Annotated in this window: 210 protein-coding genes, 11 tRNA genes, 4 pseudogenes and 1 riboswitch (2 of these 226 only partly in view); of the genes and pseudogenes, 102 read left to right on the plus strand and 123 right to left on the minus strand. The window is 57.7% G+C overall.

Going from position 1 to position 226,161, the window contains the following annotated elements:
• A protein-coding gene (locus tag MHZ89_RS03835) for an MFS transporter (protein WP_311781920.1) crosses the window boundary here: on the plus strand, nucleotides 1-704 show its 3' portion. It extends 655 nt beyond the left edge of the window; 704 of the gene's 1,359 nt are visible here — the last part of the coding sequence; its start codon lies beyond the left edge, outside the window; the stop codon is at nucleotides 702-704.
• Nucleotides 705-728: 24 nt separating this feature from the next.
• Complete coding sequence (locus MHZ89_RS03840; RefSeq protein WP_311781921.1) at nucleotides 729-2,000, plus strand: histidine-type phosphatase; 1,272 nt, start codon at nucleotides 729-731, stop codon at nucleotides 1,998-2,000.
• A gap of 8 nt (nucleotides 2,001-2,008) precedes the next feature.
• Here MHZ89_RS03840 and MHZ89_RS03845 read toward each other — a convergent pair whose 3' ends face one another.
• Together MHZ89_RS03845 and MHZ89_RS03850 are read right to left on the minus strand one after the other, a co-directional pair.
• Nucleotides 2,009-2,527: a GNAT family N-acetyltransferase gene (locus MHZ89_RS03845; RefSeq protein WP_311781922.1), complete on the minus strand. Its 519-nt coding sequence runs from the start codon at nucleotides 2,525-2,527 to the stop codon at nucleotides 2,009-2,011.
• On the minus strand, nucleotides 2,524-3,087 hold the full coding sequence (locus MHZ89_RS03850) for an XRE family transcriptional regulator (protein WP_311781923.1): 564 nt from the start codon (nucleotides 3,085-3,087) through the stop codon (nucleotides 2,524-2,526). The genes MHZ89_RS03845 and MHZ89_RS03850 overlap by 4 nt, the downstream gene beginning before the upstream one ends.
• Before the next feature lie 152 nt (nucleotides 3,088-3,239).
• Between MHZ89_RS03850 and MHZ89_RS03855 the strand changes: the two genes are divergently transcribed.
• Nucleotides 3,240-3,980, plus strand: coding sequence for a MerR family transcriptional regulator (locus tag MHZ89_RS03855; protein WP_311781924.1), 741 nt, complete (start codon nucleotides 3,240-3,242; stop codon nucleotides 3,978-3,980).
• A 165-nt stretch (nucleotides 3,981-4,145) separates the two neighbouring features.
• On the opposite strand, the gene MHZ89_RS03860 is transcribed toward MHZ89_RS03855, so the two are convergent.
• From MHZ89_RS03860 to MHZ89_RS03875, 4 genes are read right to left on the minus strand one after another with little or no spacing between them, the layout of a single operon-like run.
• The gene (locus MHZ89_RS03860; protein WP_311782254.1) at nucleotides 4,146-4,877 is read right to left on the minus strand and encodes an ABC transporter permease; all 732 of its coding nucleotides are present in this window, start codon (nucleotides 4,875-4,877) and stop codon (nucleotides 4,146-4,148) included.
• Nucleotides 4,877-5,812 (minus strand): ABC transporter ATP-binding protein, encoded by a 936-nt coding sequence (locus tag MHZ89_RS03865; protein ID WP_311781925.1) that lies wholly within the window; start codon nucleotides 5,810-5,812, stop codon nucleotides 4,877-4,879. The genes MHZ89_RS03860 and MHZ89_RS03865 overlap by 1 nt, the downstream gene beginning before the upstream one ends.
• Nucleotides 5,799-6,980, minus strand: coding sequence for an ABC transporter permease (locus MHZ89_RS03870; RefSeq protein ID WP_311781926.1), 1,182 nt, complete (start codon nucleotides 6,978-6,980; stop codon nucleotides 5,799-5,801). Before MHZ89_RS03870 ends, MHZ89_RS03865 begins: the two co-directional genes overlap by 14 nt.
• Nucleotides 6,981-6,983: 3 nt before the next feature.
• A complete protein-coding gene (locus MHZ89_RS03875; protein WP_311781927.1) occupies nucleotides 6,984-7,898 on the minus strand; it encodes an ABC transporter substrate-binding protein in 915 nt (304 codons plus the stop codon).
• Between the two features lie 208 nt (nucleotides 7,899-8,106).
• Here MHZ89_RS03875 and MHZ89_RS03880 point away from each other — a divergent pair, with 208 nt between their 5' ends.
• Nucleotides 8,107-9,582 carry an MFS transporter gene (locus MHZ89_RS03880; protein WP_311781928.1) on the plus strand — a complete coding sequence of 492 codons (1,476 nt, stop codon included), beginning with the start codon at nucleotides 8,107-8,109 and terminating at the stop codon, nucleotides 9,580-9,582.
• Nucleotides 9,583-9,672: 90 nt separating this feature from the next.
• On the opposite strand, the gene idi is transcribed toward MHZ89_RS03880, so the two are convergent.
• The 3 genes from idi to MHZ89_RS03895 form a co-directional block, all read right to left on the minus strand.
• On the minus strand, nucleotides 9,673-10,206 hold the full coding sequence (idi, locus tag MHZ89_RS03885) for an isopentenyl-diphosphate Delta-isomerase (protein WP_120451616.1): 534 nt from the start codon (nucleotides 10,204-10,206) through the stop codon (nucleotides 9,673-9,675).
• A gap of 119 nt (nucleotides 10,207-10,325) precedes the next feature.
• Nucleotides 10,326-12,221: a methyl-accepting chemotaxis protein gene (locus tag MHZ89_RS03890; protein WP_311781929.1), complete on the minus strand. Its 1,896-nt coding sequence runs from the start codon at nucleotides 12,219-12,221 to the stop codon at nucleotides 10,326-10,328.
• 164 nt (nucleotides 12,222-12,385) lie between these two features.
• Nucleotides 12,386-13,495 carry a suppressor of fused domain protein gene (locus MHZ89_RS03895; protein WP_269949257.1) on the minus strand — a complete coding sequence of 370 codons (1,110 nt, stop codon included), beginning with the start codon at nucleotides 13,493-13,495 and terminating at the stop codon, nucleotides 12,386-12,388.
• A gap of 262 nt (nucleotides 13,496-13,757) precedes the next feature.
• On the opposite strand from MHZ89_RS03895, the gene MHZ89_RS03900 reads away from it, so the two are divergent.
• On the plus strand, nucleotides 13,758-14,051 hold the full coding sequence (locus MHZ89_RS03900; protein ID WP_311781930.1) for a hypothetical protein: 294 nt from the start codon (nucleotides 13,758-13,760) through the stop codon (nucleotides 14,049-14,051).
• Nucleotides 14,052-14,136: 85 nt separating this feature from the next.
• Here MHZ89_RS03900 and MHZ89_RS03905 read toward each other — a convergent pair whose 3' ends face one another.
• Together MHZ89_RS03905 and bglX are read right to left on the minus strand one after the other, a co-directional pair.
• Entirely contained in the window at nucleotides 14,137-15,009 is an 873-nt protein-coding gene (locus MHZ89_RS03905) for an oxygenase MpaB family protein (RefSeq protein ID WP_311781931.1), read from the minus strand.
• 72 nt (nucleotides 15,010-15,081) lie between these two features.
• The gene (gene bglX, locus MHZ89_RS03910; protein ID WP_311781932.1) at nucleotides 15,082-17,379 is read right to left on the minus strand and encodes a beta-glucosidase BglX; all 2,298 of its coding nucleotides are present in this window, start codon (nucleotides 17,377-17,379) and stop codon (nucleotides 15,082-15,084) included.
• Nucleotides 17,380-17,535: 156 nt separating this feature from the next.
• Between bglX and dld the strand changes: the two genes are divergently transcribed.
• Nucleotides 17,536-19,248 (plus strand): D-lactate dehydrogenase, encoded by a 1,713-nt coding sequence (dld, locus tag MHZ89_RS03915; RefSeq protein ID WP_120451604.1) that lies wholly within the window; start codon nucleotides 17,536-17,538, stop codon nucleotides 19,246-19,248.
• A 163-nt stretch (nucleotides 19,249-19,411) separates the two neighbouring features.
• Here dld and MHZ89_RS03920 read toward each other — a convergent pair whose 3' ends face one another.
• The 3 genes from MHZ89_RS03920 to MHZ89_RS03930 form a co-directional block, all read right to left on the minus strand.
• Nucleotides 19,412-21,850, minus strand: a complete 2,439-nt coding sequence (locus MHZ89_RS03920) for a DUF3772 domain-containing protein (RefSeq protein WP_311781933.1) — start codon at nucleotides 21,848-21,850, stop codon at nucleotides 19,412-19,414.
• Nucleotides 21,851-21,997: 147 nt separating this feature from the next.
• A complete protein-coding gene (gene pbpG / locus MHZ89_RS03925; protein ID WP_120451600.1) occupies nucleotides 21,998-22,945 on the minus strand; it encodes a D-alanyl-D-alanine endopeptidase in 948 nt (315 codons plus the stop codon).
• Nucleotides 22,946-23,170: 225 nt separating this feature from the next.
• Nucleotides 23,171-23,758 (minus strand): Yip1 family protein, encoded by a 588-nt coding sequence (locus tag MHZ89_RS03930; protein WP_311781934.1) that lies wholly within the window; start codon nucleotides 23,756-23,758, stop codon nucleotides 23,171-23,173.
• Nucleotides 23,759-23,967: 209 nt separating this feature from the next.
• On the opposite strand from MHZ89_RS03930, the gene MHZ89_RS03935 reads away from it, so the two are divergent.
• A complete protein-coding gene (locus MHZ89_RS03935; protein ID WP_120451598.1) occupies nucleotides 23,968-24,543 on the plus strand; it encodes a DedA family protein in 576 nt (191 codons plus the stop codon).
• On the opposite strand, the gene MHZ89_RS03940 is transcribed toward MHZ89_RS03935, so the two are convergent.
• Nucleotides 24,540-25,322, minus strand: a complete 783-nt coding sequence (locus MHZ89_RS03940; protein ID WP_311781935.1) for an SDR family oxidoreductase — start codon at nucleotides 25,320-25,322, stop codon at nucleotides 24,540-24,542. The genes MHZ89_RS03935 and MHZ89_RS03940 overlap by 4 nt on opposite strands.
• Before the next feature lie 119 nt (nucleotides 25,323-25,441).
• Between MHZ89_RS03940 and MHZ89_RS03945 the strand changes: the two genes are divergently transcribed.
• Nucleotides 25,442-27,256, plus strand: a complete 1,815-nt coding sequence (locus tag MHZ89_RS03945; protein WP_311781936.1) for a glycoside hydrolase family 15 protein — start codon at nucleotides 25,442-25,444, stop codon at nucleotides 27,254-27,256.
• Nucleotides 27,257-27,441: 185 nt separating this feature from the next.
• Entirely contained in the window at nucleotides 27,442-28,539 is a 1,098-nt protein-coding gene (locus MHZ89_RS03950) for a L,D-transpeptidase family protein (protein ID WP_311781937.1), read from the plus strand.
• 113 nt (nucleotides 28,540-28,652) lie between these two features.
• On the opposite strand, the gene MHZ89_RS03955 is transcribed toward MHZ89_RS03950, so the two are convergent.
• Entirely contained in the window at nucleotides 28,653-29,678 is a 1,026-nt protein-coding gene (locus tag MHZ89_RS03955; protein WP_311781938.1) for a transporter, read from the minus strand.
• 165 nt (nucleotides 29,679-29,843) lie between these two features.
• Between MHZ89_RS03955 and MHZ89_RS03960 the strand changes: the two genes are divergently transcribed.
• A complete protein-coding gene (locus MHZ89_RS03960) occupies nucleotides 29,844-31,448 on the plus strand; it encodes an inorganic phosphate transporter (RefSeq protein ID WP_311781939.1) in 1,605 nt (534 codons plus the stop codon).
• 17 nt (nucleotides 31,449-31,465) lie between these two features.
• Here MHZ89_RS03960 and MHZ89_RS03965 read toward each other — a convergent pair whose 3' ends face one another.
• The 4 genes from MHZ89_RS03965 to MHZ89_RS03980 all read right to left on the minus strand — a co-directional run bounded on the left by MHZ89_RS03965 (nucleotide 31,466) and on the right by MHZ89_RS03980 (nucleotide 35,627).
• Nucleotides 31,466-32,653 carry an MFS transporter gene (locus MHZ89_RS03965; RefSeq protein ID WP_311781940.1) on the minus strand — a complete coding sequence of 396 codons (1,188 nt, stop codon included), beginning with the start codon at nucleotides 32,651-32,653 and terminating at the stop codon, nucleotides 31,466-31,468.
• Nucleotides 32,654-32,725: 72 nt separating this feature from the next.
• Complete coding sequence (gene dusC / locus MHZ89_RS03970) at nucleotides 32,726-33,676, minus strand: tRNA dihydrouridine(16) synthase DusC (protein WP_311781941.1); 951 nt, start codon at nucleotides 33,674-33,676, stop codon at nucleotides 32,726-32,728.
• Nucleotides 33,677-33,680: 4 nt separating this feature from the next.
• Complete coding sequence (gene rhlE, locus MHZ89_RS03975; protein ID WP_311781942.1) at nucleotides 33,681-35,027, minus strand: ATP-dependent RNA helicase RhlE; 1,347 nt, start codon at nucleotides 35,025-35,027, stop codon at nucleotides 33,681-33,683.
• Nucleotides 35,028-35,234: 207 nt separating this feature from the next.
• Nucleotides 35,235-35,627, minus strand: a complete 393-nt coding sequence (locus MHZ89_RS03980; protein ID WP_120451581.1) for a YbhQ family protein — start codon at nucleotides 35,625-35,627, stop codon at nucleotides 35,235-35,237.
• Between the two features lie 179 nt (nucleotides 35,628-35,806).
• Here MHZ89_RS03980 and MHZ89_RS03985 point away from each other — a divergent pair, with 179 nt between their 5' ends.
• Genes MHZ89_RS03985 through MHZ89_RS03995 form a run of 3 tightly spaced genes read left to right on the plus strand, consistent with a single transcriptional unit; the run spans nucleotide 35,807 to nucleotide 38,777 of the window.
• Nucleotides 35,807-36,568, plus strand: coding sequence for an endonuclease/exonuclease/phosphatase family protein (locus MHZ89_RS03985; protein ID WP_120451579.1), 762 nt, complete (start codon nucleotides 35,807-35,809; stop codon nucleotides 36,566-36,568).
• Nucleotides 36,565-37,809, plus strand: coding sequence for a cardiolipin synthase ClsB (gene clsB, locus MHZ89_RS03990; RefSeq protein WP_311781943.1), 1,245 nt, complete (start codon nucleotides 36,565-36,567; stop codon nucleotides 37,807-37,809). The genes MHZ89_RS03985 and clsB overlap by 4 nt, the downstream gene beginning before the upstream one ends.
• Nucleotides 37,809-38,777: a lysylphosphatidylglycerol synthase domain-containing protein gene (locus tag MHZ89_RS03995; protein WP_120451575.1), complete on the plus strand. Its 969-nt coding sequence runs from the start codon at nucleotides 37,809-37,811 to the stop codon at nucleotides 38,775-38,777. Before clsB ends, MHZ89_RS03995 begins: the two co-directional genes overlap by 1 nt.
• 45 nt (nucleotides 38,778-38,822) lie before the next feature.
• On the opposite strand, the gene MHZ89_RS04000 is transcribed toward MHZ89_RS03995, so the two are convergent.
• Together MHZ89_RS04000 and MHZ89_RS04005 are read right to left on the minus strand one after the other, a co-directional pair.
• A complete protein-coding gene (locus MHZ89_RS04000) occupies nucleotides 38,823-39,530 on the minus strand; it encodes a Bax inhibitor-1/YccA family protein (RefSeq protein ID WP_120451573.1) in 708 nt (235 codons plus the stop codon).
• Between the two features lie 92 nt (nucleotides 39,531-39,622).
• Nucleotides 39,623-40,717, minus strand: a complete 1,095-nt coding sequence (locus MHZ89_RS04005; protein ID WP_311781944.1) for a DUF1615 domain-containing protein — start codon at nucleotides 40,715-40,717, stop codon at nucleotides 39,623-39,625.
• A 149-nt stretch (nucleotides 40,718-40,866) separates the two neighbouring features.
• Between MHZ89_RS04005 and MHZ89_RS04010 the strand changes: the two genes are divergently transcribed.
• The gene (locus MHZ89_RS04010) at nucleotides 40,867-41,652 is read left to right on the plus strand and encodes an OBAP family protein (protein ID WP_311781945.1); all 786 of its coding nucleotides are present in this window, start codon (nucleotides 40,867-40,869) and stop codon (nucleotides 41,650-41,652) included.
• Here MHZ89_RS04010 and moaE read toward each other — a convergent pair.
• The 5 genes from moaE to moaA form a co-directional block, all read right to left on the minus strand.
• Nucleotides 41,649-42,101, minus strand: a complete 453-nt coding sequence (gene moaE / locus MHZ89_RS04015; RefSeq protein WP_120451569.1) for a molybdopterin synthase catalytic subunit MoaE — start codon at nucleotides 42,099-42,101, stop codon at nucleotides 41,649-41,651. The genes MHZ89_RS04010 and moaE overlap by 4 nt on opposite strands.
• Nucleotide 42,102: 1 nt before the next feature.
• Nucleotides 42,103-42,348 (minus strand): molybdopterin synthase sulfur carrier subunit, encoded by a 246-nt coding sequence (gene moaD, locus MHZ89_RS04020; protein WP_120451566.1) that lies wholly within the window; start codon nucleotides 42,346-42,348, stop codon nucleotides 42,103-42,105.
• Nucleotides 42,341-42,826, minus strand: coding sequence for a cyclic pyranopterin monophosphate synthase MoaC (moaC, locus tag MHZ89_RS04025; RefSeq protein WP_311781946.1), 486 nt, complete (start codon nucleotides 42,824-42,826; stop codon nucleotides 42,341-42,343). The genes moaD and moaC overlap by 8 nt, the downstream gene beginning before the upstream one ends.
• 3 nt (nucleotides 42,827-42,829) lie before the next feature.
• Nucleotides 42,830-43,345: a molybdenum cofactor biosynthesis protein B gene (gene moaB, locus MHZ89_RS04030; RefSeq protein WP_311781947.1), complete on the minus strand. Its 516-nt coding sequence runs from the start codon at nucleotides 43,343-43,345 to the stop codon at nucleotides 42,830-42,832.
• Between the two features lie 15 nt (nucleotides 43,346-43,360).
• On the minus strand, nucleotides 43,361-44,350 hold the full coding sequence (gene moaA / locus MHZ89_RS04035; RefSeq protein WP_311782255.1) for a GTP 3',8-cyclase MoaA: 990 nt from the start codon (nucleotides 44,348-44,350) through the stop codon (nucleotides 43,361-43,363).
• Nucleotides 44,337-44,473, minus strand: a riboswitch (molybdenum cofactor riboswitch). (Overlaps the previous gene by 14 nt.)
• A gap of 178 nt (nucleotides 44,474-44,651) precedes the next feature.
• On the opposite strand from moaA, the gene yvcK reads away from it, so the two are divergent.
• Nucleotides 44,652-45,557: a uridine diphosphate-N-acetylglucosamine-binding protein YvcK gene (gene yvcK, locus MHZ89_RS04040; protein ID WP_311781948.1), complete on the plus strand. Its 906-nt coding sequence runs from the start codon at nucleotides 44,652-44,654 to the stop codon at nucleotides 45,555-45,557.
• Between the two features lie 5 nt (nucleotides 45,558-45,562).
• Here yvcK and uvrB read toward each other — a convergent pair whose 3' ends face one another.
• Nucleotides 45,563-47,584 (minus strand): excinuclease ABC subunit UvrB, encoded by a 2,022-nt coding sequence (gene uvrB / locus MHZ89_RS04045; RefSeq protein ID WP_120451555.1) that lies wholly within the window; start codon nucleotides 47,582-47,584, stop codon nucleotides 45,563-45,565.
• Nucleotides 47,585-48,455: 871 nt separating this feature from the next.
• On the opposite strand from uvrB, the gene MHZ89_RS04050 reads away from it, so the two are divergent.
• Nucleotides 48,456-49,178 (plus strand): ATP-binding cassette domain-containing protein, encoded by a 723-nt coding sequence (locus MHZ89_RS04050; RefSeq protein WP_311781949.1) that lies wholly within the window; start codon nucleotides 48,456-48,458, stop codon nucleotides 49,176-49,178.
• 3 nt (nucleotides 49,179-49,181) lie between these two features.
• On the opposite strand, the gene bioD is transcribed toward MHZ89_RS04050, so the two are convergent.
• Genes bioD through bioB form a run of 4 tightly spaced genes read right to left on the minus strand, consistent with a single transcriptional unit; the run spans nucleotide 49,182 to nucleotide 52,759 of the window.
• Nucleotides 49,182-49,850 carry a dethiobiotin synthase gene (gene bioD, locus MHZ89_RS04055; RefSeq protein WP_311781950.1) on the minus strand — a complete coding sequence of 223 codons (669 nt, stop codon included), beginning with the start codon at nucleotides 49,848-49,850 and terminating at the stop codon, nucleotides 49,182-49,184.
• Nucleotides 49,847-50,605, minus strand: coding sequence for a malonyl-ACP O-methyltransferase BioC (gene bioC, locus MHZ89_RS04060; RefSeq protein WP_311781951.1), 759 nt, complete (start codon nucleotides 50,603-50,605; stop codon nucleotides 49,847-49,849). The genes bioD and bioC overlap by 4 nt, the downstream gene beginning before the upstream one ends.
• Nucleotides 50,589-51,728, minus strand: coding sequence for an 8-amino-7-oxononanoate synthase (gene bioF, locus MHZ89_RS04065; protein ID WP_311781952.1), 1,140 nt, complete (start codon nucleotides 51,726-51,728; stop codon nucleotides 50,589-50,591). The genes bioC and bioF overlap by 17 nt, the downstream gene beginning before the upstream one ends.
• Nucleotides 51,728-52,759 carry a biotin synthase BioB gene (gene bioB, locus MHZ89_RS04070; RefSeq protein WP_311781953.1) on the minus strand — a complete coding sequence of 344 codons (1,032 nt, stop codon included), beginning with the start codon at nucleotides 52,757-52,759 and terminating at the stop codon, nucleotides 51,728-51,730. Before bioB ends, bioF begins: the two co-directional genes overlap by 1 nt.
• Before the next feature lie 86 nt (nucleotides 52,760-52,845).
• On the opposite strand from bioB, the gene bioA reads away from it, so the two are divergent.
• Nucleotides 52,846-54,138 carry an adenosylmethionine--8-amino-7-oxononanoate transaminase gene (bioA, locus tag MHZ89_RS04075; protein ID WP_311781954.1) on the plus strand — a complete coding sequence of 431 codons (1,293 nt, stop codon included), beginning with the start codon at nucleotides 52,846-52,848 and terminating at the stop codon, nucleotides 54,136-54,138.
• Nucleotides 54,139-54,215: 77 nt separating this feature from the next.
• Complete coding sequence (locus tag MHZ89_RS04080) at nucleotides 54,216-54,692, plus strand: kinase inhibitor (RefSeq protein WP_120451541.1); 477 nt, start codon at nucleotides 54,216-54,218, stop codon at nucleotides 54,690-54,692.
• 46 nt (nucleotides 54,693-54,738) lie between these two features.
• Here MHZ89_RS04080 and MHZ89_RS04085 read toward each other — a convergent pair whose 3' ends face one another.
• Both MHZ89_RS04085 and pgl read right to left on the minus strand, forming a co-directional pair.
• On the minus strand, nucleotides 54,739-55,671 hold the full coding sequence (locus tag MHZ89_RS04085; RefSeq protein WP_311781955.1) for an Rpn family recombination-promoting nuclease/putative transposase: 933 nt from the start codon (nucleotides 55,669-55,671) through the stop codon (nucleotides 54,739-54,741).
• 134 nt (nucleotides 55,672-55,805) lie between these two features.
• Nucleotides 55,806-56,804, minus strand: coding sequence for a 6-phosphogluconolactonase (gene pgl / locus MHZ89_RS04090; RefSeq protein ID WP_311781956.1), 999 nt, complete (start codon nucleotides 56,802-56,804; stop codon nucleotides 55,806-55,808).
• Nucleotides 56,805-56,963: 159 nt separating this feature from the next.
• Here pgl and MHZ89_RS04095 point away from each other — a divergent pair, with 159 nt between their 5' ends.
• Nucleotides 56,964-57,782 (plus strand): pyridoxal phosphatase, encoded by an 819-nt coding sequence (locus MHZ89_RS04095; protein WP_311781957.1) that lies wholly within the window; start codon nucleotides 56,964-56,966, stop codon nucleotides 57,780-57,782.
• Here MHZ89_RS04095 and modC read toward each other — a convergent pair whose 3' ends face one another.
• The 4 genes from modC to MHZ89_RS04115 form a co-directional block, all read right to left on the minus strand.
• Entirely contained in the window at nucleotides 57,783-58,841 is a 1,059-nt protein-coding gene (modC, locus tag MHZ89_RS04100) for a molybdenum ABC transporter ATP-binding protein ModC (RefSeq protein ID WP_311781958.1), read from the minus strand. It lies immediately after the preceding gene.
• Nucleotides 58,841-59,530 (minus strand): molybdate ABC transporter permease subunit, encoded by a 690-nt coding sequence (gene modB / locus MHZ89_RS04105; protein WP_311781959.1) that lies wholly within the window; start codon nucleotides 59,528-59,530, stop codon nucleotides 58,841-58,843. Before modB ends, modC begins: the two co-directional genes overlap by 1 nt.
• On the minus strand, nucleotides 59,527-60,300 hold the full coding sequence (gene modA, locus MHZ89_RS04110) for a molybdate ABC transporter substrate-binding protein (protein WP_311781960.1): 774 nt from the start codon (nucleotides 60,298-60,300) through the stop codon (nucleotides 59,527-59,529). The genes modB and modA overlap by 4 nt, the downstream gene beginning before the upstream one ends.
• A gap of 134 nt (nucleotides 60,301-60,434) precedes the next feature.
• A complete protein-coding gene (locus MHZ89_RS04115; protein ID WP_120451527.1) occupies nucleotides 60,435-60,587 on the minus strand; it encodes an AcrZ family multidrug efflux pump-associated protein in 153 nt (50 codons plus the stop codon).
• 134 nt (nucleotides 60,588-60,721) lie between these two features.
• On the opposite strand from MHZ89_RS04115, the gene modE reads away from it, so the two are divergent.
• From modE to gpmA, 6 genes are all read left to right on the plus strand, one after another.
• Complete coding sequence (gene modE, locus MHZ89_RS04120; protein WP_311781961.1) at nucleotides 60,722-61,504, plus strand: molybdenum-dependent transcriptional regulator; 783 nt, start codon at nucleotides 60,722-60,724, stop codon at nucleotides 61,502-61,504.
• Between the two features lie 76 nt (nucleotides 61,505-61,580).
• Nucleotides 61,581-63,053 (plus strand): molybdate ABC transporter ATP-binding protein ModF, encoded by a 1,473-nt coding sequence (gene modF / locus MHZ89_RS04125; RefSeq protein WP_311781962.1) that lies wholly within the window; start codon nucleotides 61,581-61,583, stop codon nucleotides 63,051-63,053.
• 234 nt (nucleotides 63,054-63,287) lie between these two features.
• Nucleotides 63,288-64,337, plus strand: a complete 1,050-nt coding sequence (gene galT, locus MHZ89_RS04130) for a galactose-1-phosphate uridylyltransferase (RefSeq protein WP_311781963.1) — start codon at nucleotides 63,288-63,290, stop codon at nucleotides 64,335-64,337.
• Nucleotides 64,334-65,482: a galactokinase gene (gene galK / locus MHZ89_RS04135; protein ID WP_311781964.1), complete on the plus strand. Its 1,149-nt coding sequence runs from the start codon at nucleotides 64,334-64,336 to the stop codon at nucleotides 65,480-65,482. Before galT ends, galK begins: the two co-directional genes overlap by 4 nt.
• Nucleotides 65,476-66,510: a galactose-1-epimerase gene (gene galM, locus MHZ89_RS04140; protein WP_311781965.1), complete on the plus strand. Its 1,035-nt coding sequence runs from the start codon at nucleotides 65,476-65,478 to the stop codon at nucleotides 66,508-66,510. The genes galK and galM overlap by 7 nt, the downstream gene beginning before the upstream one ends.
• Nucleotides 66,511-66,673: 163 nt before the next feature.
• Complete coding sequence (gene gpmA / locus MHZ89_RS04145; RefSeq protein WP_103794935.1) at nucleotides 66,674-67,426, plus strand: 2,3-diphosphoglycerate-dependent phosphoglycerate mutase; 753 nt, start codon at nucleotides 66,674-66,676, stop codon at nucleotides 67,424-67,426.
• Nucleotides 67,427-67,521: 95 nt separating this feature from the next.
• On the opposite strand, the gene aroG is transcribed toward gpmA, so the two are convergent.
• Nucleotides 67,522-68,574 (minus strand): 3-deoxy-7-phosphoheptulonate synthase AroG, encoded by a 1,053-nt coding sequence (gene aroG, locus MHZ89_RS04150; protein ID WP_311781966.1) that lies wholly within the window; start codon nucleotides 68,572-68,574, stop codon nucleotides 67,522-67,524.
• A 288-nt stretch (nucleotides 68,575-68,862) separates the two neighbouring features.
• Here aroG and MHZ89_RS04155 point away from each other — a divergent pair, with 288 nt between their 5' ends.
• From MHZ89_RS04155 to zitB, 4 genes are all read left to right on the plus strand, one after another.
• A complete protein-coding gene (locus tag MHZ89_RS04155) occupies nucleotides 68,863-69,219 on the plus strand; it encodes a YbgS-like family protein (protein WP_311781967.1) in 357 nt (118 codons plus the stop codon).
• Between the two features lie 88 nt (nucleotides 69,220-69,307).
• The gene (locus MHZ89_RS04160) at nucleotides 69,308-69,889 is read left to right on the plus strand and encodes a response regulator transcription factor (protein WP_311781968.1); all 582 of its coding nucleotides are present in this window, start codon (nucleotides 69,308-69,310) and stop codon (nucleotides 69,887-69,889) included.
• Nucleotides 69,871-72,924: an ATP-binding protein gene (locus tag MHZ89_RS04165; protein ID WP_311781969.1), complete on the plus strand. Its 3,054-nt coding sequence runs from the start codon at nucleotides 69,871-69,873 to the stop codon at nucleotides 72,922-72,924. The genes MHZ89_RS04160 and MHZ89_RS04165 overlap by 19 nt, the downstream gene beginning before the upstream one ends.
• Entirely contained in the window at nucleotides 72,914-73,870 is a 957-nt protein-coding gene (zitB, locus tag MHZ89_RS04170) for a CDF family zinc transporter ZitB (protein WP_311781970.1), read from the plus strand. Before MHZ89_RS04165 ends, zitB begins: the two co-directional genes overlap by 11 nt.
• On the opposite strand, the gene pnuC is transcribed toward zitB, so the two are convergent.
• The 3 genes from pnuC to MHZ89_RS04185 all read right to left on the minus strand — a co-directional run bounded on the left by pnuC (nucleotide 73,864) and on the right by MHZ89_RS04185 (nucleotide 76,316).
• The gene (gene pnuC / locus MHZ89_RS04175; RefSeq protein ID WP_311782256.1) at nucleotides 73,864-74,586 is read right to left on the minus strand and encodes a nicotinamide riboside transporter PnuC; all 723 of its coding nucleotides are present in this window, start codon (nucleotides 74,584-74,586) and stop codon (nucleotides 73,864-73,866) included. The two genes, zitB and pnuC, sit on opposite strands and share 7 nt — an antisense overlap.
• A 10-nt stretch (nucleotides 74,587-74,596) precedes the next feature.
• Complete coding sequence (nadA, locus tag MHZ89_RS04180) at nucleotides 74,597-75,658, minus strand: quinolinate synthase NadA (RefSeq protein WP_311782257.1); 1,062 nt, start codon at nucleotides 75,656-75,658, stop codon at nucleotides 74,597-74,599.
• A 139-nt stretch (nucleotides 75,659-75,797) separates the two neighbouring features.
• Nucleotides 75,798-76,316, minus strand: coding sequence for a methylated-DNA--[protein]-cysteine S-methyltransferase (locus MHZ89_RS04185; protein ID WP_311781971.1), 519 nt, complete (start codon nucleotides 76,314-76,316; stop codon nucleotides 75,798-75,800).
• Nucleotides 76,317-76,473: 157 nt separating this feature from the next.
• On the opposite strand from MHZ89_RS04185, the gene MHZ89_RS04190 reads away from it, so the two are divergent.
• Entirely contained in the window at nucleotides 76,474-77,946 is a 1,473-nt protein-coding gene (locus MHZ89_RS04190) for an AlkA N-terminal domain-containing protein (protein WP_311781972.1), read from the plus strand.
• 464 nt (nucleotides 77,947-78,410) lie between these two features.
• On the opposite strand, the gene MHZ89_RS04195 is transcribed toward MHZ89_RS04190, so the two are convergent.
• The 22 genes from MHZ89_RS04195 to sdhC form a co-directional block, all read right to left on the minus strand.
• A tRNA-Lys gene (locus MHZ89_RS04195) sits at nucleotides 78,411-78,486 on the minus strand.
• Nucleotides 78,487-78,528: 42 nt separating this feature from the next.
• Nucleotides 78,529-78,604: transfer RNA gene (locus MHZ89_RS04200), tRNA-Lys, on the minus strand.
• A 68-nt stretch (nucleotides 78,605-78,672) separates the two neighbouring features.
• Nucleotides 78,673-78,748: transfer RNA gene (locus tag MHZ89_RS04205), tRNA-Lys, on the minus strand.
• Between the two features lie 166 nt (nucleotides 78,749-78,914).
• Nucleotides 78,915-79,727, minus strand: a complete 813-nt coding sequence (cpoB, locus tag MHZ89_RS04210) for a cell division protein CpoB (RefSeq protein ID WP_311781973.1) — start codon at nucleotides 79,725-79,727, stop codon at nucleotides 78,915-78,917.
• Nucleotides 79,728-79,736: 9 nt separating this feature from the next.
• Complete coding sequence (gene pal / locus MHZ89_RS04215; protein ID WP_120451493.1) at nucleotides 79,737-80,261, minus strand: peptidoglycan-associated lipoprotein Pal; 525 nt, start codon at nucleotides 80,259-80,261, stop codon at nucleotides 79,737-79,739.
• 50 nt (nucleotides 80,262-80,311) lie between these two features.
• Nucleotides 80,312-81,607, minus strand: coding sequence for a Tol-Pal system beta propeller repeat protein TolB (gene tolB, locus MHZ89_RS04220; RefSeq protein WP_311781974.1), 1,296 nt, complete (start codon nucleotides 81,605-81,607; stop codon nucleotides 80,312-80,314).
• Between the two features lie 112 nt (nucleotides 81,608-81,719).
• Complete coding sequence (tolA, locus tag MHZ89_RS04225; protein ID WP_311781975.1) at nucleotides 81,720-83,066, minus strand: cell envelope integrity protein TolA; 1,347 nt, start codon at nucleotides 83,064-83,066, stop codon at nucleotides 81,720-81,722.
• Between the two features lie 27 nt (nucleotides 83,067-83,093).
• A complete protein-coding gene (tolR, locus tag MHZ89_RS04230; protein WP_033751683.1) occupies nucleotides 83,094-83,522 on the minus strand; it encodes a colicin uptake protein TolR in 429 nt (142 codons plus the stop codon).
• A 13-nt stretch (nucleotides 83,523-83,535) separates the two neighbouring features.
• Nucleotides 83,536-84,222, minus strand: coding sequence for a Tol-Pal system protein TolQ (tolQ, locus tag MHZ89_RS04235; RefSeq protein ID WP_120451487.1), 687 nt, complete (start codon nucleotides 84,220-84,222; stop codon nucleotides 83,536-83,538).
• Nucleotides 84,219-84,623 carry a tol-pal system-associated acyl-CoA thioesterase gene (gene ybgC / locus MHZ89_RS04240; protein ID WP_311781976.1) on the minus strand — a complete coding sequence of 135 codons (405 nt, stop codon included), beginning with the start codon at nucleotides 84,621-84,623 and terminating at the stop codon, nucleotides 84,219-84,221. Before ybgC ends, tolQ begins: the two co-directional genes overlap by 4 nt.
• Before the next feature lie 177 nt (nucleotides 84,624-84,800).
• Nucleotides 84,801-85,094, minus strand: coding sequence for a cyd operon protein YbgE (ybgE, locus tag MHZ89_RS04245; protein ID WP_311781977.1), 294 nt, complete (start codon nucleotides 85,092-85,094; stop codon nucleotides 84,801-84,803).
• Nucleotides 85,094-85,207, minus strand: a complete 114-nt coding sequence (cydX, locus tag MHZ89_RS04250; RefSeq protein ID WP_120451481.1) for a cytochrome bd-I oxidase subunit CydX — start codon at nucleotides 85,205-85,207, stop codon at nucleotides 85,094-85,096. Before cydX ends, ybgE begins: the two co-directional genes overlap by 1 nt.
• A 15-nt stretch (nucleotides 85,208-85,222) precedes the next feature.
• Nucleotides 85,223-86,362 (minus strand): cytochrome d ubiquinol oxidase subunit II, encoded by a 1,140-nt coding sequence (gene cydB, locus MHZ89_RS04255; protein WP_311781978.1) that lies wholly within the window; start codon nucleotides 86,360-86,362, stop codon nucleotides 85,223-85,225.
• An 11-nt stretch (nucleotides 86,363-86,373) separates the two neighbouring features.
• Complete coding sequence (gene cydA, locus MHZ89_RS04260) at nucleotides 86,374-87,945, minus strand: cytochrome ubiquinol oxidase subunit I (RefSeq protein WP_311781979.1); 1,572 nt, start codon at nucleotides 87,943-87,945, stop codon at nucleotides 86,374-86,376.
• Nucleotides 87,946-88,557: 612 nt separating this feature from the next.
• Nucleotides 88,558-89,433 carry a succinate--CoA ligase subunit alpha gene (sucD, locus tag MHZ89_RS04265; RefSeq protein WP_013025067.1) on the minus strand — a complete coding sequence of 292 codons (876 nt, stop codon included), beginning with the start codon at nucleotides 89,431-89,433 and terminating at the stop codon, nucleotides 88,558-88,560.
• The gene (sucC, locus tag MHZ89_RS04270; protein WP_311781980.1) at nucleotides 89,433-90,599 is read right to left on the minus strand and encodes an ADP-forming succinate--CoA ligase subunit beta; all 1,167 of its coding nucleotides are present in this window, start codon (nucleotides 90,597-90,599) and stop codon (nucleotides 89,433-89,435) included. Before sucC ends, sucD begins: the two co-directional genes overlap by 1 nt.
• 73 nt (nucleotides 90,600-90,672) lie before the next feature.
• Nucleotides 90,673-91,893 carry a 2-oxoglutarate dehydrogenase complex dihydrolipoyllysine-residue succinyltransferase gene (gene odhB, locus MHZ89_RS04275; protein ID WP_120451473.1) on the minus strand — a complete coding sequence of 407 codons (1,221 nt, stop codon included), beginning with the start codon at nucleotides 91,891-91,893 and terminating at the stop codon, nucleotides 90,673-90,675.
• A gap of 16 nt (nucleotides 91,894-91,909) precedes the next feature.
• Nucleotides 91,910-94,717 (minus strand): 2-oxoglutarate dehydrogenase E1 component, encoded by a 2,808-nt coding sequence (gene sucA / locus MHZ89_RS04280; RefSeq protein WP_311781981.1) that lies wholly within the window; start codon nucleotides 94,715-94,717, stop codon nucleotides 91,910-91,912.
• Between the two features lie 203 nt (nucleotides 94,718-94,920).
• Nucleotides 94,921-95,637 carry a succinate dehydrogenase iron-sulfur subunit gene (locus MHZ89_RS04285; protein WP_120451469.1) on the minus strand — a complete coding sequence of 239 codons (717 nt, stop codon included), beginning with the start codon at nucleotides 95,635-95,637 and terminating at the stop codon, nucleotides 94,921-94,923.
• A gap of 14 nt (nucleotides 95,638-95,651) precedes the next feature.
• Nucleotides 95,652-97,418 (minus strand): succinate dehydrogenase flavoprotein subunit, encoded by a 1,767-nt coding sequence (sdhA, locus tag MHZ89_RS04290; RefSeq protein ID WP_311781982.1) that lies wholly within the window; start codon nucleotides 97,416-97,418, stop codon nucleotides 95,652-95,654.
• Nucleotides 97,419-97,766 carry a succinate dehydrogenase membrane anchor subunit gene (sdhD, locus tag MHZ89_RS04295; RefSeq protein WP_311781983.1) on the minus strand — a complete coding sequence of 116 codons (348 nt, stop codon included), beginning with the start codon at nucleotides 97,764-97,766 and terminating at the stop codon, nucleotides 97,419-97,421.
• The gene (gene sdhC, locus MHZ89_RS04300; RefSeq protein WP_311781984.1) at nucleotides 97,760-98,149 is read right to left on the minus strand and encodes a succinate dehydrogenase cytochrome b556 subunit; all 390 of its coding nucleotides are present in this window, start codon (nucleotides 98,147-98,149) and stop codon (nucleotides 97,760-97,762) included. The genes sdhD and sdhC overlap by 7 nt, the downstream gene beginning before the upstream one ends.
• Nucleotides 98,150-98,782: 633 nt before the next feature.
• Here sdhC and MHZ89_RS04305 point away from each other — a divergent pair.
• Complete coding sequence (locus MHZ89_RS04305) at nucleotides 98,783-100,072, plus strand: citrate synthase (RefSeq protein ID WP_126688556.1); 1,290 nt, start codon at nucleotides 98,783-98,785, stop codon at nucleotides 100,070-100,072.
• A 201-nt stretch (nucleotides 100,073-100,273) separates the two neighbouring features.
• Here MHZ89_RS04305 and nei read toward each other — a convergent pair whose 3' ends face one another.
• The 11 genes from nei to MHZ89_RS04360 form a co-directional block, all read right to left on the minus strand.
• Complete coding sequence (gene nei, locus MHZ89_RS04310) at nucleotides 100,274-101,062, minus strand: endonuclease VIII (RefSeq protein ID WP_311781985.1); 789 nt, start codon at nucleotides 101,060-101,062, stop codon at nucleotides 100,274-100,276.
• 10 nt (nucleotides 101,063-101,072) lie between these two features.
• Nucleotides 101,073-101,720 carry a pyroglutamyl-peptidase I gene (gene pcp / locus MHZ89_RS04315; RefSeq protein WP_311781986.1) on the minus strand — a complete coding sequence of 216 codons (648 nt, stop codon included), beginning with the start codon at nucleotides 101,718-101,720 and terminating at the stop codon, nucleotides 101,073-101,075.
• A gap of 7 nt (nucleotides 101,721-101,727) precedes the next feature.
• Nucleotides 101,728-102,744, minus strand: coding sequence for a DUF979 domain-containing protein (locus MHZ89_RS04320; protein WP_311781987.1), 1,017 nt, complete (start codon nucleotides 102,742-102,744; stop codon nucleotides 101,728-101,730).
• Nucleotides 102,744-103,472, minus strand: a complete 729-nt coding sequence (locus tag MHZ89_RS04325; RefSeq protein ID WP_311781988.1) for a DUF969 domain-containing protein — start codon at nucleotides 103,470-103,472, stop codon at nucleotides 102,744-102,746. Before MHZ89_RS04325 ends, MHZ89_RS04320 begins: the two co-directional genes overlap by 1 nt.
• Before the next feature lie 53 nt (nucleotides 103,473-103,525).
• The gene (gene pxpA, locus MHZ89_RS04330; RefSeq protein ID WP_311781989.1) at nucleotides 103,526-104,263 is read right to left on the minus strand and encodes a 5-oxoprolinase subunit PxpA; all 738 of its coding nucleotides are present in this window, start codon (nucleotides 104,261-104,263) and stop codon (nucleotides 103,526-103,528) included.
• On the minus strand, nucleotides 104,253-105,185 hold the full coding sequence (gene pxpC / locus MHZ89_RS04335; RefSeq protein ID WP_311781990.1) for a 5-oxoprolinase subunit PxpC: 933 nt from the start codon (nucleotides 105,183-105,185) through the stop codon (nucleotides 104,253-104,255). Before pxpC ends, pxpA begins: the two co-directional genes overlap by 11 nt.
• The gene (gene pxpB, locus MHZ89_RS04340) at nucleotides 105,179-105,835 is read right to left on the minus strand and encodes a 5-oxoprolinase subunit PxpB (RefSeq protein ID WP_311781991.1); all 657 of its coding nucleotides are present in this window, start codon (nucleotides 105,833-105,835) and stop codon (nucleotides 105,179-105,181) included. The genes pxpC and pxpB overlap by 7 nt, the downstream gene beginning before the upstream one ends.
• Nucleotides 105,836-105,971: 136 nt before the next feature.
• Nucleotides 105,972-106,715, minus strand: coding sequence for a type 2 GTP cyclohydrolase I (locus tag MHZ89_RS04345; RefSeq protein WP_311781992.1), 744 nt, complete (start codon nucleotides 106,713-106,715; stop codon nucleotides 105,972-105,974).
• A gap of 16 nt (nucleotides 106,716-106,731) precedes the next feature.
• Nucleotides 106,732-108,159 (minus strand): deoxyribodipyrimidine photo-lyase, encoded by a 1,428-nt coding sequence (gene phrB / locus MHZ89_RS04350; protein ID WP_311781993.1) that lies wholly within the window; start codon nucleotides 108,157-108,159, stop codon nucleotides 106,732-106,734.
• A 1-nt stretch (nucleotide 108,160) separates the two neighbouring features.
• Complete coding sequence (locus tag MHZ89_RS04355; RefSeq protein ID WP_311781994.1) at nucleotides 108,161-109,117, minus strand: 2-thiouracil desulfurase family protein; 957 nt, start codon at nucleotides 109,115-109,117, stop codon at nucleotides 108,161-108,163.
• 161 nt (nucleotides 109,118-109,278) lie between these two features.
• Complete coding sequence (locus tag MHZ89_RS04360; RefSeq protein ID WP_311781995.1) at nucleotides 109,279-109,479, minus strand: YbfA family protein; 201 nt, start codon at nucleotides 109,477-109,479, stop codon at nucleotides 109,279-109,281.
• Between the two features lie 233 nt (nucleotides 109,480-109,712).
• On the opposite strand from MHZ89_RS04360, the gene kdpE reads away from it, so the two are divergent.
• On the plus strand, nucleotides 109,713-110,387 hold the full coding sequence (gene kdpE / locus MHZ89_RS04365) for a two-component system response regulator KdpE (RefSeq protein ID WP_311781996.1): 675 nt from the start codon (nucleotides 109,713-109,715) through the stop codon (nucleotides 110,385-110,387).
• A gap of 118 nt (nucleotides 110,388-110,505) precedes the next feature.
• Here the strand turns inward: kdpE and pgm are convergent, their stop codons facing one another.
• The gene (gene pgm, locus MHZ89_RS04370; RefSeq protein WP_311781997.1) at nucleotides 110,506-112,146 is read right to left on the minus strand and encodes a phosphoglucomutase (alpha-D-glucose-1,6-bisphosphate-dependent); all 1,641 of its coding nucleotides are present in this window, start codon (nucleotides 112,144-112,146) and stop codon (nucleotides 110,506-110,508) included.
• A 25-nt stretch (nucleotides 112,147-112,171) separates the two neighbouring features.
• Nucleotides 112,172-112,723 (minus strand): replication initiation negative regulator SeqA, encoded by a 552-nt coding sequence (gene seqA, locus MHZ89_RS04375; protein WP_311781998.1) that lies wholly within the window; start codon nucleotides 112,721-112,723, stop codon nucleotides 112,172-112,174.
• Nucleotides 112,724-112,974: 251 nt separating this feature from the next.
• Here seqA and ybfF point away from each other — a divergent pair, with 251 nt between their 5' ends.
• The 4 genes from ybfF to fur all read left to right on the plus strand — a co-directional run bounded on the left by ybfF (nucleotide 112,975) and on the right by fur (nucleotide 115,633).
• Nucleotides 112,975-113,739 carry an esterase gene (gene ybfF / locus MHZ89_RS04380; RefSeq protein WP_311781999.1) on the plus strand — a complete coding sequence of 255 codons (765 nt, stop codon included), beginning with the start codon at nucleotides 112,975-112,977 and terminating at the stop codon, nucleotides 113,737-113,739.
• 154 nt (nucleotides 113,740-113,893) lie between these two features.
• Entirely contained in the window at nucleotides 113,894-114,169 is a 276-nt protein-coding gene (gene ybfE / locus MHZ89_RS04385; RefSeq protein ID WP_120451434.1) for a LexA regulated protein, read from the plus strand.
• Nucleotides 114,170-114,304: 135 nt separating this feature from the next.
• Nucleotides 114,305-114,835: a flavodoxin FldA gene (fldA, locus tag MHZ89_RS04390; protein ID WP_081136329.1), complete on the plus strand. Its 531-nt coding sequence runs from the start codon at nucleotides 114,305-114,307 to the stop codon at nucleotides 114,833-114,835.
• A 354-nt stretch (nucleotides 114,836-115,189) separates the two neighbouring features.
• On the plus strand, nucleotides 115,190-115,633 hold the full coding sequence (gene fur, locus MHZ89_RS04395) for a ferric iron uptake transcriptional regulator (RefSeq protein ID WP_120451433.1): 444 nt from the start codon (nucleotides 115,190-115,192) through the stop codon (nucleotides 115,631-115,633).
• A 57-nt stretch (nucleotides 115,634-115,690) separates the two neighbouring features.
• On the opposite strand, the gene MHZ89_RS04400 is transcribed toward fur, so the two are convergent.
• The 3 genes from MHZ89_RS04400 to nagE form a co-directional block, all read right to left on the minus strand.
• Entirely contained in the window at nucleotides 115,691-116,086 is a 396-nt protein-coding gene (locus MHZ89_RS04400; RefSeq protein ID WP_311782258.1) for a hypothetical protein, read from the minus strand.
• 236 nt (nucleotides 116,087-116,322) lie between these two features.
• On the minus strand, nucleotides 116,323-117,990 hold the full coding sequence (gene glnS / locus MHZ89_RS04405; protein ID WP_311782000.1) for a glutamine--tRNA ligase: 1,668 nt from the start codon (nucleotides 117,988-117,990) through the stop codon (nucleotides 116,323-116,325).
• A gap of 163 nt (nucleotides 117,991-118,153) precedes the next feature.
• On the minus strand, nucleotides 118,154-120,184 hold the full coding sequence (nagE, locus tag MHZ89_RS04410; RefSeq protein WP_311782001.1) for an N-acetylglucosamine-specific PTS transporter subunit IIBC: 2,031 nt from the start codon (nucleotides 120,182-120,184) through the stop codon (nucleotides 118,154-118,156).
• Between the two features lie 331 nt (nucleotides 120,185-120,515).
• Between nagE and nagB the strand changes: the two genes are divergently transcribed.
• From nagB to MHZ89_RS04470, 12 genes are all read left to right on the plus strand, one after another.
• A complete protein-coding gene (nagB, locus tag MHZ89_RS04415) occupies nucleotides 120,516-121,316 on the plus strand; it encodes a glucosamine-6-phosphate deaminase (protein WP_120451426.1) in 801 nt (266 codons plus the stop codon).
• A gap of 57 nt (nucleotides 121,317-121,373) precedes the next feature.
• On the plus strand, nucleotides 121,374-122,522 hold the full coding sequence (nagA, locus tag MHZ89_RS04420) for an N-acetylglucosamine-6-phosphate deacetylase (protein ID WP_311782002.1): 1,149 nt from the start codon (nucleotides 121,374-121,376) through the stop codon (nucleotides 122,520-122,522).
• Nucleotides 122,523-122,529: 7 nt separating this feature from the next.
• Complete coding sequence (locus MHZ89_RS04425; protein ID WP_120451422.1) at nucleotides 122,530-123,750, plus strand: N-acetylglucosamine repressor; 1,221 nt, start codon at nucleotides 122,530-122,532, stop codon at nucleotides 123,748-123,750.
• A 20-nt stretch (nucleotides 123,751-123,770) separates the two neighbouring features.
• Nucleotides 123,771-124,523 carry an HAD-IIA family hydrolase gene (locus tag MHZ89_RS04430; RefSeq protein ID WP_311782003.1) on the plus strand — a complete coding sequence of 251 codons (753 nt, stop codon included), beginning with the start codon at nucleotides 123,771-123,773 and terminating at the stop codon, nucleotides 124,521-124,523.
• Between the two features lie 292 nt (nucleotides 124,524-124,815).
• Nucleotides 124,816-126,483: an asparagine synthase B gene (gene asnB / locus MHZ89_RS04435; RefSeq protein WP_120451419.1), complete on the plus strand. Its 1,668-nt coding sequence runs from the start codon at nucleotides 124,816-124,818 to the stop codon at nucleotides 126,481-126,483.
• A 215-nt stretch (nucleotides 126,484-126,698) separates the two neighbouring features.
• Nucleotides 126,699-126,775 (plus strand) — tRNA-Met (locus MHZ89_RS04440).
• A gap of 9 nt (nucleotides 126,776-126,784) precedes the next feature.
• Nucleotides 126,785-126,869: transfer RNA gene (locus MHZ89_RS04445), tRNA-Leu, on the plus strand.
• Between the two features lie 21 nt (nucleotides 126,870-126,890).
• Nucleotides 126,891-126,965 (plus strand) — tRNA-Gln (locus MHZ89_RS04450).
• Between the two features lie 34 nt (nucleotides 126,966-126,999).
• Nucleotides 127,000-127,074: transfer RNA gene (locus tag MHZ89_RS04455), tRNA-Gln, on the plus strand.
• Between the two features lie 27 nt (nucleotides 127,075-127,101).
• Nucleotides 127,102-127,178: transfer RNA gene (locus tag MHZ89_RS04460), tRNA-Met, on the plus strand.
• A gap of 6 nt (nucleotides 127,179-127,184) precedes the next feature.
• Nucleotides 127,185-127,259: transfer RNA gene (locus tag MHZ89_RS04465), tRNA-Gln, on the plus strand.
• A gap of 27 nt (nucleotides 127,260-127,286) precedes the next feature.
• Nucleotides 127,287-127,361, plus strand: a tRNA-Gln gene (locus MHZ89_RS04470).
• Between the two features lie 243 nt (nucleotides 127,362-127,604).
• On the opposite strand, the gene ubiF is transcribed toward MHZ89_RS04470, so the two are convergent.
• Nucleotides 127,605-128,777 (minus strand): 3-demethoxyubiquinol 3-hydroxylase, encoded by a 1,173-nt coding sequence (gene ubiF / locus MHZ89_RS04475; protein ID WP_311782004.1) that lies wholly within the window; start codon nucleotides 128,775-128,777, stop codon nucleotides 127,605-127,607.
• 224 nt (nucleotides 128,778-129,001) lie between these two features.
• Here ubiF and miaB point away from each other — a divergent pair, with 224 nt between their 5' ends.
• From miaB to MHZ89_RS04520, 9 genes and pseudogenes are all read left to right on the plus strand, one after another.
• Nucleotides 129,002-130,438 (plus strand): tRNA (N6-isopentenyl adenosine(37)-C2)-methylthiotransferase MiaB, encoded by a 1,437-nt coding sequence (miaB, locus tag MHZ89_RS04480; protein WP_311782259.1) that lies wholly within the window; start codon nucleotides 129,002-129,004, stop codon nucleotides 130,436-130,438.
• 204 nt (nucleotides 130,439-130,642) lie between these two features.
• On the plus strand, nucleotides 130,643-131,704 hold the full coding sequence (locus MHZ89_RS04485) for a PhoH family protein (protein ID WP_311782005.1): 1,062 nt from the start codon (nucleotides 130,643-130,645) through the stop codon (nucleotides 131,702-131,704).
• Nucleotides 131,701-132,174, plus strand: a complete 474-nt coding sequence (gene ybeY, locus MHZ89_RS04490) for an rRNA maturation RNase YbeY (protein WP_126690548.1) — start codon at nucleotides 131,701-131,703, stop codon at nucleotides 132,172-132,174. The genes MHZ89_RS04485 and ybeY overlap by 4 nt, the downstream gene beginning before the upstream one ends.
• Before the next feature lie 81 nt (nucleotides 132,175-132,255).
• On the plus strand, nucleotides 132,256-133,137 hold the full coding sequence (gene corC / locus MHZ89_RS04495; RefSeq protein ID WP_120451410.1) for a CNNM family magnesium/cobalt transport protein CorC: 882 nt from the start codon (nucleotides 132,256-132,258) through the stop codon (nucleotides 133,135-133,137).
• Between the two features lie 4 nt (nucleotides 133,138-133,141).
• A complete protein-coding gene (lnt, locus tag MHZ89_RS04500; RefSeq protein ID WP_311782006.1) occupies nucleotides 133,142-134,665 on the plus strand; it encodes an apolipoprotein N-acyltransferase in 1,524 nt (507 codons plus the stop codon).
• A 421-nt stretch (nucleotides 134,666-135,086) separates the two neighbouring features.
• A complete protein-coding gene (locus MHZ89_RS04505; RefSeq protein WP_120451408.1) occupies nucleotides 135,087-135,986 on the plus strand; it encodes a glutamate/aspartate ABC transporter substrate-binding protein in 900 nt (299 codons plus the stop codon).
• Nucleotides 135,987-136,141: 155 nt separating this feature from the next.
• A pseudogene (locus tag MHZ89_RS04510) lies at nucleotides 136,142-136,881 on the plus strand (amino acid ABC transporter permease).
• On the plus strand, nucleotides 136,881-137,558 hold the full coding sequence (gene gltK, locus MHZ89_RS04515) for a glutamate/aspartate ABC transporter permease GltK (protein ID WP_120451405.1): 678 nt from the start codon (nucleotides 136,881-136,883) through the stop codon (nucleotides 137,556-137,558). Before MHZ89_RS04510 ends, gltK begins: the two are co-directional and overlap by 1 nt.
• Nucleotides 137,559-138,284, plus strand: a complete 726-nt coding sequence (locus MHZ89_RS04520) for an amino acid ABC transporter ATP-binding protein (protein WP_311782007.1) — start codon at nucleotides 137,559-137,561, stop codon at nucleotides 138,282-138,284.
• Between the two features lie 179 nt (nucleotides 138,285-138,463).
• On the opposite strand, the gene MHZ89_RS04525 is transcribed toward MHZ89_RS04520, so the two are convergent.
• Nucleotides 138,464-138,952 carry a zinc ribbon-containing protein gene (locus MHZ89_RS04525; protein ID WP_120451401.1) on the minus strand — a complete coding sequence of 163 codons (489 nt, stop codon included), beginning with the start codon at nucleotides 138,950-138,952 and terminating at the stop codon, nucleotides 138,464-138,466.
• 224 nt (nucleotides 138,953-139,176) lie between these two features.
• Between MHZ89_RS04525 and leuS the strand changes: the two genes are divergently transcribed.
• The 13 genes from leuS (at nucleotide 139,177) to lipA (ending at nucleotide 152,682) form a co-directional block, all read left to right on the plus strand.
• On the plus strand, nucleotides 139,177-141,759 hold the full coding sequence (leuS, locus tag MHZ89_RS04530; RefSeq protein WP_311782008.1) for a leucine--tRNA ligase: 2,583 nt from the start codon (nucleotides 139,177-139,179) through the stop codon (nucleotides 141,757-141,759).
• 14 nt (nucleotides 141,760-141,773) lie between these two features.
• Nucleotides 141,774-142,367, plus strand: coding sequence for an LPS assembly lipoprotein LptE (lptE, locus tag MHZ89_RS04535; protein WP_269949287.1), 594 nt, complete (start codon nucleotides 141,774-141,776; stop codon nucleotides 142,365-142,367).
• Entirely contained in the window at nucleotides 142,364-143,395 is a 1,032-nt protein-coding gene (gene holA, locus MHZ89_RS04540; protein ID WP_311782009.1) for a DNA polymerase III subunit delta, read from the plus strand. The genes lptE and holA overlap by 4 nt, the downstream gene beginning before the upstream one ends.
• Nucleotides 143,388-144,032 carry a nicotinate-nucleotide adenylyltransferase gene (gene nadD, locus MHZ89_RS04545; protein WP_311782010.1) on the plus strand — a complete coding sequence of 215 codons (645 nt, stop codon included), beginning with the start codon at nucleotides 143,388-143,390 and terminating at the stop codon, nucleotides 144,030-144,032. The genes holA and nadD overlap by 8 nt, the downstream gene beginning before the upstream one ends.
• A 119-nt stretch (nucleotides 144,033-144,151) precedes the next feature.
• Nucleotides 144,152-144,469 carry a ribosome silencing factor gene (gene rsfS, locus MHZ89_RS04550; protein WP_120451391.1) on the plus strand — a complete coding sequence of 106 codons (318 nt, stop codon included), beginning with the start codon at nucleotides 144,152-144,154 and terminating at the stop codon, nucleotides 144,467-144,469.
• Nucleotides 144,470-144,472: 3 nt separating this feature from the next.
• Nucleotides 144,473-144,943, plus strand: coding sequence for a 23S rRNA (pseudouridine(1915)-N(3))-methyltransferase RlmH (gene rlmH / locus MHZ89_RS04555; protein ID WP_081139401.1), 471 nt, complete (start codon nucleotides 144,473-144,475; stop codon nucleotides 144,941-144,943).
• 34 nt (nucleotides 144,944-144,977) lie between these two features.
• Nucleotides 144,978-146,882 carry a peptidoglycan DD-transpeptidase MrdA gene (mrdA, locus tag MHZ89_RS04560; protein WP_311782011.1) on the plus strand — a complete coding sequence of 635 codons (1,905 nt, stop codon included), beginning with the start codon at nucleotides 144,978-144,980 and terminating at the stop codon, nucleotides 146,880-146,882.
• Between the two features lie 8 nt (nucleotides 146,883-146,890).
• Nucleotides 146,891-148,003, plus strand: coding sequence for a peptidoglycan glycosyltransferase MrdB (mrdB, locus tag MHZ89_RS04565; RefSeq protein WP_048783134.1), 1,113 nt, complete (start codon nucleotides 146,891-146,893; stop codon nucleotides 148,001-148,003).
• A gap of 10 nt (nucleotides 148,004-148,013) precedes the next feature.
• Nucleotides 148,014-149,105, plus strand: coding sequence for an endolytic peptidoglycan transglycosylase RlpA (rlpA, locus tag MHZ89_RS04570; protein WP_311782012.1), 1,092 nt, complete (start codon nucleotides 148,014-148,016; stop codon nucleotides 149,103-149,105).
• 125 nt (nucleotides 149,106-149,230) lie between these two features.
• A complete protein-coding gene (gene dacA / locus MHZ89_RS04575; protein ID WP_120451386.1) occupies nucleotides 149,231-150,442 on the plus strand; it encodes a D-alanyl-D-alanine carboxypeptidase DacA in 1,212 nt (403 codons plus the stop codon).
• A 100-nt stretch (nucleotides 150,443-150,542) separates the two neighbouring features.
• Entirely contained in the window at nucleotides 150,543-150,806 is a 264-nt protein-coding gene (ybeD, locus tag MHZ89_RS04580) for a DUF493 family protein YbeD (RefSeq protein WP_033751835.1), read from the plus strand.
• Nucleotides 150,807-150,887: 81 nt separating this feature from the next.
• On the plus strand, nucleotides 150,888-151,547 hold the full coding sequence (lipB, locus tag MHZ89_RS04585; RefSeq protein ID WP_311782013.1) for a lipoyl(octanoyl) transferase LipB: 660 nt from the start codon (nucleotides 150,888-150,890) through the stop codon (nucleotides 151,545-151,547).
• A gap of 169 nt (nucleotides 151,548-151,716) precedes the next feature.
• Complete coding sequence (gene lipA / locus MHZ89_RS04590; RefSeq protein ID WP_120451382.1) at nucleotides 151,717-152,682, plus strand: lipoyl synthase; 966 nt, start codon at nucleotides 151,717-151,719, stop codon at nucleotides 152,680-152,682.
• Between the two features lie 106 nt (nucleotides 152,683-152,788).
• Here the strand turns inward: lipA and tatE are convergent, their stop codons facing one another.
• The 6 genes and pseudogenes from tatE to pagP form a co-directional block, all read right to left on the minus strand.
• The gene (tatE, locus tag MHZ89_RS04595; protein WP_033751842.1) at nucleotides 152,789-152,992 is read right to left on the minus strand and encodes a twin-arginine translocase subunit TatE; all 204 of its coding nucleotides are present in this window, start codon (nucleotides 152,990-152,992) and stop codon (nucleotides 152,789-152,791) included.
• Between the two features lie 104 nt (nucleotides 152,993-153,096).
• Nucleotides 153,097-153,345 (minus strand): annotated as a pseudogene (locus MHZ89_RS04600) (ectoine/hydroxyectoine ABC transporter ATP-binding protein EhuA); the annotation flags it as partial.
• A gap of 59 nt (nucleotides 153,346-153,404) precedes the next feature.
• A complete protein-coding gene (locus MHZ89_RS04605) occupies nucleotides 153,405-154,199 on the minus strand; it encodes a deaminated glutathione amidase (protein ID WP_311782260.1) in 795 nt (264 codons plus the stop codon).
• 146 nt (nucleotides 154,200-154,345) lie between these two features.
• Complete coding sequence (locus MHZ89_RS04610; RefSeq protein WP_311782014.1) at nucleotides 154,346-154,771, minus strand: GNAT family N-acetyltransferase; 426 nt, start codon at nucleotides 154,769-154,771, stop codon at nucleotides 154,346-154,348.
• Nucleotides 154,772-155,126: 355 nt separating this feature from the next.
• Nucleotides 155,127-155,336 (minus strand): transcription antiterminator/RNA stability regulator CspE, encoded by a 210-nt coding sequence (gene cspE / locus MHZ89_RS04615; RefSeq protein WP_033751857.1) that lies wholly within the window; start codon nucleotides 155,334-155,336, stop codon nucleotides 155,127-155,129.
• Nucleotides 155,337-155,486: 150 nt separating this feature from the next.
• Complete coding sequence (gene pagP / locus MHZ89_RS04620) at nucleotides 155,487-156,059, minus strand: lipid IV(A) palmitoyltransferase PagP (protein WP_409373214.1); 573 nt, start codon at nucleotides 156,057-156,059, stop codon at nucleotides 155,487-155,489.
• Between the two features lie 384 nt (nucleotides 156,060-156,443).
• On the opposite strand from pagP, the gene MHZ89_RS04625 reads away from it, so the two are divergent.
• The 3 genes from MHZ89_RS04625 (at nucleotide 156,444) to MHZ89_RS04635 (ending at nucleotide 158,457) form a co-directional block, all read left to right on the plus strand.
• The gene (locus MHZ89_RS04625; RefSeq protein WP_311782015.1) at nucleotides 156,444-156,656 is read left to right on the plus strand and encodes a hypothetical protein; all 213 of its coding nucleotides are present in this window, start codon (nucleotides 156,444-156,446) and stop codon (nucleotides 156,654-156,656) included.
• Nucleotides 156,657-157,014: 358 nt separating this feature from the next.
• The gene (locus MHZ89_RS04630; RefSeq protein ID WP_311782016.1) at nucleotides 157,015-157,260 is read left to right on the plus strand and encodes a hypothetical protein; all 246 of its coding nucleotides are present in this window, start codon (nucleotides 157,015-157,017) and stop codon (nucleotides 157,258-157,260) included.
• A 114-nt stretch (nucleotides 157,261-157,374) separates the two neighbouring features.
• The gene (locus MHZ89_RS04635) at nucleotides 157,375-158,457 is read left to right on the plus strand and encodes a malate/lactate/ureidoglycolate dehydrogenase (protein WP_311782017.1); all 1,083 of its coding nucleotides are present in this window, start codon (nucleotides 157,375-157,377) and stop codon (nucleotides 158,455-158,457) included.
• Between the two features lie 35 nt (nucleotides 158,458-158,492).
• Here MHZ89_RS04635 and gntT read toward each other — a convergent pair whose 3' ends face one another.
• The gene (gene gntT / locus MHZ89_RS04640) at nucleotides 158,493-159,809 is read right to left on the minus strand and encodes a gluconate transporter (RefSeq protein WP_120451372.1); all 1,317 of its coding nucleotides are present in this window, start codon (nucleotides 159,807-159,809) and stop codon (nucleotides 158,493-158,495) included.
• 287 nt (nucleotides 159,810-160,096) lie between these two features.
• On the opposite strand from gntT, the gene MHZ89_RS04645 reads away from it, so the two are divergent.
• Nucleotides 160,097-161,248 carry an iron-containing alcohol dehydrogenase gene (locus MHZ89_RS04645; protein ID WP_311782018.1) on the plus strand — a complete coding sequence of 384 codons (1,152 nt, stop codon included), beginning with the start codon at nucleotides 160,097-160,099 and terminating at the stop codon, nucleotides 161,246-161,248.
• A gap of 37 nt (nucleotides 161,249-161,285) precedes the next feature.
• On the opposite strand, the gene MHZ89_RS04650 is transcribed toward MHZ89_RS04645, so the two are convergent.
• The 5 genes from MHZ89_RS04650 to MHZ89_RS04670 all read right to left on the minus strand — a co-directional run bounded on the left by MHZ89_RS04650 (nucleotide 161,286) and on the right by MHZ89_RS04670 (nucleotide 167,089).
• Entirely contained in the window at nucleotides 161,286-162,110 is an 825-nt protein-coding gene (locus MHZ89_RS04650; protein ID WP_311782019.1) for a Cof-type HAD-IIB family hydrolase, read from the minus strand.
• Nucleotides 162,111-162,271: 161 nt separating this feature from the next.
• The gene (locus MHZ89_RS04655) at nucleotides 162,272-162,739 is read right to left on the minus strand and encodes an RcnB family protein (protein WP_311782020.1); all 468 of its coding nucleotides are present in this window, start codon (nucleotides 162,737-162,739) and stop codon (nucleotides 162,272-162,274) included.
• An 833-nt stretch (nucleotides 162,740-163,572) separates the two neighbouring features.
• Entirely contained in the window at nucleotides 163,573-164,274 is a 702-nt protein-coding gene (locus MHZ89_RS04660) for an EAL domain-containing protein (protein ID WP_311782021.1), read from the minus strand.
• A 315-nt stretch (nucleotides 164,275-164,589) separates the two neighbouring features.
• A complete protein-coding gene (locus tag MHZ89_RS04665) occupies nucleotides 164,590-165,684 on the minus strand; it encodes an ABC transporter substrate-binding protein (protein ID WP_311782022.1) in 1,095 nt (364 codons plus the stop codon).
• A 109-nt stretch (nucleotides 165,685-165,793) separates the two neighbouring features.
• A complete protein-coding gene (locus tag MHZ89_RS04670) occupies nucleotides 165,794-167,089 on the minus strand; it encodes an HAAAP family serine/threonine permease (protein WP_311782023.1) in 1,296 nt (431 codons plus the stop codon).
• 370 nt (nucleotides 167,090-167,459) lie between these two features.
• On the opposite strand from MHZ89_RS04670, the gene MHZ89_RS04675 reads away from it, so the two are divergent.
• Nucleotides 167,460-168,584 (plus strand): AI-2E family transporter, encoded by a 1,125-nt coding sequence (locus MHZ89_RS04675; RefSeq protein WP_311782024.1) that lies wholly within the window; start codon nucleotides 167,460-167,462, stop codon nucleotides 168,582-168,584.
• A gap of 184 nt (nucleotides 168,585-168,768) precedes the next feature.
• Here the strand turns inward: MHZ89_RS04675 and MHZ89_RS04680 are convergent, their stop codons facing one another.
• The 6 genes from MHZ89_RS04680 to MHZ89_RS04705 all read right to left on the minus strand — a co-directional run bounded on the left by MHZ89_RS04680 (nucleotide 168,769) and on the right by MHZ89_RS04705 (nucleotide 173,495).
• A complete protein-coding gene (locus MHZ89_RS04680; RefSeq protein WP_120451361.1) occupies nucleotides 168,769-169,335 on the minus strand; it encodes a UPF0149 family protein in 567 nt (188 codons plus the stop codon).
• Nucleotides 169,336-169,785: 450 nt separating this feature from the next.
• Nucleotides 169,786-170,151, minus strand: a complete 366-nt coding sequence (locus MHZ89_RS04685) for a hypothetical protein (RefSeq protein WP_311782025.1) — start codon at nucleotides 170,149-170,151, stop codon at nucleotides 169,786-169,788.
• 7 nt (nucleotides 170,152-170,158) lie between these two features.
• Entirely contained in the window at nucleotides 170,159-171,304 is a 1,146-nt protein-coding gene (norW, locus tag MHZ89_RS04690) for an NADH:flavorubredoxin reductase NorW (RefSeq protein ID WP_311782026.1), read from the minus strand.
• 4 nt (nucleotides 171,305-171,308) lie between these two features.
• A complete protein-coding gene (norV, locus tag MHZ89_RS04695; protein ID WP_311782027.1) occupies nucleotides 171,309-172,778 on the minus strand; it encodes an anaerobic nitric oxide reductase flavorubredoxin in 1,470 nt (489 codons plus the stop codon).
• Between the two features lie 221 nt (nucleotides 172,779-172,999).
• Nucleotides 173,000-173,233 carry a DUF2526 family protein gene (locus tag MHZ89_RS04700; protein WP_311782028.1) on the minus strand — a complete coding sequence of 78 codons (234 nt, stop codon included), beginning with the start codon at nucleotides 173,231-173,233 and terminating at the stop codon, nucleotides 173,000-173,002.
• A 4-nt stretch (nucleotides 173,234-173,237) separates the two neighbouring features.
• A complete protein-coding gene (locus MHZ89_RS04705; RefSeq protein WP_311782029.1) occupies nucleotides 173,238-173,495 on the minus strand; it encodes a hypothetical protein in 258 nt (85 codons plus the stop codon).
• A gap of 150 nt (nucleotides 173,496-173,645) precedes the next feature.
• Here MHZ89_RS04705 and norR point away from each other — a divergent pair, with 150 nt between their 5' ends.
• The 3 genes from norR to MHZ89_RS04720 all read left to right on the plus strand — a co-directional run bounded on the left by norR (nucleotide 173,646) and on the right by MHZ89_RS04720 (nucleotide 176,979).
• Nucleotides 173,646-175,166 carry a nitric oxide reductase transcriptional regulator NorR gene (norR, locus tag MHZ89_RS04710; RefSeq protein ID WP_311782030.1) on the plus strand — a complete coding sequence of 507 codons (1,521 nt, stop codon included), beginning with the start codon at nucleotides 173,646-173,648 and terminating at the stop codon, nucleotides 175,164-175,166.
• 194 nt (nucleotides 175,167-175,360) lie between these two features.
• On the plus strand, nucleotides 175,361-175,984 hold the full coding sequence (locus tag MHZ89_RS04715) for a pyridoxamine 5'-phosphate oxidase family protein (protein ID WP_311782031.1): 624 nt from the start codon (nucleotides 175,361-175,363) through the stop codon (nucleotides 175,982-175,984).
• Between the two features lie 83 nt (nucleotides 175,985-176,067).
• Nucleotides 176,068-176,979 carry an alpha/beta hydrolase gene (locus MHZ89_RS04720; protein WP_311782032.1) on the plus strand — a complete coding sequence of 304 codons (912 nt, stop codon included), beginning with the start codon at nucleotides 176,068-176,070 and terminating at the stop codon, nucleotides 176,977-176,979.
• 10 nt (nucleotides 176,980-176,989) lie between these two features.
• Here the strand turns inward: MHZ89_RS04720 and MHZ89_RS04725 are convergent, their stop codons facing one another.
• Entirely contained in the window at nucleotides 176,990-177,535 is a 546-nt protein-coding gene (locus MHZ89_RS04725) for a GrpB family protein (RefSeq protein WP_311782033.1), read from the minus strand.
• A gap of 271 nt (nucleotides 177,536-177,806) precedes the next feature.
• Between MHZ89_RS04725 and MHZ89_RS04730 the strand changes: the two genes are divergently transcribed.
• Nucleotides 177,807-178,220: a hypothetical protein gene (locus MHZ89_RS04730; RefSeq protein WP_311782034.1), complete on the plus strand. Its 414-nt coding sequence runs from the start codon at nucleotides 177,807-177,809 to the stop codon at nucleotides 178,218-178,220.
• A 698-nt stretch (nucleotides 178,221-178,918) separates the two neighbouring features.
• A pseudogene (locus MHZ89_RS04735) lies at nucleotides 178,919-179,137 on the plus strand (L-serine ammonia-lyase, iron-sulfur-dependent, subunit alpha); the annotation flags it as partial.
• A gap of 184 nt (nucleotides 179,138-179,321) precedes the next feature.
• Here MHZ89_RS04735 and MHZ89_RS04740 read toward each other — a convergent pair.
• Complete coding sequence (locus tag MHZ89_RS04740; RefSeq protein WP_311782035.1) at nucleotides 179,322-180,014, minus strand: hypothetical protein; 693 nt, start codon at nucleotides 180,012-180,014, stop codon at nucleotides 179,322-179,324.
• Between the two features lie 1,797 nt (nucleotides 180,015-181,811).
• Between MHZ89_RS04740 and MHZ89_RS04745 the strand changes: the two genes are divergently transcribed.
• The 5 genes and pseudogenes from MHZ89_RS04745 to MHZ89_RS04765 all read left to right on the plus strand — a co-directional run bounded on the left by MHZ89_RS04745 (nucleotide 181,812) and on the right by MHZ89_RS04765 (nucleotide 185,428).
• The gene (locus tag MHZ89_RS04745; RefSeq protein ID WP_311782036.1) at nucleotides 181,812-182,696 is read left to right on the plus strand and encodes an integrase domain-containing protein; all 885 of its coding nucleotides are present in this window, start codon (nucleotides 181,812-181,814) and stop codon (nucleotides 182,694-182,696) included.
• Nucleotides 182,693-182,890 carry an AlpA family transcriptional regulator gene (locus tag MHZ89_RS04750; protein ID WP_033788862.1) on the plus strand — a complete coding sequence of 66 codons (198 nt, stop codon included), beginning with the start codon at nucleotides 182,693-182,695 and terminating at the stop codon, nucleotides 182,888-182,890. Before MHZ89_RS04745 ends, MHZ89_RS04750 begins: the two co-directional genes overlap by 4 nt.
• A complete protein-coding gene (locus MHZ89_RS04755) occupies nucleotides 182,890-183,417 on the plus strand; it encodes an ash family protein (protein WP_311782037.1) in 528 nt (175 codons plus the stop codon). The genes MHZ89_RS04750 and MHZ89_RS04755 overlap by 1 nt, the downstream gene beginning before the upstream one ends.
• A pseudogene (locus MHZ89_RS04760) lies at nucleotides 183,410-184,276 on the plus strand (primase-helicase zinc-binding domain-containing protein); the annotation flags it as partial. The gene MHZ89_RS04755 and the pseudogene MHZ89_RS04760, both read left to right, overlap by 8 nt.
• A 54-nt stretch (nucleotides 184,277-184,330) precedes the next feature.
• Nucleotides 184,331-185,428: a helicase RepA family protein gene (locus MHZ89_RS04765; protein ID WP_311782262.1), complete on the plus strand. Its 1,098-nt coding sequence runs from the start codon at nucleotides 184,331-184,333 to the stop codon at nucleotides 185,426-185,428.
• A 226-nt stretch (nucleotides 185,429-185,654) separates the two neighbouring features.
• Here MHZ89_RS04765 and MHZ89_RS04770 read toward each other — a convergent pair whose 3' ends face one another.
• The 6 genes from MHZ89_RS04770 to MHZ89_RS04795 form a co-directional block, all read right to left on the minus strand.
• Entirely contained in the window at nucleotides 185,655-188,771 is a 3,117-nt protein-coding gene (locus MHZ89_RS04770; protein ID WP_311782038.1) for an HsdR family type I site-specific deoxyribonuclease, read from the minus strand.
• A 122-nt stretch (nucleotides 188,772-188,893) separates the two neighbouring features.
• A complete protein-coding gene (locus MHZ89_RS04775; protein WP_311782039.1) occupies nucleotides 188,894-190,174 on the minus strand; it encodes a restriction endonuclease subunit S in 1,281 nt (426 codons plus the stop codon).
• Nucleotides 190,171-191,727 carry a type I restriction-modification system subunit M gene (locus MHZ89_RS04780; RefSeq protein ID WP_311782040.1) on the minus strand — a complete coding sequence of 519 codons (1,557 nt, stop codon included), beginning with the start codon at nucleotides 191,725-191,727 and terminating at the stop codon, nucleotides 190,171-190,173. The genes MHZ89_RS04775 and MHZ89_RS04780 overlap by 4 nt, the downstream gene beginning before the upstream one ends.
• Before the next feature lie 117 nt (nucleotides 191,728-191,844).
• Nucleotides 191,845-192,105 (minus strand): DUF2442 domain-containing protein, encoded by a 261-nt coding sequence (locus MHZ89_RS04785; protein ID WP_311782041.1) that lies wholly within the window; start codon nucleotides 192,103-192,105, stop codon nucleotides 191,845-191,847.
• Between the two features lie 19 nt (nucleotides 192,106-192,124).
• Complete coding sequence (locus MHZ89_RS04790; protein WP_311782042.1) at nucleotides 192,125-193,306, minus strand: phage integrase central domain-containing protein; 1,182 nt, start codon at nucleotides 193,304-193,306, stop codon at nucleotides 192,125-192,127.
• A gap of 164 nt (nucleotides 193,307-193,470) precedes the next feature.
• Nucleotides 193,471-193,547 (minus strand) — tRNA-Arg (locus MHZ89_RS04795).
• Nucleotides 193,548-193,729: 182 nt separating this feature from the next.
• Here MHZ89_RS04795 and folD point away from each other — a divergent pair.
• Together folD and ybcJ are read left to right on the plus strand one after the other, a co-directional pair.
• Complete coding sequence (gene folD / locus MHZ89_RS04800) at nucleotides 193,730-194,596, plus strand: bifunctional methylenetetrahydrofolate dehydrogenase/methenyltetrahydrofolate cyclohydrolase FolD (RefSeq protein WP_311782043.1); 867 nt, start codon at nucleotides 193,730-193,732, stop codon at nucleotides 194,594-194,596.
• Entirely contained in the window at nucleotides 194,596-194,808 is a 213-nt protein-coding gene (gene ybcJ / locus MHZ89_RS04805; protein WP_311782044.1) for a ribosome-associated protein YbcJ, read from the plus strand. The genes folD and ybcJ overlap by 1 nt, the downstream gene beginning before the upstream one ends.
• Nucleotides 194,809-194,839: 31 nt before the next feature.
• On the opposite strand, the gene MHZ89_RS04810 is transcribed toward ybcJ, so the two are convergent.
• A complete protein-coding gene (locus MHZ89_RS04810; protein WP_311782045.1) occupies nucleotides 194,840-195,937 on the minus strand; it encodes an AAA family ATPase in 1,098 nt (365 codons plus the stop codon).
• Between the two features lie 58 nt (nucleotides 195,938-195,995).
• Nucleotides 195,996-197,381, minus strand: a complete 1,386-nt coding sequence (cysS, locus tag MHZ89_RS04815) for a cysteine--tRNA ligase (RefSeq protein WP_311782046.1) — start codon at nucleotides 197,379-197,381, stop codon at nucleotides 195,996-195,998.
• Nucleotides 197,382-197,597: 216 nt separating this feature from the next.
• Here cysS and ppiB point away from each other — a divergent pair, with 216 nt between their 5' ends.
• The 4 genes from ppiB (at nucleotide 197,598) to purK (ending at nucleotide 200,510) form a co-directional block, all read left to right on the plus strand.
• Nucleotides 197,598-198,092 (plus strand): peptidylprolyl isomerase B, encoded by a 495-nt coding sequence (gene ppiB, locus MHZ89_RS04820; protein ID WP_311782263.1) that lies wholly within the window; start codon nucleotides 197,598-197,600, stop codon nucleotides 198,090-198,092.
• Nucleotides 198,092-198,808, plus strand: a complete 717-nt coding sequence (gene lpxH, locus MHZ89_RS04825; RefSeq protein ID WP_311782047.1) for a UDP-2,3-diacylglucosamine diphosphatase — start codon at nucleotides 198,092-198,094, stop codon at nucleotides 198,806-198,808. The genes ppiB and lpxH overlap by 1 nt, the downstream gene beginning before the upstream one ends.
• A 131-nt stretch (nucleotides 198,809-198,939) precedes the next feature.
• On the plus strand, nucleotides 198,940-199,449 hold the full coding sequence (gene purE / locus MHZ89_RS04830; protein WP_311782048.1) for a 5-(carboxyamino)imidazole ribonucleotide mutase: 510 nt from the start codon (nucleotides 198,940-198,942) through the stop codon (nucleotides 199,447-199,449).
• The gene (gene purK / locus MHZ89_RS04835) at nucleotides 199,446-200,510 is read left to right on the plus strand and encodes a 5-(carboxyamino)imidazole ribonucleotide synthase (protein ID WP_311782049.1); all 1,065 of its coding nucleotides are present in this window, start codon (nucleotides 199,446-199,448) and stop codon (nucleotides 200,508-200,510) included. The genes purE and purK overlap by 4 nt, the downstream gene beginning before the upstream one ends.
• A 206-nt stretch (nucleotides 200,511-200,716) precedes the next feature.
• On the opposite strand, the gene ybbP is transcribed toward purK, so the two are convergent.
• Together ybbP and ybbA are read right to left on the minus strand one after the other, a co-directional pair.
• Nucleotides 200,717-203,134: a putative ABC transporter permease subunit YbbP gene (gene ybbP / locus MHZ89_RS04840; protein WP_311782050.1), complete on the minus strand. Its 2,418-nt coding sequence runs from the start codon at nucleotides 203,132-203,134 to the stop codon at nucleotides 200,717-200,719.
• Nucleotides 203,131-203,817 (minus strand): putative ABC transporter ATP-binding protein YbbA, encoded by a 687-nt coding sequence (ybbA, locus tag MHZ89_RS04845; RefSeq protein WP_120451339.1) that lies wholly within the window; start codon nucleotides 203,815-203,817, stop codon nucleotides 203,131-203,133. Before ybbA ends, ybbP begins: the two co-directional genes overlap by 4 nt.
• Between ybbA and tesA the strand changes: the two genes are divergently transcribed.
• The 5 genes from tesA (at nucleotide 203,785) to MHZ89_RS04870 (ending at nucleotide 207,563) form a co-directional block, all read left to right on the plus strand.
• Nucleotides 203,785-204,408, plus strand: coding sequence for a multifunctional acyl-CoA thioesterase I/protease I/lysophospholipase L1 (tesA, locus tag MHZ89_RS04850; protein WP_311782051.1), 624 nt, complete (start codon nucleotides 203,785-203,787; stop codon nucleotides 204,406-204,408). The genes ybbA and tesA overlap by 33 nt on opposite strands.
• 32 nt (nucleotides 204,409-204,440) lie before the next feature.
• Nucleotides 204,441-205,214: an SDR family oxidoreductase gene (locus MHZ89_RS04855; protein ID WP_311782052.1), complete on the plus strand. Its 774-nt coding sequence runs from the start codon at nucleotides 204,441-204,443 to the stop codon at nucleotides 205,212-205,214.
• Between the two features lie 68 nt (nucleotides 205,215-205,282).
• On the plus strand, nucleotides 205,283-206,140 hold the full coding sequence (locus MHZ89_RS04860; RefSeq protein ID WP_311782053.1) for a co-chaperone YbbN: 858 nt from the start codon (nucleotides 205,283-205,285) through the stop codon (nucleotides 206,138-206,140).
• A gap of 62 nt (nucleotides 206,141-206,202) precedes the next feature.
• The gene (locus MHZ89_RS04865) at nucleotides 206,203-207,117 is read left to right on the plus strand and encodes an SPFH domain-containing protein (protein ID WP_271152255.1); all 915 of its coding nucleotides are present in this window, start codon (nucleotides 206,203-206,205) and stop codon (nucleotides 207,115-207,117) included.
• Nucleotides 207,117-207,563 (plus strand): NfeD family protein, encoded by a 447-nt coding sequence (locus MHZ89_RS04870; RefSeq protein WP_269949384.1) that lies wholly within the window; start codon nucleotides 207,117-207,119, stop codon nucleotides 207,561-207,563. Before MHZ89_RS04865 ends, MHZ89_RS04870 begins: the two co-directional genes overlap by 1 nt.
• On the opposite strand, the gene cueR is transcribed toward MHZ89_RS04870, so the two are convergent.
• Nucleotides 207,560-207,976, minus strand: a complete 417-nt coding sequence (gene cueR / locus MHZ89_RS04875) for a Cu(I)-responsive transcriptional regulator (protein ID WP_311782054.1) — start codon at nucleotides 207,974-207,976, stop codon at nucleotides 207,560-207,562. The two genes, MHZ89_RS04870 and cueR, sit on opposite strands and share 4 nt — an antisense overlap.
• Before the next feature lie 136 nt (nucleotides 207,977-208,112).
• Here cueR and copA point away from each other — a divergent pair, with 136 nt between their 5' ends.
• From copA to ybaK, 3 genes are all read left to right on the plus strand, one after another.
• Entirely contained in the window at nucleotides 208,113-210,626 is a 2,514-nt protein-coding gene (copA, locus tag MHZ89_RS04880) for a copper-exporting P-type ATPase CopA (RefSeq protein ID WP_311782055.1), read from the plus strand.
• Between the two features lie 68 nt (nucleotides 210,627-210,694).
• On the plus strand, nucleotides 210,695-211,495 hold the full coding sequence (locus tag MHZ89_RS04885; RefSeq protein WP_311782056.1) for a TraB/GumN family protein: 801 nt from the start codon (nucleotides 210,695-210,697) through the stop codon (nucleotides 211,493-211,495).
• A gap of 171 nt (nucleotides 211,496-211,666) precedes the next feature.
• Nucleotides 211,667-212,146: a Cys-tRNA(Pro)/Cys-tRNA(Cys) deacylase YbaK gene (gene ybaK / locus MHZ89_RS04890; RefSeq protein ID WP_311782057.1), complete on the plus strand. Its 480-nt coding sequence runs from the start codon at nucleotides 211,667-211,669 to the stop codon at nucleotides 212,144-212,146.
• Here the strand turns inward: ybaK and MHZ89_RS04895 are convergent.
• The gene (locus tag MHZ89_RS04895) at nucleotides 212,143-213,012 is read right to left on the minus strand and encodes a LysR family transcriptional regulator (protein WP_311782058.1); all 870 of its coding nucleotides are present in this window, start codon (nucleotides 213,010-213,012) and stop codon (nucleotides 212,143-212,145) included. The two genes, ybaK and MHZ89_RS04895, sit on opposite strands and share 4 nt — an antisense overlap.
• Nucleotides 213,013-213,100: 88 nt before the next feature.
• Here MHZ89_RS04895 and MHZ89_RS04900 point away from each other — a divergent pair, with 88 nt between their 5' ends.
• Nucleotides 213,101-213,535 carry a multidrug/biocide efflux PACE transporter gene (locus MHZ89_RS04900; protein WP_311782059.1) on the plus strand — a complete coding sequence of 145 codons (435 nt, stop codon included), beginning with the start codon at nucleotides 213,101-213,103 and terminating at the stop codon, nucleotides 213,533-213,535.
• A 218-nt stretch (nucleotides 213,536-213,753) separates the two neighbouring features.
• On the opposite strand, the gene ushA is transcribed toward MHZ89_RS04900, so the two are convergent.
• Entirely contained in the window at nucleotides 213,754-215,508 is a 1,755-nt protein-coding gene (gene ushA, locus MHZ89_RS04905; RefSeq protein WP_311782060.1) for a bifunctional UDP-sugar hydrolase/5'-nucleotidase UshA, read from the minus strand.
• 451 nt (nucleotides 215,509-215,959) lie between these two features.
• On the opposite strand from ushA, the gene ybaL reads away from it, so the two are divergent.
• Nucleotides 215,960-217,648, plus strand: a complete 1,689-nt coding sequence (ybaL, locus tag MHZ89_RS04910) for a YbaL family putative K(+) efflux transporter (RefSeq protein WP_311782061.1) — start codon at nucleotides 215,960-215,962, stop codon at nucleotides 217,646-217,648.
• A 77-nt stretch (nucleotides 217,649-217,725) separates the two neighbouring features.
• Here ybaL and MHZ89_RS04915 read toward each other — a convergent pair whose 3' ends face one another.
• The 4 genes from MHZ89_RS04915 to MHZ89_RS04930 form a co-directional block, all read right to left on the minus strand.
• A complete protein-coding gene (locus tag MHZ89_RS04915) occupies nucleotides 217,726-219,027 on the minus strand; it encodes an inosine/guanosine kinase (RefSeq protein ID WP_269949390.1) in 1,302 nt (433 codons plus the stop codon).
• A 56-nt stretch (nucleotides 219,028-219,083) separates the two neighbouring features.
• Nucleotides 219,084-220,043: a ferrochelatase gene (hemH, locus tag MHZ89_RS04920; protein ID WP_311782062.1), complete on the minus strand. Its 960-nt coding sequence runs from the start codon at nucleotides 220,041-220,043 to the stop codon at nucleotides 219,084-219,086.
• Between the two features lie 111 nt (nucleotides 220,044-220,154).
• A complete protein-coding gene (adk, locus tag MHZ89_RS04925; RefSeq protein ID WP_126689271.1) occupies nucleotides 220,155-220,799 on the minus strand; it encodes an adenylate kinase in 645 nt (214 codons plus the stop codon).
• Between the two features lie 143 nt (nucleotides 220,800-220,942).
• Complete coding sequence (locus tag MHZ89_RS04930; protein WP_311782063.1) at nucleotides 220,943-221,788, minus strand: DUF6024 family protein; 846 nt, start codon at nucleotides 221,786-221,788, stop codon at nucleotides 220,943-220,945.
• Nucleotides 221,789-221,959: 171 nt separating this feature from the next.
• On the opposite strand from MHZ89_RS04930, the gene MHZ89_RS04935 reads away from it, so the two are divergent.
• Nucleotides 221,960-222,829, plus strand: a complete 870-nt coding sequence (locus MHZ89_RS04935; protein ID WP_311782064.1) for a LysR substrate-binding domain-containing protein — start codon at nucleotides 221,960-221,962, stop codon at nucleotides 222,827-222,829.
• Nucleotides 222,830-223,018: 189 nt separating this feature from the next.
• Here MHZ89_RS04935 and htpG read toward each other — a convergent pair whose 3' ends face one another.
• From htpG to dnaX, 4 genes are all read right to left on the minus strand, one after another.
• A complete protein-coding gene (htpG, locus tag MHZ89_RS04940) occupies nucleotides 223,019-224,893 on the minus strand; it encodes a molecular chaperone HtpG (protein WP_126689269.1) in 1,875 nt (624 codons plus the stop codon).
• 98 nt (nucleotides 224,894-224,991) lie between these two features.
• Complete coding sequence (recR, locus tag MHZ89_RS04945) at nucleotides 224,992-225,597, minus strand: recombination mediator RecR (protein ID WP_120451321.1); 606 nt, start codon at nucleotides 225,595-225,597, stop codon at nucleotides 224,992-224,994.
• Nucleotides 225,597-225,926, minus strand: a complete 330-nt coding sequence (locus tag MHZ89_RS04950) for a YbaB/EbfC family nucleoid-associated protein (protein ID WP_081139342.1) — start codon at nucleotides 225,924-225,926, stop codon at nucleotides 225,597-225,599. Before MHZ89_RS04950 ends, recR begins: the two co-directional genes overlap by 1 nt.
• Before the next feature lie 55 nt (nucleotides 225,927-225,981).
• Nucleotides 225,982-226,161, minus strand: partial view of a DNA polymerase III subunit gamma/tau gene (gene dnaX, locus MHZ89_RS04955; RefSeq protein WP_311782065.1) — the end only. It continues 1,785 nt past the right edge of the window; the window shows 180 of its 1,965 coding nt (coding positions 1,786-1,965); its start codon lies off the right edge, out of view; its stop codon occupies nucleotides 225,982-225,984.

Consider the following 226,161-nt stretch of genomic DNA (forward strand, 5'->3'; position numbering starts at 1 on the left):
TGAGTGACGAGCCGCATGAAAGCGAAGATAACAAGGGGTCGGTATTTAAAAACCAGCTTTTCGCTCTGCGTAACCCTGCGCTCTGGACGCTGGCGCTCGCCTCCGCTTTTATGTATATCGATCGCTATGCCGTTAATTCTTGGGGAATTTTCTTTCTCCAGCAGGGCAAGGCCTATACCACCGTTGAAGCCTCTGGCATTATCGGCGTCAATGCCATCGCGGGTATCATCGGCACGATTATGGCTGGCATGCTGTCGGATCGTTTTTTTCCGCGCAATCGCAGCGTGATGGCCGGTTTTATCAGTTTGCTCAACACGCTCGGCTTCGCGCTCATGCTTTGGTCGCCGCATAACTATTACACCGATATTCTGTCGATGGTTATCTTCGGCGCGACTATCGGCGCGCTGACCTGCTTTCTTGGCGGATTGATTGCTGTCGATATTTCATCGAAAAAAGCTGCCGGCGCCGCGCTGGGCACTATCGGCATCGCCAGCTATGCGGGTGCCGGGCTGGGCGAGTTTCTCACCGGCATGATTATCGACCAGACCTCGCTGCGGGAGAATAATAAAATCATCTATGATTTTCATACGCTATCCCTGTTCTGGGTCGCCGCGGGCCTGGTTTCAGCGCTGTTATGTTTCGTCACGGCCGCTATTGTTGCGCGACGTCACGCTATCGAACAGCGCACCTCCTTTTCATCTTAGCCTCTCCCTTTTAAGGAAAAACATATGATGACAGCCAGACATCAGGTCGCGGCGCGCCTGCTTATCGCCTGCGCCCTCTGTTTCAACGCGGCGCAGGCCGCTGCGCAACCGGACTATCAGCTGGAAAAGGTCGTGGAGCTGAGCCGCCACGGCGTTCGCCCGCCGACGCCGGGCAATCGCCATGATATCGAAGCCGCCACGCAGCGGCCATGGGCGGTCTGGAGCACGCGCGACGGCGAACTGACCGGCCACGGTTATGCGGCGGTGCTCAATAAAGGACGCTGGGAAGGCAAACGCTATCGCCAGCTCGGCCTGCTGACGAATGGCTGCCCGCAGCCGCAGGATATCTATGTACGGGCCAGCCCGCTGCAGCGCACCCGCGCCACTGCGGAAGCGCTGGTTGACGGTGCCTTTCCCGGCTGCGGCGTCGCCGTACATCATGTCATGGGCGAAAACGACCCGCTGTTCCAGACCGACGCCTTTGCCGCGACCACTCCCGATCCTGCGCGGCGGCAGGCGGCAGTAGCGGCGAAAGCGGGCGATCTCCCGCTGCTACGGCAGAAGCTGAAGCCTGCCATCCAGGCGTTAAAGCAGGCGGTATGCCTCTCTGACGCGCAGTGCGCGCTATTCGATCAGCCCTGGCAGATCCGCCAGAGCAAGAGCGGCAAAACCTATATTGCCGGTCTGAGCGTGCTGGCGAATATGGCGGAGACGCTTCGCCTGGGCTGGAGCGAAAACCTGCCGTTCAGCCAGATCGCCTGGGGCAATATCACCCGCGCAGAGCAGATCAGCGCCATCCTGCCGCTGCTGACGGCGAACTACGACCTCAGCAACGACGTGCTCTACACCGCGCAGAAGCGCGCCTCTATCCTGCTCAACGCGATGCTGGAGGCTGCTGAAGACCGCGCCGCCACGCCGGACGCGCGCTGGCTGCTGCTGGTCGCTCACGATACCAATATCGCTATGGTGCGTACCCTGATGAACTTTAGCTGGACGCTACCCGGCTACACACGCGGCAATATCCCGCCCGGCAGCAGTCTGGTTCTTGAGCGCTGGCGCGATAAGCTCAGCGGTGAGCGTTTTTTACGCGTCTACTTTCAGGCGCAAAGTCTGAACGATCTGCGTCGCCTGCAGCCGATCGATGCGACGCATCCGCTGCTGCGCGAAGAGTGGCGACAGGCGGACTGTCGCGTGACGCCGGTCGGAACGCTCTGCCCGATGCGTAGCGCGGTACGCGCCCTGGGCAGGGAGATTGATCGGAAAGCTGTTACGCCAGTCAGCTACGATCTTCCCTGAGCGTCCAGTTAAGCCAGCTGCTTAAACATCACCGTTGTCGCCTCCCGCTCGCCGGTGACTGACTCGGCGTAGCAGGGAATCGATCCGGCTATCTGCCAGCCCAGCGAAAGATAGAGGTGGCTGGCGACGTCGCCGCTGCGGGTATCAAGCACCAGCAAGGTTTTACCCAGCGCCTGCGCCCGCTGTTCGGCCTGCTGCATCAGCTGGCGCGCAATGCCCTGACGTCGGGCATGCGGATGCACCAGCAGCTTGCTGATCTCCGCGCGGTGGCGGCCGTTAGGCATGCCTGCCGCGTTAATCATCACGGTACCGACGACCTTGCCATACTGGCAGGCGATAAGAAGTTCATTCTCGCCGGGAGCGAGGCTTTCTGCGCGGCCTTGCCAGAAACGCTCAACCACCGCGCTGTCCTGCGGATCGGTGAAGCCGATACTGGCACCGTCCGCCACGCACGCCAGCAGCACATCGCTGAGGGAGAGTAACCGCTGCCGCGCCTGAGCGGCGTCAATCCATTCATATGTTGTCATGGTTTGCATACCACCAGCACATAGCGCGCGCCGTCGGTGAGGTGCGCTTCAAACGCGGAGCGGCCAGTCAGATGAAAGCGCAGGCAATCGCCCGTCTGCAGCGTCCAGCTCTGCCCGTCCATGGTGATGGTCAGCCCGCCTTGCTGCAGCCAGATGTGCTGCTCCAGCCCCTGAACGGGCGGGGCGTCATAGTCGATGCGCGCGCCGGGACGCAGCTGGCCTTCAACCAGCTCTGCGCGAAAATGGGACGCTGGCGGCGAGACGTTGCGGCGCACAAAGCCACTTTCATCGTCGCGCCATAGCGGCTGCTGCTCCGGCGTCAGCAACAGATCAACGCCCTCTTCCACTTCACTTAGCAGGCGCGACATGGTAAGACCATAAGCTACGCATAAACGGTTTAATAACGCAGCCGTGGGGCTGGTTTCGCCGCGCTCAATACGCGACAATGATGCGCGGCTGATGCCGGTCGCCGTGGCGAGTTCATCCAGTGACCAGCCGCGTTGAACGCGGAGTTCTGCAAGGCGGGCCGCGAGGCGCTGTTCGGTATCTTCAGTTAACACGAGTAACCTCTCATATCTGAGAATAATTTCTCACACATGAGATCTAGCGTGAAACTGGCTTTACCGTCAACTTGTACATATAAAAAACATTTGTACAAGTTGATCGGGTTGGTTAAGGTTATCTGATTGCGGTCAGGAAGTTTGGGGAAGTTATGGCCTTTTACAGTATCGGTGACGTTGCCGAACGCTGTGGAATAAATCCAGTCACGCTGCGCGCGTGGCAACGGCGTTATGGCTTACTGAAGCCACAGCGCTCGGAGGGTGGACATCGTCAGTTTGATGACGAGGATGTTCAGCGCATTGAAGAAATTAAACGCTGGATCGAAAGCGGCGTACCGGTGGGCAAAGTCAAAGCGCTGCTCGAAGGCGAAAGCCTGAATGTGCATGACGGCTGGGTCAACCTGCAGGAAGAGCTGATGAGCGTGTTGCGTCACGTCAAGCCTGCAAAGCTGCGCGCTAAAATCGCGGCGCTTGGACGGGAAAACCCGGTAGACGCGCTTATCGATCACGTCATTATGCCGGTGCGGCAGAAACTTGGGCTGGATCAGAATACCGCGCGCGTGATGAGCAGCCTGCTGGATGGCGCGCTGATCGACTACGTCGCCTTCTGTCTTGCCGCCAGCCGCAAGAAAGCGGGTAAAGACGCGCTGATCCTCGGCTGGGCGGTGGAAGATCGCACCCGTATCTGGCTGGAAGCCTGGCGCCTTGCCCAGGAGGGCTGGCGGCTGGACGTGCTGGCGGAGCCGCTGGATCTGCCGCGTCCTGAGCTTTTTCCCGGTCAGACCATTTTTGTCTGGACCGGAAAAAAACTGACTCGTCGCCAGCAGGAGCAGCTGACGCACTGGCAGGAACAGGGCTTTTCCATTCGCGCGCACGAAACGCGCTTTCAGTAAAACGCACGCAGGGCCCTTTTCGCCTCGCCCTGCCCGCGTTATTATCCCCGGCTTTCAGGCTTCAATCAGGTTTCCGCATGAACTGGCAAAAAATCTTCTTCGCAACGCTGTTTTTCATTATGGCCGTCGGCGGCACCGGCGGGCTGATGCTGGTCGGCTACACCCTTATTCTCCACTCACGCTAAGTCGGCGCTGCAGGCGCTCAAACAGGCGATCGCTGACAATGGCCAGCAGCGCTACCAGCAGCGCCCCCTGAATAACATAGGCGGTGTTGAAGCCGCTCAGGCCGATAATCACCGGCGAGCCGAGGCTTTCCGCGCCCACCGTCGAGGCGATAGCCGCAGTGCCGATATTGACGATCACTGAGGTGCGTACGCCAGCCAGAATCACCGGCGCAGCCAGCGCCAGCTCTACCTGCCACAAACGCTGCCATGCGCTCATGCCGACCCCGTCGGCGAGCTCCCTGCTGCTGGCGGGCACGCTATCCAGCCCGGCCAGCGTCCCCTGTAAAATCGGCAACAGACCATAGAGCAGCAGCGCCACGACCGCTGGCCAGGCGCCGAACCCCATGACCGGCACCGCAATCGCCAGCACCGCCACCGGCGGAACGGTTTGTCCGGCCGCCACGATGGTTTCCACCAGCGGACGAAAGCGGCGTCCCGCGCGGCGCGTGACCAGCACGCCACCGCCTGCGCCGATCAACAACGCCAGCACGCTGGCGGTAATCACCAGAAAGAGATGCGCCAGCGCCAGCTGTAAAAAACTCTCCTGCTGATAGAGCGGGCGCGCCTGCTCAGGAAACCACCAGGCAAAAAGCGGCCCGCTGTAGGGCAAGCCGACCAGCAGAGCGATAAACAGCATAATCAGCCACAGCAGTGGATCCTTCAGCCAGCGCATCATGAACCCTCACGCAGGGTCAGCAGATCGCTGAAGTAGAGCACACCCAGCGGCTGCTGGCGCTCATCCACCACCGGCAGCTTATCGGCGCGCCGGGCGATAAACTGCGACAGCGCTTCGCGCAGTGACTGGGCGGCGCTCAGCGGCTCGCCCTCCAGCCACTCGCCGCGCCGCGCCGCGTTGCCCACCTGCCCCAGCGACAGCAGCCGCACGCCCAGTTCGCTTCTGCCGAAGAAGTCCTGCACAAAGTCGTTTTTCGGCTGCGTCAGCAGCGCGGCGGGCTTGCCCTGTTGAACGATCTCGCCGTTATCCATCAACACAATGTTATCCGCCAGCGTCAGCGCCTCGTCGATATCGTGCGTTACCAGCACGATAGTGCGGCCCGACAGGCGGTGAATGCGCAACATCTCCTGCTGCAGCGCGCCGCGCGTAACCGGATCGAGCGCGCCGAAGGGCTCATCCATCAGCAAGACTTCGGGATCGGCCGCCAGCGCACGCGCGACGCCGACGCGCTGCTGCTGTCCGCCTGAAAGCTGATGCGGCAGACGGCGCGCCAGATGCCCATCCAGGCTGAGCAGCGTCAGCAGCTCCTCAACCCGCGCGCGAATGCGGGCCTTGGGCCAGCCGAGCAGCGCAGGTACGGTGGCAATATTCTTTTCTACCGTCCAGTGAGGAAACAGGCCGATCGACTGAATGGCGTAGCCCATGCGCCGACGTAAATCGCGCGCGTCAAGCTGGCGAATCGACTCGCCAGCGAAGCGTATTTCACCCTCGTCATACTCCACCAGCCGGTTGATCATTTTCAGCGTGGTTGATTTGCCGGAACCGGATGTGCCGAGCAGCACGCTGAACTCACCCTCACCAATCTGTAGCGTCAGGTCTTTGACCGCCGCTTTGTCGCCAAAGTACTTACTGACGCCGTTAAAGTGAATCATGGGTTCTCTCCAGCAGGGAAATCAGCAGGCGGAACAGCGCATCGATCGCCACCGCCAGCGCAATCACCGGGATCACGCCGAGCAGCACCAGATCGAGCGCGCTGCTGAGCAATCCCTGAAAAATAATGGCGCCGAAGCCGCCTGCGCCGATCAGCGCGGCGATGACCGCCATGCCCAGCGTCTGCACCACCACCACGCGCAGTCCGGCGAGCCACACCGGCAGCGCCAGCGGCACGTCGACGGCAAAAAAGCGCTGAAGCTGACCCATGCCCATGCCGCGCGCGCTTTCGCGCACGTCGCGCGGCACCTGCTGCAGTCCGGCCACTACGCTGCGCACCAGCGGCAGCAACGCATAGAGCGTGAGCGCGATCAGCGCCGGGGCCATGCCGATGCCGCTGATGCCCCACCCCTTAAGCCAGGGAAAGGATTTCGCCAGCCCGGCCAGCGGCGCGATCAGCAGGCCGAAGAGCGCCACAGACGGTACGGTCTGGATAACGTTCAGCACGCTAAAGACGCCGCTCTGCCAACCCGGACGCCGGTAGAGCAGGACGCCGAGCGGCAGACCGATCAGCAGCGCGGGCAGCAGCGTGCCGCAGAGCAGCGTCAGGTGCCGCGCCAGCGCCGCGTCAAACACCGCCTGCCGGTTGGCGTACTCCTTCAGCAGCGACAGCGCGTTTAGCTCGCCGCTGAACAGCATCAGCAACGGCAGCAGCCAGATCTGCAGATTGAGCAGCAGCCGCCAGAGGTTATTGCGCGTCAGATTGCGCGCCAGTTCCGCGCCCAGCAGCAGCGTGACGCCGCACGCCAGCCACAAGCCGCTGCCGAAGCTGGTTCTCGCCAGGGCGCTGCCCTGCGCCGCCAGTCGCGCCGCTTCATGTCCGCTCAGCCAGACCATGCCGGTCAGCAGCGCGTCGCAGGCGAGCAGCATCAGCGCAAGCGGCGCCTGCGTCGGACGCGCCCACAGCAGCAGCCAGAGCGCCGCCAGCGGCAGCGCCAGCCATCCGGCGTCGCTCACCTGGCCCAGCATCAGCGGCTGGCCGGAGACCAGCCGGTTCGGCGCGTAGCTGAGAAACGGCAGCCAGTAGAGCGCCAGGCTTAACAACAACAGCAGCAGCAGCGCCACCGGCTGGCGGCGCGCTGGCAGCATCGCTTCCCGCGATAGCGCCATGGCTTACAGCAGCTTCTGCTGCTGCAGCCACGCTTTCGCCACGCTGCTGGCATCCTGGCCCTCTACCGCGATCTTCGCGTTAAGCTGCTGCAGCGTTTTCTCATCCAGCTTGCTGAAGACCGGTTTCAGCCAGCTATCGATATCGGGATAGGCTTTCAGCACAGAGGCGCGGATTACCGGCGTTGGCGCATAGATAGGCTGTACGCCTTTGGGATCGCTCAGGGTTTGCAGGCCCAGCGCCGCGACCGGGCCATCGGTGCCGTAAGCCATCGCCGCGTTGACGCCGGAGGTCTGTTGCGCCGCTGCCTTGATGGTCACGGCCGTATCGCCGCCCGCCAGCGAGAGCAGCTGGCTCTGCGTCAGCTTAAAGTCATAGGCTTTTTCAAAGGCCGGCAGGGCGTCGCCGCGCTCGATAAATTCCGCCGAGGCCGCTAGTTTGAACGTGCCGCCTTTTTTCAGGTAGCGGCTGAGATCCCCAAGAGAAGTGAGCTTGTTCTGCTGCGCGACATCCTGGCGCACCGCGATGGTCCAGGTATTATTCGCCGGCGCAGGGGTCAGCCACACCAGCTGATTTTTTTCAGCGTCGAGCTTTTTCACCTTCTCGTAGCCCTGGCGTGCGTTTTTCCAGATCGGGTCTTTTTCGTCATTGAAAAAGAAGGCGCCGTTGCCGGTATATTCAGGGTAGATATCCAGTTCGCCCGCGGTAATCGCGCCGCGTACCACCTGCGTGGTGCCGAGCTGGATTTTGTTTACCGTCTTGACGCCGTGTTTCTCCAGCACCTGCAAAATCACATTGCCCAGCAGCGAACCTTCGGTATCGATTTTCGAACCTACGCGTACGGGGTCGGCGGCCTGCGCCGCGCCTGTCGCCAGCAGCAGCGCCGCTGCCGTCAATGCCAGAAAACCAGACCTTGCCATAAGGTGTTCCTTTAATTCGGTTATATGTGAGGTGCTTATAGAGGATAGTCGTTTCGTCATGCATCGCGTAACACATTGCCTGAAGCGTGAACGGTTACGCCTCAACTTTTTCATATCGTTATCGGTTCGGTTATAACGCAAAGTAATTTACGTCCAGACGTCTGGACGGTAAGCTGTCCGTTCACTCACAATAATCACAGACAACATCATGACCGATCTCACTTCATCTTCCGCCCATGTGGCGTTAACAGGGAACCGGCCCGACGGTGAAACGCAGTGGATCCGCAGCGCGGCGGACGTTTCTCGCCTGATCAACAGCGGCGACGGCGCGCGCAATAATGCGCGCATCGTGGTGGCGATCGCGCTGGGCGGCGTATTTCTCGACGCTTACGATCTCGGCGCGCTGGCGTTTGGCATTAAGGATGTGGCGCGCGAGTTTAGCCTGACCCCGACCGGCACCGGCATGGTTGCCTCCGCCATTACCTTTGGCGCCATTGTCGGCGCGTTAATCGGCGGCTATCTCACCGATAAAATCGGCCGCTATCGCGTATTTATGGCGGATATGTTCTTTTTCGTGGTGGCGGCGCTCGCCTGCGCCTTTGCGCCCAATGAGTACGTGCTGGGCGGCGCGCGCTTCGTGATGGGGCTGGGCGTTGGTATCGATCTGCCGGTGGCGATGGCGTTCCTCGCCGAGTTTTCCCGCCTGCGCGGCCAGGGCAATAAGGCCGCCAGCGTGGCGATGTGGTGCCCCACCTGGTATGCGGCGATCAGTATCTCTTATCTGCTGGTGCTGCTGCTCTATGGGGTACTGCCGGAGAGCCACACCGGCTGGCTGTGGCGCTTAATCCTCGGGTTCGGCGCGGTGCCTGCGCTGATCATTATCGCTATCCGCAGCCGCTATATGAGCGAGTCGCCGGTCTGGGCGGCGAATCAGGGCGACCTGAAAGGCGCGGCCGCGATTCTGCGCAGCGGCTGGAACATCAATGCGCAGGTGGCCGAGGATGCGGCGGCAACGCCGACCCAGCCTGCGCGCCGCGCCAGCTGGCGCAACTACGGCGCGCTGCTGCGGGGCGTTTATCTGCGCCGCACGCTGCTGGCGACCATTACCTCGGTCGCCTCTTCCTTCGCCTATAACGCGGTGGCGTTTGGCCTGCCGGTAATTATCACCAGCTTTTTCGCCCAGTCGATGCTCACCACCATTCTGGTGTCGCTGGCGCTCAATCTGCTGTTCGCTTTTGTCGGCGGCGTGCTGGCGGTGCGGCTGGTGCCGCGTCTTGGCGCATGGAGGATGTCGGTGGCGGGTTACGCCTGCCAGTGCGTGGCGCTGCTGGGGCTGGCGCTGACTGGTCGTCCCGAAGGTGGTCTGGAAGCGGGCATCGCTATTGCGATGCTGGCGCTGTTCCTGTTTGGCCAGGGTTTCGGCCCCGGCTCGCATACCATGACCTTCGCCTCGCTCAGCTATCCCACTTCGCTGCGCGGCGTCGGCGTTGGTTTTAATCAGACGCTGATGCGCGGCAGCTCTACCCTCTCGCTGTTTCTGTTTCCGGTGCTGGTCGCCGCGCTCGGTACCGGCGTCTTCTGGGTGATTTTCCTTGCGCCGCTGGCCGGTCTGCTCGCGCTGCTGGCGATCCGCTGGGAGCCGTCGGGTTATGATGTGGACGCGGAGGATTTTGCTGAGCGTTAAAAAGCGCGTCCCGCCTCTTTTCCGCGGCGGGATTCGGTTCCTTTTCTGCTTACCGGCTCAGGACAGCCTGGAAAAGGTCTGAGCCGCTATTCAGGCTGGCATACTCATTGCATTCAGGTAGGCGGGAATACGGGGAAAGGTGTAGAGAAACCAGGGCGTGAACTGCTGCGGCTCTTCCAGCATTGCGCGCTGGATCTCGCTGACGGAGCGATAGCACCAGTCGTCCGCCTCCTGCGGATTGGGCGTGGGTTTGTCATCGCTGACGGCGAAGTAGACATGCCCATACTCATGCTCGATCAGGCCGTTGCTGAGCGGCAGATTGTAGCTCAGCTCAAACACCGGGGTCAGCGACAGCTCCAGCCCCATCTCTTCGAATAAGCGGCGTTCTGCCGCCTGCTGGGTCGGCTCCGCCGGACAGGGATGGCCGCAGGTGGTATTGCTCCACAGTCCGCCGCAGTGGTATTTGCCGCTGGCGCGGCGCTGTAACAGCAACTCGCCGGAAGAATTAAATACGTAGACCGTCACCGCGCGATGCAGTAACCCCTTCTCATGCACTTCCAGCTTTTCCATTTTACCGGTGGGACGATCGAGATGATCGACGAGAATAACTTCGATAGCAGACATGAGGATTCCTTAAGATAACTCCTGGTTATTCTGGCACATCCTTGCTGTTTCATGCCGCGTGAATTCGTGCGGTTCCCCGCAAAAAAAGAGGGCCCGCCTGCGCGAGCCCTGAGTAGAGGTTACAGACGGAAGCTTTGCACCACCTGCTCCAGCTGGACGCTCTGCTCCTCCATCGCCTGGGCAGCGGCGGAAACCTGCTCCACCAGCGCGGCGTTCTGCTGCGTGGTGCCGTCGAGCTGGGTGATCGCCACGTTGACCTGTTCAATGCCCATACTCTGCTCGCGGCTGGCGGACATGATTTCGCTCATCAGCGTCGTTACGCTGCTGACGCCCTGCATCAGCTCGTCCATGGTTTCACCCGCCTGCTCGACCAGCTGGCTGCCCGCGTCGATATTAGCCACTGATTCCTCAATCAGCTTTTTAATTTCGCGCGCCGAGTTGGCTGAACGCTGCGCCAGATTGCGTACCTCCGAGGCGACCACCGCAAAGCCGCGACCCTGCTCCCCTGCTCGCGCCGCTTCCACCGCGGCGTTCAGCGCCAGGATATTGGTCTGGAAAGCGATGCTGTCGATAACGCTGATAATATCCACGACTTTGCGCGAGGAGTGATGGATCTCGCCCATAGTGCTCACTACCTGACGCACCACTTCCGTCCCACGCGCCGCCACCTGCGACGCATTGCCCGCCAGCTGATTAGCATGAGTCGCGTTGTCGGCGTTCTGGCGCACCGTACCGGTCAGCTGCTCCATAGAGGCGGCAGTCTCGACGATAGAGCTGGCCTGGTCTTCGGTGCGTGACGAGAGGTTGGCGTTGCCGCTGGCGATCTCGCGCGAAGCGGCGGTAATCGCCAGCGCGCTGTCGCCGACCTGGCGCATCAGCCCCTGCAGATAGCTGATAAAGTTGTTAAAGCTCTGCGCCACGGCGTTGAATTCCGGGCTGTTGCTGGTCGGCAAGCGCTGGGTCAGATCGGCCCCGCCCTGCGCCAGCGCGTCAATGTTGCGATGCAGTACGTTGAGGCGCTGCATCATCGAACGGATAAAGCCCAGCAGCACCAACAGCAGTATGACCGCCAGCGGGATCTGCACCAGGCCGAGACGCGTCAGCATACTGTGCGCCTGCGCGGTCAGCAGGCTGGTCGGCACATCGCTGGCCAGATACCACGGGCTGCCCGCAATAGACTGCAGGAACAGCGTATGTTCGCCATCCTCGCCGTCAAAGGTGGTTTCAGTCGGCTGCGTGCCGGCGCTGCTCAGCAGGCCTTTCAGCGGCGCCGCCATCGGCAGTTGCAGATCGCTCAGGTTCTCCAGCTTCGGCGTACCGTCCACCAGCGCGGCGTTGCCCACGACTTTGCCGTCAGCCTCAACAATCAGCACGCGTCCCTGAATGGCGTCACCCATCTCTTTTGCCAGGTGGTTGAAAAAGCCGAGGGTGACGTCAATGGTGGCGACGCCCCAGACGATGCCGTCACGATAGATCGCCATGGCGCAGTTGGTGCGCGGCTGCGGGCTGGCGGCGTCCTGGTAGGCTTTCGCCCAGGCGCACTGCCCTTTAGGCGCGGCCATGCCATCTTTGTACCAGGGCTGCTCCCAGTATTTGTCGGCGGCGTCAGAGTTCCAGTAGGTATTAACCTGAAGCTGATTGCTGGCGTTGCGCGCAAAGAAGCTGCTGTCTTTCTCTTTTGCCGGATCGCGACGATTAGGCAGCGGCCAGATCCCGCCGCCGAAGACGTTGCTGTCCTGATACTGGTTTACCAGCGCAGGCAGCAGCTGATCAATGGCGGCGCTCTCCATCACGCCTGCGCCCTCGGTAATCGCGCGCTGCTGCGCCTGCACGCGGTTCATCTGTTCCACGATGCCGGTCGCCAGCGCGTCGACCTGATCGCGCACCAGCTGGCTCTGGTTAGCCGTTAACTGCGGCGCGATAAACTGTTTGATCACCACAACCGTAATAAGCATCAGAACGAGAAAAAAAAGGACAAGAACCGCAGTGAAGCGGGATTGTGTTGTTTTTAGCATCTGCTTTCCCCTGGCAGAAACGGCGCGATTGCCTGATCAGGGTTAACGGCGCGGGGAGGAGTAACTTGAGGCGCGCTAGATCACAATTTTAACAACTCATTGACAGAGCCGATGATTTAGTGAGAAACGGGTGTGCGGCGCGCTGCGCTAACAGCGCGTCGTCGTCAGATTTCGCTGTCCACCACCTGCTGGCGCGGGCGGAAAATATGATTATTGCCCGCCGCCATCAGCAGTTCCGTTAGCTGCTGGCCGCCCAGTTCATTTGCCTGCGCGAACTGGCGCTCCGCTTCGGTGATCGGCGTCGCCCACAACAGGTTAGGCCGATCGCCGTCGCGCCTGGAGAGCGTAAACTGCGCGGCCTCATCCGCCAGCGCGTTGGTCAACAGGAAGCTGTCAAAGCCGACCGGCGCCACTTCCGACGCCAGCGTATGGCCCTCGCCCAGCCAGGTCAGACGCGCCCAGGGAAGATGAGCGAACTCCGCCAGCGCGCTCGCCATCTGCACCGCGTTGCCCTCGGTCATCACCTCGCCATCCACCGCCATCGCCAGCTCGATACGGCGATATTGCGGTGCCAGCTCGTCGAACAGGTAATCGACCTGCGGCATCGGACGGATGCTCATGCCGAGCGTGAGGAAATACCATGTGCCGCGGTGCCAGTGCTGGGAGATCGCCATCGGCGGCCAGCTGCCCTGATCGATCGCGTAATATTTTACCGACTCGCCGAACTGCGCCTGGTAGCTCTGCAGCAGCGCCTGCTGCACCCGCTCCCATTCGTTGCCGTCGTGCCAGTCGCGCCAGAACTGGCGCTGATGTTCCGCGCGCGCGTAGTAGTCGTTGGTGGAAGCAGAACCGAGCGGCGCGGTAAGCCGGTTCTTTTTGATACAGCCGGAGGAGAAGCTGACCTGCTTCTCCTGGTAGAGACTCCAGCCCGGAATAACCGCCAGCAGCTGACCGTAATACCACAGCGCCGCGCCGTCGTCGCTCGGCTCCCATAACACCTGCAGGCCCGCGGGATCGAGCGGCGGCTCCGCCTCCAGGGTGCGACAAAACTCGGCGCTGAGCAGCGGCGCGATGCCCTGCTCCATCGCAGCGCGATCCTCCTGCGCCGGCGCAGGCAGCAGATTGCGCAGCCAGCAGCCGCGCACCGCGTACTGGCTGCGAAACAGATCCGTCGGCCAGATGTAGAAGTAAGCGGTGCGCGCATCCTGCTCGACAATCGCCGTCAGAGTATGTTGCTGATTGTGGACCTCAGCAATCAGAGGTTGGTAAGTCATAGCGCCTCGACAAAGCTTAGGGATCCATTTCCCCGAGATTAGAGCAGGATCCGGACTGCCGCCATGTGAGACAAGGGTAAAACTCTCAAAGTCAGCGCAACGCGACTGTGCAAGGGTAAGCAAAAGTAAAGCGAGCCACGCAGGTCAATGCGGAAAGGCTCAGCGATGCTTAAGCATTGCTCGCCTGCCCGGTGAAAATCTATTCGCGTTTCTGAGGCGCAGCCGCATGTTATGGTCAGGCTTCCCTTTTTTTCGGAGGCGCATGATGCAGCCCGTTCCCGATTTCGCCTGGCGCGAGTTAGCGGTTCTCGCGCTTTTTCTCTGGCTTCTTTATCGCTACACCTGGCTGACGCTGGCGACGGCGCTGATTGTGGCGGGCCTGGCGGCGCTGGTGCTGCTGCCTGTTGATATTTACTTCAGTCTGCCGTCGCTGGGGGCGATCGGTGCCGGGATCGGCCTGCTGGCGCACTACTTTCAGCAGCGTCGGGCAGCGCGGCAGCGTCTGATGAGCAGGCCGCGCGGCTACACCCGACCGCATGATGAATTTAATACTTAACCTTTTATTACCTTTACTGGCGCAAGGCAGTTAAGCGGCTCCGCTGCGACAGCCAGACTATCGCTAATGAAACGTTAAGAAGCCGTTAAGGCTGCCGTCCCATACGCAGCATCGCGCGATGGTATGCGCCGCGCGTGATTGACCAGCGCAGCGTTTTCGCCAGCAGCCGCATTTCGGCGTCGAGCAGCGCGCGCGACAGCGGGCCAAAGCGATAGCCCGACATCTGCTGCGCCCAGCCGGGCAGCAGCGCCATGCCCGATTGCAACATGACTTTCATTGCCGGTTTTGCCTGCCAGCCCGGCGCGGGCGCCTCGCGCAGCAGTCGGGTTACCTCTGCGGTGCGCTCGTCGTAGCGCAGCTCGCCGCGCATGCGTTGCAGATAGCTGGTCACCGCCTCAACGCTTTTCGGCACTGCTGTTGCGCCCAGCGCTTCGGCGATCTGCGCCGCTTCCCGGTAATAGCGATCCTGCTCCGCCAGGCTGAGCTGCGGATTTTTAAAGCGCAGATGAGCGGCGAGAAAGGCGCTGGTTTCAGCGACGTGCACCCAGGTAAGCAGATGCGGATCGCTGGCGGCATAGGGCTGTCCGTAATTATCGACGCCGCTGACGCGCAGATGAATATTTTTGACCCGCTCAATCAGCAGGTTCGCGTCATGGCGATTGCCGAAGGTGGTGACGGCGATAAACTGGCTGGTGCGGCGCAGACGGCCGAGCATATCCTGGCGAAAGTTAGAGTGATCCCAGACGCCCGCCAGCGCGGAAGGATGCAGCATCTGCAGCAGCAAAGCGCTGATGCCGCCGCACAGCATAGAGGGGAAGTCGCCGTGTACGCGCCAGATAACGCTGTCCGGGCCAAACAGGCCAGGATCGCCGGGCGGCTGTGAAATATCGAACTCATTAAGCGCCAGGCCGTTAACGCGGAAAACCTGGTTCTGGATACGGTTACGGATGCTGTTCATAAGGGTGTGGCCAGTTCAGGCGCGCTTTCCCTTCTTCCGGCGGCAAAGCCGGAAGAAGGGTATCGCGCATGATTACAGATAGTCGAACTGCGCGTTCTGGGTACGTACAGAGTCAAGCCCGATCATCACCCGGAACTTGCCGGGTTCCGCCACCTCCTGCATCTGCTGGTTCCAGAACTTCAGCGCATCCACGTCGATCTTAAAGCTCACCATCTGCGATTCACCCGCTTTCAGCATAATTCGCTTAAAGCCGCGCAGCTCGCGTACCGGACGACTGATAGAGGCGACCGGATCGTTCAGGTACATCTGCACCACCGTCGCCCCGTCGCGGTCGCCGGTGTTGGTCACCGTGACGCTCGCCTCTATCGTGCCGTTGCGCGGCATCGTTGGTGCCGACATTTTCACCGGCGAGACGCTGAAGCGGGTATAGCTCAGCCCATAGCCAAAAGGATAGAGCGGGCCGTTTACCGTATCATAGTAATGCGAGGTGTATTTGTTCGGTTTGGCGAAGTTGTAAGGCCGTCCGGTCGGCAGATGGTTGTAGTACAGCGGGATCTGCCCTACCGAGCGCGGGAAAGTGATCGGCAGCTTGCCGGACGGGTTGTAGTCGCCGAACAGGACGTCAGCGATAGCGTTGCCCCCTTCCGTACCGCTAAACCAGGTCTCCACCAGCGCATCCGCCATACGATCTTCATTAACCAGCGTCAGCGGTCGGCCGTTCATCAGCACGATTACCAGCGGCTTGCCGGTGGCCTTCAGCGCCGCCAGCAGTTTCTGCTGGCTGGCCGGAATAGAGATCTCGCTGCGGCTGGAGGCTTCGTGCGCCATGCCCTGCGCCTCGCCGACCGCCGCGACCACCACGTCCGCCTGCTTCGCTTTCTCTACCGCCTCATCAATCATCGCCTGCGGCGTGCGTGCGTCAACCGAGACCGCCTGCTCGTAGAGGTTGAGGAAGTTCTGCACGCCTTTGTTGTCGCTGATGTTGGCGCCTTTGGCATAGAGCAGCGTCGCTTTGCCCGCGGTCGCGTTGCGCATGCCCTGCAGCAGGCTAATCGACTGTTTCGCCACGCCCGCCGCCGACCAGCTGCCCATAATGTCGCGCTGGCTGTCCGCCAGCGGGCCAATCAGCGCGATGGTGCCGGCGCGCTTCAGCGGCAGCGTCTCCAGACGGTTTTTCAGCAGAACGATGCTTTTGCGCGCCACGTCGCGCGCGTCGGCGCGGTGCAGGCGGCTTTCCGCATTGGTATCCTGCGGATCGCTCTCTTTAGCGCCGAGATGGCTGTAGGGATCGTTGAACAGTCCCATATCATATTTCACATTGAGCACATGGCGCGCCGCATCGTCGATCTCCGCCATGCTGACCGCCCCGCTCTTCACCAGGCCCGGCAGATATTTGCTGTAGTACTCGTCGCTCATGCTCATGTCGATGCCCGACTTCAGGGCAACGCGAACCGCATCTTCGGGATCGCTCGCCACGCCATGCTTGAGCAGCTCTTTAATCGCGCCGTGGTCGCTGATGGTAATGCCTTTAAATTTCCATTCGTCGCGCAGCACCGTTTTCAGCAGCCAGCTGTCCGCCGTGGCGGGCACGCCGTTAAGGGAGTTGAGCGCCACCATTACGCCGCCGCTGCCGGCATCCAGCGAGGCTTTATAAGGTGGCAGATAGTCCTGGAACAGGCGCTGCGAGCTCATGTCGACGGTATTGTAGTCGCGGCCGCCTTCGATACCGCCATAGGCGGCGAAGTGTTTGACGCTGGTCATCACCGCATAGCGATCGGCGGGGCTTTTGCCCTGCATCGCCTTCACCATGGTGCTGCCCATCTGCGAGGAGAGCCAGGTATCTTCGCCGAAGCCTTCGGAGATACGGCCCCAGCGCGGTTCGCGGCTGACGTCCACCATCGGCGCCCAGGTCATGTTCAGGCCGTCGTCGGCGGCTTCATACGCGGAGACGCGCCCGACTTCGCTTACCGCATCCAGATCCCAGCTGGCGGCAAGCCCTAGCGGAATAGGAAAGATGGTGCGCTGACCGTGTACCACGTCATAGGCAAAAAAGAGCGGAATTTTCAGGCGGCTAAGCTGCATCACCTGATCCTGCATGGCGCGGATATCCTGGCGCGTCACGGTATTGAAAATCGCGCCGACCTGACCTTTCTGGATCATGTCGCGAATCGCCTCTTTCGGATTATCCGGCCCCACGCTGATTAGCCTGAGCTGGCCAATTTTTTCGTCCAGCGTCATTTTGGTCAGAAGCTGATTAACAAAAGCGTCGCGCGCCTGGGCGTTCATGGGATGGGGTCCAGTCAGCTCTTCGGCCAGCGCGGGTTGCAGAGCGAGTGAGACAGCGAGACTAACAGAGTAAATCCATTTCATCAGGTTGGGTTCTCTTAAGTGACTGCGCAATATCGAATAAACAGGCGGCAGTGTGCCACAAGTTCAGGATAGCAGGTAGCCGTTAGCGTCACACTGCCGCCTGCTTTTCGCTGACGTGCTACAGTAAGGGCGCCATGTCATGACAAGGAGTTGCACATGATCCACTCAGCGTCTCATTCCGCTTTACTCACCGACCTGCGCCGCCACGTTGGCGCCTCTCATCTGCTGACCGACAAAGAGCAAACCGCACGCTACCGCAAAGGCTTTCGTTCCGGCGAGGGCGACGCGCTGGCCGTGGTGTTTCCCGGTACGCTACTGGAGATGTGGCGCGTGCTGCAAACCCTGGTCAGCGCCGACGCCATTATTCTGATGCAGGCGGCCAATACGGGCCTGACGGAAGGATCGACGCCCAACGGCAACGACTACGATCGGCCGGTGGTGATTATCAGCACGCGACGTCTCGATAAGCTGCAGCTGATCGATGACGGCAGGCAGGTGCTGGCTTTCCCAGGCAGCACCCTTTACCAGCTGGAGAAAACGCTGAAGCCGCTTAATCGCGAGCCGCATTCGGTTATCGGCTCCTCCTGTATTGGCGCCTCGGTGCTGGGCGGCGTCTGCAATAACTCCGGCGGCTCGCTGATCAAGCGCGGCCCGGCCTATAGCGAGATGGCGCTGTTTGCTCAGGTCGATGAGCAAGGCAAGCTGAAGCTGGTAAACCATCTCGGCATCACGCTCGGCACGTCGCCGGAAGAGATCCTGGGCAGGCTCGATGATGAGCGCTGGCGTCCGGAGGATGTGCAGCACGACGGGCGTCACGCCTCCGATCCCGACTATGCCGACCGCGTACGTCACGTGGACGCCGATACGCCAGCGCGCTTCAATGCCGATGCGCGCCGGTTGTTTGAGGCATCCGGCTGCGCGGGCAAGCTGGCGGTATTCGCGGTGCGGCTGGACACTTTCCCCTGCGAACCGCAGCAGCAGGTGTTCTATATCGGCACCAACGATCCGGCGGTGCTGAGCGATATCCGCCGCCATATTCTGGCCCACTTTACCCAGCTGCCGGTGGCGGCCGAATATATGCATCGCGATATGTATGACATCGCCGAAGTCTACGGCAAAGATACGTTTCTGATGATCGACAAGCTCGGCACCGACAAGATGCCGCTGTTCTTTACGCTGAAGGGGCGCGTTGACGCCTGGCTGGCGAAGCTGAGCTTCGTTAAGCCGCACTTTACCGACCGTCTGCTGCAGCGCATTAGCACCCTGTTCCCGGCGCACCTGCCGAAGCGCATGAAGCAGTACCGGGATAAATATGCGCATCATCTGCTGCTGAAGATGTCCGGTGCGGGCGTCGAGGAAGCGCGCGAGTATCTGAAAGATTATTTCCACGAAGGCGGCGGCGAGTTTTTCGAGTGTGAAGGCAAAGAGGGCGCGCACGCCTTTTTACATCGTTTTGCCGCAGCAGGCGCGGCGGTGCGCTATCACGCGGTGCACGCCGACGAGGTAGAGGATATCCTGGCGCTCGATATTGCGCTGCGCCGCAACGACCGCGACTGGTTTGAAACCCTGCCGCCAGAGATTACCCAGTCGCTGATCCATCGCCTCTATTACGGCCACTTCTTCTGCCACGTTTTCCATCAGGATTACATTGTGAAAAAAGGGGTGGACGCGCATGCGCTGAAAGAGCAGATGCTGGCGATTTTAGAGGCGCGCGGCGCGGAGTATCCGGCGGAACATAACGTCGGGCATCTCTATCAGGCGAAGCCGCAGCTGGCGGCCTTTTATCGTCAGCTCGATCCTACCAATACCTTTAATCCGGGCATTGGCAAAACCAGCAAGCAGAAAGGCTGGGCGGTGAAGCAATTTTAAAATAAGGCGGCTATGGCAGGCGTACTCGCGCCGGTGGCATGGTCAGAACGCAAAGTTGTTTAAGAGAGTCTTGCTCGTTCATCTCGCGCCATCCCTGGCGCGAGTCGCTTTGATCTTTTGCCCATACTACCTGCGCTTTCGCAGGCTCAGTAACCTTAAACCATCAGGACAGCGGATCCGCTTCCTGCTCCGCCATCTGCTGGCGACGCTCAATAATCATGGTCTGCGGCGTCGACAGTACGATGCCCTCTTTACGCAGCCGCGTCAGGATATCGAACAGCAGATCGCTTTTCGCGCCTGCAATCTGGCGCTGGCTGGCGACGTTGCCGGTAACGCTCAGCACGATGCCCTGCGGCGTCAGATCCTTAAAGGAGACTGACGGCTCCGGCGTCTCAAGAATGCGTTCGTTCTCGTTATAGACCTCCAGCAGCAGCTCGCGTACCCGCACTGGATCGATATTGAGCGGGAAAGTGAGCATGATGGTCACTACGCCCTGCGCGTTGCCCATGGTGGCGTTACGCACGTTCTGCGAGATAAACTGCGAGTTTGGCACGATAACCGTCGACTTGTCGCCAAGCTGGATTTCGGTGGCGCGCACGTTGATGCGGCGGATATCGCCTTCGATACCGCTAATGGTCACCAGATCGCCCACCTTAACCGGGCGTTCGGTCAACAGGATCAGGCCGGAGATAAAGTTCTTCACAATCTCCTGTAAACCAAAACCGATACCGACCGACAGCGCGCTGACGATCCATGCCAGCTTGTTCCACTGCAGACCCATAATCGAAAGCGTCAGCAGGATCACCAGCACAAAGCCAATATTGCTGAACAGCGTCACCAGCGACACGCGCATGCCGGCGTCCATAGTGGTTTTCGGCAGGAAGTCGCTGTCGAGCCAGCGGCGCACCCGGCGCAGCACATAGATGCCCACTACCAGACAGATAATGGCGTTGACCATGTGCGCCGGCACGATGTTCAGCGACTCCAGCCCTTTACCGCCCCAGAACTCAATCGCTTTTTGCAGCAGCTCGATCGGCGTCGACGAGGCGAAGGTGCCGTTAAACAGCGCCAGCGCGACAAAGCCGACCAGCAGGGTTTTACCCAGCGCCGCCAGCAGCGTTGCCGCCTGCTGCAGGTGGCGCTCGTCGATATTCAGCGACGTTTGCAGCCGCCTTCCCGTCAGGCTGTTAACGGAAAAGAGGTTTTCGCAGCCGTCATTAATCAGATGGCTAAGGAAGTAGAAGGAGCCGAACAGAATGCCGCACCACACCACCTCATAGCTCAGGAAGCGCGCCAGCGTCACGTAGCCGATAATCAGCGACAGCAGAATAGCAACCGCCGTCAGCGTCAGCGCCATCTGAATCAGCCCCACCAGCGTGGAGCGCACTTCTGGCAGATTGCCCTCGTGCACCATGCGGCGGCGCACGCGGTTGGTGCGCATGCTGATCGCCAGAGCGGTGCTGCCGATTAACAGCGCCGTCAGGCCGTTGGCGAAAATAGTGGTGTTCAGGCTGGTGCCGACGGTGTAGTTAAAGTTCTCTACCGTCTGGAAAATAAAGACCAGCACAGCGGTAATCGGCGGGAACGGCTTCAGCGCCAGCGCCACTTCGTTGGAGATGGGCGGCAGACGCCAGCTTGGCCGACGCGTAGAAAGAAAAGCGCGTCCCAGACCGGCAATAAGGCCGCAGGAGACGCTGAGTTTCACCAGGCTGACCACAAAATCCTGCACGTCGCCGGAGACTTCATCACGGCGCGCAAACGCCAGCGCGGTGAAGTTAAAGGTCAGCACCACCGCCGCCAGCGTGGTCAGCGCAATGGTCGCCGCGAGGAAGCTGCGGCGCAGCCGCCCTTCCGGCATTTTGTGAATGCTGATCCAGGCGAGAAACTCTTCGCCGTAGCGACGTCCCAGCGTCATCACCAGCATCGCCGCCAGCAGCCAGGCGACGGTGCCAAAACGGTAGCCCGGCTCCCACGACAGCGCAGCGGAGTCTTTTAAATCCTGCAGGAAATCGTCGATCTTTTCGTTATCAAGATCCTGTTTCACAAACAGCGGCGCCCAGAAGCGCGGGCCGAAAATACTGCCGGAGTTAAGCGCCAGCTGGGTTTTCATCAGATCGCGGCGCAGGTTGGTGATCTGCGACGAGAGCATCAGCGCGCTGTTTTTAATGCCGTCCGCCTGCTTGATCTGATCGTCGAGCTTGCCCTTCTGGCTCTCCAGCGAGCTGCGTTTGCGGGTGACTTCCGGCGTCTCTTTTACGCCGCTGTCCGCTTTGGGCGCAGGGCCCAGCACCGCCAGCTGCGCGTCGAGCTGCTGACGCTGCGGCTGGAGCGCCTGAGCGAGCGTATCGGCGCTGCCCGACAGCTCCAGCGCCATCTCGTTGAGCTGCGTCAGCTGGTTTTCATTGGTCTGTCCCGACACCTGACCTTTGATCTTGTCGAGAACTTTCTGCATTTTCGGCAGTTCAACCGCCGCGTTCACTTTAGCCGCGACGTCGGTTTGTTGCGCGGCGTCGGCCGCATCGTCATCTGCCTGGCTCCGGGCGGGGAACAGGGCCACCGCCAGCAGCATTAACAGCGCGAAAAAGGAGCGTAACTTAAACATAAGAGTGGGGTTCCAGCACAAATTCAGGCGATCGACCATCGCGTTCGCGCGTAGTGTAGGGCCAGGCGCACCGGGAAACTATAGGAATGCTGGCCGTTCTCGTCGAGCCGGGTTACGGCGTCCGCGCAGGCGGACGCCGGTAAAGGATTATTCTACCGCGCTGCCGCTGCGGGCGTTGCTCGCCACCTGTCCGGCTTTCTGTTTTTTATAGGCCAGCGCCGCCGCCGGCACTGGCGCAGCCTTGCCGGTCAGCAGCCAGTCACGCAGGCGGTTAGCATCGGCGAAATGGGTATATTTGCCGAACGCGTCCAGCACCACCAGCGCCACCGGCCGGTTATTGATCAGGGTGCGCATTGCCAGGCAGTGGCCCGCCTCATCGGTGTAGCCGGTTTTGGTCAGCTGAATGCGCCAGTCGTTTTTATAGATCAGATGGTTGGTGTTGCGGAACGGCAGCGCATAGCTCGGATGGGTAAAGACCGCGGTCTCTTCTTTGGTTGTGCTCAGCTGGCCCAGCAGCGGATAGTCGCGCGTCGCGCGGAGCAGCTTAACCAGATCTTCCGCGCTGGAGACGTTATGAATCGACAGGCCGGTCGGCTCGACGTAGCGCGTATGCGTCATGCCCAGCGCGCGCGCTTTGGCATTCATGGCGCGGATAAAGGCGTCGTAGCCGCCGGGATAGTGATGCGCCAGGCTGGCCGCCGCGCGGTTCTCTGAGGACATCAGCGCCAGCAGCATCATATTGCGGCGGCTGATTTCGCTGTTGAGTTTGACGCGGGAAAAGACGCCGCGCATCTCCGGCGTATGGCTGATATCCACCGAAATTCGCTCATCCAGCGACTGCTTCGCATCGAGCGCCACCATCACCGTCATCAGTTTGGTGATAGAGGCGATAGGCCGAACGCGATCGGGATGGCTGGAAAAGAGCACCTTACCGGTATTAAGGTCGACGATCATCGCGCTGCCCGAGGCGATTTGCGGCTCGGCGACCGGCGCGAGCTGAGAAAGAGACGTAGCCGCCTGGGCGGGCGCAATTGCCGCCTGGCCGCCGAACAGCAGCGCCAGCGAAAGCAGTGAATAGCGAATGGTTACAGGCATCTTATAAAAAAGTACCGATTAAAATATTACGCCGTGTTGTACACAGGCCGCCCGCCGCAGAGCCGACCACGCGGGGGCTGGCAGCAGCATATTACGCGGAAGCGTAAGAAATTTCCTGGTGAGAATGTTTCTGAGCGTTAAAAAAAACGTCCTGCGACATCACTGTCGCAGGACGTTTTGCTGTTTAAGCCAAATCATTCGCTTACTAGCGTGATCAGCCTTGATTTAAAACAGTCGCGGCCCGTAACCCCACAGCACCACGGTCAGCGCCAGCAGCACCTCAAACACCAGCACGCCGATCGCCAGCGTCGAGCCGGAGAAGCGCAGACTTTCGTCACGGTCTATATTGAGAAACAGCGGAATACCGACATAAAGCAGATAGCCGGTGTAGACCAGCGCCAGCGCGCCGATCAATACGCAGAGCCAGACCAGCGGATAGAGCGCCACAATGCCGCTTAAAAAGAGCGGCGTAGCGACATAACCGGCGAATACCGTACAGCGCTGCATGCTGGGCCGCTGCGGATAGTCTCGCGCCATCCAGTAAATGACGCGGCCCATTACCGCTACGCCGCCCAGAATAAGCAGATAAAACAGTATGCCGAGCGCAATTCCGGTCAACAGGTTTAGCTGGACAAAGCGCCCTTCGCCCAGGTTCCAGCCCAGCTGCGTTGTGCCGATAAAGGCGCAGATCACCGGGATCGCCGCCATCAGCAGAACGTGGTGGGTGTAATGGTGCGAAACGCTCTCATTTTCTTGCTTGATATCGCGCATTTCCCGATCGGGATGCGCCATAAGACCCCAGACATGGTTCATATAATCACCTCGCAGATGCGACAGGCTGCCCAGAATCCACGTCGCTGGCCCCTCAGGCAGCATCACCTCAAGTATAAACGGCGTTGCTGCTTTTGTAGCCAGCAGGCGGGTAATCGACAAAAAATAGTCGCTGTGGCCTAAGCCAGCCGGAATGATCTGCCGAAGCGGTATAGAATGTATTAACCGCGGACAGAACAGGGAGTTTACTTTTGCATTTCGATATCAACGGATTAATTACGCAGTATGGCTATCTGGCGCTGCTTATCGGCTGTATCGCCGAAGGGGAAACTTTCACCCTGCTGGGCGGCGTAGCGGCGCATGAGGGATTACTGAACTTTGTCGGCGTGGTGCTGGCGGCCATGGCGGGCGGCGTGATTGGCGATGAGCTGCTCTACTGGATTGGCCGTCGCTACGGCACGAAAATTTTGCGTAAGCTGAAGAAGCATCAGGACAAGGTGGTCAAGGCTAACCGGCTGATCCAGCGTCATCCCAGCCTGTTTGTTATCGGCGTGCGCTTTATGTACGGCTTTCGCATTATCGGCCCGATTATTATCGGCGCAAGCCACCTGAAGCCGCTGAAATTCCTGGTGCTGAATATTATCGGCGCCGCGATCTGGGCGACGATCTTCGTCGCCCTGGGTTACTTTGCCGGCGGCGTCATCGCGCCCTGGCTGCACAAGCTCGATCAGCACCTGAAACATGTTCTGTGGCTGGTCGCGGCGGTGGTCTTCGCCTTTGCGCTGCGCTGGGTGATCCGCCGCTGGAACAACCGCCGCGCCGGTTAGATATCCTTCCCGCCGTAAAACTGCGGATTGGCCAGCATAAAACCGCCATCGACGATAAAGGATTGTCCGGTGGTATAGCTGGCCCACTCCGAGCAGAGCCAGGCCACAAGACTGGCGATCTCGCGCACGTCGCCGGGGCGTCCAATGGGAATCTCCGGCGTTTTGATCTTCTGCGCATCGCCGTCGCCCATATTGTTCATCGGCGTGGCGATAGCGCCGGGCGCCACGGAATTCACCAGAATATTGTGTTTAATCAGGCTAATGGCCATTGATTTGGTGAGGCCGCCCATGGCGTGCTTCGCCGCCGTGTAGGCGACGGCGTTGGGCAGCGGCGTGTGCTCATGCACCGAAGTGATATTGATGATGCGTCCGCCAGCGCCCTGCTCCACCATTTTGCGCGCGGCGATTTGGCCGCAGACAAAGGCGCCGTCAACGTCAACATTAAACACCTTGCGCCACTCCTCAAACGGCGTATCGAGGAATTCAGATTTGGCGTTCGCGCCTGCGTTATTCACCAGCGCGTCAATACGCCCAAGCCGGGAGATCAGCTCTGAGAGCGAGCGGCCGCCCTCCTGCGGATCGGACAGGTCGAGGTGAATGATCTCGGCGCGACGGCCTTTTTCACGCACCAGACGCGCGGTCTCTTTCGCGCCCTCCTCATCGGAACGCCAGGTGATACCGAGATCGTAGCCCTGCTCCGCCAGCATAAGCGCGCTGGCGCGGCCGATGCCGGAGTCAGATGCGGTAACGACGGCGACTTTATTCTCTGATGTGGTCATGGTTGCTTCCTCAGGGTGTCGGGTAAGGTGAAGTATAGAAGCAATCCCGTTATGTCCAGCCGCGGCCCCCTGCTGCCGCTTTGTCTATAGTTAAAAGAGTGCCCGCTACGGAGATGAGGATGAGCAAAATAAAACGCCCGATTGAAGATCACGGCATCATTGGTGATTTGCGCACCTGTGCGCTGGTGGCAAACGACGGCACCATTGACTATCTCTGCTGGCCTGCGCTCGACAGCCCGTCGGTATTCGCCGCGCTGCTCGACAGCGACGATGCGGGACTATTTTCACTGGCGCCGGAGTGGGAAAACGTGCGTCGTCAACAGCTCTATCTGCCAGACACCAATATTCTTCAGACGCGCTGGCTGGGCGCGGAAGGCGTCGCGGAGATCACCGACTATATGCCGATCTGCGACGACGCGAAAAAGCTGCCCCGCCTGATTCGGCGGGTCAAAATGGTGCGCGGCAGCGCCTGGTTCAGCATGCGCTGCGCGCCGCGTCACGACTATGCGCGCGCCCAAACCCGCGCGCAGGCCGAAGGTGACTGCATCGACTTTTATGCAGAGAATCAGCCTACGCTGCGCCTCGCCGCCACGGTGCCGCTGACCTGCGAAGCGCACGCCGCCACGGCGCATTTTGAACTCAAGTCGGGCGAGCACGTCGAGTTTGAATTCGGCAATCAGGAGGATGAGCGCATCGGCGCCGTCGCCACTGAAATCTGCTTCGAAGAAACCATCAACTACTGGCGACGCTGGAGTAAAAAAAGTAACTACAACGGGCGCTGGCAGGAGATGGTGCAGCGCTCGGCACTGGCGCTGAAGCTGCTCACCTCCAGCCAACACGGCTCTATCGCCGCTGCCGCCACCTTTGGTCTGCCGGAAGAGCTGGGCGGCGTGCGCAACTGGGACTATCGCGCCTCCTGGATCCGCGACGCCTCGTTCAGCATGTATGCGCTGATGCGCCTCGGCTATGTGGACGAAGCGAAAAACTTTACCCGCTGGGTCGGCCGCTGCGTTGAGAACAGCCACCACGACGAGATGCGTTTGCAGGTGATGTATCGTCTCGACAGCGGCATCGAACTGCATGAGATCGAACTGCTTAACCTCTCCGGCTACGCCGACTCGCGGCCGGTGCGCATCGGCAACGACGCCTGGCAGCAGACGCAGCTCGATATTTACGGCGAGCTAATGGATGCGGTCTATCTGGCGAACAAATATGGCGAAGCGATCTCAGAACGCGGCTGGCAGCACGTTGCGCAGATGATCGATATGGTGAGCGAAAACTGGAACCAGCCCGACGCCGGTATCTGGGAAATGCGCGGCGAGCCGGAGCATTTTCTTCACTCGCGGCTGATGTGCTGGGTGGCGCTGGATCGCGCGCTGCGCCTTGGCATGAAGCGTTCGCTGCCGATGCCCTACGCGCGCTGGGACCAGGCGCGCAGCGAGATCCGCGCCGATATCTGGCAAAACTTCTGGAACGCCGAACGCGGCCACTTCGTTTCAACGCGTCACGGCAACCATCTTGACGCCTCGATGCTGCTGATGCCGCTGGTGCGCTTCGTCGGTGCCACCGATCCGGAATGGCTGGCGACGCTCGACGCCATCAAGCGCGAGCTGGTAAGCGACGGTATGGTGCGCCGCTACAATATTGATGAGACGCCCGCCGACGGCCTGACCGGTTCGGAAGGTTCTTTCGGCGCCTGTTCGTTCTGGTATGTAGAGTGCCTGGCGCGCGCCGGACGCATCCACGAGGCGCATTTCGAGTTTGAGAAACTGCTGAGCTACGCCAACCCGCTGGGATTATATGCCGAGGAGTTCGACAATCACGGCCGCGCGCTGGGCAATATGCCGCAGGCGCTGACCCATCTGGCCCTGATTAGCGCCGCCTTTTTCCTCAATCGCAAACTGAGCGGTGAAGTGACCTTATGGCAGCCCTGACCGGCTCCCTTATCAGGGCAAGGAGGCCCGATAACACAGTCGGTTACCTAAAGTCTGCGATGGCTGCTAAAATCCTGATTCACAACATCGAAACAATGCCCATATAATGTGCAGCCGGCCACGCTGACCGGTACGGGTTCGATAAACTGACAAGCCTGCTAACAGGCCATAACGACTTGTAAAATATGAAAATGATTCGCGCGTTTGCTTCAATGGCTCTGGCGCTGGCAGCATTCAGCCAGTCCGCCTTCGCTGTGGTTTACCCCTTACCAGCCGCCAACAGCCGTCTGATTGGGCAAAATATTGAGATTACCGTCCCTCAGGACAACAAGCTGCCGCTGGAAGCTTTTGCGGCGCAGTACCAGATGGGCCTCAGCAATATGCTGGAAGCCAATCCTGGCATGGATGTCTACCTGCCGCAGGCGGGCAAAAAGATGATCATTCCGCAGCAGCTGATCCTGCCTGACGCCCCGCGTGAAGGCATCGTGATCAACAGCGCGGAAATGCGCCTCTACTACTATCCGAAAGGCACTAAAACCGTTGTGGTGCTGCCGATCGGCATTGGCGAGTTAGGCAAAGATACGCCGGTTAACTGGACCACCACGGTGCAGCGCAAGAAAGCGGGTCCGACCTGGACGCCGACCAAAGCGATGCATGCTGAGTACGCCTCGCGCGGCGAAAACCTGCCGGAAGTGTTCCCGGCCGGTCCGGACAACCCGATGGGCCTCTACGCGCTCTATATCGGTCGTCTCTACGCCATCCACGGCACCAACGCCAACTTCGGTATTGGCCTGCGCGTCAGCCACGGCTGCGTACGTCTGCGCGCCGACGATATCAAATGGCTGTTCGACAACGTGCCGGTCGGCACGCGCGTGCAGTTTATCGATCAGCCGGTCAAAGCAACGGTAGAGCCGGACGGTTCGCGCTATGTAGAGGTGCATAACCCACTCTCCACTACCGAAGAGCAGTTTAACTCCCGCGAAGTGGTGCCGATTACCCTGACCTCTGCGGTGACCAAAGTGATCGCTGACGCCAGCGTCAGCCAGGATCAGGTCAACGCGGCGATTCAGAATCGTACCGGTATGCCGACTAAAGTGAACGGCGTTGCTGACAGCGTGCAGACCGCGCCGACCGAAGTACCGGAAGCGCCGAACGCACAGCCTAAAGAGGAGCCGATGACGCCGGTTACGCCGCAGGGCGCCAGCGTTGCCAATCCTGATGCCGCGCAGCAGGCGCAGCCAGCCGCTGCCCCCGCTCCGGCCCCAGTAAATAATCCTTCATAAGATTTATTCGCTGTGAAATTGAAAAAGCCCGCCTGTGCGGGCTTTTTTATTGGTGGGCTGGCGGGAAGGTAAGAGGTTTTTGCCTTCCCGGTTCTGTTGGTTTACCCACTGCTCTACTTCCCCGGCCGCCGTAATGCCAGCCAGCCCGCCACAATGGTAAAAGCCAGCACCACCAGCACCAGAATCAAGAAGCCGTGTGGATTGCCCGAAAGCGGAATGCCGCCGACGTTCATGCCGAAGAATCCGGCAACGATGTTAATCGGCAGCGCCAGTACGGTCATCATGGTTAACAGAAACAGCGTGCGGTTGCTGTGCTCCATCAGGCGCGCGGCGATCTCCTCCTGCAACAGCCTGATGCGCTCCATCAGGCTGGCGAGATCGTTAAGCACCACGCTGAACTCTTCGGTAAAGGCGCGCAGCTCGCGCAGGGTATCCAGGTTGAGCCAGGCGGGCGGACGATTAAGCAGGCGAAACAGCGCGGCCGGCTCCGGCGCCAGCAGGCGCTGAATGCGCAGCAGCATACGACGCAGATGCCCAAGCTCGCTGCGGTTCGCTTTGATCGCCGGACTGAGCAGCCGCTCTTCAATCGCATCCACGGCGAGGCTGGTACGCCGCACCACCTGCTCCAGCTGGCGCTCCTGTTCGCCAAGCAGGCTGAGCAGCATCTCTTCCGCATTACGGAAGGCGCACGACTGCAGTTGCTGGTGCATTCGCTCGATCATGCCGACCTGACGATAGCGCGCGCTAACCAGCAGCTGACGACGACACCAGATCCAGAGCGTGGCGTTCTGCGCGCTGTGCTCCTCCTGGCTGAAGGTAACGTCATTCAGGATCGCCAGCAGCGCTTCGCCCTGCTCCGCCAGCCGGGTGCGCGACGAGGCCGAATGAATCTCTTCGAAGAAATCTTCATCAACCTGAAAGTGGCTCTGAACCCAGTGCTGGGCGCGGGCGTGATTGAGATTGATATGCAGCCAGAGAAACTCGCCGTCGCGACGCGGATTCTCTCCCGCCAGTACCGCTTCGCGCGCATTCAGGCGGCGGGGCGGCGCGTCTGGAGAGATCAGGTAGCCGTGAATTAAACCGGCAACCTCGTCATCAAAATCGGATTTATTCGGGGCAAGCAAGAGGTCTGAAACCATGGACGGGATAAATGTAAGAGCGGACCAGATCCACAGACTGATGCAGAGTGATGACAGAACAATGACAGCGACCGCGCAACATCATTGTTCTGTCATATAAAGCGCGTATCCCTGCCAGTAATGGGTGCGGACAGGGCGCGCCCGCAATCTTTTACCGAGGTGTTTATGAGCGAAAATAGCTTATCGTCATCCCCATCGGTTGGCGGGCGTCCAAATCTCACTGGCAAACGCAACCGTTTTTCAAAACCGCTGTTTCTTATTCTGCTGATCGCCGGGCTCTCTTTTGCCGGGTTCAACCTGTTTAGCGACGTGCAGGAGACCGATACGCCGGTTACCAGCTACGTCCCCTTCTTTCTGCTGGGGCTGGCGCTGGTGATCGCGCTGGGGTTTGAGTTCGTCAACGGTTTCCACGATACCGCTAACGCGGTAGCGACGGTGATCTATACCCACTCGCTGACGCCTGGCGTGGCGGTGGTCTGGTCAGGCCTGTGCAACTTTCTCGGCGTGCTGCTCTCCAGCGGCGTGGTGGCGTTCGGCATCATCTCGCTGCTGCCGGTGGAGCTGATTTTACAGGCGGGCAGCGGCGGCGGCTTCGCCATGATTTACGCGCTGCTCTTCTCCGCCATTATATGGAACCTGGGCACCTGGTATCTCGGCCTGCCCTCCTCCTCTTCCCATACGCTGATCGGCTCGATTATCGGCGTCGGCGTCGCTAATGCGCTGCTACACGGCCGCAGCGGCATGAGCGGCGTAGACTGGGACCAGGCGATTAAAATCGGCTACTCGTTGCTCCTGTCGCCGCTGGTGGGTTTTTTCTGCGCCGCGCTGCTGCTGCTGGCGATGAAGGCGTTTATCCGCAACCGCGATCTTTATGAAGCGCCGAAAAGCAGCGAGCCGCCGCCGATCTGGATCCGCGGCCTGCTGATCCTCACCTGTACCGGCGTCTCATTCGCACACGGCTCTAACGACGGACAGAAAGGCATGGGTCTGATTATGCTGATTCTGGTGGGCACCATGCCGATCGCCTATGCGCTGAACCGCTCGCTGCCGCCGGAGCAAATTCCGCGCGTGGCGGCGCTGGCGCAGGTTACGGAAAACCAGCTGCTGCAGCTGCAGCCCGCCAGCGCCCATCCGCCGGTGGCGCGTGACGTGCTGACCGACTATGTGCGCACCAATCAGCTGAACCCCAACGTGCTGCCCGCGCTGGCGCTGACGCTGGGGGATATCAGCGAGCAGATCCGCCGCTACGGCTCAATGGAGAATATTCCGGCGCAGGCGGTTTCCAACACCCGTAATCAGATGTACCTGACCTCGGAATCGATCAAGCATATTCAGACCAATAAGGTGGCGATGCCGGAAGAGACGCAGCGCAATCTGACGGCGATTAAGCATGAGCTGGACAGCGCCACGCGCTTTATTCCGATGTGGGTCAAGGTGGTGGTGGCAATTGCGCTCGGCCTCGGCACCATGGTTGGCTGGCGTCGTATCGTGGTAACCGTCGGCGAACGCATCGGCAAAACCCACCTTAACTACGCGCAGGGTGCCAGCGCGGAGCTGGTGGCGATGGCGACCATTGGCGCGGCGGACAGCTTCGGCCTGCCGGTTTCCACCACCCATGTGCTCTCATCCGGCGTGGCGGGCAGTATGGCGGCCAACCGCTCCGGCCTGCAGCTCGCTACGCTGCGCAATCTGGCAATGGCGTGGATCCTGACGCTGCCGGTCTCCATCCTGCTGGCGGCCGGGCTTTACGCGCTCTTCTCACGCTTCTGATCGCTAACGGCGCGGCGTTACGCCGCGCCGCTGTAGCGCTGCGTCAGGCGCAGCGTAATGCCGAAGGCCCCCAGCACCATCATCGCCGCCGCCAGGTAGACCGACTGCATCCCCCAGTAGCCGATCAATAAGCCCGCCACCGGCCCGGTCAGGCCCAGCCCCAGATCGAGAAACGCCGAATAGACCCCCAGCGCCGATCCCTGATCCTGCCGCTCTACCTGCTTGACCGCCTCTACGCCCAGCGCAGGGAAGATCAGCGAAAAGCCGCAGCCGGTCAGCAGCGCGCCAAGATCCACCAGCAGGCTGCTCTCCGCCTGCCAGATAATCAGCAGCCCCGCGCACTCCAGCAGAAAAGAGAGGATAGCGACCCGCAACCCGCCGAAGCGCGTAATGGTCCGGCTGAACAGCAGGCGGAACAGCACAAAGCCGAGGCTAAACAGCGACAGCGCAAAGGCGGCACCGCTCCAGTCGCGGCTGGCAAAATAGAGCGTAATAAAGGTAGAGATAACGCCGAAGCCGATGGTGCCGAAGCCGAGCGCCAGGCCGAACAGCCAGACGCGTGAAAAGACGCGGTGAAAAGGAATGCGCTGCCCATGCGTCGCCTCGACCGCGGGTTTACGGCTCGCCAGCAGGTAGCCCACTACGCCCATCAGCGCGACCAGGCCGGCAAAGCCGCTGATGCCCAATCCCTGGTTGAGCATCACGCCGAGCGGCGCGCCGATCGCCATCGCCAGATAGGTGGCGACGCCGTTCCAGGAGATGACGCGCGCCGTCTGCAGCGGCCCGACGATATTCATGCCCCACAGCGTCGAACCGGTGCTGCTGAAGCTCTCACCGACGCCGAGAAACAGGCGTCCGACCGCCAGCAGCAGCAGGCTGAGCAGCGGCCAGTCGCGGCAGAGCGCGGCAACGATGGTCAGTACGCCGCTCATGCCGCAGCAGAGCGTGCCGAGCATCACGACCCGCTTTGGCCCCAGCCGATCCGCCAGCCGGCCCGACTGGGGACGACTCAGCAGCGTGGCGAAATATTGCAGGCTAATGATGAGGCCCGCCATAAAAGAGCTGAAGCCCAGCTGGTTATGCACGAAACCCGGCAGCACCGCCAGCGGCAGGCCAACGGAGAGATAACAGAAGAAGGTAAAGATAAGAACGGAGAGAATGCGTTTGTTGAGTTGACCGTTAGTCAGTACCACGACATCAGACATAGCAGGCTGGCTTGTAGTGAAAAATGGCTTTCACTATACGCTTAGCCTGCTAACGGGTCGCCTGAATTTTTATCACAGGGCAAAGCTAACCGTCTGCCGATCAATCACCTCGGCGATAGCAGAGGAGCTTTTCAGCGCGCGGATTTCGGTGAAGAGGCCGTCGGCCTGCGGATAGACTTTACGCAGGTAGCCGAGCCACTGCTTGATGCGCGCGACGTGGTAGAGGCCGGTATCGCCCTGCTTCTCCAGCCGCGTGTATTTCTGCAGCAGCGCCACCACATCTGGCCAGGCCATCGGCGCGTCGTTGTATTTCACAACCCGGCTGAGATTTGGCACGTTGAGCGCGCCGCGGCCGATCATCACCGCATCGCAGCCGGTCACGCGCAGGCAATCCTGCGCGCTCTGCCAGTCCCAGATTTCGCCGTTCGCCACCACCGGAATACGCAGCCGCTGACGGATCTCGCCAATCGCCTGCCAGTTGATCGCCTCAGCGCGGTAGCCATCTTCTTTAGTGCGTCCATGCACCACCAGCTCGCTGGCCCCCGCCTGCTGCACCGCGTCGGCGATTTCAAAGCGACGCTCGCCGGAATCCCAGCCGAGCCGCACTTTTACCGTTACCGGCAGATGCGCAGGCACCGCCTCGCGCATCGCTTTCGCGCCGCGATAGATCAGTTCCGGATCTTTAAGCAGCGTGGCGCCGCCGCCGCTGCCGTTTACCAGCTTCGACGGGCAGCCGCAGTTAAGATCGACGCCCCACGAGCCAAGCTCTGCCGCGCGCGCCGCGTTCTCCGCCAGCCACTCAGGATACTGACCGAGCAGCTGCAGGCGCACCCGCGTGCCAGAAGGCGTGCGGCTGCTGTTGCGCAGCTCGGGACAGAGCCGGTAAAACGATTTTACCGGCAGCAGCTGATCCACAACGCGCAAAAACTCGGTGACGCAGAGGTCGTAATCGTTAACCTCGCTCAGCAGCTCGCGCACCAGCGAATCCAGTACGCCCTCCATCGGGGCCAGCAACACCCGCATGGCGTTACGCGGTTCCGGTTTTCTTCGCTGCCGGACGACGCGCCGGACGCGCAGGCTTATCGCCCTGCGCAGTCTGGCTTTGACGGCGCGGCTGCGGCGCGCGCTTGTCGCCCTGCGGACGCGATGACGACGGTGCGCCGCCCTGTCCACGACCGCGACCGCGCGGCTGCTGCTGCTGACGACCGTTCTGAATCGGCTCCGCCTTGATGCTCGGATCCGGCTCGTAGCCCGGGACTGCCAGGCGTGGGATTTCACGCTTCAGCAGACGCTCGATATCGCGCAGCAGCTTGTGCTCATCTACGCAGACCAGCGACAGCGCGGCGCCAGTAGCGGCGGCGCGGCCGGTACGGCCGATGCGGTGCACATAATCTTCCGCCACGTTCGGCAGCTCATAGTTGACGACGTGCGGCAGCTCTTCGATATCGAGACCGCGCGCGGCGATATCGGTAGCGACCAGCACGCGAATCGCGCCGGTTTTAAAGTCGGCCAGCGCGCGGGTACGTGCGCCCTGGCTTTTGTTGCCGTGGATCGCCGCAGCGGTGATGCCGTCTTTATTCAGCTGTTCCGCCAGGTGGTTGGCGCCGTGTTTGGTACGGGTAAACACCAGCACCTGCTGCCAGTTGCCTTCGCCAATCAGCTGCGAGAGCAGTTCCCGCTTGCGCTTCTTGTCAACGAAATGCACCTGCTGCGAGACCTGTTCAGAGGCGGTGTTGCGACGCGCCACTTCTACCTGCTCCGGGTTGTGCAGCAGTTTTTCCGCCAGCGTTTTGATTTCGTCGGAGAAGGTGGCAGAGAAAAGCAGGTTCTGACGTTTGGCCGGCAGCTTTGCCAGTACGCGACGGATATCGTGGATAAAGCCCATATCGAGCATACGATCCGCTTCGTCCAGCACCAGCACTTCGATCTGTGACAGATCGACCGCGTTCTGGTGTTCCAGATCGAGCAGACGGCCCGGCGTGGCGACCAGAATATCAACGCCGCCGCGCAGTTTCATCATCTGCGGGTTAATGCTGACGCCGCCGAACACTACCAGCGAACGCAGCTGCAGATATTTGCTGTAGTCACGGACGTTTTCGCCAATCTGCGCAGCCAGTTCGCGCGTCGGCGTCAGGATCAGGGCACGTACCGGACGGCGACCGCGGCCCGATGCAGCCTGAGTAGAGAGTTTTTGCAGCAGCGGCAACGTAAAGCCGGCGGTTTTGCCGGTGCCGGTCTGCGCGCTGGCCAGCAGGTCGCGGCCGGAGAGCACCACGGGGATCGCCTGGCGCTGAATAGGCGTAGGTTCACGGTAGCCCTGTTCAGCGACCGCACGCAAAATATCGGCACTCAGGCCGAGAGAGTCAAAAGACATTAAGTGTGTTACTCCGGTCCGCCCTGACCGCGATTCACGGTGTAGTTTTCAGGGGGGAAAGTGACGCCAGCCGAGGGCTAACGTGTGAAAAGGGCACAAACTACGATGCGTAAGGCAGGCAGTGTAACAGCTTTCGCTGCGGGGTGCGAGAAAGCCGGAAACAACAGGGGCCGCCTTTCGGCAGCCCCTGTCAGCGAACACAGCGGTTTAGCTACGCTTTTTCTGGATACGCCCTGCCGGCTCCTTCGCCAGCAGCGAGACCAGCGCCGGGCCCACCAGCATCACCACGCCCAGCATGCCAATCAGCAAAGCGTTGTGCACATAGCGCGAGACAATAAACAGCGTCATCATCGCCGCGCCAAAATAGTAGGTGGTGGTCGCTTCTTCAAGGTAATCACCGATGCTACGCAAACGAACACTACGCTGCAGGACCAGCATGGCGATAAACACCACGGCATAGGCGGCTACCAGCGTGCTGCACACTTCGATCAGAGCCTTATGCTTCCAGCCCCAGATCAGCGCGGCGATGACCAGCGCATGCATAGCAATATGCACGCAGGTTTGTCCGGTGACAATTTGAACACGATTAGACCATTTCATTCTCTTCTCCTGGCAGACCCAACAGGTCGCCCAAGTGCAACCGGCACAGGCCGGTAACGGTTTCCTCAATGTAAAGCAATTTTCGGATAACGCCCTAAATTTCCATCCTTATCCGCACCCGTTTGTGACAAAGACTACACTTTACTTTTGTTGCTGATGAAAAGGAGTGCGTCGAGAGTATGCCACAAACCAAGCAAGGATTTTCCCTTAAAGTCCTGACGATCAATACCCACAAGGGATTTACTACTTTTAACCGTCGCTTCATCCTGCCGGAACTGCGTGAAGCGGTACGCGCCACCTCGGCGGATATCGTCTTTTTGCAGGAGGTGATGGGCACACATGCCATTCATCCTCTGCACCATGAGAACTGGCCGAACACGCCGCATTACGAGTTTCTTGCCGATACCATGTGGAACGATTTTGCCTATGGCCGCAACGCCGTCTACCCGGAGGGGCACCACGGGAACGCGATTTTGTCACGGTTTCCCATTCAGGAGTATGAAAATCGTGATATTTCTGTTGCAGGAAGTGAAAACCGCGGCATGTTGCACTGCAAAATCACCCTGCCGGAGCCACACGGCACGCTGCATGTTATCTGCGTGCACCTCGGCCTGAAGGAGGCGCACCGCCACGCACAGATGAAAATGATGTGTGACATGGTCGCCTCGCTGCCGCCCGACGCGCCGCTGGTTGTCGCGGGCGATTTCAACGACTGGCAGCTGCGCGCCAATCATATCCTGAAGCACGGCGCTGGTTTAAAAGAGGTATTCAGCATGAAACACGGCCGCCCGGCGCGTACCTTTCCCGCCCGCTTTCCGCTGCTGCGGCTCGATCGTATTTATGTTCGCAACGCCACCGTCAGCCATCCCTGGGCGCTGCCGCGCAAACCCTGGTCGCACCTGTCGGATCACGCCCCGCTCGCCGTGGAGATCCACCTATGAATTTTGAATGGCGAGAAGGCAACAGTCTGCGCCTGCTGGAAAACGGCGAAGAGTTTTTCCCGCGCGTATTCGGCGCTATCCGCCGCGCCGAGCGCACCGTGTTGCTGGAAACCTTTATTCTGTTTGAGGATGAGGTCGGCAACGCGCTGCACCGCGAGCTGCTGGCCGCCGCGCAGCGCGGCGTGAAAATCGAAGTTATGGTGGATGGCTATGGGTCGCCGGATCTCTCCGATAAGTTCGTCAACAGCCTGACGGCGGAAGGGGTGCGCTTCATCTATTACGATCCGCGCCCGCTGGTAATGGGGATGCGCACCAACGTGTTCCGCCGTCTGCACCGCAAAATTGTGGTGGTGGACGAAACCGTCGCCTTTGTCGGCGGCATCAATTTCTCCGCCGAGCACAACACCAGCTACGGCCCCGAGGCGAAGCAGGATTATGCGGTAGAGGTCAAAGGCCCCATCGTGGCGGATATCACCCGCTATGTGCGCGAGGCGATGGGCAGCGAGGCGGTGACGCGCCGCTGGTGGGGTGGCCGCTCGCATCGTCCCGCGGTCAACGCCACGCCCGGCAATGCGCAGGTGCTGTTCGTCTATCGCGATAACGACGAGCATCGCGACGATATCGAAAAACACTATCTCGATATGCTGCGTACGGCGAAAGAGGATGTGATTATCGCCAACGCCTACTTTTTCCCTGGCTACCGTCTGCTGCGCGAAATGCGCAGCGCGGCCCAGCGCGGCGTCAGAGTCAGGCTGATTGTTCAGGGCGAGCCGGATATGCCGATCGTTAAAGTCGGCGCGGAGCTGCTCTATAACTATCTGGTGGATGCGGGTGTGGAAGTCTATGAATATATCCGTCGCCCGCTACACGGCAAGGTGGCGGTTCAGGATCGCCAGTGGGCCACCGTCGGCTCCAGCAATCTCGATCCGCTGAGCTTATCGCTCAACCTTGAAGCTAACCTGATCGTCTACGATCGCGACTTTAACCAGACGCTGCGCGACAACCTGGAGCAGCTGCTGGCGAAAGATTGCGAGCGCGTGCAAGAGGATCGCCTGCCGCCGCGCACCTGGTGGCAGCTGACCAAAAGCGTGATTGTCTTTCACTTCTTACGCCATTTCCCGGCTATCGCCGGCTGGCTTCCTGCGCACACGCCGCTGATTGCGCAGGTCGACCCGCCGGTTCAGCCGGAAATGGAGACGCAAGACCGTGTCGAAACCGACAATGAAGGGGCTAAATCCTGATGGCGGAAAAACATCCGAAATGGAAGCTGGCGAAAAAGGTGCTTACCTGGATCTTTTTTATCGCGGTGATTGTGCTGCTGGTGATCTACGCCCGCAAAGTTAACTGGGAAGATGTCTATAACGTTATCGTCAACTACAACCGCTTCGCGGTGCTAAGCGCCGTCGCGCTGGTGATAGTGAGCTATCTGACCTACGGCTGCTATGACCTGATCGGCCGCGCCTACTGCGGCCATAAGCTGGCGAAGCGGCAGGTGATGCTGGTCTCTTTTATCTGCTACGCCTTTAACCTGACGCTGAGCACCTGGGTCGGCGGCGTCGCGATGCGCTACCGGCTCTACTCGCGGCTGGGGCTGGACAGCGCCACCATCACGCGCATCTTTTCCCTGAGTATCGCCACTAACTGGCTCGGCTATATTTTGCTGGCGGGCGTGGTATTCAGCGCGGGCATGGTGCCGATCCCCGGCGGCTGGTTTATCGGTGAGACCACGCTGCGCATCATTGGCGTGGCGCTGCTGGTTGTCGTGGCGGTTTTTCTCTGGGCCTGCGCCTTTTCAAAGCGCCGCAAATGGACCATCAGACGCCAGACGCTGCAATTGCCGTCGCTGCGCATGGCGCTGTTTCAGTTTGCGGTGTCGTCCGCTAACTGGCTGGTGATGGGAGCGATTATCTGGCTGCTGCTGGCGCGTCAGGTGGATTACCCCATTGTGCTTGGCGTGCTGTTGATCAGCAGTATCGCAGGGGTGATTATTCATATTCCGGCCGGTATCGGCGTGCTGGAGGCGGTGTTTCTGGCGCTGCTGAGCGGGCAGCACGCTTCACACGGCACCATCATCGCGGCGCTGCTCGCCTATCGCGTGCTCTATTTTATTCTGCCGCTGCTGCTGGCGCTGGTGCTCTATCTGGTGCTGGAGAGTCGCGCGAAGCATCTGCGCGCGAAGAATGAACAGAAACTGCAGAAGAGTTCGTAAAGCGGAATCGCCCCATCCCGACCGCGGGATGGGGCAAAGCGCCTGTTAGCGGCGGTTGCCGAAGATGCGCAGCAGCATCAGGAACAGGTTGATAAAGTCCAGATAGAGCTTCAGCGCGCCCATAATCGAATAGCGGCGCAGCGACTCACGGTCGCGCACGTCGATCTGTTCGCCAATCTGGCGCAGCTGTTGCGTGTCATAAGCGGTCAGTCCCACAAACACCACCACGCCGATATAGGTAATCGCCCACATCAGCGCCGGGCTTTTCAGCCAGAAGTTCACCAGCGACGCCAGCAAAATACCAATCAGCGCCATAAACAGCAGGCTGCCGAAGCGGCTCAGGTCGCGTTTTGTGGTGTAGCCGTAAAAGCTCATGGCGCCGAACATCCCCGCCGTCACAAAGAAGGTGCTGGCGATCGAGCTGTAGGTGTAGGCGAGGAAAATACTGGCCATCGTCAGGCCGGTCAGGACCGAATAGAGCATAAACAGACCGGTCGCCAGCGCGCCGCTCAGGCGATTCACCATGCCAGAAAGCACGAACACCACCGCCAGCTGCGCGATAATCAGACCGAAGAAGGTCATGCGGCTGGAGAAGATAAAGAACATGATGCGCTCGTTGCCTGCCGCATACCAGGAGACAAAAGCGGTCAGCAGCAGCCCGCAGGTCATCCAGCCGTAGACCTGCGCCATATACGTCTGCAACCCGCTTGTGGCGGGCTGCACCAGGGAATCATTGCGTGGATATCTGTCCATGATGCACCTCATAAAAGTGAAAAGGCGTCGGAAGACCGACGGTCATGCCTAATTGTGGCACAGCATGGGTTAACTGCTCCACAATGCGTGCCTCAGCGGCGCGATAAACATTGCTGATAGCGGCTGTCGACGCGCTGAGCGAACCAGGCCGTGGTGAGATTGCGGGTGATTTTCGGGCTTTCCAGCTTAATGCCCGGCAGCATTTCGCGCGGCAGCGGCCGACCGGCCATCTTGTCCGCCAGCGCAAAGACCTGCTTCCAGAGCGTGCTGTCGCTAAAGCTCTCCTGCTCCCCTTTCTCTAAATCGCGGCGAATGGCGCTTTCGCTCATATCGATCTGCTTCGCCAGGGTACGCACCGCCAGCTCCGTCGAACCTGCTTTATCCGATCCATAAAGGATAAGATCGCCATCCAGCGCCAGCTTCATGCCGGTGGCGCGTGCCACCGCCGCCTGAAAGGCCGCGTTGCGGCTGGCGTACCAGCCTGCATTGAAGTCGGCGAAGCGGTAGAGCGGCTTGCTGTAGTCCGCCGGGTAGCCGAGCAGATGCATAATGCCGAAATACATGCCGCCGTGGCGGGTAAAGACCTCGCGGCGAATCGAGCCGTCGATCGGCCAGGGATAACCTTTAGCGTGCGCTTCGGCGAAGCTGATGCTGACCTGCATCGGGCCGCCGGTATGAATCGGGTTAAGGTTGCCGAACAGGGTCTGCCCCATCGGCACCATATCAATGAAATCATCGAAAATGGCGCTCAGCTCTTTTTCGCTGCGCACTTTATCGAGCCGCGCCGCATAACTTTCGCCGTTGGGCGATTTAATCAGCAGCGCGGTGCGCACCAGAAATGCCGGTACGTGCACCTTCGCCGCGCGGCGATCGATCTCGCCCCAGGCGATTTTCGGCAGGCCGGGTACGGCCGCTTCGGCGCTAAAGTTCGATTCCTGATCCGCCACGGCGATAGCGGCGCACAGGTTGCTGACGCTGGGATCGATCTGCTGAGTGCGGAATGAGGTGTAAATATCGGTGGCCCAGCCGGGCTTGTCGCTGACGTGCGCGGGCAGCAGACGCTGAATCTGCGCCTTAACGTCGGCAGGCTGACGCACCGGCGCTTCGGGCGTTTTTTTCGTGCTACAACCCGCCAGCACCAGCGCGGCGAGCAGCGAGAAACGTTTGAGCGATGCTGAAACTGACATACCTGTCCTTGCGAGAAAACAAACCCTTACCTTAGCACCGAAGCAGGGACAAACCATCAGACGAGGCGTAAATTCCTGCTTCACCGTCGCGCTTGCTTATCGGCCATTCTCAACCAGGTTTAGCTTTTATCGTCTAAAAGGAAATTGTGATGCAAAAACTCTGGATCGGCGCCACTGTCGCCCTGTTGCTCAGCGGGTGCGGCGCGAATAATAGCCCTGCGCAGGTCGCCACGCCCGGCGCGCCTGCCTCGGCAAAAATGAAAACTCTCTCTACAGGCGCTGACCTGCTGCAGTCGCGTCCGCCCATTGAGGCGATCAGTACCTATCTCGACGGCTTTCACTTCTATAACGGTGACCAGAACGGCCAGATGGAGGCGCACCACTACGTCACGGTGCTGAACGATGACGTGATGCAGGCGGTGATTTATGACGGCAATACCAAAGACGCGCGGCTGATGGGGGTGGAGTATATTATCAGCGCGCGGCTTTATCAGACGCTGCCGCCGGAGGAGAAAAAGCTGTGGCACAGTCACCGGTATGAGGTGAAGTCAGGCACCCTGATTGCGCCAGGCCTGCCGCAGGCGGCGGATCATGCGCTGATGGCGCGCATCGCCAATACCTACGGCAAAACCTGGCACACCTGGCATACCGATCGCGACCAGACCCTGCCGCTCGGCATTCCGGCGCTGATGATGGGCTTTACCGCCGACGGTCAGCTCGATAATCGCCTGCTGGCCGATCGCGATAAGCGCTTTGATATCGACAGCCGCAAGGTGCGCGCATCGCGCGCCGATATCGTCACGCAGCCAGTTCTACCGGGCGCTGACGCCTGGCAGCGCGGCGAGGTCATTCAGCTTAAACGCGTTTCCGGCGGCGGCGAGCATGCCCACGGCCAGACGCACTTCGGCCCGGCGGAGCAGCTCAGCAAGCCTTAATCCCAGCGCTGCGCGGCCTGATGGTCGCTGTCGCGGGCGTCTACCCAGCGATCGCCCTGCTCGGTCGCCTCACGCTTCCAGAAGGGCGCGCGGGTTTTCAGGTAATCCATAATAAATTCCGCAGCGGCGAAGGCGCTGCTGCGGTGCGCGCTGGTTACGCCGACAAACACGATCTCATCGCCTGGAAACAGCTCGCCGATGCGGTGGATCACGCTGACGCGCTGTAAAGGCCAGCGGCTGCGCGCCTCGTCAACAATCTCCTGCAACGCTTTCTCCGTCATGCCCGGATAGTGCTCAAGCGTCAGCGCGGCGACGCTGTCGCCCAGGTTGTGGTTGCGCACTTTCCCGGTAAACGTCACTACCGCGCCATCGGCGTTGGAGGTAGAGAGCCAGGCGTATTCGTCAGCCATGCTGAACGGCGCCGCGCCGACGCGGATCTGCGTTGCCATATCAGCCTCCCGTCACCGGCGGGAAAAATGCCACTTCGTCGCCCGCTTTCAGCGGATGCGACATCGGCACCAGCGTCTGGTTTACCGCAGCCAGCAGCTTGCCGGAGTCGAGCGCCAGCGCCCAGCGATCGCCTTTTTGCGCCAGCGCGCCGCGCAGCGTCGCCACGTCGGGGAACGCATCAGGCATCTCCAGCGCGCTGGTGCCAACCAGTTCGCGCACCTGGGCGAAAAAGAGCACGTTAATCATGGGTCACCGCCTGGAAATCACCGGACTTGCCGCCGCTTTTGCTCAGCAGGCGCAGCTGGTCGATAACGATATCTTTCTGCACCGCTTTACACATGTCATAGATAGTCAGCGCCGCCACCGACGCGGCGGTCAGCGCTTCCATCTCGACGCCGGTTTTGCCGCTCAGGCGGCAGAGCGAGGTGATGCGCACGCGCTGATGTTCCGGCTCAGCGACCAGGTTGACTTCGACTTTGCTCAGCATCAGTGGATGACAGAGCGGGATCAGCTCCCAGGTGCGCTTGGCGGCCTGAATGCCGGCAATGCGCGCAGTCGCGAAAACGTCACCTTTGTGGTGGCTGCCGTCGACGATCATTTGCAGCGTATCGGCGGCCATCAGCACCAGCGCTTCCGCGCGCGCTTCGCGCACCGTTTCCGCTTTGGCCGAGACGTCCACCATATGGGCTTCGCCTGCGGCATTAATATGGGTCAGTTGAGACATGGCTTACAGCTTCTTTAAGTGTGAAACGAAATTACAGGGGCCGGTGCGGGCATCGATCTGATCGGCAATAATGCGCTCCCAGGCGCTTTCGCAGGCGCTGGTCGAACCCGGTACGGCGAAGATAAGGGTGCCGTTGGCCATGCCGGCGACGGCGCGCGACTGCAGCGTTGAGCCGCCGATATCTTCCCAGGAGAACATGCGGAACAGCTCGCCGAAGCCCTCAATTTTTCGGTCGAACAGCGGCTCAATTGCTTCTGGCGTGTTGTTCTTCGCATTGAATCCCGTACCGCCGTTAATGACCACCACCTGCACATCCTGGCTGGCGATCCAGCGCGACACGATAGCGCGGATGCGGTAGCGGTCTTCGCCGACGATAGCGTGATCGACCACCACATGCCCGGCTTCACTCGCCGCGACGCGCAGGTAGTCGCCTGAGGTGTCGTTGCTGGCGTCGCGTCGATCGGAAACGGTCAGCACCGCCAGGTTGACCGGAATAAATTCACCCGTAGATTTGCCCATTACTCGCTCCTGAGATTAACCGCCGATGAAAGAAAGGTTCTGCGTGATGCCGGTATTGCCCTGATGCAGGAAGTGTGTCTGCTTCTTCTCGCCCAGGCTGTGGGCGATGCGCGCCTGCAGCTCCGCCTGCTGGTCATCGGAAACCAGCAGATCGCGCAGCGGCACGCCGCTATCGCCAAACAGGCAAAGATGCAGATTGCCGTGTGCCGAAACGCGCAGGCGGTTGCAGCTGGCGCAGAAGTCGCGCGAATAGGGCATAATCAGGCCGATCTCGCCGACGTAATCAGGATGATAAAAGACCTGCGCCGGTCCGTCACTGCGGCCGCGCTCGCGGCGCTGCCAGCCTTGTGCTATCAGCTGGTCGCGGATCACCGCGCCAGAGACGTGCTGCTGACGGAACAGCGCGCCGCCCTCGCCCGTCTCCATCAGCTCGATAAATCGTAGCTGAATGGGGCGGGTGCGGATCCAGTCAAGGAAGGTTGCCAGGCTGCGGCTGTTGAGGTCGCGCATCAGTACGCTGTTGACTTTGACCTGCTGAAAGCCAGCCTCGAAGGCGGCGTCGATGCCCGCCATCACCTGATGGAACTTGTCCTGACCGGTAATGGCGTGGAACTGGCGCGCGTCGAGACTGTCTACGCTGACGTTCAGCGCGGTGAGACCGGCATCGCGCCAGGCGGCGACGTCGCGCGCCAGCCGATAGCCGTTAGTGGTCACGGCGATCTGGCGAACAGCGGCGTTTTCACGTACGGCGGCGATAATGTCGGTAAAATCGCGACGCAGCGACGGCTCGCCGCCGGTCAGACGCACCTTTTCGGTGCCTGCCGCGGCGAAAGCGCGCGTGACGCGTCGAATCTCATCGAGCGAAAGGAAACTTTTGTTGCGCACGCCCTGGGGTTTATAGCCGTCGGGCAGGCAGTAGGTGCAGCGGAAGTTACAGACATCCGTCACCGAGAGACGCAGGTAATAAAACCGACGTGCAAATGCATCAGTAAATTGTGACACCAGAACACCTTTTCCAAATACGGGAGATGCAGGCATTTCTTTCTGCACCCTGGCAGCGCGTCGGCTGCGGCCTGAATCCCCTATCGTTTGACTTAGGCATTCAGGCTTTGAGTGTATGTCGACCAACATGGGCGACATGGTTGGCAAATGGTAGCGCGAATTTTGCCGCTCTGCCATCAACTAATTTCGCTATATATATTGATATATAACGATTTTTCGCCGCATTTTCGCGGCAGTAAGGTTAACATGACCCGCTAAAAGCAGCGCCGGTACGGTAAGTCAGCAGCGGGTGTAAAGAGGAAATATGAACCGAACTTTGTCAGACCTGGATCGCGTGGTTGCGCTGGGCGGCGGACACGGCCTGGGACGCGTGATGTCCGCCCTGTCGCCGCTGGGTTCGCGCCTGACGGGCATTGTCACTACCACCGATAACGGCGGTTCCACCGGACGCATCCGCCGTTCCGAAGGCGGCATCGCCTGGGGGGACATGCGCAACTGCATCAATCAGCTGATTACCGAACCCAGCGTCGCCTCGGCGATGTTTGAGTATCGCTTTGCCGGCAACGGCGAGCTGTCAGGTCATAACCTGGGCAACCTGATGCTCAAGGCGCTGGATCATCTCAGCGTCAGGCCGCTGGAGGCGATCAATATCATTCGCAATCTGCTCAAGGTTGACGCCTTTCTTATCCCGATGTCGGAGCAGCCGGTGGATCTGGTGGCATTAGACAGCGAGGGCAACATGGTTTACGGCGAAACCGATATCGACGCCATGAAACAGCCGCCGCAGGAGCTGATGCTGCACCCGAATGTCGCGCCGACGCGTGAAGCGCTGGAGGCGATCGCCGAAGCGGACCTGATTTTGATCGGCCCCGGCAGCTTTTACACCAGCCTGATGCCGAGCCTGCTGATGGAGGAGATGGCGCGCGCGCTGCGCCGGACGCCCGCCACCATGGTGTTTATCGGCAACCTTGGGCGCGAACTCAGCCCGGCCGCCGCCAGCCTGACGGTGGCGGACAAACTGGCGATGATGGAGAAATATATCGGCAAGCGGGTAATTGACGCCGTGGTGGTGAGCCCGGCCGCCGATACCTCCGGCGTCGAGAACCGCCTTATCGTGCGCGAGCCGCTGGAGGCCGCCGATATTCCCTATCGTCACGACCGCCAGCTGCTGCGCATGGCGCTGGAACACGCCATTCAGCGTTTTAGTTAAAGCCGCTACGAGGCGGCGATAAAGAGTTCGCGCAGCTCATGCAGCTTGTCGCGCACGTTCGCCGCCTCTTCGAACTCCAGGTTTTGCGCGTGCTGCTGCATCTGCGACTCCAGCTCGTGGATTTTTTTCTGCAGCGCCTGCGGCGTCAGCGCCAGATAGCTGGCGTCCGCCTCGGCGGCGCTGCGGCTGCTGGCTTTGGCCTTGCCGCGCGTCTTGATAACGTTCTGGCCCAGCTCGAGGATATCGGTGATCTTCTTGTTGAGGCCCTGCGGCACAATCCCTTTTTCCTCGTTGTACTTCTGCTGCTTCTCGCGGCGGCGCTCGGTCTCTTCGATGGCGCGCGCCATCGAGTTGGTGATCCTGTCGGCGTAAAGGATCGCCTTGCCGTTAACGTTACGCGCGGCACGGCCGATGGTCTGGATCAGCGAGCGTTCGGAGCGCAGGAAGCCCTCTTTATCCGCATCAAGGATCGCTACCAGCGATACCTCCGGCATATCCAGACCTTCGCGCAGCAGGTTGATCCCGACCAGCACGTCAAACTCGCCGAGACGCAGATCGCGGATGATCTCCATACGCTCGACGGTATCGATATCTGAGTGCAGATAGCGCACCTTCTCGCCATGCTCTTCGAGATACTCGGTCAGATCCTCCGCCATGCGCTTGGTCAGCGTCGTGACCAGCACGCGCTCGTTGATGGTGACGCGCTTGCGGATCTCCGACAGCAGATCGTCCACCTGAGTCGCCACCGGTCGTACCTCCAGCAGCGGATCGAGCAGCCCGGTAGGACGTACCACCTGATCGATCACCTCGCCGCCCGATTTCTCCAGCTCGTAGTTGCCCGGCGTCGCCGAGACGTAAATGGTCTGCGGTGCCAGCGCCTCGAACTCTTCAAACCTGAGCGGTCGGTTATCCAGCGCCGAAGGCAGGCGGAAGCCATACTCCACCAGCGTCTCTTTACGCGCGCGGTCACCTTTATACATCCCGCCGATTTGCGGAATGGTGACGTGCGATTCGTCGACGATCAGCAGGCCGTCGGCGGGTAAATAGTCGAACAGCGTCGGCGGCGGCTGGCCAGGCCCGCGCCCGGAGAGGTAGCGCGAGTAGTTTTCAATACCCGAGCAGTATCCCAGCTCGTTCATCATCTCCAGATCGAACTGGGTGCGCTGCGTCAGGCGCTGCTCTTCCAGCAGCTTATTGTTCTCCAGCAGCACCCGGCGACGATCCACCAGCTCATCTTTGATCTCTTCCATCGCCTGCAGGATACGTTCACGCGGCGTCACGTAGTGCGTTTTTGGATAGATGGTGTAGCGCGGTACGGTAGAGACGATCTGCCCGGTAAGCGGATCGAACAGCGACAGCCGCTCGACCTCTTCGTCGAACAGTTCGACGCGCAGCGCAATATCTTCCGACTCCGCCGGAAAGATATCGATCACTTCGCCGCGGACGCGGAAGGTGCCGCGCTGGAACGCCTGATCGTTGCGCGCATACTGCAGCTCCGCCAGGCGACGCAAAATGCTGCGCTGGTCGATGATCATGCCGCGCGTCAGGTGCAGCATCATTTTCAGATAGAGATCGGGATCGCCCAGACCGTAAATGGCGGAGACCGACGCCACGACGATAACGTCGCGCCGCTCCAGCAGCGCCTTGGTCGCTGAAAGACGCATCTGCTCGATATGTTCGTTTACCGAGGCGTCTTTTTCGATAAAGGTATCGGAGCTGGGCACATAGGCTTCAGGCTGGTAGTAATCGTAATAGGAGACAAAGAACTCCACCGCGTTATCGGGGAAGAACTCTTTCATCTCGCCATAAAGCTGCGCCGCCAGAGTTTTGTTGGGTGCCAGCACCATCGCAGGCCGGTTGAGGTCGGCGATAACGTTGGCGACGGTAAACGTCTTGCCGGATCCGGTTACGCCGAGCAGCGTCTGATGGGCCAGTCCATCCTCCAGTCCCTCTTTGAGACGACGAATCGCCTCGGGCTGGTCGCCGGAGGGCTGGAAAGCGGAATTTAGTTTAAAGACTTTACTCATGACTTGCGGTTCCTGCTGAAGAATGCGGCGGGTAGCGGAGTCATTTTACTCTGCCGTGGCGATTTTGCCAGAAATTAATACTGGATAAATTACCAGTAACGCGGCACAGTGGAGCGCTGGCGCCTCGCCGCGGCTAAAAGGCTGTAACATCGCGACAACATTTTTTCCGTTGCGCAAGGTTATCCCCAGCCAGAGAAGATTTATAACATTTGTCAAGAGAGCCTTGTTAAATTTCAGCTCTGTTACGCAGCGGAAAAATCTCAGGCTTGTTTTTTAATAACTATCTGTTTTTAAAATAAATATGTGAAAAGCCCAGTTTCTCATCATAATGTAACCAGGCCGCGTATTTCCTCGCTTGCGCTCTGTTTTCACTGTCTAATGCACAAGGTTATCCACAGGAATGGTGGATAACTAAAGGCAGCCCTTTTGCCATCGGCTGTGCATAATTTTTTGTTGTTAAGCCGCCCGAGTGAAAAAATTTTTTTTGCGCCTAAATTCCTGTCACAAACGCTGGCGTTAGCTATGCTTTTTCAGCCCACCGCTGCTTTTTTGCCTAGCCGCGCCCGGTATTAAGACCAGCAAAAATTCAACAAGCTCTCTTATTGTGAGCTGTTGCACCATAAACGTTAAGTCCTCAGCACCGTGAAAGTGCAGTGCTCTGATTACCCCCGGCAATTGTTAAGCAATTTTCATCTTTAATGGTTAAAAGCTGTCTGGCTGCCGCTTCCCCGAACGCCGAAGCGTTCTGGCCCGGTAATTGCAGGATGCAGTAACAAGGGAGCAAAGCGATATTTGCGCCGCCGTTGAAGACTTGTTTGCCAGACGTCAAAGAGCGGAAGCATTCAGGCAAAATCTGTAAGAGGAGAGTCAGATGCTGAGTTTACGTTCGGTGAATCAGTTTTACGGGCAGAACCATATTCTGTGGGATGTTGATCTCGACCTGCCGCCAGGCACCTGCACCGGCGTGTTAGGCCGTCCGGGTATGGGCAAAACCACGCTGGTGAACTGCATTATGGGTCGTCTGCCGATTAACAGCGGCTCGATGACCTGGCAGGAGGATGGCTCGCCGCCGCGCGATCTGCTGCGGCAGCCTGCCGAACAGCGCGCGCGCATGGGTATTGGCTATGTGCCGCAGGGCCGTCATATCTTCTCGCAGATGAGCGTTGAGGATAACCTGTTCATCGCTCTGCTGGCGGGCAGCGCGCCGGGCGATAAACCGCACGTTATCCCTGAAATGGTGTTCGACCTTTTTCCGGCGCTCTATTCGCTGCGACAACAGCGCAGCGGCGAGCTGCCTGTCGACCAGCAGCAGCAGCTGGCGCTGGCGCGCGCGCTGGTGCTGCGTCCCAGACTGCTGATCCTCGACGAGCCGACGGACGGCATGTCGCCCTGGCTGGAAGAGGAGATGGGCAATCTGATCCGCCGTCTGAATCTCGATTACGGCCTGACCATTCTGCTGCTGGAGCAGCGAATTTCGCTGATCCGCCGCGTCGCTGACTACTTTCTGCTGCTCCACCGCGGCCGCAACGTTGCACAGGGACGCGTGGCGCAGCTGGACGATCTTACCGTCAACAAGTGGCTGACGGTAAGCTGATCGCTACTGCGGCAGCGTCAGGAAGCGGCCGCACTCCGCCTGCGCCGCCGCATCCGGCAGCCAGGGGATTTCGCCGAGAAACGGCGCGGGAATGCGCTGTTTTAGCGTTGTCATATAGGCCTGATGGCGCTTGCCCGGCGGCTCGATATCGTTGGCGATCCAGCCCGCCAGCCGCAGGCCGCGCGCCTGCACCGCATCGGCGGTGAGCATCGCGTGATTGATGCAGCCCAGTTTGACTCCGACCACCAGTATTACCGGCAGCTGTTCCTGCTCAACCCAGTCGGCGTAGGTCTGCGTCTCCGACAGCGGCGTATACCAGCCGCCTGCGCCCTCAACCAGCACCCACTCCGCCTGCGCTTCCAGCGCGCGCAGTCCTTCAGAGAGCGTATCGAAAGCGATCGGCCTCCCCTCTTCCGCGCTGACGATATGCGGCGAGGTCGGCTCGATAAACGCCAGCGGGTTAACCTGCTCATAGCTCAGCGCCAGGGTGCTGTAGCGCTGCAGCGCCAGCGCGTCGCTGTTGCGCACGCCCTCCGGCGTAACGTCGCAGCCGGAAGCGACCGGCTTATACCCGGCGGTGCGATAGCCCGCCGCGCCTGCCGCCTGCAGCAGCGCGCCGCTGGCGACGGTTTTGCCGACCTCAGTATCGGTGCCGGTAATAAACCATTTCATCGTTGTGTGACTCCAAAAAGCAGTTGATAGGTGAGACGGTAGCCCTGCGCATCGCGCGGCCATAGCGCCTCAAGCTGCGTCAGCCGCTGCCGCGTCAGCGGCGTGCCGTCCCGTCCCTGGTGCAGATGGGTGGCGCCAATACCTTTCAGCGACCGCATCGCGCTCAGCGCGCTGGGAAAATGCATGACCTGCGTCTGCCGTATAAAGCGCAGATTCAGTCCGGCACCCGCCGCACGCACCTGCGCCTCGGTTAAAAAGCGGTTGGCGTGCTCGCCAGCGCCCAGCGGCCGCCAGGCGTCGTGCACCTCCTGCAGCGAGCCAGCCAGCAGCGTCGAAAAGAGCATCACGCCCTCGGCGCGCAGCACGCGAGCAAACTGCTGCAAGGCCGTACGCAAATCGCTGCTCCACTGCACCGCCAGGTTGCTCCATACGCAGTCAACGCTCTGGTTCGCCAGCGGCAGGGCGTCAATGTCGCCCGCCAGGTAGCTGCTCGCCGCGTCGAGGCTGCGCGCCTGCTGCAGCATCTGCGGCGAGAGATCGAGCGCCACGACGCGCTGCCCGCGTTGCTGCCAGAGGCGGCTGTACCAGCCGGTGCCGCAGCCCGCGTCCAGCAGATCGCCGCCGGAAGCAACAGGCGGCGCCAGCGCCAGCAGTGCGTCGCCGCAGCGGCGCTGCAGCTCGGCGTGCTGTTCATAATGGCCCGCCGCGCGACCGAACGCGCGCGCCACGGCACCTTTGTTAACCAGCAGCGTCATGCAGCGCCTCCAGCAGTGTGTCGATATCGTCCGCCCGATGCGCAGCGGTCAGGGTTATGCGCAGCCGCGCGGTGCCGGGCGGCACAGTCGGCGGGCGGATAGCGCTGACCCAGCAGCCCGCCTGCGCCAGCCGCTGCGACAGCGCCAGCGCGGCGCCGTTTTCGCCGACGATCAGCGGCTGTATCGCGCTTTCAGACGGCATCAGCGACCAGGGCAAGCCGGCCGCGCCGGTACGGAAGCGCTGAATGTTCTCATTCAGACGCTGACGCAGCGCGTCGCCGCGCTGAATCTGATGCAGTGCCGCCAGCAGCGCGCTCGCCTGCGCGGGCGGCATCGCCGTTGAATAGATAAGGTGACGAGAAAACTGCAGGAAATAGTCGGCGGTGGCATCGTCGCACAGCAGGGCGGCGCCGCTGACGCCAAAAGCTTTACCAAAGGTCACCACCAGCAGCTCCGGCTTTACGCCCTGCTGCCAGCAGCTGCCGCGCCCCTGCTCGCCCACTACGCCGATGCCGTGGGCGTCATCCACCAGCAGCCAGCCGCTGGCGCGCCGGGCGGCGGCGGCGATATCCGCCAGCGGCGCGCTGTCACCGTCCATGCTGAAAATACCCTCGGTGATCACCAGGGTTGCGCCATCACACGGCGACGCCAGCCGCTGCGCCAGGCTCGCTACATCGTTATGGTGAAAGCGACGCAGCGCAGCGGGCGTGTGGCCCGCCGCATCCAGCAGCGACGCATGCGCCAGTTTGTCGGCGATCAGGCGATCCTCTTTCTGCGCCAGCAGGTGCACGATAGCCTGATTGGCGGCGAAGCCGGAGATGAACAGCAGCGCGCGCGAATAGCCCAGCCAGTCGGCAAGCTGCGTCTCCAGCTCGGCGTGCCAGCGGCTGTAGCCCGTAACGTGGCCCGACGCGCCTGCGCCCGGCGCGCCCTGACGCCAGCCCTCCATCACGGCCGGATGCTGACTCAGGCCGAGATAGTCGTTGCTGGAGAAGTGACGGTAGGTTTTACCCTCGACCTGCAGCGTGCGGGTGTCGTTGCGCGTGACGAGGCGGCGCTGCCGCCAGCCGTCAGCGGCGCGGCGCGTCTCCAGCGCCTGCGCCATACGGGTGGAGAAACTCATTACACCGCCGCGTTGTAGAACTGTTCGGTGTCGGCGTGGAACAGCTGATCGCTCAGCTGCTGCTGCTGTTCATTATCGCCGTGAGCGGTATGGGTATGTTCCGGGTTAAGGCCCAGCTTGCGGAACAGCAGCAGATCCTTATCCTCTTCCGGGTTCGGCGTGGTGAGCAGCTTGCAGCCGTAGAAAATTGAGTTGGCGCCTGCCATAAAGCACATCGCCTGAGTCTGCTCGCTCATCTGCTCGCGGCCCGCCGAGAGACGCACATGGGAGGTCGGCATCATGATGCGCGCCACGGCGATGGTGCGAATAAAATCGAACGGCTCTACGTCGTCATTGTCCGCCAGCGGCGTACCTTTGACCTTTACCAGCATATTGATGGGCACGCTCTCCGGCGGCGTCGGCAGGTTCGCCAGCTGCACCAGCAAACCGGCGCGATCGTTCACGGTTTCACCCAGCCCGACGATGCCGCCAGAGCAGACTTTGATCCCCGCGTCACGCACTTTGCCGAGCGTATCCAGACGCTCCTGATAGCTGCGCGTGGTAATGATGCTGCCGTAAAATTCCGGCGAGGTGTCGAGGTTGTGGTTATAAAAATCCAGCCCCGCCCCTGCCAGGCGCTGCGCCTGATTGTCGCTTAGCGTGCCGAGCGTCATGCAGGTTTCCATTCCCAGCGCCTTCACGCCCTGCACCATCTGCTCCAGGTAAGGCATGTCGCGATCGCTGGGGTTTTTCCACGCCGCGCCCATGCAGAAGCGGCTCGATCCCGCCGCTTTCGCTTTACGCGCCGAAGCCAGCACCTCTTCCACTTCCATCAGCCGCTCTGATTCCAGACCGGTTTTATAACGGGCGCTTTGCGGGCAGTATTTGCAGTCTTCCGGACAGGCGCCGGTTTTGATCGACAGTAGGGTGCTGACCTGAACCTGACGCGGGTCGAAATGCTGGCGGTGAACCTGCTGCGCCTCGAACATCAGCTCAAGAAAAGGTTTGTCAAACAGCGCCTGCGCCTGCGCCAGAGTCCAGTGTTGTGCCATTGCTTACTCCAAAAAAGGGTGTCATCCCGACAGTTAACGTGGTTATACTTGTAAACTAAATCTTTTTATTTTGGTTTACAACTACCATGTTCACCTCTCAGGACGCCGAATTCGACCGCCAGCATATCTGGCACCCCTATACATCGATGCGCGATCCGCTGCCCTGCTACCCGGTGGTCGCGGCGCAGGGTATGCATCTGCAACTGGCCGACGGCCGCCAGCTGGTGGACGGCATGTCCTCCTGGTGGGCGGCGATTCATGGCTATAACCATCCCCGTCTGAACCAGGCGATGCAGGATCAAATGGCGCAGATGTCGCATGTGATGTTCGGCGGCATTACGCATCCAGCGGCAGTCGCGCTCTGCCGTCAGCTGGTTGCGCTGACGCCCGCCGCGCTGGAGTGCGTGTTTCTTGCCGATTCCGGTTCAGTCGCGGTTGAAGTGGCGATGAAAATGGCGATGCAGTACTGGCTGGGGCGCGGCGAAACGCGACAGCAGTTCCTGACGCTGCAACGCGGCTACCACGGCGACACCTTTGCGGCGATGTCGGTTTGCGATCCGGATAACTCGATGCACAGCCTGTGGCGCGGCTACCTGCCGGAGCACCATTTTGCCGCCGCGCCGCAGTGCGGCTTTGACGATCCCTGGGACGAGCGCGACGCGGATGACTTTGTGCGCCTGATTGAGCAGCACCATTCCCGACTGGCGGCGGTGATCCTCGAACCGATTGTGCAGGGCGCGGGCGGCATGCGTTTCTACCATCCACGCTATCTGCAGCGGGTACGCGAATGCTGCGATCGCTATAACGTGCTGTTGATTGCCGATGAGATCGCGACCGGTTTCGGCCGTACCGGCAAACTTTTCGCCTGTGAACATGCAGAGGTGACGCCCGATATCCTCTGCGTCGGCAAGGCGCTGACCGGCGGGATGATGACGCTGGCGGCGACGCTCGCTACGCGCCATGTTGCTGATACCATCAGCAACAGTCCGGCGGGCTGCTTTATGCACGGGCCGACCTTTATGGGCAATCCGCTGGCATGCGCCGTGGCGGTAGAAAGCCTGTCGCTGCTTAACGAAGGCCACTGGCCGCAACAGGTAGCGCGTATTGAACAGCAGCTGCGCGATGAGCTGCTGCCGCTGCGCGCTGCGCCGCAGGTGGCGGACGTGCGCGTGCTGGGGGCGATCGGCGTTGTCGAGACGCATCGTCCTGTCAATATGGCCCGACTGCAGCGCTTTTTCGTCGAGCGCGGCGTCTGGATACGTCCGTTTGGCCGCCTGATCTACCTGATGCCGCCCTATATCATTACGCCAGAGGCGCTAGGCGCCCTGACGCAGGCGGTTGCCGAGGCGCTGACGCAGGAGGCGCACTTTAGCGGCTAACCACTGGAACCGCCTGCTTTTTTGGATAAGATGGAGAACGTTCGCAGTGAACAGGTCCTGACAATCGAGGAGAGAAGATGCGCGTTTTCAGCAATGATTTTAAAGACGGCGACAAGATGCCGGAGCGCCAGGTGTTTAACGGTATGGGCTACCAGGGCGATAATATCTCCCCGCATCTGGCGTGGGACGAGGTGCCGGAGGGTACGAAAAGCTTCGTCGTCACCTGTTACGATCCCGATGCGCCGACCGGTTCCGGCTGGTGGCACTGGGTGGTGGTGAATATTCCCGCCAGCACCCGTCTGCTGGAGCAAGGCGCTGGCTCAGGCCAGTCGATGCTGCCGCCGGGCGCATTGCAGACGCGTACCGATTTCGGCAAAGCGGGCTACGGCGGCGCGGCACCGCCGCAGGGCGAAAGCCATCGCTATATTTTTACCGTGCATGCGCTGGACGTAGAGAAAATCGAGGTGGATGCTGAGGCGAGCGGCGCGATGGTCGGCTTTAACGTACATTTTCATGCGCTGGCGAGCGCTTCAATAACGGTGAAGTATTCGTAACGGGAAGTAGATGCGGCCCGCGACAGCGGCGCCGCTTTCGAAAGGGTTAGTGACGGATCTGCGCCAGCTCCGCCTCGCTCAGGCCAGTCGCCTGCTGCACAGCGTCGCGCGACATGCCCATCTCCAGCAGACGGCGGGCAACTTCAAGTTTGCCTTCGTTACGGCCTTCCTGACGGCCTAGCTGAATGCCTTTTTCAATTCCTTTTTCGATGCCTTTCTGTTCAAGCTGTTCTGCAATGGTCATCAATAGCTCCCCCTGCTGCGGCATCCGTTGTGCCAGTTTGCGAACAAAGGCTTCGGCGTCTGAGCTTTCGCCAGCCTGAATAATATAGTGTACCAGCGATATTATCTGCGATGAAGAGAGATAACCGGCCAGTAGAATAGAGGCCAGCTTGTCCAGCATCTCGCTCAGATCGCGCTGATGAATATGCTTTTGCAGCAGCGTCAGCGCGGCCATGGTGCGATGACCAGCAATCTCTTCGTCGGGAATAACGGTTACGTCCACCAGCGGAAAAGGCGTGCCGTAAAGCCGGGATGCCAGCCCCGGATCGCTGAATTCATCAAGCCAGCAGGTAGACCAGGGATAGGGGCTGCGTTTACCGGCATAGAACAGTACCGGTATCACCAGCGGCAGTTTTTTATGGCCTGCATCCAGGTGGCGCTGCATGGCGGCGACCGCATAGCGTAACAGCCTGAACGCCATATGCTTGTCTGGCGTAGACTGGTGCTCAATCAGAACATGAACATAGCCGTCATCGCCGGTAGTGGTTTTCAGGCTATAGAGCACATCGCTGAAGTACTGACGCAAATCGTCTTCGACAAAAGAGCCGGACTCCAGCTTAAGAGTGGAGAGATCGCAGACGGCGCGCAGTTCGGGCGGAAGGTGGATAAGCATAAAATCGCGGGCGATTTCCGGCTGGCCGAGAAACTGCCGGAACGCGGCGTCATGCGGGGTAGGCGTACGGTTGCTCTTCTTCATCTTTCCTGATTCCGAAAAAAACAATCCACGTATCCTGTCACAGCCAGAAAAGCGCAATATTGATCTTGCATCGGCATGGAGCAATTTAGAAAAAGCGTGCGGAGCCGCTACCCCGCACGCCTGAGCTGGCAAGCTTAATCCAGCTGATGAATTACCACCCACATCGGGCCCTGCCCCACCGCGTAACGCGCCAGCGGCGTCAGCAAACCTTGCGGCTCGCTGATACGGTAAACTTCGATATGGTGTGACTTCTGTCCTGACGCCACCAGATAACGGCCGCTGTTATCGATATTAAAGCCGCGCGGCTGCGTTTCCGTTGGCTGATAGCCTTCGATTGAGAGCAGGCCGCCATCTTCACTGACGCTGAATATCGTAATAGTGCTGCTGGTGCGATCGCAGGCGTAGAGGAAGCGACCGTCAGGCGTCAGATGAATATCCGCTGCCCAGCGGGTCTCGTTAAAGCCCGGCGGCATCATATCCAGCGACTGCACGCGCTCGACTTCGCCGCGCGCATTACTCAGCGACCAGACGTCAACGGTACTGTCCAGCTCGTTCACGCAGTAGGCATAGCTGCCGTTGGGATGAAACGCCATATGGCGCGGACCCGCGCCCTCTACCGTGGTCACCTGCGCCTGCGCGCGCGGCGCCAGCTTGCCGTCGGCGCTCAGGGAGTAGAGGCAAATACGATCCTGCTTCAGCGCCGGGACGAACAGCGTCTGGTTGGCGTTATCGATATTGGCGGAGTGACAGCCGTCCAGTTCGCGGATCACCTGAGACGGCGCCTGCGGCAAGCCATCTTCGCCAATTGGACTGATGCTGACGCAGGCGTCGTTATAGGAGCCGCAAAACAGATAGTTGCCTGTACGATCGGTGGAAATATGGGTCGGGCTGCCTGGCAGCGGCGCTTCGCCCGCCTCGCTCAGGGTGCCATCGGCGGCAATACGAAACGCCACGACGCGGAAGTTCGGACGCACGCCAACGTACAGGAAATCTTTCTTCGGGCTGACCACCATCGGCTGAACCTGGCCGGAGACATCCGTCACCTGCAACAGCGAAAGTGCGCCCTCTTCATCTAACCGCCACGCGTGGATCTGCTGGCTCTCGGGACTGGCGGTATAAACGACTTGTTTCATGCATTCTCCTTGTTCGCAGCCTGTCAGTATTGTGTCTGTGGCTCACTGTAGTCTCTTTTTCTACGGTGCGCCGGGATCATTTGTGCCCTGCTTTTTGTCTCAGGGCCGCGCCCCGGTGTAGACTCGATGCCTCTTTCATCCCTTCTGACGGAATAAGCCATGAGCTATCGCGTAATTGCCCTCGACCTCGACGGCACCCTGCTGACGCCCGCTAAAACCATTCTGCCCCAGTCGATCGAGGCGCTGAAGCGTGCGCGTCAGGCTGGCGTCAAGGTGGCTATCGTCACCGGTCGTCACCACTGCGCTATCCACCCTTTTTATCAGGCGCTGGAACTCGATACACCCGCAATCTGCTGTAACGGCACCTATTTGTATGATTATCAGGCAAAAAAGGTGCTGGCTGCCGATCCACTGGATAAGGAGCAGGCGCTGCGCGTGATTGAGATGCTGGATGAGAATGGTATCCATGGCTTGCTCTACGTCGACGATGCGATGCTCTACCAGACGCCCACGGGGCATGTGACGCGCACGCTGAAGTGGGCGGAATCGCTGCCGCCGCATCAGCGACCGCTGTTTGTTCAGGTGCCTGACCTGGCGACGGCGGCGTGCGAAGCGCAGTCAATCTGGAAGTTCGCCCTTTCCCATGAAAACACCGCTGAACTGCAGCGGTTCGCGAATCAGGTGGAGGCGGAGCTGGGGCTGGCGTGCGAATGGTCGTGGCACGATCAGGTCGATATCGCGCAGCGCGGCAACAGCAAAGGCCGGCGGCTGGCGGAATGGGTCGCCTCGCTGGGCCTCAGCATGCAGGACGTTATCGCCTTCGGCGACAACTACAACGATCTCAGCATGCTGGAAGCGGTCGGACTGGGCGTGGCGATGGGCAACGCCGACGAGGCGATTAAGGCGCGTGCAAAACAGGTGATCGGCACCAACCTTGAACCAGGCATCGCTGAGGTTATCCAGCAGCAGCTGCTGTAATCAGGCGGTGACCGAAACGCTTTTAATCTGGGCATAGAGCCACTGATCTGGCCGAATGCCCAGCTCATCCCGCGCCCAGGGTGAAATGCGCGCCCAGAGTTCGCTGACGCCGATACGCAAGCGAACCTCAACCTGATCGCCCACCTCAAGCAGCTCTACCACCTGCGCCGGCAATATATTGCGAATCGAGCTGTGCTGCGGCGGCTGCAGCGCCAGCGAGACGTCCGCCGAGGCGATACGAATACGCAGCGGCGTTTTTACCGGATGGTTGACCCGGCTCACCCAGATATGCTGGTCGCCGAGCGACAGCGCGCTCATCGGATAGTCAGGATGGTGTTCCAGCACCTGCACGCGCAGCACGCTGGTCAGCTCATTCACCGGCAGCCAGGGACGCATCGCGCTGCTGCTCCAGAGCTTTTCCAGCGGGCCGAAAGCCTTCACGCCACCGCGATCGAGCACCAGCACGTTCTCTGCCAGCTGTAAAATCTCATCAAGGCTGTGGGTCACGTAGAGCACCGGGATTTCGACCTGCTTCGCCAGCTTCTGCAGATAGGGCATCAGTTCGCGCTTGCGCGGCAGATCGAGCGAGGCGAGCGGCTCGTCCATCAGCAAAATATCGGGGGCGCTCAGCAGCGCGCGGCCAATAGCGACGCGCTGTTTTTCACCGCCCGAAAGCGACAGCGGAAAGCGATCCAGCAGCTTTTCCAGCCCCAGCAGCGTGACCAGCGCGTCGAACTGCCCTTTCATCGCGGACGACATGCCGTAATGTAAATTACCGCGCACGCGGTAGTGCGGAAACAGTCGGGCATCCTGAAAAACATAGCCGACGCGGCGTTTTTCCGGCGGCAGCATCACGCCTTTCTCAACGTCGAGCAGCACACGGTCATTTAGCGCGATAGTGCCGCGCTGCGGCTGCGTCAGGCCGCTGATGGCGTTGATCAGCGACGTCTTCCCCGCGCCGGAGACGCCGAATACCGCGGTAATGCCCTTCGCCGGGATCTGCGCATCGATATCGAGCTGGTGATCCCCCAGCCGTTGTGAAAAATTCAGCGTCAGCATCAGGCACCCATCCTTTTGCGGCCCCAGCGCGCCAGCCACTCCGAAATCAACAGAGAGAGCAGCGCCAGCGCGATAGCAATGACGCAGAGACGCGCCGCCGCGCCCTCAGCGCCAGGGGTTTCGATCAGGGTAAACATCGCCAGCGGCAGCGTACGCGTCTCCTGCGGGATATTGGAGACAAAGGTAATGGTCGCGCCGAACTCGCCCAGCGAACGGGCAAAAGCCAGCACGGTGCCGACGATAATGCCGGGCAACGTCAGCGGCAGCGTGATAGTGAAAAAGACGCGCCAGCGTCCGGCGCCGAGCGTGCGCGCCGCCTGCTCCAGCCGCATATCTACCGCTTCCAGCGCCAGCCGGATAGCGCGCACCATCAGCGGAAAGGCGATCACCGCAGAGGCGAGCGCCGCGCCGCGCCAGCTAAAGGCGAAGCTGAAGCCGAACCAGTCATACAGATACTGGCCGATCACGCCGCGACGCCCCAGGCCGATCAGCAGCAGATAGCCGACCACCACCGGCGGCAGCACCAGCGGCAGATGAATAATGCTGTCGAGCACAGATTTGCCTGGAAACCGGCATCGCACCAGAATCCAGGCCACAAGGATGCCAAACGGCAGGCTAAACAGCACCGCAATGCTGGAGACTTTCAGGCTGAGCATTACCGCCTGCCATTCGGGATCGCTGAGTATCATGCTTTCGGGGAGAATCCATACTGTTTAAACACTGCGGCCGCTTCCGGGCCTTTCAGATAATCATAAAACGCCTTAACGGCGGCGTTATTATGCGCTTTTACTATCGCCATGGGATATTCAACCGGCTTATGGCTGGATGCCGGGAAAGTACCGACCACCTGCACTTTATCGCTGGCGACCGCGTCCGAACCGTAGACGATGCCGTAAGGCGTCTCCTTGCGCTCCACCAGCGCCAGCGCGGCGCGGACATTATTGGCGCGCGCCAGCGACGGCGATACCGTCTGCCAGGCACCCAGCTTTTGCAGCGCTTCCTGCGCATAAATGCCGGCCGGAACATGGTCAGGATCGCCTACCGCCAGACGTTCGCCTTTCAGCAGGCTTTTCCAGTCGGTTTGTTCGTTCAGCGTAACGGGCTTCGCGCTGTCGCTGCGCGGCGCGACCAGCACCAGCTCGTTGCCGAGCAGGGTCACGCGCGTGGCGTCATCCATGCTCTTTTTCGCTACGGCGTCATCCATCCACTGCTGATCGGCTGAAATAAAGAGATCGGCGGGCGCGCCCTGTTCAATCTGGCGCGCCAGCGTGGAGGAGGAGGCAAAAGAGGATACCACTTCCACATCGGTTTTCTTTTTATACTGCGTCGCAATTTCCTGCAGCGCGTTGGTCAGCGACGCGGCGGCGAAGACGGTCACTTTTTCAGCGGCAACCGCCTGCCCGGCCAGCGTGACGCTCAGCGCGGCGGCAAGACCCCAGCGGTACGAACGAATTGTCATGCGTTTTCTCCTGTTATGCGTTGTGTAAGCGATGATACAACGCAGATATGGGGAGCGTTACAAAATTATCGGCAGGAAAAGGAGAAGGTTGAGCGGGCGCAATAAAAACGCCCGCAAGAGCGGGCGTCGGGAAATCAATGGGTGGAGCGTGAAGAGTGCTCGCGGCGGCCAAATTTCGAGATGACGTTGAACACCTCGCCCAGACCATAAATCAGGCCCAGCATAATCGCCATTACCACCGGCACCATAATCACCGCCACAGCAAGGCTTTTAATCAGTTCCAGCATGGAAGTCTCACTCAGCAAAGCAAAAAAGTGATTGTAACGTCTGAGGAAAAAAACGCACTGCCCTTTTCGTGCTTTTACTTTTTACGCCCGACACCGCTATGATCGTTGCATTCATATCTTCTGGAGACGCCCCTATGCAGGCTGAACTTTCCCTTACCATCCGGCTGCAGCAGAAGCTGTTTGCCGATCCGCGCCGGATGACATTACTGAAACGCATCCGCGAAACCGGCTCTATCAGCCAGGGCGCGAAGCTGGCGGGCATTAGCTATAAAAGCGCCTGGGATGCGATCAACGAGATGAACCAGCTGGCTGACGAAACCCTGGTGGATCGCGCTACCGGCGGCAAAGGCGGCGGCGGCGCGCAGCTGACGCGCTACGGCGAGCGTCTTATTCAGCTGTTTCAGCTGCTGGAGCAGATTCAGCAAAAGGCGTTCGACGCTCTGCAAAACGACTCGGTACCGCTCGACAGCCTGCTGGCGACCATCGCACGCTTTTCGTTGCAGACCAGCGCCCGCAACCAGCTGTTCGGCACCGTGGTGGCCCATGACGAACAGCATGTGGTGCAGCACCTTCAGGTGCGGCTGGCGGACGGCGCAACCCAGCTTAACGTCGCGCTGACCCAGCGCAGCGTCGAGCGCTTACAGCTCGAAGCAGGCAAAGAGGTGCTGGTGCTGATCAAAGCGCCATGGATTCAGGTCAGTCGCGAGGCGTCGCAGGCGGATAATCAGCTCAGCGCGCAGGTGAGTCAGATTGAGCCAGGCGAGCAGATGAGCGAAGTGCTGATGACGCTGCCGAGCGGCGAAACCCTCTGCGCGACGCTGCCTAATCAGCAGGTGCAGCAGCAGAACCTGCAGCCCGGCGAGAGCGTGACGGCGAGTTTTAATGCCGAACACGCGATTATCGCTACGCTGCTCTGATCGATGCGCCATGATTTGACTTCCCCGGCAGCTGTGGTTACAACTCGGTAATACAGTGCATAAAATGGGATAAATCATGGCTTCATTGCAAATTTCGCAAGGCACGTTTCGTCTTAGCGACACCCGATTACTCAACCTTAACGATTTGCGGCTGGCAGGCGGCCAGAGCTGGGCCTTCGTCGGCGCCAACGGCAGCGGCAAATCGTCGCTGGCGCGCGCGCTGGCGGGCGAGCTGATGCCGGAAAAAGGCGATTTTATCAGCCAGTTCGCGCGCCCGACGCGTCTGTCGCTGGAGCAGCTGCAAAAGCTGGTCACCGATGAATGGCAGCGCAACAACACCGATCTGCTGAGCGAAGGCGAAGATGATACCGGCCGCACCGCGCTGGAGATTATTCAGGACGAGATAAAAGATAACGCGCGCGCGCAGGCGCTGGCGGAGCGGTTCAGGATTAGCTATCTGCTCGACCGGCGCTTTAAATATCTTTCCACCGGCGAAACGCGCAAAGTCCTGCTCTGTCAGGCGCTGATGAAACAGCCCGATCTGCTGATCCTCGACGAGCCTTTTGACGGCCTTGATGTCGCCTCGCGCGCCAGCCTGACGGAGACGCTGGCGAGCCTGCAGCAGCCCGATGTCGCGCTGGTGCTGGTGCTCAACCGTTTTGACGATATTCCCGACTTTATTCAGCAGGTAGGCGTGCTGGCGGAGTGCACCCTGACCCACGTCGGCGCGCGCGATGCGATCCTGGCGGAGGCGCTGGTGGCGCAGCTGGCGCACAGCGAACAGCTGGAGGGCATGGCCCTGCCGGAGCCGGACGCCCCCGATCAGCTTCCGCAGCTGGCGGAGGATGCGCCACGCGTCATACTGCGCAACGGCGTGATTTCTTACAATGATAAAGCGGTAATTAACGGGCTGAGCTGGCAGGTGAACGCCGGCGAGCACTGGCAGATCGTCGGGCCTAACGGCGCGGGCAAATCAACGCTGCTGAGCCTGGTCACCGGCGATCATCCCCAGGGCTACAGTAACGATCTCACGCTGTTCGGCATCAGGCGCGGCAGCGGCGAAACCATCTGGGATATCAAACAGCATATCGGCTACGTCAGCAGCAGCCTGCATCTCGACTATCGCGTCAGCGTGAACGTGCGCACCGTGATCCTCTCCGGCTTTTTCGATTCGATCGGCCTCTATCAGGCGGTATCGGAAAGGCAAAAGGCGCTGGCGCGGCAGTGGCTGGCGCTGCTCGGTATGGACAACGCGCTGGCCGACGCGCCGTTCCACAGCCTCTCCTGGGGTCAGCAGCGGCTGGTGCTGATCGCGCGCGCGCTGGTGAAGCATCCGGCGCTGCTGATCCTTGATGAGCCGCTTCAGGGGCTGGATCCGATTAACCGCCAGCTGGTGCGCCGTTTCGTCGATATTCTGATTGGCGAAGGCCGCACGCAGCTGCTGTTTGTTTCGCACCATGCCGAAGACGCTCCGCGCTGCATTACCCACCGCCTGAGCTTTGTCCCTGCCGCAGAGGGCTACACCTACCAGCAGGAGAGCCTGCGTTAATCAGCGCGACGCCGCCCGGCGGCGTCCGCTTATTTTCCCTGACCCGTCTTATGTAACCGCTACCATTGCTTAGCCTTTTTAACCTGCCTGTCCCGCTGCAAAAGGCTTTGAATAAGAATTTTCAGCTTGTGTAAACGATTCCATTTATCCAGACTTGATCACGCTTTACCGGGCGCTGATGTGCTATTTTTTAACAATGCCTGTCTGGCTTTTTGACGTTAACCAGGACTCAACATGGAAAAATTTAACCCGGTCGATCATCCGCATCGCCGTTACAATCCGCTGATCGATCAGTGGATCCTCGTTTCGCCACACCGTGCCAAACGTCCCTGGCAAGGCGCGCAGGAAACCCCATCGCAAGAGAGGCTGCCGGCGCACGATCCGGACTGCTTCCTCTGCGCGGGCAATACGCGCGTCACCGGCGACAAGAACCCTGACTATAAAGGCACTTACGTCTTCACTAACGACTTCGCCGCGCTGATGACCGATACGCCAGAAGCGCCGGAAAGCAGCGACGTGCTGATGCGCTGTGAAAGCGCGCGCGGCACCAGCCGGGTGATCTGCTTTTCGCCAGACCACAGCAAAACGCTGCCGGAGATGTCGCTGCCTGCGCTGGAAGAGGTGGTAAAAACCTGGCAGGAGCAGACCGCCGATCTCGGCCAGCGCTATCCCTGGGTGCAGGTTTTTGAAAACAAAGGCGCGGCGATGGGCTGCTCCAATCCTCATCCACATGGTCAGGTGTGGGCCAACAGCTTTTTACCCAATGAAGCGCAGCGCGAAGACAGTAATCAGCGCGCCTATTACGCCGCGCACCGCTCGCCGATGCTGGTGGACTACGCCGCGCGCGAACTCAGCGACGGAAGCCGCACCGTAGTCGAGACCGAACACTGGCTGGCGGTGGTGCCCTGGTGGGCGGCCTGGCCGTTCGAGACGCTGCTGCTGCCGAAGAAAGCGCAGGTTAAACGCCTGAGCGATCTCTCGCCTGAGCAGAGCGCAGATCTGGCGAAGGCGCTCAAGCAGCTGACCAGCCGCTACGACAACCTGTTCCAGTGCTCTTTCCCCTACTCCATGGGCTGGCACGGCGCGCCGTTCAACGGCGAAGAGAACGATCACTGGCAGCTGCACGCGCACTTTTACCCACCGCTGCTGCGCTCGGCTACGGTTCGCAAATTTATGGTCGGCTACGAAATGCTGGCTGAAACCCAACGCGATTTAACGGCGGAACAGGCGGCGGAACGCCTGCGCGCCGTTAGCGATATTCATTTCCGCGAGGCAAAACAATGAGCTTAAAAAGCACCACGCAGCAGATTTTCACCGACACCTTTAGCTATGCGCCGACCCACACTATCCAGGCGCCGGGCCGCGTTAACCTGATTGGTGAACACACTGACTACAACGACGGCTTCGTGCTGCCGTGTGCCATCGACTATCAGACGGTAATTGCCTGCGCGAAGCGCGACGATCGTCAGGTGCGTGTCGTCGCGGTGGATTACGATAATCAGCAGGACAGCTTCTCGCTTGACGCGCCGATTATGAGCGTGAAAGAGCCGATGTGGGCCAATTACGTGCGCGGCGTGGTGAAACATCTGCAGCAGCGCGACGCCAGCTTCGGCGGCGTTGATATGGTGATCAGCGGCGACGTCCCGCAGGGCGCTGGCCTGAGTTCGTCAGCGTCGCTGGAAGTGGCGGTCGGCACCGTATTTCAGCAGCTTTATCACCTGAAGCTCGACGGCGCGGCTATCGCCGTCAACGGTCAGGAAGCGGAGAACCAGTTCGTCGGCTGCAACTGCGGCATTATGGACCAGCTGATCTCCGCGCTGGGCAAGAAAGACCATGCCATGCTGCTCGACTGCCGCACGCTCGGCACCCGGCCGGTCTCTATGCCGAAAGATATCGCGGTGGTGATCATTAACTCTAACTTCCGCCGCAATCTGGTCGGCAGCGAATACAATACGCGCCGCGAGCAGTGCGAAACCGGCGCGCGCTTCTTTGCCCAGCCTGCGCTGCGCGACGTAGATATTGAACAGTTCAAAGCGGTAGAGCACGAGCTGGATCCGCAGGTAGCAAAACGCGTGCGTCACGTTCTGACCGAAAATGCCCGTACGCTGGAGGCCGCCGACGCGCTGAGCAGAGGCGACCTGAAACGCATGGGCGAGCTGATGGCGGAATCTCACGCCTCTATGCGCGATGATTTTGAGATCACCGTTCCGCCGATCGATACGCTGGTTGAGATTGTCAAAGCGGAGATCGGCGAGCGCGGCGGCGTGCGTATGACCGGCGGCGGCTTCGGCGGCTGCGTCGTGGCCCTGATGCCGTTCGATCTGGTCGACCAGGTGAAAGCGGCGGTCGCGGAGCAGTATGAAGCGAAAACCGGCATCAAAGAGACGTTCTACGTCTGCACCGCCTCAGAAGGAGCCGGCCAATGTTAAGCGACGTCAATTCACACGCGCCAGACGGCCAGCCGTGGCGCATTACCGTTTTACGCAACGCCAACGGCATGGTGGCGACGTTTATGGACTGGGGCGCGACCTGGCTATCGGCGCGCGTGCCGATGCGCGACGGCAGCGTGCGTGAAACCCTGCTCGGCTGCGCCACGCCTTCCGACTATCTGCATCAGGACGCCTATCTCGGCGCGACTATCGGGCGCTATGCCAACCGCATCGCCAATGCGAAGCTGACGCAGCAGCATATTCAGCTTTCGGCGAATCAGGGCGAGCATCAGCTACACGGCGGGCCGCAGGGTTTCGACAAGCGCCGCTGGCAGATCGTCAGCCAGAGCGAAAACAGCGTGGTTTACCGGCTTGACTCGCCGGACGGCGATCAGGGTTTTCCGGGCAACCTGCTGGCGCAGGTGCGCTATGAGCTGGATGACGACAATTGTCTGTCGATCAGCTATCAGGCCGAAGTCGATAAGCCCTGCCCGGTCAACCTGACTAACCATGCCTACTTTAATCTTGACGCGCATCATGGCGACGCGCGCCAGCATCGCTTACAACTGCTGGCCGAACATTATCTGCCTGTCGACAGCGCCGGTATTCCCAACGCGCCGCTGAAAGCGGTGACAGGCACCAGCTTCGATTTTCGCGAGGCGAAGATCGTGGCGCAGGATTTCCTCGCCGATGCGGATCAGCAGGCGGTTAAGGGCTACGATCACGCCTTTTTGCTCGACAGCGCTGGCGACGTCAGCCAGCCTGCCGCGCAACTCTGGTCCGCCGACGGCGAATTGCAGCTGACCGTGATGACCGCCGCGCCCGCGCTGCAGTTCTATACCGGCAACTATCTGGCGGGAACGCGCGCGCGTGAGCAGGAAAGCTATACTGCTTTCCAGGGCATTGCGCTTGAGAGCGAATTTTTACCCGATTCGCCGAATCATCCTGAGTGGCCTCAGCCCTCATGCTGGCTGCAGCCGGGCGAGCGCTGGGAGTCCGTGACGCGCTACCGCTTTACGCCGCGCTGAGCCGCCGGATGAAAAACGCGCAGTGCGTCGCCGACAGGCTTACGCCCTGCGCCGTTTTCCGCTATGGTATGGCGCTATCCATGTGCCGCCGGGCGCGCGCGTCGGGTTGGTTGCAGCAAGGTTTCCATTATCGTAGAAACATCAAAGAGTTAAGGAGTTAACTATGGCCGTAACTAAGCTGGTTCTGGTCCGCCACGGCGAAAGTCAGTGGAACCAGGAAAACCGCTTTACCGGATGGTATGACGTGGACCTTTCTGATAAAGGTCGCACCGAAGCCAAAGCAGCCGGTCAGCTGCTGAAAAAAGAAGGTTTCGTCTTCGATTTTGCTTACACCTCCGTGCTGAAACGCGCCATTCACACTCTGTGGAACGTTCTTGATGAGCTGGATCAGGCCTGGCTGCCGGTTGAGAAATCCTGGCGTCTGAACGAGCGCCACTATGGCGCGCTGCAGGGTCTGGACAAAGCGGAAACGGCTGCCAAATATGGTGACGACCAGGTTAAACAGTGGCGTCGCGGCTTCGCGGTTACGCCGCCGGAGCTGGATCGCAGTGATGAGCGTTTCCCTGGCCATGACCCGCGCTATGCGAAACTGAGCGCTGAGCAGCTGCCGACCACTGAGAGCCTGGCGCTGACCATCGATCGCGTTATTCCTTACTGGAACGAGAGCATTCTGCCGCGCATCAAGAGCGGTGAGAAAGTGATCATCGCTGCGCACGGTAACTCGCTGCGCGCGCTGGTGAAATACCTCGACAATATGAGCGAAGATGAGATCCTTGAGCTGAACATCCCGACCGGCGTTCCGCTGGTTTATGAGTTCGACGAGAATTTCAAACCGATCAAACACTACTATCTGGGCGATGCCGACGAGATCGCAGCGAAAGCTGCAGCCGTCGCTAACCAGGGTAAAGCAAAGTAAGCGTGAGCTGAATGCAAAAAGGCCAGACAGATGTCTGGCCTTTTTTATTGCTGCCGACCGAGTGGTGACGTGAACGGCAACTGAGTTGCTGCTAATCAGCCGCGGCGCTGCTTAACGGCCGCTGCCAGCTGGCGCAGCACTTTATCTGTGTCATTCCAGCCGATGCAGGCGTCGGTAACGCTCTTGCCATAGACCAGCGGCTCGCCACTCTCCAGGCTCTGATTGCCTTCGACCAGATGACTTTCAATCATCACGCCGATAATGCCATGCTCGCCGCCTGAAATTTGCGCCGCTACGTCATCGGCCACTTCCATCTGCTTCTGATACTGCTTGCTGCTGTTGGCGTGGCTGAAATCGATCATCACCTGCTGAGGCAGACCGGCCTTCTCCAGCCCGGCTTTTACCGCGCTGACGTGCTGCGCGCTGTAGTTCGGCTCTTTGCCGCCGCGCAGAATGATATGGCAGTCCGCATTACCGCTGGTTTCCACAATCGCCGAGTGGCCGTATTTGGTCACAGAAAGGAAACAGTGCGGCGAACCGGCAGCGTTAATCGCGTCGATAGCCACTTTGATGGTGCCGTCGGTGCCGTTTTTAAAGCCAACCGGACAGGAGAGCCCCGACGCCAGTTCGCGATGCACCTGCGACTCGGTAGTGCGTGCGCCGATGGCGCCCCAGCTCATCAGGTCCGCCACGTACTGCGGCGTAATCATATCGAGAAACTCGCCCGCCGCCGGCAGTCCGCTGTCATTAATTTCCAGCAGCAGCTGGCGCGCCAGACGCAGGCCGTCGTTCAGCTGAAAGCTGCCGTCCATATAGGGATCGTTAATCAGCCCTTTCCAGCCCACGGTGGTGCGCGGTTTTTCAAAATAGACGCGCATCACTACTTCCAGCTCGCCTTTCAGCTCGTCACGCAGCTTCAGCAGACGCGAGGCGTACTCTTTCGCCGCCTGCGGATCGTGAATCGAACAGGGGCCGATCACCACCAGCAGACGATCGTCCTGGCCCTGCAAAATCTGATGGATAGCGTCGCGGGCGCTGGCAACGGTGCGAGCGGCATTATCGGTTGCGGGAAACTTTTCCAGCAGCGCAACGGGAGGCAGCAGCTCTTTGATATCCCGAATGCGTAAATCATCGTTCTGGTAATTCATTAATCATTCCATTTATTTCTGGCCCAACGCGCGTCGGGCACAACCCATCCAATTTATCCCGTTGCGCCCGGAGTGTAAATTCAGGACGCATCTTAAATGCACGAGTGAAATTTGCATTTATAGGGTTCTCAACTAGGCTTTTAATTGTAAGCACTGAGGAATGGTTCGCTTACATTATTTATGCCTTCCGGACGACCTTTGGGTGAAATTAAATTTCGCCGGAACATCTTTGCGTCAAACTGCAGCATCGGGTTTCAAACAGCAGCTTTCATTGATTACAGGAGCATAATGATGAATAAATTTGCAATGATTTTTCTGACGGCGGCAATGACATTAGGCAGCGGCGCGGCAATGGCCGACAATAACGGCACCGCTAACCAGGCGGCTGAAGCAGGCGCGGCAGCAGGCGGCGCAAAACAGAATCTGCCGCCGAATAATGTTGATAACAGCAAGATTAATAACACTGACACTAATACTAATCCTGCGGCTAATGGCGGCAGCACGAGCGGCAGCAATATGTCCGCTAACGAAATGGATCAAAACAGCCAGTGTAAAGATGGCAAGTGCCCGGATATTAACAGCAAGGTTCAGACCAAAGAGGGCGGCGGTAAAGTTGACCGTAAAACCGACGGCACCACGCAGTAATATATTCTGGAGAGCTTCGGCTCTCCATTATTTTTCTCTACGCTAACTTCCGCTATGCTGGGGCAATGAATCCTGTCAGGAAATGTTCATGGCCTCGCTGTTGTTGATAGATGACCATCCGCTGGTTGAAGTAGCGCTGGAAGCCGCGCTTGAACGAGCGCCCTTTCCCATCCTTTTACGATCCGCCGCCAGCGAACAGCAGGCGCGCCAGCTGCTGACGCAGCCCACCGACATTATCGTGCTGGATATCGGCCTGCCGGACGGCGACGGGCTGGAAATTCTGCGTCGTCTGAAGATCCACTTCCCGCATATCCCCGTGTTGATCTACTCGGCTCAACAGAGCAGTCACTATTTGCGCAGCGCGCAGGCGCTGGGCGCGGCGGGCTATATCGTCAAAAGCCAGCGTATGGAACAGCTGCTGAGCGCTATTCTCGCGGTGCTGGGCGGCCAGCTCGCTTTCCCGCCCGCCGCTGACGCGCCTGCCCTGCCGCTTACCAGTAAAGAACAGCAGGTGCTGGCGCTGCTGGCGAGCGGCCTCTCTAATCTGCAAATCGCCGAACAGCTGCATATCAGCAATAAAACTGTCAGCACCCATAAAAAGAATATTCTGGAAAAAACCGGCGCGCGCTCAGTGGTGGAGCTGGCCGACCTGTGGAAAGCGCAGCAGTGAGATGGCTGCTGCTACTGCTCTCTCTGGCCGCTACGCTAACCTGGGCGGAAGTACGGCCGGTCAGCAGCCTGGAGCTGCCGATGATGATGCCTGTCAGCGGCGCCGATACGATGCAGGGAAAAACGCTGCGCGTCGGGCTGCTGGAGGAGAGTAACGCGCCCTGGACGATGCGCGTCGGCGACGAGCTTTACGGTCTTGACGCCGACGCGCTGGCCGCGCTGCACCAGCTCACCGGCGCCCGCTTCACGCTAAAGCTGTTCGCCGATCGCGCGCAGCTGATGGCGGCGCTGCAGAGCGGCCAGATCGATTTTGCGCTGGGCGCGCTGCCAAACCCGCTGCCGGCGGGCGTACTGCACAGCGAAAGCTGGTTCAGCAGCCCGCTGCGTATTTATCGCAGCCAGCGCAACGCGCGCGCCGTAATGTTCAATAGCCAGAACGCGCAGCTCGCTATTAGCGGCGTGACGCTGGCGCAGCTGCCCGCGGCGGTTGCGGAAAAGCATCGCTGGCGCACCTACAGCAACGATCTCCAGGCGCTCTCCACGCTGCTGAATCAGCAGAACGACTATGTGGTGGCGGATGAGATCAGCGCCAGTTTTCTGCTCAGTCAGCTGCAGCAGGGCGAGATCTATCAGATCGCCTCGCAGCTGGATGTCGGCCAACTGACGCTGCGCGCTTTCGCCCGCGATGCCGGACTGATCGACTGGCTGAATCAGAGCCTGCGCCAGCTGCCTGCCGAGCTGGTGACCAATCTGCAGTCGCGCTGGGGCGTGCCGCTGCCGCGCTATCAGGATACGCAAACCCTGATGCTGAGCGCGGCGGAGCGCGCGTGGCTGCGCGCGCATCCGGTGATCTACTACGCGGCGGAGAGCGATAACGCGCCCTGGAGCTACCGTGACAGCAACGGCGCGGCGCGTGGCTACAGCGTCGATCTGCTGAACGCTATTGCGCAGAGCAGCGGCGTTCGCTTCGCGCCGCGCTGGGTCGCAGGCCCGCAACAGGCCGATGAACTGCTGGCGCAGCGTCAGGTGATGCTGCGGCTGACGCAGCCGCTCAACGGCGAAGCGACGCAAAACGCCACGCTGCCGGTCTGGCGCGCGCTGTGGGGCATTTACAGCCGCCGCGACGCCAGCTTTAGCCGCTGGCACGATCTGTCGGGCAAACGCATAGGCCTGTTGCGCGACGACGTGGCGACGCAGCTGTTGCCGCCGGACGTGACGCCGCAGGTCTTTACCGATCGCGCCAGCCTGTACGACGCGCTGGCGAATGGGCAGATCGATGCGCTGGCCGATAACGTATTATCGGCGCGCTGGCGCATCGCCGGACGCTACGGCGATCGGCTGCATCTCGCCTTCGCCGCCAGCGATATCGCCTGGCCGATCGCGCTGGGCGTGACCGCCGACCAGCCGCTGCTGCGTCCGCTGATCAACCGCGCGCTACAGCAAATTCCCGTCGACACGCAGCGTCAGATGCGTGACGGCTGGCTGACGCCGCCGCAGCCGGGCAATGTGATGACGATGCGCGCGCTGCCGCGGCTGGTACTCGCTGCGGCGGGTGCGGCTATCCTCATTTTGCTGCTGCTGCTGGCACGCCGTTACTGGCAGCAGCGTCGCGAACGGCTACAGCGTCAACAGGCCGAGCGCGCCAACGCGATGAAAAGCCAGTTTCTTGCCACCGTCAGCCATGAGTTACGCACGCCGATGCAGGCGATTCTGGGGCTGCTGGAGCTGGAAAAAGAGCGCTCCGCGAACCTGGCGCTGGTCTACAGCAGCGCCCGTTCGCTGCTGACGCTGCTGAACGATCTGCAGGATCACGCGCGTATTGAGAGCAACAGCTTTGCCCTTGCGCCGCGTCCGCTGGCGCTGGGCGAATGGCTGGCGCAGCAGCAGCATTTTTATCATCCGCTGATGCGTGCGGGCGGCCCGACGCTGAGCGTAGAGGCACTGACGCCGCTGCCGGATTGCGTGATGATCGATGCGGATCGGCTACAGCAGGTGATCAACAACCTGATGACCAATGCGCTGAAATTTACCACCCAGGGCGAGATACGCCTGACGCTCGCCGCCGACGAACGGCTGGTATTTACCCTGCACGACAGCGGCAGCGGCATTCCACCGGAAGAGCAGGCGAAGCTGTTCGATCCCTGGTATCAGGCGCCGTCCGGCAAAAAGGTATCGGTGCAGGGCAGCGGGCTGGGGCTGTTTATCTGCCGGGAGATTGTGCAGCGCATGGGCGGCGACATCGCGCTGCGCTCGCAGCCCGGCAGCGGCACTGACGTGACGGTGACGCTGCCGCTGCAGCGCTGCGAGGTCGTGCCGCAGGAGAGCGCCATTCTGCCCCGCTACGCCGCGCTGCGCGTCGCCATCGTCGACGATCATCCGGCGAATCTGCTGGTGTTGCAGCAGCAGCTGGCGCGGTTCGCGGTTGAGGCGGACTGTTTCGCCGAGGGGCGCGCCCTGCTACGCGCCGACGCCGCTCAGCCCTACGATCTGCTGTTTATCGACCAGATGATGCCGCGCCCGGACGGCCAGCTGCTGCTGCGGCTGCTGCGTCGCCGCGACCGCCAGCGTCAGACGCGGCCGATGCGGGTGCTCTGCTCCGCCGATGCGCAGCTGCTCAGCCTGCCGCTGCAGGAGAACGAACGTGTGCTGATCAAGCCGGTGCAGCTCAGCGATCTCGCCGCGCTGCTGGCGCATTTCGATCGGGATCCGCTGGCGGCGCTGGATGATAATCTGCGCCAGCTAGCGCAGCAGAACGAGAAATTTCTGGCGCGTCTCAGCCAGACCCTGCGCGACGCGTTGAACAACGATGTGGCGCGCATTACGGCGGCGCGCGCGGCAAACGACTGGACGCAGCTGGCGGAAGCGGCGCATCGCATGAAGGGAAGCTGGCTGTTGATCGGTATGCAAGAGGGCGCCGGGCTCTGTCAGCAGCTTGCCGATTGCGCTAAACAGCAGCAGGACGCGCCGGACGACTGGGATTTGCTACTATTACTCACCAACAGGCTACTGAAAAAACTGGACTCTTATGGCTCATAATCATTCTCATAGCGCGCCGGCAGGCAATCGTAAACGCCTCGCGGCCGCCTTCGCCGTCATGGCACTCTTTATGGTGGCGGAGGCGGTTGGCGGATGGATCTCCGGCTCGCTGGCGCTGCTGGCCGATGCCGGTCATATGCTTACCGACGCCGCTGCGCTGCTGATGGCGCTGCTGGCGGTGCATTTCGCCCAGCGCAAACCCAACGCCCGTCACACCTTTGGCCTGCTGCGTCTTACCACGCTGGCGGCGTTCGTTAACGCAATCGCCCTGCTGGTGATCACCGCGCTTATCGTCTGGGAGGCGCTGCGTCGCTTTTACCAGCCGCAGCCGGTGACTGGCGGCCTGATGCTCGGCATCGCCGTTGCAGGCCTGCTGGCGAATATGCTCTCTTTCTGGCTGCTGCATCATGGCAGCGAGGAGAAGAACCTTAATGTGCGCGCCGCTGCCCTGCACGTAATGGGCGATCTGCTCGGCTCGGTCGGCGCGATTGTAGCGGCGTTGATTATTCTTTATACCGGCTGGACGCCCATCGACCCGATTCTGTCGCTGCTGGTGTCGCTACTGGTGCTGCGCAGCGCCTGGGCGCTGCTGCGGGAAAGCCTGCACGAACTGCTGGAGGGCGCGCCGGAAGTGATCGATGCGGAGAAGCTGACGCGCGATTTAACGCTGAATATTCCCGAAGTGCGCAACGTGCACCATGTACACGTCTGGCAGGTGGGCGAGAAACCGGTGGTAACGCTGCACGTGCATGTGATCCCGCCTTACGATCACGATGCGCTGCTGCAGCGTATCCATCACTATCTGCACCAGAAGTATCAAATTGAACACGCTACGGTGCAGATGGAGTATCAGCCTTGCGCCACGCCCGACTGCGATCTTGGCTTTAGCGGTGGCTCAGCGCCGGAGCATCACCATCATCACGGCGAACATGCGCATTCTCACTGACGCGCCAGCGCGCGCGAGCCATGCTGGCGCGCGCTCGCTATCCACATGCGCGAACCGTTAACCGCAATCAGCGTCAGGATCACATACTCCAGCGCCATGGCGTAGACGCCCTGACGCGCGAAAATCATTACGCTGATAATGTCGATAACCACCCACAGCAGCCAGTTTTCGACATATTTGCGCGTCATCAGGATCATCGCCACGATGGAGAGCACCATCATGCTGGCATCCCAGAACGGAAAGGCGTCGGGCTGCAGCGTCGGCATCGTGACCTGCAGGCCAAGCGCGTTCATCAGCGATACGGCGATCTGGCTCAGAAAGGCGAAGACCGGATCGATATAGCGCGTCATCAGCGCAATGGCGATAACGCAGACCGCCCCCCAGCCCAGCGCTTTTGGCAGCGGCAGCCAGCGGATTTTCAGCGCAGCCTGGCGATCGTCGGTTTGCCGGCTCCATGCGTACCAGCCATAAACATTCGCAACGAAGAAGAAAAGCTGCAGCAGCAGGCTGGCGTAAAGCTGAATCTGAAAGAAGATTGCGGCGAACAGCGTGACGTTGATCAGGCCGAACGGATAGTTGATGACTTTCTCCAGGCTGGCGAGCCAGATGCAGAGCAGTCCCGCCAGCGTGCCGATGGCTTCAATCCAGGAAAGATCGTAGCCGCCCGCGCCGAGCGGGATATGAACCAGGATATTGCTTGTGCTGAAAAAATCCATCATCTGTTCCTCAGGCGTTCCCTTTTACCTTAAGTTTGAGTTCCGCAGCAAAGGATAGCATGCGGTTGAGCGGCAATAATGCCGCCTCGCGCAGCGCGGCATCAACCTCTATTTCATGCTGCGCGCCGCCCTGCTCCAGCCCTTCGGCAATCGCTTTGAGGCCGTTCATCGCCATCCAGGGGCAGTGCGCGCAGCTGCGGCAGGTGGCGCCCTCGCCTGCGGTAGGTGCTTCCAGCAGCGTTTTTTCCGGCACCGCCTGCTGCATTTTGTAGAAGATGCCGCGATCGGTCGCCACGATCATTTGCGGATGCGGCAGCCGCTGCGCCGCCTGAATCAGCTGGCTGGTCGAGCCGACCGCGTCGGCCAGATCGACCACCGCCTGCGGCGATTCCGGATGCACCAGCACCGCCGCGTCGGGATAGAGCGCTTTCATGCGCAGCAGCGCCTGGGTTTTGAATTCGTCATGCACAATGCAGGCGCCCTGCCAGCAGAGCACGTCCGCGCCGGTTTTTTGCGTAACGTAGCGGCCGAGATGGCGATCCGGCGCCCAGATGATCTTTTCACCCAGGCTGTCGAGATGGTCGATCAGCTCAACCGCAATGCTGGAGGTCACAACCCAGTCAGCGCGCGCTTTGACCGCCGCCGAGGTGTTGGCGTAGACCACCACGGTACGGTCGGGATGGGCGTCGCAAAAAGCGGTGAACTCTTCAATAGGGCAGCCGAGATCGAGGGAACATTCCGCTTGCAGCGTCGGCATCAGCACCGTTTTTTCCGGGCTGAGGATTTTGGCGGTTTCGCCCATAAAACGCACGCCCGCCACCAGCAGCGTTGAGGCGGGATGGGTGCTGCCGAAGCGCGCCATCTCCAGCGAGTCCGCTACGCAGCCGCCGGTCTCTTCCGCCAGCGCCTGGATTTCCGGGTCGGTATAATAGTGAGCCACTATCACCGCATTGCGTTCTTTTAGCAGCCGCTTGATTTTGCTGAGGTAAAATTCTTTTTCATCGGCACTGAGCCGCGCGGGCTTTGCCGGAAAGGGCCAGGCTGCGTTTTCTGTATCGAATAAAGCACTCATCACACCGCTCTCGTTTTATCAAATGAACGAAAATCATTTAAAACGGCGGATATGAGCGCTCATCCCGCCATCGTGTTTTATATGCTAAACACGATAGCGGAAACGACCTGCGGTGTCGTGCTCTTTTTTAAGCGGAAGCTTAGCGTGGCTCCTCCGTGAACAGCGGCAGCACGCCCGCCTTTTGCGGCATTTCCAGATCCAGCAGAAAGGCTTTGACCTCCAGCCCACCGGCAAAGCCGGTGAGTTTGCCGTTGGCGCCGATAACGCGATGACAGGGCGCGACGATGGAGAGAGGATTTCTGCCGTTCGCCGCTCCCACCGCGCGCACCGCCTGCGGGTGGCCGATCTGGCGGGCGATTTCGCTGTAGCTGCGCGTTTCCCCAAAGGGGATCGCCACCAGCGCGTTCCACACTTTTTTCTGAAACTCGGTGCCGACGAAGTCGAGCGGCAGCGTAAAGCAGCGGCGTTCGCCGGCAAAATATTCCCGCAGCTGACGCTCGGCTTCAATAAGGACTGGATGCGCCTCATCGCGCGTTTGCGGCAGAAAGCGCGAGCCATGCGGGTCGTCGTTTTTCCACAGGATGGCTGCAAGCCCGCGCTCGCTCGCCACCAGTTTCAGTTCGCCCACCGGCGTGGAGACAAGTTTAAAGTGATACATGATGCCGTTCTCCCGGTTTGAGACAGTCTCTATTGTCGCATTTTATCCATGGCGCGCTGGCCGTTTTCGGTCATCAGGCTAAACTGCTTTGCTGTCCGAAAACAGCGAGTCTGCATCAGAAACCGGGTATAGGCTCTGTTTATTTGCAGGAGTCATCATGTTCGATTCTGAGATTGCTTATCAGGCGTTAACCTCACGCGATACCCGTTTCGACGGCGTTTTTTTCGTTGGCGTCACGTCGACCGGCATTTACTGCCGCCCCATCTGTCCGGTTAAAGCGCCGCAGCAGAAGAACTGCCTGTTTTTCGCCAGCGCTGAAGCGGCGGAGAAGGCCCATTTTCGCCCCTGTTTGCGCTGTCGGCCCGAACTGGCGCCGGGCAATGCGCCGGTTGACCAGCCTCACCGCGTGGCGGATCGGCTGATTCAGCGTATTGAAGAGGGCATGCTGGAGGAGCGCGAGGGGCTGGAGGCGATCGCCGCCGAGTTTGGCGTTAGCCTGCGTCAGCTGCGCCGTATCGTGCAGCAGGAACTTGGCGTATCGCCGCTGGAGCTGAAGCAGACGCGCCGTATGCTGCTGGCGAAGCAGCTGCTGACGGAGACGCAGCTGCCGGTGACGGAAGTGGCCTACGCCAGTGGTTTCAGCAGCCTGCGCCGCTTTAACGACGTGTTTCAGGCGCGCTATCGCATGACGCCGAGCGCGCTGCGAAAAGGCATCAGCGCCGCGACGCGCGCGCAGCCGGGCGACAGCGCCACGCTGCGCCTGGTGTATCGCCCGCCCTATGACTGGGAAGCGATGCTGGCCTTTTTGCAGACGCACGTCATGAAAGAGGTCGAGGCGGTGCAGGATGGCACCTACCGGCGAACCGTGGCGCTGGGCCGCTGTCGCGGCTGGGTCAGCGTGTCGCATTTACCTGAAAAGAGCGCGCTGCAGGTCACCTTTTCCACTTCGCTGACGCCGGTGTTACCGCTGCTGCTTCGAAGACTGCGCGATCTTTTTGACCTCAACGCCCAGCCGCAGATAATCGCCGCCTGTCTGGCTCAGGATGCGCTGCTGGCGCCCAGCCTGCTGGCGCATCCCGGCTTACGCGTGCCGGGCGCATTCGACGCGTTTGAGCTTGGCGTGCGCGCTATCATCGGCCAGCAGGTGACGGTTAAGGCCGCCACCACCGTCAGCAGCCGCTTTGCCGCCGCTTTTGGCGAACCCTGCGAGACGCCCTTCCCCGATCTGACTCGCTACACAGCCCAGCCAGAGCGTATTGCCAGCCTGACGGTAGACGATGTTGCGCCGCAGGGTATCGTCAGCGCGCGCTCACGCGCCATTATCGCCTTCGCGCAGGCGTGTGCCGCAGGAGCGCTGCGTTTTAACGCCACTCAGTCGCCCGAGACGGTAATGAAGCAGCTGGTGGCGCTACCGGGCATTGGCCCCTGGACAGCGCACTATATTGCCATGCGCGCGCTGCGCTGGCCGGACGCTTTCCCCAAAGAGGATATCGCCATCCGCAATAATCTTGGCGGCCTGAAGCCGTCCGAGGCGGAGGCGCGCTCCCAACAGTGGCGTCCGTGGCGCAGCTATGCGGTGATGCATATCTGGGAGAGCCTTACGGCTGCGAAGACGAAGAAAATGTCATAACCGGGGGGGTGGCGCAGAAATAAAATCTGTTCTGCGCAGGCTCTCATCCTGCACGTTAACCTTGTGTGCGCAGAAACGAAAAAAGCGCCCGTTGGGCGCTTTTCTCTGAATTGGTGGGTCGTGCAGGATTTACCTCGGCCCGTCCGGGGCCTCGCCCTGCGGGTGATGCTTCGCATCAGCCTGAATCGCTCCGGCGATTCAGTCGAACCTGCGCAACTTCTCATCCTGCCGTTAACCTTGTGTGCGCAGAAACGAAAAAAGCGCCCGTTGGGCGCTTTTTCCTGAATTGGTGGGTCGTGCAGGATTTGCCTCGGCCCGTCCGGGGCCTCGCCCTGTGGGTGATGCTTCGCATCAGCCTGAATCGCTCCGGCGATTCAGTCGAACCTGCGCAGGCTCTCATCCTGCACGTTAACCTTGTGTGCGCAGAAACGAAAAAAGCGCCCGTTGGGCGCTTTTTCCTGAATTGGTGGGTCGTGCAGGATTCGAACCTGCGACCAATTGATTAAAAGTCAACTGCTCTACCGACTGAGCTAACGACCCGCTTGGGGCTTACAACCCGCAAACCTGAGGCCTGCGAAAAGATGGTGGGTCGTGCAGGATTCGAACCTGCGACCAATTGATTAAAAGTCAACTGCTCTACCGACTGAGCTAACGACCCATCTTTAGGTTGTGAAGCGATGCTGAAGTTTCGCAGCAACAGAGAAGAGAACCTGTTCGCTGAGAAGATGGTGGGTCGTGCAGGATTCGAACCTGCGACCAATTGATTAAAAGTCAACTGCTCTACCGACTGAGCTAACGACCCATCTTCAGGCTTGCCAGACACATTTGCAATCTGTCCCGGCAACGGCGGCATATATTACTGATTTACCGAGGTAGCGCAACCCTTATTTTCCACCAGCGGCGTCAACTGCTTACCTTTCATGCTGCCAGACCAGAAATCAGGCAAAATCCGGTGCTGGCTGCACAAATTACAGCCCGTCGAGACGTTTTTGCGCCTGCTTTGCTGAATCGGTATTGGGGTAAAGTTTGATCACCTGCTGGTAAACCGCTTTGGCTTTCGCCGTATCGTTTTTCTCCTGCATGATGACGCCAACCTTTAGCAACGCTTCAGAGGCTTTCGGCGACTTCGGGTAATTTTTCACCACGGTGGCGTAATAATAAGCCGCGTCGTCTTTTTTACCTTTGTTGTAATTCAACTGACCCAGCCAGTAATTGGCGTTCGGCTGGTAGGTTGAATCAGGATAGCGCTTCACCCACGCCTGCAGCGCCGCGATCGCCTGGTCATACTGTTTCTTTTCCAGAATCAGCGCTACCGCAGCGTTATAGTCGCTGTTAGCGTCGCCGCTCTGCACCGGCGCGCCTGATGAGGCCGCTGCGGCGCCTGCGCCCGCACTGGCCGCCGCACCCGCATCTGCATCAGCGCCTGCCGCCGGTGCGGCAGCGCCGCTTTGCGCCGCATTATTCGCGCCGCTGCTGCTCAGGCTGTCGATCTGCTGATAGAGCTGCTTTTGCCGCTCGATGACCTGATTAAGCTGGTAGCTGTTTTGCTGGATTTGCCCGCGCAGAGAATCGATATCGCTTTGGTTATCGCTCATCTGCTGCTGCAGTTGCTGCAGAAGCTGAGCCTGGGCATTGGAAATTCGTTCAAGATTGGTGACACGGTCTTCGACCGAGCCAGAGCCGACGCTACTGATTGACGCCTGGGCATTAGCGGCCCAGGGGGCCGCTACGCCAACCAGTAACGACAGACCCAACAGATGAAGTCTGAAGTTACTAATCATGTGATTCTCTTAGTAGACCAGAACGGCACGACGGTTTTTAGAGTAAGCCGCTTCGTCATGACCCAGAACAGCCGGTTTCTCTTTACCGTAAGAGACGATAGACATCTGGTCAGCTGACACGCCTTTGCCCTGCAGGTACATCTTCACGGCGTTAGCACGACGCTCGCCCAGTGCGATGTTGTATTCCGGCGTACCGCGCTCATCCGCGTGACCTTCGATGGTCACTTTGTATGACGGGTTGCCGCGCAGGAAGGCTGCGTGCTGGTCCAGCATCTGAGCGTAATCAGACTGCACATCATATTTGTCCAGACCGAAGTAAACGATGTTGTTCTGCTGCAGCTGCTGCATCTGCAGGCGCGCCTGCTCGTCAGAAGACATGTTGCCGCTGCCGTTCATGCCAGAACCGTTGCCGTAAGCGCCATCAGCGCCCATGCCAGTCTGGTCGTTATTGTTGTTTTTGTGTGAGCTACAAGCGGCTACAGCCAGAACCGGCAGAGCCAGCATCAACCCTTTCAGCACTTTGTTCAGTTGCATTTCAAAATCCCATTATTGTTAGATGTTTGCTTAACCCGCAGAAGCGGATATCACAGATACGGCGACCAGGCAGGGAATTTAACCTGTCCATCGGTTGCCGGAAGACGCGCTTTGAAACGCCCATCGGTTGAGACCAACTGCAACACGGAACCCATCCCCTGAGTAGAGCTATAGATTACCATCGTGCCGTTCGGTGCCAGGCTTGGCGTTTCATCCAGGAACGTGTTCGTCAACGTTTGGACGGCACCCGTTTCCAGATCTTGTTTGGCGACGTGCTGCGCACCACCGCTGGTGCTGATCATCACCATAGACTTACCATCGGTTGAGACGTCCGCATCCTGGTTCTGTGCTCCTTCCCAGGTAATACGCTGCGGCGTGCCACCGTTGATGCCAATTTTGTAGATTTGCGGCGCGCCAGCCTGGTCCGAGGTATAGGCCAGCGTCTGGCTGTCCGGGAACCAGGTCGGTTCGGTGCTGTTATAGCGTCCGTCGGTTACCTGACGCGTCTGACCAGAGCCCAAATCCATTACGTAAAGGTTAAGACTGCCGGTTTTCGACAGGGCGAACGCCAGTTTGGAGCCGTCCGGAGAGAACGCTGGCGCGCCGTTGTGACGCGGATAAGAAGCGACCTGACGGATAGCGCCGTTAGAGAGCGTCTGCACCACCAGCGCCGATTTGCCGCTTTCAAAGGTAACGTAAGCAACTTTGGAACCGTCCGGCGACCATGCAGGCGACATCAGCGGCTGCGGCGAGCGATGCACCACAAACTGGTTGTAACCATCGTAATCCGCTACGCGCAGCTCATACGGGAACTGGCCGCCGTTGGTCTGCACGACGTAGGCGATACGGGTGCGGAACGCGCCCTTGATGCCCGTCAGCTTTTCAAACACTTCGTCGCTGGCGGTGTGCGCCGCATAGCGCAGCCACTGTTTCGTGACCTTGAAGGAGTTCTGGGCGATAACATTGCCCGGCGAACCGGCGGTATCGACCAGCTGGTAAGAGACCTGATAGCTGCCGTCCGGGTTCGACTGAACCTGACCGACGACTACCGCGTCGATGCCCAGCGCGGTCCATGCCGCAGGCTGAACTTCCTGGGCGCTGGTCGGCTGCTGCGGCAGACGAGAGACATCCAGCGGATTAAACTTGCCGCTGTTGCGCAGGTCAGCGCCGACGATGCCGCCGACATCCTCCGGCGCCGCGCCGGAGCCTGCCCATTTAAAAGGCACAACGCCAATTGGACGGGCCGTGTTGACGCCCTGTGTAATTTCGATGCGGACTTCTGCATGCAGCATGGCCGCCCACAACAGTATAAAAAAGCCTAACGTGACACGAAGAGCTTGCTTCATCTTATCTCCCTTATCTGAACCTCAGTCCACGATAACTGGCACAGTTCCTGAAAAACATGACTTCTGTTTGTTTACGGCTTAACCATAGATCAAGCTGACGTAAGATACTGCATTATTGCGGCTTGAAATCCAGCGGCGCGTTCTTAAAGACCTGATAAACGTCCTGCGTCGGCGGTTTAGGAATACGCGCCTGACGCGCGGCCGCTAACGCCGCCTGACAGAGCGCGGGATCGCCCCCTTCCGCTTTGGCGTCAATCAGCAAACCATCCGGCGCCAGCTTGATGCGCAGCGTACAGGTACGACCCTTGTAGTTTTCCCAATCGTAAAACTTACTCTGGATCGCTGCCTGGATCTGGCCCGCATAGTTGCTGATATCCGCACCGGACGCGCCCGATTTTTTCTGGTTACCCTGCCCTGCCGGCGCGCCGCCGCTGGCGTTGCCGCTCTTCGGTGCATTTTTGCCGGAGGTGAGGCCGCCAAGCAGATCGTCGACGTCGCTGCTGTTTTTCGCCGCTTCCGCCGCTGCTTTTTTCTTCGCATCGGCTTTCGCTTTAGCCGCTGCTTCCGCTTTGGCCTTCGCCTCGGCTGCTGCTTTCTCTTTCGCAGCTTCCGCTTTTTCTTTGGCTTCCTGCGCGGCCTTCTCTTTCGCCGCCTCAGCTTTCTCTTTCGCTTCCTGAGCGGCTTTCTCTTTCGCCGCCTCGGCTTTCTCTTTCGCTTCCTCAGCGGCCTTCTCTTTCGCCGCCTCGGCTTTTTCTTTCGCTTCCTGCGCGGCTTTCGCTTTGGCATCCGCCGCCGCTTTTGCTTTCGCCTGCGCCTCAGATTTCGCCTTCGCGTCGGCAGCTGCTTTGGCGTCAGCAACCGCTTTCTCTTTCGCGGCGGCCGCGGCTGCGGCTTTCGCCTGCTCTTCCGCCTTTTTCTTCGCGTCGGCGGCAGCCTGTTTCGCCTGCTCTTCTGCTTTCTGCTTCGCTTCAGCGGCGGCTTTCGCCTGCGCCTGCGCTTCAGCTTTCGCATCGGCTTTGGCTTGCGCGGCGGCCGCTTCGGCTGCTTTCTGCTGCTCCTGCGCCGCTTTAGCAGCCGCTTCCGCCTGTTTCTGCTGCTCAGCCTGCTCTTTGGCCGCTTCCTGCGCCTGAAGACGCTCTTTTTCCAGCGCCTTCAGGCGTTGCTGTTCGGCGGCCTGCTTCTGCTGCAGCTCTTCAGCCTGCTGCTGCGCCTGCTTCTGACGCTGCTGCTCGGCGCGCTGGCTGTCGCTTTTCTGGTTTTGCTGACGATTGTACTGTTCCACTACAGCGCCGGGATCGACCATTACCGCGTCGATATCGCTGCCGCCGCCACCGCCGCTCGCCTCAATATTCTCGTTGAACGAGCTCCAGACCAGCAGCGCGATCAGCACGACGTGCAGAGCTACCGATATAATTATCGCGCGCTTTAACTTCTCGTTTTGCTCGGTTGCCTTCGACACACTCGGTTCCCAAAAAACGGTTCGACTTTAAATCGGCTGCGTCATCAAACCGACAGATTTAACGCCTGCCTGATGCAGCAGGTTAAGCGCTTTAATAATTTCGTCGTAAGGCACATCCTTTGCGCCGCCAATTAAAAAGACGGTTTTTGGATTCGCCTCAATGCGACGCTGCGCCTCGCTTACCACCTGTTCCGGCGGCAGCTGCTCCATACGATCGTGATCCACCACCAGGCTGTACTGGCCAACACCTGAGACCTCTACAATCACCGGCGGATTATCGTCGCTGGAGACCGTTTTCGAATCGGTGGCGTCCGGCAGATCCACTTCTACGCTCTGGGTGATAATCGGCGCTGTCGCCATAAAGATCAGCAGCAGCACCAGCAGGACGTCGAGCAGCGGAACGATATTGATTTCCGATTTCAGGTCGCGGCGGCCGCGACCACGTACTCTGGCCATGAGTTACCTCCGCTTACTTAGCGTTATCGCTGGAGAAAGCCTGACGGTGCAGGATGGCCGTGAACTCTTCCATAAAGTTGTCGTAGCCCTGCTCCAGCTTATTGACGCGCTGGTTCAGTCGGTTATAGGCCATGACTGCCGGGATCGCGGCGAACAGACCGATCGCGGTAGCGATCAGCGCTTCGGCGATACCTGGCGCAACCATTTGCAGCGTCGCCTGTTTTACCGCGCCCAGCGCGATAAAGGCGTGCATGATGCCCCAGACGGTGCCGAACAGGCCGATATAAGGGCTGATAGAGCCGACGGTACCGAGGAAAGGAATATGGTTCTCCAGAGTTTCCAGCTCGCGGTTCATTGAGATGCGCATGGCGCGGCTGGCGCCTTCGACCACCGCTTCAGGCGCGTGGCTGTTAGCGCGATGCAGACGGGCAAACTCTTTGAAGCCGGCGTAGAAAATCTGTTCTGAACCGCTCAGCTCTTCGCGACGTCCCTGGCTCTCCTGGTAGAGACGGGAAAGCTCAATGCCAGACCAGAATTTGTCTTCAAACGCTTCCGCCTCGCGTCCCGCCGCATTCAAAATACGGGTACGCTGAATAATGATGGCCCAGGAGGCAATGGAAAAGCCGATCAAAATCAACATGATAAGTTTGACCAGAAGGCTCGCCTTCAGGAACAAATCAAGAATGTTCATGTCAGTCACTGCTTGAACTCCGCGACAATAGACTTGGGAAGCGCTATCGGCTTCATAAGATGTGGGTTAATGCAGGCAATCAGGACTTCTGCTTCATTCAGGACTTTGCCTTCTGCATTCACGATACGCTGGGAAAATGTCATGGTCGCGCGCGTCATCGCGGTGACTTCGCTCTGGATTTCCAGAAGGTCATCAAGACGTGCCGCCGAAACATAGTCCACCGTTATGCGCCGCACCACAAAAGCAACCTGCTCTTCCAGCAGAGTTTGCTGATTGAAATGGTGCTGACGCAACATCTCGGTACGTGCTCGTTCATAAAAAGCGATATAGCTGGCATGGTAAACCACGCCACCGGCGTCGGTATCTTCGTAATAGACCCGAACCGGCCAGCGAAACAGCGTTGTACTCACTCTACATCCCGGTCTCGTTTTTAAACGTTGCTACTATACGCAAGAGATTTGGGGTTGGGAATGGGATGCCAGAGCCAGGAGAAAATAATTATCGGACGGAAACAAACGGAAGGATTTTCAGTAGATTTCTTGACCTGCCGCTGACAATACTCCACAGCCAGCGGCGGCTGTTACGCGTTAGCGCCAGAACCAGCAGAGAGCCAGCAGCAGGACGATCAGGGCCACCGGCGGCGAGAAGAGCGCCTGCCAGCGCGTGCGGCGCGGGTGAAAGCCTACGCCGTGGATCACGCCGGCGCATACCGCCCAGATCACCAGAATGCCTTGCCATACCGACAGAGTGCTGGTGCTCGCAGCGTAGCGCGAAGGATCCCAGAACAAACAGCCCGCCACAATCAGCGCCAGAATGAGCGAAAGGGCCCGCAGGGGCCCTTTGTTCATCAGACGATATGCCGTCCGAATCAGCTTGCGCATCAGGCACGCTCGTCCTGTGCGGCGCTCTCTTCAACATGCTCAAGCGCCAGCGCGGTGATCACGCCAAAAGCGCAGGCCAGCAGGGTGCCGAGAATCCAGGCAAAATACCACATGCGTCGTCTCCTTAATCAGTAGAGAGAGTGCGTATTGCGCTCAATATGTTCTTTCGTGATACGCCCGTACATCTTGTAGTAGCACCAGCTGGTATAGGCCAGAACGATGGGCACGAAGATGATGGCGGCAAAGGTCATAACCGTCAGCGTGCGCTGGCTCGAGGTGGAATCCCACATCGTCAGGCTCATGCCGGGTTCGATGCTCGACGGCATGACAAACGGAAACAGCGCGATACCTGCGGTCATAATGACGCACGCCAGCGTCAGCGATGAGCTGACAAACGCCCAGCCGCCCTTCTCGCTGCGCGAGAAGATCACCGTCAGCAACGGCAGCACCACGCCGAGCAGCGGAAAGAGCCACAGCGCCGGCATATCGTTAAAGTTCGCCAGCCAGGCGCCCGCCTCGCGTACAACGGTTTTTCCCAGCGGGTTCGACGCCGCGTGGTGATCGATAGCGCTGGTGATGACATAACCATCGATGCCATATTTCACCCAGACGCCCGCCAGCACGAAGCAGACCATCATCACCAGCGCGGCGACCTGTGACACGGCGCGCGAACGCAGATGCAGTTCGCCGGTGGTGCGCATCTGCAAATAGGTCGCGCCCTGCGTCAGAATCATCGCTACGCTGATAACGCCCGCCAGCAGCCCGAACGGATTGAGCAGCTGGAAAAAGTTGCCGGTGTAGTCGAGGCGTAAATATTCATCCGCATGGAACGGCACGCCCTGCAACAGATTGCCGAACGCCACGCCAATCACCAGCGGCGGAACGAAGCTGCCAAGAAAGATGCCCCAGTCCCACATGCCGCGCCAGCGCATATCTTCAATTTTAGAACGATAATCGAAACCTACCGGACGAAAAAAGAGTGACGCCAGCACCAGAATCATCGCCACGTAGAAACCAGAGAAGGCGGCGGCATAGACCATCGGCCAGGCAGCGAACAGCGCGCCGCCTGCGGTGATCAGCCAGACCTGGTTGCCATCCCAGTGCGGCGCGATGCTGTTGACCATAATGCGGCGTTCGGTATCGTCGCGTCCCATCAGGCGCGTCAGCATGCCGACGCCCATATCAAAACCGTCTGCCACGGCGAAGCCCACCAGCAAGATGCCGACCAGCAGCCACCAGACAAAGCGTAGAACTTCATAATCAAACATGGTTGCTCTCCTTAACCACGTACCGGCTCAGCCGCCGTCGCGACCTGCTCATGGTGATATCGTCCGGTTTTCAGGCTGCTCGGACCGAGGCGCGCGAATTTAAACATCAGATACATTTCCGCCACGAGGAACAGCGTGTAGAGACCGCAAATCAGCAGCATGGAAAAGAGCAAATCGCCTACGGTCAGTGAGGAGTTGGCCACCGAGGTCGGCAGCACTTCGCCGATCGCCCAGGGCTGACGGCCATATTCGGCGACAAACCAGCCCGCTTCCACCGCGATCCACGGCAGCGGAATGCCGTACAGCGCCGCCTTCAGCAGCCAGCGATGCTTACCGATACGGTTGCGGATCACGCTCCAGAACGAGAAGGTGATGATGCCCAGCAGCAGCACGCCCGCCAGCACCATAATGCGGAAGGCGAAATAGAGCGGCGCTACGCGCGGAATAGAATCTTTGACCGCCTGCTGGATCTGCGCTTCAGTCGCATCTGCCACGTTCGGCGTGTAGCGTTTCAGCAGCATGCCGTAGCCCAGATCCTGTTTGCTCTGGTTAAACGCCTCGCGCACCGCCGGATCTTCGCTGCCGCTGCGCAGCTGATTCAGCAGCGCATAGGCTTTCATGCCGTTGCGGATACGCACCTCATGCTGCGCCATCAAATCTTTCAGGCCGGTTACCGGCGTATCTATAGATCGCGTCGCAATCAGGCCGAGCAGCCAGGGGATTTGCACCGCATCGGCGTTTTCATGTTTCTCCTGATTTGGCAGGCCGAACAGCGTAAAGGCCGCTGGCGCAGGCTGGGTTTCCCATTCTGCCTCAATGGCGGCGAGCTTGGTTTTCTGCACGTCGCCCATTTCGTAGCCCGACTCATCGCCCAGCACAATTACCGAGAGCACCGCAGCCATGCCGAAGCTGGCGGCGATAGCGAAAGAGCGTTTCGCGAAGGCGACATCGCGTCCTTTAAGCAGATACCAGGCGCTGATGCCGAGGATAAAAATGGCGCCGGTGGTGTAGCCCGCCGCGACGGTATGCACGAATTTCACCTGCGCTACCGGGTTAAGCACCAGGTCGGAGAAGCTCAGCATCTCCATGCGCATGGTTTCATAGTTGAATTCAGAGGCGATGGGATTCTGCATCCAGCCGTTCGCCACCAGGATCCAGAGCGCCGAGAGGTTAGATCCCAACGCCACCAGCCAGGTGACCGCCAGATGCTGAGTTTTACCCAGGCGATCCCAGCCGAAGAAAAACAGGCCGACAAAGGTGGATTCCAGGAAGAACGCCATTAACCCTTCGATGGCGAGCGGCGCACCGAAAATGTCGCCGACGTAGTGAGAGTAATAAGACCAGTTGGTTCCGAACTGAAACTCCATGGTCAGGCCGGTGGCCACGCCCAGCGCAAAGTTAATTCCAAATAACTTGCCCCAGAATTTGGTCATATCTTTATAGATTTGTTTACCGCTGAGGACGTAAACCGTTTCCATAATTGCCAGCAAAAACGCCATACCGAGCGTTAACGGGACAAACAGGAAATGGTACATCGCCGTTAAGGCAAACTGTAAACGCGACAGCTCGACGATATCTAACATAATGACTCCTTGCTCCTCGCATGACCTTATTCTGCGAATAACAACGGCGAACAGCAGGTATAGACGCAGAGAATAAGATTCAGGAACGACTGATTATTGATTCCAGTTTTTTTGTTACCGACGGCTCACAGTGAACCGCGGCCCGACGTGAGCGAGTAACGGTAGTGAAACTTCCCCTAAAAGCATCGTCAGTCCGTTCCGGGCAGGCGAGAGAACAACTGACGCCATCCATTAATTGATGTCTGGCGCAATCTCCTGGATGTTTCTGGAAATGACTGAATTGATGCAGCGCAATTAAAACCGGTTGGCTTACGCTTTGCCAGCGGTAAAGTTTGTTAAATATAGAGAAGTTTTGATCTGGATTAACGCTTTTAATTTCCAGATATGTAGTCTGAAGATTAATGTTAATTAGTTGTCACAGAGAAATGGCATAATTTAGAAAAGCATTACTTTTAATTTTACTTTTTAACCCTACTCCCTAAAAGACACTCCTTTTTTCCCACCCCACCAGTCTCTTTTGAGCCGCGCTGTAAAGAACGTTTCGACGCGCTGTTTTTTTCGGCAAAAAAAAGCCACCCCGAAGGGTGGCCTGATTGCTGATGCATAGCCCGCTTATTTCGCTGGCAGCACCGCTTTTACCGCGTCGCCGATATCCGCCAGGCTGCGAACGGTTTTCACGCCTGCCGCTTCCAGCGCAGCGAACTTCTCGTCTGCCGTACCTTTGCCACCGGCAATGATGGCGCCTGCGTGGCCCATACGTTTGCCTTTCGGCGCGGTCACGCCTGCGATGTAGCCGACAACTGGCTTGGTGACGTGTTCTTTAATAAACGCCGCCGCCTCTTCTTCCGCGCTGCCGCCGATCTCGCCGATCATAACGATCGCTTCGGTCTGCGGGTCATCCTGGAACATTTTCAGGATGTCGATGAAGTTAGAGCCTGGGATCGGGTCGCCGCCGATGCCGACACAGGTAGACTGGCCGTAGCCGATGTCTGTGGTCTGCTTCACCGCTTCATAGGTCAGGGTACCGGAACGCGACACGATGCCGACGCGGCCTGGCTGGTGAATGTGGCCCGGCATGATGCCGATTTTGCATTCGCCTGGGGTGATCACGCCCGGACAGTTTGGTCCGATCATGCGCACGCCCGCTTCGTCCAGCTTCATTTTCACCGTCAGCATATCCAGCGTCGGGATGCCTTCGGTAATGGTAATGATCAGCTTGATGCCTGCGTCGATCGCTTCCAGGATGCCGTCTTTACAGAACGGCGCGGGAACATAGATTACCGTTGCAGTCGCGCCGGTCGCTTCTACCGCTTCACGTACGGTGTTGAACACCGGCAGACCCAGATGCGTGGTGCCGCCTTTGCCCGGCGTTACGCCGCCGACCAGCTGCGTGCCATAAGCCAGCGCCTGCTCAGAGTGGAAAGTCCCCTGACCGCCAGTGAAACCCTGGCAAATCACTTTAGTGTTTTTGTCGATCAGAATAGACATTATTTCCCCTCCGCAGCCGCAACAACGCGCTGTGCCGCGTCAGTCAGGCTGGTTGCTGCAATGATGTTCAGTCCGCTGTCCGCCAGTTTCTGCGCGCCCAGCTCGGCGTTGTTTCCTTCCAGACGTACCACAACCGGTACGTTGACGCCTACTTCAGCGACGGCGCCGATGATGCCGTCAGCGATCAGGTCGCAGCGCACGATGCCGCCGAAGATGTTAACGAAGACCGCTTTTACCGCGTCGTCGGAGAGGATAATTTTAAAGGCTTCAGTTACGCGCTCTTTGGTCGCGCCGCCGCCCACGTCAAGGAAGTTAGCCGGCTGGCCGCCGTGGTGCTTCACGATGTCCATGGTGCCCATCGCCAGACCTGCGCCGTTAACCATACAGCCGATGTTGCCTTCCAGCGCGACGTAGTTCAGTTCCCACTGCGTTGCGTGCGCTTCGCGCGGATCTTCCTGGCTCGGATCGCGCATTTCGCGCAGCTCCGGCTGACGGAACAGCGCATTGCCGTCCACGCCCAGTTTGCCGTCGAGGCAGACCAGATCGCCCTGCTTAGTGATCACCAGCGGGTTGATCTCAACCAGCGCCAGGTCGCGCTCCAGAAACATGGTCGCCAGGCCCATAAAGATTTTAGTGAACTGGCTGACCTGTTTGCCGGTCAGGCCCAGTTTGAACGCCAGCTCGCGGCCCTGATAAGGCTGCGGACCGGTCAGCGGATCGAGCGCCATTTTGTGGATCAGGTGCGGCGTTTCTTCCGCTACTTTCTCAATCTCAACGCCGCCTTCGGTCGAGGCCATAAAGACCACGCGACGGGTAGCGCGATCGACTACCGCGCCCAGATAGAGTTCCTGATCGATATCGGTCGCCGCTTCAACCAGGATCTGGTTTACCGGCTGGCCTTCTGCGTCAGTCTGATAGGTCACCAGGCGTTTGCCCAGCCAGTTTTCAGCGAAAGTACGGATATCTTCCTTGCTGTTGACCACTTTCACGCCGCCCGCTTTACCGCGTCCGCCGGCATGAACCTGACATTTAACTACCCACGGGCCTGCACCAATTTTAGAGGCCGCTTCTTCCGCTTCGCGTGGCGTAGTACAGGCGTAGCCCGTTGGTGCCGGCATACCATACCGTGCAAACAGCTGTTTCGCCTGGTATTCGTGTAAGTTCATGATGTTCTATCCATTCAGGTCTGAAAAGAGTAATAAAGTTGGGCGCGCGTTCAACCGGCGCGCCCGGCGAAAATCAGACGTCCAGCAGCAGACGCGCCGGATCTTCCAGCAGCTCTTTCACCGCCACCAGATAGCCGACTGATTCGCGGCCGTCGATCAGACGGTGATCGTATGAGAGCGCCAGATACATCATCGGCAGCACCACAACCTGACCATTCACCGCCATCGGACGATCCTTGATGGCATGCATGCCCAGGATAGCGCTCTGCGGCGGGTTGATGATCGGCGTCGACATCAGCGAGCCGAAGACGCCGCCGTTGGTGATGGTGAAGTTACCGCCGGTCAGCTCTTCAACCGTCAGCTTGCCGTCGCGGCCTTTCACTGCCAGCTCTTTAATTTTCTTCTCGATGTCCGCCATGCTCAGCGCGTCAACATCTTTCAGCACCGGCGTCACCAGGCCGCGCGGCGTGGAGACTGCGATGCTGACGTCGAAGTAGTTGTGGTAAACCACGTCTTCGCCGTCGATTGAAGCGTTAACTTCCGGGAAACGCTTCAGCGCTTCCACTACCGCCTTCAGATAGAAGGACATAAAGCCCAGACGCACGCCGTGACGCTTCTCGAAGGATTCGCCGTACTGCTTACGCAGATCCATAATCGGCTTCATGTTCACTTCGTTGAAGGTGGTCAGCATGGCGGTGCTGTTCTTCGCTTCCAGCAGACGCTCGGCCACACGCTTGCGCAGGCGCGTCATCGGCACGCGTTTTTCGCTGCGGTTAGCGACAGCGGTCTGCGGCGCAGCTTCAGCGGCGGCAGGAGCAGCTTTAGCCGCTTCCGGTTTCTTCGCCAGATGTTTTTCCACATCTTCGCGAGTGATACGACCGCCTACACCGGTGCCTTTAATCTGTGATGCGTCCAGGTTGTGCTCGGCAATCAGACGACGGATCGCCGGGCTCAGCGTATCGTTGCTCTCTTCTTCCAGCGACGCCGTCTGACGCTGCGCCGGAGTTGACTCGTTGGTGTCCGCTTTAGCGCTGGTCTCTTTGCCTGCGCTGTTGCCTTCTTTCAGGCGACCCAGGATCTGGCGCGAGGTGACGGTCGCGCCTTCATCTTCCAGTACGGCTTCCAGCACGCCGTCAGCCTGGGCCGGCACTTCCAGTACCACTTTGTCAGTTTCGATCTCTACCAGCACTTCGTCGCGGCTTACCGCATCGCCTGGTTTTTTGTGCCAGGTTGCCACGGTGGCATCGGCAACGGATTCAGGCAGGTCGGGAACGAGAATATCTACGCTACTCATTATCTTTCCTTTTAAATTAACCAAGGTTCAGCGCGTCATTAACCAGGTCTTGCTGCTGTTGTTGATGTACGGACATATAGCCCACAGCCGGTGAAGCGGAAGCCGGACGGCCCGCATAGCGCAGCGAAGCGCCGAACGGAACCACTTCGCGGAAGTGATGCTGGCTGCAATACCATGCGCCCTGATTCAGCGGCTCTTCCTGACACCAGACGAAATCTTGCACATGGGCATAATCTTTTAACGCATCCTGCACCGCTTTATGCGGGAACGGATAGAGCTGCTCGATACGCACGATGGCGACATCGGTCTGCTCGTTTTTACGGCGCTGTTCAAGCAGATCGTAGTAAACCTTGCCTGAACAGAGCACCACGCGTTTCACCTGCTGCGGATCGAGCGCGTCGATTTCGCCAATTGCGGGCTGGAAGCTGCCGTTAGCCAGTTCGTCCAGCGTAGAGACCGCCAGCGGATGACGCAGCAGCGATTTCGGCGACATAACGATCAGCGGACGGCGCATACCGCGCAGCGCCTGACGACGCAGCATATGGTAGACCTGCGCCGGGGTAGACGGCACGCACACCTGCATGTTCTGCTCTGCGCAGAGCTGCAGATAACGCTCCAGACGCGCTGAGGAGTGTTCCGGGCCCTGACCTTCGTAGCCGTGTGGCAGCAGCATAACCAGACCGCACATACGGCCCCATTTCTGCTCGCCGGAGCTGATGAACTGGTCGATTACCACCTGCGCACCGTTGGCGAAGTCGCCGAACTGCGCTTCCCAGATCGTCAGGGTGCGCGGCTCAGCGGTGGCGTAGCCATATTCGAACGCCAGCACCGCCTCTTCCGACAGGACGGAGTCCCACACCTTGAACTGCCCCTGTCCATTATGGATATGGTGCAGCGGCGTGTAGGTGGAGCCGTTGGACTGGTTATGGATCACCGCATGGCGATGGAAGAAAGTGCCACGGCCGGAATCTTCGCCGGAAAGGCGCACCGGAATACCCTCATCCACCAGCGTGGCGTAGGCCAGGTTCTCCGCGCCGCCCCAGTCGAAAGGCTTGTTGCCTTCGGCCATCTCTTTACGGTCATTGTAAATTTTCGCGACGCGCGCCTGCACCTCGACCGCTTCCGGGATCTGGCTGATACGACGCGCCAGCTCTTGCAGACGTTTCGGTTCGACGGTTGACGGGTAGCTTTCATCCCACTCATGGTTGAGATACGGCGACCAGGTAAAGGAGTGCAGGCTCATTGGGCGCCATTCGGCTACCACGCACTCGCCCGCGTCCAGCGCGTCGCGATAAAGATTCACCATCTCGGTTGCGTCTTCCGGGCTGGCAGAGCCTTCCGCTTCCAGACGATCGGCGTAGAGCTTACGCGGCGTCGGATGCTTTTTGATTTTCTGATACATCAGCGGCTGGGTTGCACTCGGCTCGTCAGCTTCGTTATGGCCGTGACGGCGGTAGCAAACCAGGTCGATAAAGACGTCGCGCTTAAAGGTATTGCGATAATCGAGCGCCAGGCGAGTCACAAACGCCACCGCTTCCGGATCGTCCGCGTTGACGTGGAAAATCGGCGCCAGCACCATCTTACCGATATCGGTACAGTATGGCGTCGAGCGCGCGTCGCGCGGGTTGGAGGTGGTGAAGCCCACCTGGTTGTTGATAACGATACGAACGGTGCCGCCGACTTCGTAGCCGCGCGCCTGAGACATGTTCAGGGTTTCCTGCACCACGCCCTGGCCGATAACCGCGGCGTCGCCGTGGATAGTGATCGGCAATACCTGGTTGCTGCCCGGCGAATCGAGACGATCCAGACGCGCGCGCACCGAACCCATGACTACCGGGCTGACGATTTCCAGATGGGACGGGTTGAACGCCAGCGCCAGATGCACCAGACCGCCTTCGGTCTCTACGTCTGACGAGAAGCCCATATGGTATTTTACGTCGCCGGTGCCGAGGTGATCTTTATGCTTGCCAGCGAACTCGTCGAAGAGATCCTGCGGCTTTTTGCCCAGCACGTTGATCAACACGTTAAGACGACCGCGGTGCGCCATGCCCAGCACGACTTCACGCGTGCCGCTCTTGCCCGCATGGCGGATCATTTCGCGCAGCATCGGGATAAGCGCATCGCCGCCTTCCAGCGAGAAGCGTTTCGCGCCCGGGAATTTCGCGCCGAGGTATTTTTCCAGCCCTTCTGCCGCGGTCAGCTCTTTCAGGAAACCTTTTTTCTCTTCGCTGCTAAAGGCAGCGCGGCCCGCCACCGATTCCAGGCGCTGCTGGATCCAGCGCTTCTCTTCGGTGTTGTTGATGTGCATGTACTCTGCACCGATGGAGCCGCAATAGGTCTGCTGCAGCGCTTCATAGAGATCGGCCAGCTTCATGGTCTCTTTGCCGATGGCGAAAGAGCCTACGTTAAAGCTTTCCTGAAAATCGGCGTCGGTCAGATCGTGAAAGGCGGGATCGAGGTCAGCGACGCGATCCTGCTTCCACAGGCCAAGCGGGTCGAGATTCGCATGCTGATGGCCGCGGAAACGGAAGGCGTTAATCAGCTGCAGGACTTTAACCTGCTTTGAATTGGCGGCCGGATCGGAAACGGTGGAGGTGTAACGAGATGCATCTTTCGCCAGGCGACGAAAGTATTCGCGCGTGGTGGAGTGAAACTGTTCAGGTTTCACGCCGGTGCCCGGCAGCTGTTGGAACATCGTGCGCCACACTGCATCGACAGAGTCCGGATCGGTCAGGAAATCCTCATAGAGTTGCTCTATGTAAGACTGGTTCGCGCCGGCCAGCCAGGAGGAGTCCAGCCAGGGCTTCATCGCGCTGTTCTGCATTGTGATCCCTTAAGCATTACTATGCTTTTTTGAGGTTTCATTTGTTGCCGCTTTCGCGGTTTGCCGTAGTGAGTTCAGCGATACGAGCCTGTGCGCTCACACGCGCCCTGCCCGTAAGGGAACCTTGCTAAGCGTGGCGCCGCCGCGCTTAGCAAGGCTTCCGTAAAACGCCGGGAACCTGAGGTTCCCGGACGGATAAGGTTTTATGCATTCCGTTGCAGCAGCATCGACTTGATATGGCCGATGGCGCGCGTCGGGTTAAGCCCTTTCGGACACACGCTCACACAGTTCATGATGCTGTGACAGCGGAAAACGCTGAAAGCGTCGCTCAGATTGTCCAGGCGCGCATTGGTTTCCGTGTCGCGGCTGTCGATCAGGAAGCGATACGCGGCGAGCAGACCAGCAGGACCAACGAACTTATCCGGGTTCCACCAGAACGACGGACAGGAGGTTGAGCAGCAGGCGCAGAGAATACACTCATACAGACCATCCAGATGCTCACGCTCGGCAGGCGTCTGCAGATGCTCGCGTGCCGGCGGATTCTCTCCATTATTCAAGAGGTAAGGCTTAATCTTCTCATATTGCGCATAGAATTGCCCCATATCCACAACCAGGTCGCGGATAACCGGCAGGCCCGGCAGCGGACGGATCACAATCTTCTGCTTGCCGTTGCCCAGCGCCGAGACCGGCGTGATGCACGCCAGGCCATTTTTACCGTTCATATTGAGGCCGTCGGAGCCGCACACGCCTTCACGGCAGGAGCGACGAAACGCCAGCGTCGGATCTTTCTCTTTCAGACGGATGAGCGCGTCCAGCAGCATCATGTCGCGCCCGTCTTCTGATTCCAGAGTGTAATCCTGCATGCGCGGCGCGGCGTCGACCTCAGGATTGTAGCGATAAATAGAAAACTCGAGTCTCATGATCGTCTCCGCAATTAGTATGTACGCACTTTCGGCGGGAAGGCCGCGCGCAGTTTCGGCTGCATGTTCACCTCGCGGCGCGTCATGCTCTCGGTTTCGGGGACGTAGAGACTGTGGCACAACCAGTTTTCATCATCGCGATCCGGGTAGTCGAATCGACTGTGCGCGCCGCGGCTCTCGGTGCGGAAGTTCGCCGCAACCGCCGTGGCGTAAGCCGTTTCCATCAGGTTATCCAGCTCCAGGCACTCAATACGCTGGGTATTGAAGTCCGGTGAACGGTCATCCAGACGGGCTGATTTCAGACGTTCGCGAATCTGTTTCAGCTCTTCCAGACCCTGCTTCATCGCATCGCCTTCACGGAATACTGAGAAGTTGTTCTGCATGCAGCGCTGCAGCGCTTTACGGATTTCGACCGGATCTTCGCCAGTGGTGTTGTTTTCCCAGCGGTTGAAGCGCGCCATAGCGGCGTCGATCTCTTCCGTCGTGGCATCGCGCAGCGGCCCCTGCTGTTCAATGCACTCCATCAGGTGTACGCCGGCCGCGCGGCCGAACACCACCAGGTCCAGCAGCGAGTTGCCGCCGAGACGGTTAGCGCCGTGAACCGATACGCAGGCGATTTCACCGACGGCGAACAGGCCAGGAATGACTTCATCTTCGCCCTGCGCATTAACGCGCAGCGCCTGGCCGGTAACTTTGGTCGGAATGCCGCCCATCATATAGTGGCAGGTCGGGATAACCGGAATCGGCTCTTTAACCGGATCGGCATGCGCGAAGGTGCGCGACAGCTCCAGAATGCCCGGCAGACGCGATTCCAGCACGTCTGCGCCGAGGTGATCGAGCTTCAGCTTGATATGCGGGCCCCACGGGCCATCGCAGCCGCGTCCTTCGCGGATTTCGATCATCATAGAACGGGCAACCACATCGCGGCCTGCCAGATCTTTGGCGTTCGGGGCATAACGCTCCATAAAGCGCTCGCCGTGTTTGTTCAGCAGGTAGCCGCCTTCGCCGCGGCAGCCTTCGGTCACCAGTACGCCCGCGCCAGCGATGCCAGTCGGGTGGAACTGCCACATCTCCATATCCTGCACCGGCACGCCTGCGCGCAGCGCCATGCCGACGCCGTCACCGGTATTGATATGCGCGTTGGTGGTTGACTGGTAGATACGGCCTGCCCCGCCGGTCGCCAGAATAGTCGCTTTCGCTTTGAAGTAGACGGTTTCGCCGGTTTCAATGCAGATCGCCGTACAGCCGACGATGGCGCCATCCTGGTTTTTCACCAGATCGAGCGCATACCATTCGGAGAAGATGGTGGTTTTGTTCTTCAGATTCTGCTGATAGAGCGTATGCAGCAGGGCGTGGCCGGTACGGTCCGCCGCCGCCGCGGTACGCGCAGCCTGTTCGCCGCCGAAATTTTTCGACTGGCCGCCGAACGGACGCTGATAGACGCGACCATCCTCCAGACGGGAGAACGGCAGGCCCATATGCTCCAGCTCCAGAATCGCTTCCGGGCCGGTTTTACACATATATTCGATCGCGTCCTGGTCGCCGATATAGTCGGAACCTTTAACGGTGTCATACATGTGCCATTCCCAGTTATCTTCATGGGTATTGCCGAGCGCAACGGTAATACCGCCCTGCGCAGACACGGTGTGGGAACGGGTAGGAAAAACTTTTGATAACAGGGCGCAGGTCTGGCCCGACTGGGAGATTTGCAGTGCGGCACGCATACCTGCGCCGCCTGCGCCGATCACCACGGCATCAAATTCTCTGACTGGCAAATTCATTTACACACCCCACACCACAACAGTTCCATAGATTGCATACCACAGCAGCGCGACCACGATCGCCATTTGCAGAATCAGACGGACGGCCAGATGCTTGACGTAATCGGTCAGCACTTGCCACATTCCAATCCAGCCGTGGATCAGAATGGAGAACAGCGTCAGCAGGGTGAAGACTTTCGTGAATGACGAGGCGAAGAAACCGCGCCAGACGTCATAAGTCAGCGTATCGGTCAGGGCGATAAAGCCGACAAGGTAAATGATATAGAGCGTAATGAGGATTGCCGAAGCGCGCAGCAGCAGCCAGTCTTGAATGCCGCTACGGCCCAACGCGGATGCATTGCTTACCATACGAGAACTCCAGCCAAAATTGAAAGCACGACAGTAATGCCAAAGGAAACCCAGGCAGATTGACGGCCAATAGCCAGCGTCTCAGCCAGGTAACCAAAATCCATCAACATATGACGAATCCCGCCCACCGTGTGGAATGCCAGCGCCGTAAGAATGCCCCAGATAATAAACTTCACGAAGAAGCTATCCATAATGGCGGCAGCGTGCTGGAAACCTTCCGGGGAAGAGAGAGAGGTGCCCAGCAACCAGAGCAGGATACCGAGAGCCACAAAGGTAATGACGCCGGAAACGCGGTGGAGAATGGACGATATTGCAGTAACGGGAAACCGGATCGTCGAGAGATCCAAGTTGACAGGTCTTTGTTTTTTCACGGTTTTGCCCACACAGCTCTTTTTTATTTTGCTTCCTCCGGTCCCTGAGGCGGAGTCGAATCACAGGTGTGTTCAGACTTTAACCGTCACCAAATCAGCAACATCCAGTGTTAATTGACGCGGTAGAAACGCTGGGTGGCTCCTGGTGTCAGGGGGTTTCCGGAGACCTGGCGGCAGTATAGGACGATCACATTCTTATTACAATTACCCTACAATCTCTTTGGGTACATTTGAGTGAAACAGTGATCTGACTCACGAATTTCACATTTAATACAAATTTAATTATCTGATTTGACAAAAGTTCAACAATTCAGTTACAAACTAGGGCATCAAACCCCAGTGATGCACAAAAGTTATGGGGATACACTTTCCCCTAAGCACAAGTTATGTAACATTCTGATTGTGAGCACCCTAAAACAACAGGTTGTTGATTACCAGGAAGTTATGTCCAGACCGGATCTTTAACAACCGCGATATGCAGATTTTCATGACTGCCTCGTTCCCTGTCGGGACACGCCTCTCACTCTGTACCCTGCACCCGCGTTGTTACCGCAGAGTGTTATTGTGAAGTTAATGGCGACCGCAACATGACCGCTTTTCAGGTGTCTAAGATCCATACTTACATAAGGCGCTATGGAGACGAAAATGACAGATAAAAAAGTGACGCTAACCCTACAAGATGAATCGGTACTTGAGCTGGACGTACTGAAAGGCACGCTGGGCCAGGATGTGGTTGATGTCCGCGCTCTGGGTTCAAACGGCCTTTTCACCTTCGATCCGGGTTTCACTTCTACAGCGTCCTGCGAATCCAAAATCACCTTTATCGACGGCGATGAAGGTATCCTGCTGCATCGTGGCTTCCCTATCGATCAGCTAGCGACCCACTCCAACTATCTGGAAGTGTGCTATATCCTGCTGAACGGCGAAGCGCCAACGCAGCAGCAGTTTGAAGAATTCCGCGAGACCGTGACCCGCCATACCATGATCCATGAGCAGATTACCCGTCTGTTCCACGGCTTCCGTCGCGACTCGCACCCGATGGCAGTAATGTGCGGCGTCACCGGCGCGCTGGCGGCCTTCTACCACGATTCGCTGGATGTGAATAACGAGCGTCACCGTGAAATCGCCGCGTTCCGTCTGCTCTCCAAAATGCCGACCATGGCGGCAATGTGCTACAAGTATTCTATCGGCCAGCCTTTTGTTTATCCGCGCAACGATCTCTCCTACGCGGGTAACTTCCTGCATATGATGTTCGCTACGCCTTGCGAAGAGTACAAGGTGAACCCGGTGCTGGAGCGCGCCATGGACCGTATTCTGATCCTGCATGCTGACCATGAGCAGAACGCCTCTACCTCTACTGTGCGTACCGCTGGCTCTTCCGGCGCTAACCCGTTCGCCTGTATCGCGGCAGGCATCGCCTCGCTGTGGGGACCGGCGCACGGCGGCGCGAACGAAGCCACGCTGCGCATGCTGGAAGAGATCAGCACCGTTGAGCATATTCCGGAATTTGTGCGCCGCGCGAAAGATAAAAACGACTCTTTCCGCCTGATGGGCTTCGGTCACCGCGTGTATAAAAACTACGACCCGCGCGCGACCGTTATGCGCGAAACCTGCCATGAAGTGCTGAACGAGCTGGGCATGAAGGATGACCTGCTGGAAGTGGCGATGGAGCTGGAGCATATTGCGCTGAACGACCCCTACTTTATCGAGCGCAAACTCTACCCGAACGTCGACTTCTACTCTGGCATTATTCTGAAAGCGATGGGCATTCCGTCATCAATGTTTACTGTGATCTTCGCCATGGCGCGTACCGTCGGCTGGATTGCGCACTGGAAAGAGATGCACGACGAAGGCATGAAAATTGCCCGTCCACGTCAGCTCTATACCGGCTATACCGAGCGCGAATTTACCTCTGCGCTGAAAAAAGAAGATTAAGGCAATATAAAAAGCGGAGAGAAATCTCCGCTTTTGCTTTTTGGCTCTGTGCCAACGCGGGTAACTGGGCTCGATCGCAAAGTCGCTTTTCGCATCCCTGCTCGCTCGGCCCGCGCCTTCCCTGGCGCGGGACGCTTTGCTCTTCGAGCCCAGTCACCCGCTTCCCGAACTATCGCGCCGCCTCTACTGCTCATTTTTCGCTTAGTGCTGGCAGCCAGGACACCAGTAAAAAGGCCGCGAAGAGAGCGTCCCCTTCTGAATAATCTCACCGCAGCGACGACATTTCTTCCCCTGACGATGGAACACTTCAAAGCGAAACGCCGCGCCGTGATGGTACTTCTTCATTGTGCCGCGCATACGGTAAGAGTGACGCGGTATCGCCAGCAGCGCCTCGCTGAGCGTATCAAGCTGCTCATCCGTTAGCTCCTGCGCGCGATGCTGCGCCAGCAGGCCCGCCTGCCAGAGGATCTCCACCCGCAGATAGTTGCCCAGCCCCGCCAGAAACGCCTGATCGAGCAGCAGCCCGCTAAACTGACGACGGCGAAAGCGCGGCGACAGCAGCCTTTCACGCACCGTCGCCACATCAAGCTGCGGATCGAGCACATCTGGCCCGACGCGATTGAGAAACGGATGCGCCGCCAGCGACTCGGCATTAAGCAACTCAATATCGGAAGCGCTGTAAAGCAGAATGGCGCGATCGGCGACCGCCAGCCGCACGCGCAGCTGGCGTTTCGTTTCTGGCACTTGGCCGCTCTCTACTACGCGCCAGACGCCATACAGCTGGTTATGGCTGTAAAGCGTCAGGCCGTTGGAAAAGTGCGTCAGCAGCGCTTTGCCGCGCGTCTCGATGGCGTTGACCTGCTCGCCCAGCAGCGCAGGCTCGTAAGTCTTGAGTTCAGGAAAGGCAAACCAGACCTCCGTCAATGGCTTGCCGACAATCGCTTCTTCTAGCTGATCCGCCGCGCGGCGGATCTCCGGTCCTTCTGGCATGTTCGTCCTCTTAGTGCGTTGCGCCGCCGACGACTTTCAGGTCGGTTTCCGTCTCCAGCGAGACGCGAATAGCGATCTCCAGCGCCTGCATAACGTTATCCCGCGCCATGCTGGGCGCGCCTGGATGCCGCGCCGCCTGCTCCGGCAGATAGGGAATATGCACAAAGCCGCCGCGCACGCGGTTGCCCTGAGTATGCAGTCGGTGCAGCAGACCGTACATCACGCGATTGCAGGTAAAGGTTCCGGCAGTTTGCGAAACCGACGCGGGAATGCCCGCCTCGCGCAGCGCCGCAACAATCGCCTTGATCGGCAGCGTGGAGAAATAGCCCGCCGGTCCGTCCGCCACAATCGGCTCGTCCACCGGCTGCTGCCCTGCGTTATCGGGAATGCGCGCGTCATCGACGTTAATGCCGATGCGCTCCAGAGTAATATCGCTGCGCCCGCCCGCCTGTCCGACCGACAGGATCAAATCGGGCTGTACCTCATCCATCGCGGCGTAAAGCACCCCCAGCACATCGCTGAAGACGACCGGCAGCTGTCGCGCCACAATACGGGCGCCGCCGAGCGTTTTGCCGTCAAGCGCGTGTACCGCCTCCCAGGAAGGGTTAAGACTTTCGCCGCCGAAAGGTTCAAATGCCGTCACCAATACTGTCTTCATACCGACCTCATCGGAACATTAAGAAATAGAGCAGGAACACGTTAACGATTAACAGTAGCACACCGGTTGGTACCTGAGCCTTGATCACCGCGTTGCGATCCGGCAGTTCCAGCAGCGCGGCGGGCACGATATTGAAGTTGGCCGCCATTGGCGTCATCAGCGTGCCGCAGTAGCCTGAAAACATGCCGATCGCCGCCATAATGGCGGGATCGCCGTGATGTTGCAGCACCAGAATGGGAATGCCGACGCCAGCGGTAATAATGGGGAAAGCGGCAAAAGCGTTGCCCATTACCATGGTCAGCAGCGCCATGCCGACGGTATAGACCGTCACGGCGACGAAGCGGTTATCGACGGCCAGGTAGCTCTCCGTCAGATGCGAAATCGCGCTGCCGACGCCTGCGCTGGTAAACAGCAGACCGAGCGTGGCAAGAATTTGCGGCAGGATAAAAGCCCAGCCGATCGCATCCAGCAGGCGTCGCGTCTCCTGCATCGACTGTACCGGTTTTTCGTGCGTCATCTTCAGCGCAATCAGCCAGCCAAGCAGACAGCCGATCATCATGGAGAAGAGCGTTACCAGCGTCGCATGATTGCCTGCGCCGAATACCGCCTCCTGCAGGCCGGGAAGATGGTTAAAGGCCAGCACGCCGACCACCGTTACGACCGGGATCGCCAGCGCGGGCAGAAACAGCTTATTGCCGAGACGGCGAGCGCTTGCCTGCTTCTCCTCGTCGCTGCGCTGATGGTAACGTCCGAGCCGCACGCCGCCGCAGCCGGCGATCAGCGCCATCGCGACCACCAGTACGCCAACCAGGATGTGCAGATAGCGCGTGCCCAGCTCCGGCGTGCCGAACAGCGCGCTCATCAGCTGCGTGGTCCAGTCGCCGACCAGAAAAATCAGGCCATATAGCGCCCAGAACAGCCCGGTCGTCAGACGGCGCGGGTTATGGGTATCACGCCAGGAGAGCAGCGCGACCACCAGCAGGATAAGCCCCGCCAGCCACATCAGATATTGTTGTTGAAACATCAGCGGCCTCCTTTCGCTTTCAGCGCTTCGTTGTTCAGCACGCGCAGCTCGCGCGCCAGCCTGCGATCGAGACGCACCAGGCGCGTCGAGTGAATAAGAAAGGCGGCCACGGCAGTAGGAATGCCCCAGACCGCGATATGCAACGGTTCGGTCTGAATATTGGCTGACTCCAGCATAAAGTTGTGCATAAAAATAATCGCGCCGAAGGCAACGAAAATATCTTCGCCAAAGAACAGCCCGACGTTATCCGTCGCCGCCGACATGGCGCGCAGGCGATGCCGCACTTCTGGTGAAATCTCGCCGTAACGGTTTTCGGTCGCGCCTTCGGCCATTGGCGCCAGCAGCGGTCGCACCATCTGCGGATGACCGCCGAGGCTGGTCAGGCCGAGCGCCGCCGTAATCTCGCGCACAAAGAGATAGACAATCAGCAAACGACCGGCGGTGGCAGTTTTAATTTGCGCAATCCAGGCCTGCGCACGCTCTTTCAGGCCGTGTCGCTCCAGCAGGCCGATAACCGCCAGCGGCAACAGCAGGATCAGCGGTAGATTGCGCGTATTCAGAAAGCCCGCGCCCAGTTTTTCCAGAATATCGCTCAGCGGCATCAGCGCGGCAAAGCCGGTAACAAAGCCGGCGACAATCACCACCAGTACCGGATTGAAGCGCAGCAAAAAGCCGATCACGATGGCTGCGATGCCCAGCAGCGGCCAGAGGTTTATCACGTTATCCATGTTGACCCTTATGTTGAAAAACCCGGCTGCGAGGCCGGGCAAAGTATGAAAAATCAGGCGCTGGTGACGGCGATCCCCTCGGCAGCGAAGCGATCGCGCAGACGCTGCGCAAACAATAAGGCGTGCGCGCCGTCGCCGTGTAGACAGACGGTTTGCGCATTAACGGCGATCCACTCGCCGCTGATGCTTTCTACTTTTCCCGCTTTAACCATCGACAGCGTTTGCTGGATAGCGCGATCTTCTTCTTCGATCATCGCGCCCGGCTGGCTGCGCGGCACCAGCGCGCCGCTGCTGAGATAGCCGCGGTCGGCGAACACCTCTTCGCGCGTGCGCAGACCGTGATGCGCCGCAGCGCGCACAGATTCGCTGCCCGCCAGCCCAACCAGCATCAGGCGTGCGTCGACCGCTTTTACCGCGCGGGCGATGGCATCCGCCAGCGCCGGGTCGGCAGCGGCCTGGTTATAGAGCATCCCATGCGGCTTAACGTGCACCAGCGTCTCCCCTTCACTTTCCGCCAGGCTTTTCAGCGCGCCGATTTGATAAATCATCTGCGCGTAGACCGTTTCCGGCGGGAGCTGCATTGCAGTGCGGCCAAAGTTTTCCCGATCGGGGAAGCTCGGATGCGCGCCAATCGCGACGCCGAACTCTTTCGCCCAGCGCACCGACTGCAGCATGGTTTCAGCATCGCCGGCATGGAAGCCGCAGGCGATATTGGCCGAGCTGACCAGCTGTAGCAGCGCGCGATCGCTGCCGCTGCCTTCGCCGAGATCGGCATTCAGATCAATTTTCATCAGCAAGTCCCCATGCCATATGGTCAAGCGCGCGCTGCTGATGCATGCGGGCCTGCATAGCAACCGGCAGCGAACACTGGATAAAGTGAATTGGCTCGCCCAGACGGATCTGCGCCAGCTGATAGAGATCGGCGTCGATCACGCAGGCGATGCGCGGATAGCCGCCGGTGGTCTGCGCATCGGCCATCAACACAATCGGCTGCCCGTTCGGCGGCACCTGCACCACGCCAGGCACCAGCCCGTGTGACAGCAGCTCGCGCGAGGTTTCGCGCTTCAGTTCCGGTCCCTGCAGGCGGTAGCCCATACGGTTGCTCTGCGGGCTGAGCAGCCAGGGCGAGCGCCAGAATGCCATCTGCGCCTCGCGGCTGAATTCGTTATATTCCGGCCCCGGTAGCGCGCGGATGCGGTTACTCCACAGCAGCTGGCGGACGCCTGCTTTACGGGTGAAGAGCTGCGTCGGCTTGCCGAGCGGCAGACGGTCGCCATCTTCCAGCTTGCGACCCTGCCATCCGCCGAAGCCCGCTTTAAGATCGGTGCTGACGGAGCCGAGAACAGGCTCGACGTCGAAGCCGCCGTGGATCGCCAGATAGCTGCGCATGCCATGCAGCGGCATAGAGAGCGTCAGCACCTGCCCTTTCTTCACCGGCAGTCGCCAGCCGGTCCAGACCGGCTTATCGTCCAGTTCGGCGTTGCAGGCCGCGCCGGTCAGGGCGAACCAGCCGTCGCGCATAAACTCCGCTTTAAACTGGCCTAATACGATCTCCAGCACCGCGCTGTCTGGGGCGTTGCCGACCAGCAAGTTCGCGGTGCGCATTGCAGGCAAATCGAGCACGCCGCCGACGCTGATACCGGACTGACGCCAGCCGGTGCGGCCGCTGTCCTGTAGGGTGGTGGCCAGTCCTGCGCGCAATATCCTTAACATACGCCCTCCTTTTGCGGCACAAAGCGCACGCTGTCGCCGGGGCGCAGCAGCGTAGGCGGCTGCTGTTGCGGATTGAACAGCGCAACGGGCGTCTGCCCCAGCAGCTGCCAGCCGCCGGGCGTCGCGAGCGGATAGATGCCTGTCTGGCTACCGCCAATGCCTACCGAACCGGCCGGCACGCTCAGGCGCGGCTCAGCGCGACGCGGGGTGTGGAGACGGCTGTCAAGGCCGCCCAGATAGGGGAATCCCGGCTGAAAACCGATAAAATAGACCATGTAGTCGATGCTGCTGTGTAGCTCCACTACCTGCTTCGGCGTCAGACCGGCGTGATCGGCGACCACCTGCAGATCCGGGCCGGCCTCGTTGCCATATATCACCGGAATTTCCACCAGCCGCGACGTCGCCTCCAGCGCCTCGCTCTCTTCCCACCAGCGCTGCAGATGTTCGATAGCGTCCAGCGCGCTCTGCTGCGGGTCGCGCAGCAGCAGCGTAATGTTGTTCATGCCTGGAATAACTTCCGCCACCTGCTCATGCTGCTGCAGATGCTGCGTCAAACCCCAAATGCGCTGCTGGCTTTGCAGCGATACCGGTGGTTCAAGCTCCAGCACCACCGCCTGTTCACCAAGCAGATAACATCGTGCTCGTTGCAAATCCCACCTCCACTTTTCCGCTACGCTACCTGCGCCGCGGCTGACGATTATCAGAATAAAGCGAATAGTTATGCGAAAGTGTCAGAAAAGTGTCAACAGATTTGCGCCCGAAAGCGGGCGCATAGCAGGAGAAAAATCAGGCGGGGTTGGGAATATCGATGAAGGTAACATCAAGGCCATGCTGTTCAGCCAGCCATTCGCCCAGCGCTTTGATGCCGCCACGCTCGGTAGCGTGGTGTCCGGCGGCGAAGAAATGAAGTCCCTGCTCGCGGGCGCTGTGAATCGTCTGCTCGGAGACCTCGCCGGTAATATAGGCGTCCACGCCAAAGGCGGCCGCGCTGTCGATAAAGCCCTGACCGCCGCCGCTGCACCAGGCGACGCGGCGGATCTGCGCCGGAGCGTTATCGCCGCAGTGCAGCGGCGCGCGCCCCAGTCTCTCTTCGATGCGCTGTGCCAGCGCCTCGCCGCTCAGCGGTGTCGCCAGCTCGCCCCAGAAAACCAGCGGCTGCACTTCGCCTTTTACCTCGATATCCAGCAGCTTCGCCAGCTGGGCGTTATTGCCCAGCGTCGGGTGCGCGTCGAGCGGCAGATGCCAGCCGTAAAGATTAATGTCGTTCGCCAGCAGCGCGCGCAGGCGGTTGCGCTTCATGCCTTTGATGACCGCTGGCTCGCTTTTCCAGAAGTAACCGTGATGCACCAGAATCGCATCGGCGTTGCGCGCCACGGCTTCATCCACCAGCGCCTGAGAGGCGGTAACGCCAGTAATCAGGGTTTTTACCTCTGTTCGTCCCTCAACCTGCAGTCCGTTAGGCGCGTAGTCGCTAAAAGCGCCGCTGTTTAGCTGCTGGTTGACAATGTTTTCAAGTTCATAGTGATTCATAACGGCTCCGGCCGCCTCAGGCTGCGTTTTTCGCGCGCACAAAGGCGTCTAATGTCTTTTTACGTGCCTGCTTATGTTCTACGATTGGCGAGGGATAATCGAGCCTCTTGTGGTTTTTCTCTGCCCAGCGCTGCGGTTGATGAATATCGCTGTCCGGCACCTCTTTCAGCTCCGGCAGCCACTGACGGATAAAAGCGCCCTGGCTGTCGAAGCGTTCGCCCTGCGTCGTTGGGTTAAAAATGCGGAAGTACGGCACAGGATCGGTTCCCGTCGACGCCGCCCACTGCCAGCCACCGTTATTCGCCGCCAGATCGCCGTCAATCAGGTTTTGCATAAAATAACGCTCCCCTTCATGCCAGTCGATGAGCAGATCTTTCACCAGGAAGCTGGCGGTTATCATACGCAGCCGGTTGTGCATCCACCCCAGCGCTTTCATCTGCCGCATCGCCGCGTCGACGATGGGATACCCGGTTTTGCCTGTTTTCCACGCGGTGAAGTGTTCCTCGTTGCGCTGCCAGTCAACATGACGCGTCCATTCAACAAAGGGCTGATGCCTGCAGAGCGCCGGAAAAGCCACCATCAGATGGCGGTAAAACTCGCGCCAGATAAGCTCGTTGAGCCAGGTAAAAAGCCTGCTCTCCTCCAGCGCGCGGGGATGCTCTTTCAATACGCGATGCAGACACTGGCGCGGCGACAGTACGCCGGTAGCAAGATAGACCGACAGGCGGCTGGTGCCATCCACCGACGGCGTATCGCGCGTCACGCTGTAGTCGGTTATCGGCTGTCGGGCAAAATGGCGCAGGCGCTGCAGCGCTGCGTTTTCCCCCGGCGGGAAACGCTCGCGGTCGTACTCTTCCATAGGGTAGTCAAAGCGCTCTACAGTTTGCACTAGCTTAACGGCGCCGCCGCTGCGCCGTTTCGGCGCGCTGACGCACTCCGGCAGGGCGAGCTGCAGACGGTGCAAGAAGGCTTTACTGAAGGGGGTATAGACTTTGTACATCTTGCCGTCGCCGGTCTGGACGCTGCCCGGCGCCAGCATAACGCTGTCATCAAACCCCTGGCATACCACCCCCGCGCGATCGAGGCGCTTCTCCGCCTCGGCATCGCGCTTACGCTCGTTCAGCTCATACTGATAATTGTAAAACAGCGCATCGACGCGGTGACGCTCGCAAAAAGCGACCAACAGGTCAACCGACGCGGCAAAATCGTCGCACGCCTGCGTCAGCAGCTCAATGCCGCGTTTGGCCAGCGCCTGTTGCAGCTCAAGCAGGCTGTCATAGATAAAAGCCGCCTGCTTCGGCGCCATGTCATGCTGACGCCACTGCTGTGGCGTTGCGATAAAGAGCGCCATCACCTTCGCATCGGCGTCGCGGCAGGCGGCATTCAGCGCCAGATTATCATTAATGCGTAAGTCGTTACGCAGCCAGACCAGATGCGTGCGCATATTACTGGCCGTAACGCAGGCGCAGCGCCTCCGGGTAGGGATCGAAATAGCGCTGCTGCGTCAGCCAGGGGTGCGGATACTGCGACATATAGTGTTTCAGCATGGTGATCGGCGCCAGCAGCGGCTGAACGCCGCAGCGGTAGCGGTCAATCAGCTCCGCCAGTTCCTGACGCTGCGGCGAGCTAAGCTGGCGACGGAAATAGCCCTGCGCATGCATCAGCACGTTGGTATGATTGCGGCGCGTCGCGGGCTGTGACAGCAACGCCATCATACGGTTACGGTATTCAAAGGCGAAAGCCTCCAGCGAATCCCATTTGCTCATCGAGGCGACAAACGGGCCAAGCTCACGATATTTTTCCTGCGAGTGCGCCAGCATCAGCAGCTTGTAGCGGCTGTGGAAAGCGATAAGCTGCGCGCGCGTCAGACCCCGCTTCCACATCTGATTAAATTCGTGCAGCGCGCAGATGCGTCCAACAAAGTTTTCGCGCAGCGCCGGATCGTGCAGACGACCATCTTCTTCCACGGGCAGCCAGGGCATTTCCGCCGTCAGCCTCTCAGCAAATAGCCCCATGCCCGCTTTACGATTGTTGTTGGTGTCGGGTTCATAGACGCGCACGCGTTCCATGCCGCAGCTGGGCGATTTTGCGCACAGAATATAGCCGCACAGGTGATGCAGAGCTTTAACCCGTTCGGCCGACCAGTCACGCATCTGCTGGGTCAGCTCTTCGCCGCCCTCTTTACTGAAGCAGAGATGGATCTCTTCATCGCTCTGTTTCACCAGCCGCAGCGCCGGACGCGGCGTCGGCAAGCCTATCGCCATTTCGGGGCAAATCGGTTCAAAGCGTACAAAAGGCGCAAGCTCGTTGACGGCGAACGCCAGACGTTTATGACCGCCGTCAAAACGGACTTGTTCTCCCAGCAGGCAGGCACTGATACCCAGCGGAATTTTTACGCTCATACTTGTACAACCTCCGAAATCTTGTAGAGGTTTAAGTGTAGCTGAAAATCGAACGAATAACAGCCTCATCCCAGGGCTGGAGAGGCTTTTCTCTGTGACAGGGCTTCAGAAACAACAAAGCCCGATAGCATGATCGGGCTTTGTTTTGCAACGCCAGCGCATTACCAGAAGACGCCGCCTGCAGCTTCAGTTTGTGCCAGCCAGACCGGCTTGGCGCTGGTTTTGCACCACATACGATGCAGATAGCTGTAGAAGCGCGCCCGGTCGTGACGAAACAGCATTACTGGCAGCGCAGTTACGCCCAGCAGGATAACCAGCGCACGACGCAGGACGATTTTATAAAAGGGATATTTCTGGTACATCGTTGGCCTCCTTTGAAGCAGCGGCTGAAATGTGATCTTGCTCAGATATTACGCTGCCCTGTGTAATTTTACTACTCATCCGACCACTATTTTCGCTTTTAAACACTCAGGTTCAGATAATAGTGAAAGTAAGTTACAAAACGGTTAACACTGTGATCGTCTTATGATCAATTCGCGCCCTGTGGTTTTACTGATAAAGTAGCGGCAGGTTTTCAGGCAGGGAGCAGCGCCGCGTGGCCACCGTATTAATTGTTGAAGATGAAAAAGAGATCCGGCGTTTTGTGCGCCTGGCGCTGGAGGGAGAAGCGCTTAAAGTCGTTGATGCCGATACGCTGCAGCGCGGCCTGATTGAAGCAGCCACGCGCAAGCCCGATCTGGTTATCCTGGATTTAGGGCTGCCTGACGGCGACGGACGCGATTTTATTCGCGATCTGCGTCAGTGGAGCGCCGTACCGGTCATTGTGCTGTCGGCACGCGTCGATGAGCAGGATAAGATAGATGCGCTGGATGTTGGCGCGGATGATTATCTGACGAAGCCCTTCGGCATTGGCGAGCTGCTGGCGAGGGTGCGCGTGGCGCTGCGCCGCCATCCGGGGCAGCAGCCGGAGCCGGTGGTTCGCTTTAGCGATGTCAGCGTAGACCTGGCCGCGCGCCGCGTAACGCGCGCCGGGCAGGAAATTCACCTGACGCCGATTGAATTTCGCCTGCTGGGCATTCTGCTGAACAATATCGGGAAAGTGCTAACGCAGCGCCAGCTGCTGAGTCAGGTCTGGGGTCCGAATGCGGTTGAGCACAGTCACTATCTGCGCATCTATATGGCGCATTTACGGCAAAAGCTGGAGGCGGATCCGGCGCAGCCTAAACATTTGCTGACTGAAACCGGCATCGGCTACCGCTTTATGCCATAAAAAAAGCGCCCGGAGGGCGCTGATACAGGCAGGTCATGTAAAAGGTAGGCGAGCGAACCATGAGATCTGCCGGGCGCCCAAGCCTGTTGCTCCAGAGCGCCCTGGCCCACCTCTTTTGTCAGGCGTTTTTCAGCACTTCGCTAACAATCTCTACCGCTTCTTTCTCGATCTGCGCGCGATGTTCCGCACCCAGGAAGCTTTCACAGTAAATCTTGTAAGCGTCTTCGGTGCCTGACGGACGCGCGGCGAACCAGCCGTTTTCCGTCATCACTTTCAGACCGCCGATAGACGCGCCATTGCCCGGTGCCGCTGTCAGACGTGCGGTAATCGGATCGCCCGCCAGCGTGTCAGCGCTGACCATCTCCGGTGACAGCTTAGAGAGAGCCGCTTTCTGCGCAGAGGTCGCAGGCGCCTGCAAACGGTTGTAGCTCGGCGCGCCGAAGCGAGCAGCCAGCTCGTCATAGTGCTGCTGCGGGTTCTTGCCGGTAACTGCGGTGATTTCTGCTGCCAGCAGGCAAAGAATGATGCCGTCTTTATCGGTTGACCAGGCAGAGCCGTCGAAGCGCAGGAAAGAAGCGCCTGCGCTCTCTTCGCCGCCGAAACCAAAGCTGCCGTCGAACAGGCCGTCAACGAACCACTTAAAGCCCACCGGCACTTCCACCAGCTTACGGCCGATATCGTTAACCACGCGGTCGATCATCGCGCTGGAGACCAGCGTTTTGCCTACGGCAACCTCTTTGCCCCACTGCGGACGATGCTGGAACAGATAGTTGATAGCAACGGCCAGATAGTGGTTCGGGTTCATCAGGCCCGACGGGGTCACGATGCCGTGACGGTCATAGTCAGGGTCGTTGCCGAACGCCAGGTCGAACTTGTCTTTATACGCCAGCAGGCCCGCCATGGCGCACTCGGAAGAGCAGTCCATACGTACCACGCCATCTTTATCCAGATGCATAAAGCGGAAGGTCTGGTCGATTGCGTCGTTCACGATGGTGAGATCAAGTTTGTAGTGCTCAGCGATGCGCTTCCAGTATTCCATGCCGGAGCCGCCCAGCGGATCAACGCCCAGCTTCAGGCCCGCTTTCTGAATAGCAGCAAAGTCGATCACCTGCGCCAGCCCTTCAACATAGGGCTGAATCAGATCTTTCTCGACGATACGGCCGCTCGCCCACGCCTGATCCAGCGGCAGACGTTTTACCTCTTGCAGGCCCGCTTTAATCAGCTGGTTGGCGCGATCTTCCACCACTTTCGTGACGTTGGTGTCGGCCGGGCCGCCATTCGGCGGATTGTACTTAATGCCGCCATCTTCCGGCGGGTTGTGCGACGGCGTAATCACGATGCCGTCCGCCTGCGCGCCGCCCTGCTTGTTGTGCTCAAGGATAGCGTTAGAGATAGCGGGCGTCGGGGTATAGCCATTGTCCTGCTGCACAATGACGTCTACGCCGTTAGCGGCCAGCACTTCCAGCACCGACAGGATCGCTGGCTCGGAGAGCGCGTGCGTATCTTTACCGACATAGCAGGGACCGGTAATGCCGTTTTTCTTACGCTCTTCGGCAATCGCCTGGGCGATCGCCAGGATATGATGCTCGTTAAAGCTCTGACGGCCTGCGCTACCACGATGCCCGGAGGTGCCGAATTTCACCGCATGGTCCGGGTTCGCCACGTCGGGCTGCAGGACATAATACTGTGATGTTAACTGTGCAACGTTAATCAAATCGCTCTGCTGGGCGGGTTGCCCGGCACGGGGGTGACTGGCCATTGGCGCTTCTCCCTGACGCTTCAGTTTAAATGGTGCCGCAAACTTTCTCTGCCAGCTCCTGCGGGAACTGCATTGAGACCATGATGTGTTCCACCATGCTGCATTTACGGCCGGTATTGGTATTGGTGATCACCCAGTACGGCGTGCCGGGTACGTGCTTCGGCTTAGTATGGGTGCCATTTTGCAACAGCGTTTGCTCGTCACCCGCAAAATAAACGCGAGTACGGCCCTGCAGCGATGCAGTAGCCTCAGCAAAAGCCGAAGGATCAAGACGATAGAGCGTTGACAAAATCATCATAAAACGATTAACCGCTTTCTTCTGTTCAGCGTATTCGTCCGACAGCAGCAGTTCACGTACGGCGCGCACCCGATCCTGCGGACGGTTTTCCGCACGCACCGGCTGAATCGTTTTTTGCGCCGTATCGCCTGCCGCTAACGGCGCTGCCGCCGCAGGCGCGCTTTGACCGGCATTAAATTTTAGCATCCGCCGTAAAATGTCAGAGGCGCTCTCGCCGATATGTTGCGTGTGGCTGGCGATATAGCGGTAGAGGTCTTCGTCAACTTCGATCGTTTTCATCTTTTTCCGTACGGTTTTGACTCGTGACAGAACCACGCCAGCCTGAAAAACGCCGTTGCAAAGCTCGGTTGTTCGCTGGACGGACGGGGTTCTAACATAAGGATTATAAAGTTAAAACCAGGCGGGCTGATAGCATTCGCACGCTCAGAGGGCAAAAGTCGGAATATGCCCTAAAGCCTGTCGTGTCGTCGCGCCTGGAAAGGTAAAAGCATGATAACCTAACCCAAGGTCCCCATCGTAAGAACTTTGCCATGATTTTAAATGCTCGTCTGCAAACTGACCAATCAATCGCTGACTCCTTACCCATCCTCTTCATTCACGGCCTGTTCGGCAGCCTGGATAACCTTGGCGTGCTGGCGCGTGGCCTGAAAGACGCAGGGCCGTTGATTCAGGTGGATGTACGCAACCACGGCCTCTCGCCGCGCGCCGGGGAGATGAGCTATCGCGCCATGGCGCAGGATATGTTCGAGACGCTGGATGCGCATCATATCGATCGCGTCGCCGTTATCGGCCACTCGATGGGCGGTAAGATCGCCATGGCGATGAGCGCGCTGGCACCAAAGCGGCTGGAGCGGCTGGTGCTGATCGATATCGCGCCGGTGGATTACCAGACGCGACGCCACGACGACATCTTCGCCGCCGTACGCGCGGTGAGCGACGCAGGCGTGCGCCTGCGCAGCGAGGCCGCGCAGGTGATGCGCACCCATATTAAAGAGGACGGCGTTATCCAGTTTCTTCTTAAATCGTTTCAGGATGGCGAGTGGCGCTTCAACGTTCCGGCGCTATGGGATAATTACGCTACAATAACTGGCTGGGAAGAGGTGCCGGCCTGGCCCCATCCCGCGCTCTTTATTCGCGGCGGCGACTCGCCCTATCTCGACAATCACTACCGCGACGCGCTGCTGCGTCAGTTTCCGGCGGCCCATGCGCATGTGATCAGCGGCGCTGGCCACTGGGTACATGCCGAGAAGCCTGATGCCGTATTGCGCAGCGTTCGTCGCTTTTTTGCGCTTTAAAAGCAAAAGCTTGCCGTTCGCGGTTTAGCATTGGCGTCATCTCTTCGGCTGGAGTATGATGGCGCGCTAAATTTTGCCGCTGCTCATTTTTTGTCGCGGCAATGGCCCATTTCGTTATAAACGCGCCTGTTCGCGCCTTCAGTTTTACTAAGCCATGGCAAAAGAACACACTGACCGCACCACGCTGGATCTGTTTGCAAACGAGCGTCGGCCCGGTCGACCGAAAACCAGTCCGCTATCGCGTGATGAACAGCTGCGCATCAATAAGCGCAATCAACTGAAACGTGACAAAGTGCGCGGGCTGCGCCGTGTCGAACTCAAAATGACCAGCGAAGCCGTGGATGCGTTAAATACGCTGGCTGAGCAGCGCAACATCAGCCGCAGCGAACTGATTGAACAAATGCTGCTGGCGCAACTCAAACTGGACTGAATCGCGCAAAGCGCACGCAGAAGCAAATCGCGCGGCTTTTCAAGTTCCGCCCTTTTGCTCGCTCTGCTATCATTCGCTTACTTGTGCGCTCTGCGCATGCATCTCATTATCAGGATTTAAGAGGTTATTTACCCCATGGCAATCGTAGGCATCTTCTTTGGCAGCGATACCGGCAACACCGAAAACATTGCAAAAATGATCCAGAAACAACTGGGCAAAGACGTTGCGGAAGTGCATGACATTGCCAAGAGCACTAAAGAAGATCTGGAAGCATTCGACATTCTGCTGCTGGGTATTCCAACCTGGTACTACGGCGAAGCGCAGTGCGACTGGGATGACTTCTTCCCGACGCTGGAAGAGATCGATTTTAACGGCAAGCTGGTGGCGCTTTTCGGCTGCGGCGACCAGGAAGATTACGCAGAATATTTCTGCGACGCGATGGGCACCATTCGCGACATCATCGAGCCGAATGGCGCGGTGATCGTGGGTCACTGGCCGACCGAAGGCTATCACTTTGAAGCCTCTAAAGGCCTGGCAGACGATAAACACTTCCTTGGTCTGGCTATTGATGAAGATCGTCAGCCAGAACTTACCAGCCAGCGCGTGGACGCCTGGGTTAAACAGATCTATGACGAACTGCAGCTGCAGGCGATCATCGAAGCCTGATTACCCACATACTCAATGTGGGCGCTGGCTCACATTGAGTAAATGTTTTTTCCTATAGAAATAATAGCTACAGCTTTTTAACTTTTATCTCCGATTCTGTACAATACCCACATCGGTTATCTGCTTATTTCTGCCGTGAGGTCATGAAGTTAGCGAAATGATAACGAACCTCCTGTATTTCTCCGCCCGGTGCCGTTACGTATCTTCTTACAGCCCGTGTTGATCTCAGGCGTTTCCCTCGGTTTTCATTTCAATACTTCACCTCTATAATGAGACGCAAATGAGAACAGACACCGAACGACATTCAAGGCAAGGCGCCTCAAGTAACCAGCAAAGTAACAGGACAATATCCGCATGACTGACAACAACACCGCATTAAAGAAGGCTGGCCTGAAAGTCACGCTGCCCAGACTTAAAATTCTGGAAGTGCTTCAGGAACCTCAGTGCCATCACGTCAGCGCGGAAGATCTTTATAAACGCCTGATCGATATGGGCGAAGAGATTGGTCTGGCTACCGTTTATCGTGTACTTAACCAGTTTGACGATGCGGGCATCGTGACGCGTCACAACTTTGAAGGCGGGAAATCGGTTTTCGAACTGACCCAGCAGCAGCATCACGATCATCTGATCTGCCTCGACTGCGGCAAAGTGATCGAGTTCAGCGATGAGTCGATCGAAGCGCGCCAGCGGGATATCGCAACCCGCCACGGCATCAAGCTGACTAACCACAGTCTTTATCTCTACGGTCACTGTGCGCTGGGCGATTGCCGCGAAGACGAAACGCTCCACGACCAGTAAAAATGTGCTATGCAGTCATTCTAAAAGCCGGTATGTCTACCGGCTTTTTTATGCGCCTCAGGCAACCAGGGTTTCATGAAGGTAGCGCCAGCGGGGAACGGACGTGCTGCAGTCCAGAATTGCCAGCGAGATACGCGTCTGATCGCTGCCGTTCATCATCTGCAGTTCACGGTACTGAATGGTGACTTCATCTTTTTGCTGCGAGATGACGGCGTGCTCGCTGGTAGCGATGCGCATTCCTTCGCGTCGTCCCTGCAGCTGGCGGAACAGATCTTCAGTCTGGTTCAGATCGAGCAGCCTGCCCTGCGGCGTCACCATGCGGAAGTCGGGATGGAAATGCGACAGCAGCAGATGGAAAGTGTCATCCCCACCTGAAGGCTGGTTGAATATACGTTCGATTAACTGATGTAAAACCACTACGCTGTGTTTTGCTTCCTGACCAAGAGCTGTCATCATTTCTCCTTCTTATGCCCGCATAGCCTCTTTAAAGAGCGAATAGCCTACCTGAAAAAAAGAAATTCACAGCTGGAAACTGATTAATTTTCGTTAACTCAGATAACTCCCAGCGCGGCCTGATAAAAGCTGATTATTTACAACAGCACAAAAAAACGTCTAAGTGCAGATTGCAGCCATAAAAAAGGGCGATTGCTCGCCCTTTTATGATCTTATGATGGCGTTGATTTAAAAATCTAATCGCCGATTTTCGCCCAGGTATCACGTAAACCAACGGTGCGGTTAAACACCAGATGGTTGGGACGCGAGTAGCGACTGTCGGCGCAGAAATAGCCTTCGCGCTCAAACTGATAAGGCGCTTCCGGGGTGGCATTCTGCAGGCCCGGCTCGACGAATCCCTGACGGATCTCTAATGAGTTCGGATTGATGGTCGTCAGGAAATCCTCTTCCGCACCCGGATTCGGCACGCTGAACAGGCGATCGTAGAGACGGAATTCCGCTGGCAGCGCATGGTCCGCAGAGACCCAGTGGATTACCCCTTTCACCTTGCGGCCATCAGCCGGATCTTTGCTTAAGGTATCGACGTCGCAGGTGCAGTAGATGCAGGTGATATTGCCTTCTTCATCTTTAGCAACGCGTTCGGCGCGGATTACATAAGCATTGCGCAGACGAACTTCTTTGCCCAGCACCAGGCGCTTGTACTGCTTGTTGGCTTCTTCTCGGAAGTCAGCGCGGTCGATCCACACCTCACGGCCAAAAGGCACATCGCGAGTGCCCATTTCAGGCTTGTTCGGATGGTTCGGCATAGTGATGGTTTCATTATGACCGGCCGGCAGGTTTTCAATCACCACCTTCAGCGGATCGAGCACCGCCATGGCGCGCGGCGCGTTTTCGTTCAGATCGTCGCGAATGCAGGACTCCAGCGACGCCATCTCCACCACGTTGTCCTGTTTGGTTACGCCGATACGGCGGCAGAATTCGCGGATCGAAGCGGCAGTGTAGCCGCGACGGCGCAGACCAGACACGGTCAGCATGCGCGGATCGTCCCAGCCCTCTACCACGTTTTCGCTGACCAGCTGCGTCAGCTTACGTTTCGACATCACCGCATATTCGAGGTTAAGGCGGGAGAACTCATACTGGCGCGGATGCACCGGAATAGAGATGTTGTCCAGCACCCAGTCATACAGACGGCGGTTATCCTGGAACTCCAACGTACAGAGCGAATGGGTGATATTTTCCAGCGCATCGGAGATGCAGTGCGTAAAGTCATACATCGGATAGATGCACCACTTTTTGCCGGTCTGATGATGCTCGGCAAACTTAATGCGGTAGAGCACCGGGTCGCGCATTACGATAAAGCTGGAGGCCATATCGATTTTGGCGCGCAGGCAGGCTTTGCCCTCGGCGAATTCGCCGTTGCGCATTTTCTCAAACAGCGCCAGGTTCTCTTCTACGCTGCGATCGCGGTATGGGCTGTTTTTACCCGGCGCGGTCAGGGTGCCGCGATATTCGCGGATCTCTTCCGGCGTCAGTTCGTCAACGTAGGCCAGACCTTTATTGATCAGTTCAACCGCGTAGTGATAAAGCTGATCGAAGTAATCTGAGGAATAACGAACCTCCCCACTCCACTCAAAGCCCAGCCACCGCACGTCGCGCTTGATGGATTCAACGAACTCCATATCTTCTTTAACCGGGTTGGTATCGTCGAAACGCAGGTTGCACTGACCCTGATAGTCCTGAGCGATGCCGAAGTTCAGGCAGATCGATTTTGCATGGCCAATATGCAGATAGCCATTAGGCTCAGGCGGGAAACGGGTATGCACGCTGTTGTGCTTGCCGCTCGCCAAATCTTCGTCAATGATCTGACGAATAAAGTTAGTTGGGCGGGCTTCAGCCTCACTCATCTCTCAATCCTCAATACGTATAGCGGGTGGTTTGTACCACGAAGTAACGGAGTATGATCCACAAAGCGCCGAAGGGAAACAACCGGTTTGTTAAGGCGATAAAACGAAAAAAGGCAGGAATTGCTTCCTGCCTGCTTTTTTTTACGTCGCCGCGGTTAAGGACTTAGCCTTTTACCTCGTAAAGCGGAGTTTCTCCGGCCACTACCGCGCCGGTCGCCAGCAGCGTCAGGCCGACGAAATCCTCACTGTTGCTGACCACGACCGGACTGATCATCGAGCGCGCGTTGGCGTTCAGGAAATCGAGATCCATTTCCAGCACCGGCTGTCCCGCCGAAACCAGCGCGCCCTCTTCCACCAGCCGGGTAAAGCCTTTGCCACCCAGCGCCACGGTATCGAGGCCCATATGCACCACAACCTCCACGCCGCTGCTGGTTTCCAGACAGAAAGCATGATTGGTGTCGAAAATCTTCACCACCGTACCTGCGGCTGGCGCCACCACCACTTTACCCGTCGGTTTGATTGCCAGTCCCTCACCCACCGCCTTGCTGGCGAAGGCTTCGTCAGGCACAGCGTCAAGGGCGACAACGTTGCCACTTACCGGCGCCAGCAGCGTTGCAATCACCTTGCTGTCGCGATTCAACGCCGCCTGCGGTTTTACTACCGGTGCCGCAGCGGCGGTAGACGCGCCGCCCGCCGATGCGACTGGCCCTTTTGTCAGCACCTTTTTCATTGCGGTGGCGATGCTTTCCGCCTGGGTGCCGACAATCACCTGCACGCTCTGTTTGTTCAGGCGAATTACGCCTGACGCGCCCAGGTGTTTGGCGACCGATTCATTCACCTGTGACGAGTCTTTCACGTTCAGACGCAGGCGAGTAATACAGGCGTCAATGCCGGTCAGGTTGTCGGAGCCGCCGACTGCGCCGATATAGCGACGCGCCAGCGATTCGGTTGCGCTCTCGCCGTTGTCGGTGTTGTCGACGTTAACGTCGTAGCCGTCCGTTTCATCGCCCGCTACCGCCAGCTCGCGGCCCGGCGTCATCAGGTTGAATTTCTTAATCGTGAAGCGGAATACCACATAGTAGAGCGCAAAGAAGACGATGCCCTGCGGGATCAGCATCCACCAGTGGGTCGCCAGCGGGTTGCGGCTCGACAGCACCATATCCACCAGACCGGCGCTAAAGCCGAAACCGGCGATCCAGTGCATGCTGGCGGCGATAAAGACAGAGATACCGGTCAGCACTGCGTGAATCACATAGAGCACCGGCGCCACGAACATAAAAGAGAACTCCAGCGGCTCGGTAATGCCGGTGAAGAAGGCCGCAAAGGCCGCGGCCAGCATAATACTGCCGACTTTAACGCGGTTTTCTGGACGCGCGCAGTGGTAGATCGCCAGCGCCGCACCGGGCAGACCGAACATCATAATCGGGAAGAAGCCCGCCTGATAGCGTCCCGTGATGCCGACAATGCCGGTGCCGTTAGCGATAGACTGCGCGCCGCCGAGGAACTTAGGAATATCGTTGATACCTGCGACGTCGAACCAGAATACCGAGTTAAGCGCATGATGCAGGCCAACCGGGATCAGCAGACGGTTAAAGAAGGCGTAGACGCCTGCGCCGACGGAACCCAGCTTCTGGATATGTTCGCCAAAGCTCACCAGTCCGTTAAAGATCAGCGGCCAGATGTACATCAGAATGAACGCCACCGCGATCATCAGGAATGAGACGAGGATAGGTACCAGGCGTCTTCCGCTGAAGAATGAGAGCGCCTTCGGCAGTTCGACATGGCTAAAGCGGTTATAGACCTCCGCTGAGATAATACCCACCATAATGCCGACAAACTGGTTTTCGATTTTGCCGAAGGCGGCGGGCACCTGATCAAGCGGTATTTTTTGGATCATCGATACGGCTGCCGGCGAGCAGAGCGTCGTCACCACCAGGAAACCGACGAAGCCGGTCAGCGCCGCTGCGCCATCTTTATCTTTTGACAGCCCATACGCCACGCCGATAGCAAATAGTACGGACATATGCTCAATAATGGCCGCACCTGATTTTATCAGCAGCGCGGCGAGCGCGTTGCTTGCGCCCCAGGCGTCCGGGTCAAGCCAGTAGCCGACCCCCATCAATATTGCCGCTGCCGGCAGGGTCGCTACCGGCACCATTAACGCGCGGCCAACCTTTTGTAAGTAACCTAACATTTGTCCTTTCCCCCTATGAGACTGACTTGTCGCCCTGCGCCGCTTGCTTTTTATTGTCAGCCGCAGGGGTTGAATGACACTACACTTCACGTTGCGCAGTGTAATGACAAATTAATTCGTCTCGCAAATTATAAGCGTCTCATCTGTGATAATTATCACCAAAAAGCACCGATAACCACGTAGACGTCTGGCGAACGACCCCAACTTATTTTATGATAAAAAATATCAAGACGTAGCGACCGCATAACGAAACTGTTTTACGTTTACAGCGTGAAGATGACCGCAGCGGTTACTGCATCGCCCCTTTTCTTTTCTCAGAATGAGGTGAAACATGCGACTTATCCCTTTAGCTACCCCTACGCAGGTCGGTAAGTGGGCAGCCCGTCATATCGTTAACCGTATTAATGCCTTTAACCCCACCGCAGACCGCCCCTTCGTTTTAGGTTTGCCGACGGGCGGTACACCGCTGGAAGCGTATAAGCATCTTATTGAGATGCACAAAGCGGGCCAGGTCAGCTTTAAGCATGTCGTCACCTTCAATATGGACGAATATGTCGGCCTGCCGAAAGAGCATCCGGAAAGCTATCACAGCTTTATGTACCGTAATTTTTTCGATCACGTTGATATTCAACCAGAAAATATCAATCTTCTGAATGGCAATGCGCCAGATATTGACGCAGAATGTCGCCAGTATGAAGAGAAGATTCGCGCACTGGGTAAAATCCACCTGTTTATGGGCGGCGTTGGCAATGACGGTCATATCGCCTTCAACGAACCCGCCTCTTCGCTGGCCTCACGCACCCGCATTAAAACGCTGACGCACGACACCCGCATGGCGAATTCGCGCTTCTTTAACGGCGATGTGGATCAGGTGCCGAAATATGCGCTGACCGTGGGCGTCGGCACGCTGCTGGATGCGGAAGAAGTGATGATTCTGGTGACCGGCCATGTTAAAGCGCAGGCATTACAGGCCGCTGTCGAAGGCAACGTCAATCATATGTGGACCATCAGCTGCCTGCAGCTGCATGCAAAATCAGTGGTGGTATGCGATGAACCCGCCACCATGGAACTGAAAGTGAAAACCGTTAAATATTTCCGCGAAATGGAAGCGGAAAATATGAAAGGCGTGTAAGACGATGTTGTAAATGCCCGCCGCCTCGATCTGGCGGGCTCAGCCGGGAGAACCAAGATGTACGCATTAGTAAACGGCCGAATTTATACTGGTCATGAAATTCTGGATAACCACGCGGTGGTTATTGCCGATGGGCTGATCGAACGCGTCTGTCCACGCGATGCGCTGCCCGCTGATATTGCGCAGCGCGACGTTTCAGGCGCGCTGATCGCTCCCGGCTTTATTGACTTACAGCTTAACGGCTGCGGCGGCGTGCAGTTTAATGACGACATCGACGCGCTGAGCGTCGAGACGCTGGAAATCATGCAGCGCGCCAACGAAAAATCGGGCTGCACCAGCTTCCTGCCAACGCTTATCACCAGCAGCGACGAACTGATGAAGCGCGCTATTGACACCATGCGCGCTTACAAACGCAAATATCAGCATCAGGCGCTGGGCCTGCATCTGGAAGGTCCCTGGCTGAATAAGGCCAAGAAAGGCACGCATAATCCCGATTTGATTCGCCTGCCCGACCCGTCGCTGGTGCGGTATTTGTGCGACAACGCCGACGTTATCACCAAAGTGACGCTGGCGCCGGAAAACGCCGGCGACGAGGTAATTCGTCAGCTGACGCAGGCGGGCATTATCGTCTCTGCGGGTCACTCCAACGCCACCTATGATGAAGCCAAAGCGGGTTTCCGCGCCGGCGTCACCTTCGCGACCCATCTCTATAACGCCATGCCCGCTTTCGCCGGTCGTGAGCCGGGCCTGATTGGCGCGCTGTTTGATGCGCCCGACGTTTATTGCGGCATTATTGCAGATGGGTTACACGTCCATTACGCTAACGTACGCAATGCCAAACGCATCAAGGGCGATAAGCTGGTGCTGGTTACCGACGCCACCGCGCCCGCAGGCGCCGAAATTGATAAATTCATTTTCGCTGGCAAAACAATATACTATCGCAATGGCCTGTGCGTGGACGAGAACGGAACGCTGAGCGGCTCCGCCATTACCATGATTGAATCAGTACGCAACGCCGTCGAACATGTCGGCATCGCACTGGATGAAGCGCTGCGTATGGCGACCCTCTACCCGGCACAGGCAATGGGCGTGGAAAAACAGCTGGGCACTGTCGAAGCGGGAAAAGTCGCAAACCTGACTGTTTTTACGCGTGATTTCAAAATCACTAAGACGTTTGTCAATGGAGACGACGTCCTGAGCGAGTAAGCACTGAATGACCACTGGCGGCCAGACACAAATAGGAAATGTCGATCTTGTCAAGCAACTCAACAGCGCAGCCGTTTACCGGCTAATCGATCAGCAAGGCCCCATTTCGCGCATTCAGATTGCTGAACTCAGCCAGCTTGCGCCCGCCAGCGTCACTAAAATTACCCGCCAGCTTATCGAGCGCGGCCTGATTAAAGAGGTGGATCAACAGGCATCCACCGGCGGTCGCCGCGCCATTTCCATCGTTACCGAAACGCGAAATTTCCACGCTATCGGCGTCCGGCTCGGCCGTAATGACGCCACGCTGACGCTTTTCGACCTCAGCGGCAAGTCGCTGGCGCAGGAAGATTATGCGCTGCCGGAGCGTACTCAGGAGACGCTGGAACACGCGCTGTTTGCCGCTATCGACAGCTTTATTGCGACCCACCAGCGTAAGATCCGCGAACTGATCGCGATCTCGGTGATCCTGCCTGGCCTGGTCGATCCGATAAACGGCGTGATCCGCTATATGCCGCATATCACCGTCAGCCACTGGCCGCTGGTGGCCGGCTTGCAAAATCGCTTCAAGGTTACCAGCTTCGTCGGTCACGATATTCGCAGCCTGGCGCTGGCGGAGCACTACTTTGGTGCGAGCCGCGACTGCGCCGACTCGATCCTGGTGCGACTGCATCGCGGCACCGGCGCGGGCATTATCGCTAACGGCCATATTTTTCTCGGCAGCAACGGCAACGTAGGCGAAATTGGTCATATTCAGGTCGATCCGCTCGGTGAGCGCTGCCACTGCGGCAATTTCGGCTGTCTGGAGACCATCGCCGCGAACGGCGCGATTGAAAACCGCGTGCGTCATCTGCTCAGTCAGGGCTACCCTAGCGTTCTGACGCAGGATGCCTGCCAGATTGGACAAATTTGCAAAGCCGCTAATCAGGGCGATGCGCTGGCCTGCGAAGTCATCGAATATGTCGGCCGCTATCTTGGTAAAGCGATCGCCATTGCGATTAACCTGTTCAACCCGCAAAAAGTAGTGCTGGCGGGTGAAATCACCGACGCAGAAAAAGTGCTGTTTCCGGCTATTGAAGGTTGTATTAATACGCAAGCGCTCAACGCCTTCCGCAAAAATTTGCCGGTGGTGCGTTCCGAGCTCGATCATCGTTCAGCGATAGGCGCTTTTGCTCTGGCAAAACGCGCCATGCTTAACGGCATTTTGCTGCAACATTTACTGGAAGAGTAAACGCGAACCGGACTGAATCTATGACGATAAAAAGCGTAATTTGCGATATTGACGGCGTGTTAATGCATGACAACACCGCCGTTCCCGGCGCGAAGGAATTTTTGCAGCGTATCCTGCAAAAAGAGATGCCGCTGGTGGTGCTGACCAACTATCCCTCGCAGACCGCGCAGGATCTGGCGAACCGCTTCGCCAACGCCGGCGTTGAGGTGCCCGATTCGGTGTTTTATACCTCGGCGATGGCAACCGCCGATTTCCTCCGCCGTCAGGAAGGCAAGAAAGCCTACGTGGTTGGCGAAGGCGCGCTGATCCACGAACTCTATAAAGCGGGCTTTACCATTACCGACGTCAATCCCGATTTCGTTATCGTTGGCGAGACGCGCTCCTTCAACTGGGAGATGATGCATAAGGCTGCCTTTTTCGTTGCCAGCGGCGCGCGCTTTATCGCCACCAATCCCGATACGCACGCGCGCGGCTTTGTGCCCGCCTGCGGCGCGCTCTGTGCCGGGATCGAAAAAATCTCTGGCCGTCGCCCTTTTTACGTTGGCAAACCCAGTCCGTACATTATGCGCGCCGCGCTGAATAAGATGCAGGCTCACTCCGAAGAGACAGTAATCGTCGGCGATAACCTGCGCACCGATATCCTGGCTGGATTTCAGGCGGGGCTGGAAACCGTTCTGGTGCTCTCCGGCGTCTCAACGCTGAGCGATATTGACGCGATGCCTTTCCGTCCCGACTGGATTTACCCTTCTGTGGCCGATATCGACCTGTTTTAAATCTTCTCTCTGCGCCGCCTGCTGACGGGAGGCGCTTATCTTTCCGAGCCCCCCTCCCACTGCTTATTTTTTGTTCATTTCTTGGCATCCATTGCCGATCCATCAATGAAAAGCGCGATTAATTAAACATTATTCAATTTTAATGCCTGAGCAACATTCTTTTTATCAGTAAAAAGCGAATATGCTTGCATTGCCCACATGAAATAGCGCATTTTCTTATACATCACGCAGCCGCTGGCTGCCGGACAAGGCAACGATAACATCGCCGACAGGCGAGCTCAGGAGTCAGAATATGTGTTCTATTTTTGGTGTGTTGGATCTGAAAAGCGATCCGGTTGAACTGCGTAAAAAAGCGCTGGAGAGTTCTCGCCTGATGCGTCACCGCGGGCCGGACTGGTCTGGCGTGTATGCCGACGATAAAGCGATCCTCGCGCATGAGCGTCTGTCCATCGTCGACGTTAACAACGGCGCCCAGCCGTTGTACAACGCCGATCGCACCCATGTTCTGGCGGTTAACGGTGAGATCTACAACCATCAGGCGCTGCGCGCCGAGCTGAGCGATCGCTACCAGTTCCAGACCGGCTCCGACTGTGAAGTTATTCTGGCACTCTACCAGGAAAAAGGGGTCGATTTCCTTGACGAGCTGCAGGGCATGTTCGCTTTTATCCTGTGGGACAGCGAAAAGCAGCAGTATCTGATCGGCCGCGACCATATCGGCATCATCCCGCTCTATATGGGTAACGATGAACATGGCAACCTTTTTGTCGCCTCTGAAATGAAAGCGCTGGTGCCGGTGTGCCGCTCAATTAAAGAGTTCCCCCCGGGAAGCTATCTCTCCAGCACCGACGGCGAGATCCGTCGTTACTGGCAGCGTGACTGGATGGAGTATGCCGCGGTAGAACACAACACCACCGATGCCGCAGGCCTGAAGCATGCGCTGGAAGAGTCGGTGAAAAGCCACCTGATGTCAGACGTACCTTACGGCGTACTGCTCTCCGGCGGGCTGGACTCCTCGATTATCTCGGCGGTGACTAAACGCTTTGCCGCGAAACGCGTCGAAGATCAGGACAAGAGCGACGCCTGGTGGCCGCAGCTGCACTCTTTCGCGGTCGGTCTGGAAGGATCGCCGGATCTGAAAGCGGCGAAAGCGGTGGCAGAACACCTGGGTACGGTGCACCACGAAATTCACTTTACCGTACAGGAAGGGCTGGATGCGATTCGCGATGTGATCTATCACATTGAAACCTATGACGTTACTACCATTCGCGCCTCAACGCCTATGTACCTGATGTCGCGTAAAATCAAGGCGATGGGCATCAAGATGGTGCTTTCCGGTGAGGGCGCGGATGAGGTGTTCGGCGGCTATCTCTACTTCCATAAAGCGCCGAACGCCAAAGAGTTTCATGAAGAGAACGTGCGTAAACTGCTGGCGCTGCATATGTACGACTGCGCACGCGCCAACAAAGCGATGTCCGCCTGGGGTGTGGAAGCGCGCGTGCCCTTCCTCGACAAGAAATTCCTCGACGTGGCGATGCGCATCAACCCGCAGGACAAGATGTGCGGCAGCAACGGCAAGATGGAAAAACACATCCTGCGTGAATGCTTCTCCTCTTATCTGCCGGAAAGCGTCGCCTGGCGTCAGAAAGAGCAGTTCTCAGACGGCGTGGGCTACAGCTGGATCGATACGCTGAAAGAGGTCGCGGCGAAGCAGATAAGCGATCAGCAACTGGCGACCGCGCACTTCCGCTTCCCGTACAACACGCCGGCATCGAAAGAGGCTTACCTCTATCGCGAAATCTTTGAAGAGCTGTTCCCGCTGCCAAGCGCGGCGGAGTGTGTGCCTGGCGGTCCGTCGGTCGCCTGCTCCTCCGCGAAAGCGATTGAATGGGATGAAGCGTTCAAATCAATGGACGATCCTTCAGGCCGCGCAGTGGGTGTGCATCAGTCCGCTTATAAATAAGTAAAATAAGTGATAATAAAGGGGTCTTGCGAGACCCCTTTTTTTTAGCTTTGATGCGGTTACGATCAAAATTTGCCGAATAATTCATCAGCCTGGTTACAAGCCAGACAAACAGGCGCGCGGAGGCGAAAAACGGCAAAAAATGTGTTGACGCTCCACAACTCAATACGCATAATGCGCCCCGCAACGCCGATGAAGGTAACGCGTAAAAAGATGGCTACGTAGCTCAGCTGGTTAGAGCACATCACTCATAATGATGGGGTCACAGGTTCAAATCCCGTCGTAGCCACCATCTTTTTTTGCGGGAGTGGCGAAATTGGTAGACGCACCAGATTTAGGTTCTGGCGCCGCAAGGTGTGCGAGTTCAAGTCTCGCCTCCCGCACCATTTCAGTCTTCGGCAGCCGGATGGGGTATCGCCAAGCGGTAAGGCACCGGTTTTTGATACCGGCATTCCCTGGTTCGAATCCAGGTACCCCAGCCAATCCGATGCACTCTCGTGGATACGAGTCGACAGATGGGATATCGCCAAGCGGTAAGGCACCGGTTTTTGATACCGGCATTCCCTGGTTCGAATCCAGGTATCCCAGCCATCATCGGATGCAGTAAGCAGTACTTTTGGCTACGTAGCTCAGCTGGTTAGAGCACATCACTCATAATGATGGGGTCACAGGTTCAAATCCCGTCGTAGCCACCAAATTATTGGGGTATCGCCAAGCGGTAAGGCACCGGATTCTGATTCCGGCATTCCGAGGTTCGAATCCTCGTACCCCAGCCATACAAAGACAATTTGAACAGACACTATTGGGGTGTCGCCAAGCGGTAAGGCACCGGATTCTGATTCCGGCATTCCGGGGTTCGAATCCCTGCACCCCAGCCAAATTGCACAACAGGCCCGCTTTTGCGGGCTTTGTTGTTTTTGTCGTCTGCTATCTCTTTTCAAACAGCAACGTTGCTGCTCACCGGCTAAAGAGTCTCTTCCCAAAAAGCAAAGCGTCCCGCGACAGGGTCGTTGCGGGACGAGCGGTTATGGATGACGAACAGCGACTTTGCATCGGGGAGAGGCTCTGCGGCCGCGCACGAACGCCGCAGCCGCTCTCACCTACGAAAATGCAGCCTGCGTCTACAACCCCAGCGCGTACCGCAGCACTTTACGCTTCAGCGCCCCCGAACGCTCCGCCGCAATCAGCCCCAGGTTGCGCGCAAACTTCAGCGGTGGCAGTCGGTTGCTAAAGGCGAAATAGAAGAGATCCATTCCGCCCTGCATCAGCAAATTATCCCGCCGGCGCTGTGACTGATAACGACGCAGCACGTTCTCCGAGGCCCACTCCTGCGCATTGCTGCGCGCCTCCACCAGCACCTCCACCAGCGCGTCCACGTCGCGATAGCCAAGGTTGACGCCCTGCCCCGCCAGCGGGTTGATGGTGTGCGCTGCGTCGCCGATCAACGCCAGCCCCGGCAGCACATAACGCTGCGCATGGCGCCGCACCAGCGGAAAGCCGCCCGCCGCATGCGCTTTAAAACGCCCCAGCCGCGCCGGAAACGTCGCGGCGATCTCTTTTTCCAGCTGCGGCATCGGCATCGCCTGCAGCTGGCGAATGCGCGCCGGTGCGTCATACCACACCAGCGAGGCGCGATTATCATACAGCGGCAGAAACGCGCGTGGCCCCTGCGGCGTAAACTGCTGCCAGGTGGAGTCGCCTGCCGGATGTTCGCAGGTGACGCTGATAAGCAAACAGGATTGCGCATAGCTCCAGCCCTGAATCCCAATGCCCGCCATCTGCCGCACCTGCGAGTTCGCGCCGTCGGCGCCGACCACCAGCCGCGTATGCAGCGCCTCGCCGTCGCTGAGATCGAGCCGCCAGCCGCCGTTCTCCTGTTGCAGGCAGGAGAGCGTCGCGGGACAGCGCAGCTGAATATCGAGCTGCTCCATCCTTTCCCACAGCGCGCGCTGCAGAACGTTATTCTCGACCATAAAGCCCAGCTCTGGCAGACCCAGCGACGCGGCATCGAAACTGACGTGGGCCGTTTGCCACTCCCAGGTTTCCAGCTTGCGATAGGGCGCGCAGCGCATCGCCTGGACGCGCGGCCAGACGTCGAGCTGCTTCAGCAGCCCTGCCGAGGCGCTGCCAATCGCGGAGATACGCACGTCGGGATCGCTGTCGGGGTCAAAAGGCGCAGGCTCCGCGCGCTCCACGACCGCGACGCGAAACTGCTGAAGCGCCAGACCGCACGCCAGCGCTGCGCCGACCATGCCGCCGCCTACCACCACCACATCAAAGCGGTTATCCTGCATTGCTTATCTCCTTCTGCTCTTTACCCGCCGCGTAAGACGGGATAACTGGCGCAAAGTGTACCGGAAAAACGCCCGGCCGGCAGAAATGCCCGGCAAGGACGGAGAGAATGGTCAGCGTTCGCGTCTCTTCAGGGTCGCTGTATGCGAAGTATGACGGCGATGCGCTGGTCACAACAGCGTCAAAGCATTACAATACGCGCCCTGCACTTCACTGCACTGAATCAATGGCTAGTTCGACAATGAAAAAACTGCATATCAAAACCTGGGGCTGTCAGATGAATGAGTACGATTCATCCAAGATGGCTGACCTGCTGAACAGCACCCACGGCTACACGCTGACCGAGGATGCTGACGAGGCGGACGTTCTGCTGCTCAATACCTGCTCTATTCGCGAAAAGGCGCAGGAAAAAGTTTTCCACCAGTTAGGCCGCTGGAAGACCTTAAAAGAGCGCAACCCTGATTTGATTATCGGTGTCGGCGGCTGCGTGGCGTCGCAGGAAGGGGATCATATTCGCCAGCGCGCCAGCTACGTGGATATCGTATTCGGCCCGCAAACCCTGCATCGCCTGCCGGAAATGATCAACAGCGTGCGCGGCAGCAAAAGCCCGATCGTGGATATCAGCTTCCCGGAAATCGAAAAATTTGACCGTCTGCCGGAACCCCGCGCGGAAGGCCCGACCGCGTTCGTCTCTATCATGGAAGGCTGCAACAAATACTGCACCTTCTGCGTAGTGCCCTATACGCGCGGCGAAGAAGTCAGTCGTCCATGCGACGATATTCTGCTGGAGATCGCCCAGCTGGCGGCGCAGGGCGTGCGTGAAGTCAACCTGCTGGGCCAGAACGTAAACGCCTACCGCGGCGCGACCTTTGACGGTGAAATCTGCACCTTCGCCGAGCTGCTGCGCCTGGTGGCCGCCATTGACGGCATCGATCGCATTCGCTTTACCACCAGCCACCCGATCGAGTTCACTGACGACATTATCGAAGTGTACCGCGATACGCCGGAGCTGGTGAGCTTCCTGCACCTGCCGGTACAGAGCGGCGCGGACCGCATTTTAACGCTGATGAAACGCGCGCATACCGCGCTGGAGTATAAAGCGATTATCCGTAAGCTGCGCGCCGCACGTCCGGATATCCAGATCAGCTCTGACTTTATCATCGGCTTCCCTGGCGAAACCCAGCAGGATTTCGAACAGACCATGAAGCTGATCGCCGACGTCAACTTCGACATGAGCTTCAGCTTCATCTACTCTGCGCGTCCCGGTACGCCAGCGGCAGACCTGCCGGATGACGTCTCGGAAGAAGAGAAAAAGCAGCGTCTCTATATTCTGCAGGACCGCATCAATCAGCAGGCGATGGCCTGGAGCCGCCGTATGCTCGGCACCGTACAGCGTATTCTGGTGGAAGGCACCTCGCGTAAAAATGTGATGGAGCTGTCGGGCCGCACCGAGACCAACCGCGTGGTGAACTTCGAAGGTTCGCCGGAGATGATCGGTAAATTTGTCGATGTAGAGATCGTTGACGTCTACACTAACTCGCTGCGCGGCAAAGTGGTGCGCACCGAGGATGAGATGGGGCTGCGCATTGTAGAAAGCCCGGCATCGGTTATCGCGCGCACGCGCAAAGAGAACGAAATCGGCGTCGGCACCTTCCAGCCTTGATACGCTCTTCCGTCAGCGGCGGCGCCCACTGCGTCGCCGCTCTTTTCTTCTGTCCGCCCTTGGTTTCTGGACGCGCGACCCAAATATCATTAGCTACGCTTGCGCCCCGGCGACATGCCATAAATACTTTCTTAAAATGCCGTCGTTAATCAACCCGGCATCAGTACCCATTCTAACTGGCCCTGAGTGACCCAAAGGATTCGTTTGAATATCGAAACTCGTGAAATCACCCTTGAACCGGCTGATAACCGCCGACTGATGAGCCTGTGCGGTCCATTTGACGACAACGTGAAACAGCTTGAGCGTCGTCTGGGCATTGAGATCAACCGTCGCGACAATAACTTTAAGCTGGTTGGCCGCGCGCTCTGCGTTAACGCCGCCGAAGATATTCTGCGTACGCTCTATGTCGATACCGCGCCGGTACGCGGCACCATCCCGGATATCGATCCAGAACAGATTCATCTGGCGATTAAAGAGAGCCGCGTGCTGGAGCAAACCGCCGACAGCGTGCCGGACTACGGCAAGGCCGTCCATATCCAGACCAAGCGTGGCGTAATCAAGCCGCGTACGCCGAATCAGGCGCAGTACATCGCCAATATCCTCGACCACGACATCACCTTCGGCATCGGGCCGGCCGGTACGGGTAAAACCTACCTTGCCGTCGCCGCAGCGGTGGATGCGCTGGAGCGTCAGGAGATTCGCCGAATTCTGCTGACGCGTCCGGCGGTGGAAGCGGGCGAAAAGCTCGGCTTCCTGCCAGGCGATTTGAGCCAGAAGGTCGATCCTTACCTGCGTCCGCTCTATGACGCGCTGTTCGAAATGCTGGGCTTCGAGCGCGTCGAGAAGCTGATGGAGCGCAACGTGATTGAAGTGGCGCCGCTTGCCTATATGCGCGGCCGCACGCTGAACGACGCCTTTATCATTCTTGATGAAAGCCAGAACACCACCATCGAACAGATGAAGATGTTCCTGACGCGTATCGGCTTCAACTCCAAAGCGGTCATCACCGGCGACGTCACGCAGATTGACCTGCCACGCAGCACCAAATCGGGCCTGCGCCACGCTATTGAAGTGCTCTCCGAAGTCGAGGAGCTGAGCTTCAACTTCTTCCAGAGCGAAGACGTGGTACGTCACCCGGTGGTAGCGCGCATCGTAACCGCCTATGAAGCCTGGGAAGAAGCGGACCAGAAACGCCGCGACAGACTGGCGGAAGAGCGGAAACGCGAAGCGCTGGCGGCGCAGAGCGAGGCGCAGGAGAGTAAATGAGCGCGGTAATTCTTGACCTGCAGCTGGCCTGCGAACAGACCGGCGGCCTGCCTGACGAGGCCGCTTTCCAGCGCTGGCTGGAAGCGGCGGTTACCCCTTTTCAGCCAGAAAGCGAAGTCACTATTCGTCTGGTGGACGAGGCGGAGAGCCATGAGCTTAATCTGACTTATCGCGGCAAAGACAAGCCGACCAACGTCCTCTCTTTTCCCTTTGAAGCGCCGCCGGGCATTGAGCTGCCGCTGCTGGGCGACCTGATCATTTGTCGTCAGGTGGTGGAGCAAGAGGCGGAAGAGCAAGGGAAAAGCGTCGAGGCTCACTGGGCTCATATGGTGGTGCACGGCACGCTGCATCTGCTCGGTTACGATCATATCGAAGATGACGAAGCCGAAGAGATGGAAGCGCTGGAGACAGAGATAATGCTTGCTCTTGGTTATCCCGATCCGTACATTTCGGAAAAAGAAGACGCCTGAGCCGCTGGCTCAGATTACCCGACTGTCGGCAAGCACGCCGACAGCAACCCACCTCACCAGAGAGATCTGTAAAAAAACGCCATGAGCGACGACCATTCTCAAAACAGCGATGCACCCAGTAGTAAAAAGGGATTTTTTTCCCTGCTTATCAACCAACTTTTTCACGGCGAACCGCAAAACCGTGATGAACTACTGGAGCTGATCCGCGACTCCGAGCAAAAAGAGCTGATTGACGAAGATACCCGCGACATGCTCGAAGGGGTGCTGGATATTGCAGAGCAGCGCGTGCGCGACATCATGATCCCGCGTTCGCAAATGATTACCCTGAAGCGCAACCAGTCGCTGGATGAGTGCCTTGACGTGATTATCGAGTCTGCGCATTCGCGTTTCCCGGTTATCAGCGAAGACAAAGACCATGTTGAAGGCATTTTGATGGCGAAAGATCTGCTGCCGTTTATGAGCAGCGAATCAGAGCCGTTCAGCATGGAAAAAGTGCTGCGCCCGGCGGTTGTGGTGCCGGAGAGCAAACGCGTCGATCGCATGCTGAAAGAGTTTCGTTCTCAGCGCTACCATATGGCGATCGTTATCGACGAATTCGGCGGCGTTTCCGGCCTGGTCACTATCGAGGATATCCTTGAGCTGATCGTCGGTGAGATCGAAGATGAGTATGATGACGAAGAAGATCGCGATATCCGTCAGCTGAACCGCCAGACCTATACGGTACGCGCCCTGACCCCGATTGAAGATTTCAACGAGGTGTTCGGCACGCAGTTCAGCGATGAAGAAGTGGACACGATTGGCGGACTGGTCATGCAGGGATTTGGCCATCTTCCCGGCCGGGGAGAGAGCATTGACATCGACGGCTATCATTTCAAGGTCGCCATGTCCGACAGCCGTCGCATCATCCAGGTGCATGTAAAAATTCCGGAAAACTCGCCGCTACCCCAACTGGATGACGAATAACTCTATGTCTCTGGCCTCACTTTACCCGCGCCAGCGGGTACGTTTGTTGCTGGCATTGTTGACGGGTGCCCTCGGCACCCTCGCCTTCTCTCCTTATGACTTCTGGCCCGCCTCGCTGCTGTCGCTATGCGGCCTGCAACTGCTGACGCTGGATCGTCGCAACGGTCAGGCCACCGCCATCGGTTTCGCCTGGGGCTTCGGCCTGTTCGGCAGCGGCGTAAACTGGGTCTACGTCAGCATCGCCACTTTTGGCGGCATGCCTGGCCCGGTCAACGTATTCCTGGTGATTCTGCTGGCGGCCTATCTGTCGCTCTATCCGGCGCTGTTCGCCAGCGTGCTTAACCGTTTCTGGCCGCGCGCCACGCTGTGGCGTCTGGCGCTGGCGGCGCCCGCTCTGTGGCAACTCAGCGAGTTCCTGCGCGGCTGGGTGCTGACCGGCTTTCCCTGGCTGCAGTTCGGCTACAGCCAGATCGACGGCCCGCTGAAAGGCTTAGCGCCGCTGGCGGGGGTAGAAACGCTGACCTTCCTGCTGATGGCGATTTCCGGCCTGCTGGCTTACGCTATTCGCCAGCGCAATGCAAAGAGCGCCATCGCTGCGCTGCTGCTGCTGGCGCTGCCCTGGCCGCTGCGTTATATCCACTGGACCCAGCCGCAACCGGCGCGCAGCGTCGAGGTCGCGCTGGTACAGGGCAATATTCCGCAGTCGATGAAGTGGGATCCGCAGGAGCTGCTTAACACGCTGCGTGCCTATAACGGCCTGAGCCAGCCGCTGATGGGCAAAGCGCCGTTGATTATCTGGCCAGAGTCGGCGATTACCGATCTGGAAAGCAACCAGCAACCATTTTTACGTTCGCTGGATGAGGAGCTGCGCGAGCGCGGCAGTTCGCTGATCACTGGCATTGTCGATTCCCGGCTGGAGCAGAATCGCTATCACGACTACAACTCGGTTATCGTGCTGGGCGGCGAGACGCCTTACAGCTATCAGAGCAAGAACCGCTACCAGAAAAACCACCTGGTGCCTTTCGGCGAATTTGTGCCGCTGGAGAGCCTGCTGCGTCCGCTGGCACCCTTCTTCGATCTGCCGATGTCCTCATTCAGCCGCGGCGACTATCTGCAGCGGCAGCTGAGGGCGGCGGGTTACAACCTCACCAGCGCCATCTGTTATGAAATCGTGCTGGGCGAGCAGGTGCGCGCCAACTTCCATCCCGATACCGATTTCCTGCTGACCGTCTCCAACGACGCCTGGTTCGGTCACTCTATCGGTCCCTGGCAGCACTTTCAGATGGCGCGGATGCGCGCGCTCGAACTGGGCCGCCCGCTGCTGCGCAGCACCAATAACGGCGTCACCGCCGTGGTGAACGCGCAGGGCGAGGTTGAAAAAATCCTGCCGCAGTTTATTCGCGGCGTCCTGCTGGATAAGGTGACGCCGACCACTGGCGAAACCCCTTACGCCCATGCTGGTCTCTGGCCGGTCTGGTTGCTGACGCTGTGCGCCGCGCTGCTGGCGCTGTGGCGCCGCAAAGCCTGACCTGCCGTAATGGCGGCGAGCGCCCCTCTCGCCGCCCTCCTCTCCTCTGTTTTCCGCTTGTTTTACGCCCTCATCCCCGATTTTCTGCTGTGCCTGTTAACTGGCACGATGCTTGCTATCAGTAACACAGGTTTCCTGTAAGCCAGGCTGACAGACGGATTAAACGCGCCGTTCTGCACCATTAAAAGGCAGCGTGACGCACCTTTAGCGCGCAACGTCAGAAATACGCCTCAAATTGGTGCGGAACACTTCGCAAAAAAAGAAACTTTTTCGTTTCATAACGTTAACAATCCGCTATGTTAGTGAATATTCTTAGCGCGCTGAAGCGGTGAGATAACAAAAAAAGCAGCAGGAAATACACACAACATCACACATCTGCGCAGTTTATATTCTGCGCAATATCTCTTGAAGGAGTTGGACCATGCAGATACGCAAAGTGGCACTATCACTTTTGCTGGCAGGCGTAGCAGCAGCGGGAGCGGCCCAGGCGGAAGATCTCAGCGGCACCCTGAAGAAAATCAGCGACAGTGGCGTCATCGTCGTGGGGCATCGTGAGTCATCTGTTCCTTTTTCTTATTATGACAACCAGCAAAAAGTTGTGGGCTATTCGCAGGCTTACTCCAACGCCATCGTGGACGCCATTAAAGCGAAGCTGAACAAGCCGGATCTGCAGGTCAAGATGATCCCCGTCACGTCGCAAAACCGTATTCCGCTGCTGCAGAACGGTACCTACGACTTTGAGTGCGGCTCCACCACCAACAACCTTGAGCGCCAGAAACAGGCGGCGTTCTCCGACACCATTTTCGTTATCGGTACGCGTCTGCTGGTGAAAAAAGGCGGCGACATTAAAGATTTCGACGATCTGAAAGGCAAAACCGTGGTTGTCACTTCCGGTACCACGTCAGAAGTGCTGCTGCATAAGCTGAACGACGAGAAAAAGATGGATATGCGCATTATCAGCGCGAAAGACCATGGCGACTCGTTCCGCACGCTGGAAACCGGCCGCGCCGTCGCCTTTATGATGGATGACGCGCTGCTGGCAGGTGAACGCGCCAAAGCGAAGAAACCAGACAACTGGGAGATCGTTGGCACGCCGCAGTCGAAAGAAGCCTATGGCTGTATGCTGCGTAAAGATGACGCCTCATTCAAAACGCTGGTAGACGACACCATCGCTAAAGCGCAGACCTCAGGCGAAGCCGCGAAGTGGTTCGATACCTGGTTCAAGCAGCCGATCCCGCCGAAGAATCTGAACCTGAACTTCGATCTCTCTGCGGATATGCAGACGCTGTTTAAGACGCCGAACGACAAAGCACTTAACTAACAACGACAACAAGGGCGGCCTCGCTGCCCTCTCGATTGCTGAAAACCCGGCGCGGACAGACAAGCTGCTCAGGTCGTTCCCCTGAAGCAGGCCATACAGACGCCGTTCATCAATCTTCAGGGTAGCTTAGCTACCCTTTTTTACCGGAGCTCGTTATGGGTATCGACTGGAACTGGGGCATTTTTCTCGAACAGGCCCCGTTCGGCAACACGACCTACCTTGGCTGGCTGTGGTCCGGATTTCAGGTGACCGTTGCGGTCTCCTGCTGCGCCTGGATTATCGCCTTTCTTGTAGGATCCTTATTCGGCATTTTGCGTACCGTACCTAACCGTCTGCTTTCGACGATCGGCACCTGTTACGTGGAGCTGTTCCGCAACATTCCGCTGATCGTGCAGTTCTTCTTCTGGTATCTGGTGGCGCCGGAGCTGGTGGGAGAAAAGCTTGGCATGTGGTTTAAATCGGAGCTGGATCCCAATATCCAGTTCTTCACCGCGTCCGTCATCTGTCTCGGCCTGTTTACCGCCGCACGCGTCTGCGAGCAGGTACGCGCCGCGATCAACTCGCTGCCGCGCGGGCAAAAGAATGCGGGCCTGGGATGGGCCTGACCCTGCCGCAAACCTATCGCTACGTGCTGCTGCCCAATGCCTACCGCGTGATTGTGCCGCCGATGACCTCGGAAATGCTCAACCTGGTGAAAAACTCCGCTATCGCCTCGACGATTGGGCTGGTGGATATGGCGGCGCAGGCGGGCAAGCTGCTCGACTACTCCGCCCACGCCTACGAGTCCTTTACCGCGATTACGCTGGCCTATATCGCCATTAACCTGGTGATCATGATGATTATGAGTCTGGTGGAGCGCAAGGTGCGCCTGCCGGGTAATCTGGGAGGCAAATAATGTACGCGTTTGACTGGAGTTCTATTCCTCCCAGTCTGCCCTATCTGCTTAACGGCATGGTGATTACGCTCAAGATCACCGTGACCGCGGTGGTGTTCGGCATTATCTGGGGCACGCTGCTGGCGGTGATGCGTCTGTCAACCTTTAAGCCGATCAGCTGGTTCGCCCGGATTTATGTGAACCTGTTCCGTTCTGTCCCGCTGGTAATGGTGCTGCTGTGGTTCTATCTGGTGGTGCCGAGCTTTCTGCAGCAGGTGCTGGGGCTGTCGCCTAAGACAGATATCCGCCTGATTTCAGCAATGATCGCCTTTTCGCTGTTCGAAGCGGCCTACTACTCGGAGATTATTCGCGCCGGTATTCAGAGTATCGCGCGCGGGCAGTCCAACGCCGCGCTGGCGCTGGGTATGACGCACTGGCAGTCGATGCAGCTGATTATTCTGCCGCAGGCGTTCCGCGCCATGGTGCCGCTGCTGCTGACGCAGGGCATCGTGTTGTTTCAGGATACCTCGCTGGTTTACGTGCTGAGCCTGGCTGACTTCTTCCGCACCGCGTCGACTATCGGCGAGCGTGACGGCACCCAGGTGGAAATGGTTCTCTTTGCCGGTCTGGTCTATTTCGCGATCAGCCTGAGCGCTTCGCTGTTGGTCAGCTATCTAAAAAGAAAAAGGACGGTTTAAATGATTAACCTGAAAAACGTTTCTAAGTGGTATGGTCACTTTCAGGTGCTGACCGACTGCACGACCGAAGTCCAGAAAGGGGAAGTGGTCGTGGTGTGCGGGCCGTCAGGCTCGGGCAAATCGACCCTGATTAAAACCGTTAACGGACTGGAGCCGATTCAGCAGGGCACCATTCTGGTGAACGGCACTGAAGTGAACAATAAAAAAACCAACCTTGCGCAGCTGCGCAGCAAAGTCGGCATGGTCTTCCAGCATTTCGAGCTGTTCCCGCACCTCAGCATTATCGATAACCTGGTGCTGGCGCAGGTAAAAGTGCTGAAGCGCGACAAAGCCGCCGCGCGGGAAAAAGGCCTGAAGCTGCTCAATCGCGTGGGGCTTTCCGCCCATGCGCAGAAGTTTCCCGGCCAGCTGTCGGGCGGCCAGCAGCAGCGCGTCGCCATTGCGCGCGCGCTCTGTATGGATCCTATCGCTATGCTGTTCGACGAACCGACCTCGGCGCTCGATCCGGAAATGATCAATGAAGTGCTCGACGTGATGGTGGAGCTGGCGCAGGAAGGGATGACGATGATGGTGGTAACGCACGAAATGGGCTTTGCCCGCAAAGTGGCGAACCGCGTTATCTTTATGGATGAAGGAAAGATTATTGAAGACACGCGTAAAGATGACTTCTTCAATAATCCGCAGTCGGATCGCGCGAAAGAGTTCCTGGCGAAGATTCTGCACTAAAGGTTAGCCTGGCCTTGTAGCTCCGTGATCATGCGGGTGACATGGTCCGATCGCAAAAACGCAAAAAACAGCCTCCCTGCCCGCTCGTCCCGCGACATTCTTGTCGCGGGACGCTTTGCTCTTCGACCCATACCACCCGCTGTTCAAAGCTCCTCAGCGGTCTGAGAGTGTGCCCAGCCTTAGGGTTCAAACGGCTGACGCTGAAACTGATCGTGACCGCACTCAGGGCAGCGCGTTAAGGTCTCCGGCGTGTAAATAGCGCGCGTGAAGTGACACTTCTCGCACACCAGATTGCCCAGTCCTACCACCTCGCCGCTCTGATAAACGCCGTGATGATGCAGATCCTGAAAGACCTCGCGCCACTCCAGCTGACTTTTGTCGGTAATGTCCGCCAGCTCTTTCCACAAACTCTCGCGGATAACGCGCATAAACAGTGAATCATTAACCTTCTCTGGCTGATGGACCTCCTGATAGCTGCGTGCAAACTCCTCTAAATCGCGTCGAACCGCCGCCAGCGCCTGATCGATTTCGCCCGTCGTCGCGGACTCGCTGGCCATCAACTGCTGACGTCGCGATGACACCAGCGCGTCGATATCCCGATCGCCCTGACGCAAACGCTCCGTCAGCGCAGCCAGGGATTCACGGTAAATTTGCGCCACTTTGTTCATTTTATTCTCCTTTCTGCGCGGGTAAGCCAGCTTTAAGTTTAGCCGCTTTGCGCCGGTTGCCGTGTTGTTTAGGAAAGCGGATCGGAATATGACGGGAGGATGCGGCCTTCCGCGAGAAATCGCCGCAACAGGGCGGTGAAGTGTTGTTGACCGGCAGTCATATGGGTATGCTATGCGGATCTTAAAGTAAGCTAAGCGTTATTCATTAAGGACCACAGGCTGCCATGCAAGAGCAATACCGCCCGGAAGAGATAGAATCCCGCGTCCAGCAACACTGGGACGAAAACCAAACGTTCAAAGTGACCGAAGATGAGAGCAAAGAGAAATATTACTGCCTCTCCATGCTGCCCTATCCTTCCGGCCGCCTACATATGGGCCACGTGCGTAACTACACCATCGGTGATGTGATCGCTCGTTACCAGCGTATGCTTGGCAAAAACGTACTGCAGCCAATTGGCTGGGATGCGTTCGGCCTGCCAGCGGAAGGCGCGGCGGTAAAAAACAATACCGCGCCTGCGCCCTGGACTTACGACAATATCGAATATATGAAGAACCAGCTTAAACTGCTGGGTTTTGGCTATGACTGGAGCCGCGAGCTGGCGACCTGTAAGCCGGAATACTACCGCTGGGAACAGTGGTTCTTCACCAAACTGTATGAAAAAGGCCTGGTTTACAAAAAAACCTCGGCGGTGAACTGGTGCCCGAACGATCAGACGGTGCTGGCGAACGAACAGGTTATTGACGGCTGCTGCTGGCGTTGCGACACCAAAGTCGAGCGTAAAGAGATCCCGCAGTGGTTCGTGAAAATCACCGACTATGCCGATGAACTGCTCAACGACCTTGATACGCTGGAAGAGTGGCCGGAGCAGGTCAAAACCATGCAGCGCAACTGGATTGGCCGCTCTGAAGGCGTGGAGATCACCTTCGACGTCGCCGACAGCGAAGAGAAAGTGACCGTCTACACGACGCGTCCGGATACCTTCCTCGGCGCGACCTATGTCGCAGTCGCCGCGGGCCATCCGCTGGCGCTGCAGGCTGCCATGGGTAACCCGGTGCTGGCTGACTTTATCGCCGAGTGCCGCAACACCAAAGTGGCCGAAGCCGATATGGCGACGATGGAGAAAAAAGGCATGGCGACCGGTCTGTTCGCCATCCATCCGCTGACCGGCGACAACGTACCGGTCTGGGTCGCTAACTTCGTCCTGATGGAGTACGGCACCGGCGCCGTTATGGCGGTACCGGCGCACGATCAGCGTGACTGGGAATTCGCCACCAAATACGATCTGCCGATTAAGCCGGTGGTACTGAACCTGGACGGCAGCGAACCGGACGTCAGCGCCGCCGCCATGACTGAAAAAGGCACTCTGTTCAATTCTGGCGAATTCAGCGGTCTGAGCCACGAAGCGGGCTTCAACGCCATCGCCGATGCGCTGGCCGCTAAAGGCGTCGGCGTACGCAAGGTTAACTATCGTCTGCGCGACTGGGGCGTATCCCGTCAGCGCTACTGGGGTGCGCCGATTCCAATGGTGACCCTGGAAGATGGCACCGTTATGCCGACGCCGGAAGATCAGCTGCCGGTGATCCTGCCGGAAGATGTGGTGATGGACGGCATTACCAGCCCGATCAAAGCTGACCCGGAGTGGGCGAAAACCACGGTGAACGGCCAGCCTGCGCTGCGTGAAACCGACACCTTCGACACCTTTATGGAGTCCTCCTGGTACTACGCGCGTTACACCTGCGCCAACTATGATGAAGGCATGCTGGACCCGGCTGCGGCCAACTACTGGCTGCCGGTGGATCAGTATGTAGGCGGTATTGAACACGCCATCATGCACCTGATGTATTTCCGCTTCTATCATAAGCTGCTGCGCGACGCGGGCCTGGTGACCTCCAGTGAACCGGCGAAGCGCCTGCTGTGTCAGGGCATGGTGCTGGCAGATGCGTTCTACTACCTCGGCGCTAACGGCGAGCGCAACTGGGTTTCGCCGGTTGACGTCACCGTTGAGCGCGATGAGAAAGGCCGCATCGTTAAAGCGACCGACACTCAGGGCCGCGAAGTGATTTACGCCGGCATGAGCAAAATGTCGAAGTCAAAAAACAACGGCATCGATCCGCAGCTGATGGTTGAGCGCTACGGCGCAGACACCGTCCGTCTGTTTATGATGTTCGCTTCACCGGCGGAAATGACGCTGGAGTGGCAGGAGTCAGGCGTTGAAGGCGCTAACCGCTTCCTGAAGCGCGTGTGGAAACTTGCTTATGAGCACACGGCGAAAGGCGCAACGGTCGCGCTGGATCTCAGCAGCCTGAATGACGAGCAGAAAGCGCTGCGTCGCGATCTGCACAAGACCATCGCCAAAGTCTCCGATGACATCGGCCGCCGTCAGACCTTTAACACCGCTATCGCGGCGATTATGGAGCTGATGAACAAGCTGGCGCGTGCGCCGCAGGAGAGCGAGCAGGATCGCGCGCTGATGCAGGAAGCGCTGCTGGCCGTTGTTCGTATGCTCTATCCGTTCACTCCGCACGCCAGCTATGTGCTGTGGCAGGAGCTGGGCGGCGAAGGCAGCGTGGATAACGCCGTCTGGCCTGTAGCAGACGAAGCAGCGATGGTTGAAGAGTCGCTGCTGGTGGTTGTACAGGTAAACGGTAAAGTCCGTGGTAAAATTACCGTGGCCGCCGATGCGACGCAGGAGCAGGTTCAGGCGCGCGCTGCCCAGGAGCACCTGGTCGCGAAGTACCTTGACGGCGTCACCATTCGCAAAGTGATTTATGTACCCGGCAAACTGCTTAACCTGGTCGTAGGTTAAGTTCAGGAGGAACTGTGCGACATCTGATTATCAGGCTGTTTGTCCTGCTGGCGGTGATGATTACCGCCGGCTGTGGTTTTCATCCGCGCGGCACCACTCAGGTGCCGACCGAGCTGAAAACGCTGATCCTGGACAGCGGCGACCCTTACGGTCCGCTGGCTCGTACGGTGCGTCAGCAGTTGCGTATCAACAACGTCACTATTGTTGAGGATACGAAACAGAACCGTACCGACATCCCTACGTTGCGCCTTGGCGCGGAAACGCAGGGCCGCGATACCGCTTCGGTGTTTATCAGCGGTACGACGGCGGAATACTCGCTGATGATGAACGTGTCGGCGCAGGTTCTGCTGCCAGGCAAAGGCATCTATCCGATCAGCACCACGGTTTATCGTTCGTTCTTTGATAACCCGAACGCGGCGCTGGCGAAAGATGCCGAGCAGGACATGATCGTGCAGGAGATGCGTCAGCGCGCCGCAGAGCAGCTGGTACGTAAACTGCTGACAGTGCACGCCGCGCAGATGAACCATAAAGATACGCTGCCTGCGTCGGCCAGCGAACCTGCGGTGCCCGCGCCAGCGTCCTCCTCTTCCGCTACCAGTACGCAATGATCAGGATCTATCCTGAGCAACTTGGCGCGCAGCTCCGCGAGGGGCTGCGCGCTTGCTATTTATTAGCTGGAAACGAGCCGCTGCTGGTGCAGGAGAGCGCCGACGCGATACGCGCCGCCGCAATCGCGCAGGGGTTCGAAGAGCATTTCAGTTTTACGCTTGATGCCCAGACCGACTGGGAAAGCCTCTTTGCCAGCTGTCAGGCGCTGAGCCTTTTTGCTCAACGTCAGACGCTGACGCTGCTCTTCCCGGAAAACGGCCCCAACGCCGCTATGGCTGAACAGCTGAATAAGCTGGCGAGCCTGCTGCACAGCGATATCTTGCTGGTCTGCCGCCTGGCGAAGCTGACGAAAGCTCAGGAGAACAGCGCCTGGTTTAAGGCACTCTCCGCACATGGCGTGCTGGTGCCGTGTCAGACGCCGGAGCAGGCACAGCTGCCGCGCTGGGTGGCAGCGCGCGCCAGAAGCATGAAGCTTTCGGTAGACGACGCGGCGATCCAGCTGCTCTGCTACTGCTATGAAGGCAATCTGCTGGCGCTGGCGCAGGCGCTGGAACGTTTATCGCTGCTCTGGCCCGACGGCAAGCTTACGCTGCCACGCGTCGAAGAAGCCGTAAGCGACGCGGCGCACTTTACCCCGTTTCACTGGGTGGATGCGCTGCTGGCGGGCAAAAGCAAGCGCGCGCTGCATATTCTGCATCAGCTGGAAAAAGAGGATAGCGAGCCGGTTATCCTGCTGCGCACGCTGCAGCGCGATATCATGACGTTGCTGCATCTGCAGCGCCATCAGGCACAGCAGCCGCTGCGCGCGTTAATGGACCAGCAGCGCATCTGGCAGAACCGACGCGCGCTCTTTACCGAGGCGCTGCAGCGCCTGGACGGCGCACGCCTGCAGCGCGCGATTCGCCTGCTGGCGCAAATTGAATTAACCTTAAAGCAGGATTATGGACAGCGCATTTGGCCGCAGCTGGAGACGCTGTCGCTGCTGCTCTGTCATCGCCACTTCCCTGAGAGCTTCGCCAGTGTCTGAACTACACGCCCTGTTCGGCGGCACCTTCGATCCGGTGCACTTCGGCCACTTACGGCCGGTGGAAGCGCTGGCGCAGCAAACCGGGCTGGCGCGCGTGCTGCTGCTGCCGAACAACGTGCCGCCGCACCGCCCGCAGCCGGAAGCGAGCGCGGCGCAGCGCGTCGACATGTTGCGCTGCGCCATTCGCGACAGGCCGCTGTTCGATATCGATACCCGCGAACTGATGCGCGATACGCCCTCCTGGACAGTGGCAACGCTGGAGGCGCTGCGCGCTGAACGCGGGCCGCAGCAGCCGCTGGGATTTATTATTGGTCAGGACTCGCTGCTGAACCTCTCAGGCTGGCACCGCTGGCAGGATTTGCTGTCGCTTTGTCATCTGCTGGTGTGCAAGCGTCCGGGCTATCCGGCTGAGATGGCGTCACCGGAAATGCAGCGCTGGCTTGATACGCATCTGGCGAGCGAAACAGCACAGCTGCATCAGCAGCCTGCGGGCTTTATCTGGCTGGCCGATACGCCACTGGTCGATATCTCCGCCACGGAAATTCGTCAACGACGCCGCCAGGGCTTGTCCTGCGATCAACTGTTGCCCGCATCCGTTATCGACTATATCGATCGCGCAGGCCTCTATCTCAAATAACCTTAAACCGGGCATATATTGCTCGGGCAAAGGCATGCTATACTGCGCGGCTTAATTTTTTGGCTGCCTTATCGGGGCCAGCAGCCGGCCCGCTACTATCCGTATTAAAGGGGAACCTTTTGCAAGGCAAAGCACTCCAAGAGTTCGTTATTGATAAGATTGATGATCTTAAAGGTCAGGACATCGTCGCACTCAACGTTCAGGGTAAATCCAGCATCACCGACTGCATGATCATCTGCACCGGCACCTCGACGCGTCATGTCTCTTCGATCGCCGATCATGTGGTGCAGGAATCGCGCGCCGCAGGCTTGATCCCGCTCGGCGTAGAAGGCAAAAATGCCGCTGACTGGGTGGTGGTCGATCTGGGCGACGTCATTGTGCACGTTATGCAGGAAGAGAGCCGCCAGCTTTATGAGCTGGAAAAACTCTGGAGCTGACGCGTGAAACTGCAGCTTGTGGCCGTTGGCACTAAGATGCCCGACTGGGTGCAAACCGGCTTCACTGAATATCTGCGTCGTTTTCCCAAAGATATGCCGCTGGAGCTGGTAGAAGTCCCTGCGGGAAAACGCGGTAAAAACGCCGATATCAAGCGCATCCTGGAAAAAGAAGGCGAGGCGATGCTGGCCGCAACCGGCAAGGGCAACCGCATCGTCACGCTGGATATCCCAGGTCAGCCGTGGGAAACGCCCCAGCTCGCTCAGCAGCTGGAGCGCTGGAAACAGGACGGCCGCGACGTTAGCCTGTTGATTGGCGGCCCGGAAGGGTTATCGCCCGCCTGCAAAGCCGCAGCTGAGCAGAGCTGGTCGCTTTCTGCGTTGACGCTGCCTCATCCGCTGGTGCGCGTGCTGGTCGCCGAAAGCCTTTATCGCGCCTGGAGCATCACCGCCAATCATCCTTATCATCGTGAATAAACGGTAAGGCAAACCCCGACATTTTAAGTAGCGGATGAAATTACAAAGCAACGCCTTTCGCGATTACAGTGCCGAACAGAAACTCTTTGTCCGTCGGGCATTAATTGCGTTCTTCGGAATTCTGGTGCTTTCCAGCGTGCTGGTGGTCAATCTTTACCACCTGCAGATTCTGCGCTTTGAAGATTACAGTACCCGCTCTAACGAAAACCGCATCAAGCTGGTGCCGGTGGCGCCAAGCCGCGGCATTATCTACGACCGCAACGGCACCGCCCTGGCGCTTAACCGCACCATCTATCAGGCGGAGCTGGTGCCGGAGAAGGTCGATAATCTCAAGCAAACGCTGCAGGATCTGCGCCCGGTGCTTGATATTACCGACGAAGATCTCGACGCCTTTGATAAAGAGCGCAAGCGCTCGCGTCGCTTTACCTCTATTCCCGTCAAAGTCGGCCTTAACGATGTGCAGGTGGCGCGCTTCGCCGTCAACCAGTACCGATTCCCCGGCGTCGAGGTGAAAGGCTATCAGCGTCGCTACTACCCCTACGGCCCTACCCTGACCCACGTCGTCGGCTACGTCTCCAAGATTAACGACCGCGATGTGGCGCGCCTCGATAAAGAGGGCAAATGGCCGAACTACGCCGCGACGCACGATATCGGCAAGCTCGGCATCGAAAGCTACTACGAAGATGTGCTGCACGGCATTACCGGCTATGAAGAGGTCGAGGTGAACAACCGCGGCCGCGTGATCCGCCAGCTGCATGAGCAGTCGCCGCAGGCGGGACGCGACATCTGGCTGACCATCGATCTTAAACTTCAGCAATATATCGAAACGCTGCTGGCTGGCAGCCGCGCCGCGGTGGTGGTCAGCGATCCGCGCACCGGCGAGATCCTGGCGATGGTCTCCACACCCAGTTACGATCCGAATCTTTTTGTCGACGGCATTTCAGGTAAAGATTATCGCGCGCTGCTTAACGACGAAAACCGCCCGCTCTATAACCGCGCCATCCAGGCCTCTTATCCGCCTGCCTCGACGGTGAAACCCTATGTGGCGGTCTCCGCGCTTAGCGCTGGCGTAATCAACCGCAACACCAGCCTGTTCGACCCAGGCTGGTGGCAGCTGCCTGGCTCGGAAAAGCGCTACCGCGACTGGAAAAAATGGGGCCACGGCCGCCTTAACGTGACCAAATCGCTGGAGGAGTCGGCGGACACCTTCTTCTATCAGGTGGCGTATGACATGGGCATCGATCGCCTGTCGGAGTGGATGAACAAATTCGGCTACGGCCACCGCACCGGTATCGATCTGCCGCAGGAGAGCGCTGGCAATATGCCGACGCGCGAATGGAAGATGAAACGCTTTAAAAAGCCGTGGTATCAGGGCGACACCATCCCGGTCGGTATCGGCCAAGGCTACTGGACCGCGACGCCGCTGCAGATGAATAAGGCACTGATGATCCTGATTAACGACGGCGTGATAAAAGTGCCGCACCTGCTGCGCGCCACGCGCGAGGGACGCACCATGGTGCCATGGCGTCAGCCGCCGGGCGAGCCGATTGGCGATGTTCACTCCGGCTACTGGGAGATCGCTAAAGACGGTATGTATGGCGTGGCGAACCGCGCCAACGGCACAGCGCATAAAAGCTTTGCCGACGCGCCCTATAAAATCGCTGCCAAATCCGGTACCGCGCAGGTCTTTGGTCTGAAAGAGAACGAAACCTATAACGCGCACAAGATTGCCGAGCGTCTGCGCGATCACAAGCTGATGACCGCGTTCGCTCCCTATGATAAACCGCGCGTCGCCGTCACGATGATTCTGGAGAATGGCGGCGCAGGCCCGGCAGTCGGTACGGTGATGAGACAGATTCTCGACCACATTATGCTGGGCGACAACAATACGGCTCTGCCGGACGCGGCTCCTACCCCGCCCGGCTATGAAGGTGAATAACGATGTCGATGAACGATAGTCCGCAGAAAAGATCGATCTGGACGCGTATCCACATCGACCCGCTGTTTATGCTGGTGATTCTGGCGCTGCTCGCTTACAGCGCTATTGTGATCTGGAGCGCCAGCGGACAGGATCCGGGCATGATGGAGCGTAAAATCGGCCAGATTGCGATGGGTCTGGTGATGATGCTGGTTCTGGCGCAGGTGCCGCCGCGCGTCTATGAGGGCTGGGCGCCCTATCTCTATATTATCTGCGTGATACTGCTGATTGCGGTAGACGCCTTCGGCCATATCAGTAAAGGGGCGCAGCGCTGGCTCGACCTCGGCGTGGTGCGCTTTCAGCCTTCGGAGATCGCCAAAATCGCTGTGCCGCTGATGGTGGCGCGCTTTATCAACCGCGACGTTTGTCCGCCGACGTTAAAGAATACCGGCATCGCGCTGATCCTGATTTTTATGCCGACGCTGCTGGTCGCGGCGCAGCCTGACCTCGGCACCGCCATTCTGATTGCCGCCTCCGGGCTGTTCGTGCTGTTTCTTTCCGGCATGAGCTGGAAGCTGATTGGCGTGGCGGTGCTGCTGGTAGCAGCCTTTATTCCCGTACTCTGGTTCTTTCTGATGCATGACTATCAGCGCGACCGCGTGATGATGCTGCTCGATCCCGAAAGCGATCCGCTTGGCGCGGGCTACCATATTATTCAGTCTAAAATCGCCATCGGCTCCGGCGGGCTGCGCGGCAAGGGGTGGCTACACGGCACCCAGTCACAGCTGGAGTTTTTGCCGGAGCGCCACACCGACTTTATCTTCGCCGTCCTCGCCGAGGAGCTGGGCCTGGTGGGCGTGCTAATCCTGCTGGTACTCTATCTGCTGCTGATCCTGCGCGGCCTGGTGATCGCCGCGCGCGCTCAGACCACCTTTGGCCGCGTGATGGCGGGCGGATTAATGTTGATTTTGTTCGTTTATGTTTTCGTTAATATCGGCATGGTAAGTGGTATCTTACCGGTGGTTGGCGTACCTCTGCCGCTGGTCAGCTACGGCGGCTCGGCGCTCATCGTGCTTATGGCGGGATTTGGCATTGTGATGTCGATCCATACTCACAGAAAAATGTTATCTAAAAGCGTTTAAGAGGCTGCACATGCGTAAGGAATGGCCTGCCGTTGCTCTGGCACTACTGGTTTTGACCGCCTGTACTACCACACCGGAATCGCAAAACACCGCGCCGCCGCAACCGGCCTATAATGGCCCGGTAGTGGAAATTCCGGGCGTTGAACCGAAATATGAGCCCATTAATCCCGGCACCAGTCAGGATTACAGCGCGAACGGCAAGTCTTACCGTATCGTCAAAGATCCCTCTAACTTCAGCGAAGTGGGATTAGCCACCTGGTACGGCGACGAGGCGCAGGGCAAGCGCACCGCAACAGGCGAAAGCTGCGATCCCGACGCGCTGAGCGCGGCGCATCCTACGCTGCCGTTGCCCAGCTATGTGCGTGTGACCAACCTCGCCAACGGTCGCCAGATCGTGGTACGCGTCAACGATCGCGGCCCTTATATGCCGGGACGCATTATCGACCTGTCGCGCGCGGCGGGCGATCGTCTTAACATCACCAATAATACCCGCGTGCGCGTGGATTACATTAAGGTCGCGCCCGACGGCACGCTCTCCGGGCCCGGCACTATCGGCACCACCGTGGCGAAGCAGAGCTATGCCCTGCCCGCCCGGCCCGATCTTGGCGGCAATGGCGTGATGAACGGCGCCAGTGAACCTGCCGCCGCGCCGGTGCCTGCGCAGGATATTCGCGCCGTAGACAACAGCACGCTGCAGGGCGATGGCAATATGGGCGCGCCCGTCCGCAGCAGCGGCTTCCTCGGCGCGCCTCAGCCGCTGCCGAACGGCGTGCTGGAGAGTAGCGAGCCTGAACCGCAGCCTGTCGCCGCGCCCGCCGCTGCCGTAGCCGTAGCCGCGGCGCCTGCTGCCAGCAGCGCGACCGCACAGCCTGCTGGCAGCTTCGTGGTGCAGGTTGGCGCGATTAACGACGCTGCGCGCGCACAGCAGATGGCGCAAAGCCTGGGACAAAAGTATGGCGTGCGCGGCACCGTCGAGGATGCCGGCAACAACGTTTATCGCATTCAGCTCGGCAGTTTTAAAAACCGCGCCGACGCCGCTGCGCTGCAGCAGCGCCTGAGCGCTAATGGCCAGGCTTCATTTATCACCAGCGCGCGTCGCTGAGCCGCCGCCGCGCTGGACATCTCTGTTAACAACAGAATGCCGAAGCAAGATGCCTGTAAAACAGGCATTTGCTATGATGAGCCACTTTTTTTTAACCTTAACTCACGGATGTTGTAGTCCATAACATGAACACGCTGAAACCCTCTCGTTTCCTGAAACGCCTGACAGTGGGATCACTGGTCGCTTTCTCGCTCAGCCACGTAGCCTTTGCTGATGACGTCAACCTCAAAACGATGATCCCGGGCGTGCCGGATATCGATGCCGAAGCCTATGTGCTGATCGACTACAACTCGGGTAAGGTACTGGCCGAGAAGAACGCTGACGCCCGTCGCGATCCCGCCAGCCTGACCAAAATGATGACCAGCTATGTGATTGGTCAGGCGGTCAAAGCGGGCAAGATCCATCAGGACGATGTCGTTACCGTCGGCAAAGACGCATGGGCGACCGGTAACCCGGTATTCAAAGGCTCGTCGCTGATGTTCCTGAAGCCTGGCGATCGCGTACCGGTTTCGCAGCTGACGCGCGGCATCGTACTGCAGTCCGGCAACGACGCCTGCGTGGCAATGGCGGATTATGTCGCTGGCAGCCAGGACGCTTTTGTCGGCCTGATGAACAACTACGTCAAGGCGCTGGGCCTGCAGAACACCCATTTCCAGACGGTGCATGGCCTGGATGCGGACGGACAGTACAGCTCGGCGCGCGATATGGCGCTGATCGGTCAGGCGCTGATCCGCGACGTGCCGGACGAATATTCAGTTTATAAAGAGAAAGAGTTCACCTTTAACAATATCCGCCAGACTAACCGTAACGGTTTGCTGTGGGATACCAGCCTTAACGTAGACGGCATCAAAACCGGCCATACGGAAGCGGCAGGCTATAACATCGTCTCTTCCGCGACCGAAGGCCAGATGCGTCTGATCTCAGCCGTACTGGGCGGTCGTACCTTTAAAGGACGCGAAGTAGAGAGCAAAAAACTGCTCACCTGGGGTTTCCGCTTCTTTGAAACCGTGGCGCCGCTGAAGGCGGGCAAAGAGTTCGCTTCTGAGCCGGTCTGGTTCGGTAACAGCGATCGCGTACAGCTGGGCGTAGAGAAAGACGCCTACCTGACGATTCCGCGCGGCCGTATGAAAGATCTGAAAGCGAGCTATGTGCTGAACAACACTGAACTGCACGCCCCGCTGCAGAAAAACCAGGTTGTAGGCAGCATCAACTTCCAGCTCGACGGCAAAACCGTGGAACAGCGTCCGCTGGTGGTGCTGAACGAAGTACAGGAAGGCGGTTTCTTCAGCCGCATCATCGATTACATCAAGCTGATGTTCCACCACTGGTTCGGCTAACCGGCCTGGCGGTTGAAAAATCGCCACGTCGTCGCCATAACTACGTTATGATAATGCTCCCGCTTCGGCGGGAGCCTGTTTTTTATGCACCGGAGTCAATATGAAAACCAAACTGAATGAACTGCTCGAATTCCCTACCCCTTTTACCTATAAAGTGATGGGTCTGGCGCAACCGGAGCTGGTTGATCAAGTGGTTGAAGTGGTGCAACGCCATGCGCCCGGCGATTACTCGCCCGACGTAAAGCCAAGCAGCAAAGGCAACTACCACTCGGTGTCGATCACCATTAACGCCACGCATATCGAACAGGTGGAAACCCTGTATGAAGAGCTGGGCAATATCGATATCGTGCGCATGGTGCTGTAAGTGCCGGCGTCGGCAAAGTGTCTTGGTCTTGCCCTTTGCCGACGTTATACTCAGCTTTTCTTCCTGAACCGGACCGCCGTTTTGTCAGCAGATACGCTTCTTATCCGCAAGCTGGGCCAGCGCGACTGGCAACCCGTCTCCGATGCCATGCATCAGTTCACCGATCGCCGTAACAGCGACAGCCGCGACGAAGTCTGGCTGGTAGAGCATCACGCCGTATTCACCCAGGGCCAGGCAGGCAAGGCCGAGCATCTGCTGATGCCGGGCGATATCCCGGTCGTGCAGAGCGATCGCGGCGGCCAGGTGACCTATCACGGCCCAGGCCAGCAGGTGATGTACGTGCTGATTGACGTAAAGCGCCGCAAGATCGGCGTGCGTCAGCTGGTTACCGCGCTGGAAGAGACGGTCATTAATACGCTGGCGCATTTCGGCGTCGAGGCGCGCGCGCGTCCCGATGCGCCAGGCGTCTATGTCGGCGAAGAGAAAATTTGCTCGCTCGGCCTGCGTATTCGCAAAGGCTGCTCGTTTCACGGCCTGGCGCTCAACGTGGCGATGGATTTAACGCCCTTTCTGCGCATCAATCCCTGCGGCTATGCCGGAATGCGAATGACGCAGCTCAGCGCCTTTCAGCCTGGCGTCACGCCTGAAGACGTACAGCCGCTGCTGATCGCGGCCTTCGCGCGCCTGCTGGGCTTTACGGAAGTCGAGTGGCTGGCGGCAGAAAACGCGCCGCTGCCTTAACCGCGCATGCGAATTTACAAAATTGTAACTTTTCCCGCCGCTCTACGGCTGCTTATGCCAGGCGGAACTGATATAATTTTTGAAATTTTATCAAATAAAGTTGAAAGCTTTACCGCTGGCCTGAAGCCGAAAGCTCTCATTACGCAATCCGACCGGAACCTGCAGACTTATGAGTAAACCAATTCAGATGGAACGCGGCGTCAAATATCGTGACGCAGATAAAATGGCGCTGATCCCGGTGAAAACCGTCGTGACTGAACGCCAGGAGCTGTTACGCAAGCCCGAATGGATGAAAATCAAGCTGCCTGCGGATTCCAGCCGAATCCAGGGCATCAAAGCGGCGATGCGTAAAAACGGCCTGCACTCCGTATGCGAAGAGGCCTCCTGCCCTAACCTGGCCGAATGCTTCAACCACGGCACCGCGACGTTTATGATCCTCGGCGCCATCTGTACCCGCCGCTGCCCGTTCTGCGATGTGGCGCACGGTCGTCCTAACGCGCCGGACGCTGGCGAGCCGCTGAAGCTGGCCCAGACCATCGCCGATATGGCGCTGCGCTATGTGGTTATTACCTCAGTAGACCGCGACGATTTGCGAGATGGCGGCGCACAGCACTTCGCCGACTGCATTACGGCTATCCGCGAAAAGAGTCCGTCGATTAAAATCGAAACGCTGGTGCCCGATTTCCGCGGTCGTATGGATCGCGCGCTGGAGATCCTCAACGCCACGCCGCCAGACGTCTTCAACCACAACCTGGAGAACGTGCCGCGCGTCTACCGTCAGGTACGTCCGGGCGCGAACTATGAGTGGTCGCTGAAGCTGCTGGAGCGTTTTAAAGAAGCGCACCCGGAGATCCCGACTAAATCGGGTCTGATGGTAGGTCTGGGCGAAACTAATGCGGAAATTATCGAAGTCATGCGCGACCTGCGCCGTCACGGCGTCACCATGCTGACGCTGGGCCAGTATCTGCAGCCGAGCCGCCACCACTTGCCGGTTCAGCGTTACGTCAGCCCTGCCGAGTTCGATGAAATGAAAGAAGAAGCGCTGGCGATGGGCTTTACCCATGCCGCATGCGGTCCCTTTGTACGCTCTTCCTACCATGCGGATATGCAGGCGAAAGGCCTGGAAGTGAAATAAACCGGGCGGCTTTATCACGCGCAATAAAAAACCAGACGTTAAAAGGTCTGGTTTTTTTATGTCCGTGAGAAATAAATAGTTACATCTATTCTCTGGCAGTCAGCTTTTACTCTTTGTGAGTAACGCGCTCTGCCGGAACATCTTCAGCCGTTGTTTTGGTTGCGGTGGGTTCTTCATCTTTCATGGCTTTTTTGAAGCCTTTGATTGCGGAGCCCAGATCGCCACCCAGTGAACGTAACTTGTTGGTGCCAAAAAGCAGTACGATGAGCGCACCGATGATCAGCAGTTTGGCAATACTGATACCTTCCATACTTTACCTTTCAACCTAAGCGAAAAATGAACAGTGCTATTTACGCGCAGAACGGCGCCAACCTCAACTAGATTCTGTAACAGAGTAAGATCGTATACGCCTCGTTAAAGGAAACGGCTCAGAAACGCCTGCGTGCGCGGATGCTGCGGTCGGGCGATCACCTGTTCGGGCGGGCCCTGCTCCACGACTACGCCGCCATCCATAAACACCACTCGATCGGCCGCTTCGCGGGCGAAACCGATCTCATGAGTCACTACGATCATGGTCAGTCCCTGATCCGCCAGGGTACGCATGGTGGCCAGCACTTCGCCCACCAGCTCCGGGTCAAGCGCTGAAGTCGGCTCGTCGCTCAGGCCAGGCGCCAGCAGGCTGGTGGTTGCACTCTTTTCACCATGGTTTCTCTCAGGCGTTATTATTCTGTTTTAAGTTCCGGGCGGGCAAAGCGGCGGTTCTCCAGAACCGGCAGTACGCTGCGCGCATAGGCGATGCGTTGCGGATCGAGGTCAGCAAAGACCAGCGCGGCCGATTCCGGCGCTTTGGCGATGGCGACGCCTAGCGGATCGATTATCAGGCTATTGCCGATGTTGCGCGGGCCACACTCGCCCACCGCCACCATATAGCAGGTGTTTTCCAGCGCGCGCGCCGTGGTGAGTAGCTCCCAGTGCATCTCTTTCAGCGGGCCTTTCACCCAGGCGGCGGGAAGCACCAGCACCTCGGCGCCGTCCAGCGCCAGACGTCGCGCCAGCTCCGGAAAGCGCACGTCATAGCAGGTCATCAGCCCCACCTTCATGCCTGCCACCTCAATCAGCGGAGGAATAGCATGGCCGGGATTAACGCGCTGTGACTCCTGCATGGCGAAGGCATCGTACAGATGCAGTTTTTCATAGGCGGCGATGATTTCGCCATTGCGCAGCGCAACCAGCACGTTGAGCGCCTTGCCGCCCTCGGTCGGGACATGAATGCTCATCATGGTGGTGAGTGCGCTACCCTGGCTTTTCGCCAGTAGCTGCGTCAGAAAGGGGCCATCCAGCGGCTGGGCGGCCTTCAGCACCCAATCCGGGTCGGCAATATCGCGCGCTAACACCGCTTCCGGCAGCACCAGCAGATCGGCGCCGCCCGCTTCGGCGCGCGCCATCAAATCGAGGCAAACAGCCGCGTTTTCCTGCCATTCACAGCTGACCGCAAACTGTCCCATCGCTACTTTCATCATACTTTCCCCTTACTGGCCGCCAGGAGAACGCTGCCGGCTGGGGCCGTCGCAGTTTATCCGCGTCAGCATCGCCTGCCTGCAGGAGGCGCAGGTGGAGATGCTGGCCAGCGCGCTGGCTATTGCTGCCGGACGTGAGCTGAGACTCAGCTCAGACCTTTAATATGGTAGCGCGGCGACTCGACATAGCCTTCGCGCATGTAAAATTGATTCGCCTTTAAGCGCGATGCGTGACAGTGCACTTCCATGCGATCGCATCCGCGCTGCGCCGCCATCGCTTCGGCGTGCTGTAACAGCTGCTGTCCAACCCCTTTGCTGCGCTCCCCTTCAGCGATGCAAAAGTAGCTGATGCGAGCGAAGTCGCCCGCCAGCGCCAGCTGCGGAATAAAATGCATCGACAGGAATCCCAGCACCTGCGTCCCATGCTCCGCCACCAGCAGCATTTCGTCGGGGTCGCTGCTGAGCTGGGCAAGGCGCTTATCGATAAAGCTTTCAGTGCCGCCGTAGCCTAATTCCGCCAGCAGCGCGCTGAGCGCAAAGCTGTCTTTCGCCTGTGCCAGACGTATGTTCATCCTGTCTCCTCAAGTAGATAGAACTGCCGCTCTGTTATATAGCGTAGGCGGGAAAAAAGCTGCAAGTAAGGGTTGTTATAATAATGTTACAAGGCTTTTATGTGACTGACGCCGCAGGTTCGTTAAGCAGAGCAATCTGTCACAGAAGATTAAGGCTGCGTTAATCTTTCCCTGCGAATCTGAAGCTGTGAGCCTGGTCGGGAGAGAACGCCATGAAAATGATGATACCGCGAAGCCTGGAGGAAGCGATGGCGCTGTTGCTGGCGCTGGGTAGCGTAGTGGGCGGCTTGTACAGCTTTTTGCAGCCATAAAAAAACCCGCCATGCGGCGGGTTTTTGAAATTCTGACTGTTAACTTACAGGCTGATAACGTTAGCAGCAGATGGGCCTTTGGCGCCTTCGGTGATTTCAAACTCTACGCGCTGACCTTCAGCCAGAGTTTTAAAACCGTTGCTCTGGATAGCAGAGAAGTGTACGAACACGTCTTTGCTGCCATCTTCTGGAGTAATGAAACCGAATCCTTTGGATTCATTAAACCACTTAACGTTACCTTTAATCTTGGACATCTATATTACCTTTACATGAAAAATGGACACTAAACTGTGTCGGCGTCTAGTACAGCAATTGCAGTGACATTTGTCCAGTGAGAATTGATGAAAAAGTGATAAATATCGCCTTTTTTCTCTTACTCCCGCTTTCCTGCCACCATCAAAAATTTAAAACTGAAACCTCAGCCAGGCGAAGAAGACGTTGCCGTTGTTGTAAGTCCCTGGAATATAGGTCATCTGAAAATTCAGCGGGCCATATCCCACCGAAGCCAGCGGCAGCAGCGCAGGAACAGGGATATAATTCCAGTTATGACGCGCCGTCACGCCTGCGGTATAGCCTGCCCCCAGATGAAAGCGCTGGTCGCTTAACGGACGCCAGGTCGCTTCCCAGCCATAGCCGCTAAAAGGCTCCCATTTATTAAACGAATCTTTAAACGCCATCAGATAGAGGCCGTGCCAGTTGCCTTTTTCGTCATAACGGGAGATCCCCCCGCCCGCGCCCCAGGGCCGCTCATTGTAGCGATTGATATGCTCGTCGTCGTAGGTCCAGCGGTTATGCCAGGTAATGGCAGGCAGATAAAAATCTTTATTCTGCGGCTGCTCCCAGGTCTGCTGCACATTATTGCTGAAGGTGTTCCAGCCACTTTCAACGCTCTGCGTCAGGGTCGCGGCATGGAGTGAAAAGGAGAAAATAAACGCAGAGCACGTTCCGGCAACGGGACTCAAAAAAGACCGGTTCACAACTGTTTTCCTGTACAAATCGACGGCGGTTTGCCCGGCTTGCTCCTTTCAGGTCGCGCGCATCGTAGGTGAGTAAAATCCTGTGTCATAGACGCAATTATGCTCAACCGAAACCAAACACAGGCAAAACAGCGAGAGAAAACGCGTGTTTTCTGGCGCATCAGCCCAGGCTGTTAACAACTTCCCAATGCCTTTTCAGGTGGATTCCGGCATATCGCAGCGCCCCAAAATCACTTATCTTAACAATAACGCTATGCAACAGTTAAAAAGTTAACCATACCTCTCAAAAGATAACGCGCATTAATTGTTTAGGATTTTTGATAAATAAAAGGGCGGGGTTTGTTAGAATAGCGCCTGTTCGTTTCAGGCAATGAGAGCATTGATATGGTGATGAAGATTCGCTGCACCGCCTGCGGCAGCGCAAAGTTTACTTTTACCGATGATCCTTTCGCAGAACCGGCGCTTCATGGCGCACGCTGCGCCAGCTGCAACAAGCGCCTGACCGCGCAAGATTTGTTGCCGAATACGCCGATTGATCCCATTACGCGCTGTCTGGTTTCGCAGATGAAAAAGAAGGATACGAGCAAGGGCACCTGAGCGGTGCCCCCGTTGATTCAGAAGATTAACTTAAATACACCAGTCAGCGTCAGTAACCCTACGATGAAGATAATGGCGATAATCCACAAAATTATTTTCATATCCATATTCCTTTGCCAGTAAAAAACCTTACAGGATAAGAGTATAGCTTATCGCTGCGTTTTTGCCGGTCTGCCCGCCGCTGCGGCTGGTGCCCGCGCTTTCCAGAAAAGCCCGATCTATTTCTGCGACGCCGGTCGCAGCAGTTGCTTTTTTGACCACCTCGCGCTTCGTTTTGACCTTTGCGACCCGCTAAACTTTTAGCGGCAAAGGCAGGCCTCTGCGAGAACCAACGTAAGTCGAGCAACAAGGAGACATTATGAGCACGATTAATACCAGTATGGGACGCTACAGCCTTAAAGCGAAAAACGCGGGCGATCATATTAAAGGATCTTTCGCTATCAATGATGAAGGCGGCACGCAGCTCACCATGCAAGAGTTTGATGAGCACTATCTGGATGATGTCGTCAACAACGTGATCTACCCCGTTACCGGCGGTAATCGCGACATTACGCGCGCGCTGCGTGATCAAATGGTGAAAGCCGGTTTTGAACAGCCGCATTGACGTTCGCCCTGGGCCACACCCTGTGGCCCTTCTCTTCTGCTGAACGCTCCACACTTGCCGTTGCCGTTTTTTGGTCGCAGGATGCGGTTGTACCCATAAAAAGGAGAAACGAAGGTGAGTGAACTCTATCGTATCAATGCCGCGCGGCTGCACCAGTTTGTGCAGGCGATCTGGCTGCATGCCGGCAGCGAATCTGACGAGGCGCGCCTGGTGGCAGATCATCTGGTGGCGGCGAATCTGGCCGGACACGATTCCCACGGCGTCGGCATGATCCCCAGCTATATGACCTCGTTCAGTCAGGGACATCTGCAGCTTAATCAGCATCCGGTGCTGGAGAAAGACGCCGGCGCGGTGCTGACTTTTCACGCCCGTTCCGGCTTTGGCCAGGTCGCCGCTTTTGAGGCGATGCAGCAAGGTATTGCGCGTGCGAGACAGTCAGGCATCGCCGCGGTCGGGCTGCACCATTCACATCATATTGGCCGAATCGGTCACTGGGCAGAACAGTGCGCGGCGGCAGGTTTTATCTCATTCCATTTCGTCAATGTGATGGGCGATCCGATGGTGGCGCCGTTCGGCGGCAGCGATCGCCGTTTTGGCACGAATCCATTCTGTGCCATCTTTCCGCGCCGTAACGCCAGCCCGCTTTTGCTCGATTTTGCCACCAGCGGCATCGCCTTTGGCAAAACGCGCGTCGCCTACAATAAAGGGGTCGACGTGCCGCCTGGCTATCTGATCGATCATCAGGGCAAGCCTACCGAACACCCTGCCGTCATGCATGAAGCGCCCTACGGCTCGCTGCTGCCGTTTGGCCTGCATAAAGGCTACGCGCTGGCGACCCTGTGTGAGATCCTCGGCGGCGCACTCTCCGGCGGGCGAACCACCCATGACGAAACGGTGCTCGCCAGCCATGATGCAATCTATAACTGCATGACCACCATTATCCTTAACCCGGACGCGTTCAACGCGCCGGCGATGCAGGAAGAGGCGGAAGCCTTTCTTGAGTGGGTGAAACGGTCGCCGCAGAGCGGCAGCGAGCCGATACAGGTACCAGGGGAATGGGAAGAGGCGAATCGCGCGCTGCGCGAGCGTGACGGGATCCCGCTGGACGCCAACAGCTGGCAGCAAATTTGCGCCGCGGCGAAACAGGCAGGCATGCCTGAAGAGGAGCTGGCCGCGTTTCGCGCGCTGGCCAGCTAAGGCTATCCGCCGGGCAGCGCGCCCGGCGGATGGTTTTAAATCACATACGACAGCAGCATACAGCCCACCAGACCGCACACAGAAATAATGGTTTCCAGCGCCGACCAGGAGCGGATGGTTTCGCCAATTGTCAGGTTAAAATACTCTTTAAACAGCCAGAAGCCGGGATCGTTGACGTGGGAGAAAATAACGCTGCCCGAGCCGACCGCAATAACCATCAGTTCCGGGCTGGCGCCGCTGCTGGCGATCAGCGGCGCGACAATGCCGCCCGCGGTGATCGCCGCCACGGTGGCGGATCCCAGCGCAATACGCAACACGGCGGCAATTGACCAGGCCATAAAGATCGGCGAGACGTTGCTCTCCTGCATCATCGCGGCAATATATTTATCAACGCCGCTGTCCACCAGCACCTGCTTGAACGCCCCGCCGCCGCCGATAATCAGCAGCATCATAGCGATGATTTTTATCGAGTCGGTAATGGTGCCCATTACCTCATCCATGCTGCGCCCGCGGTTCAGGCCGAAAGTGAAGATCGCAATCAGCACCGCAATCAGTGTCGCCATCACCGGATCGCCAAAAAACTCCGCATAAGGCAGCAGCGCATGCCCTTTCGGCAACGCCATTTCCGCCAGCGCACGCAGCGCCATCAGCACCACCGGCACCAGCGCAGTCCAGACGCTGACGCCGAAGCCCGGCATCTCCTCTTCGCTGAAAGTTTTCGGGTTATAGAGCCCTTCCGGAATAGGCTTATCGATGCTTTTCAGAAAGCGGGCGTAAACCGGTCCGGCAAGAATCACCGTTGGGATGCCGAGCAGCGTGCCCCACAGCAGGGTTTTGCCCATATCGGCGTTGAACAAGGTGGCAATCGCCGTCGGGCCGGGATGCGGCGGCAGGAAGCCGTGTGTCACTGACAGGGCGGCCGCCATCGGCACGCCGACGAAGAGCAGCGGCACGCGCGCAGACGCGGCGATGCTAAAGACCAGCGGCAGCATCAGCACGAATCCCACTTCATAGAAGAGCGCGAAGCCAACGGTAAAACCGGTCAGCACCAGCGCCCACTGGATATGCTGTTTGCCGAACTTCTCAATCAGCGTCGTGGCGATGCGCTGCGCGCCGCCGCAGTCAGCCAGCAGCTTGCCGAGCATGGCGCCAAATCCCATGATGAGCGCCAGGCTGCCGAGCGTGCCGCCGACGCCGTTTTTAATTGAAAGGATGACTTTATTGACCGGCATGCCCTGCATCATGCCAACCACCAGCGCCACCAGAATCAGCGCGATGAATCCATTGAGTTTGAAGCGAATCATCAGCAGCAGCAGCAATGCTACCCCGATCGCCACAATAAGTAATGGCATAGCTTTTCTCCACCTTACTGACCGGCCAGCGCCAGCAGCATATTGTTATCATGGGTCCGAATCGGACGTTGGGTACGGCATCGAAAAAATGGTTTACAGTCTGACATAACTGTTACCAGTAACATGTTAAGGGTAACATCCTGTTGAAAGCACCTCCCACTGAGGTTGAATTTCTGTTTTGCGAAGGTGATCAACTTTTCGTCGCAGCGATATCGGAAAGTTTGCCGCTGCCGGACGCTGGCTTTTAGATACACTCTGATTTTCCCTTTTAACTTAAGGATGTTGCGGTGAGTGAGAACCTGAGCGAGCTGTACAGCAATCAACGAACCCTCTCTGGACGCGGAAGCATCAATAAGCTGGTGCCGCTGCTGAGCGCCGATCCACAGCCTACGCTGCTGTTCTGCGGCCGCTCTTTTCTTAACGGGCCGATCTATGCGCGACTGAAAAACGAGTTAAACGATCTCATTATTGGTTATGAAATCGTGGCGCATGAAGCGTCACCGGCTGAGATTGATGCCTGGGTCACACGCTGGCGCGGTCATGTGGATCGCGTGGTGGCAATTGGCGGCGGCAGCGTTATCGACGCGGCCAAAGCTTTTAGCGCCATGATGCAACACCCGCTGCCCACCGCGCGCTATCTGGAAAAGGTCGGCGATACGCCGGTGCAGGCGGTTACGCTGCCGCTGATCGCCGTACCGACGACTGCTGGTACCGGCAGCGAGGCGACACAGAACGCGGTGGTGACCGATCAACACGACATCAAGGTGAAGGCTTCGCTGCGCCATCCGGTATTTGTGCCGCAGGTGGCGATTCTCGATGCGGATCTGCTGAAAGGCGCGCCCGATAAGGTACTGGCGACCTGCGGCATCGACGCCTTCACCCATCTGTTTGAGGCCTGGCTCTCAGGCAAGGGCAATCTGTTTACCCGACAGCTGGCGCTGACCGGGCTGAAGCTCTTCGTTCAGGCCTGGCCCGCGCTGAACCGCGACGATGCGCAAGGCGATACGGCGCGCGAAGCGATGATGATGGCCTCCTGGCTCGGCGGCGTCAGCCTCAGCAGCGCCGGCCTGGGCGTTATCCACGGCATTGCGGGCGAACTGGGCGCGATCAAGCCCTACCACCATGGCGAAGTTTGCGGTCGCCTGCTCTTTCCGTTCCTTGATTTACTGGCAGAAAGCCGCGAGCCGCAACAGCAGCAGCTGATGCAGGCGCTCCATCAGGAACTCTTCGCCGAACCGGAAGCCCAGCCGGCGCGCTTCCTGAAAAACTGGCTGCAACAGCAGGCGATTATCCCTTTCTGGCAGGAGCCTCAGACGCTGAGCAATGAGGATGTTGAATGGATTCTGGCGCGCGCCAACAGCAAAAACTCGCTGGTGAATTACAGCCAGCAGGCGATGCGCGCGATGCTTATGCAGGGATGGGACGTGACCTCAGCATAGCGAGAACGGGCAGCTCAGCTGCCCGTCAGCGTGGCCTTTATGCGAATGGCGGTTCGCCCGCCAGCATCTTCTCGATGACCTGCAATACGCCCGCGTCGCTGTTGGCGGGCGCGGCATAGCGCGCCGCCTCTTTTACCCGCTGCGGCGCGTTTGCCATGGCGAAACTAAAACCGGACTGTCTGAGCATTTCCAGATCGTTGCCGCCGTCGCCGAACGCCAGCACCTGCTGATGATCGATGCCCCAGCGCTGCGCCAGAATATTCAGGCCGTTGGCTTTGTGATGGCCCGGCACAATCAAATCCACCGAGCCGTGTCCGCTTGAGGTTGCCGCCGCCGCGCCCTTATGCAACCGCTGAATATCCGCCATCAGCGGCTCGACATAATCATCGGACAGGTTAAGCGCGAACTTAAACAGCCGATCGTGGCTGGTCTCTTCCAGCGATTGTATTGCCTTCAGGCGATGGCAGTAATGACGCATTTTCGCCAGCCACTGCTCATCAGCGCCCTCGAAGTAATAGGCGCTTTCACGGCCGCACAGGATATAGCGCAGCCCCGGATAGTCGCCTTTTTGCAGCGTATCGAGCAGCGCGTAAACGTCCGGACGGGAAAACTCGCCGCAAAACAGTTCTTCTTCGCCATCCAGTATCCAGGCACCGTTCTCCGCCACAAAGGCGATTTCACTGGCGATAGTCGGGAAGAAAGATGTCAGCTGGTAGTACTGATTGCCGCTGGCGACGACAAATTTAATATCGCGCGCTTTCATCTCTTCATAGCAGCGCATAAAGCGCTGGCGGTCATACTGCTTTTGGTTATCAAGAAAGGTGCCGTCCATATCAACCGCCACCATTTTTACCGCTGTCATCTCGACTCCTTATCAGGCGAAAGGGAACAGTGTGGAAGCAAAGCATAGCCTGGAGAGCGTGAAAAAAAGAGGAACAGGCGCGCGCGCAGGCAGCCGGTTTTTAGGGAGGGAGAGATGGGGAGAAACAAGAACGGGCGGCCTGCGCCGCCCGTATTACAGGCTTAGTTGAATGCGTTGCCGATAATCAGCGAGGTGATAATGCCCGTGGCGGCAGCAATCAGCACATAGTTGCCATCGACATAGGACCAGTATTCACCGCGCGGCGGCTCCGGCAGGCGGCGAGCGCGCCAGTCATCGACCCGGTAGTGAGGACCGCGATATTCGTGCGGCATCGGATGACCGCGACGGAAATCATGGCCGTTCCAGGCAAAGTGGTCGCGGTCGCGATCTTCATGGCGATCGCCGCGTGGTCCGCCGGCAAAGCGATCGTGCTGCGGGCCGCGATCCGGGCCATGACCTTGCGGGCCACGTCCACGATCGTCGTGACGGTCACCGTCGCGGCGGTCGCCGTCGTGCTGCTGCCATGGCTGTCCATGATGATCGCCCGGGCCGTCAGCCCAGGAAACCGTAGAAATCAGTGAGCTGCATGCAATAAAAGTCGCGATAACGCGTAGTGTTGTTTTTTTCATCATATACCTCCAGTAGCAACAGCGAGAGTCGCGCCGTTGAGATGTACTATCGGTTATATGGGGTCAGGTCTTCATCTCCAAAAGTCTTAAAAATCGGTAACTTACAGACTATTACTCCGTTTATCGCTTTCTTAACACTTGGCAGAAATTATGGAGAGAGCTGGTCCTGGGAGGAGACACGCCGCATAAATAGCGCAGAGGCAAAATTCGTTATTTCTTAACGCGTAAAATATAGCTGAAAGTGAAGCGTTAAACAGAAGGAAAAAACAGATGAAAAACCCGATCGAAACCGATCGGGGGAACAGGAATTCCTTAACACCGAATACCGGCTAATCCTTGCCAAATCAAGGAAAAAACTAGAGTTCACAACACCACATCACTAGTGTTGAAGCTCAATCTTATCACTCTTTATATTTCTGTCACAGGTAATTATCTGAATTAGGATATTTCCTTTTTCCTTTAAGAAGGCTTATCCCTTTATTTCTCGCCGCAAATTAGATGAACCGTTAAATAATATCGCTCTGATTCATGTAGAGAGAGAAACAGGTCTGGGGTCTGACCAGGTGGGCAAACTAATTAATGCTTTCATTAATTTGCCTGCTAAATATTACGTCACTGAAATAGCGGACCACACTGGCGCCTGTCCGCACTCCGCCTGCCTGCACTTGTCAAAGCCGCAAGGGCAGAAAAAGCATGCCCGCAACGGTTTTTTCAATTTCTTTACGTTGCATCTCATTTAATATGCAAAAATGCAGGCATCAGTAATTATAAATGTGCAACTGGTCACAAGCAGACACCTTCACAACGGCGTCTGCATGGCGATATAAAGCGCGTCAGCCTAAATATTGTGGCAGCTCGTCAATCTCCAGCGCGCTAAAATAGTATCCCTGTAGCCCGTAGATCGGTATATGTTCCAGCGCTGCTAAATCCTCTTTATTCTCTACGCCCTCCACAATTATCTGCGGACAATAGCGCTGAATAATGGTCATTAATACCGGAAAAATGGATTTATCCTTTTGCTCCCAGAAAAAGCGCTTGTCAATTTTCACCGCGTCAAACAGGCCGGTATAGAGCGCTTCCAGGTTGGAAAAACCGGTGCCGAGATCGTCAAGAAAGAAACAGAGGCCGCGCGCCTTAAGCTGCTGTAAGGTTGCGCGCACGTCATGCTCTTGCAGAAAGTCGATATTCTCGGATACTTCCAGCCGAAGCACGCTGGCGATGCTGAGCAGCCATCCCAGCCGCGCCTCCTCCTCCAGCATGGCCACCATATCCCGATCGATATTAATACTGATAAACAAACCGCGCTGCTCAAGCAGCGTCACGATCGGCGACAGGGCAGCAAGCTGCTCATACAGCAGTTTGCGCTTCTCGCTGTGCGTCATATTTTCAATCACCATAAAGGGATTGCGTGGTTTACCCGCCTCCGAGGTATAGCGCGTCAGGAGTTCAAAACCGATACAGACGCCGCTCTGCGACATCACCGGTTCAAGAATAAATTTTTTATACAGCGTGGAGGCCAGGGAGTGTGTAGTCATAAACACCTCGGGCAAAGCCCAAACGGCAGCGATCGGTTACCTGAAACGGTCAGAGCTTCCTGCGGCAACCAGCGCTACCCAATTGATAATCTGTTTTTGCACTCCCTGTTGCAGAGTTTATTGCGTACGCGCGCGATAAACGCGCGCATTTCACCACGTTTTCTGGTTTTGGCAATCTTTTTCGACTGGTGGCGCTGAGGACGCAAAGAATAAAGCGGACCTAAATACAGAAAGCAGTACGTATTAAGAGTAGCGAAAGATAGCGCAGGGGGAAGGTAAATTAACCGCGCGTTTTGTCAACGCGCGGCCAGTTGGTCAGGGATAGCTTAAGGTAACGGGCGCGTCCGGCAGTCGGGTAAAGTGGGTCACGATATAGTGAAAATCGGCCGTGGGATTGAGCTGCGTAAACCGCTGCGGATAGAGATCTTTAGCCAGAACTTCCATGCCAATAATGTTGTAAGGATGGTTATAGAAGTGGTGGTAAACGCCATAAACCCGACCATTCTGCACTGGCGCGATCTGCTTCAGCCCGGTGCGGTTCAGCAGGCCGCTGAAGGTCGCCGAGACCTGCTGCGCTGTGGTGTTATAGCCAAACGGCAGCACCCCTGGATTAGGACGCTTCGAGCCGGTCATAATATAGACGTCCGGCTTCATCGCGATGATTTTTTCCAGCGAAACAAAGCCTGCGTTGCCCGGCAGCAGCGCAGAGCCGATATTTTTACCGCCCACCGCTTCTACCAGTCCGCCCCAGCCGTTGTGGCCGTGAGTGAAGCAGCAGTTATCGCTGTTGCCGGCTATCGGTTCGATAAACACCGTCGGCTTCTGCGGCACCTGTTTGATAGCGGCATCAAGCTGCTGCAAACGCTGCTGATAGAAGGCGGTATAGTCCCCCGCTTCTTTCTCGCGGTTCAGCACCTGGCCCAGCAGTGCCACGCTGCGCATGGTGTTCTCTTTCGGATGCAGTTCATAGTCGATAAACAGCACCGGAATATGAAGCCCCTTCAGGGTATCCAGCACGCCTGACTGCTGCAGCGCCGATTTCGCGCGCAGCTGGGCGATCATCAAATCTGGCTTCTGCGCCAGCACGCTTTCGAGATTAACCTGCCCCTGATCGTTGAACCCCATATCGACGATGTTGGTCGCCTGCGGCCAACGCTGTTTCAGCAGATCCCAGGTCTGGGTATCCTGCTTTTTCGGCAGGTTATTCCACGCCACCACGCGCTTAAAGGGATTGTCACGGTCCAGCAGCGCCAGCGCCAGCACGTCGCGGCCATCCTGCAGAATAACATGCTGCGGCTCATGGTCGAGCCGGATGGCGTTGCCGTCCAGATCGGTTACCTGCAACGGATAAGTGGTTGCGCCGCATGCCGCCGACGTCAGCAGTCCGGCCAGCAGAAGTCCCTTGTTCATCGCTTACTACCTCAGTAACTAATAATTATTCTCAATAAAGTTAGCATGTTGCCGGACGGGAAAGCTATAGCAGCAGCGAAACGGCCCGCGCGTAGCGGGCGCGTCCTGCTTAGCTGAACAGGGAGTAGAAGATAGCGGAAATCGCCACCAGCCCGATCAGCACGACGAAAAGATTGCTGAGATGTCCACTGTATTTACGCATGGCGGGAACCGTACGAATGGCGTACATCGGCATCAGAAACAGAATGATCGCAATAACCGGCCCGCCCAGAGTTTCAATCATATCGAGAATGCTCGGGTTCCAGCTCGCCACCAGCCAGGTGCTGAGCAGCATAAACAGCGCCGTCGCCCGGTTCAGTTTCGCAGGGGCCAGAGTTTTACCGCGGCTGTGCAGCATTTTATTGACCAGCCCGTTAAAACCTTCACGCGCGCCGAGGTAGTGGCCGAGGAAAGATTTCGTAATGGCGACGATGGCGATCAGCGGGCCAAGCCAGGCGATAACCGGTACGTTAAAGTGATTGGCGAGATAGGAGAGAATAGAGATGTTCTGCGCCTTCGCCGCAGCCAGATCCTCCGGCGACAGGCTGAGCACGCAGCTAAAGACAAAAAACATCACCGTCGCCACCATCAGCAGGTGTGAGCAGGCAAGGATGCGCGAGCACTTGCGTTCCGCGCCTTCGCCATACTCCGCGCGTTTCGCCACGGCGAAAGAGGAGATAATCGGCGAGTGGTTAAAGGAGAACACCATCACCGGGATCGCCAGCCACAGCGTCATTCCTATGCCTTTGCCGCTGCCGTCATGGTGCAGCGACAGCGTCTGCAGCGCCGCGCTGTGCCAGTGCGGGATCAGGTAAACCGCCAGCAGCATCAGCACCGCGACAAAGGGGAAAACCAGAATGCTCATCGCTTTGACGATCATCTGCTCGCCAAAACGCACGACCGTCATCAGGCCGATGATCAATATCAGCGACAGCAGCACGCGCGGCGGCGAGACCAGCCCAAGCTGGTGCTCGATAAAGCTCTCGACCGTATTAGTGATCGCCACGCTGTACATCAGCAGAATAGGGAAAATGGCAAAAAAGTAGAGCAGCGTAATGATTTTGCCCGCGCCTGCGCCGAAGTGCTCTTCCACTACGTCGGTAATGTTTTCTCCCGCGTTTTTGCCGGAGAGCACGAAACGGGTGAGCGCGCGGTGAGAATAGAAGGTCAGAGGAAACGCGAGAATCGCCATGATGATCAGCGGCAGCAGTCCGCCGACGCCTGCATTAATCGGCAAAAAGAGTACGCCAGCGCCGATAGCGGTGCCGTAGAGTCCCAGCATCCAGGTGGTATCGGATTTGCGCCAGCCGCGTTCTGCTGGCGTCTCTGCGGCGGCCGTAAGGGTGCCGGTTTGCGTGGTTTTCATCTGCCTGTCCTGTCTTTATAACGTCAACGCCGCCGACGGTGAGTTTGCGTCGACGGCCACATTGTTGTGCCGCCCTGCCCCACCGCCTGGCGGCAGCGCAGTCAGAAGACGCAACAAAAAAATTCGTTTATCCGCAGCGGGAGTAAACGATTGCGCAGGATTTTTACACACCTTTACGACAGGCTTCAACAACAGTGCGTTAATCGTGCATATTCCAGGCGATTAACCGTTATTACGACGGCGCGGCGCCATTAACCAGGCCGGGCTGGCGCGGGAGATTGATATTTTTAAACGAAACCACAGATTGGCATTACAAAGCAGGCCGGGCGTTCTATAGTTCATCCGCAACACTTAACCCTGAGGTTTATGCATGCGTGTTAAAGGATTAAATATCGGTTTCTTCATTGTGATTCTGGCAATGGTCACCGTTGCGTTTTTCGATGTGCTGTCGCCCTATTTTTCGCCTATTCTCTGGGCCGCTATTCTGGCGGTGATCTTCGCCCCGCTGAAGGTCTGGCTGCGGCATAAGATGGGCGATCGTAACGGTCTGGCATCGTTGATTACCCTGCTGATTATCTGTCTGATCGTGTTTACGCCGCTGGCGATTATCGCCTCTTCGCTGGTGGTGGAAATCAACGCCGTCTATCTCAAGCTGCAGACCAATTCGGCGCAGTTCCCGACGGTATTTGCCGATCTGCTGCAGCATCTGCCTGGCTGGCTTCGCAATTTCCTCTCTGAGCATCAGTTGAATAATGCGACGCAGATCCAGCAGAAGCTCTCGACCTTCGCGCTGAAAGGCGGCCAGTATATGGCGGGCAGCGTCTTCCTGATCGGCAAAGGTACATTTACCTTTACCGTCGGCTTCGGCGTCATGCTCTATCTGCTCTTTTTCCTGCTAAAAGATGGCTCCTATCTGGTGCATTTAATTCTGGAGGCGCTGCCGCTCTCTACTTACGTAAAGCATCATCTCTTTATGAAGTTTGTCGCCGTCTCACGCGCCACGGTGAAAGGCACCGTGGTGGTGGCGCTGGTTCAGGGGGTGCTCGGCGGGCTGGCGTTCTGGTTTGTGGATATCGACGGCAGCCTGCTGTGGGGCGCGCTGATGGCGTTCCTGTCGCTGATCCCCGCCGTTGGCTCGGCGATTATCTGGGTGCCAGCCGCGATATTCTTCTTCGCCACCGGCGCGCTGTGGAAGGGCCTGTTTATCGTCGGCTTCTTTGTGGTGATCGTTGGGCTGGTGGACAATATTCTGCGCCCGCTGCTGGTAGGCAAAGATACCAAAATGCCTGATTACCTGATCCTGATCGCTACCCTGGGCGGCATGGAGATCTACGGCATTAACGGCTTTGTGATTGGTCCGCTAATCGCCGCGCTGTTTATCGCCTGCTGGAACCTGCTGTCGGGCAAGGATAACCGCGACAACGCCGAAGAGATTGACGAAGAGTTTATCGAAGAAGGGAAAAAGCAGTCAGACGAGGCGGCCATCAATCAATAAAGCAGGAACCGTTGTTTGACATAGTGCCCGCGCGGGAGAGTTGGTCCGATCGCAAAGACGCAAAAACGGCATCCCTGCCAGCTCGGCCCGCGACATCCTTGTCGCGGGACGCTTTGCTCTTCGGTCCAACTCCCCCGCTTCCATACTCAGGTGCGGTCTGAAACGCCCTGAATACAGTGCTGTTTTAGTGAACCGCGTCTGTCTTACCATGCCAGTAGTTGTAAAGGCGCAGCGCCGCAGGCTGAATCGCGTCGGTGCTCTGTAAATAGGCGATCTCATCCATGCCGTCGAGCTTCTCCACCTCATCGATATCGCCATGCAGCGCAATCGCCTGCAGCGAAGGCTGCAGCTCAGCAGGCAGCTCAGGCCACTCAGCCAGCGCCACTCCCGTCATGTAGCCGAAACACCACTCTTCCACCACCAGCAGTTCGCGACCGTCCATTTCACGGTAGCCAAACAGCGGTTCGAACTGTTCCGGGTAGAGGCTCAGACGCTCGGCGATATCGTTCATCATCCGTGCGGCCAGGGTGTTGAAACGCAGCTCATCCGCAGGATCGTCCCAGTCCGGCGTAGTTTCGCCCCAGATAACCGGCTTCATCGCATCCAGCGCCAGCGGCGACGGGCTGGAGAGCGCGGCGGTGAAAAGGCCGTCCAGCTCGCTGATGTCAATCAAGCCGTCTTCGCTGTCATGCTCCATCAACACGTCTTCCATCCACTCGATCTCGTCTGCATTCAGTGGGCCTGTAGCCATGGTAATTCCTCTTGTGGTGTATCGAAGATGTGGGTGGTTCGCGCTGTCAGGCTGACCCACGGTAAAAGTAGATGAGAGACCTGAGCCTCAGCAGGGAATAAGTCTAGCTGCGGGTAGTGTGCCTGAGAGGAGACGCGAAGCCAACTGAAGAGTCCAGCGGCAAGGCGCTCAGTCAGTGATAAAAGCGTCGCCTGTTTCTCAGTCGCGCCTCGGTATGAAGCCGGTCACCAATTTGATAGCAGAAAAAGCCCGCTTCAGGCTGCTTTTCGCTGCTACAGCCAGGCGCTGTCAGGAATGGCGGTTTTCTCACCCGCTATTAATGCGCCGCACGCATTAATGTCCTGAAGCCCCCACTCTACCGCTATGCGTCGCCGTTGCGAGTATCTTTACGGCTTTTTCCCGTTTTCACTGCGCGTTAGACAAGGCCGCAATCAGTAATGCTGAGTGTGGCTACCCCGTGACTTTGATCCCCTCCGCGGGCTCCCAGAGGTTCCACATCTGCCAGAAAACATCGGCAACGGCTTCTTTAAGATTTTCCGGACGAAACTGAACGCCGCTGCAGGCGGAGCCGAGCTTTGCCTCGATCCGCGCATCGCTCTCATGAGTGCCGAGGCTCATCGCGAAAAAATCACAGTTCATGCTTAGCCAGATAATTCTGCCGCAGGTACAGGAAGAGGGATTATGAAGGGTAACGCTTGCTGTTGAGGTATCAGTGCTGTTCATCGTATGACCTTTAAAAATTGCGCGGCGCAGGCCGATGATTAACCGGCCTGGCAGCAGGAGGCAACAAAGCCTGGTGCGACTTTCAGTAAGCAAAGCCTCGTTAAGCGGCGCCAGCCAGCTTAATCTCCTTTAGCATGCTGAACGCCATTTGCATGTGATCCTCACTGACGACAAACGCCCGCAACTCGCCGCTCTCGTCATAGCCTTTAGCGATAATGCCGGTCGGTGAAAAGGTCATTTGCCACTGGTAGGTGGGATTGGCCGGATCGCCCGCCAGATGGAGCGGCATAGCGGGCGTTTTAACCTTGATTAGCATGGCGGGCAGCGTCAGTTTCGCGCAGCCGCCGGTCAGATTCTTGCCCAGCGTCATCGCTGCCAGCATGGCGGGCTGAAGGTAGGGCAGCAGCCTTCCCTGGATTTCCGCACAGTCGCCCAGCGCGTAAATATCAGGCGCGGAGGTGGCGAGCGCGTCGTCAACCACAATGCCGCGGCGCACCGCGATGCCCGCCTCCTGCGCCAGAGAGAGGTCGGGACGCAGGCCGATAGCGCACAGAGCGGCATCGAAGCACCCGCTCTCACCGTTGCTGAAGCGGACTTCCAGCCCGTTTCGATCGCGAACCAGCCCGCTGATTTCCGTCTGAAAACGAAACTGAACGCCGCTGCGCACTAAGCGATTCTGCAAACGACCGCCGATCTCAGGCGGCAGCAGCGCGGAAAGCAGCGTTGCGCTGCGGTCGACGACCGTGACCTGTTTACCGGCGCGATTAAGATCCATTGCAAGCTCTGTTCCGATCAGCCCGCCGCCGATCATCAGCACCCGCTTCGCGTTGATCAAACTGGCTTCGCATTTCCGGTAAGCCTGCTGGCTGTTCAGGGTATAAACCAGATCGCTGCCCTGTATGGCGGGAACGATGGGGCTGGCGCCGGTGGCGAGAACAAGCTTGCCATAGGAGAGCTCGCCCGCGCTGGTCTGAACGCAATGCGCCGCCCGATCGATACCCCTGACAAAGGTAAAAGGATGCAGCATGATGTTCTGGCTTTCCGCCCACTCCGCCGCCGTCTGACGGGTTAAATCGTCCGCGCGATGCCCCATACTGAACACATGACTAAGCTCAGGCTTATTATATTCATTGCAGCTGTCAGCGGCGATGATACGAACCGGCACCGTTTTATCCTGCTGACGGATAAATTTAACCAGCTGCCGGGCAGCGAAGCCTGAACCGATAATGACAATATCTGCTGGCACTGACTTAACCCTCGTATGGATCGAATACGGATTTACCCAGCGCACAGCCGGGACAGAGGAAATCCTCCGGCACCGCTTCCCACGCGGTGCCGGGCGCAACCGCCTGAGCGGGTTCACCCTCGGACGGGTCGTAAACCCACTGGCATACCGTACAGATCATTTTCTGACCGCCCGCTTTGTCCGCCTGCGTCATGCCGTATCCATCGCTGCTTTCAGGCGTCGCGGCGGCAATAACTGCCGCGGCGCTGTCAACGGAAGGCGCTGCCGAGGGGATGGGAGAAAGCGCCCATTCGCGGGCAATGTTGCGACCGTGTTCACGACACGCTTCCAGCGCGGAGAGATCGGGACGCCATTTGGTTTTCAGGGCGATAGTCATATCAAAACCGGCATCCTGCAGGCGGGTCGCCACGCGATCGACGGCGCCGCCCGTCCAGCCATAGGAGCCAAACGCGGAGGCGCGTTTATTACGGAATTTCAGGCCGGTGATCTCCTCCAGCATGCCCGCCACCTTTGGCATCATCACATTGTTCATGGTGGAGGAGCCGACCAAAATGCCTTTTGAGCGGAAACAGGAGGTGATGATCTCGTTTTTGTCGTGGGCGGAGACGTTGTAAACCTTAACGGCAACGCGCGGATCCGTTTCCCGGATACCCTGAGCGATGGCATCCGCCATCATGCGCGTATTATTCGACATAGCGTCATAAAAGAGCGTGATGCGATCTTCCTGATAATCGGCAGACCACTTCAGATAAAGCTCAACAATCTGCGCCGGGTTGTCGCGCCATACCACGCCGTGGGAGGTGGCGATCATACTTAGCGGCAGATTGAAGCTCAGGATCTCGTTGATCTTCGCCGTTACCAGGCGCGCAAAGGGCGTAAGGATATTTGAGAAGTAGCGCTGGCACTGGTCGAACAGCTCGTGCTGGTCTACTTCATCGTTAAACAGGTGCTCATCGCAGTAGTGCTGGCCGAAAGCGTCATTACTGAACAACACGGCGTCCTGCGTCATATAGGTCATCATGCTGTCCGGCCAGTGCAGCATCGGCGTTTCAACAAAGATCAGCTTTTTGCCGTTGCCAATATCGAGCGAGTCGCCTGTTTTTACTATGTCGAAATTCCATTCGGGATGGTGATGATGGCCGTTTATCGAGTCTACGCCGTTGGCGGTGCAGTAAATCGGCGTGCCTGGGATCAACGCCAGCAGTTCGGCCAGCGCGCCTGCGTGGTCCTCCTCCGCATGGTTGATAATGATGGCGTCGATCGTTTTCAGATCGATCTCTTCGCTAAGATTCTTAACGAAATCGGTGCAGAACCGGAGATCGACGGTATCAATTAAAACATTCTTCTCTTCGCGGATAAGGTAGCTGTTATAGCTGGTGCCGCGCTGCATCTTGTACTCTTTGCCGTGAAAATGCTCAACTTCCCAGTCCCGTTTGCCGACCCAAAAAATATTGTTTTTTACATGAATGTTCATCAGATGCCCTTTTAGCCTGAGTTGAATTTCCTTAACTCAGTGCATCTGTCATGCCAGTTTTTAAGACTTTGATTTTAAAAATAATTATTTATAAGCATTGTCTAAAAAACCATTTTAAATATTGTCTCAATCACAATTAACTGTCTTAAAGACACTACTCAGCACATAAAAAAGCCCGCCGTAGCGGGCTTGTCTCGATCAGGGCAGGTTGTGACCCTTCTTTAAGTGATGAGGCCGCCGCGAGTCAGCCAGTTACGGCGCTGTTCGGCCAGCTCTTTTTTCTCTGTACTGTGCCGGAAAACCGCAGCGCGCAGGCGCTGCTGCTGGGTAAAGCGCTCCTCGCGCGTGAGCCTGCTATCTTCACTGAGTTCGCACAGCAGCACGTTCATCTCGCGAATAATATTATTCGCGATGGCGGTATCGACCGCTGTCATTACTTCATCCAGATGCGTCATGGTTTCACCCAATCCAGGTATTAAGCTGCTGTAACAGGAGCGAACCGGCAATCAGCAGCGACAAGGGAGTACAGGGAAGATCTAAGTCTACCCAGGCTTTGCGTCCGCCATATTCCGTTTCGAAACGAAGCCGATCTGGAGCGCGCTGGTAACAGGTTAAGTCTGGCCCTCGGCAGCCGACGAATGCGGCCCAGCGCAGCGCATTCGCGGCGGTGTTGATCTGTTTTGCGCTGAGCGCTTTTATCTTTACATGGTCGGACATTTCTCTGCTCCTTAACTTAATCACTAAGCTAATCAGGCATATGTCGTGCCACTTCTTAACTAATTGATTTGCATCAAGGGAGAAGACCCATACTGTATTTATAACAATCGTTAATATTGTTATTAAGACATCTATTGTGCAGGTGACACTATGGCTCTCTCAGTTGAAACCCTGGCGGCGCTGGCTGTCGATATTCAGAACGGCGTACGTGAGCGTGACCGCTTTATGCGAATGATAAAAAGCATCCACCAGGCGTTAAGCTGCGACGCTACTGCCCTGTTACGCTATGAAAATCAGCAGTTCAGGCCTCTGGCTACGGCCGGGCTGGCCCCTGACGTTATGGGCCGCCGGTTTAGCCTTGATGCGCATCCGCGGCTGGAAGCGATCGCGCGCGCAGGCGATGTTGTGCGCTTTCCTGCGGATAACGATCTGCCCGATCCCTACGACGGTCTGATCCCCGAACAGGGCGAATTACATGTTCATGCGTGCGTCGGCATGCCGCTTTTTTCGGGGCAGACGCTGATCGGCGCCCTGACCCTGGACGGCATGGACGCGCATCAGTTTGATGCTTACAGCGATGAGGAATTGCGCGTTCTTGCCAGCCTGACCGCTGGCGCTCTGAACAACGCCCTGCTGGTTGAGCAGTTAGAAAAGCCGCCCTCCTCCTTTATCCCGCAGCATATGCGGCCAGAAGGCAATGAGGAGATGCAGATCATCGGTGAGTCCGCGCCGCTCGCCCATCTGAAGAAAGAGATCGCCGTTGTCGCCCCCTCTGACCTGAGCGTATTGATCATGGGTGAGACAGGGACCGGCAAGGAACTTATTGCTCAGTCGATCCACCGCCTCTCCCATCGTGCCGCGCAGCCCCTTATCTATCTTAATTGCGCAGCGCTGCCGGAAAGCGTCGCAGAGAGCGAGCTGTTTGGCCACGTTAAAGGCGCTTTCACCGGCGCTATTCACGATCGGCCAGGTAAATTTGAACTGGCGGATAAAGGAACGTTGTTTCTGGATGAGATTGGAGAACTGCCGCTCTCGCTACAGGCTAAACTGCTGCGCGTGCTTCAGTATGGCGATCTACAGCGCGTGGGAGAAGATAAAGCTCTGACCGTCAATGTGCGCATTATCGCTGCGACCAACATGGATATGCGCAAAGCGGTCACGGAGGGCAAATTCCGGGCTGACCTTTATCACCGTTTAAGCGTTTTTCCCCTGTTTGTGCCCTCGCTGCAGGAGCGGCGCGACGATATCGTACTGCTTGCCGGCTATTTCTGTGAAAAGTGCCGGATAAAGTTTGGTTTGACCAGCATCGCCCTTAGCCCGACCGCCAGCGCCATGCTTGAAGCAGCAAGCTGGCCGGGAAACGTGCGCGAGCTGGAGCACGCCATCTATCGTGCGGTCATCATCGCGCAGGCGGAGTCACGCAGCGGCGAAATCATTTTGCTGCCTCAGCACTTCAACCTGAAAGGCGAAACGCCTCTTCGTTCAGCGCCGACTGAAATCGCGCCGTCGCTGCCCTTAACGAGCCTTAGCGAGGCAACCCGTCAGTTTCAATATAACTACATTAAACAGGTCTACGAAAACAGCGGGAAAATCTGGGCCAGAACCGCGCGTCAGCTGGAACTCGATCCGGGAAACCTTCATCGTCTGGCCCGCAAACTCGGCCTGAAGTAAAGACGCCGTTCACCGTCAGAACGAAGGATGGCCTCCTTTAACCGGGCTGACGGCTTCAGGCAGCGAAGCGATGTGCAGGCCGGGCTTTTGCCTGAGTAAAGCCGACCGCTATTCCGCAGTGCAAGTGCATCCCCGCCAGCCCTCATGTATAAAGGTGATGAGCGTATTCCTGAATACAAAAGGCGGCAGAGGATATGGCTTTTGAACAGACGTTTATTACGAATGATGCAGAGCTGGAACGGATTTATGGCGCAGTCGCAAAACCCTCTTTAACCAAGGAGACTGACCATATTCATCCGGCCTACCGCCCTTTTATCGAAGCCTCGCCCTTTGTGGCGCTGGCAACCTCAGGGCCGGGTGGACTCGATGTGTCTCCAAGAGGCGATCCGGCGGGCTTTGTCGTCATTGAAGATGCGAAGACGCTGTTATTGCCCGACAGGCGAGGCAATAACCGCATAGACAGCCTGCGCAACATTCTTCACGATAACCGCGTTGCGCTTCTTTTTCTTATCCCCGGCATTGGCGAAACGCTGCGCGTAAACGGTACGGCGAAGATCATGACGGAACAAGCGCTACTCAACAGGTTCGTCGTCAATAATCAACTGCCTAAAACGGTATTGCGCATTGCGGTCGAGAGCGTTTTTTTTCAGTGCAGCCGCGCCATCATTCGCTCAAAACTCTGGGATCCCGCCGTACAAATCAAGCGTGACCAGTTGCCCAGCCCAGGCTCAATTCTTCATCAGCTTTCCCAGTCTGAAATTAATGGCGATGCCTATGATCAGGCGCTGCCGGAACGATTAAAAAACACGCTTTACTGATATTGCCCATAATTTAGCGACGGCTATAGCTGGAGAGTCCAGCCTCTGATAGTGAGCAATACAGACAACTCGAGGAGAAAACCATGCCTATAGTTGAACGCGGCGAGTCGCCTTTCATTCCAGGTTTCAGGCTACAGGATATTACCCTTGCTAACGGCATCAGGCTGCGCGTCGCCACGGGCGGCCAGGGTAAGCCGCTGCTGCTGCTTCATGGCCATCCTCAGAACCATATTACCTGGCGCAAGATTGCCCCACGGCTGGCAGAAAAGTACCGCGTGATCCTGCCCGATCTGCGAGGTTATGGCGACAGCGACAAGCCCACCAGCGACGAGCAGCACCGCCCCTACTCTAAGCGCGTCATGGCGGAAGATATCAGCCTGCTGATCGAGGCGCTGGGCTATAAGCAGGTGGCTTTCGTCGGCCACGATCGCGGAGGTCGGGTTGGCCACCGGCTGGCGCTGGATCATCCCGACAAGGTGAGCTGCTGCGTATTCGTGGATATCGCGCCTACGGCGACCATGTATGCGCTGACCAATAAAGCGTTCGCTACCCGCTATTTCTGGTGGTTTTTTCTGATCCAGCCCTGGCCGCTGCCTGAAACCATGATTGCGAACGATCCCGGTTTTTTCCTGAAAAAACATATCGAAGGGCAGCTAAAAACCGCTGGCGCTACTTCCGAAGAGGTCTTCAACGACTATCTGCGCTGCTATCAGCAGCCAGAGATGATCCACGCGGTGTGTGAAGATTACCGCGCCGCCGCCACCCTCGATCTGGAAGACGACGCGGCAGACAGCGAGAAAAGGATCGCTTGCCCGCTACTGCTGCTGTGGGGCGCAAAAGGAACGGTTGGCGAACTCTATGATGTGGTGGCGACGTGGCGTGATAAAGCACAGCAGGTAACCGGCGAGGCGCTACCATGCGGGCATTCGCCCCATGAAGAAGTGCCAGACATTTTCCTGGAGAGGCTGTGCGCCTTTCTTGATGCGCAGTGTTAGTCTGCGTGATTTAAGGCGGTGATTCTGGGCTGTCAGACTTGCAGGGTCCATCTGCGTCATTCAGGGCCAGCATCGAATAATATTCAATAAAGTCCGCCTTAAGCGCGCTGTAGCGGTGAATATCGTTATTCGCTGCCAGCACCGCTGCATATTTTATGCGGGCATAGTGTGCTGCCACCGTTGCGTTTTTTATCAGGTAATCCCGAAACGCTAGATGTTTTACGATTTGGCTGTTGCCCTCGGCAAATGCGTGCACCTGATGGCTACGCCGATCGCCTCCCTTTATAAAATATCTGCGCCCTACAATACCGTTTTCGCCACGTGGTCTGTATCCAGCGCGGGCCAGCGCTGAGGTGCACCTGTCCAGCTCATTCAGCCCGACAACTTCCAGCAGTATGTCGATAACCGGCTTCGCTGACAGGCCCGGTACGGCCGTACTACCAATATGGTGAACAGCGATGATTACTTCTCCTGCAACAGCCTTTAACAACAGGCTTTCTTTTTCGAAGATTGTCGGCCATTGCCTGTCATAAGGAATAACGGTTGCCGTCCGCATTAACGAGCGCCCTTTTTTACTGTTGGCTTATCGAGAATAACCTGATTGCGACATGCTCAGCACGATTTTTCCTCGCTGCGCTTTATGACAGTTGAAATCTTATATAACGCCTGCACAACAGTGAGAGCAGGACGCGCGAGAAAGGTTATGCAAAACTACGTTCATAGTAAACCGGGTGATAAGCAATTTATTACTGCTTATGACCAATGCGGCTTTTACTATAAATACAGTACGTCATTGTTCATCAGAATATCTCACAAGGAAATTCACTATGGTTTTTACCGCTTCAGATTTAGCTCAACAGGCAATTAACAGCATCAATGCGCTGAAAGATCTGGCAGAAAACAGCGCCAGCGTACCGGATGATATTCAGGCCCAGCTCGATAGCTATGCCGAACAGGTGGACGATCTGAAAAGTCGTTTAGAAAAACAGGAAACCACCAGCGAACTTTATCGCAACGAGATTCTTGATAACAGCGAAAAAATGGGTTTCGCTGTAGAAATTCTTAATAAAATACATTCAGTTATTAATAGCGGCGTTGTTAATACTATGCCTGTTGAAGAGCAGCGTCAGATTGACGAAACGCTAATTTATATTGAAAAACGCCAGCAAGATGACGACGCATATCGTAAAGAAGGCGATGCAAAACCACGCTCCTATGAAGAGTACCGCCATCCTTTTTAAGCGGCAGCTACAATAAAAAACCGCCGAAAGGCGGTTTTTTATTCGCCTGGCATTTTATCTTTTACAGATATCCATCGCTTTTTCCGCTTCGCTGCCGATCATACGCCTGCCGTGCTTACGACTTATATCACGCTAAATACGCATGCAGGATTATGCAAAAAAATCCGTCATGTTTTTAGATAACATTTGCCAGATAAGCGTTTATCAACTGCATTCCGGAAATATCAAAACAATAACAGCGGAGAAGCAGGTAAGATTAATTAGCGTATTAGCATAAAGCACTCAGGCTAATTTTAAACTTGATCAATATAACCACTACCTAAGCAATAATGTAAATGATTTGTACTGACAGTAATAAAATATTGCAGCTAAATTCATTCGCCGCCTATTAATTCGCCTATGGACATTTTATTTATGGCGAAATCACTGATATGCAAAAAAAACAATCACTATCATTCATCGCAATTTCATTCATTATGAAAATGACAAGGGACAATATCCGCGGCCATTACAATTGCTCCGTTTAAATTATTTAATTTTTATCTGCATAGCTATATAGCTTCTGGAGATGTACAAATGGAACATACTCAAAACAGCACTCTTACCACACCACATACCCCTGTCGCCGCCTGGGGTAAAACAGATACGATCTAGATGCTGGGACTTTACGGTACCGCTATTAGGGCTGGTGTGCTTAGCTATCGGCATTTATGCTGGTTGCAATCGCCGTCGATTCACTCTATAAAGTGGACGCCTCTATATCTGGTGCTGAAGTCGGCTGTCAGGAAGAAGTTGGCGTCGCCTGTTCTATGGCCGCAGCTGGTCTTGCTGAATTACTGGGCGGCAGTCCTGCTCAGGTTTGCATAGCGGCAGAAAGTGGCATGGAGCATAACCCTGGCCTCACCTGCGCTCCAATAATAAATAAAACAACCAAGCATATTTTAAATACTCCTGAGCGCTCCCACCATTTCTAAAAAAACCTTCCGCCATACAGAGTGAAAGGTTGTTATTGAAAGTTCATTCTAGAATCGAGGTGAAAATACGTTTTTATAAAAATAATGGCACCCTTACCCCCCTACGATAAGAAAGAAATTTAAAATATCACCAATCATGGATTATCTTATATTTTTTAAATATTTGATCGTCATTGTATTTTTTTAATTTCTTAGCAAAACGAGCAGCTTGATATACAGAGCACATCTCTGTAGACATTGTTAGCATCATCAGTATGAATAATATTTCTGACAATGTATAAATAATCAATTGGATGCCAGACGCTAAGTCTGGTATTTTATGTAGCGTTTCAACTATTGCTTTAACGCCTATACCAAACCCCCCTAAAGAAAGCCCTAACAATATCATCAATATTAACAGAGTTCTGGCAATCGCCTTCTTTGATATGATTGGGTTATAATTCCCATCAATAACAAATACCTTGTGATATTTTAAGAAGTCATTAGCCTTTGTACTCACTGAAAGCAGTCCTTTAGAATGTAGGAAATCGAACATTAACCTTAATGTTGGAATAGGATAATGTAAACCGTACTCTGCTAACTTCAGCTCATTTATATAGCAAGATGCTTTGTCAACTTTTTCATTTTGATAAATTATTTCCATGGCGCATGCTTTATCTTTAACTGGTAGAAAGACATATTTATTATTTGATATAACATCAATAACTTTGAATGGAATCTTAATTAACTTATACATTAAGGTAGCAAGGGTAATAAGAGCAGGCATTGCTGTTATAGCTTGAGGGATTGTTAAACCTAAGCCTATCAAAATATCTTTCATAAATGGGAACCCTCATTTCAATAGATTAAAAATAACCTTAACCTAGCCCTTTTCAAGGAAAAGACACTAGATACCACTCACTTAACAATTTAAAACACCTTAGCATATATAACCTTTTTAGGAAATAAATTTTATTAACTTTGGTTCAATTTAGTATATCTGCTGTTAATGAAAAATATTAATACCCAGCGTGTCTACATGACACAATCATTCTGGAATAATATTTAGACCGATCACAAAAAATCCACTGCAGCCTGAAAAATAAACATTAGATAAATAGTGAATATACCTACTCCTGAAATAATACATTGCAAATTAAAGCCTATATTATCATGTAGCAATCAGCATACATTTAACTAATGTACATTTTTCCGCACTGCCTTTTCATAATAGGCCATCCCATAACAAAATTATTTCTTTTATCAACAATACTGACGACACTTTGCTATCAATTTCATGTGCCGTGTCCTAATGATATGTCATTATTGATACAATCTATCCCACTTCGCCGTACAAAGTCAGCTGCATCAGCTTCCAAAAACATGCTTCCAGATAAAACTAGGTCCATTAGCTATTTTTCAAACTTTTTCTTTCGGTTTAAAACAGGAGCGCTTTGACTGGCATTAAGTCTCATAGGAGATGTTTCATTGAACGGGAGAATACTTCCTATGACGACCCCAAGCAGCTGTAGCTTTCAAACGATAATCAGATATAACGCTGGATGAAGTAATCTAATTCAGCAAAGACGATGCCTTAGGGCTTCAGAAGATAGCAGGAAAAGAGAAAATGGCACCCCTACAGGATTCAACTTAAACATCTAAGTATATGAATAAAATCAACTAATGCGCATTCAATTCTATACCATGCCCCCATTAATGCCCCCAAAATTTCTTCTGGCGTTCAAGTCATAGCCAATTCTGAGCAAGATTCGCCTAATTCATCTTCCGATGCCTTGAAAAATCAATTTCATTAACGTAGATTCAATTTTGTAACTTTGCTGTCAAAGACAGCCACCAATGTTTCGAGCATCGAACAGATGCCAGTGATCTGAGAGAAACGCCTTCGGGTGATCACCAAAATTGCTGTAGCCTGGAAGGCAAAGCTCATTAGAGCGGTACATTTGCTCGCCCTTGGAAGCAAATATCGTCAATAGAACCGCTCCTACTGCGTGACGATGAGGGTACATTAAACAAACGAACACCTTAATAAGGTGCTTCCACATCGAAATCATTCCTAAATTGGAATATTTTGATTGTTAACTAAGCTGTCAGCAATTTGCTGCCAGCACCTTTTATCATTCCCCTATACTAATGTGCCACTTCTGACACGTTATGTACTACTTGACCATACAGAGTTAGCTACATCCTCTCCGGAAAAAATCATGGCGCGTATTAAACGCTGCGGGCTGCGCTTTGCTTATGCCGTTAGGCATGGGCAAACGGCAGTCGTGCTGCGTGCAATACGTGGCGTCACTTTTGCGTGCCAACGCCTGAAAGTGACGCCATAGCGTAAACCGCTGCCCATCCTCTACCTTCGCCCGTTTCAAGCGGGTATCTGAATCTGACACTACGTTTTCATACACCAAATATCCATTTTTTAAAGGAGATCTGAATTGTTGCCGAGGCAGGCATAAGCCTGGGGATTACCTGCAATAGCAGGCAGTTGCACTGAGTGCATCACTGACACCCCGAAATACCTCAACTGCACCCGCTCTGGCGCACAGGCAACTTTCAGTACGGAACGGCAGCGCTGTTTCCGTTATTCGCCATGCGCCAGAGAAGCAGATTGGAGTATCAGATGAGTCGAACAGGTAGGGAAATGAAGCAGCTAGCGAAGCAGGCTGGCGGTAGTTACAAGACAGTGCATGATCGCATTCGTATTGCTGACAGATTTTGTAATCACTTGCTGGCGTTGAATATTCAAATTCGCAGCGTCCAGTATTTGAAAGCGAGGCATATTGAAAGTTATATCGCTGCACGTCGGGGGCAAGGTATTGCCTTGCGCACATTGCAAAATGAGATGGCTGCTCTGCGCTCAGTTTTACATCAAGCCGGACGGGAAAAATTAGTAGCCTCAGAGAGATTAACTAATAGAGCGTTGGGACTCGGCGGCAGTAGTCGAGCAGGCACTAAATTCGCTATCCCAACAGAAAAATATCAGCAAGCCATTACTCAAGCACGACAGCTTGATGAGGGATTAGCAATAGCCCTTCAGCTATCACGCTTACTGGGTTTGCGTTCACAAGAAGCTGTTCAATGCAGCGCTTCCCTTAAGACCTGGCAAAAACAACTCGGCCAAGGAGCTGAAAGACTAAGTGTCGTCTTTGGCACCAAAGGCGGTAGACCGCGCGAAACACGCATTTTGGATCGTGCAGCAGTTAGCAATGTTATCGCTCAAGCTTTGGTTATTGCTAAACAGCGCAACGGCAAAATTATTGACCGCGCTGATCTCAAAACAGCCATGAATTATTGGCGATCAGCTACAACTCGCATTGGTTTGATTGGCTCCTACTCCCCCCACAGCCTCCGCTATGCATGGGCACAAGATGCAATTCGCTTTTATCAGGAGCATGGTTTTAGCCGCAAAGAAGCTAATGCCCTCACTTCAATGGATCTCGGTCACGGCGATGGGCGTGGTCGCTATGTCGAACGTGTCTATGGCCTTCAGGAGGATCAAGCATGAGCACCCTCACCTTAATCCGACTTTGCGATGTGATGAGTAAAACCGGGGTCAAAAGAGCTTGGATTTACAAGCTAATGAAAAAGAATGAATTTCCGCAAGCCGTCAAACTCGGTTCCCGTTCAGTGGCTTGGGTAGAAAGTGAAGTTGATGAATGGATCTCAAGTAAAATTAACCAACGTGATGGAGCACAATAATGCTGAATTCATCTTTTTCCCTGGTAGGCGATTTTAGGTATAATCCACGCACTACGGCAAAATCCGTAGTCGGAATTGGCGTTCCGAACTCCCCAACGATACTCGAATATGCACACAGAGCATATTCGAGTAATGCACGTGCACACCTGTTGTCAATGGTGGTCCGGGCAGGGCTTCTGAAAGGAAGGCCGGAATCCGTTGGGGCCGGTACGCCAACCCTGTTCGGGCTACCACCCAATGAGCTTGGCGTCTCTGGTGGTAGTTTTAACAATACCCCAACGGAGGCGGCCCAATGGCTACTACCCTTCCTCGTCTGTACCCGCAATATATTCCTATCATTCTGGGGGTGCAGCATGTATGACTCAACCCCACTTTCTGCTGAAGAAGTTCTCGACCACTGTCGTGCGTTAGCTTTTGCGATCGTCGAACTGGATAATACTCTCGCCAAGGAACTGCTTAACTATGTGTTATGGGAGCGCCTCAACCTGCTGAATGAAACAATGAAAGCGGAGGCAAACCATGAATAATTGCGTAACTGAAATCATTTCCGCATCTCGCCATCGTTGGGAAGAAATCCTTTTTCAATTAGGCATCGACTTACCCAGGCTGAATAAGCATGGTCCTTGTCCTTGCTGCGGAGGAAAAGACCGCTTTCGCTTTGATGATAAAGACGGCCGTGGTACATGGTTCTGCAATCAATGTGGAAATGGCGATGGTTTAGATCTGATTGTTAAGGTTAAAAAATGCAATCCACTGCAGGCGACTAAGCTCATTTCAGAACTCAGTCTGAGACATCGAACTGCGCCTACCAGGGAAAAAGTATCAAAGCCGTGTGCATCAATTGAAGCTAAGAGACTGCTGAACTCATCACGCCTTGCTAAAAGCCCGTATTTGGAAAGCAAAGGATTATCTACATCTGTTCGAATGCTCAGCATTCAGAAAGCGCTGACAATCGGCGGAGTTAGTTTTGATAACGATTCAATGATTCTGCCAATACACGATATCGACGGTACATTGGTCAGCGCGCAATTGATCAACGCGGCCGGTGAGAAACGATACTTGCCAGGTACTCGTCAAAATGGTGGGTTCATTAAGGTTGGCGATTCGAGAAATACAGAAAATATCATCATCACAGAAGGCTATGCCACTGCATTAACGGTAAACCTTGCAACAGGTCATTTGGCGTTAGCGGCGATGTCTGCAAATAACTTACTGAATATCGCTGTCACTGCGCGGCATAAATATCCCAATAGCAACATCATTATGGCTGCTGAAAATGATTCCATTGAGGCTAATAGCGTTGGTTTAGTTCAAGCAGAAAAAGCGGCAGTAACCGTGAATGGCTGGGTTTCGTTACCCCCTGATCAAAATGTTAGCGATTGGGATGATTACCGCCAAATCCATGACGAGGCGGCGGTTAACGAAGCATTTCATCTACAAATGTACAAGCCAGACTCACAGCTTTCATCGATTTCGCGCATTCAAGAGCGCAAGCCGGATCTCAGCACCTCCCTTCCCTTACGCAAGGGCTCTGATGGTTTTGATACCCGCCAGGATTACCTTATTAAAGGTTATCTCCCCAGCGCATCAGTAACCAGCGCATACGGCGCAAGTGGTTCTTATAAGTCCTTTCTGGCGGTCTCTTGGGGATGCCACATTGCCACTGGCAAACCTTGGGCAGGCAGGCCGGTTACACAAGGTGCAGTAATCTATGTTGTTGGCGAAGGCGGAATTGGGGTTCCTCGCCGAATTCGTGCCTGGGAAGAAACGCTTAATGACGGCTCGCCAATCGATACACTTTACCGCATCGACTGCCCAATTTTTCCAGCCAGTTCCGAAAGCGTGCAGCAAGTCATCAGGGCCGCCAATGACGTCAAAGCAGCTTCAGGCATGCCTGTTAGATTGATTATTTTAGATACTCTCGCCCGCTGCTTTGGTGGCTCAGATGAGAATGCCGCCAAAGATATGGGGGCATTTATTCAGGGTTGTGATGTCATCAAGGCTGCTACCGAGGCTACGGTTTTAGTCATTCATCACTCTGGTAAAGATCAGGACAAAGGTGCGCGCGGTTCCAGTGCATTCCGTGCTGCTCTTGATGTTGAATTTAACGTCCGCCGCGAAGGTGAAGGTGGAGCACTGATTCTTAGCTGTACCAAAATGAAGGATGCCGAGGAGCCACCACGGCAGGCTTATGACTTGGTGCCGGTAGATCTCTACATCGATAATGATGGTGACCAGATTTCCTCGCTAGTTTTGAATGATGAGGGACGGCCTGTCATGGATGACACCGATCCCGAGCTTACAGGCATTTCACGTCTGACTGACAATCACGTTGCCCTTTGGCAAGCCATTCGCTCCCGAACCGCCAACGGTGATGCCTGTACTCGTGCGCTAGTGAGAGATGACATGCGAGCGATGGGGTTCGATGTCTCTAAAAAATTCACTCGTTGGCTAGATAAGCTGGAAAAGGAAGGCCGTGTCATTTGTGACGGTGATCATATCAGGCCGGTTTCTCAGGAGTTTAAAGCGGGGGAATAAATGGGGACTATGTGGGGGGAGAAATTATGCAATGTGCATTTGTTAATGATTCCCCCACTTCAAAGCCTTATATGCGCATCAAGTGGGGGAATCGAGCCAAAAACCTAAGTATCAATAGGTTACATTCATTTCGCATAAAGCAATCAGCTAATCTCGTTAACCCTCAAAGTGGGGGAATAAATGGGGGAGACATGCCATTCGTAATAGCTCCCCCTTTTAACAATATTTAGATCTGACCACCTACACCTTTAAACTTCTCGATGAATGATACAATTTTCTGGAATACAGTCTGTTTCTTTGTTTTGTACTGCGGATTCAGGGGGCTTAATTTTGGTAAAGCCTCATTAAGCTCTGTGCCATTTTCCGTCGCGTATTCGCGTTTTAGAGATGTGCGGATATAGCGCCTTGCAGCTTCTTCATTGAGGTTTTCTGACTTAATCAACTCCTCCACCTCACTCTGCTGCTCACGTTGAGCGAAGGTGAAGAATGCATCAATAATCCCAGCCTTATCCGGCAATTCATCAAGATTCGTCTGCTGAATAAAATCAACGACCAGCCCTTCCTTGGCACGGTTACCCAGACTAGAGCGAATCAGGCGTCTAACTTCTTCGGTCAGGCCTGCTTTGTTTTTATTCTGTTTGTTGCGTTCAAATATCAGGCCGAGAATGTAGTCCAGATTGATTTCCTGCGACTTCAGCAGGTCGATCTCAAACACCACGTCTTCCCAGTTGATGGTTGATTTATCTTTGTCATCGGCTGCTTTTTCTTTGCGCTGCCAGTCACGGATATCGTTGTACACCGAGCGATAATCCTGCACCTTCCGCTCGGCTGGCAGGCGTATAATCTGGAGTTCTGCGAACTTATCATCATCCAGATAATGCGCGGCTTTGAACGCCTCGACGGCTTCCGGGTTACTGATATCGACTGTTTGCAGCGCTTTCAACGTGGCAAATTCATCATAGTTTTGCAGGATGTTCTCGGCACGCAGATACTCACCAAACAGCTTCACAAAGGCTTTTTTCTCTTTCTCGCTTTCAATGTCAGCCGGATCAGGAAAACGTTGTTCCAGTGTAGTGACGATGTCCATAAAGCCGCGCTTCGCCTCACCAGTAACGATATCGGTAAAGCCTTCCATGTACTCTTTGTAGCTTTTTTCCAGCACCACATTTTTCGTATTTTTGTCGCCAAACAGTGTGATGGCATCAATCGTTGCACGCTCCAGATTACGGAAGGTCACAATATTGCCGAACGTTTTGGTCGCATCATAGATACGGTTGGTACGTGAAAACGCCTGCATCAGCCCGTGATAGCGCAGATTTTTATCAACAAACAGGGTGTTAAGCGTCGGGGCGTCGAAGCCGGTCAGGAACATCCCGACAACAATCAGCAGGTCGATATCCTGATTTTTCACGCGCTGGGCTAAATCCCGGTAGTAGTTCTGAAAGCCATTGCTGTCGGTGCTGAAGTTAGTTTTAAAGTGGCAGTTATAGTCATCTATCGCCGCGTCCAGATACTCTTTGGCGCTGCTGTTCATCGCGCTGACATCAAAGCTCTCATCGGTGATGTCACCGACGGCATTCTGCTCTTCATTGTCCGCAAAGGAGTAAATGGTGGCCACCCTCAGCGGCTTATACGTATCAGAGGCCTCAGCTGCTTCCCGCTGTTGAGACTTAAATGCTTCATAATAGGCCTTGGCAGCATCGACACTGCTCACTGCGAACATGGCATTAAAGCCTTTCGCCCCCGGGAAAGCGCGGTGAGTCTTCTGACGAAAATGCGTCAGGATATAGCGGGTGATTTCTTCAATACGACGCGGGTGTAGAAAGGCCTGCTGATTTTCTGCTGCGCTGAGTTTTTTGTCATCGGTTTCCGTTTCCAGTGCCTTGAACTGCGGGCGGACATCGTTGTAATCCACCTTGAACTTCAGAACCTTTTCATCCCTGATCGCATCAGTAATCACATAAGAGTGCAGCTCGCGACCAAACACGCTAGCGGTAGTTTCTGCCCCCAGAGCGTTTTGAGGGAAAATCGGTGTTCCGGTAAAACCGAACTGATAAAAGCGGGTGAATTTTTTACTCAGATTCTTCTGAGCTTCACCAAACTGACTGCGGTGGCACTCATCAAAAATAAACACTACCTGCTGACGGTATACCGGTAAATCTGCCTCCCCCTTCATCAGGTTGTTGAGTTTCTGAATGGTGGTGACGATGATTTTGTTATCGTCCTTCTCCAGATTACGCTTCAGGCCGGCGGTGTTATCTGAACCATTGACGCTGTCCGGAGAAAAGCGCTGGTACTCCTTCATGGTCTGGTAATCGAGGTCCTTGCGGTCAACAACAAAGAAGACCTTATCGATGAAGTCCAGTTCAGTGGCAAGCCTTGCCGCCTTGAAGCTGGTAAGGGTTTTACCCGAACCGGTGGTATGCCAGATAAAGCCGCCGCCTTCGGGTTTTGACCAGTCTTTAGCTTTAAAGGAGCTGTTAATTTTCCACAGAATACGCTCGGTGGCGGCAATCTGGTAAGGGCGCATCACCAGTAGCGTCTGGCTGCTGTCAAAAACACTGTAGTTAAACAGGATATTCAGCAGGGTATGCTTTTGAAAGAAGGTGGCGGTAAAGTCCTTCAGATCTTTAATCAGCGTATTATCGGACTTCGCCCAGTTCATGGTGAAGTCGAAGCTGTTTTTATCCCGCTTCGTAGTGTTGGCGAAGTAGCGGGTATCGGTGCCGTTAGAAATCACAAACAGCTGAAGATACCTAAAAAGGGAGTTGTCGCTGTTAAAGCTCTCTTTGCTGTAACGGTGTATCTGGTTGAAGGCTTCCCGAATCGCCACACCGCGTTTTTTCAGTTCAACCTGAACCAGCGGCAGTCCATTGACCAGGATGGTGACGTCATAGCGGTTCGCGTGTGATCCGGTCTGCTTAAACTGCTGGATAACCTGTACCTTATTACGAATCAGATTCTTTTTATCAATCAGGTAAATGTTTTCAAGTTGTCCGTTATCAAAGGTGAAGTCACAGATGTAATCGATATGAACTTTACGAGTCTTATCTAAACTGCTGTCGCCTGGGCTGTCCAAATAACTTTCACAGAAACGTCGCCATTCACTGTCATTAAATACCACACCATTAAGCGCCTGAAGCTGCGTGCGGATATTTGCCAGCATCAGCGGCTGGGAGGAGAAGGAAACGAACTCATATCCCTGATCGCGTAGGTCTTGAACCAGTTCGCGCTCCAGTTCGGATTCGCTCTGGTAACTGTCACATGCTTCCAAGGCTTTAGAGTACTTATCGAGGACAATGAATTTATTCGATTCAGCAATAGTATTGGTCTGTTGAGTCATCGCGCATCCTGTGTGCCTGTTTGTCTAAGACCGGTATGAAGAGAGGCAAAAATACCGGCAAGTAAAATTGGTTATACACGGACCGGACAGCATACGCTGCCCGCTTATTTATCGCTTGGCTGTCACTGACTGACAGCATCAGGCTTCGGGAAGCTGAAAAGCAAATCGCGGAAGTATTCATACTGCTTCTGGCGCAGCTCGATTTCACGGGGGAGCCCCTCGGTAATTGAACTGGTCAGGGTATCGAATTTGTCCAAGATGGCAACGATGCGGGCCTGTTCGGCAAGCGATTTCTCTACGTCATTCGCATAGGGAACAGGCAGTTTAAATTTCTTAATGATACTTGAATTCAGGTCTCCCCGAGCTCCTTGCCCCAGAGACTTAATGTTCTCATAGTTAAAGCTCACCCAATGGAAAACATATCGGTATAAAGCTTTGGTATCATCAATCTCCAGACATCCACAGTGTTGATTGGTCGTCAAAGGGATTTTGTTAATTGCCGATCGACCAGCAGTTGCTCCGGATATAGCAATAATGACGCAATTCTCAGGAATCCATTTCGCAGAGGAGTTTTCAAGCGCAGCTTGGGTTATGTCAATTTCCGTAGTTTCGATATCAGAAAACTTGACCTCTTGTGTTCTTAGCCACGGGATATTACCGTTTTCATAGTAGTTCGGATTACCGGCTGTTGGAGTGCCACCGGAGTACCATTTCTTTGTAACATCCCCCAATGTCTTCCACTCAACCTCCCTTTCTTCAAAACTCAGCAACTGGTCACGATAGTAGTTGTACTGTTTTTTACGTGCGGTAAGCTCAGCGGTAAGCTCAGCGGTAAGCTCAGCGGTAAGGGCGGTAAAGCTATCCAGAATCCGAACGATTTCAGACTGGATGGCGAGCGATTTTTTTGGATTATCCGGGCAAGGGATAGGGATTACTATTTTCGCCAGGTCACTACTGGAAACCCTGCGAACTTTAGCCCCAGTGATATATTTCATCTTTTGCGTCTGAAATATTTCGGATTGGAAAAAGTGGGCGAGATATTTAACATTCTGCTCATGCCGGAATAACATCATATCCCCAGAAATGGCCGTTTCCCCACCAAGCCACGCTAAAGGCTTTACGACATCCACATCGTTTTCTGATGTTGTAGCTAACAATAAGTCATTTTTTTGAGCCTTTCTCAGCTTATTAGCTAGCTCTGGTGAAACAAAAGTAAATGTTCTATCTGCTGATAATCCATATCTTGTATAAATCTGACCGTAATGTATTGCAGGAAAACCACTTTCAATAAAGTCTTTTTTCTGTAGCCCATTGCCTCGTATAAAATTGCCAATATCTCCCAGAGACATCCACTCAACATCAAAGCCATCCAATAGTTTTTCCAGATAACTCGGCTCACTCATGCCTGCACCTCGCTGCCTTCTATTTCTGCCACAATCGCATCAATTTCGTTGCGCAACTGATCAATCTTGCTGACCGTAATTTTCAGTTCGGCATTCAGCTCGGTAATATCCACTATTTCACGGGTGTCTTTGGCTTCCACATAGCTACTGACAGACAGGTTATAGTCACTGGCAACCACTGCCTCTAACGGCATGGACTTCGCCAAGTGTTCAATATCAGCTTTACTATCAAAAACCTGAATAATCTGCTCTATATGTGCCTCCGTAAGGATGTTGTTATTCGTCTCTTTTTTGAACAACCCGCTGGCATCAACAAACTGTATATTGGTGTTAGTCTTATGCTTAGAAAGCACCAGAATGTTAACTGCAATAGTCGTGCCAAAGAACAGGTTAGGCGCCAATGAAATCACAGTCTCCACAAAGTTGTTATCAACCAGATATTGACGAATTTTTTGCTCAACGCCGCCTCGGTAGAAAATCCCAGGGAAGCAGACAATTGCAGCGCGGCCTCTAGGAGAAAGATAGTTCAGCGCGTGCAGCACAAAAGCAAAATCGGCTTTTGATTTCGGGGCCAGTACACCTGCTGGCGCAAAGCGTTCATCATTAATCAGCGTCGGGTCGTCACTACCAATCCATTTCACCGAGTACGGCGGATTAGAAACAATCGCATCAAAAGGTTTATCATCTATAAAATATGGCTCAGTAAGGGTATTACCCAGTCTAATATCAAATCTTGTGTAGTTAATGTCGTGAAGGAACATATTCATACGTGCCAAGTTAAAGGTCGTATGATTTATCTCCTGACCAAAAAAACCTTGTTCGATGATGTGGTTATCAAAATGCTTCTTCGCCTGGAGCAGCAGTGAACCAGAACCTGCCGCCGGATCGTAGATTTTATTGACATGCGTTTGACCGTGCATCGCAAGTTGAGCAATAAGTTTTGAAACATGCTGTGGTGTGAAGAATTCTCCACCTGACTTCCCGGCATTCGCCGCGTAGTTTGAAATCAGGAACTCATAGGCATCCCCAAAAAGATCAATCTGATGTGCATCAAAATCACCCAGCTTTAATCCTTCAACGCCTTTCAGAACGGCTGCAAGGCGACTGTTCTTATCTTTCACGGTACTACCCAGACGGTTACTGGTGGTGTCAAAGTCGGCAAACAAGCCTTTGATATCAGCTTCAGACGGATATCCATAGGCAGAGCTTTCAATTGCCACAAAGATGCTGTTTAAATCGGCATTCAATCTTTCATTGGTTTTCGCTTTCGCGGCCACATTACAGAACAGCTGGCTAGGGTAAATAAAATAGCCTTTGGTTCTAATGCCATCATCTTTGATTTCATCAGTAATAATACTGTCATCCTGTGCTGCATAATTGACGCTGTCATCACCAGCCTCTATGTAGCTGATGAAGTTTTCGCTGATAAAACGATAGAACAGTGCGCCTAAAACGTATTGTTTGAAATCCCACCCATCGACGGATCCGCGAACATCGTTAGCAATTGCCCAGATTTGACGGTGTAATTCTGCTCGTTGTTGAAGGCTTGTCATTTTTATCCTGTTATATTTCTTTAACTATATGTTACTAAATAGATTTTATCGAAATTTACTCTTAAACATTAGACCTTGAGATACTTTCAAGCGTAAGCAGCAAGGTAATCCGATAATTTATCTTAGGTCCCACTTACTTCCATTTGTTTGATCCCTATCCTTTCCCTCATACAAAGCAGGAACATAAATATCTTCGTTCAGCTCATCCCAATGAATTCCCGGCCCCAAGTCAGACAGCTCCCAATGATTACGCTGCTCAGGTGTACCGCGCAGCAATTTTGGGAAATTTTTCAGTGGGATATCTAAGCGCTCATTCCCCTCAAGCCGCACATGCATGAATTCTTCTGAGAAGTAGATAGTTACTTTAGGTGCTGTCATCCTCTATTCCTCATTGCTATCAAGCATTGTCACGCAGCGTACCGAGATAATCGGCATACCATTGAAGCATCTCACGCCGTCCATCGAGGTACTGAGCATGGTTGTAAGTTCCGCGAATGGTGTTTTTATCCGCATGCGCCAATTGAGTCTCAATCCAAGCGGTGTTGTATCCCTGCTCGTGCAATATGGTGCTCATTGTGTGTCGAAAACCGTGCCCTGTTGCTTTACCATCAAAACCAATACGCTTGATCACCTGATTAATGCTCGCTTCGCTCATGGGCTTACCCGCATGATTTCGTCCAGGGAAAACAAATTTGCCCCTTCCGCTAAGCTCGTGCATCTCTTCAAGTAATGAAAGCGCCTGACTTGATAGCGGCACAACATGCGGTCGCCGCATTTTCATTCGCTCAGCCGGGATTTGCCAAATTCCTTTCTTTAAATTGAACTCACCCCACTCAGCGGCACGTAGTTCGATGGTCCGAGTACCAGTTAGCATAAGCAAGTGTGTTGCGTGGTGTGTGATGCGGCTCCCGCTATAACCACTTAGCGCACGCAAGAAACTACCGATTTCATGACTTAGCAGATGTGGGAAATGCTTTTGCTTGGGTGCTTTCAGTGCTCCCGCGAGATCGGTCACTGGATTATGCTCTGCCCTGCCGGTGATGATGGCGTAGGTAAATATCTGCCGACACGCCTGACGAGTTTTCTTTAACTTATCCAGCACGCCGCGCTGCTCCATCTTACGCAGCACGGCTAACATCTCAGCCACTTTAATCTCTGCAATTGGGCGTTTACCTAGCGAGGGGAAAACATCTTTGCGTAAGTATTCAAGAATGTCGTCTGCATAGCCTTGGGACCAGTTGGGACGTTTGTGTTCATGCCACTCCTGCGCTAGTGATTCAAAACTGTTGTTGATGGCGAGGATTTTGGCCTGCTTGGCTTCTTGCTTGGCAAGACCGGGATCTCCCCCCGCTGCTAGTATCTTTTTGGCCTCTTCGCGCTTACCCCTCGCTTCGGCAAGAGATATCGCGGGATAAAGCCCAAACACCACGCGCTTTTCTTTCCCTGCAAAGCGGTACTTTAGTCGCCAGCTTTTGCTGCCGCTGGGGAAAATTTCGAGATACAAGCCAGCTCCATCAGCCAATTTATAGGCTTTTTCTTTCGGCTTAGCAGTGTCAATTTGACGAGCATTTAGCTTCATATGGGGGCATCGAGATCCATTGAACGTAACGGTGCCCCCTATGATGCCCCCAATCGGTTGTAGCTTTCAATAGACAAACAGATACAACGCTGGATGAATTAATCAGTGTTGGTGCGGGTTTGGTAGGTTTTATAGACTTGAGGAGACAATAGGAGATGAGGGGATGGCACGCCCTACAGGATTCGAACCTGTGACCTACGGCTTAGAAGGCCGGTGCTCTATCCAGCTGAGCTAAGGGCGCACGGGGATGGCGAGGATTATACGGCGAGACCTCAACGAGTCAACGCTTTTGGCCGTACGTGCGATGCGTATGCCGAAGAATCAGACAACCGACGACGATTCAGAACCTGACAGCGCGTCACGCTTCTGACAGAATAGGCGCCTTTCCCCCGATTTAACACAACACAGTGGATTTCCTCTCTGATGGCAGCAAAAATTATTGACGGTAAAACGATTGCGCAGCAGGTGCGTCTTGAGGTTGCGGAAAAAGTAAAGCAGCGTCTGGCAGCCGGTAAACGCGCGCCGGGTCTGGCGGTCGTTCTGGTGGGTGAAAACCCCGCTTCGCAGATTTATGTCGGCAGCAAACGCCGCGCCTGCGAAGAGGTCGGCTTCGTGTCTCGCTCTTACGATCTGCCTGCAACCACCAGCGAAGCTGAGCTGCTGCAGCTGATTGACGATCTCAATAATGATCACGAGATTGACGGCATTCTGGTGCAGCTGCCGCTGCCGGCTGGCATCGACAATGTTAAGGTGCTGGAACGTATTACGCCGGACAAAGATGTCGACGGTTTCCATCCCTACAACGTTGGCCGTCTCTGCCAGCGCGCGCCTACGCTGCGCCCGTGTACGCCGCGCGGCATCGTAACGCTGCTGGAACGCTACAATATCGACACCTACGGCCTGAACGCTGTGGTAGTCGGCGCATCCAACATTGTGGGCCGTCCAATGAGCATGGAGCTGCTGCTGGCGGGCTGTACCACCACCGTCACGCATCGTTTCACCAAAGATCTGCGTCACCACGTCGAGCACGCCGATCTGCTGGTGGTCGCGGTCGGCAAACCAGGCTTTATTCCGGGCGACTGGATCAAGCCGGGCGCGGTAGTGATCGATGTCGGCATTAACCGACTGGAAAGCGGCAAAGTAGTAGGCGACGTTGATTTCGACACAGCCTCTGAGCGCGCCTCTTATATCACCCCGGTGCCGGGCGGCGTAGGGCCGATGACCGTCGCCACGCTGATCGAAAACACGCTGCACGCGTGCGAAACTTATCACGATAAAGAGGAAGCATAATGGCGAGCTTTGTACTGGGTAAACACCCACACGTCGACCTGTGCGATCTGCTGAAGCTGGAAGGCTGGGTAGAGAGCGGCGCGCAGGCGAAAATCGTTATCGCCGACGGCGAAGTGACCGTTGACGGCGCGGTAGAAACCCGCAAGCGTTGCAAAATCGTTGCCGGACAAACCGTCGAGTTCGCCGGACAGCGTATTACCGTTACCGCATAAACCGTGGCGTCCTGCGGGACGCCACGGTTAACTACTCCTCCGCAATCCGCGTTTCGCCCTCTACCTGCTCCAGCCGAATATGATTCACCGGCGCGTGCTGCGCAATCAGGTGCGCCAGACGCGGCGAATGGCTGGTGATCCAGAGCTGACAAAACTGGCTCGCTTCGGCAATCAGATGCGCCAGCGCCGGCAGCAAATCCTCATGCAGGCTGTTCTCCGGCTCGTTAAGCGCCATAAACTGCGGCGGCCTTGGGCTGAGCAGCGCCACCACCAGACAGAGAAAACGCAGCGTACCATCTGAAAACTCCACGCTGTCGAGCGGACGCAACACGCCGCGCCGCGACATCTGCATCTGAAAGCGGCCGTTCTGTACATCAACATGAAACTCGCTGTCGGGAAACGCCTGCGCGGTCACCGCATAGAGCAGTTCATGATGGCCGCGCTCAACGATGGTCGCCCAGGCGGCGGCAAGATTGCTGCCGTCATGCGCCAGCACCGGCGAGCGGACACCGGTCTGCGGCACGCGGATCGGCGATCCCGGCCAGACGGCAAACTCGTGGTAGAAGCGCCACTGTCGCAGCCGTTCACGCAGCTGCGACAGTTCAGGATAGCGGTGCGGCTCGCCCAGCTGGCCGAACAGCGACTCTTCAGGATGCAGCGTCGCCGGATAGGCCACGCGTTCCCCCTCAACGTTATGCAGAAACGCCGTCTGGTTCTGCCGCTGCATAATGCAGGAGGCGGGGCGCCGCCGCTGGCCGCTCAGCCAGATGCGCTCCTCTTTAACCAGCGGGTCGAGGTTAAAGAGTGAGGTCGCCAGCGGCTCCGGAAAACCGATATCGAGCTGATAGTCGAGATCGTCCATCTGCGCCGCCAGCGTCAGCCGTTTAGGATCGTGGCGGCGATCGCCGCGGCGCAGGCCGCCCGCCCACATGACTTTCTGAATGCCGCCCTCTTCCGCCAGCGCCGCCGCAAGCCGTCCGCTGGCGGCGTCGTGCAGTAGCCTGACCGCCTTGTAGAGGTTCGATTTGCCGCAGCCGTTTGGGCCGCTAATGACGTTAAGCTGCTGTAGCGACAGCGTAAGCTGGCGCACCGAGCGAAAACCGCGAATTTCAATCTTTTCAACAGGCATAAGTTAAAGAGGTTATCCGCTATGGCATAAAAAAGGGCGCCTGCGCGCCCTTTTGATTTTACTTACGACGCCAGGTAGAGCCTTGCGGCCCGTCTTCCACAATCACGCCCAGCTCGTTCAGCTTGTCGCGCGCGATATCAGCCTGCGCCCAGTTTTTCTCTTTACGCGCGTCGGCACGCGCCTGCACCCAGTGCTCGATTTCAGCCACTTCGTCGGCGTTGCTCTGCGCGCCGCTCTGCAGGAACTGCTCAGGATCCTGTTGCAGAATGCCCAGCACGTTGGCGATCTCGCGCAGCTTCGCCGCCAGGGCGTTAGCCGCATCAGCGTTTTCGCTTTTCAGGCGATTAACCTCGCGCGCCATATCGAACAGCACAGAGTAGGCTTCCGGCGTATTGAAGTCATCGTCCATCGCTGCGCGGAAGCGTGCGTCAAACGCTTCGCCGCCCGCCGCCGCAGCGTTGCGGTCGGTGTGGCGCAGCGCGGTGTAAAGACGCTCCAGCGCCGCACGCGCCTGGTTCAGGTTCTCTTCACCATAGTTGAGCTGGCTACGGTAGTGGCCCGACATCAGGAAGTAGCGTACCGTCTCGGCGTCGTAGTGCTTCAGCACGTCGCGTACGGTGAAAAAGTTGCCGAGGGATTTCGACATCTTTTCGCGATCCACCATCACCATACCGGAGTGCATCCAGTAGTTAACGTAAGGGCCGTCGTGGGCGCAGGTAGACTGCGCGATTTCATTCTCATGATGCGGGAACATCAGATCCGAGCCGCCGCCGTGAATATCGAAGTGCGCGCCAAGCTGTTTGCAGTTCATCGCCGAGCACTCAATATGCCAGCCCGGACGGCCGTTACCCCATGGCGAAGGCCAGGCGGGCTCGTCCGCTTTCGACATTTTCCACAGCACGAAATCCATCGGGTTGCGCTTCACTTCGGCCACTTCCACGCGCGCGCCAGCCTGCAGCTGCTCCAGATCCTGACGCGACAGCACGCCGTAGCTGTCATCGCTCGGCACGTCGAACATCACGTCGCCGTTGTCAGCGACATAGGCGTGGCCGCGTGCGATCAAACGCTCTACCAGTTCGATAATCTCAGGAATATGGCGCGTGGCGCGCGGCTCCAGATCCGGCGGCAGAATGCCAAGCGCGGCGAAATCTTTATGCATCTCGCCAATCATGCGGTTGGTCAGAGTCTCGATGCTCTCGCCGTTCTCATTGGCGCGCTTGATGATTTTGTCATCGATATCGGTGATGTTGCGCACGTAGTTCAGTCGATAGCCGCTGTAGCGCAGGTAGCGGGACACCACGTCGAAGGCCACGAAAGTGCGCCCATGGCCAATATGACAGAGGTCGTACACCGTGATACCGCACACGTACATGCCGATCTCGCCAGCATGGATAGGTTTAAATTCCTCTTTTTGTCGACTCAGGGTGTTATAAATCTTTAGCATTGAACAGTTCCGTTTAGACGAGTGCGGTAAACACTTTTATCAGGTTATTCAGTTATTGTGCCGTATTTTTCGCGCTTGCGCGACGGCAGCGTGCCAACAGCGCCGCGGGCGTGCTGACGCGCCATTGGAATTTATGATATAAGAAGCGTCGACTAAAATGGCCAGCGCGCTTTTGGCGGCCAGACGACTGACGACAACCTTTACAGGACGAGAATGATGGTTACCTTCCAGACCAACCACGGCGACATCGTAATTAAAACCTTCGACGATAAAGCGCCTGCTACCGTGAAAAACTTCCTCGAATACTGCCGTGAAGGTTTTTATGACAACACCATTTTCCACCGTGTTATCAATGGCTTTATGATCCAGGGCGGCGGCTTCGAGCCGGGCATGAAGCAGAAAGAGACCAAAGCTGAAATTCGCAACGAAGCGAACAACGGCCTGAAAAACACCCGCGGCACCCTGGCGATGGCGCGTACTTCCGCTCCGCACTCCGCTACTGCGCAGTTCTTTATCAACGTAGCCGACAACGACTTCCTGAACTTCCGTGACGAAAGCCTGCAGGGCTGGGGTTACTGCGTGTTCGCTGAAGTCGTAGAAGGTATGGACGTAGTCGATAAAATCAAAGCGGTCTCTACCGGCCGTAGCGGCATGCACCAGGACGTACCGAAAGATGACGTTGTCATCCAGAAAGTAACCGTCAGCGAGTAATGTCGCGCACCCTGTTTATCGCAGATTTGCATCTGTGTCAGGAAGAACCGGCGATCACCGCCGGTTTTCTGCGTTTTCTGGCGCGTGAAGCGCCGCGCTGCGACGCGCTCTATATCCTTGGCGATCTCTTTGAAGCCTGGATTGGCGATGACGATCCTGACCCGCTGCACCAGCAGGTCGCCGACGCGCTGCGCGCGCTGCCGGTACCGGTTTACTTTATCCATGGCAACCGCGACTTTCTGCTCGGCAAGGCTTACGGCCGCGCCAGCGGCATGACGCTTCTGCCGGAAGAACAGGTGCTGGAGTGCTACGGCCATCGCGTGCTGATCCTACACGGCGATACCCTCTGTACCGACGACGCAGGCTATCAGCGTTTTCGCGCCAAAGTGCATCAGCGCTGGCTGCAACGCCTTTTTCTCGCCCTGCCCCTGTTTATTCGCCAGCGCATCGCCGCACGCATGCGCGACGGCAGCAAACAGGCGAACCAGCATAAGTCTCTCGCCATTATGGACGTCAACGCGGGGGCGGTTGAAGAGACGATGCTGCGCCAGCAGGTGAGCATTATGATCCACGGTCATACCCATCGGCCGGCTATCCACCGCTTCGCCTTACAGGGCGCGCCTGCCGAACGTGCCGTATTAGGCGCATGGCATGAGCGCGGCTCGATGATCCAGCTCGACGCCAGCGGCATTCGCCTTATCGAATTCGACTTTTAAAACGCCGCTAAACGTGCCGGAATCGCGGCGACGCAACCGTTTTCCTTGCGCCTTTCTCATGCTATTCTCTGTGCCCTTCTTTACCTGCCCGACCGGCCAGGTTCGTTTGTTTATTCACAGGAGTTGACCGCATGTCATCCAACGCCGCCCCGGCCCGCATTGCTATTGTAATGGGCTCCAGAAGTGACTGGTCCACTATGCAGTTCGCTGCGGAAATCCTCACCAGCCTGGACGTGCCCTTCCACGTTGAAGTGGTCTCCGCGCACCGCACGCCGGACAAACTGTTCAGCTTCGCCGAAACCGCCACCGATAACGGCTTTCAGGTGATTATCGCGGGCGCGGGCGGCGCGGCGCATCTGCCGGGCATGCTGGCGGCGAAAACGCTGGTGCCGGTGCTGGGCGTGCCGGTGCAGAGCGCGGCGCTGAGCGGCATCGACAGCCTTTACTCTATCGTACAGATGCCGCGCGGCATTCCGGTCGGCACCTTAGCCATCGGCAAAGCGGGCGCAGCTAACGCCGGTCTGCTGGCGGCGCAGATTCTGGCGCTTCACGATGCGGCGCTGGCCGCGCGGCTCGGCGAATGGCGCCAGGCGCAGACCGATGAGGTACTGAATAACCCGGACCCGCGGGAGGACGCATGAAGCCAGTTTGCGTACTGGGCAACGGCCAGCTGGGCCGCATGCTGCGCCAGGCGGGCGAGCCGCTGGGCATCGCCGTCTATCCGGTCGGCCTTGACGCCGAACCTGACGCGCTGCCGATTGCGCAGAGCGTGATCACCGCCGAAATCGAGCGCTGGCCGGAAACTGCGCTGACGCGCGAGCTGGCGGACCACCCCGCCTTTGTGAACCGCGATATTTTTCCGCGTCTGGCGGATCGTCTGACGCAAAAACAGCTGCTCGACCAGCTTAACCTCGCTACCGCGCCCTGGCAGCTGCTGGCGGAGAAGAGCGAGTGGCCGCAGGTATTCGCCTCGCTGGGCGAGCTGGCTATCGTCAAGCGCCGCACCGGCGGCTATGACGGACGTGGTCAGTGGCGTTTGCGCGCAGATGAAACCGACGCGCTGCCGGACGAATGCTACGGCGAGTGCATCGTCGAGCAAGGCATCCATTTTTCAGGCGAGGTGTCGCTGGTCGGCGCGCGCGGTCAGGATGGCCGTACGGTGTTTTATCCGTTGACCCACAACCTGCACCAGGAGGGCATTCTGCGCACCAGCGTCGCCTTCCCACAGGCAGACCCCACGCAGCAGGCGCAGGCCGAAGCGATGCTCAGCGCAATTATGCATGAACTGAACTATGTCGGCGTGATGGCGATGGAGTGCTTCGTCACGCCGGAAGGCCTGCTGATCAACGAGCTGGCGCCGCGCGTGCACAACAGCGGGCACTGGACGCAAAACGGCGCCTCCATCAGCCAGTTCGAGCTGCATCTGCGCGCCGTACTGGGTCTGGCGCTGCCGCAGCCGGTGGTGTTCGCGCCGTCGGTAATGGTGAATCTCATCGGTACGGCGCTAAACCGCGACTGGCTACAGCAGCCGCTGGTGCATCTGCACTGGTATGACAAAGAGGTGCGTCCGGGCCGCAAGGTCGGCCATCTGAACCTGACCGACAGCGACAGCGCGCGGCTGACGGCGGCGCTACAGGCGCTGGTGCCAATGCTGCCGTCGGAGTACGCCAGCGGCATCGCCTGGGCGGTGGAAAAGTTCTGACGGTGGGCCTGCCCCGCTGAGGCTGTGAGTGGGCTGCCCGCGTGGGCAATATCGTCCGCTCGCCAAGAGACAAAAAGCTCTGCCAGCCCACGCCGATACGCACCTCATTCCTGAGGTGCGTATGTAAAAGGGCCACTACGCCTCGCTGTGCTAAACGTCCCAGACGTTTTTACGCTAGCTGCGGCCTGTCTCAGCCAGCGCAACTGTCAGGCTGAATCAAAGCGTCGGAACAGCGCCTTGCCGCGCAGCAGCCGCACGCCCAGCCAGCCGCCGCACAGCGACAGCAGCAGCGCGCCGCTGAGCGGCAACGCCAGCCACAACGTCCAGTCTGGCTGCCACGGGAAATCAAAAATCTTACGCTGCAGCGACCACAGCGCCGCCTCCGCGCCCAGCGCCGCCGCCACGCCGGACACCACACCCAGCAGCGCGAACTCGCACCACAGCGTCGCGCGCAGCAGCTTCTTGCTGGCGCCCAGCGTGCGACAAACCACCAGCTCCTGACGCCGCTGCCGCATCCCCACCTGAATCTGCGCCAGCAGCAGCAGCACGCCGCAGAATGTTACCAGCACCACCATTATCTCCAGCGCCTGGCTCACCTGAGTCAGCACCTGGCCGATCTGCCGCATAATGCTGCCGATATCCAGCAGGCTCAGCGTCGGAAACGCCCGGTTAAGCTGCGCCAGCAGAGCCGGATCGCTATCCAGCCTGAAGCTGGTCAGCCAGGTCTGCGGCTGCGCATCCAGCGCGCCGGGCGGGAAGATAAAGAAAAAGTTAGGCCGCAGGCTCTCCCAGTCGACTTTGCGAAGGCTGGTGATTTTCGCGCTGAACGCCTGGGTATCGCCAGTGAAGGTCAGCGTATCGCCCAGAGTCACTCCCAGCCGGTCCGCCAGTTCCTTCTCCATCGACACTTCACCCGGCTTCGGCGGCCAGCTGCCCGCCACCAGCGGATTATGCTCAGGCCGCTCATTCATCCACGTCAGATTCAGCTCGCGGTTCAGGGCGTTATCCAGCTTCGGATCGGCCTCTTTGCCGTTCAGGCTGGTCAGGCGCACCCGCGCAACAGGATAGAAGGTTTCCGGCTTCACCTGATGCGAAGCGAGGAAAGCGCGCACCTGAGGCACCTGATCCTGCGTGATATTGAGCAGAAAATAGTTCGGACTGTCCGGCGGCAACTGTTGCTGCCAGCGGTCCAGCAGATCGCCGCGCATCACCAGCAGCAGCGCCAGCAGCATAAAAGAGAGCGAAAACGCCGCCAGCTGGCTCAGCGTCATGCCCGGCTGACGCAGCAGCCGGTTAATCGCCAGCCGCAGCGCCAGGCTGCGCACCACCAGCCGCCGCAGCAGCAACAGCGCGCCCCAGCCCAGCAGCGCCAGCACAGCTGCCAGCGTCACCACGCCCGCCAGCAGCGCCCACAGCATCTTGCTGCCGCCCACCAGCAATGCCAGCAGCGCAACCACGACCACGCCCATCGCCGGGATATAGCGCTTCAGCGGCCAGATATCAGCGACCGCGTCGCGTCGCAGCACGCGCAGCGGCTGGGTCGCCAGCAGCAGTCGATAGGGACGCAGGCCCACCAGCAGCGAAATCACAAACAGGGAACCGATCGCCCAGAGCCACGGCCAGCCGCTGGCGGGCGGCAGGGCTGCAGGCAGCACCGGCTTCAGCATCTGCATCAGCAGCGCCTCGACGCCCAGGCCGAGCGCCCCGCCGCACACGGTCGCCAGCAGCAGCACCGCCAGCCACTGCCCGACGATCAGCCGCCGCAGCGCGCGGCGCGTCGCGCCCAGCGTTTTTAACACCGCCACCAGATCGTAACGGCTGCGGCAGTAATGGCTCATCGCCACCGCGACGGCGGCGATCGCCAGCATCAGCGTCAGCAAAGCAGAGAGCAGTAAAAACTGCTGGGCGCGCTGCATCGAACGGCCGAGCGCATCTTCGGAATTCTCAACGCTGATCCAGCGCTGATCCGCTTTCAGCTGCGGCTGGATCCAACTGTCGTAGCGCGCCAGCTGCCGGGGTTCGCCGGCAAACTTATAGCGCCAGGTCAGGCGGCTGCCGGGCTGAATCGCGCCGGTCTTTTGCGCGTCGGCGAGATTAATTAGCAGGCGCGGCGCCATCTGGAAAGGGTTAAAACCGCCGTCCGGCTCCTGAATCACCTCGCCCGCGATGCGCAGGCTGGCGTCGCCGACATCCAGCCTGTCGCCCACCTTCAGGTTGAGCAGCGCCATCAGACGCGGCGCGGCCAGCGCCGTGCCGGGCGCGGGTTTCAGGCCTGGCGGATCGGTCTGCAAATCCCCGAACATCGGATAGCGATTATCCACCGCTTTGACCGCCGCCAGCTGCGGCGACTCACCGGCGAACGTCATGGTCATAAAGCTGAGCTGCCCGCTGACGGTTAGTCCCTCTTCCCGCGCCTTCGCCAGCCAGGCGTCCGGTACAGGCGAACTGCTGCGCAGCGTGCGGTCGCCCGCCATAAAGTCACGGCTCTGCTGGCTTAGCCCTTTCTCCATGCGATCGCCGATCGCGCCAAGCGCCAGCACGCAGGCCACCGCCAGGGTCAGCGCCATCCAGACGATCAGCAGCGAGGGCGAGCGCCACTCGCGCCAGAACCAGCGCCAGATCATCGCTCCTCCCACACTTTGCCGTCGCGCAGCCGCAGACGACGATCGCAGCGCGCCGCCAGCTGTTCGTCATGCGTCACCAGAATCAGCGTGGTGGCGTAGTCGCGGTTGAGCGAAAAAAGCAGATCGGCGATGCGATCGCCGGTCTTACGATCGAGATTGCCGGTGGGCTCATCGGCGAACAGCAGGCCGGGACGGCCGTTAAAGGCGCGCGCCAGCGCCACGCGCTGCTGCTCGCCACCGGAGAGCTGCGCAGGCAGGTGCGTCAGACGTTCGGCCAGCCCCAGCTGGGTTAACAGTTCGCGCGCCTGCTCGCGGCTCTGGCGGTCGCTCTCGCCGCGCAGCAGCGCGGGCAGTTGCACGTTCTCCAGCGCATTGAGCGTCGGCACCAGCATAAAAGACTGAAAGACAAAACCGACCTGCGTCGCCCGCAGCGCGGCGCGCTGCTCTTCATCCAGCTGATGCAAGGGTTGCCCCAGCAGGTTGACCTCGCCGCTGCTGCCGTCGTCGAGACCTGCCAGAATGCCCAGCAGCGTCGACTTGCCGGAGCCGGACTCGCCGATCAGCGCGATGGTCTCGGCCCGTTTGACAATGAAGTCAACTCCGGTAAGGATGATCAACTGGTGTTCACCCTGACCGACGGACTTTGTAAGATGATGAACTTCAAGAATGTTTTCCGCTGGCATTATCCTTTCCTGTTTTTCGTGCTTCTGCTGGCATCGCATTTCGCCGCTGCGAACACCTTACTGGTTTTAGGCGACAGCCTGAGCGCCGGCTACCGTATGTCGGCCAGCGCGGCCTGGCCGAGCCTGCTGAACAACCGCTGGCAGCAGCCCAGCGTAGTCAACGCCAGCATCAGCGGCGACACCGCCGCGCAGGGTCTGGCGCGCTTACCGGCGTTATTAAAACAGCATCAGCCGCAGTGGGTGTTAATCGAACTGGGCGGTAATGATGGACTGCGCGGCTTTCCATCGCAGGCTATCGAGCAGGATCTGCGTAAAATCATCGACGACGTGAAGGCGGCGAACGCCAGGCCGCTGCTGATGCAAATTCGTCTGCCCGCGAACTACGGGCGGCGTTATACGGAAGCGTTCAGCGGGATCTATCCCAGACTGGCACAGCAGTACAACATTCCTCTGGTGCCCTTTTTTATGGAGCAGGTCTACCTGAAGCCTGAATGGATGCAGCAGGACGGCATTCATCCGAACCCCGATGCGCAGCCCTTTATCGCCGAGCTGATGGCGAAAGAACTGGCCCCTTTAGTTAAGCATGAGTAATCTGCGGCGACGCGCTTTTTATGGGTAAAGATATGCAAAAAACCGTTGTAATTACCGGCTGTTCCAGCGGTATCGGTCGCGTCGCGGCGCAGGATCTGCAGGCGCGCGGCTACCGCGTGATCGCCGCCTGCCGCAAGCCGGAGGATGTGAATCAGATGCGCGCGCTCGGTTTTATCGCCGTCGCGCTGGATCTCGACGATGCACAGAGTATCGATCGCGCGGCTGATGAAATCCTGGCGCTGACGGACCATCGGCTGTTTGCGCTGTTCAACAACGGCGGTTTCGGCCTTTACGGGCCGTTGCGCACGCTGTCGCGCCAGCAGCTGGAGCGGCAGTTCTCCACCAACTTTTTCGGCACCCATCAGCTGACAATGCGGCTGCTGCCCGCGCTGGAGGCGAGCGGTGACGCCCGCATCGTCAACACCAGCTCCGTACTGGGGCTCATCTCAACTCCTGGCCGTGGTGCCTACGCCGCCAGCAAATATGCGCTGGAGGCCTGGAGCGACGCGCTGCGCCTTGAGGTACGCCGCAGCGGCGTGCGCGTCAGTTTGATCGAGCCAGGCCCTGTGCAGACTCGCTTTACCGACAACGTGACCCAGGGCGAGCCGGGCAAACCGGTGCGCAATCCCGGCATCGCCGCGCGCTTCACCCTGCCGCCGGAAGCGATTCTGCCCAAGCTACGCCACGCGCTGGAAAGCCCGCGGCCGCGGCTGCGCTATCCGGTGACGCTGGTCGCACATGCGATGAGCATCCTGAAACGGCTGTTGCCAGGCTGGATGCTGGATCGCATTTTAAGCAGCCGCTGAGAATTCATCTTGAAGCGGGGGCGTCCGGCCCCATATTCTTTATACACTTTCTGCCAAGAGACTTAGTCATGTCACCACAAGCTTCGATTATCGACGTCAACGAATCCAACCTGCACCAGACGCTGGAACACTCCATGCAGATCCCGGTGCTGTTCTATTTCTGGTCGGATCGCAGCCAACATTGCCAGCAGCTGACACCCCTGCTGGAACGCCTGGCGCAGGAGTACGCCGGTCAGTTTATTCTGGCGAAGCTCGACTGCGACAAAGAACAAATGGTGGCCTCGCAGTTTGGCCTGCGCTCTATTCCGACGGTCTATCTGTTCCAGAACGGCCAGCCGGTCGATGGCTTCCAGGGCCCGCAGCCGGAAGAAGCTATCCGCGCGCTGCTGGAGAAAGTATTGCCGCGCGAAGAGGAACTCAAAGCGCAGCAGGCGCTGGCGCTGATGAATGAAGGCAAGCCGCTGGAGGCGCTGCCGCTGCTGAAAGAGGCCTGGCAGCTTAGCCGTCAGGCGAGTGAAATCGGTTTTCTGCTGGCGGAAGTCCTGATTAGCCTGAACCGCAGCGACGAAGCTGAAGAGGTGCTGGCGAAGGTGCCGTTGCAGGATCAGGATACGCGCTATCAGAGCCTGATGGCGCAGATCGATCTGCTGAAGCAGGCAGCGGATACGCCGGAAATCCAGCAGCTGCAGTCGCAGCTGGAGAGTGACCCGACCAATGCGGAACTGGCTGCTAAGCTCTCGTTACAGCTGCATCAGGTGGGACGCAACGAAGAGGCGCTGGAGCTGCTGCTCGGTTTTCTGAAGCGCGATCTGAATGCGGCTGACGGACAGGTGCGTAAAATGCTGCAGGAGATCCTGGCGGCGCTGGGCACTGGCGACGCGCTCGCTGCCCGCTATCGCCGTCAGCTCTACTCGCTGCTCTACTGATTCGGCACCGCTGTATCCGGGCCGAAGCGACTCGGCCCGTAAATTAACAACCGGGAGGTTATATGTTGACAGTGATTCCTGCGCTGATCGTACTGGCGCTTGTAACGGTTTGGGCGGGCGTAAAAATCGTGCCGCAGGGCTATCAGTGGACCGTTGAGCGCTTTGGGCGCTACACCCGCACGCTGCAGCCCGGTTTGAGTCTGGTGGTGCCGTTTATGGATCGTATTGGTCGCAAGATCAATATGATGGAACGCGTGCTGGATATCCCCTCGCAGGAAGTCATCTCCAAAGATAACGCCAACGTCACTATTGACGCCGTCTGCTTTATTCAGGCGGTTGATCCAGCGCGCGCGGCCTATGAAGTCAGCAATCTTGAGCTGGCGATCATCAATCTCACCATGACTAATATCCGTACCGTTCTCGGCGGCATGGAACTGGATGAGATGCTGTCGCAGCGCGATAACATCAATACGCGTTTGCTGCATATCGTCGACGAAGCGACCAACCCCTGGGGCGTGAAAATCACCCGTATTGAAATCCGCGACGTACGTCCGCCGCAGGAGCTGATTGCCGCCATGAACGCGCAGATGAAGGCAGAGCGTACCAAACGCGCCGACATCCTTGCGGCGGAAGGCGTGCGTCAGGCGGCGATTCTGCGCGCCGAAGGCGACAAGCAGTCGCGCATTCTGAAAGCCGAAGGCGAGCGAACCTCAGCGTTCCTGCAGGCGGAGGCGCGCGAGCGCCAGGCCGAAGCCGAAGCGCGCGCCACCAAAATGGTGTCCGAAGCTATCGCGGCGGGCGATATCCAGGCGGTGAACTATTTTGTGGCGCAGAAATATACCGACGCGCTGCAGAAAATCGGTGAAGCCAGCAACAGCAAGGTGGTTATGATGCCGCTGGACGCCAGCAGCCTGCTGGGATCGGTGGCAGGCATCAGCGAGCTGCTGAAAGGCGCGTCTCCTGAGTCGAAACGCTAATGCTACTGGAAATCATCGCCCACCCGCACTGGTTCTGGCTGACGCTTGGCGGCCTGCTGCTGGCGGCGGAAATGCTCGGCACCAGCGGCTATCTGCTGTGGAGCGGCATCGCGGCGGTGCTGGTGGGTCTTGTAGAGTGGCTGGCTCCCTTTAGCTGGACGGCGCAGGGCACGCTGTTCGCGCTGCTGACCTTAGTCTGCGTTTATCTCTGGTATCGCTGGATGCGCCATCGCGAGCGCCATCAGCAGCCCAACTCTCTTAACCAGCGCGGCAACCAGCTGATCGGCACGCATCTGACGCTGGATGCGCCGCTGATTAACGGCATCGGCCATGTAAAGCTGGGCGACAGCAGCTGGCGCGTGCAGGCCGACCAGGATCTGCCTGCCGGCACTCAGGTTATCGTTACGGGCGTAGAGGGCATTACGCTGCACATCACGCCGCGCTAATCGTTCTGGCCCGGCGTATGGCCACAGCATCCCGCCAGGTTATTGATGATTGGACACTCCGCGCTCTCATCGCCTGGGCAGGCGTCGGCCAGCGCCAGCAGCCGCATGCGCATCGCCTGTAGCTCTTCAATATGCGTGGCGATCTCCGCCGCTTTTTGCAGGGTGCGCGCTTTGACGTCGGCGCTGTGGCGCGCCGGATCGTTGAACAGCGTGACCAGCTCGCGGCATTCATCAAGCGTAAAGCCCACCTGTCGCGCCTGACGCAGCAGGTTCAGCTCCTCAAGATGATGAGCGCTGTAGCGACGGTAGCCATTGTCGCTGCGCAGCGGCGGCGTCACCACGCCCTTCTCTTCATAGAAACGGATCGCTTTGCTGGTTAACCCGGTTTTTTTCGCCACATCGCTGATATTCACTCTGCTCTCTCCTTAAAAACCGATCGCGGCTATTGCCTGTAAAAATAGTTTGACCTTCCCCTTGATGGAAGGTTTAGCCTGTATAACGAGTGATAAAAAGCTCGCATTGTTAACTGCGACACAACAGGAGCCCACTATGTCTCACACTATCTCGCTGGCGCTGGAAGGTCTTTCCTGCGGCCACTGCGTCAAACGTGTTAAAGAAGCGCTCGAGCAGCGCGACGATGTCGAACAGGCCAGCGTCACGCAGCAGGAAGCGCAGGTGCTCGGCAGCGCCGACGCCGCGTCACTGATCGCCACCGTGGAAGAAGCGGGCTATCACGCCACGCTGAGCGGCGACAGCCACCCAAAGCCTGAGCCGTTGACAGCTTCAGAGCCGCCGCCGGAGGCGCTGACAACGGTGGCGGAAACCCAACCGGCACAAGAGAGTGAAACCGCGCAGTTCCTGCTGATCGAGGGCATGAGCTGCGCCAGCTGCGTCAGCCGGGTGGAGAAGGCGCTGGAGAAGGTGCCCGGCGTCACCCAGGCGCGGGTAAACCTTGGCGAACGCAGCGCGCTGGTCATCGGCGATGCCTCTGCGCAGCAGTTGGTCGAGGCGGTCGACGCGGCGGGCTACCAGGCTCAGGTGGTGCAGGATGAACAGGAGCGACGCGATAAACAGCAAAGCAGCGCGCGTCACGCGATGCGCCGTTTTAGCTGGCAGGCGGCGCTTGCGCTGGCTTTCGGCGCGCCCCTGATGATCTGGGGCATGATCGGCGACAATATGATGCTCAGCGACGCTAACCGCAGCCTCTGGCTCGCTATCGGCAGCGTGACGCTGTTGATCATGGTGGTCGCTGGCGGTCACTTCTATCGCAGCGCGTGGCGCAGCCTGCGCAACGGCAGCGCCACGATGGACACGCTGGTCGCGCTCGGTACCGCCGCCGCGTGGATCTACTCTTTCAGCGTCGCGCTCTGGCCTGACTTTTTCCCGATGCAGGCGCGCCATCTCTATTTTGAAGCCAGCGTGATGATTATCGGCCTGATTAATCTCGGCCATGCGCTGGAGCAGCGCGCGCGCCAGCGCTCCTCTAAAGCGCTTGAGCGCCTGCTCGATTTGACGCCCGCCCAGGCGCGCCTTGTCAGCGAACAGGGGGAAATGCTGGTGCCGCTCAGCGCGGTGCAGCCGGGTATGAAGCTGCGCCTGACCACGGGCGATCGCGTGCCGGTAGATGGCGAAATTGAAGAGGGCGAAGCCTGGCTGGATGAGGCGATGCTGACCGGCGAAGCGGTGCCGCAGGGCAAAGGCGCAGGCGACAAGGTATTTGCCGGGACGCTGGTGCAGGATGGCGCGGTGCGCTTTGTGGCGCGCGCTACCGGCCAGCACACCGCGCTGTCGCGTATTATTCATCTGGTGCGCCAGGCGCAGAGCAGCAAGCCTGACGTGGGCCGCCTCGCCGACCGTATTTCGGCGGTATTTGTGCCGGTGGTGGTAGCCATCGCCCTGATCAGCGCCGCGATCTGGTATTTCTTCGGCCCGCAGCCGCAGATCGCCTATACGCTGGTGATCGCTACCACGGTGCTGATTATCGCCTGTCCCTGCGCGCTGGGCCTGGCGACGCCGATGTCGATTATCGCGGGCGTCGGACGCGCTGCTGAACTGGGCGTGCTGGTGCGCGACGCCGACGCTCTGCAGCGCGCCAGCCGTATCGATACGCTGGTGTTTGATAAAACCGGTACGCTGACGGCAGGAACGCCGCAGCTCGACGAAGTGCTGACGTGGAACGGCTGGTCGCGTGATGCCGTATTGCAGGCGGCGGCCGCGCTGGAGAAAAACGCCAGCCATCCGCTGGCGCAGGCGATTGTCGCGGCGACCGACGCGACGGCCAATGTTGAGATTGCGCAATTTCGTACAATACGCGGCAAAGGTGTCAGCGGCATACTCGACGGCAGAACGCTGCTGCTGGGTAACACGGCGCTAATGCAGGATAACCATATCGCTCTGCAACAGGCACAGCCGGATATCGAGCGGCTGTCGCGTCAGGGCGCAACGCCGGTGCTGCTGGCGCAGAACGGTGAGCTTGTCGGTCTGATTGCGCTGCGCGACCAGCTGCGTCCCGAGAGCAAAGCGGCGCTACAGCGGCTGCATCAGGCGGGCTACCGGCTGATGATGCTGACCGGCGACAGAGAAGAGACGGCGCGTGCTATCGCTCAGGAAGCGGGCATCGACGAGGTAATCGCTGGCGTACTGCCCGAAGCGAAAGCGCAGACCATCGCCGAGCTGCAGCAGCAGGGCCGTCGCGTTGCTATGGTTGGCGACGGCATCAACGACGCGCCGGCGCTGGCGCAGGCGGATGTCGGTATCGCCATGGGCAGCGGTAGCGACGTGGCGGTAGAAACCGCGCCCATCACGTTGATGCGCGCCGATCTCAACAGCGTTGCCGATGCGCTGGCGCTCTCCAGCGCGACGCTGCGCAATATTCGCCAGAACCTGCTGGGCGCGTTTATCTATAACAGCCTGGGCATTCCGCTGGCGGCGGGCGTGCTCTATCCGCTGACCGGCGCGCTGCTCAGTCCGGTCGTCGCGGGCGCGGCGATGGCGCTCTCCTCGATTACCGTCGTCAGTAACGCAAACCGGCTGCTGCGCTTTCGTCCGACGCCGCGACAATAGCCGTTATTGCCCTGTTTTTCAGCGGCAGTAATCGCTAGCATGGCGTTTTGACTGAGTAAGGACAGGGAATGACAGGCAGCATTTGGCGCAGTGTGCAGGGGCTGATAAGCCGACTCTTTCCCGCCAGCTATCGCTGGCCCGCCCAGGATATTCGGCTGGACGATCGCCTGTTGCACCTGGTCGGCAGCATTCATATGGGCACGCGCGATATGCAGCCGCTGCCCGCGCGACTGCTGCGACAGTTACAAAAGGCGGATGCGCTGATTGTTGAGGCGGACATTACTCAGGGCGGCTCGCCGTTTGACGATCTCGAACAGCGCGCGCCGCTTGAGGCTCGCCTGACGTCAGAGGATCAGCATCGTCTTGAGGCGCTGTGCGGCGAACTTCATCTGTCGCTGACGATGTTTGATACCCTGCCCGCCTGGCAAATCGCGCTGATGTTACAGGCACAGCAGGCGCAGCGGCTTGGGTTACGCCCCGATTACGGCATCGATTTTCAGCTGCTGCAGGCGGCGAAAACGCTGAACAAACCGGTCATCGAGCTGGAGGGCGCAGAGACGCAAATCGCGCTGCTGAAATCGCTGCCGGATGACGGCATGGCGCTGTTAAAAGATACGCTGACGCACTGGCATACCAATGCGCGCCTGTTGCAGATGATGGTGAGCTGGTGGCTGGACGCGCCGCCGCGCCAGCCGCGCATTGAACTGCCCTCGACGTTTAGCTCGGCGCTCAACGATACGCTGATTGCGCAGCGCAACGCACAGTGGCGTGATCGATTACGGGCGTTGCCGTCCGGGCATTATGTCGTGGCGGTAGGCGCGCTGCATCTCTATGGCGAAGAAAATCTGCCTGGGCTTTTACGGCGGTAAAAAAAGAAGGCCGGTATTGCTACCGGCCTGTCAAAGAGGAATTTGTTTATCATTTTGGTTATCGCTCAGCCTTTCAGCTGGCGCGAAACCAATTCTCTCGCAAAGCACAAACTTTCGCCACTATTAATTTATTTAATTTAGGAATGAGATTTTTCCTATAAGGATGAATTTATGACGCCTGCTGTAAAACTTCTGGAAAAACAAAAGGTCCCTTTCACGCTTCATCCCTATGAGCATGACAGTCAGGAAACCAGTTTTGGCGACGAGGCGGTGCAGAAACTTAATCTGGATGCGCGGCAGGTCTATAAAACGCTGCTGGTCGCGCTGAACGGCGATGCGAAACAGCTGGCAGTCGCGGTGACACCGGTTGCCAGCCAGCTCGATCTGAAAAAGGTCGCAAAAGCCCTGGGAGCGAAAAAAGCGGATATGGCCGATCCGCAGCTGGCACAGCGTGTGACCGGCTATCTGGTGGGCGGCATCAGCCCGCTGGGGCAGAAAAAGCGTCTGCCGACGGTTATCGATAGCTCCGCCGCCGACTTCGCCACTATTTTTGTTTCCGGCGGCAAGCGCGGTCTTGATCTCGAACTGGCGGCGCAGGATCTGGCGCGCCTGCTCGACGCCCCACTGGCGGATATCGCACGACGCGATTAACCGCGCGGCTGGGCGCAGAGCTGATCGATCATCCAGCGTCCGGCTGGTCCCGGCGGATTGCGTCGCGACCATATCGCCTCTACCGCGATATGCTGCGGCCAGCCCGGCAGCGCCAGCTCCTGCAAAAGGCCATGACCAAACTGCCTGACCAGCCAGCGCGGCAGTATGCTCCAGCCGAACCCCTGCTCTGCCATCTCCAGCAGCAGCAAATAGGTCGGCGCCGACCAGACGCGTCCCGGCGGCGCGACAGCTTGCGGTTCAATCCAGGTATTAAGCCGCAGCTGGCGTACCTGCTCCAGCGCGCTTTCTGTAACGCCGGACTGCTGCGCCAGCAGATGATCGCGATGTATATAGATAGCCATTTCTGCATTCACCTGCAGCCGCGCGACGGCGATATCGGGCGGCAGAGCGGGCTGCGCGCGCACCACGCCCAGGTGAACGCGTCCCGCCTGCAGTAAATCCAGCACGTCGGCATCCTCCGCAATCATGCACTCCAGCTCAATTTCCGGGAAACGCGCGTCGAACTGCTTCAGCAGCTGCTCATGATGTTCGGTCTGCCAGAAATCTGACACGGCGAAACTAAGACGCGGCTCGACGCCCTGCGCCAGCCTGATGGCCAGCGCATCCAGCCGCTCGCTGGCGGCGAGGATCTGCTGCACCTGCGCCAGCGCGCCCCGGCCCTGATCGGTCAGGATCGGCTGACGTCCGCTGCGATCGAACAGTTTGAAACCGAGATCGTCCTCCAGCCCGGCTACCGCCATGCTGATGGTTGACTGGCTTTTGCCGAGCGCACGCGCCGCGGCGGAAAAGGACCCGCTGCTGACGGTCTGCACAAAGGCTTCTAAAGATTCAGGGGAGTAGCGCATTTTCATCCATCGCTTTTATCGATAGGTCATCATTTTATCTTATCACTAAGAGCTGCCAGAATGCCTGCCTGTCTGATGGAGGTGAATAATGCGTACCCGTTCGCTTAAAGAACGTTTTTTACATGCGCTGGGTTTTGAAACCCTGGCGATCCTGACCGTTTCGCCGCTGGCTGCCTGGGCGATGGATAAGCCGCTGTTTCAGATGGGCGCGCTGGCGCTTATGCTCTCTACCGTCGCGATGCTATGGAACATGATATACAACACCCTTTTTGACAGGCTATGTCCGCCGGGCCAGATCCATCGCGGACTGCTGATCCGCGCCTTGCACGCGCTGCTTTTCGAAGGCGGGTTTATTTTAATTGGCTTGCCGATCGCCGCGTGGATGCTCGGCATCTCGCTGTGGCAGGCGTTTTTGCTGGAAGTGGCGTTTTTCCTGTTTTTCCTGCCCTATACCATGGCGTACAACTGGGCATGGGACCGGCTGCGTCCGCGCTGGTTCGAACGTAACGCCTGCGAGGCATAGTTTTTTCAGACGGCTACGCTGTTAAGCAGCGATGACAGGGGCCGAGGCGCAAAGCGCTCTGCGTAGGGATAAAACGCCAGGGTGTGTTTGAACGACGCAGCATACTAGCCCGGTGACGGACGCACCTCAGGGATGAGGTGCGGATCCGCGCGATCAGCGCTGTCTTGAGCGCCTTTTCGATCGGGCCATACTGCTCGCGTGAGCATCCCGCCAGGTTTTCACGGCGCGTTATGCGCCGTTTCACGTCCCCAGGGCCAGAGCCACGCCAGAAACATCTGCGGATAGCTGCGCTTGTGCGGCTTGTCGCGCGCCTTTTTCTCCGCCTCCGTCAGCGTATGGATAGATTCTGTCGGCGCATAATCGCTGGCTTTCAGCGGCGAATGGGCTTTAACGTAGTCGCGCAGCACCTCAGCATCGATATTGCCGGGGTTTTGATAGCCTGCATGGGTATCGATACGCGGATAGCCGTCACCGCCTGCGGCGTTAAAACTGTTGGTCGCCATGCGATAGGTTTTATTCTCCTGCAGCGGCTGTCCATTAATGCGCACATCGCTCACCGTGTTGCCGTCCGCCACCAGGCTGACGTGCGCGAACTGAGCGAAGCCGCCCGCGTCAGGCTTAATATTCGCCACCACATCGAGATATTTTTTCACTTCGGCGCCGGTCATCGTCACTGACACCACCTGATTGCCGAACGGCTGCACCTGCAGCAGATCGCGCCAGCTTAGTTTGCCAACCGGGAGCGATGCGCGAATGCCGCCGCCGCTCATCACGGCGAAATCTGCCTGGGTCTTCGCCATTTGCGCGCGTAAAATCAGCTGCCCAAGATTGGTCTGGGTAAAACGCACCTGCTCGCGTTCGCCGTTAAACTGCCCTACCGTACTGCCGACGCTGACGTTCAGGCGCGTCTCAGCCCGCTTCTGATAAGGCATCAGCAGCTTCATCATTGCGGTATTCTTAGGGATCTCCTGCTGATACGTGAGCCAGGTCTCGCTGCCGTCGGCGTTTTTAATCTGATGCTTCAGGTTCACCGGCACCAGCGCGTAGGATTCCAGCGCAACTTCACCATTGCGCCAGGTAAAATCGCCGCGTCCGACATATTCGCCCCACTTCCCGGCCTGCATAATCCAGATGCCGTTCTGCTTGTCCGGCTGACAGGCGGCCCCCGGCTGATACTCTTTGATCAGCACGTTGGCTTTCTCCATGCACACCGTATCGTGCGAGTGACCGCCGACAATCATGGACACGGTGCCGGGCGGCAGGCTGCGCGCCAGGGTGACGTCGCCCGGCGCGTTGCTGCCGTGTTCGCCGTTATCGTCATAGCCGAGATGGCTCAGCACCACGATAACGTCAGGTTTCTCTCCGGCGCGCAGCTCCGCCACTGCTTTTTCCGTTTCGCTGACGGGATCGCGAAACTCGACATCCCGCAAATAGGCAGGGTTCGCCAGCTTAGCGGTATCGGGCGTAGCCAGGCCCAGTACGGCGATCTTTAGCCCCATGCGATTAAAAATCGCCCAGGGCTTAAAGAGACGCTGGCCGGTGCTTTTCTGATAAAGATTGGCAGCGAGAAAGGGAAAGCGCGCCCAGCTCTCCTGCTTGCGCAGCACCTCAAGCGGATGATCGAACTCGTGATTGCCGAGCGCCATGGCGTCATAGCCGATCAGGTTCATGCCGCGAATATCGGGCTCGGCATTAAGCTCGTCTGACTCGGGCACGCCGGTATTAACGTCGCCTGCGGAGAGGATCAGCGCGCCGCCGCCCCTGGCCTGTACGTCATAACGCAGCGTATCCATCAGCGTCTTTTGCGCTGCCAGCCCATATTCGCCCTGCGCGTTGTACCAGAAATGGCCGTGTTCATCATTTGTATGAAGGATGCTAAAGCGGTAAGTGCGATCCGCCTCAGCGGCCTGAGAAAGCGCAGGCGTCAGCGCCAGCAGCGCAAGGCCGGTTGCAGCCCATCGTGGTAACAGCAAAGCCCGTCTCCTTATTGTATGAAGTGCCCGTTCCGGGTGGTATCAGTATGCTGCCCCACTGTGTCGCATATTCCGCAGGTTAACTCAAGACGAAACGCCATTGCCGCTGGCCCTGAACGTGTTTTAACACTGATAATCAAAAGAAAGCCTACGCCACAAAGCTGATGCAAAGCCGCGCCTGGCGACTTTTCTCCGCCTTTTGGCGAGATTTCCTTTTGATAGTGCTCACCGGTGCGCCCTTTTCCAGAAAAATAGGGTTATACCGCCGCGCGCGGATCTCCCTGACTACGGCTTAAATTGCCGAAAACAGACAAAAATAACCGTTCGGCTCCTCTTTCCTCTTAATTTCAGACTTTCTACTTATCATTTAGCAATTATTTCAGCGAAAGAGTGCAGGTTGTCTTAAACTTCTTTGTTACAGGCAGATACATTTGTACACAAGGAGACAGGCATGCATCACACCACACCGCTGATCACCACTATCGTCGGGGGACTGGTTCTGGCGTTTCTCCTTGGCATGCTGGCAAACCGGCTGCGCATTTCGCCGCTGGTCGGCTACCTGCTGGCGGGCGTGCTGTCCGGGCCGTTTACGCCCGGTTTTGTCGCCGATACTAACCTCGCGCCAGAACTGGCGGAGCTGGGCGTCATTCTGCTGATGTTCGGCGTTGGTCTGCACTTTTCGCTAAAGGATTTAATGGCGGTAAAGAACATCGCCATTCCCGGCGCCGTGGCACAAATCGCCGTCGCTACGCTGCTGGGAATGGGCCTTTCCGCCTGGCTGGGCTGGTCGCTGATGACGGGTCTGGTGTTTGGTCTTTGTCTCTCCACCGCCAGCACCGTGGTGCTGCTGCGCGCGCTGGAGGAGCGTCAGCTGATTGACAGCCAGCGCGGGCAAATCGCCATCGGCTGGCTGATTGTCGAAGATCTGGTGATGGTGCTGACGCTGGTGCTGCTGCCCGCCATTGCCGGCATGCTGGAACAGGGCAATGCCAGCCCGCAGCTGCTGGCGTGGGATCTGCTGCTGACCATCGGCAAAGTCGCCGCCTTTATGGTGCTGATGATGGTAGTAGGCCGACGCGTAGTGCCCTGGATCCTGTCGAAAAGCGCCGCGACCGGCTCGCGCGAGCTATTTACCCTGGCGGTGCTGGCGCTGGCGCTTGGCATCGCCTTTGGCGCGGTAGAGTTTTTCGATGTCTCTTTCGCGCTCGGTGCTTTCTTTGCCGGGATGGTGCTGAATGAGTCAGAGCTGAGCCATCGCGCCGCCCATGACACACTGCCGCTGCGCGACGCCTTCGCGGTGCTCTTTTTCGTCTCGGTAGGGATGCTGTTCGATCCGAGGATCCTGATTGAGCAGCCGCTGGCCGTACTGGGCGCGCTGGTCATTGTGGTGCTGGGCAAGTCCCTCGCCGCCTGGCTGCTGGTGACGCTGCTGGGCCATTCGCGCCGCACCGCGCTGACCATCTCCGTCAGCCTGGCGCAGATCGGCGAGTTCGCTTTTATTCTCGCCGGGCTCGGCATTTCACTCAATTTACTCAGCAGCGAGGGGCGCAACCTGGTGCTGGCAGCGGCGATCCTGTCCATTATGCTGAACCCTATCTTGTTCAGCCTGCTGGAACGTTTTCTGGCGAAGAGCGAAAGCCGTCAGGAACAGGCGCAGCAAGAGGTGACTGAAGAGGAGAAGCAGATGCCGGTGGATATTTGCCACCATGCGGTGATTGTCGGCTATGGCCGGGTCGGCAGTCTGCTGGGCCAGAAACTGCTGGAAGCGGATGTGCCTTTCGTCGTGGTGGAGAATTCCCGCGCTCGCGTCGAGGCGCTGCGCGAGCAAGGCATCAGGGCGGTGCTCGGCAATGCTGTGCGCGCCGAAACCATGGAGCTGGCGCGGCTCGACTGCGCGCGCTGGCTGCTGCTGACCATCCCTAACGGCTATGAGTCGGGCGAGATCGTTACCACCGCGCGCGAAAAGTTTAACGATATTGAGATCATCGCGCGTGCGCACTATGACGACGAAGTAGAGTACATCATGGCGCGCGGCGCGACGCGCGTCGTGATGGGCGAGCGCGAAATCGCCTCCAGTATGTTGCATATGCTGGAAACAGACATCGCCGAGCGCCCTGTCGTACGCGAATGCCCCCTCTGACCGCCCCGGCTTTGTGTCGGCTCGTCCCGCGCCTTCTCCGACGCGGGACGACATCGCCTTTTGACCTCAGCTGAGGCTTAGCGATCCCAGTAGGACTCTTCCAGGCTGTCTTCACGCTCCGGCAGGCCGCGCGTCAGGCGCGGCGAATGCTGGTTCAGCACCTGATAGCTGACGCGGTTGGCATATTTGCACACCTGCGCCAGCGACGAGTAAGTCAGGTACTCGCGCGCATGCTTGCTGGAATTGGGCACCTTCTGCCGATGGTAGTTATTTGCCGTGATGTCATGCAGCAGCGCCGCCAGCGCGCCGTCGCCCGCGCCGTTGGTGTTCATGATCTTCTCTGGCCCGCCCATATAAGGTGCGATATGCGAGAAGATACGCAGCGGCTGCTCGCACTCCTGCTGGCGCATGGCGCGGCTGAACTCATACTGGTTGAATTCCGCGATCGCTCCCGGCAGCAGCGGATGATTGGTTTTGCGCTTGAATTCATCTTCGGTGTAGCCCGCCATATAAAGTCCGGTCGGACCGGCGGTGCAGAGCACCAGGTCTACCCACTCCAGCGCCATATCGGCCGCGCGCAGCGGATCCGATTCGCCGGTAAGCGCCAGCGCTTCCTCTTCGTTCATCGCCACAATAGTGACGTGATCGCGCAGGAAATCGCGCCAGAACTGCGGGTTATCGCCAATAACATATTTGGTGCCCAGCGTAAGCACCACCGGCACGTTGTGGCGCTTCGCATATTCAATCGCCTGCAGCGTGGCCTGCGGCATCGGCTCCCCTTCGGCACAGCGCACCAGATAGGAGGTAAGCACCAGCGCCGACGCGCCGGCAATCACCGCTTCAGGGATGCTCTCGGCGCGTAGCTGATTCATCTGCCCTGGGCTGATGGCGAAGGTGCGTTCGCCCTGCTCGCCGATCAGCGTAAAGCAGCGGCCAATGGCGCCGTCGACGCCCTGCAGATAGTTAAGATCCATTCGGCTGGAGGTGTTGCAGAGATAGCGATAGGCGTAGCCGCCAATCTGAATATTGTTGCACATTACGCCAAGCAGCACCGACCGGTCGTCGGCCAGTACGGAATAGTTGTGCAGCGTATTGCCAATAGTGCCGCCGGCAAACTGGTGGCTAATCAGGTTATCGCGCATCAGCTCGTGATAGAGCGCCTCGGCAACGTCGTCGGCGATAACTAACGAGTGTCCGGCGCTCAGGCCGTAGCGCACCAGGAAGGCGTCATCGACTTTGGCTTCGATATCGACCAGCGTCTGGTCGATTCCCACGACCCAGCTCCCCTCTTCCACCTCCTGCGAGGCGGCATGCAGTAAGGGATCGCGAGCGCTAACGGGAAAATAGTGTTTGGATTTACGTTTGCCGGGAAATTTCATGATGGGTGCCGTCAGAAAAACAGGCGGAGGATGATAGCACATTCTCCGCCGCGGCTTTAACGACGCGCGTTGACCAGCTGCACCATCATGTCAATGTGGGCCGCATCCGCGTTCAGCGCCGGAATATATTCGAACTTCTCGCCGCCGCCGTGTATGAAGAATTCGCGGTTCTGTTCGCTGATCTCTTCCAGTGTCTCCAGACAGTCCGCGGCAAAGCCCGGGCTCATCACCTGCACATGCTTAACGCCCTTCTTCGCCAGCCCCTGCATGGTTTCGTCAGTGTAGGGCTGCAGCCAGGGTTCGCGGCCAAAGCGCGACTGGAAGGTCATCATAATTTGATCGTCGCGCAGGCCCAGCGCCTGCTGCAGCAGCGCCGTGGTATCGGCGCAGCGCAGCGGATAGTCGTCGCCCTCTCTGGCGAAGCGCTGCGGAATGCCGTGATAGGAGAGCACCAGCAGATCTGGCTGGCCGTGCGCCGCGAACGAGCGCTCTACCGAGGCTTTCAGCGCGGCGATATAGGCTGGATGCTCGGCATAGTCGCGAATAAAGTGGATATCCGGCATAGTCCGCGCCGTTTTAAACGCGCTGTACAAACCGTCCCAGACCGCCGCCACGGTCGAGCAGGAGAACTGCGGATAGAGCGGCAGCACGATCATGCGCGTAACGCCCTGCGCCATCAGGCTATCCACCGCGCTCTGCAGGCTGGGGTTGCCATAGCTCATGCCCAGCTCGACCGGCATATCGACGCGCGCCGCCAGCGCTTCGCGCTGCTGTTTGCTGTAAACCATCAGCGGCGAACCGCCCTCCATCCAGACGGAGGCGTAAAGCTTCGATACGCGAGGCGAGCGAAACGGCAGAACGACGCCATTGAGGATCGGCCACCAGAGCCAGCGCGGCGTATCCACGACGCGGGGATCGCTGAGAAACTGTTTCAAATAGCGCTTTACAGCAGCTGTAGTGGGCGCGTCTGGCGTACCGAGATTAACCAGTAACACGCCGGGCTTGTCTTGCCTCATTGTTATTCCTTGATAGCGAAGATGCGTGAAAACAGGAGGAATTGTAGCGGAAACCGGGGAAGGGAAAAGCAATTACTGCAAAAGGGGCTGGCACTGCCAGCCCCAGAGGCGTTAGCCGAGAATGCGCGCCAGCTGCTTGCTGACGTCGGCGACCGGCTGAGTGCCGTCGATTTTGTGATAAGCGGTGTTGCCCGCTTCCGCTTCTTTGCTGTAGTAGGCGATCAGCGGCGCGGTCAGCTGGTGGTATTCCACCAGGCGCTTACGCACAGTCTCTTCCTGATCGTCTTTACGCGTGGTCAGCTCTTCGCCGGTAACGTCATCATGACCTTCCACTTTCGGCGGATTGTATTTAACGTGATAAACGCGGCCTGACGGCGCATGTACGCGACGGCCAACGATGCGATCGACGATCAGCTCGTCCGGCACGGCGAACTCCAGCACGCAGTCAATTTTAATGCCGGCCTCTTTCATCGCATCCGCCTGCGGGATGGTGCGTGGGAAACCGTCCAGCAGAAAACCGTTTTTGCAGTCTTCCTGCGCGATACGCTCTTTTACCAGCGCGATAACCAGCTCGTCAGTTACCAGTTTACCGGCGTCCATAATGGCTTTCGCCTGGTTGCCGAGCTCGGTGCCGGCTTTAACCGCCGCACGCAACATATCGCCCGTGGAGATTTGCGGGATGCCATATTTCTCCATGATGAACTGAGCCTGAGTGCCCTTACCTGCGCCCGGAGCACCGAGCAGAATAATACGCATTGCGTAAATCCCCTTGCGAATCGCATTGATCAATCTAGAAGGCGAAGACCATACCATTATGACCCGCTCACCACAAGAAAGGCGCAGGCGCCTTCCCGGCGACGATAGCCCGTTTCTCCATAAAAGGCGGCGGACAGGCGCGGCTACGCCTTTTTTTCAGATTTGCCGCCAGGGCTGAACAGCGCCTGAACTCTTTTGTCGATCTGCGGCGTCAGGTTGGTCTGCTTTCGCCCGCTCCCGCGCTGGCTGGCGCGCACCAGCAGATACCCCTGCTGCGGCCACAGCTCCAGATCGCTGGCGGGCGTCAGCGCGGCCAGCAGCGTCCGCGGCAGGGGAAAGCTGGCGAACGGCACGCCTGGGGTATGGCTGGAGGCGAGCAGCATCGGCGCGTGAAGGCTAATCGCGTTGACGCTGGCATGGTTATAAGGGCGCCAGCTTTGCTCTCTGATACGCGCCAGCGCGGCAAGCACCGGCGCGTCCAGCGGCAAGCCCTGCTCGAACAGCCGCAGCTCGCTGCGCACCAGCGTGCTGAAGTCGGCGGTGCGCAGCGCTACCAGCACCAGACCTTCTGGCAGATCGGCATGCCGATCGAGGCGCGCGACAAACAGCCTGGCGTGCGCCATCACTTCCTCATGCAGCACGCTGGCGAAGCTTTCGCTGACGTCAACCACTCCCTGATGCTGGCACTCATGCAGCGATCGCACTCGCCCATACGGCAGTTCTACGTGCGCGATGAAATTGATATTCCCGGCCATCAGCGGCACCGCGGGCAATACATTCAGCTCCGTGACGGGAAAGTGCGTGGCGTAGCGCGTCTGATTGCGCGCCTGCTCCTGCCGCAGGAAAAGCTGAGAAAGCAGAATGCGTGCTACGTGCAGCGACGGGGCGAAGAACACATCATACTGATCCAGCCGGTAATGCCGTGACAACAGGGTACGTAACCGGTCTCGCGCCTCGGAAGGTCGGTCGGCCCAGGGATGAAATGCCATCGCGTCGTGGTTCTCTTTTTATCTCTCGGGTGATGGCGGGTGCAGAGCCACGCATAGCTCTGCCTGCGAGTCAACCCGCCATAATCAGCGGGCAAGGTTAGGGGAATGCGGCTGGACTTTAAAATGATATAAACTGACAATCCCTGTTAGGTTTTTACACAGGGGATGAGTATGACCCGGCTACCTCCGCTAAGGGCGCTGCACCATTTTCACCAGGCGGCGTTACACAGCAGCTTTAGCGTGGCGGCCGAACGCCTGCACGTCACTCACAGCGCCGTAAGCCATCAGATTCGCCAGCTGGAGAGCTGGATGGGCAAGCCGCTTTTCGTGCGCACCAACGGACGCGTTAAATTAACCTCACACGGCGAGCGCCTGCTGCTCAGCTGTCAAAAAGCCTTTAGCGAACTTTCCACCACCTGCGCCAGCATTCGCACCGGCATGCGCCATCATCTGACTGTCTCCTGCGCGCCAAGTTTTCTGTCGCAGTGGCTGATTCCGCGCATCAGCACCTTTTATCAGCGCTATCCCGATATCGAAATTCACTTTCAGGGGCAGCTGGAGCTGAGTCAGCTGCGCAGCGAACATGTCGACGTTTTGATCCTTAGCTATGAGCAGCCGCCCGACGGCGATATCGACGCCACGCTAATCGGTGATGATTATCTTGGGCCGCTCTGCGCGCCGCTGTTCGCCCCGCGCTTTCGCAGCGTGCAGGATCTCGCTGCCCTTCCTTTGCTGCACGCCGATACGCGCCTGCACGCCTGGGCGGAGTGGTCGAAAAGCGCCGAGGTGCGCGGCAATTTCTGGTCGGGAAAGCATTTCGACAACCTGACGCTTGGCATCCAGGCGGCGAAAAACGGGCTGGGCGTGATTGTGGCGCCGCGTCTGCTGGTGCGCAAAGAGCTTGAAGAGGGGTCGCTGATCGCGCCGCTCGGCTTTGTCCGCGTCGATCGCGCGACCTGGATGATGACGAAGGAGTCGCGACGCAACGACGGCGAGATTACGCTGTTTCGCGACTGGCTGCGCGAGGCGGCGCAGCAGTAAGGGGTGTTTAGAAAGTGAATCACGCGCGTAAGGGCGCGTAGCCTGGGCAAAGAAGGGCACGACCAGAGGTGACTTACAGGCAGGTAATAGCCTTCAGGAACGGAGGCGTGGCTCAGGAGCAAATCATCCCTCAACAGCAGCGTTTTAACACACAACGGCCGGTATTTTACCGGCCGTTGTGTTAGCTCATTACGCCGTCAGCAGCTGATTCATACGGCGGATAAACTGGTTAGGATCGTCCAGCGTGCCGCGCTCGGCCAGCAGCGCCTGATCCAGCAGCAGCTCGATCCACTCGCCGAAGCGCGTTTCGTCCTGCGTATCCGCCACGCGTTTCACCAGCTGGTGATCCGGGTTGATCTCGAAAATATACTTCACTTCCGGCACCGCCTGGCCCGCCGCGGCGAACAGCTTCGCCATCTGGGTGCTCATTTCGTTGGCGTCAGTGGTGACGATGGCTGGCGTATCGGTCAGACGATGCGTCAGGCGCACCTCTTTCACGCGGTCGCCCAGCAGCGTTTTCACGCGCTCCACGAACGGCTCCAGCGCCTTCTCCGCTTCTTTCTGCTCTTCGCTCTCTTCATCCGCCAGCTTGCTCAGCGACTCGTCCGCTTTGCTGACTGACTGGAACGCCTTGCCGTCGAACTCGGTAAGGTAGCTCATCATCCACTCGTCGATGCGATCGGAGAGCAGCAGCACCTCGATGCCTTTCTTGCGGAACAGCTCCAGATGCGGGCTGCTCTTCGCAGCGGCGTAGCTGTCGGCGGTGATGTAGTAGATCTTCTCCTGACCTTCCACCATGCGGCTGACGTACGCTTCCAGCGATACATTCTGATCGGCGCTGTCGTTGTGCGTTGAGGCGAAACGCAGCAGCTTCGCGATCGCTTCCTGGTTGGCGCTGTCTTCCGCCGGCCCCTCTTTCAGCACCAGACCGAACTCTTTCCAGAAGGTCTGGTATTTTTCAGCGTCATCTTTAGCCAGCTTTTCCAGCATCTGCAGCGTGCGCTTCGTCAGCGCAGCGCGCAGGGTCTGGGTAACGCGGCTGTCCTGCAGGATTTCGCGCGACACGTTCAGCGGCAGATCGTTGGAGTCGATCAGGCCGCGCACGAAGCGCAGGTAGTTCGGCATAAACTGCTCGGCGTCATCCATAATAAAGACGCGCTGCACATAGAGCTTCAGCCCATGTTTATGGTCGCGGTTCCACATATCGAACGGCGCGCGTGACGGAATATAGAGCAGGCTGGTGTACTCCTGCTTGCCCTCGACGCGGTTGTGGCTCCAGATAGCGGGATCGCTGAAGTCGTGCGCGATATGCTTATAGAACTCGTTGTACTCTTCGTCGCTGATTTCAGACTTGTTGCGCGTCCACAGCGCCTGGGCTTTGTTGATCTTCTCCCAGGTGGTGGTGTCGTTCTCTTCATCTTTGCTTTCGATTTCCACCGGCAGCGCGATGTGATCGGAGTATTTGCCGATAATGCTGCGCACGCGCCAGGCGTCGAGGAACTCATCTTCGCCTTCACGCAGGTGCAGCGTGATTTCGGTGCCGCGATCGGCTTTGGTGATATCGGCGATGGTATATTCGCCTTCGCCCGCCGACTCCCAGAACACGCCCTCATCCGCCGCCGCGCCTGCGGCACGCGTACGGACCGAGACCTTGTCCGCCACGATAAACGCAGAGTAGAAGCCCACGCCGAACTGACCGATCAGCTGGCTGTCTTTCGCCTGGTCTGAACCCAGGGACTCGAGGAAAGATTTAGTGCCGGATTTAGCGATGGTACCCAGGTTCTCAATCACCTCATCGCGACGCATGCCGATACCGTTGTCCGACAGCGTCAGGGTGCGCTTGTCCTTATCAACAGAGAGACGCACGCGCAGTTCGCCGTCGCCTTCATAGAGGCTGGCGTCCGACAGCGCGCGGAAGCGCAGCTTATCGGCAGCGTCCGAGGCGTTGGAGATCAGCTCGCGCAGGAAAATCTCTTTGTTTGAGTAGAGGGAATGGATCATCAGGTGCAGAAGCTGTTTTACCTCTGACTGAAAGCCACGCGTCTCTTGTCCTTTCATGGTCATTGTTACCTCAACGGAATCAGGTTGAACGAACGTTGAGGTTGATGTGGGGATGGTGCGGAAAATTTCAAGCCGACGTCGTTAACGACGTCGGCAAGCGGTCAGAAAGTAATCTTGTGACGCCCGGCCAGCGAGTGCGACAGCGTCGTGCCATCTACCATCTCCAGCTCGCCGCCTACCGGCACGCCGTGAGCGATGCGGCTGGCGTCGACGCCGTACTGGCCGCACAGCTCGGCGATATAGTTGGCCGTCGCTTCGCCTTCAACCGTGGGGTTGGTGGCGAGGATCACCTCCTTCAGGGTTTCTTTCTCCAGCCGCTGCTCAAGACGGTCTAACCCGATATCCTGCGGGCCAATGCCGTCCAGCGGGGAAAGATGGCCCATCAGGACAAAGTAGCGTCCGGCGAACTGACCGGTCTGCTCAATGGCGTGAATATCCGCCGGGCTCTCCACCACGCAGATTTGCCCGTTCTGCTGACGCCGCGGATTGGCGCAGATGGTGCAAATTTCCTGCTCGGTGAAGGTGCGGCAGTCGGCGCAGTGGCCGATTTCAGACATTGCACGCGTAAGCGCCTGCGCCAGCCGCATGCCACCGCTGCGATCGCGCTGCAGCAGCTGAAACGCCATGCGCTGCGCCGACTTCGGCCCAACGCCGGGCAGGCAGCGCAGCGCCTCCATCAGAGATTCAAGCAGTGGACTGGTTTGCATCAGAACGGCATCTTAAAGCCGGGCGGCAGCTGCATACCGGCGGAAACAGAGGCCATTTTCTCTTTCTGCGTTTCGTCGATACGGCGAGCGGCATCGTTGAATGCGGCGGCGACCAGATCTTCCAGCATATCTTTGTCATCTTCCAGCAGGCTGGGATCGATCTCCACGCGACGGCAGTTGTGCGCGCCGTTGATGGTCACTTTCACCAGGCCTGCGCCCGATTCGCCGGTAACTTCCAGCGCGGCGATCTCTTCCTGGACTTTGGCCATTTTGTCTTGCATTTGCTGGGCCTGCTTCATCAGGTTGCCCAGTCCGCCTTTACCAAACATAGTTTTCTCTCTCAGCTAAGGCCGCATCGCTATCCATGAGACAGCGGCAGCGTGGTCAAACGGGTCGGATACTCTCTTCATCCAGATCGGCGTCAAAGAACCGGCGCAGCGTCTGAATGTGCGTATCGCTAATGATAGACTGTCGCGCCTGCGCCAGCTTCTCTTCGTAAATGGCCTGCCGCCACTCAAGTGGCGTCAATACCGCAGGATTATCATCTTCAATGATAGTCAGTTC

The organism is Pantoea sp. ACRSB (assembly GCF_022346905.1).
In the GTDB taxonomy this organism is placed as follows: Bacteria; Pseudomonadota; Gammaproteobacteria; order Enterobacterales; family Enterobacteriaceae; genus Pantoea; species Pantoea piersonii.

Excerpts from the sequence above, each read along its gene's own strand:
- MHZ89_RS03840 (WP_311781921.1), top strand. The coding sequence starts at position 729 with ATGATGACAGCCAGACATCAGGTCGCGGCGCGCCTGCTTATCGCCTGC.
- MHZ89_RS03845 (WP_311781922.1), bottom strand. The coding sequence starts at position 2,527 with ATGACAACATATGAATGGATTGACGCCGCTCAGGCGCGGCAGCGGTTA.
- MHZ89_RS03855 (WP_311781924.1), top strand. The coding sequence starts at position 3,240 with ATGGCCTTTTACAGTATCGGTGACGTTGCCGAACGCTGTGGAATAAAT.
- MHZ89_RS03860 (WP_311782254.1), bottom strand. The coding sequence starts at position 4,877 with ATGCGCTGGCTGAAGGATCCACTGCTGTGGCTGATTATGCTGTTTATC.
- MHZ89_RS03865 (WP_311781925.1), bottom strand. The coding sequence starts at position 5,812 with ATGATTCACTTTAACGGCGTCAGTAAGTACTTTGGCGACAAAGCGGCG.
- MHZ89_RS03870 (WP_311781926.1), bottom strand. The coding sequence starts at position 6,980 with ATGGCGCTATCGCGGGAAGCGATGCTGCCAGCGCGCCGCCAGCCGGTG.
- MHZ89_RS03875 (WP_311781927.1), bottom strand. The coding sequence starts at position 7,898 with ATGGCAAGGTCTGGTTTTCTGGCATTGACGGCAGCGGCGCTGCTGCTG.
- MHZ89_RS03880 (WP_311781928.1), top strand. The coding sequence starts at position 8,107 with ATGACCGATCTCACTTCATCTTCCGCCCATGTGGCGTTAACAGGGAAC.
- idi (WP_120451616.1), bottom strand. The coding sequence starts at position 10,206 with ATGTCTGCTATCGAAGTTATTCTCGTCGATCATCTCGATCGTCCCACC.
- MHZ89_RS03890 (WP_311781929.1), bottom strand. The coding sequence starts at position 12,221 with ATGCTAAAAACAACACAATCCCGCTTCACTGCGGTTCTTGTCCTTTTT.
- MHZ89_RS03895 (WP_269949257.1), bottom strand. The coding sequence starts at position 13,495 with ATGACTTACCAACCTCTGATTGCTGAGGTCCACAATCAGCAACATACT.
- MHZ89_RS03900 (WP_311781930.1), top strand. The coding sequence starts at position 13,758 with ATGATGCAGCCCGTTCCCGATTTCGCCTGGCGCGAGTTAGCGGTTCTC.
- MHZ89_RS03905 (WP_311781931.1), bottom strand. The coding sequence starts at position 15,009 with ATGAACAGCATCCGTAACCGTATCCAGAACCAGGTTTTCCGCGTTAAC.
- bglX (WP_311781932.1), bottom strand. The coding sequence starts at position 17,379 with ATGAAATGGATTTACTCTGTTAGTCTCGCTGTCTCACTCGCTCTGCAA.
- dld (WP_120451604.1), top strand. The coding sequence starts at position 17,536 with ATGATCCACTCAGCGTCTCATTCCGCTTTACTCACCGACCTGCGCCGC.
- MHZ89_RS03920 (WP_311781933.1), bottom strand. The coding sequence starts at position 21,850 with ATGTTTAAGTTACGCTCCTTTTTCGCGCTGTTAATGCTGCTGGCGGTG.
- pbpG (WP_120451600.1), bottom strand. The coding sequence starts at position 22,945 with ATGCCTGTAACCATTCGCTATTCACTGCTTTCGCTGGCGCTGCTGTTC.
- MHZ89_RS03930 (WP_311781934.1), bottom strand. The coding sequence starts at position 23,758 with ATGAACCATGTCTGGGGTCTTATGGCGCATCCCGATCGGGAAATGCGC.
- MHZ89_RS03940 (WP_311781935.1), bottom strand. The coding sequence starts at position 25,322 with ATGACCACATCAGAGAATAAAGTCGCCGTCGTTACCGCATCTGACTCC.
- MHZ89_RS03945 (WP_311781936.1), top strand. The coding sequence starts at position 25,442 with ATGAGCAAAATAAAACGCCCGATTGAAGATCACGGCATCATTGGTGAT.
- MHZ89_RS03950 (WP_311781937.1), top strand. The coding sequence starts at position 27,442 with ATGAAAATGATTCGCGCGTTTGCTTCAATGGCTCTGGCGCTGGCAGCA.
- MHZ89_RS03955 (WP_311781938.1), bottom strand. The coding sequence starts at position 29,678 with ATGGTTTCAGACCTCTTGCTTGCCCCGAATAAATCCGATTTTGATGAC.
- MHZ89_RS03960 (WP_311781939.1), top strand. The coding sequence starts at position 29,844 with ATGAGCGAAAATAGCTTATCGTCATCCCCATCGGTTGGCGGGCGTCCA.
- MHZ89_RS03965 (WP_311781940.1), bottom strand. The coding sequence starts at position 32,653 with ATGTCTGATGTCGTGGTACTGACTAACGGTCAACTCAACAAACGCATT.
- dusC (WP_311781941.1), bottom strand. The coding sequence starts at position 33,676 with ATGCGGGTGTTGCTGGCCCCGATGGAGGGCGTACTGGATTCGCTGGTG.
- rhlE (WP_311781942.1), bottom strand. The coding sequence starts at position 35,027 with ATGTCTTTTGACTCTCTCGGCCTGAGTGCCGATATTTTGCGTGCGGTC.
- MHZ89_RS03980 (WP_120451581.1), bottom strand. The coding sequence starts at position 35,627 with ATGAAATGGTCTAATCGTGTTCAAATTGTCACCGGACAAACCTGCGTG.
- MHZ89_RS03985 (WP_120451579.1), top strand. The coding sequence starts at position 35,807 with ATGCCACAAACCAAGCAAGGATTTTCCCTTAAAGTCCTGACGATCAAT.
- clsB (WP_311781943.1), top strand. The coding sequence starts at position 36,565 with ATGAATTTTGAATGGCGAGAAGGCAACAGTCTGCGCCTGCTGGAAAAC.
- MHZ89_RS03995 (WP_120451575.1), top strand. The coding sequence starts at position 37,809 with ATGGCGGAAAAACATCCGAAATGGAAGCTGGCGAAAAAGGTGCTTACC.
- MHZ89_RS04000 (WP_120451573.1), bottom strand. The coding sequence starts at position 39,530 with ATGGACAGATATCCACGCAATGATTCCCTGGTGCAGCCCGCCACAAGC.
- MHZ89_RS04005 (WP_311781944.1), bottom strand. The coding sequence starts at position 40,717 with ATGTCAGTTTCAGCATCGCTCAAACGTTTCTCGCTGCTCGCCGCGCTG.
- MHZ89_RS04010 (WP_311781945.1), top strand. The coding sequence starts at position 40,867 with ATGCAAAAACTCTGGATCGGCGCCACTGTCGCCCTGTTGCTCAGCGGG.
- moaE (WP_120451569.1), bottom strand. The coding sequence starts at position 42,101 with ATGGCAACGCAGATCCGCGTCGGCGCGGCGCCGTTCAGCATGGCTGAC.
- moaD (WP_120451566.1), bottom strand. The coding sequence starts at position 42,348 with ATGATTAACGTGCTCTTTTTCGCCCAGGTGCGCGAACTGGTTGGCACC.
- moaC (WP_311781946.1), bottom strand. The coding sequence starts at position 42,826 with ATGTCTCAACTGACCCATATTAATGCCGCAGGCGAAGCCCATATGGTG.
- moaB (WP_311781947.1), bottom strand. The coding sequence starts at position 43,345 with ATGGGCAAATCTACGGGTGAATTTATTCCGGTCAACCTGGCGGTGCTG.
- yvcK (WP_311781948.1), top strand. The coding sequence starts at position 44,652 with ATGAACCGAACTTTGTCAGACCTGGATCGCGTGGTTGCGCTGGGCGGC.
- uvrB (WP_120451555.1), bottom strand. The coding sequence starts at position 47,584 with ATGAGTAAAGTCTTTAAACTAAATTCCGCTTTCCAGCCCTCCGGCGAC.
- MHZ89_RS04050 (WP_311781949.1), top strand. The coding sequence starts at position 48,456 with ATGCTGAGTTTACGTTCGGTGAATCAGTTTTACGGGCAGAACCATATT.
- bioD (WP_311781950.1), bottom strand. The coding sequence starts at position 49,850 with ATGAAATGGTTTATTACCGGCACCGATACTGAGGTCGGCAAAACCGTC.
- bioC (WP_311781951.1), bottom strand. The coding sequence starts at position 50,605 with ATGACGCTGCTGGTTAACAAAGGTGCCGTGGCGCGCGCGTTCGGTCGC.
- bioF (WP_311781952.1), bottom strand. The coding sequence starts at position 51,728 with ATGAGTTTCTCCACCCGTATGGCGCAGGCGCTGGAGACGCGCCGCGCC.
- bioB (WP_311781953.1), bottom strand. The coding sequence starts at position 52,759 with ATGGCACAACACTGGACTCTGGCGCAGGCGCAGGCGCTGTTTGACAAA.
- bioA (WP_311781954.1), top strand. The coding sequence starts at position 52,846 with ATGTTCACCTCTCAGGACGCCGAATTCGACCGCCAGCATATCTGGCAC.
- MHZ89_RS04080 (WP_120451541.1), top strand. The coding sequence starts at position 54,216 with ATGCGCGTTTTCAGCAATGATTTTAAAGACGGCGACAAGATGCCGGAG.
- MHZ89_RS04085 (WP_311781955.1), bottom strand. The coding sequence starts at position 55,671 with ATGAAGAAGAGCAACCGTACGCCTACCCCGCATGACGCCGCGTTCCGG.
- pgl (WP_311781956.1), bottom strand. The coding sequence starts at position 56,804 with ATGAAACAAGTCGTTTATACCGCCAGTCCCGAGAGCCAGCAGATCCAC.
- MHZ89_RS04095 (WP_311781957.1), top strand. The coding sequence starts at position 56,964 with ATGAGCTATCGCGTAATTGCCCTCGACCTCGACGGCACCCTGCTGACG.
- modC (WP_311781958.1), bottom strand. The coding sequence starts at position 58,841 with ATGCTGACGCTGAATTTTTCACAACGGCTGGGGGATCACCAGCTCGAT.
- modB (WP_311781959.1), bottom strand. The coding sequence starts at position 59,530 with ATGATACTCAGCGATCCCGAATGGCAGGCGGTAATGCTCAGCCTGAAA.
- modA (WP_311781960.1), bottom strand. The coding sequence starts at position 60,300 with ATGACAATTCGTTCGTACCGCTGGGGTCTTGCCGCCGCGCTGAGCGTC.
- MHZ89_RS04115 (WP_120451527.1), bottom strand. The coding sequence starts at position 60,587 with ATGCTGGAACTGATTAAAAGCCTTGCTGTGGCGGTGATTATGGTGCCG.
- modE (WP_311781961.1), top strand. The coding sequence starts at position 60,722 with ATGCAGGCTGAACTTTCCCTTACCATCCGGCTGCAGCAGAAGCTGTTT.
- modF (WP_311781962.1), top strand. The coding sequence starts at position 61,581 with ATGGCTTCATTGCAAATTTCGCAAGGCACGTTTCGTCTTAGCGACACC.
- galT (WP_311781963.1), top strand. The coding sequence starts at position 63,288 with ATGGAAAAATTTAACCCGGTCGATCATCCGCATCGCCGTTACAATCCG.
- galK (WP_311781964.1), top strand. The coding sequence starts at position 64,334 with ATGAGCTTAAAAAGCACCACGCAGCAGATTTTCACCGACACCTTTAGC.
- galM (WP_311781965.1), top strand. The coding sequence starts at position 65,476 with ATGTTAAGCGACGTCAATTCACACGCGCCAGACGGCCAGCCGTGGCGC.
- gpmA (WP_103794935.1), top strand. The coding sequence starts at position 66,674 with ATGGCCGTAACTAAGCTGGTTCTGGTCCGCCACGGCGAAAGTCAGTGG.
- aroG (WP_311781966.1), bottom strand. The coding sequence starts at position 68,574 with ATGAATTACCAGAACGATGATTTACGCATTCGGGATATCAAAGAGCTG.
- MHZ89_RS04155 (WP_311781967.1), top strand. The coding sequence starts at position 68,863 with ATGATGAATAAATTTGCAATGATTTTTCTGACGGCGGCAATGACATTA.
- MHZ89_RS04160 (WP_311781968.1), top strand. The coding sequence starts at position 69,308 with ATGGCCTCGCTGTTGTTGATAGATGACCATCCGCTGGTTGAAGTAGCG.
- zitB (WP_311781970.1), top strand. The coding sequence starts at position 72,914 with ATGGCTCATAATCATTCTCATAGCGCGCCGGCAGGCAATCGTAAACGC.
- pnuC (WP_311782256.1), bottom strand. The coding sequence starts at position 74,586 with ATGGATTTTTTCAGCACAAGCAATATCCTGGTTCATATCCCGCTCGGC.
- nadA (WP_311782257.1), bottom strand. The coding sequence starts at position 75,658 with ATGAGTGCTTTATTCGATACAGAAAACGCAGCCTGGCCCTTTCCGGCA.
- MHZ89_RS04185 (WP_311781971.1), bottom strand. The coding sequence starts at position 76,316 with ATGTATCACTTTAAACTTGTCTCCACGCCGGTGGGCGAACTGAAACTG.
- MHZ89_RS04190 (WP_311781972.1), top strand. The coding sequence starts at position 76,474 with ATGTTCGATTCTGAGATTGCTTATCAGGCGTTAACCTCACGCGATACC.
- cpoB (WP_311781973.1), bottom strand. The coding sequence starts at position 79,727 with ATGATTAGTAACTTCAGACTTCATCTGTTGGGTCTGTCGTTACTGGTT.
- pal (WP_120451493.1), bottom strand. The coding sequence starts at position 80,261 with ATGCAACTGAACAAAGTGCTGAAAGGGTTGATGCTGGCTCTGCCGGTT.
- tolB (WP_311781974.1), bottom strand. The coding sequence starts at position 81,607 with ATGAAGCAAGCTCTTCGTGTCACGTTAGGCTTTTTTATACTGTTGTGG.
- tolR (WP_033751683.1), bottom strand. The coding sequence starts at position 83,522 with ATGGCCAGAGTACGTGGTCGCGGCCGCCGCGACCTGAAATCGGAAATC.
- ybgE (WP_311781977.1), bottom strand. The coding sequence starts at position 85,094 with ATGCGCAAGCTGATTCGGACGGCATATCGTCTGATGAACAAAGGGCCC.
- cydX (WP_120451481.1), bottom strand. The coding sequence starts at position 85,207 with ATGTGGTATTTTGCCTGGATTCTCGGCACCCTGCTGGCCTGCGCTTTT.
- cydB (WP_311781978.1), bottom strand. The coding sequence starts at position 86,362 with ATGTTTGATTATGAAGTTCTACGCTTTGTCTGGTGGCTGCTGGTCGGC.
- cydA (WP_311781979.1), bottom strand. The coding sequence starts at position 87,945 with ATGTTAGATATCGTCGAGCTGTCGCGTTTACAGTTTGCCTTAACGGCG.
- sucD (WP_013025067.1), bottom strand. The coding sequence starts at position 89,433 with ATGTCTATTCTGATCGACAAAAACACTAAAGTGATTTGCCAGGGTTTC.
- sucC (WP_311781980.1), bottom strand. The coding sequence starts at position 90,599 with ATGAACTTACACGAATACCAGGCGAAACAGCTGTTTGCACGGTATGGT.
- odhB (WP_120451473.1), bottom strand. The coding sequence starts at position 91,893 with ATGAGTAGCGTAGATATTCTCGTTCCCGACCTGCCTGAATCCGTTGCC.
- sucA (WP_311781981.1), bottom strand. The coding sequence starts at position 94,717 with ATGCAGAACAGCGCGATGAAGCCCTGGCTGGACTCCTCCTGGCTGGCC.
- MHZ89_RS04285 (WP_120451469.1), bottom strand. The coding sequence starts at position 95,637 with ATGAGACTCGAGTTTTCTATTTATCGCTACAATCCTGAGGTCGACGCC.
- sdhA (WP_311781982.1), bottom strand. The coding sequence starts at position 97,418 with ATGAATTTGCCAGTCAGAGAATTTGATGCCGTGGTGATCGGCGCAGGC.
- sdhD (WP_311781983.1), bottom strand. The coding sequence starts at position 97,766 with ATGGTAAGCAATGCATCCGCGTTGGGCCGTAGCGGCATTCAAGACTGG.
- MHZ89_RS04305 (WP_126688556.1), top strand. The coding sequence starts at position 98,783 with ATGACAGATAAAAAAGTGACGCTAACCCTACAAGATGAATCGGTACTT.
- nei (WP_311781985.1), bottom strand. The coding sequence starts at position 101,062 with ATGCCAGAAGGACCGGAGATCCGCCGCGCGGCGGATCAGCTAGAAGAA.
- pcp (WP_311781986.1), bottom strand. The coding sequence starts at position 101,720 with ATGAAGACAGTATTGGTGACGGCATTTGAACCTTTCGGCGGCGAAAGT.
- MHZ89_RS04320 (WP_311781987.1), bottom strand. The coding sequence starts at position 102,744 with ATGTTTCAACAACAATATCTGATGTGGCTGGCGGGGCTTATCCTGCTG.
- MHZ89_RS04325 (WP_311781988.1), bottom strand. The coding sequence starts at position 103,472 with ATGGATAACGTGATAAACCTCTGGCCGCTGCTGGGCATCGCAGCCATC.
- pxpA (WP_311781989.1), bottom strand. The coding sequence starts at position 104,263 with ATGAAAATTGATCTGAATGCCGATCTCGGCGAAGGCAGCGGCAGCGAT.
- pxpC (WP_311781990.1), bottom strand. The coding sequence starts at position 105,185 with ATGTTAAGGATATTGCGCGCAGGACTGGCCACCACCCTACAGGACAGC.
- MHZ89_RS04345 (WP_311781992.1), bottom strand. The coding sequence starts at position 106,715 with ATGAATCACTATGAACTTGAAAACATTGTCAACCAGCAGCTAAACAGC.
- phrB (WP_311781993.1), bottom strand. The coding sequence starts at position 108,159 with ATGCGCACGCATCTGGTCTGGCTGCGTAACGACTTACGCATTAATGAT.
- MHZ89_RS04355 (WP_311781994.1), bottom strand. The coding sequence starts at position 109,117 with ATGAGCGTAAAAATTCCGCTGGGTATCAGTGCCTGCCTGCTGGGAGAA.
- MHZ89_RS04360 (WP_311781995.1), bottom strand. The coding sequence starts at position 109,479 with ATGTACCAGAAATATCCCTTTTATAAAATCGTCCTGCGTCGTGCGCTG.
- pgm (WP_311781997.1), bottom strand. The coding sequence starts at position 112,146 with ATGGCCAGTCACCCCCGTGCCGGGCAACCCGCCCAGCAGAGCGATTTG.
- seqA (WP_311781998.1), bottom strand. The coding sequence starts at position 112,723 with ATGAAAACGATCGAAGTTGACGAAGACCTCTACCGCTATATCGCCAGC.
- ybfF (WP_311781999.1), top strand. The coding sequence starts at position 112,975 with ATGATTTTAAATGCTCGTCTGCAAACTGACCAATCAATCGCTGACTCC.
- ybfE (WP_120451434.1), top strand. The coding sequence starts at position 113,894 with ATGGCAAAAGAACACACTGACCGCACCACGCTGGATCTGTTTGCAAAC.
- fldA (WP_081136329.1), top strand. The coding sequence starts at position 114,305 with ATGGCAATCGTAGGCATCTTCTTTGGCAGCGATACCGGCAACACCGAA.
- fur (WP_120451433.1), top strand. The coding sequence starts at position 115,190 with ATGACTGACAACAACACCGCATTAAAGAAGGCTGGCCTGAAAGTCACG.
- MHZ89_RS04400 (WP_311782258.1), bottom strand. The coding sequence starts at position 116,086 with ATGACAGCTCTTGGTCAGGAAGCAAAACACAGCGTAGTGGTTTTACAT.
- glnS (WP_311782000.1), bottom strand. The coding sequence starts at position 117,990 with ATGAGTGAGGCTGAAGCCCGCCCAACTAACTTTATTCGTCAGATCATT.
- nagE (WP_311782001.1), bottom strand. The coding sequence starts at position 120,184 with ATGTTAGGTTACTTACAAAAGGTTGGCCGCGCGTTAATGGTGCCGGTA.
- nagB (WP_120451426.1), top strand. The coding sequence starts at position 120,516 with ATGCGACTTATCCCTTTAGCTACCCCTACGCAGGTCGGTAAGTGGGCA.
- nagA (WP_311782002.1), top strand. The coding sequence starts at position 121,374 with ATGTACGCATTAGTAAACGGCCGAATTTATACTGGTCATGAAATTCTG.
- MHZ89_RS04425 (WP_120451422.1), top strand. The coding sequence starts at position 122,530 with ATGACCACTGGCGGCCAGACACAAATAGGAAATGTCGATCTTGTCAAG.
- MHZ89_RS04430 (WP_311782003.1), top strand. The coding sequence starts at position 123,771 with ATGACGATAAAAAGCGTAATTTGCGATATTGACGGCGTGTTAATGCAT.
- asnB (WP_120451419.1), top strand. The coding sequence starts at position 124,816 with ATGTGTTCTATTTTTGGTGTGTTGGATCTGAAAAGCGATCCGGTTGAA.
- ubiF (WP_311782004.1), bottom strand. The coding sequence starts at position 128,777 with ATGCAGGATAACCGCTTTGATGTGGTGGTGGTAGGCGGCGGCATGGTC.
- miaB (WP_311782259.1), top strand. The coding sequence starts at position 129,002 with ATGGCTAGTTCGACAATGAAAAAACTGCATATCAAAACCTGGGGCTGT.
- ybeY (WP_126690548.1), top strand. The coding sequence starts at position 131,701 with ATGAGCGCGGTAATTCTTGACCTGCAGCTGGCCTGCGAACAGACCGGC.
- corC (WP_120451410.1), top strand. The coding sequence starts at position 132,256 with ATGAGCGACGACCATTCTCAAAACAGCGATGCACCCAGTAGTAAAAAG.
- lnt (WP_311782006.1), top strand. The coding sequence starts at position 133,142 with ATGTCTCTGGCCTCACTTTACCCGCGCCAGCGGGTACGTTTGTTGCTG.
- MHZ89_RS04505 (WP_120451408.1), top strand. The coding sequence starts at position 135,087 with ATGCAGATACGCAAAGTGGCACTATCACTTTTGCTGGCAGGCGTAGCA.
- gltK (WP_120451405.1), top strand. The coding sequence starts at position 136,881 with ATGTACGCGTTTGACTGGAGTTCTATTCCTCCCAGTCTGCCCTATCTG.
- MHZ89_RS04520 (WP_311782007.1), top strand. The coding sequence starts at position 137,559 with ATGATTAACCTGAAAAACGTTTCTAAGTGGTATGGTCACTTTCAGGTG.
- MHZ89_RS04525 (WP_120451401.1), bottom strand. The coding sequence starts at position 138,952 with ATGAACAAAGTGGCGCAAATTTACCGTGAATCCCTGGCTGCGCTGACG.
- leuS (WP_311782008.1), top strand. The coding sequence starts at position 139,177 with ATGCAAGAGCAATACCGCCCGGAAGAGATAGAATCCCGCGTCCAGCAA.
- holA (WP_311782009.1), top strand. The coding sequence starts at position 142,364 with ATGATCAGGATCTATCCTGAGCAACTTGGCGCGCAGCTCCGCGAGGGG.
- mrdA (WP_311782011.1), top strand. The coding sequence starts at position 144,978 with ATGAAATTACAAAGCAACGCCTTTCGCGATTACAGTGCCGAACAGAAA.
- mrdB (WP_048783134.1), top strand. The coding sequence starts at position 146,891 with ATGAACGATAGTCCGCAGAAAAGATCGATCTGGACGCGTATCCACATC.
- rlpA (WP_311782012.1), top strand. The coding sequence starts at position 148,014 with ATGCGTAAGGAATGGCCTGCCGTTGCTCTGGCACTACTGGTTTTGACC.
- dacA (WP_120451386.1), top strand. The coding sequence starts at position 149,231 with ATGAACACGCTGAAACCCTCTCGTTTCCTGAAACGCCTGACAGTGGGA.
- ybeD (WP_033751835.1), top strand. The coding sequence starts at position 150,543 with ATGAAAACCAAACTGAATGAACTGCTCGAATTCCCTACCCCTTTTACC.
- lipA (WP_120451382.1), top strand. The coding sequence starts at position 151,717 with ATGAGTAAACCAATTCAGATGGAACGCGGCGTCAAATATCGTGACGCA.
- tatE (WP_033751842.1), bottom strand. The coding sequence starts at position 152,992 with ATGGAAGGTATCAGTATTGCCAAACTGCTGATCATCGGTGCGCTCATC.
- MHZ89_RS04605 (WP_311782260.1), bottom strand. The coding sequence starts at position 154,199 with ATGAAAGTAGCGATGGGACAGTTTGCGGTCAGCTGTGAATGGCAGGAA.
- MHZ89_RS04610 (WP_311782014.1), bottom strand. The coding sequence starts at position 154,771 with ATGAACATACGTCTGGCACAGGCGAAAGACAGCTTTGCGCTCAGCGCG.
- cspE (WP_033751857.1), bottom strand. The coding sequence starts at position 155,336 with ATGTCCAAGATTAAAGGTAACGTTAAGTGGTTTAATGAATCCAAAGGA.
- MHZ89_RS04625 (WP_311782015.1), top strand. The coding sequence starts at position 156,444 with ATGGTGATGAAGATTCGCTGCACCGCCTGCGGCAGCGCAAAGTTTACT.
- MHZ89_RS04630 (WP_311782016.1), top strand. The coding sequence starts at position 157,015 with ATGAGCACGATTAATACCAGTATGGGACGCTACAGCCTTAAAGCGAAA.
- gntT (WP_120451372.1), bottom strand. The coding sequence starts at position 159,809 with ATGCCATTACTTATTGTGGCGATCGGGGTAGCATTGCTGCTGCTGCTG.
- MHZ89_RS04650 (WP_311782019.1), bottom strand. The coding sequence starts at position 162,110 with ATGACAGCGGTAAAAATGGTGGCGGTTGATATGGACGGCACCTTTCTT.
- MHZ89_RS04655 (WP_311782020.1), bottom strand. The coding sequence starts at position 162,739 with ATGAAAAAAACAACACTACGCGTTATCGCGACTTTTATTGCATGCAGC.
- MHZ89_RS04660 (WP_311782021.1), bottom strand. The coding sequence starts at position 164,274 with ATGACTACACACTCCCTGGCCTCCACGCTGTATAAAAAATTTATTCTT.
- MHZ89_RS04665 (WP_311782022.1), bottom strand. The coding sequence starts at position 165,684 with ATGAACAAGGGACTTCTGCTGGCCGGACTGCTGACGTCGGCGGCATGC.
- MHZ89_RS04670 (WP_311782023.1), bottom strand. The coding sequence starts at position 167,089 with ATGAAAACCACGCAAACCGGCACCCTTACGGCCGCCGCAGAGACGCCA.
- MHZ89_RS04675 (WP_311782024.1), top strand. The coding sequence starts at position 167,460 with ATGCGTGTTAAAGGATTAAATATCGGTTTCTTCATTGTGATTCTGGCA.
- MHZ89_RS04680 (WP_120451361.1), bottom strand. The coding sequence starts at position 169,335 with ATGGCTACAGGCCCACTGAATGCAGACGAGATCGAGTGGATGGAAGAC.
- norV (WP_311782027.1), bottom strand. The coding sequence starts at position 172,778 with ATGAACATTCATGTAAAAAACAATATTTTTTGGGTCGGCAAACGGGAC.
- MHZ89_RS04700 (WP_311782028.1), bottom strand. The coding sequence starts at position 173,233 with ATGACGCATCTGGATGAAGTAATGACAGCGGTCGATACCGCCATCGCG.
- MHZ89_RS04705 (WP_311782029.1), bottom strand. The coding sequence starts at position 173,495 with ATGTCCGACCATGTAAAGATAAAAGCGCTCAGCGCAAAACAGATCAAC.
- norR (WP_311782030.1), top strand. The coding sequence starts at position 173,646 with ATGGCTCTCTCAGTTGAAACCCTGGCGGCGCTGGCTGTCGATATTCAG.
- MHZ89_RS04715 (WP_311782031.1), top strand. The coding sequence starts at position 175,361 with ATGGCTTTTGAACAGACGTTTATTACGAATGATGCAGAGCTGGAACGG.
- MHZ89_RS04720 (WP_311782032.1), top strand. The coding sequence starts at position 176,068 with ATGCCTATAGTTGAACGCGGCGAGTCGCCTTTCATTCCAGGTTTCAGG.
- MHZ89_RS04725 (WP_311782033.1), bottom strand. The coding sequence starts at position 177,535 with ATGCGGACGGCAACCGTTATTCCTTATGACAGGCAATGGCCGACAATC.
- MHZ89_RS04730 (WP_311782034.1), top strand. The coding sequence starts at position 177,807 with ATGGTTTTTACCGCTTCAGATTTAGCTCAACAGGCAATTAACAGCATC.
- MHZ89_RS04740 (WP_311782035.1), bottom strand. The coding sequence starts at position 180,014 with ATGAAAGATATTTTGATAGGCTTAGGTTTAACAATCCCTCAAGCTATA.
- MHZ89_RS04745 (WP_311782036.1), top strand. The coding sequence starts at position 181,812 with ATGAGTCGAACAGGTAGGGAAATGAAGCAGCTAGCGAAGCAGGCTGGC.
- MHZ89_RS04750 (WP_033788862.1), top strand. The coding sequence starts at position 182,693 with ATGAGCACCCTCACCTTAATCCGACTTTGCGATGTGATGAGTAAAACC.
- MHZ89_RS04755 (WP_311782037.1), top strand. The coding sequence starts at position 182,890 with ATGCTGAATTCATCTTTTTCCCTGGTAGGCGATTTTAGGTATAATCCA.
- MHZ89_RS04765 (WP_311782262.1), top strand. The coding sequence starts at position 184,331 with ATGTACAAGCCAGACTCACAGCTTTCATCGATTTCGCGCATTCAAGAG.
- MHZ89_RS04770 (WP_311782038.1), bottom strand. The coding sequence starts at position 188,771 with ATGACTCAACAGACCAATACTATTGCTGAATCGAATAAATTCATTGTC.
- MHZ89_RS04775 (WP_311782039.1), bottom strand. The coding sequence starts at position 190,174 with ATGAGTGAGCCGAGTTATCTGGAAAAACTATTGGATGGCTTTGATGTT.
- MHZ89_RS04780 (WP_311782040.1), bottom strand. The coding sequence starts at position 191,727 with ATGACAAGCCTTCAACAACGAGCAGAATTACACCGTCAAATCTGGGCA.
- MHZ89_RS04785 (WP_311782041.1), bottom strand. The coding sequence starts at position 192,105 with ATGACAGCACCTAAAGTAACTATCTACTTCTCAGAAGAATTCATGCAT.
- MHZ89_RS04790 (WP_311782042.1), bottom strand. The coding sequence starts at position 193,306 with ATGAAGCTAAATGCTCGTCAAATTGACACTGCTAAGCCGAAAGAAAAA.
- folD (WP_311782043.1), top strand. The coding sequence starts at position 193,730 with ATGGCAGCAAAAATTATTGACGGTAAAACGATTGCGCAGCAGGTGCGT.
- ybcJ (WP_311782044.1), top strand. The coding sequence starts at position 194,596 with ATGGCGAGCTTTGTACTGGGTAAACACCCACACGTCGACCTGTGCGAT.
- MHZ89_RS04810 (WP_311782045.1), bottom strand. The coding sequence starts at position 195,937 with ATGCCTGTTGAAAAGATTGAAATTCGCGGTTTTCGCTCGGTGCGCCAG.
- cysS (WP_311782046.1), bottom strand. The coding sequence starts at position 197,381 with ATGCTAAAGATTTATAACACCCTGAGTCGACAAAAAGAGGAATTTAAA.
- ppiB (WP_311782263.1), top strand. The coding sequence starts at position 197,598 with ATGGTTACCTTCCAGACCAACCACGGCGACATCGTAATTAAAACCTTC.
- lpxH (WP_311782047.1), top strand. The coding sequence starts at position 198,092 with ATGTCGCGCACCCTGTTTATCGCAGATTTGCATCTGTGTCAGGAAGAA.
- purE (WP_311782048.1), top strand. The coding sequence starts at position 198,940 with ATGTCATCCAACGCCGCCCCGGCCCGCATTGCTATTGTAATGGGCTCC.
- purK (WP_311782049.1), top strand. The coding sequence starts at position 199,446 with ATGAAGCCAGTTTGCGTACTGGGCAACGGCCAGCTGGGCCGCATGCTG.
- ybbP (WP_311782050.1), bottom strand. The coding sequence starts at position 203,134 with ATGATCTGGCGCTGGTTCTGGCGCGAGTGGCGCTCGCCCTCGCTGCTG.
- tesA (WP_311782051.1), top strand. The coding sequence starts at position 203,785 with ATGATGAACTTCAAGAATGTTTTCCGCTGGCATTATCCTTTCCTGTTT.
- ybbA (WP_120451339.1), bottom strand. The coding sequence starts at position 203,817 with ATGCCAGCGGAAAACATTCTTGAAGTTCATCATCTTACAAAGTCCGTC.
- MHZ89_RS04855 (WP_311782052.1), top strand. The coding sequence starts at position 204,441 with ATGCAAAAAACCGTTGTAATTACCGGCTGTTCCAGCGGTATCGGTCGC.
- MHZ89_RS04860 (WP_311782053.1), top strand. The coding sequence starts at position 205,283 with ATGTCACCACAAGCTTCGATTATCGACGTCAACGAATCCAACCTGCAC.
- MHZ89_RS04865 (WP_271152255.1), top strand. The coding sequence starts at position 206,203 with ATGTTGACAGTGATTCCTGCGCTGATCGTACTGGCGCTTGTAACGGTT.
- MHZ89_RS04870 (WP_269949384.1), top strand. The coding sequence starts at position 207,117 with ATGCTACTGGAAATCATCGCCCACCCGCACTGGTTCTGGCTGACGCTT.
- copA (WP_311782055.1), top strand. The coding sequence starts at position 208,113 with ATGTCTCACACTATCTCGCTGGCGCTGGAAGGTCTTTCCTGCGGCCAC.
- MHZ89_RS04885 (WP_311782056.1), top strand. The coding sequence starts at position 210,695 with ATGACAGGCAGCATTTGGCGCAGTGTGCAGGGGCTGATAAGCCGACTC.
- ybaK (WP_311782057.1), top strand. The coding sequence starts at position 211,667 with ATGACGCCTGCTGTAAAACTTCTGGAAAAACAAAAGGTCCCTTTCACG.
- MHZ89_RS04895 (WP_311782058.1), bottom strand. The coding sequence starts at position 213,012 with ATGCGCTACTCCCCTGAATCTTTAGAAGCCTTTGTGCAGACCGTCAGC.
- MHZ89_RS04900 (WP_311782059.1), top strand. The coding sequence starts at position 213,101 with ATGCGTACCCGTTCGCTTAAAGAACGTTTTTTACATGCGCTGGGTTTT.
- ybaL (WP_311782061.1), top strand. The coding sequence starts at position 215,960 with ATGCATCACACCACACCGCTGATCACCACTATCGTCGGGGGACTGGTT.
- MHZ89_RS04915 (WP_269949390.1), bottom strand. The coding sequence starts at position 219,027 with ATGAAATTTCCCGGCAAACGTAAATCCAAACACTATTTTCCCGTTAGC.
- hemH (WP_311782062.1), bottom strand. The coding sequence starts at position 220,043 with ATGAGGCAAGACAAGCCCGGCGTGTTACTGGTTAATCTCGGTACGCCA.
- adk (WP_126689271.1), bottom strand. The coding sequence starts at position 220,799 with ATGCGTATTATTCTGCTCGGTGCTCCGGGCGCAGGTAAGGGCACTCAG.
- MHZ89_RS04930 (WP_311782063.1), bottom strand. The coding sequence starts at position 221,788 with ATGGCATTTCATCCCTGGGCCGACCGACCTTCCGAGGCGCGAGACCGG.
- MHZ89_RS04935 (WP_311782064.1), top strand. The coding sequence starts at position 221,960 with ATGACCCGGCTACCTCCGCTAAGGGCGCTGCACCATTTTCACCAGGCG.
- htpG (WP_126689269.1), bottom strand. The coding sequence starts at position 224,893 with ATGACCATGAAAGGACAAGAGACGCGTGGCTTTCAGTCAGAGGTAAAA.
- recR (WP_120451321.1), bottom strand. The coding sequence starts at position 225,597 with ATGCAAACCAGTCCACTGCTTGAATCTCTGATGGAGGCGCTGCGCTGC.
- MHZ89_RS04950 (WP_081139342.1), bottom strand. The coding sequence starts at position 225,926 with ATGTTTGGTAAAGGCGGACTGGGCAACCTGATGAAGCAGGCCCAGCAA.